We start from the raw sequence: 230,686 nt of genomic DNA, 5'->3' as shown, positions 1-230,686 counted from the left end.
TCAGGGGCGGAAGGAATGATTGGAGGCCAAGTTGTTGATATTATAAGTGAAGGGAAAAATATATCCATAGATGAACTTAAATATATGCATCTTAAAAAAACAGGAGAACTTATAAGAGCATCTATAGTTTCAGGGGCTATCCTTGGAGAAGCACCTAAAGAAGATATTGAATTACTAAATGAATTTGGGGAAAAATTAGGTTTAGTTTTTCAAATAAAAGATGACTTATTAGATGTAGTTGGAAATGAGCAAAAGCTTGGCAAAAAAGTTCATGCAGATATGGAAAAGGATAAAACAAATTTTGTTTCAGTTTATGGAATAGAAGAGTGTAAAAAGATGTGTGGAAAAATTACAGATGAATGTATTGAATTGCTAAAAAACTTAACAGTTAACAGTGACAATTTAATAGAATTAACAAAAAACCTTTTAAAGAGGGAATTTTAAAAAGAGGATTGAATGAAATGAAGGATATTTTAAATGAAATAAAATCTCCTAGGGACATAAAAAATTTAAGTCCATATGAAATGGATGTTTTATCACAGGAAATAAGAGATTTTTTAATAAATTCAGTATCTAAGACAGGAGGACACTTATCATCAAATCTTGGTGTAGTAGAGTTAACACTTAGTTTATTTAGTGAATTTGATTTAGAAAAAGATAAGATAGTTTGGGATGTTGGACATCAAACTTATGTGCATAAGATATTAACTGGAAGAAAAGATAGATTTAATAATCTTAGAAAACATAATGGTATGAGTGGTTTTCCAAAAAGAAATGAAAGTAAGTATGATTTTTTTGATACTGGACATAGCAGTACATCAATATCAGCTGCACTTGGACTTGCAAGGGCAAGAGATTTAAAAAAAGAAAAGAGTAATATAGTTGCAGTTATTGGAGATGGTGCACTAACAGGTGGAATGGCACTTGAAGCTTTAAACGATTTAGGTTTTAAAAAGACTAAAATGATAGTAATTTTAAATGATAATCAAATGTCAATTTCAACAAATGTTGGAGGAGTATCATCTTATTTAAATAAGTTAAGAATGGAACCTGAATATAATAAATTAAAAGAAGAATTAAATATTAAATTAAATAATAGTAATATGGGTAAAAAGCTTGCAAGAAAATTAAGCAAGTTAAAAGATAGTATAAAACAATTAGTAGTACCTTCAATGTTATTTGAAGATATGGGACTTAAATATTTAGGACCAATAGATGGACATAATATTAAAAACATGAGAAATGTTTTATCAAAGGCTAAAAATATTGATGGACCTGTTATAATACACGTTGTTACTAAAAAAGGAAAAGGTTATGATTTTGCAGAGGAAAGTCCTGATAAATATCATGGAGTATCTCCGTTTAATTTACAAACTGGAGAGCCTATAAAAACATCAAAGTGTAATTACTCAAAAGTATTTGGAGAATCATTAGTAAAGCTTGCAGATGAAGATGATAGCATTGTAGCTATAACTGCAGCTATGCCAGATGGAACAGGACTAAATGCCTTTAGAAAAAAATATCCTAAAAGATTTTTTGATGTTGGAATAGCAGAACAACATGCAGTAACTTTAGCAGCTGGTATGGCCTGCGGAGGAATGAAACCTGTATTTGCAGTATACTCAACATTTTTACAAAGAGGATATGATCAAGTATTACATGATGTTTGTATTCAAAATCTTCCTGTAGTATTTGCAATAGATAGAGCTGGAATTGTTGGAGAAGATGGAGAAACTCATCAAGGAATATTTGATATCTCATATCTTTCAATGATACCAAATATAACAATAGTAGCACCTAAATGTTTAAAGGAAGTTGATCCAATTTTAAAATGGGCATTGAAATTTAAAACACCAGTTGCAATAAGATATCCAAGAGGCGGAGATGTAATTGAAGATTTAGATGGTCTAGAAAATATTGAATTTGGAAAATGGGAAGTATTAGATAAAGGAAAAGATAAAGTAGCTATAATATCAACAGGTAAAATGAATCAACATTCATTACTTGCAAAAGAATTTTTAAATAAAGAAGGAATATATCCTAAATTAATTAATGCAACATTTATAAAACCATTAGATGAACAAATAATTAAAGAATTATCTGATGAAGGATATGATATAATAACTGTAGAAGATAATATAATAAAGGGTGGATTAGGCTCTAATATATTATTATCACTTAACAGTTATGGATTTAAAGGAAAGTTTAAAATATTAGGATATGATGATAAGTTTGTAAAACAAGGAGATGTAAATACTCTTTATAAGGATTCAAATTTAGATCCTGAAGGCATAAAGGACGAAGTATTAAAACTTTTAAATTACAAGAGGAGATAGGAAATGGCAGAAAAAAAGGAGAGACTTGATGTTTTATTAGTAGATAAAGGAATAATTCAATCAAGAGAAAGAGCTAAAGCACACATTATGGAAGGAAAAATTTTTGTTGATGGACAAAGAGTTGATAAAGCAGGAGCAAAAATAAAAGTTACTTCCAATATTGAATTTAGAGGAGATGCTATACCTTATGTAAGTAGGGGAGGATTAAAATTAGAAAAAGCAATGAAAGAATTCCCTATTATATTAGAAGATAAGGTATGTATGGACATAGGAGCTTCAACTGGTGGATTTACAGACTGTATGCTTCAAAATGGAGCAAAGAAAGTTTTTGCAGTAGATGTTGGTTATGGACAATTTGCATGGAAGCTTAGAACTGATGAGAGAGTAGTTTGTATGGAGCGTACTAATATAAGATATGTTACTCCAGAAGATATAGGTGAAAAGTTAGATTTTGCATCAATAGACGTTTCATTTATATCATTAAAAACAATAATGCCAGCAACTGTTAATCTTTTAAAGGATAATGGAGAAGTTGTAGCTTTAATAAAGCCTCAATTTGAAGCTGGAAGAGATAAAGTTGGTAAAAAAGGTGTAGTTCGTGAAGAAAGTACTCATAAAGAAGTTGTAAATTCAATAATAAATTATTTACTAGAAAATGATTTAAATGTTTTAGGAGTTAGTTATTCTCCTATTAAAGGGCCTGAAGGAAATATAGAATACTTAGTATACTTTACTAAAGATAAAGAAAAATCTAGTGATTTTAAGATGGAAGATATAGAAAGAGTAGTATCATCCTCACATTCAGAAATATAAGGGTGTGATGTTTATGAAATACATAGGTATTGCAATAAACGAAACTAAAGATAATGAAGGTATTATTTTAAACTTAGTTATTGATAAAATAAAAAAAGCTTTTTGTGATATAAAGATCGATATATTTAATACATATGAATTAAATAGTGATGAAATTTCAAAAGAAATAGAACTATTAATTGTTTTAGGTGGAGATGGAACTCTTTTAGGAGTATCTAGAAGAATATCAAGTAAATTAGATATACCACTACTTGGAATAAATATCGGAAATTTAGGATTTTTAAGTAGTATTGATATATCAGAAATAGATAAGGCTGTTTTTAAACTTAAAAATAACTTATTTAAAATAGAAGAAAGAATGCTCCTAAAATGCAAAGTAAATAATGTAAAAAATGATGAGCAGATAGCTTTAAATGACATTGTTATTGCAAGGGGTACATTATCTAGAATGACTAAGTTTAATATTTATGTTGATGATAAATATTATACATCCTTTAATGGAGACGGACTTATTATTGCAACTCCAACAGGTTCTACAGCTTATTCTTTTTCAGCAGGAGGACCCTTTATATATCCTGATTTAGACGTTATTTTAATAACTCCAATTTGTCCTCATACAAAAAGTATGCAAACTATGGTACTTAGAGGGGATAGTAAAATAACAATAAAAACTTTTCATGAAGAGGAAGATGTTTATTTAACTGTTGATGGTCAAAAGGTTTATAAGGTTAGTAAAAAGGCTATAATTGAAGTAAGCAGAACAGAAAAAGAGGCAAAATTAATACAATTTGATGACTATGACTATTTTAAGGTATTAAGGACAAAAATTTTAAATAAATAATAGAATGAGATGGTGAGGTACATTGAAATCAAAAAGACATGAGAAAATATTAGAAATTATTAAACAAAAAGATATAGAAACTCAAGAAGAGCTTGCAGAAGAGTTAAAAAAATCTGGATTTGATGTTACTCAAGCAACTGTTTCAAGAGACATTAAAAATTTAAAACTTTTAAAGATGCAATCAGTTGCAGGTAGATACAAATATGTTGTTCCAACAAAAGAATCATCAAATATTACAGATAAACTTACAAATATATTAAATAATGCTGTGGTACATGTTGAAAATGTTGACAAAATAGTTGTTGTCAAAACTTTTACAGGTGGAGCTTCAGCAGCAGCTGAGGCTATAGATAGCCTAGATTTTGAAAATATAGCAGGTACAGTTGCAGGGGATAATACTATATTTATTTTAGTTAGAAGTCTTAAATGTGCTGAGGAACTTGTAACTGAAATACAAAGAAGAATTAACGATTAGTTATAGGTGATATAGATGTTAATACAATTAAATATTAAAAATTTTGCTCTAATAGAAGATATTTCAGTAGATTTAGGAGAAGGCTTTAATATATTATCTGGAGAAACGGGTGCTGGTAAATCAATTTTAATTGATGCTATAGACTATGTTTTAGGTGGAAAATTTTCTAAAGACTTAATTAGAACTGGTGAAAGCAAAACAAAGGTTGAAGCTATTTTTAATATAAAAGATAGCAAATTAGATGATATATTAGAAGAATTTGAAATAGAATTTGATGATACTTTAATAATTTTAAGAGAAACACTATTAAGTGGAAAAAGTATTATAAAGGTAAATGGCAAGAGTCTTATTGTAACACAACTTAAAAAGATAAGAGAAAGACTTTTAGATATTCATGGACAACATCAAAATCAAAGTCTTCTTCAAAAAAGTAGCCATGTAAACTATTTAGATAATTATATTGGTGAAAAAATTTTTAAAGAGCTTAAAAAGTTTTTAATGTTAAGAGAAGAACTTTTAAAAACTAGAGAAAAGATACAAAGTATAGATGGTAATAAAGATAGAAGTAAACTTGTTGACTATATTAAATTTCAAATTGAGGATATAGAAAAGGGAAAGCTAAAAATAGGAGAAGAAGAAGAACTTAAGGAAGAATATAATATACTTTCTAATGCAGAAAAAATAACTCATGGAATAAGTACTAGTTATAATTTCTTAAATGGTATGGAATCTTCAAGTGTTTTAGATTCACTTTCAAAGGTTATTTCAGAACTTACAGCTATAGAAGAACATCTAGTTAAAATTAAAGAAAAAAGAGAAGTAATAGAAGAATCTTTTTATAATATAGAAGAAGTATCAAGAGAACTTAGAGATATGTCAGATGATATACATTATGATGAAGAGGAACTTTCAAGAATAAATGAAAGATTATTTGTTATAAATAATTATAAAAAGAAATATGGCGGTTCAATAGAAGCTGTAATAGAAAATTATAATGATTTAAAAAAGCAATATGAAGAACTAATAAATGCAGAAGAAATAATAAAAGAATTAGAAGAAAAAGCAAAAGAAATATTTAACAAAATGAAAAATGTTGGTAAAAAAATAAGTTCTATTAGAAAATCTTATAGTGGTGAACTTGAAAATAAGATTTTAGCTGAACTATCCTATGTAGGACTTGATAAATCAAAAATGAAAATTTTAATAGAGCCTCAAGAAACCTTTAACGAAAAAGGTTTTGATGATGTTACTATTATGATTTCTACAAATCCAGGAGAACCATTAAAATCTCTTGAAAAAGTTTTATCAGGTGGAGAATTATCAAGAATAATGCTTGCATTAAAATGTGTTTTTGCAGATAAAGATGATATACCAACATTAATTTTTGATGAAATAGATACTGGAATTAGTGGCCAAGTAGGTCAAAGAGTTGGAGAAAAAATGTATCAAGTATCAAAAAATCATCAAGTGTTATGTATTACACATTTACCACAAATAGCTATATTATCAGATCATCATTATTTTGTATCTAAAGAAGTAAATAAGGGAAAAACATTTACAAAAATAAGATTATTATCAATAGATGAGAAAATATATCAAGTAGCTACAATGTTAGGTGGAGATAGTGTAACTAATGCAACATTGGAAAATGTAAGAGAAATGTTTGAAAATTCAAATTCAAAAAAAAATAGAATTAAAAGCTTTATAATACATATATAAAGTGACAAATGGAAAAAATAAAACTACGGTAACTCTGTGGTTTTATTTTTTTGTTTTTAAAAAATTTGTCTATTATAGTAAAGTTAATATAGAATATATGGCATGTACTCAGGGTAACTTAAGAACAGAGGCAAAGGAGGAGAAGAGATGAAAAAGAAAGTTGTAAAGCATATTAGTTTCTTAGTTACATCAATACTTATGTTAGTATTAATAGCTGTCTTTACTCTTAGAGATATGCCAGATAAGGTTTATACAAATAATGAAATAGAAACTACTTCTGTATTTGATAACATTAGTCCTTTAAATAAGATTACTTATAATGAAGATAGTGTAGATATAAGTTTTATGGGATTAATTCCTCTTAAATCTGTTGAAGTACAAAATGTAAAAGATTTAAAATTATATCCAGGTGGAACTAGTGTAGGTGTAAGGCTTTCTTCAAATGGAGTTTTAGTAATTGGATTTTCAGATTTAATTTTTAATGACTCAAAAATAGAAAGTCCAGCAAAAATATCAGGTATAGAACTTGGTGATGTAATAATAAAAATTAATGGTAAGAATGTATATACAACAAAAGAAATATTAAATATAGTAAAAAATACTAAAGGTGATACTATAAATGTAACACTTGATAGAGAAGGAAAAAACATAGAAAAAACTATAAAGATGAAAAAAGAAAAAGGTGAAAACAAAATAGGATTATGGATAAGAGATTCTACAGCTGGCGTTGGTACATTAACCTTTTATGATGAAGCTAGTGGAAAGTTTGGAGCATTAGGGCATCCAATTACAGATGGAGATACAAATACAAGGTTTACTGTAAAGTCAGGAGAATTACTTGAAGCATCTGTAATAAGTTTAAGAAAAGGTGAAAAAGGAATGCCAGGGGAATTAAAAGGTATTTTTACTAATGAGGATAATCCAATAGGTCATATTCACAAAAATACCCAATGTGGAATATTTGGAACACAGGAAAGATTTATTACAAGAAATAAAGTTTTAAAGCCACTTCCTGTAGGAATTAAAGAAGAAGTTAAAGTTGGAAAGGCAAAAATAATAACAACAATAGATGAAAAAGGCCCTAAAGAATATGATATAGAAATAGTGAAAAAATTAAATCAAGATTCTAAGAGTCCTAAAAGTATGATTATAAAAGTTACAGATGAGGAATTATTGCAAAAGACTGGAGGAATAATTCAAGGAATGAGTGGAAGTCCAATTATACAAGATGGAAAAATAATAGGAGCAGTAACTCATGTTCTTATAAATAAGCCAGATGTAGGATATGGAATATATATAGATTGGATGTTAGAAGATGCAGGGATTATTAAGAAATAGATATAATATATAGGCAAGACAAAATATGTCTTGCCTTAACCTTTAGAAGAAAAACTTATAAATTTTAAGGAATATTCAATATAAAAAAACTTATAAAATATAAAGAAAATCTAAAAAATATTATTAAAAATGTAGACGAAATTATATAAATAGTGTATAATTTACAAATAATGGGAATTAAATTCTATATTAAAAGTAGATATTACAAACTATTTAAATAATAAAATTATTATTGTGTTATAAAGAGGATTTATCCTATTAATGTCGAATACATAAAAAATGAAAGGGGATTTAGTCTTTTTTATAACTAGTATAAATTTTGTGGGTAGATGTAGTAATACAATAAAATGGATAAAGGGGAGAAACAAATGGAAGATTCAAAAATATCTGTACTTATAGCTGATGATAATAAGGAATTTTGTAGCATTTTAAATGATTATTTGTTAAATCAAAAGGATATTATCGTTACTGGTATAGCAAAAGATGGAAGGGAAGCATTAAGCTTAATAGAATCAAGGAATCCGGATTTAGTGGTGTTAGATATAATTATGCCACACTTAGATGGTTTAGGAGTATTAGAGAAATTAAATAATATGAATTTAGAAAAGCTGCCAAGAGTTATAGTTTTATCTGCCGTTGGTCAAGATAAAATAACTCAACAAGCTATTACACTTGGGGCAGATTATTATGTTGTAAAACCGTTTGATATGGATATATTTACAAAGAGAATAAGAGAAATGTTTAATACTGGAGTAAATAAAAATTCTACAATTAATAGATCATCAATTGTAAGTAAAGGTAATGATTCAATTTCTCATAATTCATCTATTTCATATGGAGAGCCTGTTGATTTAGAAACAGAGATTACAAGTATAATACATGAAATAGGAGTTCCAGCTCATATAAAGGGTTATATGTATTTAAGGGAAGCTATAACTATGGTTGTTAATGATATGGAATTACTATCAGCTGTTACTAAGGAGTTATATCCATCTATTGCAAAGAAGTATAACACAACAGCTTCAAGAGTTGAAAGGGCAATTAGACATGCAATTGAGGTTGCTTGGGGTAGAGGACAAATTGATGCTATAAATAAGCTGTTTGGATATACAATTCATAATGATAAAGGTAAGCCAACGAATAGTGAATTTATCGCAATCATAGCTGACAAGCTTCGCCTTAAAAATAAAGTGTCATAAATGGCGTGGTTGAGGGAAAGTTAAAAAGGCTATGGCGATAAACATTACAAAAATAAGCGTCAAATTTCGTTACTAAAATCGATAAAGTTAATATTAAGAAATTATAAGATACCTTCTATTTATTGGGTTATTAAAACTTGATAGATAGGAGGTATTTTTTATGCCTAGAATTAAGAAAAGTAAAGAATTTATATATTATATACAAGATTTCATAGATTATTGCAGATATAAAGAATTATCTACCAAAACGATTAAAAGTTACTATCAAACATTAACATTATTCTCCAAGTATCTTGAAGAAGAGAAAGAAATTTTTAATGTTAATGCTGTAACGAAAGAAATTGTTGAAGAGTATATAACATTCACTAAAGAGAGAGGTAAATATAGTTATGTAGCTGATGAAAAAAGTCTTAATAAAACTTATCAAAATAATAGAAGAGATATTGGAAAAGAGATATCTTCATCTACACTAAATAATTATTTAAGAAATATAAAGGTGTTTTTTAACTGGTGTGAAGACAATAATCTTATAAAATACAATACTATTTCAGATGTTAAATTTATTAAATGTAAAAGAAAAATTAAAGATCAAATTTCAGATGAAGAGTATAAAAAATTAATTAAATCATTGAATATAACAAAGTTTCATGAATATAGGGATTATATAATAATTAATCTTATTATGGACACAGGTATGAGACTAGGTGAATGTTTAAGTCTAACGATTGATGAAATAGATCTTGTTAGAAAAACAATATTTTTAAGTGCAGATGTAACCAAAGGGAAAAAAGATAGATATGTTTTCTTTAGTAATCGAATGGGAACATTGTTAAATAGATGGATAAGATATAAAGATTCAGTACAGGAAAATGATTTGTTATTTCCAACTCAAAGAACGAATGGTTTATTAACTCAAAGTAACTTTGAGAGAAATTTTAGAATTTATCTAAAAAGAACAAAGATAAATAAGAATATAACACCGCATACTTTAAGGAATAATTTTGGTAGAAGATTTCTTTTAAATGGTGGAGATATATTTATGCTATCTAAGATACTAGGGCATAGCAGTGTAACCGTTACAGAGAAAGCATACTTAGATATCACTACAGAAGATATTAGACAAAAATATAGAAGATTTTCACCTTTAGAAAACATGAGAAATAGATAAGTTAATAATTAATTAGGAGATGATTAAAGTATGTTAAGTAGTAAATTTAAAGCCATTTTAAAAACATATGGAATAGATATAAATGTAGGTAAAACTATAGAAGTAGAAAGAGGAGAATTTGTTATAAGAGTAACTTTTGCAGAAATTATACATGCACATAATATTGCAGTAGAAGAAGGATGGTGTAATTAATGGAAGGATATATAAAAGGATATACAGTAATACAAAATAAATTAATTACAGCACCAATAAGTAACGGAGCATATAGATTAGGTAGTTATATATCAAGTATTTGTTATGGAGATAAGTTAGAATGTTTCCCAAGTCAAAAGACTTTAGCAGAAGCATTGAATAGAAGTGTTAGAACTATACAAAGATATCTGAAAGAACTATATGAAAATAATATTATATCCAAAAGAAGAAGGGGACATTTAACTAATGTTTATACTGTATTAGTTAAAAAATCTAAAGAAATAGTCAACAGAATAAAAGAAAAGGTAAATAAAAATAAATCTGTTAAGAAAACTAATTATACTAAAAAAGAACTTAGATTTAATAATTTTACTCAAAGGGAAAGAAGTAGAGAAGAATGGGATAATTTGGAAAATAGGTTGCTTGGTTTGGAATAAAATAAAAAGTGCTAGTATGTCCGAAATACTAACACTTAAATGTACATCTATATAGATGCAACCTAACACTGAATAATTATATTATATATAACTTTTTTAAAATAAGCAATAAAAAGGTTTAGTTAAATTATGACAATAATTAACTAGGCTTATTTGTGATGGGGTTAATTATAATAAGCATATTTAAGAAATAATAAAGTTAAATATTTTTATTATAATTAACAGTTGGGGTAAGATTATTTTAAGTAGTCTTGCCATTTTTTTATCCTTTTCTCTTTTAATGCGACATTTATGCAATTTAAGAGTTTTTTGATACGACAGTAGTGTTATGTATAATATTTTAAACACGACATTAATAGCACCATTTAAGGCGACATTAATGCTATACAAATAACTAAAAGAATAAGAATTAAAAATATATATTAATAATTAATTATATTTAATATATTGTAATAAGCAATACAATAAACTAGATATTAATATACATAAAAATAAACCAGCAAATAATCCTAAGACAAATAATTCCATTTGAAAGCTCCTCTTATTTTAAGTAATAGACATATTATTAGAATTATATACACTTAGTGGTAAAATTAATAAGGGAGGTATCATTATGAGTATTTTACAAAGTTTTAATGAAGATAAATTAAATAGAAAAAAATTAGCAATTAATTTGATGAATGTAATTGAATATAATAAATCTTTAAAAGTTTTAGCTATTGATTCAAGCTGGGGAACAGGTAAGACAACTTTTATTAATATGTGGATGAATATGATTGAAACTGAAAAAAATAAAGATAATCAATTTTTATATAATGAAAAATTTGAAACTATGTACTTTAATGCTTGGGAAAATGATTATATAAATAATCCAATAGTATCATTATTATCAGAATTTGAGAAAGAAATATATGAAAAAACTTATAGTGACAAAGGTATTTTAGAAAAAGGTAAAGATAAATTTAAACCATTTTTAAAAATCGGAGGTCAGATAGCATTAAAATATATTACTAAAGGCGTTTTAGATAATATCACATTAGATAAATTGACAGAAGAAGGGTTACAAGAACTTAGTAATAAAATTGGTGAATTAGCTTTTAATGAAGTTGCTGTTGCAAAAAACTCAAGAGGATCATTAAAAAAAGAATTAAAGGCTTTTCAAGAATCAATCAATAAAAAGATTATAATTTTTATTGATGAATTAGATAGATGTAGACCGAAGTATGCTATAGAATTACTTGAAACAATAAAACATATATTTGATATTGAAAACTTTATTTTTGTAATTTCTTTAGACAAAGAGCAATTGTCAGAGTCTATAAAAACACTTTATGGACAAGGTATGGATGCAAATGGATATTTGAGGAGATTTTTTGATCTAGAATATAGATTGCCATTAGTTGATAAAAAATATTATATAATAGATAAAATTAACGAAATAAAAAATGAATATAACAATTCAAAAAATTTTTTTGATATTTTGATTAAAATTTTAACTATAGAAAATTATTCATTAAGAGATATAGATAAATTGTTTAATTATTTAAAACTAATAATGCCTAATATATCAATATTAAAAGAAGGGAATTATGCTATATTAGAAGACTTAGGAATATTTTATATTTATTTAGAATTAATAAATTTAAAATTCAAAAATAATCTTATTTATAATAAGATTATAAATTTAGAATACAATATTAATAATTTAGATGAGATATTCAATAAAAATATATTATTTGATATAAATATTAGAGGCGTAACTACAGAAGAAATAAATGAATTTTTAGAAAGTACATTTAAAATATTTTTGAAAGTGTTACAATATCCAGATAATAGTTATCAAAATAGTATGTTTTACACTTCAAATAAGGTAAATGAATTTGTAATAAATTTAAATGGAAATTTAGAACTTGAAGGTTTTAACGTATTAAGTTGGATAAAAGGACATTATCAAGATAGTGATGTTATTGGAACATTAGAATTTGCAAATGATTTTATTAATATAGAATAGTTATATATAATTTAATAAAATTGGAGAGCATTAAGATACAAATACACTAAATCTCCTTTTTATAATTTTTAATAAGGTCTGGATTTAATTATTCAGGTCTTATTTTTTCTCTTTTATTTATCTATCCCTTTATGTCGCTTACTCATAAAGCCTCGATATTTTATCTATTAATTATCCCTTGATGTCGGTATAAATCCAAAAAACTTGCTATTTTATCTATACAATATAGGTTATTTATCTCATCTCCCTATGTTTAACAGTAATTTAGAGATAATTAGAACCGACAATCAGGGATATATCTCAATGTGTAGGTTAAAATTACCGACATTAAGGGATAGTTAAATTTAGGAAAAGATATATTATTGAGAAATATAGGTGAAAATAAGTTTAAAAAATAACTCCTAGAATATTGGACTTTTATTTTTGATATAGTATTTATTATTGCTTAAAGTCTACATAGAGAGGATTTCTACAATTCAGAAATATTTATATTATTAAAGGCTCATACATCTTAAAGTGGACGTATGAGCCTTTAACAACCTTGAAAAATAATAAGAAAAGGAGAAAACATAATTGTAAAATTAATAATACAAAACTTAATTTTATGATTATAGTTATCACATTAATAACAAGTGTGATAAACTTACTTTATACTATTATTAAAATATTTATAGAAATACATAAATAAAATAGTATAAGAATTGGGTTAGATGATATTACCGTATCATCTAACTACAATTAAAAATTTCTCCTTTTCTGTATTATATCATATTATTAAATTATGGAACTAATTTTTTATACTATTCTCAGTATTAAAACTTTTATATGTTTCTTGTATTATATTATCAAAAATTTTCTCATATTTTTTATGATAAGAATAACCAAAATATACTTCTAAATCTTTACTTAATTTCACAAAATCATATGAAATTATATCATTTTTTTCAGAAGATACACATGCCCAGTCTTTACCTTTTGCTTTGTATGTAATTTTAAATTGTTCTATAGATGTATTAGTCATTGTTTTATAAACATCATTTATATTTCGATTACCAGTACCATTTATACTAGGATAGGGCTCGTGACAACCAAAATGAAAATTTATTTTGTTATTTAAATCTTTAAAAGTAAATCCTGAACCTGATGCTGGAATCGCATTTTTTTCTAATTTAAGAAAATTAGGATACTTAATATGTCCAAATGGTGCAATTAATTTATTATATTTAAAATTTTTAATATTAGAAGTTTTTAATGGATTAGCCCCTACAAGAAAGCCTGCTATATAAGTATCTTTTTTAGAGGAATATTTTAATTTATTTGTAGAATAAGCACCTAAAGATTTAAAACAATACTCACGACAAGTGTCAGCAGAATCAACCATATTTATTCTAATTAAGTTTAAAGGTTTATTAGAAGAATTTTCTTTGGTGTCAGTATTAGTTTTATATATTTCTTTTTTAGTATTTTGATTTGATTGTTTAGTATTGTTGTTAGCTTCTTGTTTAGTTGATTCTGAATTAGAATTTTTATTATTGCTTGTTTTATTGGTGCAACTTACAAGTAGCGATCCGACTATAATAAAAGTTAAAGTAGTTAATAGTAATTTTTTCATTGATAGTTACCTCCTTATATCTAATCTTAACATTTTTGTTATTTTATTGAAATAGTTTATATAATAAATTTATCATTTTCAACCATATCTTGAAGTTCTGGTATTAATTGAGTTAGTTTTTTATATCTTTGTAACTGTTTTGGTGTGATATTTAGATTATCTGCTATAGTTTTTTGATTTGGAACGACATTATGTCGCTCTAAAATTTTAACTTTACCAGCACTACCATTCCTAACTCCCCATATTCTTTCAAGTTCCATAATACATTTGGCAGCTTTCATTGGATTTAAGTTCTTCTAATAAAAATACAAATAGTGAATTATATAAATAAAAAGTAAATAATACTTGATAAATATTTCAATTGTGTATAAATTTACATATACTTTAAAAGTATTTCAATTATAAGGGGGACATAAAATAATGGACGAAAGTAAAAATGAGAAGTTAAGTAAAAAAATACTCAATAAAAAGAATAAGATAGTATATGCAGTAATAAGTAGCATTATAATTATTGCTTTAGCTTTTAGTATTAATTATAAGTATCAAAAAAATAAAATTTTGAAATTTGATTCAAATTTTCAAGCATCTTATGCAACATATGCGAGAGGATTATTAAATATATTAAAAAATTTAAATAATTATGAATCACAATTAGAAGCAAAACAATTAATTATTAAAGGAATAGATATTGCAAAAAGCAATGAAGATAATGTTCCAAAAGTATTGAAAGAAAACTATGAAAATTATGTATATTCATTAGAACAATATTCTATAAATTTAGATGATACAGGAGAAATTAATAGTTATTTTTTATTAATAATGAGTAAGTTAAAGGATACTGAAAAAAAATATAATATTTCTAAGAAAGATTTAGAGAGTAATATGGAAGAAAAATTAAATGAATATGGTATAAGTTAGAAGCTATTTAATAGCTTCTTTTTTTAATAAAATAAGTTTAAAAAACTGATATTATATGATATAATTAAAAGTTATTGACAAAAATAAAGAATGAATTTATAATTTTAATTATTAAAAATTTCAAAGCTTAAAAGTTAATATATTAATAAATTTTATAAAAAGGATGAAGTGCTTATGATATTAGATTTAAAAAGAGCAGCGACTGAGATAGAACATAATGAAAAAACCGTAAAAAATTTTATAGATAATGTTATTTATAAAACAAAAGATAAAGAGAATAAAGTATTTGTAATTCATACTCTTCAAGATTTAGAAGATTGCCAAAATATGATATTGTATTTTCAAGGTGGAGTTTTAAAAAGTCATCATACATCACTTATGAAGTTTAATTATAATGATGTATTAAATTATGAAATTATCAATTCTTATAAAGTTAGATATATTTTATTAGAAGATGTAATTAGTGTAGATGCAGATAATGAAGAAGAAATGAAATCTCACTTAAGTAGAAATAAGGATAATACTTATATAATACCTTATATAGATTATGAGGAAGATTCTTATATAGAGTTTGAAAAAATTCTTAATAAAATGTCTGACGAAGAAAAACTTAAAAACTTTATTCATGAAAAAAAGAGCCATAAAATAGGAGTTGTAATTGATATATTAATTGATAAAGTTTTAAATAATGAAAGGGAGATTTCATTTTTAAAAAATAGAGAAGATGATTATGTGAGAGATATTTATGTATTGCAACAAAAATTAAAATGGTTAAATGAAAAAAACATTTGATATATACAATATACAGTGACAATACGCTTTTGCCAATGCTACATATTTTATGTGTTTAATAATAAATTTTGTCGAAATGTTTGGGAACGGAAATATTGAAATTAATTCATAATAAATGAAAAATAATGGTAATATAATACGTTAGGGGAAAGGATGAAGTGTTTATGGAGAAAAAAGAGTTTCAAGAAGGGTTATTGGCAATATTAAGAGGAGAAACGGGGAATATGGATGAAGAAAGAAAGGTTGCGCCAATATTAATTAAAGAAGCAGAAGAAGTAGGAGTAAATTTAGAATTAAACATAATTGATAATGAAGAAATAGTTATAGCAAAAATAGATAATAAATATCAATTTAAAATATTTAAAGTTAATATAAAAACAAATAGATTATTTAAAGATAATACAATTGATGGCTTAACAAAAGCTTTTAGAGAAACTATATTAGATAGATTTAAAAAAGTAAAACAAGATGAACATAGGAGTAACAGAGAAAATAAATAAAATTTTAGAGTCTAATAAGTTAGGCTCTTTTCTTATGAAAAAGATAAGGCTTAGATAAAAACTAAGCCATAATTATTTTAGGTTGTATTTTTGAAAGTTCCATTATAAATTCATTATTATTTGTATCTTGAATCCATTTATCGAAATCAATTAGAACTTCTGATTTAATATACTTTCTATAGTCAGTTATAAGAGGAATATCATCTCTATAGGTCTTGAATAAGTTGAATACATAATTTCTTTCTAAAACTCTTTGTATACGATTTTCCTCACTAGTTTTATTTATAAAAATTAAATCATAAATATTTTTACATCTTTTTAGCCCGGTAGTAGTTATTGTATTATATATTTCTGTTAAGTAATTTGATATGCTTTTATGGTAAGCAAAATCATATTTTGATAAGAAACAGTCTGACCATTTTTCACTACAGAATTTTAATATATATAATGAAAATGCTTCACATAGTGTTTCCTCAAACCACTTTAAAGAATTTTTATTATATGATTTTTGAGCTAATGTATAATGACATAATTCATGAGATAGTTGATATATAATTTGTGCCCAAAAATTATCTTTATTATAATTTAAAAAAATTGAAGAAGGATTTGTTTCAGAATAAAAAATAGGTGTTTCATGAGTCGGATTATAAATAATATAACATTCTGCATTAGATATAAGTTGTTTAGAAAATATTAATGTATATTCTTCTAAAATGAATTCCATTATAGATTTTAAACTGTTAATTTCTAAATTGGAATCAATAGTATAAATTTTGAAATTATCGTAATTTGATATTAAAAGTTCATTATATAAAGTCAAAGTTATCATCCCCTTTACATAATTATACCAAGAAAGAAACAAAAAAATAAGACCTAGTATTTTACTAGATCCTATTCTTTCGCATACTATTCAGTATCTTCTTCCCAAACCAAGTTGTATCCAATAATATTAGCTATAGCCTTTACTTCACTATATCTAATAGTATTTCTACTTAACTTATTAGACAAGGCTTGAGGAGTTGTTTCTATTCCATAGTCTTTTAAGGATTTAACTAAATCAATCATTTTCCAACCTTTAGCAGCTATGTAAGATTTAATTTCATTCCTAGTCTCATTACTCATTAAAATAACCTCCTAACAATATAAATTATACTATAAATATAAAAAATAAACAAATATAAAAAAAATACACTATATAGTGTTGACATTCTACACTTATGAGTGTAGAATTATAAACATAGACAACGAGCAAAAAATCTTAATTAACTAAGTACAGTATTCTGGTACATTCAAAAGTGATTCTAAAAATTATATAAAAAGATAACTTAAAAAAATTATGATATGGGAAAAAAGAATGAAAGATAAAATTTTAAATACATTAAAGGAGAAGGGTATAAATGAGTAATTTAATATTTTTAAATAATAAACATAGAAGATTTAAAGAAGGTAATAATGTGTCTGATTATAAAATATGGTTAGCAAAGAATGGATTAAATGATACATTAAATAATTTTGATGAATGGATGGATAATATAACTTATAGAGATGTATTAAGAAATTTATAATAAAAAATATTTGGAGGAAGAAAGTATGTTGAAAGAAAATTTAAAAACTGTATTAGAAATAGGAGAATACATAATAATAAAAAAAGATGGAAAAGAAATTATAGGAAAGTTAGAAAATTATTGTATAGATAATAAATTATTTAAGGTTATTACTAATAAAGGAATTTTTAATATAAAGAATATTGAGTCATTTGTTGTAGATATTTTTTATAGTATAGAGATTTTTACAGACAGGAGCATTATAAAACTAGAGGTATTTTAAATATTATCCATTAAATGTTAATTAGAGTAACTATTTGATTAACAATGTTAATCTTACTGTTGATATATGAGTAACTATATGCTATTATATCAATAGTAAGTTAAAAAGAGAGGAAATAGAAATGGTAGGATTAGAATATTTATGTAGTTTAAATAATATTACATATGCACAGTTATCAAGAGAATTAGGAATTAGCAGACAATCAGTAGCAGCTTGGCTTAATGGGAGCAGAAAAATTCCGCAAAAACATTATACAAAACTTAAAGAAATATTTGATGTGTCAGAAGAATACTTTAATAAAGAATTGACAGAATTAGATAAGTTAAAAATACAAAAATTAAAATTGGAAGAAGAAATTGTTGAATATAAGTATTCAAGTGTAAATTATGATGATGAAACTAATGAAAAATATGAAATTGAAGATGTCGCTTACTTAATGCCAGACGAATTAGGTGAAATAAATTTTAAAATTGAACAAAAAAATTTACTTGCTAAAATAGATAATTATATTAATGAGAAAAACTTAAAAGATGAAAATGAAATGAACGATGAGGCATATTATATAATGAAAGCTTTTAATTCATTTTATCAAGTAATTAAGAAAGATAATATAGACATAAAAATAATTATAGATATTTTAAGCGGAATTAAAATGGCTCAAGGAACTGCATTTGATACTAAAGTATTTGTAAGGAAAATAGCTAGTATTGTTAAAGAACAAGTTATTTTAAATAAAAAAAGAAAGTAATTGTATAAAAACATAAGATTAAATAAGTTTAAAAAACAAATAAATAAGGAGTGATTAAATGTTAATAGAAATTGACAGACTATGGAAACATTCAAGAAATATTGAATTTTTTGATGATATGGAAGGACAAAAATGGGAAGATTTTAAAAAAAGTATAAAGAGTAGGGGAGTTATTGAACCAATAGTGCTTACACAAGATTTATTAATAGTAAGTGGACATCAAAGAGTTAAAGCTTGTGAAGAACTAGGAATTAAGAAAATAGACTGCACAGTAAAACAGTATAAAGATTCAGAAGAAAAAAGTATGCAAGACTCAATTATAGAGGACTTAATTACAACTAACATAATGCAAAGAGGTATGGGAAACTTAAATCCAATGAAAGCTGCTAAATGTATTATGGAACTTGAAAGAATATGGGGGATACAGAACGGTGGGAATAGAGGAAATCAATATAAAGTGGCAGATAAAGATAATCTTAATCTGCCAACTCAAAAAGATTTAGCTGATCAATTAGATATCTCTCAACAACAACTTCAAGACTACAAAAAACTAACTAAATTAATACCAGAACTTCAAGATATGGTTGAAACTAAACAATTATCAGCAACTGTAGGTTATAAAATATGGGCTAAAATGCCAAAAGAAGAACAAGAAAAATTCTTCAATGAAATAGGTAAAGATCAAATTTCTAGCTTAACTCAAAAGGCTACCAAAGAATACATAGATAAAGTAAAAAACTTAGAGGAAGAATTACATAGAGAAAAGAATAAAGAGCCTAAAGTAGTGGAAAAAGTAGTTGAGAAGATAGTTGATAATACTGACTACGGTTTAAAAAATAGAAATAAAATGTTGGAAGAAGAGTTGGCTAGTAAAAAACGACAATTAAAGAATATTTCGGAACAAAAAGTATTACTGAAAGAAGAAATAGAATCTTATAAAAAAGACAGTGATGAATATAAAAAGTTATTAAAGGATATGGATACTTTAACACAAACAAGAGAAGATTTAGGCAGACGAATACAGGGAGTTAGACAAACCACAGCCTTATTATGTGATGTTGATGATATGCTTAAGTTAATTTCTCCTATAAAATACTCCAAGGCCATAATAGATGTTAAAGACGATGAAGTAGTAGCTGAAAATTTAAGAATAATGGTTAATTTAGTACAGAATTGGTGCATAGAAATGAATAAGTTAATATCCAATGAAAATAATTATATATATGCTGAGGTAATAGAAGGAAATTTTAATGAAGTAGCTTAAATCTAAAGTAATGAGGTTACAGGGCAATCCTGCCCCTTCACCTTTCGGTTATGAGTAGAGATAATAAAATAATTAAAAATAAAAAGGAGACGTTAAAATGGAAGATTTATTAGAAAGAGAACAAAAATTTAAAGAGGAAAAATATGTTTATGAAAGTATGCAACCATTAACATATGAAGAAAAAGAATTTATAAAAGAGAAAAATTTAGAAAATTGCAGTATTAAAGATAAACTATTTAATTTATATGAATTAAGATATGAAGAAAACTGGATAAATGGAGAAGGAAATATAAATCATGAATATATAGAGAAACTTGAAACCATAATATCTAAATTTGATTATATGAAGGAAAAGAAAAATAATATAAATGGCTTGTATCGGAGTAAGATACAAGCTTAATAATTAAATTGAAAATATAAAATTAAAAGGGGAAAAGATAGTATTGAAAAAACAGAAACAATATAAGATAGATTATGTAAGAGATAGAGAAATTTTAAAAGAGATAGCATTAAGTCAGAATGTAATAATAGAGGCATTAGAGATATATTTAAACAAAGAATTTAAAGATGGAGAACATATAGGCGAATTAATAAAAGTGATATTAAAAAAAGGGGAAGAATTAGAAACTTTAAAAGAAGGAATAACTTATAATTATATAGATTATTTGCCGTTATTAACTTCGCCAAATATGCAGAAAGCAGAAGAAAATGAGAATGAAGGATATAAATTAGAATACATATTTATAAAAAAAGAATTTGAAGGATTTAAAGATAAGCTAGAAGATATATTAAGTCTAGGCAAATCAAAAGAATGGGAAAATAAAGATGAATTTGCAATAGTAAAAGATGTTACTGCAAGGCTTGGATTAGCAACATCAGGCACATATAAAATTAATCATAATTTTAGCTTTATTGTACTTCCAGAAGAATCATATACATATTTAACTAATAACTATATAGCATTTAAAAATAAAGATTATAGTGAAACTGTAGATATAACACCAGATTCAGATCCAAAAGCATATGAACATACCATTTTTGATGGATTTGGATTAATGAGTAATAATATGGCTAATATTATACAGAAACAATTAAAAAAAGATCATAGAGTAGATTTTGCTATTATTAGAGGATACAATGGACTAGCTATTAAAGGCTTATGTTTACGTTTTGATTGGAATAAATATTTTAAAGAAAATTATATAGAAGATACTGATTTTATTAAAAAGTCTAAAAATGGTTTTGACATAAAAGATTATAAAGGTAACTGGAAAGATACTAATGTAGATTTTATTTTAACTGAATCTCAAGTTAAATGGTTAAAAAATTGGACTAATTTAGATGAGTGGCAAAATTCAAAAGATAATTTTGATGATAAATATAAAACAATAATTAATAATTTATATATAACCAAAACTAATAAAAATCCTAAAAAGCTCAAGACTCACACCTTAGCGAATTATCAATTATTAAATAATATAGCAATCACACCACAAGAAATTGAGGAATTAAGCAATCCTACAGAAACATATTATAAAAAGATATTAGATTATGATATAGATTCAATAAGACTATTTATGGGAGATATGGCTAATGATATAACTATTAAAAAAGATGAAGAAATGATAAGTGAAGGATTAAATGCAAGTACAAAAGTACAATTTTTATTACAGACATTAGGTACAAAAGCGTTAAAAATGAAAAACATAAGAGAAATAATACAGAATATGATAACTAAAAAAATATCACAAGCAGCAGGAGGAAAATTTTATATTGAAGGTGGATATAAATTAGCAGCATGTTGTCCTATATCGTTTTGTAATTGGATTATGACTAGAGATACATGTGATAATGGATTACAAGAAAGAGAGTATTATATACCAAAATGGAATAAAGAAAAGGTTGTAATGAGTAGAAATCCTATAGCTTGTTTTCAAGAAATACAAAGAACAGAAATAGTTGATAAAGAAAATATAAATAAATGGTTAGAAGACTATACATCAGAATTAATTTTTTATAATCAAAAAGATGATACAGCTATGAAAATGAGTGGAATGGATTTTGATGGTGATGGTAATTTAATAACAAAAAATAAGCTAATATATAATTCTGTAGTTATTCCCGATAAAGTTTTTGTTAACTTAAGTGATGGTAAAGAAGATTCTCCAAAACATAAATATACAAAAGAGCAAAGGTGGGAAAATGAAGTTGCTAGTTCAGGAAATTTGATTGGAAAAATAGCTAATTGTACAAGCATAATAAATAGTTATTCACAAAGTTCTTATTATTATAAAAAAGAGGACAAAGAAAATGGCAAACTTGTTGAATATAGTTGGAAAGACTTGCTTGTAGAAGATGGTATAAGACGTTTTGGAAAAGAAACATGGGAATATTTAAATTCTAATAAAGAAGATGAATATGCAGATGCAAGAGACAACACGTTAGATGAACATAGAATTCTATATAATAAAAAACTTAAAAAATTATTAGAAAACGGAGAAATAGAATTTCAAAAAGATTGGGATAAAGAAAAACAAAGAAAGTTAATTAAAGAAAGATTTTTTGATATGTCAGTAGATAGTTATTGCGCAGTAGAGTTAAGTATGATGGCCATTGATGCTCCTAAAACTTTAAAGTTTCCTACAAAGGAATTAAAATATTTGAAAGAATATAATAAGATGAAAAAACCAAGTTTTATGTGCTATTTGGGGAAGTGTAAAAAGAAGAGAACTTCTAATTATAGAACTTCATTAGATATAAATGGTAAAAGAATAGCAGGAACATTATTAAAGAAAAATTTAACTTTAAAGAATGGAAAAGATAACTATAAAAGTGAATTAGATAAAAAATGTAATACATCAACTAAAAAGAATATATTGCATGAAGAATTAAAAAATCATAGTAAAAAGAGTGGAATGTTAAATAAAGAATTGCAAAGTTTATATTCTGAGTTTAGTGGTAAATATTTAAAGAGTAAAACACCTAATCATTCTAATATTGAGTGGATTAGAGCAAAATTCAATTTAGATGAAGATGAGTATACAAATAAAGAAGCATTTAGTATTAGTAATTTGTATTTTATAAATGAGTATAGAGAAATTACTAAAAATTTAGAATTAAATGATATAGTATATAATTTATTATCAGCAGAAGTTAGTGTTACTTTTATGTTAGATATAGCTTGGAATACAATAGAAACTTGTATAAGGAAAAACTATAAAGACTTAGCAAAAAATTATATAGAAGATAAAAATGGAGATATAGATTGGTTGTTTAAGAAATATAGAAAGATAAAATCAAATATAGAAGATAATAAATTGATAAATAAAGATATAATAGGCTATGAAAAAAGGTTAGGTAATAAAACTATCAAACTAAGTTTTAAACGTTTAGGAGAAGACATAGTGGTTAATGAAGGTGATATATTAACCGTTAATGGAGAATATCTAATAAATAAAAATAATGAAAAATTAGAATTATATAAAGACAAAAAAGGATTAATAGAAGATTATAAAAAAATAGAAATATTAGATTATAAGGTTAACAAGAAAAGTATACAAATAGAAGTTAAGATAATTGAGAAGTAAGAAGGTTACAGGGCAATCCTGCCCCTTCACCTTTTGGTTATGGACGGTATTAGTCTAAAAGTTGATTAAATAAAAAGGAGAATTAAAATATGAATGATAAAAAATTTTATATAATTAGGAATAAAGCTTTAGCACTCGCAATAGCGTATACAACTGGAGAAGAATTTTATACATATGATGATAAATTTGAAGCTGGTAATAAGGTATATAGTTTTAAATATACAGATAGATTCAAAGTTGCTTTTGATGAAATATGTAATTTAAGAGATAAATTGAATAAAAAATAAGGAGTGATAGAGCAGATATGAAAAAGCGACCTAATTTTAATGAAAGAAAATTAAAATTTAAAAAAGAAAGTATGGTAAAAGAATATAAAAATAAAATGGATAGAATAAATGATAAACAAGAGGATTTTGCAAATGAAATAATAGATAAGATTTTTAATTGTGAAAAAGATAAAATATATGTAAATTACAATAGGTGTGGCATAGGAAAAACCACACTTATAAAATCTATTTTAAATAATTTAGTAAATAATTATTTTTATTTTGGACTTCCTAAGGATAGCAAGATGTTAGAGAGTAATGGAGTTATAGTGGTAACTGATAAATTAGATAGATTAGAAGATATAAATAATTATAAAGGTTTAGAAGACATATGTTATTTTATGAAATATGAAAAATCAGATGAAGAGCAATTATATAAAAATACAAGAATTGAATTTAATAAGCAACTTGAACAACAAAAGAAATATCCAATAGTATTAATTTCAACACAAAAATATTTTAAAATGAAAGAAAAAGAAAGAAATTTATTATATGAGTGGGAAAAAGGAAAAAGATCAATAAAGTTGATTGATGAGAAGCCTTACATAATTACTACTGATATAATTAACGAAAAATATTTATCTGATATTAGTAAGGGGTTAGAAGAATTACCAAAAGGGGAGGAAAAAGAATATCTAATTGATTATTGGGAACAGATACGCAATCATTTATATAATTTAAGAAAGAATTATACTGAATATGACTTGAATTGGATTTCTGGTGATGGAACAGATGTATTATTTAGTAAAGCTTTAGATAAAAAGTTTTTTGAGATATTAGAAAAATATGCAACTACAAAAATATATAATGATATAGAATGTTTGAAAGATATTAATAAAAATGGTTGTTTATTTGTAAGTCCTAGCGATAGTATACAAAGTAATGCAAGGCAATTAATATTAATAAGAAATAATATTGATAAGTTTGATATAGATAAATGTAAAAATATTATTTTTGATGCTACTGCAAAATATGATATAGAATACAATATGTCAGATAGATTTGAATTATTTAAAAGTAATGATACAAAAGAAAGTGATATAAAAATACATCATATACTAACATCAACCAGTCAAAATTCTTTACTTAAGAAAGAAAATCATATAGAAACCATATCTAAATACATAAATAGTTTAGGCGATAATTTATTTGTTGCTACATATGGTAAGAAAAGAGGCATTTTTCAAGAGTTTTCTAGAAAATTAAATACAAAGAATATAGCTTATTTTGGTGATATAAAAGGGAAAAATGATTGGAATGCTTTTAGTTCTATGGCTCAAATTGGAATGAATAGAAAATCAAATTATGTTTATTTAATAAAATATATAGCGTTAACTAATATAGATAAAAAATGGAATAAAATAATTGATCAAGATGAAATTTCATTAGAAATAAAAAATATTATTGAAAATAAGGAAGGTATTTTTGAAAATGATAAAATGCAAGAAATTATGGAAAGTGATTTAATAGTTGATACTATACAAAATATAATGAGAATTAAATGTAGGCATTTCAGCAATACAGAATTGTGTAATATATTTATTTTATGTGCTTCATATTTAAATAATATTACTAGGAAAGTAGCTGATGTAGTAAATGCAAAGCTAGAAGAACATACACCAAATATTTTTAAAGAAGAAAAATTAATAAATAGAAAAGCAAATGAAGGTAAAGAAAAAACTAATCCACAAATTTTACTTGAATATCTGAAAAACTTAGATAAAGGAAAAATAATAAAGATGAAAGATTTGATAAAAGGAAGTGGGTTAACTAAAAAACAAATAGATAAAGTTCGTGAAAAGCATTGTATTATAAAGGAATGGTTTGAATTTCATAAAACTAAAAAGAAAGGTGAATATATAGCATAATAAAAATGCCCCCCCTTTTCTAATAAAAAATTATTATTAGGGAAAGGGGGGCAAAATTTATAATAAATTATTTATGGACAACGATAGTTGTTCATAAGGCAAACACTTCTCCGCAAGGAAAGTGTGCGTCAGTTCAATACAGCAATTATGAAAAAAGAAATAGAATTTAGATAATGTAAGTTCTTGCTACATTAATAGGCTTAGGTCACTCCGTTCCCTTGTGCCTATTTGTTATGAAGGTTTAAAATAAATCTGTAAACTTTCAAAAGATAGTGAATTTTAGTAGCTATCTTTTCCCTTTTTAAACAAGAGAGAATATAAAAAGATAATAAAAGTCTAATTTTAAATGATTAGATTTTTTATAAAATATAACGTACATTTATTACAGGTAAGTTTTTGTCAATGTTTTTGTAGTGAGTTCAAACCTCACCTTCTTTTTAAATAGTATAAAATGTTGAATAAATTATATGATAGGCTAACTTCTTACATTAGCCTATCTTTTTTATGTTTAAAGGGGTAATTTTACCCTAAGAAAATATATTAGCATATCTTGTCTTATTTAGGATAAGTAGTGGAGTAGTTTACCCACTTATCCCTTTAAGCATAAAAATGAAAAAAGAAATGAGGAGATTTATAATGAATAAAAATATTGTGAGAATAAAAGAATTAGAAGAAAATATTAAAGAGAAAGATAAAAAGATAGAATATCTTAGTACTATTATAAATGGGTTAATGAAAGATTTAGAAGTTCTTGAAGTTAAAGGCTTAGAGGCAATGGAAGAATTAGAAAGAGATAAAAAATTATATAAAGACAAATATAATTTATTAGCTGATGTAACAGAAAAAGCTATTAATGAAGAAATAGGAAAATTAAAAAAAGAAAATAAAAAATTAAAAATTGAAAATAGACAGTTTGTGATGGAAAAGATAGATAGAGAAATAAAGTTAAGTATTAAGCCAGAAATAATTATTGTTTAAAGATTATATAATTTTAATTAAAATACTCGTAAATGATTATAAATAAAAACAAAAAAAGGAGAAATGAATATATGAATAAAGATATTATAGAAAAATTTGCATATACAAAAGAAGAAATAGTAAAATTTTGTGAAAAGTTAGAACTTAAAAAGGAGAGAAGATAGTATGATAAAAATTAAAATAAATAATGGTGATATATTTGACTTTGAAGGAGATTTTTCATATTTAAAGTCAAAATTATTTGAAGATATTAAAAATAGTTTTGGGCAAAAAATAGGATCTAAATTAAGTAGTGATTTTATAAAAATAAATAAAGGCAAATATTTAAAAGTAGGTAGTATTAGTTCTATTGATGTAATTAATGTATAGTATAATAAATAAATTTGTAGTATAATATAAATTATAAGTGTAGCTGATACTTTAAAAACCTGAAAGATTTGTATAATTTAATTGTATACAGTTGGCAGACAACAGAAAAATCAGCTAATTAATATTGATTTAAAAAAAGTATTGAATTTTTTTTAATAAGTGATTAATGTAAGTAATAAAAGCGGTGAACTTCTACCAGTAAGTGAAGAGTTAAAAAAGTGGTGAATCTCAGCCGATAAATGAGAACTAAAAAAGCGGTGAATTTCTACCATTAAGTGAAGAGCTAAAAAAGTAGTAATTTAATCACAAATGTGATAAACATAAACTAAGAGAAAAATTGAATTTAGAAATGTATTAAAATAGTCGGATTGGAGACGTAAAACCCAATTCCATTGGTCGGAATGAAGACCTAAAACTCATTTCCATTGCAGAGATAACTGCTAAAAATCTAGGAAAGGATGGCTATTTTTAGCTGTCCTTTTTTAGAAATATATGAATTAAATAAGTTCGATAGAGGATATAAAGTAATGCTAAGTTGAAATATACTTAGTTTTTTAGGTTAAAGCAGGGGTGCGACATAAAAAGACTTGTCTTATAAAAATTATTGAGTTAATATATTTACATAATATTTATAAGGAGGATTTTTATGGATTTAAAAGAATTAATTAGAAATTCAAGAAAGCAAGTACAGCGCATAAAACATATAAAATATATAGAAAGGAATAAAGATGAAAGTGATGAGGATTATTATAATAGGCTGATAGATATAAAAGGAAAATTAGAATAGAAGAAAGATATACTAATTGGAAACCTTATAGATACGCTGGATCTTTTTATGAAGTTGAAAATATAACAGAATATTTAAATCTTAATTAAATATATGGAAGTCTATTTAATATAGGCTTCTTTTTTATGTTTTAAATTAAGGGATAGTCATAGTAACTTAAAGCATTATTCCTTAGTTACACCTTTAAATGGGGTATCACTTGAAGTTTTACCATCTATGAATTTACCAGTTGAGCTATCTCTTTTTACCCATGTATTTGTTTTAGGGTTATGTGTTTGAGTTCTTGATTTTACTGCACCTTTTCTACTACCTTTACCTGTATTCTTAGCCATTATATCAGATCCTTTCTTTAACTATCCCTTAATAATAAATTCTATATAAATTAAATGAAATACTTTAAATTGAAATGAGGTGATTAGTTATGGCAATATTAAAAACATGCAGTTGGACAGGCTGTAATAAGATAGTCAGGGAAGGTGTAATGTACTGCAATTATCATAAAAATAAATATGATGAAGAGCAGAAAGAAAAGTGGAAAGAATATAAAAGAAGAAGGATGCACAATGAGGAGCAAAGAAAGTTTCAAAGGTTTTATTCAAGCAAAGAGTGGAGAATGGTAAGGCAATTGGCTATAAGAGACACCGTAAGTATAGATGTAATTGATTATTATAAATTTAATAAAATAACTCAAGGAGAAATTGTTCATCATATAGTTGAAGTAAGTGAAGATTATGATAAAAGATTAAATAGAGATAACTTGATATATCTTACTGCAAGTAATCATAAGTTCGCACATAAAGAATACTGTAAAGGTAATAAAGAAAAGATGCAAAATTTGTTGTTAAGTTTGAAGAGTAGGTTTATGGAGGAGTTTGATTTATAAAAGTTGGGGAGTAAGAAAAGTTTAGACTAAGTGACGAAAGTCCACGGTCTGCAATCTTTTGTAAGTTTTTTTATACTTTTTTTAGGTAGTGGGGGTATGAATTTTTAGAGAGAGGAGATGGTTCAAATAAGTGAAATAAACAATAAAAAAATTATAAAAGTAAAATGTCCAAAAATTTTAAATAAAGATGGAAAAAAAGAATGGAAAAGAGTTATAAAAATTTTTGAAGAAGAAAATAAAAAATTTACAGATCAGGACATAAAAGCACTAGAGAGATATTGTTCTTCTTATAGTGATATATTAAAATTCTCAAAACTCTTAGAGGAAACAGGATATTTAATTTATAGTACTAGTGGTTATCCTCAGCAACATCCATATTGTCAATTAAAGAAAAATGCAGAGCAAGAGATGAGAAATTGGATGAAAGAATTAGGACTAACTCCAGCAGCTAGAGCAAGGATGAATAAAAATAAATTTATTAGTGTAGGTGATAATTATTCTAAGGAAGATAAGGACATGGAGAAACTTTTTAATGATTAATCAGAAATTATTAGATAAACTAATAGAAGAAAATAAAATCAATCAAAATCTTATGCTTGATAAAATAAATAAGCAAATGGAAGATAAATGGAATGATGATAAATATTACTTTGATATAGTAGAATGTAAAAAGATATATAAATATATAAGTTTATTAAAAAACGATAAAGGAACTTCAAGAAAGTTTAAAATACTTAGATTTCAGTTTGAAATAATAGTTGAGATTTTATGTGTTAAAAGAAAAAAAGATAATTTGAGAAGATTTAGAGAAGCTCATATAAATGTTGCAAGAAAAAACTCTAAGTCTTTTTTAGTTGGAATTATTATGAGTTATATATTCTTTATGCAAAAAAATATATTTGGTGCTTTATTTATTATAACTGGTAATACAACTAAACAAGCTACAGAACTTTACAATACTTTTAAGTGTTTTGTTAATAGTAATAAAGCATTAAGAAGAAGATGTAAAATTACAGATTCAAAAAAAGAAATTATAAGAAAAGATAATAAAAATAAGTTAATAGTTCTTAGTAATGATGGCGGAGGAGCTGATAGTTATTCGGTGTACAGTTTTGCATGTGATGAAGTACATGAATATAAATCAGATGAAATTTATGGAAAGTTGAAAACAGGTACAGGACAATGGGATGAGCCTTTAGCAATTACATTAACTACTGCAAGTTCTGGAGAAAATAAATTCAACTTAGAAATGCAATTATACACAGTGGCTAAAAATATAGAAGAAGAAAAAGGAGAAGATGAAACTTTTTATTATAAAATATATGAAGCTGATAAAGAGTGTGAAATTGATGATGTAAGGCAATGGTTTAAAGCAAATCCAGCATTAGGATTATTTAGAAAAATAGATGATATAGTAAATTTATGTAATAGAGTTAAATTAATGCCACTTCAAGAAAATATGTTTAGAAGAATGTTTCTAAATCAACATGTAGCAACAGATCATATTAAAAATGCAATTAATATGGAATTATGGGAACAATGTATACAAGATATAAAAATAGAAGATTTTGAAGGCGAAAAATGTTGGTGTGGATTAGATTTATCTTCTCAGCATGATATTACTGGATTTGTGCAAGTATTTTATAGAGAAAATGATGATAAATACTATGTATTTCCACATTTATTTACGGCTAGAGATACAGTTGTAGAAAGAGAAGAAAAAGACAAGAACCCATATAGTACATGGATAAAAAACGGTGAATTAATAGCAACCGAAGGAAGGTATATAAAGTTTAATGATATGTTAGATTATATGAATAATTTGAGCAACGAATATAATTTTGAAAAGCTTGGATTTGATAGATTTGGAAGTCCAACTATAATGAATGTTCTTGAAAAAGAATGGGATATAGTTCCACTAGGTCAAGGAACTATTACTATGACTACATTTATAAAAGATTTTGAAAATTTACTTATAGATAATAGAATTGTTATTGCTAGAAATAACTTATTTGATTTTATGGCTAGTAATTGTATTGCTGTATATAATGAACAAATGGACTGCAAATATAGTAAAAAGAAATCTAAGTTTAAAATTGATGGAATTATAGCTATGTTAATGGCTTTAGGATTAGCGATAGAAGATAATGAAGTTGAACATTATGATCCTTTCGAAGCGATGAAAACTATGGATTGTTGGAAATAGAGGTGGTTAAAATAAAAAATATATTTAAAAATTTTATAGACAAGTTTAAACAGAAATTATTTATAGCAGATATGTTATTAATAATTTCTTTTTTAATAGTCTTTTTTACTACATTTACGCTTAATAGATATGTAGCAATGTATTTACTTGCCATTGGATTATTTTTATTAAGCTATTTTATACAGAAAGGAGGAAGTTGTAATTAATGTTTTGGGATAAACTAGAAAAACGTGATAATTTTAAAAATATTAGTGATTTTACATTTACTAATTTATTTAAGGAAGGATATGAAGTTAATGATGATGCATTAAAAGAAAGTACATATTTTAAATGTATTAAATATATTTCTGAGAGCGTAGCTAAATGCCCTATAATTTTAAAACAAGATACTAAAAATGGAGAAATGGAAGCTTACAAACATAGATTATATGAGAAATTAAGACTTAGACCTAATCCTTACATGAGTTCTGTAGAATGTATAAGAACTGTGGTAGCGTTAGGAGAACATTATGGTATGAGTGGATTATATATAGATAGAGCAACTATGAATGTATATCCAGCAAAAATCCAAAATATAACTATAGATGATGTAGGATTAATAAAAACATTAAAGAAAAATGCAATTTTATATAATATTACTATTTGTAATGATAACTTTGATGTAAAAGAAGAAGATTTGTGTATATACAAATCTGGTTTAACTTTTGATGGAATAAATACTAAATCAAATAGAAGTTTATTGAAAAATATAATTAATACTAATATTAAAAGTTCTAAGTATTTAAATAATTTATTTGATTCTGGATTAACTAATAAAATTCTTGTACAAATGACGAGTGATATTAAAGATACAAAGGAACTTAAAAAGACTCAAGAAAAGTTTGATAAATTATATTCTTCAAACGGAAGAACTTTTACAGTACCAGTAGGATATAACATATCTAGTCTTAATCTAAGTTTGGCAGATGCACAATTTGAACAACTTAGAAAATTAAGTAGGAGAGAAATAGCTAATGCATTTGGGCTAAGTCCAGCACAAATTAATGATTTGAGTGATTCTAATAATAATAATATGGAAATGCAAAATTTAGGATTTCTAGCAGATACATTATTAATTAAGTTTCAACAAATAGAACAAGAATTAGATTGGAAATATTTAAGTTCTAGTGATAGAAAAAATGGTTTTAAATGTAGATTTAATCAATCTGTTATGCTGAGAACTGATGCTAAAACACAATCAGAAATTATTTGTAAATATTTACAAAATGGGGCTTATAGTATTAATGATGCTAAAAGAATATTAGGTATGCCATTAGTAGAAGATGGAGATAGTATTCTAGTACCAAGTGGATATTATAAATTAGAAGATTTAAGTAAAATAACATTATTAAAAGCACAAGGAGGTGTTAAAGATGAGAGGACAGAAGGAAATTAGAAAACTTATTGCTACAGATTTAGAAACTAGAACAGATGAAAAGTCTAGTGAGAAGATAATTACTGGATATATAAATAAGTTTAATACTAGAAGTCAGTATATGGGGTTTTATGAGGAAGTGTCTAATGGTACATTTGATAAAACTTTAGCTGATGGACATAATATTTATGCTATGTATAATCATGATGCAAATATGATTTTAGGTTCTACTAGGAGTGGAAGTTTAAAATTAAATGTTGATAATATAGGATTACATTTTGAATTAAGAATAAACCCTAATATATCTTATGCTAATGATATTTCTGAATTAGTAAAGTCAGGAGATATAGAAGGGTGTTCTTTTGGATTTTGGGTTACTGATGATGAGTGGACATATACAGAAGATAAGATTGATTTAAGAATTATTAAAGAAGTTGAACTTATAGAGGTTACAATAACACCTTTTCCAGCTTACCTTGATAGTGAGGCAAGTTGTAGAAGTTATGAATTACATAATAAAGAAATTGAAAAAACTAAAGAACTTAGAGCATTAGAAAAAGAAATTGAAATATTAGAAATTGAATTAGAACTAGAAGGATAGTTCTTTTTTTATACAAAAAATTAAATGAAAGTGAGGAATTAATTAATGAGAATTGATGAATTAAAAGAACAAATAAAAACTTTAACAGGAGAAGTCAGAAGTCTAACTGATAATAAAGACTTAGAGGGTGCTAAGGCTAAATTAGAAGAACTAAGACAGGCTAAAGAAACTTTAAAAATAAAAGAAGAATTAGAAGAAGAAGAAATAAGAGATTTAAAAAAGCAAAAAGAAGAAAGAAAAGGGGATGTAAAAATGGAAAATAGAAAAGTAACAAAAGAAATGGAATTAAGAGCAATTGCAGGTATTGCATTAAATAAAGCAGGAGAATTATCAGAAGAAGAAAGAAGTACAATAACAAGTGCTGGAAATACGGCTATAATTCCTAAACAGTTTGTAAATGAACTTATAGAAATTAAAAAGGGATATGGTTCATTAAAGCAATTATGTGATGTAATTCCAGTAACTAGAAATGAGGGTACTATTCCAGTAATAAATTATGATCAAAATGATCTTGCAGATTTAACAGAAGGTCAAGACATAGTTGAAGGTAATTTAGTGACAACAGATGTTCCTTTTAAATGTAGTAAGGTTGGATTATTCCAAAAAGTTAGTTCTGAAACTGTAGATGATTCAGCTATCGAAGTTGATAATTTAATAAGAAACAATTTTAGCGAAATTTCTACAACTAAAGAAAATAAAAAGATAGTAACAGTTATAAATACAAATGCAAAAGCAATTGAAGGAGCAACTGATTATAGTGCAATAGAAAATGCTATAGATAGTACAGTTCCTAGTGCAAAAGGTGGAGTTGTAACTTTATGTAATAGTGCTGGATATTGCTTATTAAATAATATGAAAGATAAACAAGGTAGACCATTGAACTTAATTACAGTTGGAGCAAATGGAGTTGAATATTTCCATAACAAACCTATATATCAATTTGATGATAGTCTAGCTACTCCAACAAAGGGAAAGACAGCCTTATTCTTTACTTTAAACTTTAAGGAAGCAGTAAAGTTTATTGATAGAAAACAGATAACCGTTGCTACTGGTAAAGAAATTAAAGATGATACTAACATGTGGAGTATATTAGAAAGAATAGATGTTGTAAGTGGTTCAAAGAGAACTATAAATAAAATAGAACTTTAATTTAAGGAGGGATTAATCTCCCTTCTTTTTATATAAAGGAGGTATTAAGTGGTAAGTTTAGAAGAAATGAAAAATTATTTAAGGGTAGATTGTGAAGAAGATAATCAAGCAATAAATAATTTTATTAATGAAGCGACTATATATATTGATAGTTGTGTGGGATCTAACTATAAAAAACATGAAAATAAATTAAAATTAGCAGATTTATTAATTAAAAAAATAGTATCTGATTTATATGATAATAGAGGTCTTTATTTAGATAATAAGAAAGGTGGATATGATAGAATTTCAAATACCATTTTAGATATTTTAGTAAACTGTGGTGATGAAAATGAATAATAAGCTAACTGAAAGAATTACTATACAAGAATATAAAACTATTCAAAATGAAAATGGTTTTGATGAAGAAATCTGGAAAGAGTATTATACTTGTTGGTCAGGTTTTAGACAAATAACTGGAAAAGAGTACATAAGTGCTAAAGCTACTAATAGCGAGAATATAACTACATTTACAGTAAGATATTGTAACAAGCTTAAGGAACTATTAAAGCCAGGTGCAACAAAGGTATTTAGAGTTAAATTCAATGAAGAATTTTATGATATACAATATGCTAGTGATTACAATAATTCTCACCAATACATTGATTTAAAATGTAAGGTAACAAGCTAATGTCAATAGAAATTGAAGGAATGGAAGAATTTGAAGAATTATTACAGAACATGGTTTTAGATGCTAGTGATAAAAAGAAAGCAGTAAGAGCAGGAATAAAAGTAATTGCTAAAAGTATAGAAAATAAATCTCCAAAGGGAAAAACTAAAAGATTATCTAAAATAAAAACAACTGTAAAAGATACGGGATTATCAGTAGAAGGAATTGCACACTCAAAGGCATTTTATGATGTTTTTGAAGAGTTTGGAACTTCTCAGCAAAAGAAAAATATTGGTTACTTTGATAGGGCTGCACAAGAGAGTTCAGATGAGGCAATTAATGAAGTTGCTAAAGTAATTTTTGCAAAAGTGAGGTGATTATTATAAGTATAAAGAAACATTTATTAAACACCTTAAATTGTAGCGAAATTTTAAATTTAACTGGAGATAAGAGGGTACATTTCCTACATGCAAACAATCCTAAAATTCCTTATTTAGAATATGAGGTTATTTCAGAAAATGGAGAAGAATTTGCAGAAAGTAGAGAAATATATACTAATTATTTGATTCAAGTAGATATATTTAGTAAAGGTGACTACACAGAATTAGAAGAAATTATAAAAAAAGAAATGTTGAAGGCTGGATATTGTAGAGATCAGGCTGTAGATATGTATGAAAAAGATACAAAACTGTATCACAAGGCGATGAGATTTAATATTTCATTGCCTTATTAAGTTTAAAAAATAAGGAGGAATTAAAATGGCAAATAAACAAGAAATAACACCAGTAATTGGTATAAAAAGATTATATGTTTCAAAATTAATAAGTGAGGTAAATGGTAAATATGAGTATGATGCACCAAAATATTTTCCATTAGTAAAACAAATACAAATAAAAGTAAAGGAATCAAGTGATCCATTCTATGCTGAAAGTAGAAAAATATTCACTATGTCTACACTTCAAGATATAGCAGTAAGTATTGATATTGCTGATTTAACAGATGAGGACGAATGTTACTTAATGGGGCATAAGTTAGCAGAAACAGGAGGGATTATAAAAAGTGACCTTGATAGAGCACCAACTGTTGCAATAATGTTTGAAGCTGAAAAGTCTAATGGAGAAAGAAGATATGAAACTTTTTATGCTGGAAACTTTGGTATATCAGATGAAGATATAAAAGGAATGGAAGGTAAAGCTAATTATCAAAGTAAAAAGCTACAAGCTAGTTTTAGACCTTTAGATAATGGAACATGGAGTTATAAAGTGGATAGCGATTCTCCAAATGTAACAAAAGAATTTTTATCAAAGTTCTTTGACAAAGTAATAGTAGCAGAAGCAAAAAAAGATTTAGAGAAATCAGTAGCATAAGGAGGAGCATAAATGAAAAGAAAATTAATACTAGGGAATGAAGAATTAGAATTTAAAATGACGAATAAAACTATATTTGATATAGATGAAAAATTTAATAACTTTGGAGAAGTAATTAATGGAGTTATGAATAATACAAACTTATATAATAATTCTCTAAAAGTTATATCTTGTGCATGTATTACAAGAGAATTAACTATAGATGAATTAATAGAAAAATTAAAACCTGAACAAATAACTAAGGAGATTGTAAGTGTTGCTTATGGACTCTACTTTGATTATATGGGAATAAAACTACAAACAGATAAAAATAAAAGTGAAGAAGATATAACTAAAAAAAAAGAAATTTAAGTGAGAAGCCTTTTAATGTAAATAGGCTTTTTTTTATTGCAAAAACACAACTCAATTATAGTAGACAAGAGTTCTTTGATAGCACATTTAAAGAAATAATAGATTTAATCGAAGAACTCAACTATTTTGGTGAAAAAAATTCAAGTGATAAAGATGAGAATTATTCAGGAAATACGAAAAAAGTAATGGCAATAGATGAATTACCTTTTTCATGTATATAAAGCTTATTAAGGGAGGAGGTAAAATTATACGAGCAATATAGAAAAACGCATAACAACCAAAATGGTACTAGATGATAGTGGATATTCTAGTACTTTAAAAGGGATAAATTCAGAACTTAAAAATAATAAAAGTCAATTGAGAGCAGTATCTAGTGGACTTGAGGCTTTTGGACATACAACACAAAATGTAAATAGAGTACAAGAGACTTTAAAAAGACAACTAGAATTACAAGCTAAAAAAGTCGATTTATATAAAGAAAGTATAAAAAAAGCTACAGGTACATTAGAAGAAAATATAGATAAAAGAGAAAAATTAAAGAAATCTATAGAACAAGAGAAAGCAAAACTAGATAGTTTGCAAAAAACTTATGGATCAAATAATGAGGCTGTAAGAAATAGTGAGAAGAAACTTCAAGAACTACAAGAGCAATATGAAAGAACAGATAAAAGTATTGAGAATAATGCTAAAAGAATACAAAACTATGAAACTAATTTAAATAAGGCACAGGGGGAAGTCAATAAAACTACTAGTTCTATAAATAAATTTAATAAAGAATTAGAAAATGTAGATGGATTTAAAAGCACTAAAAAGAAGTTAGAAGAAACTAGCACTAGTTTTAAAAACTTTGGTGAAAAAGCTGAAAATATAGGTGGCAAATTAACTTCTCATGTTTCTTTACCTTTACTTGGAGTAGGAGTAGCAGCAAGTAAGGTTGGTATAGACTTTGAGGCGCAAATGGACAAAGTAGCAGCTATTTCAGGAGCAACAGGAGATGATTTTAAAAAGTTAGAATCTAAAGCAGAAGAAATGGGAGCAAAAACTAAGTTTAGTGCGAGTGAAGCAGGTCAAGGATTAGAATATATGGCTATGGCTGGTTGGAAAACAAATGATATGTTAGAAGGAATAGAACCAATATTAAATTTAGCTATAGCAAGTAATGAAGAACTTGGAACTACTTCTGATATAGTAACAGATGCTTTAACGGCCTTTGGATTGAAAGCTAAAGATACAACGATGTTTACAGATGTATTAGCAACAGCATCATCAAATGCAAACACTAACGTTGGTATGATGGGAGAAACATTTAAGTATGCAGCACCAGTAATGGGAGCATTAGGGTATAGTGTTAAAGATACGGCACTAGGTATTGGACTTATGGCTAATAATGGAATAAAAGCAAGTCAAGCAGGTACGGCTTTGAGAGCAGGTTTAACAAATTTAGTTAAGCCAACAGATGCTATTGCAGCGGCTATGAAAAGATATGGAATATCAGTAAAAGATGGACATGGAAAAATGAAGACGTTTAAAAATATCATGGTAGAGCTTAGAGAAAAGTTAGGACATTTAGATAAAGCAACACAAGCTGCAACAGTTTCACAAATATTTGGTAAAGAAGCTATGAGTGGTTGGTTAGCTATTATAAATTCAAGTAAAAGTGATTTTGACAAGCTATCAGACTCAATTGACAATAGTGAAGGTGCTACATCTAAAATGGCTAAGACTATGAGTAATAATGCAAAAGGTAGTTTAGCAGAAATGACAAGTGCATTAGAAGGTGCAGGAATAAAGGCCTTTAAAGCATTAGCACCAGCAATAACAAGTGTAGCAAATTCAATAGGAGATTTAGCAAACGATTTTAGTAAGTTAAGTCCAGAGACACAAGGATTTATTGTAAAAGCTGGTATGATTGCAATGGCTACCGGTCCAGTAATAAGTGGCATAGGAAATATGAGTAAAGGTATTGGTGGACTTATAAGTATTGGAAGTAAATTAGGAGGTTTATGCAGTTTAGTTACTACAGGTTTAGGAACTGTTTCAAGTGCAACAGCAGGAGCAACAATAGCGGCAGAAGGTGCAACTATAGCTGCTGGAGGATTAGGAGCAACGGTGGCCGCAGTAGCAGCACCAATTGCAATAGGAGTTGCAGCAATAGCAGGAATAGGTTACGTTGCTTATAAAACAAGTGAAAAATTAAATTCTAGTGCTACACCAGCAGTTGATCTATTCGCTGATAAAGTAGTGGATTCTACAAGAAAAATAAAGAATGGAAATCAAGAAATTCAAGCAGTTACAGGAAGGACTACAGTAAAGATAAGTGAATCAACTAAAAAATCGATTTCAGATTATATAGACTTAGATAAAAAAGCAAGTAATTCACTTATGAACTTAAGAATAAATTCTGATAAGTTTACTAAAGATGCTAAGAATAAGGTTGTTAAAAACTTTACTGATATGAGTAAAAAATCTAGTAGTTTATCAAAAGAGCAAAGAGAAAGAATGACAATTGATTTTAAGAAACTTGTTAGTGATACTGGAAATTTAACAAAGAAGAATAAAGATGAAATAATTAAACAGTATACATTAATGGTTAATGGAACTAAAGGACTTAGCAAGAAACAAAAAGAACAGACTATAAAAGACTTTACTGATACTTTAAATAAAAGTACATCTATTACTAAAAAGCAATCTGATGATATACAAAAGCTTTATAAAGATATGGGAGACAAAATAAAGGTCGGACTAGATAAGAATAAAGAAGATGAATTAAAATCATTAAAAGATTTCTTTGGTAAAAGTAATGCACTTACAGTACAAGAAGAAGCAGATATATTAAAAAAGACCAATGAAAGTTGGAGTGAAAAAAAGAAAGATATAGATGAATGGCAAAAACAAATAAATGAAATCATTAAAAAAGCAGCAGATGAACATAGACATATTACTAACGATGAATCTAAAATTATAGCTGATATTCAAAAAAAGATGAAAGAAAATGCAGTAAAAACTCTTAGTGAAAATGAGGTTCAAGCTAAAGTTATATTAGAAAGAATGAAAGAGCATGATAATAATATAACTGCGGAACAAGCAAGTGAACATATAAAGAAATTAAATGAACTAAAAGATAAATCAGTTAAAGCTGCGAATGAAGAGTGTGATAAAAGAATAGCAGAAATAATTAGAATGAGAGATGAAAGTAAAGTTATAAGTAAGGATCAAGCTGATAAATTAATTGAAGATGCTAAAAGACAGAAGAAAGAAACAGTAGAAGCAGCAGAAGGTACTAGAAAAGAAGCCGTAGAAAAAATAACTAGTATGAATAGTACAATTTCAGAAAATGTTGACACTACAACAGGTAATGTATTAACTAATTGGCAAAAGTTCGCTAATTGGTGGGATAAATGGTGGCCTGAACCTAAGACACTTTCAGTTAAAGAAACAGGAGGATCACCTAATCCAATGGCTAGAAGACAATATGGACATAAAGAAAATTGGACTGGTAACTCTTGGTTTAAAGGAGGATATACAACCCTTCACGAAAGAGGATATGAGTTATATGATTTACCAGAAGGTACAAAAATATATAACCATGAATCAAGTGAAGCTATGGTAAAAGCATCAGCAGAAAAGGCGGCTGAGTTAGTTGTAGGAAATATATTAAGTAGATTACCAATTGCTAATCAACAACAAACTAGAGAAAATCCAAATGTAACGATAAAAACAGATTTACATATAGAAACTTTAAATGAAGGTACAAAAGAAGATTTAGAAAGAATGTTAGAAAAAAGTAATAGGGACTTATTAAATAGATTCAAAAGAGAATTTGCTACGTATTAAATTAAAGTTAAGTAGTAGTTAAAGGTTAGGAGAAATCCTAGCCTTATTTTTTTCATAAGAAAGGAGAATGATAAATGAAAGGTAATATGTATTTAGTTAATAAAAACAATGTAGAAATTATAATAAATAGCAGTAAATATGGAATTAAAAAGGTAGTAATAGATAATGAGGATATAGAAAAATGCAAGAAAATAACATGGTTTTACGCTAAAAATATAGATAGTGTTTATGTTGAAGGAAATTATAGAGGTAAAAAGATAAAATTACATAGGTATATAATGGATATGACTGATAATAGTAGATTAGTGGATCATATAAATAGAAATACATTAGATAATAGAAAATCAAATCTTAGAGTAGCTACATATCAAGAGAATAGTTTTAATAGGAGTATTCGTTCTGATAATAAGTCAGGGTATGTAGGTGTAGATTTTAAAAATAATAAATGGAGAGCAAAGATAAAATATAATGGAATAACTATTCACCTAGGATATTTTGTAGATAAAAATGAAGCAATTTTAAATAGACAATTAGCTGAGCAATATTTATTTAAAGAATTTAAACCATTAATAGAATTAATAAGTAATGATGTAGAATTGATTAATAAAGCAAATTTAAATATTATTAATAGAATTAATAATAAAATAGCATGAAATATTTGTAAAAAAATGAAGTTTAGTATATAATTATACCAATAAAGAAACTTAGTGTAAGCCAATAAATATTTTAGGATATTTTTTAATTAAACTTACATCGAAAAAATAACGGAAAACCCCTTGGTTGTCAAATTGATGCTATAAATAAGCTTTTTGGATATACAATTCATAATGATAAGGGTAAGCCAACGAATAGTGAATTTATAGCTATAATAGCTGACAAGCTAAGACTAAAAAATAAAGTGTCATAAATGGCTTGGTTGTAGTAATATCAATAGAGAACAAATAATTAAAAAAAGTCAAAATTATATTTTTTATACCAACTAATATAATTTGATACCAATAAATATAAATTAAATTTTAAAATTAAACACTTTCTATCGGTTGGAGTTTTCCAATTGGTAGGAGGTGTTTTTTTATGTCAATATTAAAATCTAAAAGAAATTTAAATTTTTACATTGAAGAATTTATGGAATATTGCAATTTAAAAGATTTATCTAAAAAGACAATGAAATCATATGAATCAACTTTGTTATTATTTTCAAAGTATACTGAGGAAGAATTTCAAATAGATAAAATTCAAGAAATAAAGATAAAACATACAAAGGAATATATAAAATTCACAAAAGAAAGAGGAAAGTATTCTTATGTTTCTAATGATAAAACAGTTTTAATAAATAATCCAAGTATAAGAAAAGATTTTGGAAAAACTATATCACCAGCAACAATAAATAATTATATTAGAAATTTAAAAGTATTTTTTACTTGGGCAGTTGATAACAAAATTATAAAATGTAGCCCAATGGATAAAGTTGAGTTTGTTAAATGCAAAAGAAAACCAAAGGATCAATTATCTGATTCGGATTTTAAGGCATTAATTAAAGCTTTAGATATTACTAAATATAGTGAATATAGGGATTATGTAATAATTCAATTGATTATGGATACAGGAATGAGGATTGGAGAAACATTAGCTTTAACCATTGAGGATATTGATTTAGTTAGAAGGGCAATTTTAATTCCAGCTGATATAAGTAAGGGGAAAAAGGATAGATATGTTTTCTTTAGTAATACTATGGCAAGTTTATTAAGAAGATGGTTACAGTTCAAAGACAGGTATATTAATAATGATGTTCTATTATTTCCAACAACAAGGGGAACACAACTTGGAATACCACATTTTGAAAGGAATTTTAGGATATATAAAGAACGTGCAAATTTAAATAAGAATACTACAGCACATGGATTAAGGAATAATTTTGCAAAAAGATGTTTAATGTCTGGGATGGATATATATATATTATCAAGATTATTAAGACATAGTTCGGTAACAGTTTTGACAGTAACAGATATAGAAAGAACTATCAAAGGTTTAATCCTTTAGAAAATATGCAAAGAAGGTAAAAAGAGGAGCTAATACTCGGAATACCAGCTCCTAACGAGATTATTCAAAAAACACAAAACAGAGATTAAAGAAAATCTTTAAAAACTTAATATTGAAAATCTCTACTACATTTTAGCACAGGCTAGAGCTGTAATAAAGTAGTTGTTGAGAGAGTAATCAGCTTAAAAAATAACCTGTCCTAGCTGGGTTTATAGTTTCTCACGGTATGAAAAAAAGTTACCAAAAAGATATGAGTACATCTACGTCTGTGTAGTCAAGGATACAGGCGTAAATCCTCAGTTTGAATGGTACTGAGTTATCAAAAACATTAGGCGATGGACGTACTGATGATGATCTGTGAACAGTACAGTATTAGAACTTAGGACAGGAATGAGTTTGTTATTAATACTATTGTCCACTGACCGTAAGAATGATAGCTGAACGCTTATACAGGCGTATTAGACGCTACACTACTTAAACTAAAGTATTTACTTAACCTAATAGATATACATTAGAAAAAATTCAATAATTAGGTATAATGTATTTATAGATAGGAGTGGTAATATGGAATATATAAACAATCTTAGAAAGTTAAAATTTAACGAAGATAGTGAAATTCATATAAAAAAAAGAAAGGAGTTTATACAGGCTACAAAAAGAGACGATACGTTAGCTATTGTATTAAAAGCACACTTATATATTGAGGCAGAGTTAGAGGAACTACTAAGATTAGGTACTAAAAATTATAAAGTATTGCATTTAAAGTACTTTAAAGAGAAGTTAAATCTATGTTATGGGATAGGATTGATAGATAAGGATTTATATACTGTACTTAAAAAGTTTAATACAATAAGAAATAAGTATGGTCATAGTGTGGACTTTGAGATAACAGAAATAGACTTTAAAGAAATGTACGATTTGATGAATAGTGAACAAAAAGAGGAATATAGTGAGGATTTAAAAATTAGTACTATGTTTTCACAAGAAACTTTTGATATAAGATTGAGATTGTTATTAGCAAGTTTATATTCAGAGGTAGTAGTATTCTGTCAATCAGTAAACAGTACAATAGCAGAGAATTTCTTAGAATGGAAAATTAATATACTTAATGAGAATTCAGACATATTAAAAAGGGGTAGATAAGTAGTAATGCCTATAGAAACCTTTAAAATAAGAACTATAATTGTTAGGTAAGACTAGTATGGTTAGCTATAAGTAAAAGACCGGCGTTAATCAAGAAAGAGGAGCAGGAATTAAAGGAGTTGGACGATATAATAGATAGGACATACGGAGGAAAGAGGTAGAGAGCTGCAACGACGGCTCTTTTTATTTGTATTACTTACTGAAATATAAGTAACGGGAGGTAATACTATAATTAGTATAACAAGAGAAAGATGTACAGAGTATGTACATTTAGATACAGGCGAGATACTGATAGCTAGGAAAATAGTAAGGGAACATTTACAAGAGGAGACTGAGAAGAAGGTTAATCAGATAAAAGACTTAAACAAAAGAAAGTCAAAAGAAGAGCTATACCAGTATTTAGATTTTAGATACGGTAGCTTTAGTTTTAATAGCTATAAGAAAGCAATAGATCTCTTTACTAGTGAATATAAGTTTGATGGAGCTATTTGCTTTAAGTTTAGAGTAAAATAAATATTATATAAAAGTATGATTTGGTTTTAAAGTTTAAAAAATATAGTATGTTATTTAACACTATGTTTAAAAAATAGTGATACCATTCTTAATGGTTAAATAAATTTCAAATAGGAGGTATACATATGGATAAAATTAAAAAACCAATTTATAAAAAATGGTGGTTTTGGCTTATTATTATAGTTATCATACTAATTGCCATAGGAAGTTCAGGAAGTTCTTCAAGTGATAATTCTAATAATAAATCGCAATCTCAAACACAAGAATCTAAAAATAAAGTTGTAAAACTTAATGAACAAAGTAAAATAGGAGATGTTGGAGTAAAGGTATTAAAAGTTAAAGAAACAAAAAATATTAGCAATGAAGCTGGTAAATCTAAAGCTAATGGTAAATTTATAATAATAGAACTTTCATTAAAAAATGAATCTAAAGACCCTATTCAATATGATTCACATGATTTTACCTTAAATAATGATGGCAAATCATATGAAATAGATGATAATTCATTTGATGCTTCTGGTAATATGAATTCTCAACAAAGTATTTATAACAATAATAAAGATTTTATAGGTGTTTATGATAAATTTAATCCGGGAATAACAAAGAAAACTTATTTAGTTTTTGATGTGCCTAAGGATTTAGATTTAAGTAAAACTAATTTGGTTATAGCTCAAGACGATGATATTCAATTTGCTTTAAAATAATTATGTAATTTAATAAAGCATATAATTAATAAAATATATTAAACTTTTCTTGATAAATATATTTATAATATTAAAGTTATATGCAACAAATATTATATTCTATTGTATGTTTTTATTAAAATTAAATTTTAAAATGATATTAAAACCGTTTGGCTGAGGGAAAGTTAAAAACGCTATAGGGATAAACATTATAAAATAGCTACTAATTTTTTTTAAAGAAGTACAATAAATATTTAGAGATAGTATTAAAAATACTTTCTGTTTATTGAGTTTATAAACTTAATAGATAGGAGGTATTTTTTTTATGCCGTTAATTAAGAGTAAAAGATGTTATGCTGCATATATTCAAGATTTTATAGACCATTGTACTTTAAAAGGATTATCACCCAAAACTATTAAAAGTTATTATCAATTATTCATTTTATTTACTAAGTATTTAGAGGAAAAAGAGATTTTTGATATAAACAAAGTAAATAAAAGTATAGTTGAAGAATATATTGAATTTACTAAAGAAAGAGGAAAATATAGTTTTATAGCCGATGAAAAATATTTAAGAACAAATTATTAAAATAATAGAAGAGATATTGGAAAAGAAGTATCTGTGTCAACCTTAAATAATTATTTAAGAAATTAATAAATAACATTGATTATTCTTATGTAAATATAAATAAGTAGGATTCAACTTAATATATTTATGGAGCAGAGTTACAAATAGACGATTCTAATGGGACTATAGCCGATAGTAATGATATGTTGCCAAAAGTAAGTCGAAAGAATTAACAAAAGGTACTAATATATCTAATCTTGTTTATAAATTTTTCGTATTTTCTTCTCTATATTTTATTGATACATTTCTAAAAGCATTAATATTAAAAATATAATGTTCTGTATAAATTTTCCTTTTTGGCTTTAAACGATATTGTATTATAAAATTTAATTCTTGAATTCTATCTTTACACTTAGTAGGATTAAACAAATATGTTCTATATTTCTGACCTATATTAAAATTAGGTATAATACTTTTAAATATATAACTACCTTTAATTACACTTTGGCAATCTAATTGATCTAATTCTTTTAATTTTACAGAAAAATCATAAAGATTTTCTAATGATATATTTTCTATTATTAAATCATAATCATTATAAACACTTTTCTCGTCATTTTTAATTATGTTTAATTTAATTTTTGGTCTTTTAATATCTCTATGAGTTTTCCAATTTAAAAACATTCCTATTCCACCAAAAGTTGTTCCCAAAACACCTCCTATTGCACCAATTAAACTATAAATATCAGATATTGTTGTCATAAATAAACACCTCATAATATATGTTATTCCAGTATATATTTAAATGCAAATGAATTAACTTTAAATAAAATTTAATAATTTATTTTAATTATATATAAATACTTTATAATATATATTGAATTTATGAATTGTTTTCTTAGAATGGAAGTATAAAAGAATTTTAGGAGATAGTATAAATGGTAAATTTAGATGGTTTTAAAAAATATGATGATATATTAGATATAAAAAGTGATTTAACAGTAAAAAGGAAATAGAAAAAATAAAGGAAGAATATAAAGAAGAGAGATTAATAAATTAATATAATGATATGGTTATTGAGTATAGAAAAAGATCAATATTAGAACTTATAAATATTGGTAAAAATTCTAGTGAATTAATTAAAAAGATTGAAGAAAAAAGAAAGAAATTGATTTATATAAAAATAAATAATCAATGCCTAGTCCTGAAACAGGACCACAAAAACTCAAAGGTGTATTTATAAGATACATCCTTATTTTTTTAGCAAATTAAAATAATATTAAAAAAGGAAAATTTCATTGAACCATTTTCAACTATATATTGTAGTTCTGGAATAAGGTTAGTTAATTTTTATAATCTTGAAGTTGTTGTCTAGTCATTTCAAGTTGTTCTGCCATATCAGATTGAGAATATTTTGGAGTAAGATTATCTTGCTCTAAACTTATCTTACCTGCACTCCGTTGTCTAAATTCCTTTATTCTCTCCAATTCTATAATACATCTAGCAATTTTTATTGAATTTTTATAAATAAAAATAATATTAAAAATATACATTGAAAAATAGGTGTAATTGTTATATAAATAAACATATTAGTAAAAATATTACAAAAATATAGCTATTTATATTAAATTTAGATTATTTTTTTATAATAAAAATAATATTAAAATTATTGACTTTAAATATTAATGTATGTTATAATTAAATATTTAAATTATATTGACAAATCTAAAATTGAGTTCTATAATCTAAATTAAATAAGACCTGAATAATTAAATTCAGATCTTATGATTAGGGTTATTTAGAATTATCTGCATATTCTACAATATCTTGAACTTTACAATTAAAAAATTTAAACAGAATATCTAAATGTTCTTTTACAATATGTTTATTAGATTCATTGCAATAACTTCCAATTGCATTTTTAATAAGCGGGTAATATCAGATAATTCTTTTTATGTCATTCTTTTATCTGCTAATAAAATATGTAGTTTCATTTTAATCATACAAATCATCTCTTTAGTGATATTATACTATAGACGTAGATAACGAAGAAAACAAATCTTAATAGCAGCTAAGTACATTATCTAGTACATTCTAAAGCAGTTCTAAAATTAAATATTTTAAAATAAAGGAAGTTATTAAAATGAAGTTTTTAAATAGCAAAGAAAGACATATAAATGATAGAAAAATATTAGATTATAAAAATTGGCTATAAGTTAATCATTTGAAAGATAATTTTGATAATTTTTATGAATATGTAGATAGTACAGATCTTAACAGTATAGCAAATTTGTATATGTAATAAGGAGAAAGGAGTAATATTTTGTTAGTTTATTTAAACGAATACAAGTACTATAGGCAGTTTAAAGTTGGAGCAATAGTAAGAATGTATAGTCCAAGATTGGAAGGGTGTTCTAGGAACTATAACAATCATAAATGGTGATAGTATGTATATAAAGCTTGGAATAGTAGACTTTGAAACCTGTAAGCAACAATTTAAAGATGTTTTTAGATTTATATAAAATGTGAAGGAGAGAATGATTATGGAAAATTTAGAACTTATTACTGAGGATATGAAAATAAGAGATATTAAGGAAAGTTTTAGAAACTTTAGAACTCATTTAAGGATAGTTAGAGATATTGGAAAAATGGATGATAGCACAGGAAAGGAATTTAATAATTTTATATGTAAATTAGATACTATAGAAGAATTAAGTTTTAAAGAAATTTTAAAATTAAAAGAAAATTGTATAAAGTTTATAAATGAAAGAGAAGGAACAATACCATTTAGCGGTAAAATAGCTCAAGAAGAAAGTTTTAACGTTCAAGAAATAAATGCCTTTTTATTTATAGTATTAGAAGAAGATCATGGAGACTTAATCATTAATGGAGAGTATTTTAAACTTTTAGGATATGAAACTATAGAAGAAAACTCCTTGAGAATATTTGTAAGGGATGAGCATGAACAAGAATATTATATTTATATAGAAGAAGTAATAGGTGTTGTTGGAAATAGGAATAAATTACATATCGAGCAAAACGATAGGCAAGGAGTTGATATGTACAGAATTTAAAACATAAAATACTTATTCTAATCATATTATTTTATTAATAATATGTAAATAGTAAAAGTTTTATCTTACTTTGTATTATAAAAGCATTATCATATAAATATGATACAAAGTAAGATAAAGGAGAATAAATATGATAGGAATAGAATATTTATGTAAATTAAATGATTTAAATTTTGTTAAATTGGGTGAAGAGTGTGGGGTTACAAGACAAGTAGTAAACAGTTGGGTAAAGGGAAGAAGTAAGGTTTCAGAAAAACATAAAGAAAAGTTAGAAAAATTATTTAATGTTCCATTTATTTATTTTAATAAAGAATTAAATGATATAGATAAAATAGAATTACAAAAAATGAAAATAGAAAGGGAAATAAAAAAGGTATCTTATAAAGATGAAAAAGAAAATGATTTATATTTAGAGTTTTTAGATTATCAAATAAAAATAAAAAAACTTTCTAATAGAATATATGATTTAATATATTCCAGAATAAAGACTGTTGGAAATATAAATGGTTTTAATGAAATATTTCAAGAATCTGATGATGTATATGATACCTTTTTATCATTATTAAAGATTATAAAAAAAGATAATATTAGATCTAAAACCATTAAAGAAGTAATAGAAGGTTTGGAACTTTATAGTGGAGGTGAAAGTGAAAATGAATTAAGTAAAGAAATATGTAATTCTATAAAAAAACAAGAAACAAAATTAAAAGAACTGGATGAAAGAGAAGAAATTGCACTAAAAAAATTTAAGAATGAGTTACAACAAAAACAAAATATAATTAATGAGTTAATTAAGAATAAGCAAAGATACAAATAAAAAAGGTAGCTATGAATGTAATAAAAGAAAAATTTTTTTAAGAAAATAGTAAATGTGAATCTGCTGAAATAAGCAAGGAAGATGCCATTGGATATGCTATTAAATCCAGAAATCAAAAAGGAATAAATTTATTTGATAAATGGATTAAATTCAAAATTTTATTGAGAAATTAGAAGAATCAGATTTATACAGAATATACAATAAATGATTATTTTATATATATTTATAAATGGCTTTTTTAGACTAATGGAAGGATATAAGTTTAAATTAATATTATCATTTATAGGAATGATTTTATAAAAATTATAAAATTTAACTAAAATTATTGAAAAATGTATATGAAACTTATAATATAGATATATAAATTAAAAAAAGAGGATGAGTATGAAGAAAAAGAAATTAATAACTTTTAGTATAGTTTTTGTTATTATAGTTGGAATAATAGGATTTTTTAAATGTAAATTGTACCTAGAAAAAATGGATGCACATAAAAAAATAGATAAATTTATTACAGAAAAAGCTGGAATTTCTTTAAGTGAAATTTTAGATACTGCTCCAATTAAAGTAATGGGAAATGTGGGAGATACTGAGAAAGAATATATAAAAAATTTCACAACAAAAAGGGATTTGGAAAAATGGAAAGAAAAATTAAAAAAAGATGGTAAAAATTATAAAGATTTAAGAGCTACAGAGTGTGAGATACAATATTCATGTACATATAGTCCGGAAGTTTCTAAATTTAAACAAGTAAACGTATATAATTTTTATTATAATTTATATGGTAATAGTATAAATAGATTTAAAGAAATAGAAAATAAATTTGAATATCCACCAAATAAGAGTATGAAAAAGTTTTTAAAAGAATTAAACACAAATTATAAAGATTAGCTTAAAAACTTTTAAAGTAGAGCTCATATTAAAATAAAAAATTAGGGAGGAGATTATTATTTATATTAGAAAAATAAAAATAGAGGATGCTAATAATTTTTTAAATATGCTTTTAGAATTAGATAAAGAAACAAAATATATGTTATATGAACCAAATGAACGTTCAAAGGATATTAACATAACAAAAAATATTATTAAAAGAAGCATAAAAGAAAATGATTTAATTTTAATTGTTTTAGATAATAAAGATAATATAATAGGGTTTCTTTCAGCTAAAAGATATGAGCAAATAAGAGTTAATCATATAGCATATGTTGTTGTAGGGATAAGAGAAAAATTTAGAGGCATGGGAATTGGAAAGGAGTTATTTTCAAAATTAGATTTATGGGCAAAGGAAAACAAGCTTAAAAGACTTGAATTAACAGTAGTTTGCTCTAATACTATAGCGAAGAAACTTTATGAAAAAAGTGGATTTGAAATAGAAGGTATAAAGAAAGATTCAGTTATTATTGATGGAAAGTATGAAGATGAATTTTATATGGCAAAGTTATATTAAAAAGAACTTAAATTAATTTTAAGTTCTTTTTTTAATTTAAAATGGTAAGGTATATGAAAATTTGTATTTTCTTATGGGAAAGAATTGAAGAATCTTAACGCCTAGGGTAATTTACTAAATATCCTAGTAAATTAGCTTTAGAAGTATTAAAATTAAGTAAAGAGCTATGGAATGAGTTATAGAATATGAAATATATGTTTAAATATATGGAAAAACGATAAATTATAGAAAGGATAAATGGTGAAGAGAATATTTATGGGAGCTTATGAAAAAGTCAAAGAAAAACTACAGGAACTAAATATTGGTTTTGAAATGGTAGAACATCCAAAAGCACTAACTACTGAAGAAGCTGATTTATATATTGAAGGGATTGAGGGAGTAAGAACAAAAACATTATTTTTAACAAATAAAAAGAAAACAGAATATTATTTAATTATTATGGATGATAAAAAACGTTTAGATATGAAAAGGTTTAATGAAATAACTGGAATAAAGCGTATTAGCTTCTGTTCTGCTGATATTTTAATGGAAAAGATGAAATTGATGCCAGGGGCTGTATCTATATTTGGATTACTAAATAATGCAGAAAAAGATATTCAAATTTATTTTGATAAAGAAATTTTTCTTGAAAACAGAATAAGTTTTCATCCTAATGATAATACAAAGACAATTTTTATATCAATAGATGATATGCTAAAATTTATAAAATCTATTGGGTTTAAATATAATGTTATAGAACTATAATTTAGAAAAAATAATTTATAATCAATATTTTAATATAGAAGTACAAATGAAAATTTAATCTTTATACAAATTATATTTAAGTGAGGTGAATTTTTGAAAAGATTATTTAAATATATAGGATTAGGTATTACATTTATAATACTTGTATTTATGATTTTGTATTTTAATAATAAAATTGGAACTTTTAAATCAAATATTGAAAAAGATGCAAGGTATTCTCAAAAAGTGCCTGATAATTGGAATGTTTCTGAAAGTAAAACAGATAACATAGCAGCAATGATATTTTATGATAATAGTAATAGCAACAATATTTTCTCTATTTATGTTAATAGAAAAGGATTTTCTTTTGGATATTTTTTTATTAAGGGTGGCTCTTTTCCTGTAGATGATAGTGTATTAGAGTTTAATATAGAAGAATACAATGAAAAGGTTTTAATATCTATGAATAAGAAAAAGGTTAGTAAAATTAAAATTGATAATGGACATACAATTAAAACAGTTCATATTGATAGTACAAAACCCTTTTCTTATATATTACCTAAGGATGAAGGTGATATAACAATTTATGATATTAATGATAATGTTGTTAAAAGTATAGCACAATAATCTTAAAAATATAGAGAAGGTGTATTAGTGTTAGAATTTATTAATTTAACAAAAAAATATGAAGATAAAATTATAGTAAACAATTTAAATCTTAAAGTAGGTGAAGGTACTGTATTAGGATTTTTAGGACCTAATGGAGCAGGAAAAACTACAACTATAAAGATGTGTTGTGGACTTGTAAATCCTACAAGTGGGGATATAAAAATCTTTGGAGATTCCATATTAAATAGCAGAAAAAAGTATATAAAAAATGTGGGAGCAGTTCTTGAGGGAAATAGAAACATATACTGGAGGCTAACTCCAATAGAAAATATGGAGTATTTTGCATCTATAAGAGGGATATATGATAAGAATTTAAAAAATAAAATGGAATATTATTTAGAATTATTTAATTTAAAGGAAAAGAGAAACTGTGAGTGTGGCAAGCTCTCAAGAGGAATGCAGCAGAAGGTAGCTATTTGTTGTAGTCTTATAAGTAATTCAAAAATATTATTTTTAGATGAACCTACCTTAGGTTTAGATGTAGAATTTGTATTAGCTATGGAAGAAATAATAAAAGAAATTAGTTCTAAGGATAAGATAATATTTATAACATCCCATGATTTACATTTTATAAATAATTTATGTGAAAGGATTGTAATAATAAATAAAGGAAATTTAGTTTGGGATGATTCTATAAAAAATTTCAATAAGCATTTTAATACAGTTAAGTATAATATTAAAGTTGATAAATTTAATGAAGACTTGGAGAAAAAATTAAATTATTTATCATTAATTAATTCTTATAAAGAAGATGATAATAAAGTTTTACAATTTGAAATAGATAATGACAATAGTATAGTAAATATATTAAATAATTTAAGGGAAAATAAAATAAATATTTTAGGTGTTACGAAGGAGGAAAGGAGTGTAGAAGACTTATTTATGGAGATTATAAATACAAATAAGAAGGGAGATTAAAGAATTGAAGGGAACTTGGTTAATTTTTAAATCAGAGGTAAAAAAGCAATGGAATATTGAAAAGAGATATAAACTAGGTGTTATAAGTGATTTAATAGTTTATTATGCACTCTTTATGCTTCTGTATTTGCTTATTAGAAGTAGTATAGGTAGTATACCAAAAAGTGAATTGAATTTAAAAATAAGTGTACAAGTAGTTAGTTATATATCATGGTTTTTCTTTTCTTTTACTATAAATTTTGTATTTAACAACATAAATAAAGAAAGCTCTGAGGGGACTATAGAACAGTTAGCTATAGGACCTAATAGTTTAAATAAAATATTTTATTTAAAACTTTTAGTAATATCATTAAGAAATATGATTTTAATAATACCATTACAGCTTTTATTAATGATATCTACAGGAACTAAAATAATATTTAGTTTTTATACAATTTTAATATTTTTTATAATGATATTTGGTACAGTTGGATTATCTCTTTTACTTGGAGGATTACAAATTTATTATAAAAACATAGGTCAATTTCCATTTATTATAACAATATTATTTTTAAGTTCAGCACTATTTGATATGTCAAAGTTACCATCAGTAGTTCAGAATATTTTATATTTTTTACCCTTTGCTAAGGGGGTAGATTTAATAAAGCAATCAGTACTTCCAAACATTAATATACCTTTTATGCAATTGGTTTTTCTTTTAATTAATTCTATAGTATATTTGTTTATAGGAATATACATATTTAATTATTTTGTTAATAAATCAAAAAATAGTGGAAGATTGGGAAGTTTTTAATATAATTAAGGCTACTGAATATAAAATTTCAGCAGCCTTAATTTATTACATAAGAGTTCTAGGATCAATATATTCTAAATTAAGACTATCTGCAACATTTTTGCATGTAAGCTTTCCATCATAAGTATTAATTGCAGAATATATAACATCGTTGTATTTGCAAGCTTTTTCTAAACCTTTATTTGCTATTTGTAAACCATATTTTAATGTTGCATTTGTAAGGGCAATTGTAGAGGTTTTTGGAACTGCACCTGGCATATTTCCTACACAATAATGAACAACGCCATCAACTGTAAAGGTTGGATTATCGTGATATGTTACTTTTGTTGTTTCGCAGCAGCCACCTTGATCAACAGCCACATCTACAATAACACTTCCAAGTTTCATATTTTTTAAATATTTCTTTTTCATAATTTTAGGAGCTGATTTTCCGGGAATAAGAACGGAGCCAATTACTAAATCTGCCTTTGTAGTTTCTTTTTCTATATTTGCATCTGTACTCATAAGAGTTTGAATACGTGCTCCAAAAATATCATCTAAATAAGAAAGTCTGTCTACATTAATATCCATAATAGTAACGTTAGCACCTAACCCAACTGCAATTTTGCATGCACTTGTTCCAACAGTACCTGCACCTAAAATAAGAACATTTGCCTTTGGTGTTCCAGGTACTCCAGATAGTAATATTCCAGAACCTCCAAAAGGTTTTTCTAGATACTTTGCTCCTTCTTGGACACTAAGACGTCCAGCAATTTGACTCATTGGAGCAAGAAGAGGAATACTTTTATTTTTTTCAATTAATGTTTCATAAGCTACACCTTTTACCTTTGAATTTAATAATGCATTTGTTTGTTGTCTATCTACAGCTAAGTGAAGATAAGTATAAAGAATAAGACCTTCATGGAATAAATGATATTCTTCCTCTAAAGGTTCCTTTACTTTAATCATCATTTCTACATTATCCCAAACTTCCTTTGCAGTTTCAATAATTGTAGCTCCTGCAGCTTCATATTCTTTGTTAGTAAATCCGGATCCAATACCTGCATTTTTTTCAATCCAAACTTCATGTCCTACGTTTACATAGCTTTTAACATTATCTGGGGTCATACCTACACGAAATTCATTGTTTTTAATTTCTTTTACACATCCTATTCTCATTGTTTAAATCCTCCTTTTAAACTAGAATATTGTTTAGTAATTTTAATTTTACGAAATAGGTAATTGAAAAAAAGTATTATCTTTTAAATTAATTTTACAGTAACATAGCAATATATAACTTTCAATAATAGTAAATTTATTAAAAGTTAGGGATTTTTTATTTAAAAATATAATATAATATAGTGAAATTAAATAATTTTTAAAAAAATCAAAAAATAATGGCAATTAAATTCATTAATAAGAATTTTTTTCACAAAATGAAAAAAATATAGAGGGTTTTATTAGATATTGTTAAAATAACTACAAAATTTTAGGGGCAAAATTAGGACCGTAAATATAGTATTTTTAATACTAATAGATTTACGGTCCTTAATGAGTTATAAATATATAAATTCCTTAATTTTTTTATAAATTATAAATAAATATATAGGTTTAATTTATCTATAAATTATCAATTAAGTTTTCAAAATCAATGCTAGAATTATTTAATTTTAGTTCTATATTTTTTAATTTTTCAATTTCTAAAACAGTTAGTTTATTTTTAAGTAATTCATCTAACATAACCTTTGCTTCTTCAATAAATTCTATAGCTTTGTTAATTGAAATGTCTATATCATCAATTTTCCTTATATTAATTAATTTGTTTATATTTATTGATTTTGTTGACTTTGATTTCATAAATACCACCACCATAAATTTATTTCTTTATTTTAATATAAAACAAAATTTAAAGTAAAACAATTATTTATAAAAGAATATACATAAATTAGATTTAAACTGTATTTTCAAAGGGATGTATTCTATGTATTATTTTATAATACCATGTAAATAATTAGTAAAGTATAGTTATTGTTATTTAATTTATAAATTTATTTATCTATAATATATACATAAAAAACATTAAGGAGGAAAGACATGATAAACAGAGATATAAAAAAGTTAAGTAGAGAAGAACTTAAAGGAAATTGGATAAAATTTGCACTTTTAACATTAGGCGTTATGATAGTATCTAGTATGATAATATATATTTTTTCAAAAATATTTAATGATAATATGCAAATTTTACAAAAGATTTTAAGTGTTGCATTAACAGCTTTAGTTTCTTGCTTTAGTACATTAGTTTATTTACATTTTTCAAGAAGCAACGAATTTTCTTTAAAAGCTGGAAAGAGACCTTATAGCAATTATTTAAGATATATGGTATTAATTTTACTATACTATATAGTTGGAGCATTAATTGCAGTAGTAATTAGTTTTATAATTGTAACTTTAGGATTTATAGGAAGTGTACGAGCTCTTAGTGATTATTCACATTTTTCAGCTATACTTGCTGGAGCTACAGTAGCAATTGTAGTTTTAATTATAATTGCAGCAGTAATATTATTTATAATTAAGTTGTTTTATTTAATGTCTATATATATGATTGCAGATGGATATGGCGGTATATTTGAATGTTTAGGTAGATCAGCAAGAATGATGAAGGGAAACAAATTTAAATTATTTAAATTAATGTTATCTTTTATAGGTTGGTTTATATTATCTATAATAACACTTGGTATAGGACTATTATGGGTTATGCCTTATTATAGTTTAAGTTTAACTAATTTTTATTTAGATTTAAATGATGAAATAAATAATAAGGATTTAGATGAAAGTGTATGTGATAACATAATAGATGATTTAGTAAAGGATGCAACAGAGTTACCAAAGGATTCAAAATCAGAGGAATAAATTAAAAATAAAGAGGTAAAATAATGAATTTTATAAAATTTATTATTTTACTTCTTTTTTTAAATAGTAAATTTATAAAACATTTCTCCTTTTAAATTTTTGAAACCATATTTTTCATATAGTTTTCTTCCAGAATCAGTAGCATTTAAAGTAACTTTTCTATATCCTAAATTTTTTGTATATTCCATAATAGTTTTAAAAAGGGAAGTTCCTAATCCCTTATTTCTGTATTCTGGAATAGTATACATATCTGTAAGTAAAGCCATTTTCCCATCTAGATTAAAAGGTGAGGGGCAAATAGTATAAAAACACATAATGCTTATTGCAACTGCAATATTATTTTCTAATGCTAAAAAAGCAATAACTTTATGATTTAATAAATTTTCTCTATAGTATTTTTCTAATATTTCACAATAATTATTTAAATTGAAAGGGTTAATATTTGAATTACTTTCTTTAAGTAGTTTTATTCTAAGCTGTACAAGGCTCTCTATATCATTAACTGTTGCTATTTTTATCATTTTTTCACCTTCTTATGATTTTAATTGATAAAAAGAAATAGATCTTAAAGTTAAGAAAATAATATATGTAATTAATTACAATTCATATGTATCTTTATTATATAGCAATTAAAAGTAAGATAATACTAAATTTTTTATAAATTTTACGATTAAAAAAGATAAAATTATAATGTAATTTAAATCTTGATAAAAGTTTATCAACTATTTCTAAAAAAATACAAAAATACTTAAAATAGTATTTAAATTAAAAACTTTTAAAGAAATTATTATATATAACTTTAAAGTTTGTATTAATAAACAATGAACTTAATTCATTATATTATAAAAATATTTTGCGTAAATGCTGACTAGGCTGTATTTATAAAAAATTACAAATATAATATTGTATATTTTATAAGTTTATAAAAGGGCTTTTAAGGTAAGGGAAAGCTAATAATTATTAATTTATAATATACTGATGAATTTTATATGGACAAATAATATTAAAAATAATCGTTAAAAGTTTACCAATATTTTCTTGAATAATCATATGTAGTATAATGAAAACACAGTAAAGAACTAATGATAGGGAGATGGATTTAAAGGTATGAGTACTTTAAATATGGTTTTAAGTAAGGATTATAGTCAAGAGATACTTTATAAAGGAAATGGAATATATGAAAATAGGGATGTAGAAATTGAATTAGAGTACCATTCATTAATCCTATATTATAAAAATATAGAAAAAGTTATGCCAGTTTCAAATATATCTAGAATTTTTAATGATAATAAAACAGTAATTATTTATACAAAGGACAATAAAAAAGTCCAAATAGAAAGTAATGATTGCGATTCATTATTTAATCATATAAAAGATAGATTAGATTTATTAGATAATACACAAAAAGATGAAGAATATGATGAGTTTGCAAAGAGCATTTTGTATTATTTTGGAGATAAAGATAATAATAAAGATTATGATGAATTTGCAAAGAGTGTATTATATTTCTATGATAAATAATTAAGTGATATTAAGAGTAGTTTATTATGCTGCTCTTTTTTAATATAATATTTTTTACTAGGTTAAATTTTAAGGAGCTACAAATATCTACTAAAAATATGTTTTAAAAAATCCATATAATGACCTTAATTATGAAATATGATAAAATTAGTATAAGGTATAAGGTTAGAAATAAAAGTGGTATTGAATAAACTTTACTTAGTTGCATAAATAAATTTAGCAAAATATAAATTAAAATCATAATTTTTAAATTGAAATCTTTGAAAATTATGATTTTTTTATTAATTAATTAAAAGAAGTTATTTTTTATAAATCATTAAGTTTAGAAGAGATTTTTAAAGGATAACTATTCAAATTGATAATGCTAAAATAAAGATATAAAATTTAATTTATATAATTAGGTATAAAAATGAATAAAGGGGAAATAACATATGGAGTTAGATAACTTATCAAACACTATAAGAAAAATAATGAGTAAGAAATTTATAACATGTAGTAAAGATGACTCTTTAAAATCTGTAATTGAAAAGATGGTAATTAATAGTTTGGGTGAAATATTAATTGTAGAAAATAAAAAAATCTTAGGAATATTTACAACAGCAGATTTAACTAATGCAATAAAAGATAATAAAAATAATATAATTGAGAAATATATGACAAAGGATGTACTTACAGTAGAAATAAATGAAAATGTATACAGTGCTAGAAATATTATGGAAAAGTATAATATAAAAAGATTACCTGTAACAGAGAATAAAGAAATTGTTGGGATGGTTTATCTTAATGATCTAATTAAATTTTCTAATAAGTATATAAGTTATATATTAAATTTTCAAAAAAATATTTTAGATAATATACATGAGGCTGTATGTATATGTAATAAAGAAGGAAAGATTCTTTATTTTAATAAAAGTGCAGAGAAACTTTATAACTTAAAATCAGAAGATATTATAAATAAGTACATAAATGAATGTTTTGATGAACCTATAATAGATAAAGTATTAAAGGATAAAAAAGCAATAGAAAATGTTAAAAATGAACCAATTAAGGGTAAAAAAGTAATATTAAGTGCAATACCAATTTTTGATGATAATAATGATTTAATAGCTGCTGTATCAACAGATAGAGATATAACAGAAATAGAGGATTTATATTGTAAATTAAAGGATGCAACTGAAGAGATAGAAATTTTAAATAGAGCTTTTAATAGAGAAATATCAAATAATTATACATTTCCATATGTTATTGGAAAAAGTAAAAAAATAATTGACATATTAAATGTAGTTCAGAAGGTTGCAACTAGTTCAGCTTCAGTTTTAATAACAGGTGAAAGTGGTACAGGAAAGGAAGTTATAGCAAAGGAAATACATAAATGTAGTGGAAGAAAAGGACCATTTATAGCTGTTAATTGTAGTGCAATACCAAAAAATCTTTTAGAAAGTGAGCTTTTTGGATATGTAGGAGGAGCCTTTACTGGAGCTATGAAAAATGGGAAAAAGGGAATGTTTGAGTTTGCAAATAACGGAACATTATTTTTAGATGAAATAGGTGAGATGCCCCTTTCTATGCAAAGTGAATTATTAAGAGTACTTCAAGATGGTGTATTTTATAGATTAGGAAGTGAAACACCAATACGTACAGATGTAAGAGTTATTGAAGCTACTAATAAAGATTTAGAAAAGGCTATAAAAGATAAAGAATTTAGGGAAGATTTATATTTTAGATTAGCAGTTATTAGAATAAAGTTACCTTCTCTTAGGGAAAGAAGAGAGGATATTAGAGAATTTATAAATTACTTCACAAAGAAAGTAAGTGAGGATGAAAATATAAATATTAATTTTTTATCAGAGGATGTATATGAAATATTATCTAAATACAAATGGGAAGGTAATATAAGAGAGCTTAAAAATATAGTCCAGAGAATGGTTATACTATCTAATGACGGAATTATAAACAAAGATAGTATACCTAAATATATATTAGATTATTTTGAAGAAAATAAGTTAAAAAATTCTCTAACTTTAGAAAATAAATTTGATTTAGAGAAAAGAAAGGAATTATTAGAATATGAATTAATAAAAGAAGCTATGGTAAAAACAAATGGTAATAAGACTAAGGCTGCCAAGCTTTTAAATTTAAAAAGGACAACTCTTTATTATAAACTTAGGCAATATAAATTTATGTAAAAAAGAGTGTTAAATTCCAGACAAATGTGTCTAAAATTTAACAACGTTGTAGAAGTGGTACATATCAAGTTTTATTTAATAATATAAATAAAAAATTAAAAAAATGTCAAAATTTTATACAAAATAAACAAAAACCCATGTTTTTAAATTAATGTTTAAAACATGGGTTTTTGTTGCAGTTAATGGCTTTACAAGGAATATCCATGCTTTTGGCATTAAAGTTGCTTTAATTAATATATGAAGTATAAATAAGGAGGTGAAAAGAAATGGCAAAAATTTTTAAATTACCATTAAAGATGCATGTGGGAGTTCCATGTGAACCAATTATCAAAGTTGATGATGAAGTTAAAAGAGGTCAATGTATAGCAGAACCTACAAAAGGCTTAGGAGCAAGAATTCATAGTAGTGTTACTGGAGTAGTTAAAGAAGTAAATGATAAAGAAATATTAATTGAAGGTGAAGTAGAACAAAGTAGTGAATATGTAAAGATAAAAAAATGTGATTCAATTGTAGATACGGTATATGAAGCTGGAATAGTTGGTGCAGGAGGCGCAGGCTTTCCTACATATATTAAACTAAAATCAGATATACCTGATGGATATATAATTGCAAATTGCATTGAATGTGAACCTATATTAAACCATAACATAGCATTACTAGAAAAAGATCCTGGGGTTGTAGTAAGAGGAATAAACTATGCAATGAAAGCTACTAACTCTAATAAAGCTTTTATTGGAATAAAGGCTAAAAATGAAAAAGCTATAAAATCAATAAAAGAATATTTAAAGGAAAACAACATTGATAATATTGAAATAAGGGAATTCCAAGACATATATCCAATGGGAGAAGAAAGAGCTTTAATTCATGGAATATTTGGAAAGTGGCTAGGACCAGATCAATTACCAATTGCAGCTAACTGTGTAGTTTTAAATGCAGAAACTTTATCTAATATTACAAGAGCTGTTGAAGATTTAAAACCTTGTATAGATAAAGATGTTTCAATTGCAGGAAAATTAAAAACTGGAAAGGATACAAAAGTATTTTTCCAAGTTCCAATTGGAACAAAAATTTTAGATCTTATAGAAGAAGCTGGAGGAATTGATGGAAAATATGGTGAGGTCATTATAGGTGGACCATATACAGGAAAAGCTGAAAATTTAGAAGAAGCAGTTGTAACTAAAGTTTCTGGAGGAGCAATAGTTACAATAGAAATTCCAGAATTTAAAGGCAAACTTGGTTTATTAGTTTGTGCATGTGGTGCAAATGAAGATAGACTAAGGGATTTAGCTTCTAAAATGCATGCTGATGTAGTTGGTGTTTTAGAATGTAAAAATGTAGTTCATGTTAAAAATTCTTTAAAATGCAAAACACCAGGAGATTGTCCAGGACAAGCTGCTGTAGTTTTAAAATTTAAGAAAATGGGTGCAGAAAGATTATTAATTTCAAACTGTTGTGATTGTACAAATACAGTTATGAATTGTGCACCAAAACTTGGACTTCCAGTATACCATCATACAGATCATGTATTTAGAACAGTTGACCATAAGTTAACAAGAAGATTAAAAATTGATGATTAAAAAAGGAGGGGACAGAGTATGTCAATGACTAAAGAGCATGCAGAAGAAGTTAGAGATGAAGTTGCAATAGTTTGTTGCAGAACTGAAGAAGGAACAATTTTAGCTGCTGAAAATTTAGAGGATCCAGATATATTCCCAGACTTAGTTGATTCTGGACTTTTAACAATACCAGATGATTGTTTAAAGGTATACCAAGTTATAGGAGCAAAATTGCTTAAAACTATTGATTCTTTAACTCCTTTAACTCCGGACTTATTAGAAGGTGTTAAAGTAGCAGAAGAGGAAAATAATAATAGTAAACCAGAGGAAGAAAAGGTAGAGGGTTATAAAGCTGTCTTAAAAATCAACAAAAAGGCAGGGGATATTATAAATAAAGAGGATTTAGAAAATCCAATGTATTTTGACCAATTAGAAGATTCACTTCTTATTAAATTAGATAATTCTATTCTAAATGTAGAAGATGTAATTGGTGAGAAACTATTAAAAGACACAGAAGCTTTAACTCCTATAACTAAAAAAATGTTAGAAGGATTTGAAGAAGATTATTGTGAATGTGAAGAAGAAGAAGAGGACCAGATAATACCTTCAGTGCTTAAGATTAAAATTGCAGAAGGAAAGGGTATTGATATTGAAGTACCAATGAATTTAGGTATGGCAAATCAAAGAATTTCACAAAATAATTCTAAAAATGTTTCAAAAAAACCTTCTTTAGAAACTGAAGAAAAGAAAGTTGTAAATGAAGTTATAAAAAATGTTAAAGATGAAGAACCAAGGGTAGTAAGAGAATTAACTAAGAAACATTTTAAAATAGATGAAGTAAAATTTGGAAAAGAAACTAAAATAGATGGAACAACTTTATATATTAGAGAGAATATTTGTGATGATGCAGTTAAGGTTAAAGATTTAGTTCACAAAATAGAAATAGATATAATAACTCCAGATAAATATAATACTTATTCAAATACAATAATGGACGTACAACCAATAGCTACTAAAGAGGGCGATTTTGAGTTAGGTTCAGGAACTACAAGAATTATAGATGGAGTAATTATGATGGTAACTGGTACTGATGATAATGGAGTTCAAATTGGAGAATTTGGTTCATCAGAAGGTATATTAGAAGAAAATATTATTTGGAATAGACCAGGATGTCCAGATAAGGGAGATATTTTCATAAAAACAAATGTTACTATTGCAGAAGGAACTAATATGGAAAGACCAGGACCTATAGCTGCACATACAGCAACTGATTTTATAACTCAAGAAATTAGAGAAGCTCTTAAAAAAGCAGATGAATCTTTAGTTGTAAATACAGAACATTTAAAGGAACTTAGAAGACCTGGAAAGAAGAAGGTTGTATTAGTTAAAGAAATAATGGGACAAGGAGCTATGCATGATAATATTATTTTACCAGTTGAACCAGTTGGTGTTTTAGGTGGTAAACCAAATGTTGATATAGGAAATGTTCCAGTAATGCTTTCACCTCTTGAAGTTTTAGATGGAGGAATTCATGCATTAACTTGTATAGGACCTGCATCAAAGGAATGTTCAAGACATTACTTTAGAGAACCATTAGTAATACAAGCTATGAATGATGAAAATGTTGATTTAGCTGGTGTTTTATTTGTAGGTTCACCTCAAGTAAATGCAGAAAAATTCTATGTATCTAAGAGATTAGGTATGATGGTAGAGTTTATGGATGTAGATGGAGCAGTAGTTACAACAGAAGGTTTTGGTAATAACCATATAGACTTTGCATCTCATATAGAACAAATTGGTATGAGAGGTATACCTTGTGTTGGAATGTCATTCTGTGCAAATCAAGGAGCTTTAGTTGTTGGTAATAAGTATATGAAATATATGGTAGACAACAATAAATCAGAAGCTGGAATAGAAAATGAAGTTTTAGGTTGCAATACTTTATGTAAAGAAGATGCTATAAGAGCATTAGAAATGTTAAAGTCAGCAATGGAGGAAGAAGAAATTAAAAAGGCTGAAAGAAAGTGGAATCCAAATGTTAAAGAAAACAATTTAGAGGACATAGAAAAAACTTATAATATAAAAATAGATAGAGCCTTAAATGAAACTTCAATTCCTATGAGTGAAAAGCGAAAAGAAAAATATTCTTAAAAATAAAAAATAGATTGTAGGTGATAGACTATGAAATATGGAGATAAAATAATCAAAATGGAAGGAATAATAGTTGAAATATCTGATGGATCCATAGGAATGGATTTAAAGGGTAGACTAGGACATTTAAGTGTTCCAATGAGAATGTTAATAACAGATTATCCTTTGAAAGTTGGTCAAGAGGTAGCTTTTAATATGAGTTTTCCAGAAGTCATATCACCAAATGCCAATGAAAAATATGTAAGTAACATAGAAATAAGAAAAGGAGGAAAGATAAATGGATAACGTTGTAAAAGGTTTTCAATCAGAAATATATGTACCTATAACACCACCACCAGTTTGGGCACCTGTAACTAAACCTTTAAATGAAATGAAAATAGCAATTGCATCAGCAGCTGGAGTTCATTTAAAAAGTGATAAAAGATTTAATTTAGCAGGAGATTTTACCTTTAGATTAGTTCCAGGAGATACACCATCTTCAGAACTTATGGTATCTCATGGTGGATATGATAATTCAGATGTTAATAAAGATATAAACTGCATGTTCCCAATTGATAGATTAAGAGAACTTGCAAAGGCAGGTTATATTAAAGCAATAGCAGAAACTAATGTTGGCTTCATGGGAGGCGGTGGAGACCAAGAAAAATTTAAAAATGAAACTGGCCCTAAAATAGCTAAAATATTAAAAGATGAGGGAGTAGACGGAGTTATACTAACTGCTGGATGAGGAACTTGTCACCGTTCTTCTGTATTAGTACAAAGAGCGATAGAGGAATCAGGGATTCCTACAATAATTATAGCAGCACTTCCACCAGTTGTACGACAAACTGGAACACCAAGAGCAGTAGCTCCATTAGTTCCTATGGGAGCAAATGCTGGAGAACCTCACAATATTAAGATGCAAACAGACATCTTAAGGGATGCTTTAAAGAATTTAATTGAAATTAAGACACCAGGAACTATAGTTAGACTTCCTTATGAATATAAAGCTAAAATTTAATATTAATATATATTAATTTAAAAGTTTCCTAATTATATACCTAGCCTTTTTTTAGGCTAGGTGTATATATTAAATTTTATATTTTTAAAGAAGGTGTATTAATTGAGAGAAAAAAGCCTTACAATTAAATGCTTTCATATAAATAAAGTAGAGTTTTCAGATAAGACTTATATAAAAGACAATGTACTCTATATTAGAAAGAATTTAGTTAATGAAAAGATTTTCTGTAATGATGAGTTCATTAAAGATATAAATATAGAAATAATTCCAAAAGAAAAAAGAGATATAGAAATAAATTCTATATTAGATTTTTATCCAATAGCAACAAAAGCTTTGGGAAAAATTGGAGAAGGAATAACTTATGTTTTAACAGGAGTTATCGTAATGATTACAGGCGTTGAGTATAAAGGTCCACAAATAGGAGAATTTGGTTCTTCAGAGGGTATTTTAAACAAACAAGTTAAATTTAATAAAAGAGGAACACCTAATGAAGAGGATTTCATAATTCATATAGACATTGTTCTTAAAGAAGGAATGGGAGTTAAAAGAGCTGCAATTACTAGAATGCATAAAGCAAGTGATTTAATAATAGATGAAATTAGAGATTATTTAAAACATTTAAATGGTTCTTTGTGTGATGAGAGACATGATTATGTAGATAAAGTCAATAAAAAGGGAAAGAAAGTATTTATAGTTAAGCAAGTTGCTGGTCAAGGAGCAATGTATGATACCGCTTTATTCCCAAAAGAACCGTGTTCTTCCCTTGATTCAAGATCTATTATAGATATGGGAAATGTTCCTATAGTGTTAACTCCTAATGAATACAGAGATGGTGCCATAAGGGCAATGTATTAAAGGAGGGATAATATGGGAATAGGACCTTCTACAAAAGAAACTACTATGCATCATTTTAAAGACCCTCTTTTAGAGGTTGTAAGTAATGATGAAGACATAGATTTACTTGGAGTAATAATTGTTGGAACACCTCAAGATAATGAAGATAAATATTTTGTTGGAGAGCGAGTTTCAAGTATTGTACAAGCAGCTAGAGCTGATGGAGTAATTATATCAGTAGATGGCTGGGGAAATAGCAATGTTGATTTTGCACATACAATTGAATCAATAGGAGAAAAGAATATTCCTATTGTTGGACTTAGTTTCGTAGGAACTCAAGCTAAGTTTGTTGTAACTAATAAATATATGGATACTATAGTAGATTTTAATAAAAGCTCTTTAGGAATAGAAACGGAGGTTGTCGGAGAAAATAACGTTTCCACAAAAGATGCTAAAAAAGCTTTAGCTCTTTTAAAACTAAAGATGAATAGAATGGGGGAATAAAAATGAAATTTTCTAAATTAATTCAAGTAGTAGATTCACATACAATGGGCGAACCAACAAGGGTAGTAACTGGAGGATTTCCTAATATAAAGGGTAAAACAATGGCAGAAAAGAAAGCTTATTTAGAAGAAAATTTAGATAGCTTTAGAAGAGGTATAATGCATGAGCCAAGAGGACATAAAGACATGTTTGGTTCTATAATAACTGAACCAACTCATGAAGAAGCAGACCTTGGTGTTATCTTTATGGATGGTGGCGGATACTTAAATATGTGTGGACATGGTTCAATAGGAACTGCAACAGTTGCAATTGAAACTGGACTCGTAAAAGCAGTTGAACCATATACTGATGTAATCTTAGATGTTCCAGCAGGACTTATAAAAGCAAAAGTAAAGGTTGAGGATGGACAAGCTAAAGAAGTTTCATTCCAAAATGTTCCTGCATTCCTATATAAAAAAGATGTAAAGATAAATGTTCCTGGAATTGGAGAAATAAAAGTAGATATTTCTTTTGGTGGAAGTTTCTTTGCACTTGTAAAAGCTTGTGACTTAGATTTAGAAATTATTCCTGATAATATACAACGATTAACAGAGTATGGAATGAAAATAAGAGATATTATCAATGAAACTGTTGAAATTCAACATCCAACATTAGGACATATAAAAACTGTTGATTTAGTTGAAATATACTCTCCTACTCAAAATAAAGAAGCTACATTTAAAAATGTAGTAATATTTGGTGAAGGTCAAGTGGATAGATCTCCTTGTGGAACAGGTACAAGTGCAAAACTTGCAACACTTTATTCAAGGGGAGAACTTAAAGTTGGCGAAAACTTTGTTTATGAAAGTATATTAGGAACAATGTTTAGAGGAAAAATACTTGGAACTACAAAGGTTGGAGATTATGATGCAGTAATTCCAGAAATTACAGGTAAGGCATACATAACAGGATTTAATCAACTTTTATTTGATGACGAGGATGCAGTTGAGTATGGATTTGTACTAGAATAGAAAATTCCTAGATAGGAGGAGAGTATATGGATATGAAAGTTATTTTACTAACTCTTTTGGCAATCTTTGGAATATATTTTCTAGTAGTATTTGTTAAAGATTTAGTAAAGAATAAGGAAAGCAGAAAGGATGAAGAAAATAAAGTTGTTGTAGCAAGTGTTTCAGGATTTTTGACAAACTTTTTTGATGCTCTTGGTATAGGAAGTTTTGGACCACTAACAGCTTTTATCAAAATATTTAAAATAGCAGATGATAGAGTTATTCCAGGTACATTAAATGTATCATGTACAATACCCGTTATACTTGAAGCCTTTTTATTTATAAAAAGTATAGAAGTTTCTCCTACAACTTTAATATCAATGATAATTTCTGCAACAATAGGAGCAACAATAGGAGCAAAATTTGTATCAAAATTAGATGAAAAGAAAATAGAGCTTATAATGGGGATTTCACTTTTAGTAGTTGTAGTACTTATGTTATTCTCACAATTTGGAATACTTCCAGTTGGTGGAACTGATATAGGACTAACAGGAGGAAAACTTGTAATAGCTGTAGTAATTAACTTTTTCTTAGGAGCATTAATGACAGTAGGTATAGGATTATATGCACCATGTATGGCTTTAGTTTTTGCCTTAGGAATGAGCCCAAAGGTTGCATTTCCAATAATGATGGGATCTTGTGCTTTCTTAATGCCATCTGCTTCAATTAAATTTATAAAGTCAGGAGCATATGCAGCAAAAAGTTCAGTTGCAATTTCTATATTTGGATGTATTGGAGTTTTAATTGCAACATATTTAGTTAAAAGCTTACCACTTAAAATATTAACTTGGTTAGTTATAGTAGTTATATTATATACATCTATTACAATGTTTAAATCCTATAAAGATAAAAGTAAAGTAGAAAACAAGTAAAACTTATAAAAAATAAACCTTTTTAGATATGATAACTATATAAATAAAAAGTACCTATTCATTAAAATTTATATTATGGTAGGTACTTTTTTTGTTATAAAATATATTTTATATTTTTAAATAATAGTTTAGCATATGAAAAAATAATAGTTTAAGATTTTTAGATTTATTTAAAAAGACCATATTTTTAAAGTGAGAGTAAATATAAAAATTTATATAAATATAATCTTAATTAAAATACTCGTAAATGATGATTAATAAAACAAAAAACAAAGCAAAACCATATAATCAGAAATCCTTAATAATAAATTAATCTTTTGTTAAGGATTTCTAATTATAATATACTATAAAGTAGTATATTATAATTAGAAATGGAGATATAAAAATGAAAATAAAAAAATTAGCTGGAATAATAGCATTATCAGGAATAATAACTATTAGTAGTTCTATGTTTGCTTTTGCAGACCAATTTAATGTTGTAACATTAGGTGCTAACTTAACTCAACAACAAAAAGAAAGTATGCTTAAATATTTCAACGCTAAAGAAGGAACTTATCAATTATTAACTATAAATAATAAAGAAGAAAGAGAAGCGCTTAAAGGAATAGCAACTCCAGCAGAAATTGGTAATAGAACTATATCCTGTGCATATGTTCAGCCTACAAAAGAAGGATCTGGAATAAATGTTAAAACAGCTAACTTAACATGGGTTACAGCTTCAATGATTTCAAATACATTAGTTACTGCAGGAATAAATGATGCAAATGTAGTTGCAGCGGCACCGTTTCAAGTTTCAGGAACAGGTGCACTTACTGGAATATTAAAAGGGTTTGAAGATTCAACTGGTAAAAAATTAAACTCTGAGAAAAAGGAACTTGCAAATAAAGAGTTAGTTACAACAGGAAATATTGCAAAAGATTCAAATATAGGTAAAAATAAAGCTGCAGCAGTTGTTAATGATGTAAAAACAGAAGTTATAAAGGACAAGGCTAAAACTCCAGAAGCAGTTAATAATATAATAAATAATGTAACAAATAACTATAATATTAAGCTTACTCCAGAACAAGAAAAGGAATTAAAAAATCTAATGGTAGATATAGGTAAGCAAGGTTATAATTATGATGAAGTGAAAAAAACATTAAATGAGGTAGGAAATAATATTCAAGATATACTAAAAAAATCAGGAGAAGCTGTTAAGGACTCAGGATTTTTCCAAAATCTTTGGGATAATATTAAAAACTTATTTAATGGAAGTAAAAGTAGTGGAAATTCAAGTAGTGATATAATAAATCAAACTAATGATAAGGCATTAGGAAATAATACAGTTGTTACTGGAACTAACGAAAATATTGAACAAACAGCTAATAGTGAAAATAAGCAAACAGATAAAGAAAATGAAGGAGTATTTTCAAAATTTGCTAATTGGGTTAAGGGGCTTTTTGATTCAGATAGTTCAAATCAAAATTCAAATAATTAAATATTAGTATTCATCATAATCTATAAATTGTAAAAGAAAATAAAAATGATATAATTATTGTAAATAGTAGGTTGTGAAAGGAGAAAGTAAATGGATTTAAATGAAAAGATACTAAATGAAGAACTTAAATATGAAGGGAACTTTCTTAAGTTTGTAAGTATAGATGTAGAACTACCTGATGGAAATAAAGGAAATAGAGATGTTATAAGACATCCAGGAGCTTCAGCTGTACTAGCTTTTTTAGATTCAGAAACAGTGTTGCTTGTAGAACAATTTAGAGTAGCTTTAAATAAAGTATTACTTGAAATTCCCGCTGGAAAGTTAGAAAAGGGAGAAGATCCAAAGGTTTGTGCATCTAGAGAGTTAGAAGAAGAAACTGGGTATAAGTCAGATAATATAGAATATTTAGGAACTATAGCAACAGGTGCAGGATTTACTGATGAGCAAATACGTATATTTAAAGCAACTAATCTTTATAAAGGAATTAAGTGTGGAGATGAAGATGAATTTATAGAAGTTAAACCATACAAAATAAAAGAAATAAAAGAGATGATTAAAGATGGTAGAATTATAGATACAAAAACTATATCAGCCTTTATGTATGTATAAATAATAAAAAGAAATATTAAAAAGAAGCAATTTTTTATAGAAAATTGCTTCTTTTTTTGTCTATTTACATATTTACCCTTAGGTTATAAGAATAAATTTAAGTTTAATATCATAATATTATTTATAACAACTTTAGGAGGATAGAAAGATGAATGTTTTGGCTAAAAAAATAAGAGAGACTTTTGAAGGACAAAAATTATATTATCTATTAGTATTACTATTTTTTTGTGTTGGAATTGTTCTTGGTATTTATGCAGTAAAGTATATGAATTCTACAGATAGACAAGATTTAACTAATTATTATACAAGTTTTATAAATAGTATTGGAAAGAAGCCAATAGATTATGGAATTTTATTATTAGAAGTTGTTAAAAAGAATATATTTTTAATAATTCCTATAATTATTTTTAGTTTCACCTTTTTTGGAGCACCAATAATATTAATACTAGATTTAGTTAAAGGATTTACAATAGGATATACTTTCACATTTTTATTAACTACCTTTAATGGAAAGGGTCTTGGAATTGCCTTAAGCTCTGTAATACCACAAAATATAATTTATATTCCTAGCATTATTGCTCTTAGCATAATAGCCCTTAGCATTTCAACTACAAAATTTAAAGAAAAATTTATCAAGAAAACTCATATAAAGAATTTAATATTTTATAAGGGAGGACTTAATATATTAATTATACTACTATGTATAATGGTGTTAGGAATAGTTGTAGAGACCTATATTTCTCCAAGTATTATTAAATTTATAGTAACAAATTTTTATATGTAAAAAAGAGGATATCTAAAGAAATTTAGAAGGAAATTAGAAAAAAATGTCGAATATATATAATTAGCAATGGTGTAGGAGAGAATAATGTTAGAAATTATTGAGAGTTATAAGGAGTACTTACGAAATAATGAAAAAAGTGAAAACACTGTATATGCTTATGTTACTGATGTAAATCTTTTTGTAAAATTTCTTAAAATTAAAAATATAGAAGCTTATAAAGTAGATAGCGAAGTTATTACAGATTACATTAAAAATTTATTAGACGAAGGAAAGTCAGAAAGGTCAATAAACCGTATTGTAATAAGTCTAAGAAGTTTTTATGGGTATTTAAAAAATGAAGGAAAGATAAGAGATGTTCCTAAAATCACATATAAGAGTAGTAAATCTAATAAAAAATTACCTCAAATTCTTACTATAGAGGAAGTTGATAGAATAATAAAATCTGTAGATAAAAATGGAGTTAAAGGTATAAGAGATAATGCTTTACTAGAACTTATGTATGCAACAGGAATGAAAGTTTCAGAACTTATTTCTTTAGATGTAGAGGATGTAAATTTAGATCTTTCTTTTGTAAAATGTACTGATAATAAGCGTTATGAAAGATTAATTCCAATAGGAAGAAGTGCAGGTAAAGCTTTAGAAGAATATATTTTAATTAGGGGAGAAGTTGCAGAAAGTGGAGTTGATACTTTATTTGTGAACTTAAATGGTAAAGGATTAACTAGGCAAGGAATATGGAGAATAGTAAAAGAGTACTCTCATAGAGCTGGAATAAAAAAAGATGTAAATCTTAATACATTCAGACATTCATTTGCTGTTCACATGCTTCAAAATGGAGCAAATGTTAGAGCTGTACAAAAGCTTTTAGGAAATCAAGTATTAACTTATATGGATACTTATTATGAAATAATAAACAGTGATAAAATTAATTTAGTCTATAAAAATGCTCATCCTAGGGCATAATTATATAATATGACAAAAGATGAAAAAGTAGTTTCGAAAGGAGAATAATTATGAAGAGAGCAATATTAGTAGTATTAGACAGTGTAGGTGTAGGAGAGCTTAAGGATGCAAATCTATATGGAGATGTAGGAAGTCATACATTTGATAACACTTATAAAGCATGCGGTGGATTAGATTTACCTAATTTACAAAAACTTGGTTTTGGTAATATTGAAGGTGTAAATACACTGGAAGGAGTTTCAAATCCACTTGCAGGCTTTGGTAAATCAGAAGAAGAATCAAAGGGAAAGGATACTGTTACAGGTCACTGGGAAATAGGAGGAGTTGTACTTAAAACACCTTTAAATACTTATCCAGATGGCTTTTCAAAAGAAATTATAGATGAATTTATTGAGAAGGCAGGAGTTAAGGGAGTACTTGGAAATAAAGTAGCTTCAGGAACTGCAATAATTGAAGAACTTGGAGAGGAACATATTAAAACAGGATTCCCAATAATATATACTTCAGCAGACAGCGTATTCCAAATTGCTGCACATGAAGATGTATTTTCTCTTGATGAATTATACAAAATGTGTGAAATAGCTAGAAAAATGTTAGTTGGAGACAAGGTAGTTGGTAGAGTTATAGCTAGACCATTTATTGGAGAAGTAGGAAGTTTTAAAAGAACTCCAAATAGAAGAGATTACGCTTTAGATCCATTTTCAAAAACTATGCTAGAATACATAAAAGAAGATGGATTAAGTGTAGCTGCTGTAGGTAAGATAGAAGATATATATAATAAAAAAGGAATTACAGATGCAGTTCATACAAAAGGAAATATGGATGGAGTAGATAAAACTCTAGAATATATGGATACAATAAAAGATGGATTAATATTTACTAATTTAGTAGATTTTGATATGTTATATGGACATAGAAATAATCCAGAAGGTTATGGAAAAGCAATTGAAGACTTTGATAATAGACTTAAAGAAATATTAGAAAAGATGACTGATGAGGATTTATTAATAATTACAGCAGATCATGGCTGCGATCCAACAACAGAAAGTACAGACCATTCAAGAGAATATATTCCAATAATTGCATACAATAAGAAGATGAACAAAGGTGTTAATATAGGAACTAGAAAAACTTTCTCAGATATAGGAAAGAGTATATTAACTTATTTAGATGTTCCAAATGACTCACATGGTGAAGATTTCTCTGAAATTTTATTTAAATAGATGGTATAACTAAGGAGGATTTTATTTATGAGAATGTATGATGTAATTTTAAAAAAAAGAAAAGGGTTAGAATTAACAAAGGAAGAAATTGATTTCTTTGTTCAAGGATATACAAAGGGTGAAATCCCAGATTATCAAGCTTCAGCACTTTTAATGGCAATCTTTTTTAATAAGATGAATAAAAGAGAAACAGCTGATTTAACAATGTCTATGGTTAATTCAGGAGACACATTAGATCTTTCAAAAATAAAAGGTGTAAAGGTAGATAAACATTCAACAGGTGGAGTTGGAGATAAAACATCAATATGTTTATCACCTCTTGTTGCAAGTTGTCATGTTCCAGTTGCAAAGATGTCAGGTAGAGGACTTGGTCATACTGGTGGAACAATAGATAAGTTAGAAGCTTTTAAAGGTTTTACAGTTCAACTTACAGAGGAAGATTTCATAAAAAATGTAAATGATATTAAGATAGCTTTAGCAGCTCAAACTGGACATTTAGCACCAGCTGATAAAAAGATATATGCCCTTAGAGATGTTACAGCAACAGTTGACAATATGTCACTTATAGCTTCTAGTATAATGAGTAAAAAAATTGCCTCAGGTTCTGATGCTATAGTTCTTGATGTAAAGGTTGGAGATGGAGCATTTATGAAAACTCCAGAAGATGCTAAAGAGTTAGCAAGAGAAATGGTTGACATTGGTAATAATGTTGGAAGAAAAACAATAGCTGTTATTTCAGACATGGATCAACCTTTAGGATTTGCAATTGGAAATGCTTTAGAAGTTATTGAAGCTATAGAACTTTTAAAAGGAAATGGACCTAAAGATTTATTAGAGTTAACATTAACTTTAGGCAGCAATATGCTTGTTCTTTCAGGAAAAGTTAAAGATGAAGAAGAAGGAAGAGCACTTTTACTTGAAAATATAAACAATGGAAAGGCTGTACAAAAGTTAAAAGAATTTGTTAAAGCTCAAGGTGGAGATGAATCTTATGTAGATGATTATAAAAAATTCCCTACAGCTAAACATATTGTAGAAGTTAAATCTGAAAAAGAAGGATACATTAATAAAATACATGCTGAAAAATTAGGACTTATTGCTATGGAACTTGGTGCTGGTAGAGCAACTAAAGAAAGCACTATTGATTTAGCAGTTGGAATGAAACTTACTAAAAAGCGTGGAGATAAAGTAGAAAAAGGCGATGTTATTGCTTATGTTTATGCAAATGATTTAGACAAAGCAGAAAAAGCAAAGAAAGATTTACTTGAAAATATAATAATAGAAGAATCAAAGGGAAAAGATTTACCTTTAATATATGATATTATAAAATAGTAGAATTAAAAGAAGCTATGCAAAATTTGTATAGCTTCTTTTTTTATAGAAAAATTAAATTATTGCTTTAGATAAGTTTTTAGAACATAGATAAGCAACTATAATATAAAAATAATTTTAATAATTGGATTTTAAATACATATTATGTAATAAATAATTAGAGTTATATTTTCTATAAATGGTAATACTAATTCTGAGAGGAGGATACTAATTATGAAAAACTTTTATAAAAAATTAGTTAAAATAATAAGTATGGCTTTATTAGTATTTATGTTACCATTATCATCTATTCAAGTCTTTGCAAAGGGAGAAAAAGAAGGTGGAAACAAAATAGAAGCTAAGTCAGCTCTGCTTATGGAACCTAAAACAGGTAAAATAATATATGAAAAAAATTCAGATGAGAAATTTGCACCAGCTTCTGTAACTAAGATAATGACAATGTTATTAGCTATTGAAGCTGTAGATAGTGGCAAAATAAAGATTGATGATAAGATAACCTGTAGTGAAAATGCAAAGAAAATGGGTGGAAGCACTATGCTCTTAGATACAGGAGAAATTAGAACTGTTGAGGAAATCCTTAAAGGAATAGCTATTGCTTCAGGAAATGATGCTGCAGTTGCAATGGCAGAATATTTAGGAGGAACTGAATCAGATTTTGTTGACTTAATGAATAAAAGAGCGCAAGAACTTGGAATGAAAAATACAACCTTTAAAAATAGCACAGGTCTTCCAGCTGAGGATCATTTATCAACTGCTAAAGATATAGCATTAATGTCAATGGAATTACTAAAGCATGAAAAAATATTAAAATATACAGGAACTTATATGGAGACAATTTCAGAAGGAAGAAAATCTCCAATTGAACTTGTAAATCATAATAAACTTGTGAGATTTTTTAAAGGCTGTGATGGATTAAAAACAGGTTATACACAAGAAGCAAAATACTGTATATCTGCAACAGCAACAAGAAATGGAGTTAGAATGCTTACTGTAATTATGGGAGCACCAACTTTTAAAATAAGAAATAGAGATGCTAGTATATTATTAAATCATGGATTCTCTAAATTTGAAGGCAAAAAAGTTTTATCAAAGGATGAAGAAATAAGTAAAGTATATATGGGTGAAAATACTGATAAATACTTTATTGCTAAAGCAAAAGAAGATTTAAATGTAATTTTAGAAAAGGGCCAAAGTGGAAAAATTGAAAATAAGATTAATATTAAAGAAATTAAAAATAAATATAAAAGTGGAGATACTGTAGGTAAGTGTGAAGTATATATGGGAAAAGAAAAAATAGGAGAAGTTGATATATATACAGATAGAGATGTAAAGAAAGATAATATATTTGGAAAAATTAAATTTAAAATCAAAAATATTTTCAATGAAAAAGATAAGGAATAATATATAAGGGAATCATACAAATTGTATGGTTCCCTTAAAATTTCATTTAAAAACTACCTTATTTAGTGTATAATTAAAATGTTGTTTTAGCTATGAAAGGTGGGAGAAGAATGGAATTACCTAAGATAAAAGTAGCTGATTTTGAGGGTCCATTTGATTTGCTTTTGCATCTTATAAAAAAGAATAAAATGAATATATACAATATAGAAATTTATAAGATAACAAATCAGTATTTACAATATTTAGATACTATGAAAGAAATGGACCTTGAAATAACATCAGAATTTATAGTAATTGCAGCTACATTAATAGAAATAAAATCAAAAAGTCTTTTACCTAAAGCTAAAGTTTTAGAAGAAAATGAAGAGGACATAGAAAAAAGACTTGTTGAAAAGCTTATTTTATATAAAAAAATTAAAGCATCTACAGAATATTTTAAATCAATATCTTTAGGACTAGGTGTTACTTATTCAAAAAAGCCAGAAATAATTGAAGAAGTGAAGGAAAGTAAAGTAAACAATGAAGATATATTTAAAAATATTACATTAATTGATCTTTATAATATATATAATAAAATATTAGAAAATTATATTAATAAACAAAATAAAGGGAATGTAATACAAAAAAATATAAGAGTTGACCTTTATAAAGTAGAAGATAAATATGATTATTTACTTGATAAAATTAATGACTGTAAAATACAAGAATTTAATAATATTATGAAAGAATGTGAGTGTAAGCTAGAATGTGTTGTAACCTTTTTAGCATTACTTGAGCTTATAAAACAAAGACAAGTTAGAGTTTATCAAAGTCAAAATTTTAGTGATATTATTATTAAAAGGTGTGATGAAAATGGAAATGACTAATATAGATAATTTTAAGAGTATGGATTATTCAAATAAGGAATCTTTAAAAGCTGCAATTGAAGCAGTACTATTTGTAACTGGAGAGCCACTTTCTTTAAGAGATATAGCCATTAATTTAGAAATAACTCCTAAATATGCAGAAGAGGTTTTAGGAGAAATGATGTTAGATTATGAGGTATCAAATAGAGGAATAAAACTTATTACTTTAAATGGTGGATATCAATTAGTAACTAAAAGAGAATACAGTGACTATATTCAAAAACTATTAAAGAAAAATAGAAGACAATCTTTAAGTCAAGCATCATTAGAAAGTCTTGCAATAATATGTTATAAGCAACCTATTACAAGAGTTGATATTGATGAAATAAGGGGAGTTAAATCTGATAGTGCAATTCAAAAATTAATAGAGAGAGAACTTATTTGTGAAGTTGGTAGACTTGAGGTTCCTGGAAGACCTATTCTTTATGGAACAACAGATGAATTTTTAAGACAGTTTGGATTATCTGGCCTTGATGAATTACCATCCTTAGATTTATTTGAAGAAGAATCAGAAGAGGATGATGATGAGGTTGTATTAGATACTACTGATAATTAAAAGACATTGCTATATTAAAATGTATAGCAATGTCTTTTTTTTTGTTATTTTACATTATGGCCATCACAATTTGATGTAAAATAACTATCATCTATTTTATTGGAAGTACCATCTTCGAAACTATGTTTACCATTTTTACATTCTTTATCTCCAATAGTACTATTAAAGGCATCTTTTAATATCTCAATTATTTGTGGAACTGTATCAACAATTCTATCATAAGTGCTATTTTGCTCTACAGGTAAAAGTCTAACTGAATTTTCTCTAACTACAAGAAATGCAACTGGTTTTACAGAAACCCCAGCTCCAGAACCTCCACCAAAAGGATAAGCATTTTCTGGATCTTTAGAAAGTTTATTTTCAGAATCAAATTCACTTCCACCAGATGCAAATCCAAAAGATACTTTTGATATAGGAATAATATATGTTCCATCTCTAGTCTCAACAGCATCTCCAATAATAGTATTGACATCAACCATATCTCTTATACTTTCCATAGTGCTTTTCATTAAATTTTCAATTGGATGTTCTCTAGTCATAAATTTTCCCTAAGGGACACCTCCTTGGCTTTTAAAATTGATTTTGTAAATATTATGCATATATAAATAATTTGCCCTAATGAAACAAAAATTATACTTTTATAATTAAAAGTTATTATTTTACTATCTTTAAAAATAGGATTTATTAAAAATTTAGATTTTTTTACATTAAAAAATAAATTTAATATTCTATAAATAAATGGGAAAATGGAAGAAATAATACCATTAAAAATTGCTGTGTTATAGGAATCACCTAATGAGTAATTTAAAAATCCATTTATTTTAATTGTTGGTTTGAATTTAGAATTTTTAAAATTTTTAATTAAGATTTTAAAAAAGTCCTTTAATGAAAAATTATCTTTAAATGAGTCTTTATTTATATTATTAATAAAATTCTTTAATTTATGTAAAATTTTATTTTCTTTTCTTTTATTTAACTTTGAAATTAGTTTATATTTATATAATTTTATATAATAATCTTCCGTAGAATAGAAAATACTAACTTTAATAGGAACTGGAATTAAGAAAACTATAATTAATAACAATATAAATAAATTCATTTTTATCCTCCCTTAGTTATAGTATTGTCAAGGATAAGGAAAAATATACTACATAATGAAATAGTATATTAAATAGAATTTATTACAAAATAACATTGAGGTGATTTTATGAAGAAGTTTAAACGTTACTTAATGTTTATACCTGTAATTTGCATAGTATTTAATATGTTAGCTATTAAAGCCTTTGCCTTTAATAATGATAAATTTAGAGTTTCAGCTAGAAATGCCATAGCAATAGATGGTGAAAGTGGGCAAATACTTTTTGAACAAAATGCCTTTGAAGTTGTACCTATGGCAAGTACTACTAAAGTTTTAACAGCATTAATTGTTATAGAAAATGGAGATTTAAATAAAAAAATTACAGTTTCAAAAAATGCAACTTCTGTTAGAGGTTCTAAAGTAGGGTACAAAGCTAATGAGGAAATAACAACTAGAGAGCTTTTATATGGACTTATGTATAGATCAGGAAATGATGCTGCAATAGCTTTAGCAGAAGGCTTAGGAGTATCTGTTGAAGGGTTTTCAGAAATTATGAATCACTTTGCAAAGGGGATTGGAATAATAGATTCACATTTTCAAACTCCACATGGACTTGATACAGAAGATCACTATTCATCAGCCTATGATTTAGCTATATTAACAGCTAAAGCAATGAAATATGATGTTTTTAGAGAGATTGTTGGAAGCAAGGAAATAAAGAAAGAAAAATATAATTTTACTAGAGATTATAATAATATCAATAAAATACTTTGGAAAATACCAGGAGCAAATGGAGTAAAAACTGGATATACAGGAGGAGCAGGTAAATGTTTAATTTCTTCTGTAAATCATAAAGGAAAAGACATAATAATTGTTGTATTAAACTGCACAGATAGATGGAATCAAACAGAAAAAATATTTAATAATATAAAAGATAAGTATGCCTTTAATTGTGATATGACTAGAGAACTTTTATTAAAGGAAGGTAATAATGTTTTAAGTTCTATAGTAAAAGATGAGAAGATAACAAATGCTTTCTCTAAAGACAATGCTCAATATGAAATTAATGTATTTAAACCATATATAGATATAAAAGAAGGGGAGGTAATTGGTGCTTTTAAGATACAAGAAAATAATAAAAGAAAATTGGAACATCCATTAAAGTCATTACAGGACATAACTAATGAAGATGCTATAAATATACTTCAAATGAAATAAAAAATATTCTTAAATATGAACAAATTACTTTTATAAAAATATTCTAATATAAGGATTAATTTTTAAGGAGAAATAATGATTAGAGAAGCAACTGATTGTATTGATGCAGGAAGTGAATTTTGTCCTTGTAAGTTAGCAGAAAATGGAGAATGTATAATTTGTTCTCAAATGCATGGAGAATGTTTTTGTGATTGTTCTAATTGGAAAGGAGTTTGTATATATCAAGAGTTTTTTAACAATGGTATGAAAGCAAAAGAAGGAAGAGAGAAGTACTCTTGCAAAATATTGGATATTAAAAACTATGATAATAGTATAATTGTTTTGAAATTTAAAACTGTTCACAAGTTAACATTAGATTTAGTTAAGCCTGGAAGTTATATTTTTATATGTCCAGAGAAGGAGGATAAATATTTTGATACACCTATTTCTGTTTTAGAATCAAATATTGATGAAAATAGTATTACTGTTGCAGTAGAAATTAGAGGCATAAAGACTAAAAAGTTATTACAATTTAATATTGGAGATGAAATTCATATAAGAGCACCTTATTGGAATGGAATTTTTGGTATAAAAAATATAGAAAAACAAAATAAAAGTAAGTGTTTAGTTCTAGCAAGAGGAATAGGAATAGCGCCAATGGTTCCTGTACTACGTAAATTGTTGTTGCAAGACTGCAGTGTAGAAACTTTTGCAGATTATGGTGGACTTAAAAAGGGTTTTTTAGATGAGTTTTTAGAAAAATATAATGTAAAAAATACTTCTAAAAGTTTATTAGAAAAGGGAGAACTCTCAAAAGAATGCAAGGATATTATTAATAAATGTATTGCAAATGGAGTTTCATATATTCATATAGCTGGAGCTGATATACTTACTTTAAAGGTAATAGAATATCTAGATAGTTTAAATAGAGGGGATATTTTACTATCATGCTGCAATAATTTTAAAATGTGCTGTGGAGAAGGTATATGCGGGGCATGTACAGCAAGATATAAAGGGCATAAAGTCAAAAGATTTTGCAAGGTTCAGACAGATCCTAGAAGTATATTTGAAGAAAGGAGATTAATATGAGAGTCGTTATTATTGGTGGAGGATGGTCAGGTGTTGCAACCCAGTTCAAATTATATCATTAAATATTATTTGAACTGAGTTATTACCATCAAATTTAATTTCTTTTATAATTTTTCTTATAAAATTTTGTTTTTCTTTTATTGGTAGTTCGTGGAAAATAATTAATATACTTTTTAGTTTTTTTTGAAAATTATCTATTGAAGAATTATCTTTTTGTTTTAATATAAGATATTTTTCTAAATGTAGTAAATTCTCATTTATAATAGTATTTTCATTAGATAATTCATTAATTTTATTATTAATAATTCTTAAAGTATTACCATTTAAAATTAAAAGTTTTTCAGTTAAAGAATCTATTTTAAATTCATTGCTTTTTAATTTATATTTTAGTTTTGATATATTTTTTTTATAATTATCAGTATCTATATTAGTATATTTTTTTAATAAGTTTATATCTAAAGATATTTCACTTAGAATATCTAAAATCTTTTTTTCTAAATGAGATACTTTAATAAAACTTGAATTACAAAGTATTTCTTTATTTGTTTTATTAGAACATCTAAAATAATAGGATTTGGATCCATCTTTTTTAGTATGACTAGAAGTTATAAACATAGTACTGCCACAGGTACAAGTTACTAAATGTGCTAAAAAAGAATTATTAGATATTCTAGGTCTACCAGTTAAAGCACGATTTTTTAAGTTTTCATTTGCTTTTATCCAGGTTGAAGAATCAATAATTCCTTCATGAGTGCTTACTGCAACAAACATTCCAGAAGAATTATAAAGTTTTTTACCATTTTTTTTTGGTCTTCTTCCATAGGATAGGAAACCTTTGCCATTAATATCACCATATACTTTATAGCCAATGCTTTCTAAATAATATTTAGATTTTAAGTCAGATTTAATATAGGTTGGATTTGAAATTATATTAGCAATTGTTTTATTACTTATATTTACTTCTTTACTTACCTCATAGGTTGTAAAATTTTCACTTGCAAGTTTAAAAATTTTTTTTATAAGCTCCTTTTTAGTTTCTAACAGTTTAAGATAAGTTATTTTTTTGCCATTTATATATTTACTTTCACTAGTATAACCAGTAGGAGGGGTGCCTCCGCTCCATCTTCCAAGTTTTGCAAGTTCATTCATATTATCTTTAACTCTTTGTCTTATATTTTCTCTCTCCATATCAGCAAAACCAGCAAGTATAGTCATCATCATTTTTCCTATAGGAGTAGTGGCATCAAAGCCTTCTGTTATACTAACTAATTTAATATTATTAATTTCTAATTCATTATATATATTAAAGAAATCAGTTATATTTCTAGCAATTCTATCTATTTTATAAACAGCAATAATATCAAATTTTTTTAGTTTAGAAAGTTCTAGCATACGTCTAAAAGCAGGTCTATTAGTATTTCCACCACTAAAGCCTTCATCAATAAAAGTTTCAAAGTTACAATCTTTATATCTACTATTAAAATAATTTTTGCATAAACTTATTTGGTTTTTTATACTTTCTCCAGTATCAGTTTCCTTAGATTTTCTTGAATATATAGCTATTTTTTTCATATGAAACCTCCTATATTAAAGTTTATTCCAGATTTCATATTTATATTATTGAAAAAATTTTAAAAAATATATTTGTAACAAAAATTAGGGACAAGAATACTATATTTAATATTATTAGGATTAAAGGGGGTATATTTATGAAGAAGGAGCTTAATGTTACTTATACATTTTCAAAGAGTATAAATATTATATTTACTAAAGCTTTATTAGATATTTATAAAGGAAATAATGAATTTATTGATAAAAAGTTTGAGGAATTAAAAAAAGAAAAAAGTGAAATTTATAGATTATTAGATAAAAATCAATAACACTCTACAAAATTTATGTAGAGTGTTATTATAAAAAATAAAATTAATTTATATTAGCTTCATCTTCTGAATTATTTGAGGGTCTGTTGTATTTTTTAGTAAATATTATAAGTAATACTATACTACATAATAAATATACTACACCTGCAATATAATATGCTGTACCATATCCACTAGGCTTTGTAAATAAAACATATCTTCCAAATAATCCAGTTAAAATTCCAACTACAGAATTTGTAATTAATATAAGAGAATTATATGTAGGAACTAAATTTTTTGGAACAAATGTTAGTGGCAATGAAAGTTCAATTGGACCAGAAGCATTTGCAATTCCAGATCTAAAGAATAAAATTATTCCAATTGCCCAAGAAACATTAGCGCCAAACATAGCACCATGTGGCATTATAAACATTATAGGAACACATAGTATTGTAGCTACTGCTATTGTAACTATTGCTCCTAATTTTTTCTCAAGCCAAGGAGTGCAAAAATATCCTAAAACCATAGCGATTGTTGAGAAGGTTATTATTGTTGAAACAACACCTCTACTAATATGTAGGAAATCATTTAAATAAATTGGGAAATAAGGAGTTACAAGTAAAGCACCAAATCTAATTATACTAAATATAACTACCCACATAATTACATATTTGTTTGCAAGTAATTTAAAGTCAAATTTTTTGCCAGATTTTCTTTCAGCAATTTCTTCCTTTGTTTCTTGATAATCTTGAACTTGTTCCTTTAAGAAGAATAAAAAGAATAAAGAAATAACTGTTAAAATAACTGCTATCCATAAAACAAATTTATATGATGATGTATAAGCTGATAGTTGCATAGGATTTAATTCGTTTTGATGTTCAGATAAAAGGGCTGCTTGATCATAGGAAATTTTTAAATTTTTACTAAATTTCCAAACAACTATTTTACCATTAAAAAATGTTAATATAGATTGGCTAATTAAATTACAGTACATAACCCTTGAGAACATAGAAGTTCTTTCTTCTATAGGAGTATATGATGTAAACATTAATGGATATATGCAATCATACATTGCAGCACCAATATTTATAAGAATATTAGCAATTAATATGATTGTTGGATTTTTACTATATATACATGCAAATAATCCTAATAATAAAATTATTGGAGATCCAATGGCTATTTTTTTATAACCAATTTTACTTGTAAATAATAATATAATGGCTATTGCAAATGTTGCTATTGATGCATAAGCTGGAAGGGCTTTAACTACATCTGGAACAGTGATGTTTAAGTAGGACACGAAAGAATCATTTGTTATTCCTGTTACTGCACCCATAAAAATATAACTTAGTATAAAAATAGCACAGTTATATTTCCATCTCTTATCCCAATTTTCATCTTTGCTTGTTATTAAATTTAACAATGTATCGTTCATTAATATTCCTCCTTTGTTTATGTATAGGTTTACAATACAATAATAGTATGAATTTTCTGAATAATCTACATTGATAAAAATACATTATTGAAAATTTAATTGAAAGTATAAAGGATTAAATAAAAAATACTAGTAAATTATTACAAATGATAAATAAAATAGTGTATTAAAATGAATTTTAATAAATTTTGTATTTTAAGGTATAAATTTGAATAAAATAAAGCGAAAAATATATTGATTTTTAATTAAAAATATGGATATAAAATGGTAAATTTTAAATGAAAAATTTTAATAAACTTAGTAAATTTTTAAAAGTTGTATATTAATAAAATTTACAGATTTTTGATGTAATTTTAAGTAAAGAGCTGTTGCAGCTGCTATAACTGCAAAAAAGGCAGGAGCAGAAGTATTACTATTTGAAAAGACAGATTTGCTTCTTGGACTTGGAAATGTTGGAGGCATTATGAGAAACAATGGAAGATTTACAGCTTCAGAAGAACTTATAGCTTTAGGTGCAGGCGATTTAATAAAATTAACTGATGAAAATTCAAGACATAAAAATATAGATTTTCCAGGTCATAAACATGCAAGTCTTTATGATGTAAATATAATTGAGGGAGCAACTCGAGAATATTTGAAAGATACAGGAATAAAAATTTTTATGGAAACTCGTGTTAAAGATGTAGATTTTGATGGGAAAAAGATTAAAGGAGTAATACTTGCAGATGATACCTATATTTCAGGAGATGTATTTATAGAAACAACAGGATCAACAGGTCCTATGGGGAATTGTTTAAGGTATGGAAATGGTTGTTCAATGTGTGTTTTAAGATGTCCTGCTTTTGGGCCAAGAATAAGTGTAAGCGAAAGATGTAATGTTAGAGATATTCAAGGAGAGAGAAATGGAGATGAACTTGGTGCTTTTTCAGGATCTTGTAAGCTTGCAAAAGAAAGCTTATCAAAAGATTTAAGAGAAAAATTGGATAAAAATGGTGTAGTAATACTTAAAATTCCAAAGGAAGATATTAATTATGATAAATTAAGTAGTAAGGTATGTCAGCAATATGCATTAAAAGAATTTGCAGAAAATATAATATTACTTGATACTGGACATGCTACATGAACAAAAAAACAACCTTTTTCTCAGGTCGTTTTTTATATTAATTATTATTCTATTTTTACTAATATTCTTGATATTCTTCAGGAATATCTCCAACAAAATTTCTATTTGTTATTACAATATACCAGAATGTTAAAAATGCTATAAATGAGAATATAATTCCTAATATAGTCATTCCTAATCCGAAACCAAAGTTTTTCATAATTCGATAGAAAACTATTATAGAAAAAATGAAATTTACAAATGGAATAAATGAAAGAAGAAAGTACCAATAAGATAAACCTGCTAAATGAAGCATTTGTAATTCACCTAAAATTGGTATTAGCATCATCCATGGATTTTTTAGATTTGCTTTTTTGGCCATTATATAACTAGGATATACTCTAATAATATAAAAAATTATTCCTAAAATTAAACCAAAGCTTCCAAAATAGATATTTTGAAAATATGTCATATAATTCACTCCTTTGTATTAGAATATAAATAGTTTATTTTAAATATTATAATATTACATTAAGATTAGCTTAATTTTAAATTAAGATTTAATTTTTTATAATATCTAATGATCCTACAAAATTGATTTTAATTTTATCATTTCCATCTTTATCAGGAGGATAATAGTAAATAGTATCTACTAAAGAATCAATTAATTGTTTTTGTTCATTATGAGAAAGATTTTCTATATAAGAACACTTATTAATAAGAGTTTCAATAAAAGAAATTTCTAATGATTCATTTTCTAATTTAATCTTTTCTTTTTTTATGCTGTTAATTTTATTATTTAATTCAATGCATTCCTTTTTTAGGTTAGTTATTTTTTCAAATAAAACTTCAGTAAGTAAATTATTATGATCCAAAGATAATTTATTTACTAAAACATCAATTTGAGATTTTTTATCTTCTAATGATTTATTTAATGATAAAAGAGCAGCTTTATTATTTGAAGTATCATTATACTTAATATTTAAATTATCCAAAAAAAATGTGCTATCATAGCTTAGATTTTTTAATGTTTTTAAAACAGTTTTTTCAATTTTTGAAAGACTAATATTTTTAGAATTACATAACTTTCTTTTAGAAGTTCTTTTTAAGGAGCATACATAATAAAATAACTTTTCACCAGTTTTTGTTGAAACTTTACCATGTTGTATTAACATTCTACTTTTACAATTTCCACAAAATAATTTTCCAATTAAAAGAGCATTATGGGTCTTACCAAGGCGTGGAAATGTATCTTTATTTCTATCAAACTGTAATTGTACTTTAAGCCATAATTCAGGTTCAAGATAACCAAGTATATTACTAACGGAAGCAAACCTTTCAGAAGGCTCTTTATTAGCTTTAGTAAGTTTACCATTTTTATATATACTTTCAGTTTTATTATAGCTAAGAAGAGAATGTAAATTATCAACTTCACCATAAACTTTACAACCATTAGTAGTTAAATAATCAACTACACTTGAATTAGCTTTAACATATATAGGATTTTGAAGAATTATTTTAAGAGTACTTTTTTCAAATATTTTACCTGAAATAGAACTTATATTATTTTGATGAGTATATACTTCAAGTTTATGAAGGCTTCCAAGTTCTAAATATTTTTCATAAAGAAATTTAACAAATTCTAAGTCTTTAGGCTCATGTTCTAAAGATGATTTATGTCTTTTCTTACCTTCATCATCTATGTAAGTGATTTTATTAGATTTAAAGCCTAATGGTATCTTACCACCTGTCCATTTGCCGTTTTTGGCCATTTCAAGCATGTTATCTTTAATACGTTCTGCAATAGTTTCTCTTTCTAATTGAGCAAATACAGAAGCAATATATATCATAGCTCTACCCATAGGAGAAGAAGTATCGAACTGTTCTTTTATAGAAATAAAATCAACTTTATTTTCTTGTAAAGTTTCTAAAACAGAAGAGAAGTCAGAAACATTTCTACTGATCCTATCTAACCTATAACAAATAAGAAGATTTATTTTTCTATGTTTAATATCATTCATTAGATTTTTAAATTCAGGTCTATTAATATTTCCACCACTAAAACCTTCATCTTCATATACTAGAAAATCAACTTCATCTGAAATGTGTGTTTTAATGTATTCTTTACACATTTCTATTTGGTTTTCTATAGAATCACCTTTACCAGTGAATTTTGACTTTCTACTATAGATTGCAACAATCATAAACTACCTCCTTAGTCATAATAGCAAGTATACTATTAGTATATTTACCTTCTTTTAGATATATTGATAGTAGTTTATATTTTATAATTTCTTCAGTAACGTTAAAATAGCTTGAGAGTCCATATATAGTATTTATATTTTGTAGTATTGCTCCAATTATTTCATCATCAGAAATTAAATAATTAGCTGCAAAACGCCTAGCTCTAAGTTCTTGTTTACTTCTATTTAATTTTTGAGCATAAGTAACACACTCAGCAGTTAAATCACCTATAGAAGTAAAATGATGGCCAAGCTCCTCAGCTAAAACAGATATATATTTTTTAGTATTATGTACTATATTTTTATGAATACCTATAGTAGGAGAGAGCCCTGGCACTTTAAAATATATACCTTCTATATTGGGTTCTTTAAAATTAACTTCTTCAAGTATTAAGTTTTCTTTTTCTATTAAATTATATATATCAGTTAGGCTTTTCATTTGTTAATCACCCCATAAATTATATTTATAGGATAATTATAGCACAAAATACGAACGTATGTTCTTAAAATGCTTAAAAATAATACCTAGATTAATTATTCTAGGTATTATTTCTGAAATAATTTATATTAGTATATTTTGAATAAAATAAAACTTCAACACCAAAATATTTTTTTTCAACTGTATACTTTAGTGGATATTGTATAAAAGAAAAGTCTTTATAAATATCAAAAATTTCTGGACTATTATCATAGGTAACAATCCATTTGTGATTATGATCTAATTCTTTAATTTTATTTGATAATTTAACATGATCTTCATGTTTATAGAAGTTTACATATAAATTTGACCCTTGCTTATAATAGGGGGGATCAAAAAAAGTAAAACTTTTATCAGAATTAGGCTTTATAATTTTATCTATTAATTTAATAGCATCATAATTATAAAGTTTAATATGACTCTTATAACTTGCTATTAATTTTATACGTTCTATAAGATCAGATTTATTAAATCTACAATCCATTTTATAATTACCAGTTTGATTATATCCACCTATAACACCAGCTTTTATTATACCAGAACGATTTGTTCTATTTAGAAAAAATGTTGAAAAACCTAATTCAAATAAATTAACATTTTCTTTATTATTTTGGATTTTTTTTTGTTTGTACCATTCATCCATTGTTATTGGCGTATCGTCTATAAGTTTACAAAATCTCTTAGTGTATGTTAATACACAGCGCCAAAAAGCATAAATTGATCTATCATAATCATTTATTATAATATTATCAACATAACCATTTATCAATAAATGTAATGCTACAGCAGCTCCACCAGCGAACGGCTCTATGTATGTATGTCCACTTACATTATTTAAATCTATTAAGTTTTTTACATAATTAGATAATTTATTTTTTCCCCCAGGATATCTTAAAGGGGAATAATTTTTTATGGCCATAAAATAATCTCCTTAGTATATTAAATTACAATATAAGTTTAGCATAAAAATATGTTTTAGGCCATGAATTTATTTTTTAGTTGTATTTAGTAAAGTTAGAATAAATGATTCAAATTGATTCCAAGTATTTTTTAATTGCATAGGATCTGGTATCATATGTTTATTATGAACATAACTATTAAATGTATTTATTGAGAACAAACTATCATTAGTAGATATAGCAACATTGATAGGTTTTGCTTTATATTTATCAAATAAATTTTTTTTCTTTAAGTCATCAATACACGCTTGTACCTTTTTGTTAAGTTTATCGTTATTTGTTATTCCTTGCAAATTAGTTTGTTCTATATATTCATCTACAGTTAATTCAAAAAATACTCTAAAAAGAACTGAAACTGAATTAGGGTATTCAGATACATCTAATCTTTTTAATTCTTTATAAATTTGCTGTATTCTAGGTACATTTATTCTAGCATGAAATGTACTAGGAATAAGAAATTTTCTCTTATTTATATTATTATTATCACGTTTACCATCAGTATTACTATTAGTATTATCACCAGTATTACTATTAGTATTATCACCAGTATTACTATTAGTATTATCACCAGTATTACTATTAGTATTATCACCAGTATTACCATCAGAATTGCTATTAGTATTATCACCAGTATTACCATCAGAATTGCTATTAGTATTATCACCAGTATTACCATCAGAATTGCTATTAGTATTATCACCAGTATTACCATCAGAATTGCTATTAGTATTATCACCAGTATTACCTAAAGGTAATTTATCTATATTTAGATTACATAATAATTCAATAGGAAAAGTTAATTTTGTTGAGTAATTTGGTAAATCCTTTTCAGAAAATGTATCTAAGTAATCTATTCTATGACTTTTAGTATAAATATCTGTTACTACAATTTTTTTATTTATCAAATCATTTAAAACTTTTTTTAAAGGTTTGCTTATTTCAATATCTGGATATAACTTATAAATTGTATTTCTTTTGATATCAATACCAATATTTTCTCTAACATAAGGATCATTTAATAATCTTTCTAGTGTAGTTACAGGAATTATATCTAAATTTTGTTTTATTGAGTCGCAATAATAATTATTTGATTTTATGTAAGAATATAAAGAAGTAACAATATTAGACTTACTGTTAGTAGTAGTGTTATTCAAAAATCTTCTTTTTTGAGTAGTATCCCAAGGTATTGTTCCCCTTCCTCCATTAGATCCAGTATGCTTAAGTCCAATCCACTTATTTGATTCAGGAATATCATCTGTTAATGCACAAGAAACTTTATCTAAAGAAAATTTATTTTTTGTATTTTTAATTAATTTTGAGTATTCCTTAAAGTATTTTTGATCTATATTTTTTAATATATTAACATCATTAATTATTTTAAGTGCTGTTACTCTTCTATTACCTTCTAATACTATATAATTATTATTTTTTTCAAATACTAATAATCTTTCTAGTGGATTCAATCCATTTTCTAAAATATCTTTTAATAATTCTTTAATTGCTTTATTATGTTTATCTAACATTATTTTTATTGCTAAATCTTCATTATCCACAGATTCAAATCTATAATTTTCAGGATTAACAATAAGTTTGTCAATTGAAACATTGATAAATGTAGTAGTCATTAAATTACCTCCTTAATAATTATTTATATATTTTTGTTTTAATGAATATTTTGGCATAAGTGATTTAAGTATGAAATTAAAATGTTTGAATTTAGTCTATTTACAATTTATTTACACTTACATATATAAATAAAAGTGCTTAAGCACCTTTATTTTTTACCATATTTATTTTTCACAAATTCAATAAAGTTTTCAATTTCTTTTTTAGCTTCTTCAGGAAGCTCATCATCAATACCATTGCCATTATGTAGAGCAACAGTAGTTCTTTTATCTTTTAACAATTCTTCAGATGATTCATTTATATTCGATTTACGACTATCAATAAGACCTAAAAGCCAATCAATTGAAACATTATAATCAATAGCTATTTGCTTTTTTAATTCATCATCAGGTCTACTAAATCCTGATTCATATTGTGAAATAGTAGATTTTTTCAAAGCATATTTTTTACCAAATTCTTCTTGTGTTAAACCAGCCTCGGTTCTTAGTAGTTTTAATCTTTTACCAAGAATATTAGAATCCATATATAGTCCTCCTGTTTAAAATTTTTAAACTTATCTTTATTTTATCATAAATTAGATTATTTAGAGCTAGGTTTGAAATAATTAAACTTTTTGCATTAAAAATATTGACAGTTTAAAAAACTAGAACTATAATACAAATATAAAGTTTAAATAAATCAAACTTTATTATGAAAGGATAGATTTATAATGAATACTAAATTATTAACAAAATTTAGAGAAAAAAAAGGATATTCTCAAAAGGAAATGTCTGAAATGTTAGGTTATAAGAGTAAGGCTAGTTATTCATTAATTGAATCTGGCAAAACTAAGATTCATATAGCATTAGCAAATGAAATTGTTAAAGTACTTGAATTAAATGAATCTCAAATTTTAGAACTTTTTTTTAAACAATAAGTTCTAGTTTTTTAAACTTTGATTATATTATTTCACGAAAGGAGGGAAATATACATGGCAAAACAACCAACTAAAGCAGCACAAAATGTGTATTGTATAGCAAGAAAAGAAGCAGCAAAGTATAATCCTAAATTTACAAGTAGAGAAGGAGCTGCAGAAGAACTATCTATATCTAAGGATTCATTAACTGATTATGAATTAGATTTATGCAAAGTAGTTCCAGTAGATAAGGTTGTAATTATGGCTGATGTCTATAATGCACCACACTTATTAAATAATTACTGTTGTAATGAATGCCCAATAGGTAAAAGGATTACACAACCTATTGATTTAGAAAATATAGATAATCTTTATAGGTTTGCTATATCAGCAACTAATGATTTAGAAGAAAGCAAATCAATTCAAAAAACTTTATTAAAAATTGTTGCAGATGGAGTTATTGATGAATCTGAAAAAGATGAGCTTAACATGATAATTGAGTTTTTTACAAAATTAGAAAGAAGATCATCAGAACTTAAGATTTTAGCTAAAAAATATTTAGCAAATATTGAATAAGGGAGTGCTTTCAATGAATAAAGAAAATTGTATTGAACAATTAAAAGATTTGAAAAAACATTGTGAATACCAACATCAGAATAGTGATGAAATATGGGGAGAAGATATAAAAGCATTAGAATATGCAATTAAAGAGTTAGAAAGAACTGCTCAAGAAGTACCAGTTCAAGAGCAGCTTAAAAGCCATTAATAGTTTAACTATTCTTCGGTAATAGAATCTTCGGTATCATCAATTTTTAGGTTAATAATTTTACAGCAACTAGGACAAATAATATTGTTGTTAAGTTGATTGGCTTTTACGTTTACAGTTTCTAAGCAATTTGGACAATTAATAGAAAATTCTTCATTACCAAGGAAAGTATGTGAAGTTAAACACATAAAATCACCACCTATATGTATTTCAGCTTAATGTAGCTGATACTTAAATTATAAAATATGGTAATTAATAGGACAAGCAATATTTAAAATTAATTAAAAATAGTGAGTAACAATTTTTATGATAGATCATAGTTTGAAATAAAGGAGTGATGATCATGTCAAAAGAAATGGAAGTGGAATTAAATTTTCCAAAGGATATGAAAATTATTGAGCGAAAAATGGCAGAAGTTTTAGCAGATATAGTTGTTAAAAGATATGGTCCAGAAAAGAGTGCTCAAATAGCAAAAGAACTTAAAAAGCGATTAGAAGAAAAAGAATTAAAAGATAAAGCACTTTAAGATAAAAGGCTTTAAAGCCTTAGATTATAGAGATTACATAATTTAAGTTATGGAGGAGATAGTATGAAACAAGTAACTTTAGAAGAAGCTATGTTATTAGCTCTTAAAGGATTATTTTTAACTGTTAAAAATGGACATGTTATATCAACATTTTAGGAGAGTTTTTATGCAAAAAACTAAATTGATAATTAAGGATATAAAAAAAGATGGCCTTAGCCACCTAATTTATAAAAGCACCTTAATTATATCACAGAATCATTAAAGGAGGTAGTGAATTTGAAATTTACATTTATGGGTTTTTCTCAAGCTAAAGCACTAGAACTAGGATTAGATGATAAAGACTTAGCTATCTTAAGGTATTTTATAGACTTTAAGGATAGTGGAGCTATGGCTATAAAAATAATCAACGATAAACCATATTATTGGCTTAAATATGAATCCTTATTAAGTGAGCTACCAATACTAGGTATTAAATCCAAAATAGCACTTAGAAGGCGTTTAAAAACTTTGGTTGACTCAGGCGTTTTAGATTTTGAATTAGTTAAAGAAGGAGGTACATTTTCTTTTTATGGAGTAGGTGAAAAATATAAAGAGCTTATAGCATCTGATACTCAAAAGGAAGCAACTGAAAAGTTTAACCCTTTAACCGAAAAGTTTAACCCGTTAAACTCAAAAGTTAAACCCCCTTTAACTGAAAAGTTTAACCAAAAGATTAATCTATTAAAAGACCCATCTATTAAAGATATATATAGTCGAGTTATTGAGTATTTAAACTTAAAGGCTAATACAAAATATAAATTTACTACTAAGAAAACACAAAGTTTAATTAAGGCTAGATTGGATGAAGGATTTACAGAAGAAGATTTTAAGAAAGTTATAGATAAAAAGGTTAATGGATGGATTAATGATTCTGTTATGAATAAATATTTAAGACCAGAAACCTTATTTGGAACTAAATTTGAAGCATATCTCAATGAGAAGGATGGTGTTACAAATGACAATAATGGAAACAGGAATAGCTTCACTAGACCGAATACTTGCACAAAGGGGAATTCAACAGGAAGCAATTTTAAACCAGCAGAAACATATGAACTCACAGAAGAAGACAGAAAAAGAGCAGAAGAGTTCGAGTAAAGTATGTCCATTTTGTGGTGGAACTACATGGATTCAAAAAAAGCAAAATAAGTCTCAACCTGTTATGAGTAGATGCACATGTTATGAAATGAAGAAGGTCCAAGACATATGGAATCAAAGTGATATTGAATTTAAAAATTTAGATAAAACTCTTAAGAGCTTTGAATGTTTTAATCAAACTACAAAAAATATGAAAGATACAGCAACTAATTATTTATTAAGATTTAAAAATATTTGTTCTTCTGAAAATAATTCAATTATGTTTTGTGGAACTCCAGGATCAGGTAAGACTCATTTATTATTAGCAGTTTCATTAAATCTTCTGAAAAAAGAAAAAATAGGTGTTGTTTATATGAGTTATGTGGAAGTTATAACTAAATTAAAACAAGCAGCCATGCAACCAGAAGAATATCAAAGACTAATAAATAAATATAAAAATGCAAAAGTGTTATTCATAGATGATCTCTTTAAGGGGAAAATTACTGAATCAGATATAAGAATAATTTTTGAAATAGTTAATTTTAGAATAAATAAGAAGTTACCAATGATGGTAAGTACTGAATTTAATATAGATAGGTTATTAGAGTTTGATGCAGCAATTGCAAGTAGATTGTATAAAGCAAGCAAAGGGTTTTATTTAGAAATAAATGGACAAGAAAATAATTATCGAATGAGAAGTTAGGAGGTAATATTTTTGAATAACTTTGAAAGAGAAAGAAGAAAGTGGACTGAAAAAGAAATAAATTATCTATTAGAAAAATGGGGAAGTAGTGGCGTAGAGAAGATAGCTAAATATTTAAAAAGAAAAGAAACTGCTGTTATAGCGAAAGCAAGAAAATTAGGCTTGAAAACTTTGTATAAAGGTGAATATCTAACCACACCAGATATAGCAGCTATACTTGGAATAACTCAACAAACTGTATGGAAATGGATTAAAACTAATAAATTTAAAATTAGCAAGAAAAATATACTTAATAGAAAAATGTATTTAATAACTTTAGAGAATTTAGTTAAATGGCTCAAAGATAATCAAGATTCATGGGATGCTAGTAAAGTTGAATTATATGCATTAGGTATTGAACCTAAGTGGTTAATAGAAAAAAGAAAGATAGATGCTAAGAAGTATAAAAAGCGTTATAAATCATGGAGCAAAAATGAAGATTTTCAATTGATAAATATGTACAAGTTAGGATATAGAGCAAAGGATATAGCAAAAGAAATAAATAGAAGTGTACCAGCTGTAAATCATAGAATTAGAAGATTAGATATATGGGGAAATGGAATGTATTTATCTTGCTAAATTTAGATAGGAGAAGTTTATATGAATTTATTAGAAAAATATACACCACATGAAATGATGGAAATGACAATAAGGGATATAAGGCGTAGACAAATTAAAAGAGAGAAGGAACTTAATTCTTATCAATTTTTAGTTAGTGACACTATAAAAAAGAAATGCAAGATGAGAAGAAAATTAAGTGGATGTTAGGAGTTGATAATATGAGTAAGCTTTTATATAAGATAAGGTGGAGTGATAAAAACATAATGAAATCAGAGCATATAAGTTATGTTGCTGCTTCATCATGGGATAATGCAGAAAAGAAAATGAGAAAAGTTTTTAAAGCATCAAATGTGGAAGTTGAAAGTTTTTACTGTGAAGATACTAAGCATGTATTTATTGCTGATTAAATAAGGAGTTGAAGTTTTAATGAATAATATAAAAAAGATAGTAAATTATTATGGAGAAGAAGCACAAGCTCATAAGGCAATAGAAGAGCTAAATGAACTTGCAGTAGCAATTGCTCATCAAGATATAGATTCAATGTTAGAAGAAATGGCAGATGTTTATATAATGATGGAGCAACTAAAGGAATTTGATTTCTTTGATTATGATAAATTCACAGATATCGTAGCATATAAACTTAAAAGACAAATTAAAAGGATTGAGGAGGAAGGTATTAGTGAATAAAGTAAATTATGAAATGTGGTTAGTTTATACAAATGAAGAAGGAATGGTTTTAGTAACTGATGATTATAATGAAGCAGTGACAACATATGAATCAGAAAAAGAAAGAACTAAGGATTGGTGTAATAAAAATTTAGAGTTTTGTGGTGAAGAGAGAGTAATTTTAGCTAAGGTAGAAAAGCAGTTATTTTATAGAGAAATGAATAAGGAAGAATTGAGGACCTTGCAAAATAATACTGAAGAACAATTAGATTTAGATGTAGAATATGGACTTTTGGAAGAAGTTGAATATATAAAATAATTCGCAATAGCAAGAAAATGTTATTTGAAAAGTGAATAGTGCGGTATTTACAAAATATGATATAATTTACTTATATAAGTGTTAAAATATGAGGGAAATTAGATTATAAGGAGTGAATATGATGAAATACTCTATTTGGTTTATTATGATTATTGGTTTGTTGTGGGCATTTAATGCAATTGATACATTGAAGAAAAAAATAAAAATTCAAGAAGAGTGTTTAAATAAATTGTGCAAACTAACAGGTCATGATAATTTATCTTCTTATTGGGTTTCGGATGAATTAAAAGAAGTTGCAATACATTTAAAACGAACTGGTAAAGAAGTTGAAGCTATAAAAAGAATTCGAGAACAAACACAAATGTCATTAATAGAAGCAAAACAGTATGTTGAAAAATTAGATTAATTTTTGTAATAATAATTATAAATAAACCTATAAAAATACCGTAGTATTCAATATGAATATGCGGTATTTTTTATGCAGAATTAATTTAATAAAATAGGATGTGAGATAAATGAGAAAAGAAATATTATTAATGATTATATCCTTTGTTATAGCATCAATATTATTAGTAGTATTTATAGATAATATAAGACTTGGGAAAATCATAATTGCAATAGAGATATTATTTATAAATTTAATTGGAATTTTAGGTGTAAGAAAAATGATTAAAAGTAATGATAATTCATAAATTAAATTTTGAAATTGTGACAGTAAGAAAGTAATTTTTATTCAGAATTTAATTTATGAAGGTGATTATATGAAAAATGAGATTAAAGTATTAAAAGAAGAGTTAGAAAGATATAAGAAGTTATATATAGCAGCTTTAATAGAAATAGAAAATTTAAAATCAAAAAATAATCGTGGTGCAGGAAGAAAAAAGAGATTTACACCTATGGAAGAAGAAATGATAAAGATGTATAGATTTCAAGGTAAAACAATAAAAGAAATAGCTGAATCATTTAAATGTAGTACAGGATTAATTTCAAATATAATAAATAAGTAAACAATAAATATTAAAAGTATAATCTAGCATAATTATTACATATGGAGGTATTCAAATGGTTGATACAAATATAGAAGGAATTTTAAATAGTTATAAATATATAATAAAAGATATTAGAGCAATAGATATAGAAATTGATGTGATAGAAAATGAATATAAAGGGTGTGGAGCTTTAAGCTATGAAGAAAAAACAGGGGAAACATATAAGATAAGTTCATCTGTAGAAACAGAAATAGTTTTAAAGGAAAAGAAAATAGAATACCTTCTATATTTGAAAAGAAGCAAGGAACTTAAAATAAAAAAGATAGAAAACTTAGTTTCTAATTTAACTGAAAAAGAGTATTACATAATATCATCATATTATTTTAGAGGAATAAAAAATTCTATTATAGCAGATCATTTGGAAATGAATGAAAAATATTTAATATCTAAAAGAAAAGGAATAATAAAAAAATTAGAATCTGAAATTTCGAAGTATGATTATATAAAATTCTAACTAAAATCAAACTTAAATATGGTTGAATATCTAACTTAACATATGATAGTCTTATATCATAGAAGAATTAATAAAAAAATTTCAAAAGAGTTTAGGTATAATTAAACTAGATTAGTTCAAGAGCTTGTTATTTTTGTGCAAGCTCTTTTTTATTTAATAATAATTAGGAGGTGAGAAGATGAAAAAAAGAATATTACCAATGTATATGAAGTGGGAAGGAAACAGATTAAAATGTGCTTGTTCATTTTTCTCACCTTTATGTAAAGATTATAAATGTGGTAAATGTGAAGAAGAAGTTGTTATATATGATCCTTGCCAAGGTATAAGTGAATGCATGAAACATGATAGTTTTAAAAGAGTCAATGGAGCATTAAGGCAAAAGTGAGGTGATTTTTTATGAAAGAAATAAAATTAAGAAATGAAAAAACACCAGCCTCACCTATTCCTGAAAGAGAATATGAAAGATTTAAATATAAGCTTGAAGAAATAAGTGGTGATTTTAAAGAAAGAAATATGATGTTATTTTATCTTGGAGTAGCAACTGGATATAGATTACAAGATATTGTTAATTTAACTATTGGAGAATTAAAAGAAGCTATAGAATTTGAAGAGCTTAGGATTCAGGAACAAAAACAATATAAAAGTTTTTTAAAACATATAAAAAAATATCCTATGTCTAAGAGAAAATCACCTAAAAAAAGAGTTGTATTAATAAAACCTAAATTAAAGAAAATGTTAAAAAGTTATGTTAGAAATAAATATAAATCAGAGTATGCATTTAAATCAAATAAAGGTAATGGATACATAAAAGCTAAATCTTATAGTAAGATTCTTTCTAACGCCGCAAAGGAATTAGATATAGACAATATAAGTGGACATAGTTTAAGGAAAACATATGTAACTAGAATATGGGATAATACAGGAGATTTAGAATTATGTAGAAAAGCATTAGGACATAAAAGTATAGAAACAACAAAAGAATATTTAGGAATAGCATTAGAGATTAGAGAAGAAGCAGCTAATATAACTGATTCTAAACTCTAATTTTTTTATATATTTTTTTATAAGAATACTCCAAAAAGTCAATGGGGTGTATTTAAGGAGATAATGAAAAAACTCTACTAATATATATACGGTAAAAATGGAATGAGTAATCATTACTGTTTTGGAGCATTTGTAAGTATTAATTAAAATGCCTTTAAGGTTAGTGAAATCAATGGTTTAGATAGGTTTTTAATTCTGGTAAAAATTAGGTGGAAAATTACAAATAAAAATTATTAAGCATTTGAAAAAATGAAAGGTCTAGTTATGAAAGGAGGAAGTTAGATATGAAATCTGTTAAAGAAAATATAATGAGCAACTTAAAGTTAATAAAATCAATGGCTGAAGAAGGTAAGACAGATAAAGAAATAGCTGAAATAGTAGGTGTTTCATACTCAACTTGGAAGAAATATAAGGCCGAATATCCGGAAATAAAGGATACAATACTAGAGGCAAAAGATACTAGAGATCAAGAAGTTGAGAAAGCATTATTTAAAAATTGTACTGGATATAATTATTATGAAGAAGTACCAACTAAAATAAAAAAAGAAGTTATGGCTGAAGATGGTCAAACTGTATTAATCCAGGAAGATGTGAAAATAAGTAAGGTAAAAAAGTATAAAGGACCAGAGCTTGCAGCACAGAAATATTATTTGAATAATAGAAAGAAAGCTCAATGGAAAGAAGATCCTGCTAAGATTGATATAGATAAAAAAGGATTAAAGCTTAAAGAGAAAGAGATTAAAGCTAAGATTATAGAAATATAGTGAGGAAATATGTATGAAGATAAGTTGTAGATATTGTGGAATAGTGGATAAACCCCACAAATGCCCTAGAAGAGCTAAGAAGGCATATGATAGAAGTAGAATAGATAATAAAGTATATGAGTCTAAGGAATACAGGAAGACAAGAAGAAAGGTGCTAGATAAATATAATAGTACTTGTTTATTCTCTTTATATGTTGACGGGAGAAAAAGAAAAGCAACAGTAACTCATCATATCATTGAGGTTCTTGAAGATGAAACAAAAGGGAAAGATTTTAATAATCTAATACCACTAAGTGATATGGCACATAAGATAGTTCATGAGTTGTATAAAATAAATAAAAAAGAAACTCAAGATATTCTATTTAGTATGTTAAATGATTATAAAGCTGGTAATTTTAAATTAAAAAAATATAAAGAAAAAATTGAAAAAATAGGAATGAATAAGTACCCCATATAGTAAAAAGTTAAAAGGAAAAATTTTATCATGACGGGGGTACCCTTTCTCACACAAAATCTGTAAAATGAAAAATTTAAAATTTATTTTAAAAGTAGGTGAAAAATTTGGCAAGACCATGTAAGAGTGCAAAAGTATTATCTGAATGTTCTCAAACTAAGGATGAAATTCAAGAAAGAATAGAATATGAAAATAAACTTAGAGGAAATGGAGATAAAATATATCCACCTAAATTTTTAAATGAAAACCAAAGAGATGTTTTCAATTATATAAAAGATGAATTAAAAGAAAGTGGAATTTTAAGTAACCTAGACATTTATATATTAGTTACTTGCTCTATTGCTATTGAAAGGATTCAATATTTAGAAAATAAAATAAATGATAATAATGGATTATTATTTAAAAGCGAAATTATGAGTGCTAAAGATAAATATTCAAAGGATTTTTATAGGTGTTGTAATGAATTATCATTATCTCCTCAAAGTAGAGCTAAACTTTCAAATATAAATTTAAATGCAAAAGATAAGGCTGAGGATCCTTTGCTTAAAGCATTAGCAGATGATGATTAATATTAAAGAGTCAACAGCATTTAAATATGCTCTTTGGTGTATAGAAGAAAATAATAAACAGGTTGGCATATATGTAAAAAAACAAGCTAAAGAATGGATTGAAATAGTCGAAGGTAGAAATAAAGAAGCTTACTTTAATGAAAAATTCTTTAAAAAGATGTGTAAGCTACTTAAATTAATGATTCACCCAGACTTAGGTGGGAAAATAACTCTATATGAAGGAATGGAACAGTATGCTTGGTTTTTTGTAGTGGCAGTTCTTTGTACCAGGTGTAAAAGTGATAATAGTAGGTATTATGAAACTGGATTATTAGAAATAAGCCGTAAAAACTATAAAACATTTGTTGCAGCAATAATATTTATAATTGGTATGTTAATAGAACCGAGATTTAGTAGATTTTTTAGTGTAGCACCAGATTTTAAATTATCTAGTGAACTTAAATTAGCTGTAAAAAAGATAGTGAAATGTAGTCCTGCATTAATAAAATATTTCAAGATTAATAGAGATATGATAATGTGCAAAATAACTGAGAGTGAATATGTCCCCCTAGCCTATAGTAATGATGGAATGGATGGTAAATTAGCAAATATATTCTTAGCTGATGAAGCTGGTGCATTAGATGAATATCCAGTAGAAGCAATGAGATCATCTCAAATAACTCTTATCAACAAATTAGGAATAGTTATTTCAACTCAATATCCAAATGATAATAATGTTATGTTAGATGAAATAGATTATGCGAAAAAGGTTTTAGATGGATTAACAGATGATAAAAGATATTTTAGTTTATTATATGAACCAGATGAGAAATTAATAAAAGAATGGCAAACAAATGATTTAGTTATATATCAATCTAATCCAGTAGCAGTAAGTACTCCAAGAATATTTGAAACATTAAAGAAAAAGAGAGCTCTTGCAATACTCTATGAAAATAAGCGAGAAAATTATTTATGCAAACACAATAATATATTATATCAAGGACTTGGAACAGAAGGATATGTAGATATAAATATTGTAAAGGAATGTGTAATAAAAGAAGATTTAAATTTCTGGAAGGGCAAAAAAGTTTATTTAGGTTTGGATTTATCTATGAGTGAAGATAATACAAGTGTAGCAATGATAACTGAAGAAGAAGATAAGTTATATGCTAAAGTATGGGCTTTTATTCCTAAAGATAGAGTTGAGATTAAATCAAATAAAGAAGGATTAAGATATAGTAAGATGATAAAACAAAAAATCTGTTACCCTTGTGGAGATGATGCTATAGATTATTCTTTCATAGAAGATTTTATATTGGGAATAGAAGATAAATATGGAGTTAAGATACTTCAAATAGGATTTGATAGGTATAACTGTATGTCTACAGCTAAGAAACTTGAAAAAGCAGGTTATGAAGTTGTTGAAGTTATTCAACATAGTAAGTATTTACATTTTCCAACTAAGACACTTAAAGAATATATATTGCATAGAACTTTTAAATATGAGGAAAATAGACTTTTAGAAATTAACTTTTCTAATGCTAAATGTACAGAAGATACAAATAAAAATAAGTATGTAAATAAAAAGAAATCTAAAAATAAAGTAGATATGGTTGTAGCTACAATAATAGCTCTATATTGTTTACTTGATAATAAGATAAATAAGAAAGATTATAACAGTATCTTTAGCAAAAATTATAAAATGTAGGAGGCTTTATATGCATAAAATTATAACTAAATATTTAAAATCTTTAAGCATATTTTTGATTAATAATTTTCAAGATATGCTTATTTTTTTAGGAATAGGTATATTTATTTTTACTATGTTTAGATTTATATCTTTATTTGCTGGATACTTAAGTTTAAGCATAGTATTGATAGTTTTAGGTATTTTAATAAGTAAAATAAAAAGTTAGAAAGAAGGTAAATTATGTTTGAGAAAATATTTAAGAAAGATAATAAGCCTTCTAATGTAAGTAATCCAGAACAATGGTTTGTAGATTTAATTGGTGGTAGATTAACGGAAAGTGGTATGGAAATAACCCCTAATTTAGCATTAAACTTAAGTGCTGTATATAGATGTTGTTCCATAAGAAGTGGAACAATAAGTAAAATGCCACTTCAAACATTCAGAAAAACCATTAAAGGAAAGCAAAGGATATTTGATAATTCAAGTTATTTATTAGAAGTAAGGCCAAATAGACTAACAACACCATCTCAATTAAAAAAAATGATTAGTATTGATATAGATTTGTGGGGAAATGCATACGTACTTATAAAAAATAATAGAGAATCTTTAAATAGATTAGAACCTTGGAGAACTACTATATCTATAATGAGTGATGGAAGTCTTAGATATAAATATCAAAATCCAATAGCATTAAAACAAGAAACTTTTACAGATGAAGAAGTTATGCATTTTAAGGATTGGGGAACTGATGGAATACTAGGTAAAAGTAAAATACAATTAGCTAGAGAAACTTTAGGAAACGCTAGAGCAGGTAATAAACTTTTAAGTAAGTATTATAAAAATGGAACTTTATCAAAAGGTTTGTTAATTCATCCAGAAACATTAGAAGATGAACCTAAAGCAAATATTAAAAAGGCTTGGAGAGAGGTTAATGCGGGCATAGAAAATTCATATGATATCCCTATTTTAGATAGTGGAATTGAATATAAAGATATATCTATGAGCTTTGAAGATGCACAGTTTTTAAATTTAAATAAATTTAGTGTTGAAGAAATAGGAAGATTTTTCAATGTTCCTCCATATATGCTTGGAATAATGGACGGGGCTAAGTTTAATAATGTTCAAAGTCAAGCTATGGATTTTATATCAAATTCTATACAACCATTACTTACAGATGTAGAGGAAGAATTTAATTATAAGTACTATTATACAAGTGAAAAAAATAAGGGAACTTACTGTAAATTTAATATGGCTGTTGCTATGAGAGCAGATGATATATCTAGGGCAACTTTCTATGAGAAGATGCTTAACATTGGTCTTTACTCTATTAATAAATGCTTATCTAAAGAGGATGAAGAAGAAATAGGATCTAAGGGAGATAAACATTATAGAAGTTTAAATTATGTAGATGTAGATATGATGGAAGAATATCAAAGGAATAAATCTATGGCTATAAGGAGGAAAGATAATGAAAAATAAATTCTTTGAAGTTAAAAATAAGACAGAAAGTACAGCAGAAATATATATAGTTGGAGAAATAATGACTGAAAAACCTTGGTATGAAGATGGAGAAGAAAGTAAAGATAATTATTTACGAGATTTTATAAAAACTATGCAAAACCTAAAAGATATGGATGAATTAGAAATCCACATTAATTCTCCAGGTGGAGCTTTATTTGCTGGTGTTTCTATGTATAATTTATTTAAAAATCATAAAGCTAAAAAGAAAGTTTATATAGATTTTGCAGCTAGTGCCGCAAGTTTAGTTGCTTTGGCTGGTGATGAAATAATAATACCTAAAAATGCATTTTTAATGGTTCATAAGCCAATTATGGGAGCTAGAGGTAATGCAAATGATTTTAAAAAAGCAATAGAGATGTTAGAATCAATAGAAGTTGGAATGATGAGTATTTATGAAGAAAATTTAATAAATGAAAGTGATAAAGAATTAGTTAATGAAATGGTTCAAAAAGAAACATGGCTTAATGGGGAAGAGGCTTCAGCTATATTTAAAAATATGAAGGTAACAGAAGAAATTGATGTAGCAGCTTGTAGTAATTTCGATTTTTCTTTATATAACCATATTCCAAAAGAGTTATTAGGTAAAGCTAAAGAAAAAAATGAAAATACATTAGATGATAAAAAGAAAGAAGAAATAGAAAACAAGAAAAAATTAGAACTTGCAAAAGCAAAGTTAGGATTATTAATAGCCTAGCTTTTTTTATTTAATAAAAATATTTTAGGAGGATTAAATTATGAAGAAAATAGACGATTTAAGAAATCAATTAAAGTTAGCACAAGAGGAAGGAGAAAAATTACAAAATTCAGAAAATGCAGATGAAATATTAGCATGTGCAAAGAAAATAAGTGCTATAAAAGCTAAAATTGCATTAGAAGAGGCTAAAGAAGAACCAGAGGAAGTGGAAGATATTAAAGAGGATGAAGAAGATAAAAAAATTACAAATAAAGCAGAAATATTTGTAAAAGCACTAATTGGTAATGCTACAAAAGAAGAACTCCAAGAAATTAAAAACTTAATGGTTGAAGGGGATAAGTCTAAAGGTGGAGCAATTGTTCCAGATGATGCACAAACTAAAATAATTGAATTTCAAAGAAAAGAATTTGATATAAGACCATATATTAATGTTGAACCTGTATCAACACTTAAAGGATCAAGACCATTAGTTAAAAATGAACCAGATGCAAGTGGATTTGCAAGTGTAGATGAAGGAGCAGAAATTCAAGAATTACATGAACCTGAATTTGATGAACTAGAGTATAGTGTAAGAAAATATGCTGGTTTTATTCCTATAACAAATGAACTTTTAGAGGATACTCCAGAAAATATTCTTGCTTTTATAGAAAAATGGATAGCAAAAAATGAATTAAATACTTATGCATACCAAGTATTCAATGGAACAGGTAATAAAGCAGCTGTTGGAATATTAACAGAAGCTACTAAAACAAAAGGTGCATTATTAAATATAACAGAAAAAGTTGATGAAACTCCAACTATAAAGAAGTTTAAATCAGTTTTCAATAAAGATTTAGATGATATAGCTAGTGATAATATTTGTATTTTTGTTAATTCAGACGGGTACGATTACTTAGATGGAATGGAAGATAAAAAAGGAAATCCTTATTTACAACCAGATGTAACTAAAGCTAGTGGATTTGCTTTTAAAGGAAAAGAAATTGTTAAAGTACCTAATAAATTTTTGAAGAATATAACTGATTCAGATAAAACAAGAGTTCCTTTTATCATAGGAGATTTAAAAGCTTTATACACTATGTTTGATAGAAAACAAATGTCAATTGAAAGTAGCAGAATTGGTGGAGAAGCATGGAGAAAAGATAAAACAGAATTAAAAGGTGTATTTAGATTTGATGGTCAATTAGTAGACAAACAAGCAGTAAAAATATTACTTGTTGATTCAACAAAATTAGTATAAGAAGTGGTTTAATATCACTTCTTATAAAAGAGGTGGAATAGTATATATGGAATTAGATGAAATAAAAGATTTTTTAAATGTATATGATTCTGTTGATGATAAATATATAGAACTTATAAAAAATGCTGTTTTGGATGAATTTAAAGAGCTTATCCCTAAATTTAATAGAGAAAATATGACAAGTAGGCAAAAACTATTATTACTATTTTATATACAGGAGTTTTACGATAATAGAAGTTTATATGCAAATAATAGAAAGAAAATGAGAAGTAGCATTAGTGGAATGATACTAAATGAAAAATATGGGGGTGATAAGATATGAATTTTTATATTGATCCTGGAGAATTTAGAAATTTAGTAGAAATTCAGAGGTATACAAAGGGAAAGGATGATGAGAATAGGCCTAAAAGCAATTGGAAATCTCTATTTGTAACTAAAGCTAAAGTAATGAATGTTAGAGGAGAAGAGTTTATAGAAGCTAAAGGAATAGGATCTAAAATAGCTAAAACTTTCTATATAAGAGCGTCTAGAAGTAAAGTTATCACTAATAAAGATAGAGTTTTATATAAAGGGATACCATACAATATTCTTTACGTTAATGATGTAGAGGATAGAGGAAGATATTTAGAAATTAAAACGGAATATATAGAGTAATGAGTATAAAAATAGATGGAATAGGAGCTTTATTAAATAAATTAGATAAGCTATCACATATAGAAACTGAAAAAGCTATTGAGGATGTTGCAAAGGATGTTGAAAAAGCAATAAGAGCTGAAGCAAAAAAATTCTCTGATACTAGTTATTTGTATATAGGAAAAGGTGAAACAAGAAAGTATGGAACTTCATGTTTTGTTGATGTTGGATTCTGCAAAGATAATGCTGATTTTGAACTTTGGAAACCTTTATGGTTTCAAAATTGGGGGTATTTTGATAAGGGTTTAAACTTTAAAGGTGATATATACATAAACAATCATCAATTATGGTTTTATTCAGCTATTGCAGGTATAGAAAAAGATATTCAAAAAAAGTTAAAAGAAAAGATAAAAAAAGAGATACAATCTGTATGGAATGAGTGATAGTATGAATGAGAAAATAAGTAAAGTTTTATCTGATATTGGTATAGAAAATTTTTATTTAACAAGAGAAGATTATCAAGATGAATGTGTAGTATATAATTATATATCAAATCCTTTATACTATGCAGATAATGAAGAAAAGGCCAGAGAATATACTATTTTATTGAATGTATATAGTAAAGAAAAAATTGATTTTAAAAATGAAAAAATAAGAAAAGCAATGCTAAATGCTGGATTTAGAGGTGGAAGAGTTCAAGTGCCAATACAAGTTGAAAATGGATTTTTTAATACAGCAATTAGTTTTAAAGGTTATTTAAGGTCTTAGAAATAAGACCTTTTTTATATGAAAAATTAAAGAAAGAAGGTAGATAAATTATGCCAGAAGCTAGAAAAAAGATGGGTTGTAAGAATTGTATGATTGCTTTTAGAAATGAAGATGAAAGTAACGGTATAACTTTTATAGCTCCAGAAAAACTTAAGGATTTAGAAGAATTACAATATAATTATACTTATGCAGAAGGTGTTAATTATGCAGATAATATACAAAATATATACTTAAAGAAGCCAACAGGTGCAGAAATTCAATTAACTTTTTCAAATATTTCATCTAAAATGCTTGCAAAAATTATGGGTAAAAAATATAACAAAGGTGGATATTCAACTAATGCTAATGAAAAGGCAGTACCAGTAGCAATTCTTTTTCAAGAAACATATAGTGATGGAAGCTTTATAAATACAGTTTTTTATAATGTAAAACTAGCAAGAGATGAAAGTACTGCTAAATCATCAGGAGAAAATTTTGATTTTACTCCAATAGTATTAAAAGGTAAGGCAATACCATTTAATAATAAGAAAGCTATTGATGAAATAAGTTTTGTTATGGATTCAGCAGAAACAGATGTTGATAAAACAAAATTATATAAATTTTTCACTGAAGTTGTGTATGCAGCAGATGAAGATATTGCATAAGAAGATCATTGATAATAGGATTAGATAATTTATCTAGTCCTTATTTTATTTAAGGAGTAATTTAATATGGATTTAGTGAAAAAAGAACTAGAGTTTGAAATAAATAATGAAAGATTTATTATGACATTTGACATGAAAAGTATAGCTACCTACAAAGAGTTAAGTGGAGAACCATTTGTTTTAGGTGAGGAAAAATTAAAGAATTTTGATGATGAAGCAATTATAAACTTTATTGCAAGTACATTAAGAAGAAAAGAGGAACCTGATAAACCTTTAGGCTTAGAAGTAATTAATGGTGATTTAGTTTTCTATCTTTTTGAACTTACAGGTTATGTTATATATCTTGTAAATATGTCACTACCAGAAGCTCCAAAAGAATCTAAAAAAAAAGAGGAAATACAAGTAAAGAAGATATAGATTTAGACTGGCTTTATTATTGCTATACAACAATTTTAGGCAAAACAGAAAAAGAATTTTGGGAAGATACTCCACGTAAGATTTTTAAACAATTAGATATTCATAAGGAAATGAATACACAAGAAAAAGGAACTAATTCAAGGAATAATGATGACAATGTTACAAGAGGAGAAATTACAAAGCTTAAAGTTTTAGATTAGAAAAGAAGGGGGTGAAATTATGTCAGATGAGCAACTACTTGTGACGCTAGGAGTCCAGGATAAAGGTGCTACAAAACAAATTTCAACCTTAAAGAAAGAGCTTAATTACTTAGATAAAGAATATAAGGCAACATCAAAAGGAAGTAAGGATTTTGAAAAGACACAGGAAGGTCTAAAAACTAAATTAACATATCTTGAAAAGAAATATGAAATTCAAAATTCAAAACTTAAAGCCTATAATAAGCAATTAGCAGAGTCCAAACAAAAAGTTAATAAGAAAAAAGAAGAACTAGAAAAATTAAAAAATGCTGAAGGTGATAATACAAAAGCTATTGAAAAGGCAGAAAAGCAACTAGAAAGATATCAAAATCAAATGAGAACTGCAACTCATAATATAAGTTTAACTGAAATTGAAATGAAAAACTTAAAAAAAGATATTGATAATACAAATAATTCTCTTAAAAGCAAGGCATTAGATGATTATAAAAGTAAAATGAAGAATATTAGTAAGTCTATGCAAGATCATGGAGATAAAATAAAGAAAATCGGTGAAGGCATTACAACTGTAGGTAAAGGTATGAGTGTAGCAAGTGCTGGAATAGTGGCAGCAGGTGCAGCTGGAGTTGTAAGTTATAAAGAAGTTAAAGGTGGTTTAGATAATGTTATAAAAGCTACTGGAGCAACTGGAGAGGCAGCAAAAGGACTTGAGAAAACATATAAAAATATAGCAAGTAATTCAGGTGATGATTTTGGAGCTATAGGAAGTGCTTTGGGTGAAGTTAATACAAGATTTGGATATGTAGATAAAAAGGCCGAGGATTGTACAAAAACCTTTTTAGAATTTGCTAGGATAAATAATACTGATGCAACATCTTCAGTTCAACTTGTTAGTAGAGCTATGGGAGATGCGGGAATAAAAGCTGATAAATATAATGAAATTTTAGATGAATTAACTTCTGCAGCACAAGCAAGTGGAATATCCATTGATAGATTAACAGAAAACTTAACTAAATATGGGGCTCCTATGAGGGCATTAGGTTTTGATACTAAAGAAAGTATAGCTATATTTTCTAGTTGGGAAAAAGCTGGTGTTAATACTGAAATTGCATTTAGCGGTATGAAGAAAGCTATAAGTAATTGGAGTTCAGCTGGTAAAGATTCAAGAAAAGAATTTAAGAAAACTTTAGATGAGATTGCTAAGTGTCCTGATATTGCAAGTGCTACTACTAAGGCAATAAAGATATTTGGACAAAAAGCTGGACCAGATTTAGCAGATGCTATAAAGGGAGGAAGATTTCAATATGAAGACTTCTTAAAAATAATAGAAAAATCTCAAGGAACAGTAAAAAATACTTTTAATCAAATTACAGATGGTACAGAAGATGCAGCTATTGCTATGAATAATGCTAAACTTGCATCAGCAGAACTCGGTAAAACTATAATGGTTGCAGCAACTCCATTACTAAAGGAATTATCTAATCAAGTAAAATCAGCTTCAAAGTGGTTTAATTCTTTAGATGACAATACAAAGCAGACTATAGTAAAAGTAGCTGCATTCACTGCCACATTAGGTCCAGCAACTTTGATGCTAGGTAAACTTACAAGTGGTGTTGGAGGTTTTGTTAAATTTGCTGGCAAAGGAGTATCAAAGTTAAGTGATTTTGGTAAAGGAGCAAGTAAAGTAAAAGAAGGAACTGAATTGGCAGGTAAAGGAGTAGGTTTACTAAGCAAGGGTATGGGACTACTTAATCCAGTAACAATTGGAGTTACTGCAGCTATAGGTGCTCTTTATGCAGGAATGAAAGTTGCTGGTGCTTATAGTAATGTTATGAATAAAAATATACTTCATACTAGGGAGAAGATGACATGGCTTGAAAGAGCAGTTGCTGACTTTACAGGAACTCAAACTAAATCAAAGGAAGAGTTAATAAAATCAGGACTTGTTTATAAAGATTTTGGTAAGAATATAAGTCAAGAATTTCAAAAGAAAGTTGAAGAAAATACAAGAAAAGTAAATGAATTTAACTTAAAATTAGGTGAAATTAATTTTGATAAAGTAATTACTAAAAAAGAATCAGAAGAATTTAAGCAAAGAGTTACTAGTATGTGTGATGGAGCTATAAATGCTATAAAATCTAAGCAAGAAGAATCCAATAAATCTATGAAAGAATTTTTTGTAAGTGATGGTGTATTAGATGAGTCAGAAAAAAGAGTATTAAACTTCATGAAGAAAAATAGTGATAATCAGATAAATGAAGTAAATAAGTTGAAAAAAGAGATATTTGATATAGAACAAAGAGCTTTAAATGAAAAAAGAGGATTAAGTGATAAAGAAGTAGAGTTAATTAAAGAAAAGAATAATAGAATAGCTCAGGTAGAATTAGAAGCGTTAGGAAAGACTCATGAAGAAGTTTTATATGCTCAAAATGAGTTCCAGGAGCGAATAAGAGGTATAAGTTTAGAAGATGCTTCAAAACTTATGCAGGAAAAAACTAAAATAAGAGATGAAGAGATAACTAAAATAAAAGCAAGTTATGATACTAAGATAGCATTATTAAAAGAAAATTTAGCTCAAGCAGATGGAGAAGATAAAAAAGCAATTCAAGATAAAATAACTGCTGCTGAAAATGAAAGAAATGAAAAACTTAAAATAACTAATGGAATGTATGCAGACTATTTAAAAATACTTGGTGAAAAAAATCCAGAAATATTAGCTGAAATTAATAAGTATAATGGTGAAATGTTAACTCAACAAGATAAGAGTTCACAAAAGATATTAGGAACTATAAAGTCACAATATGATGGAATAGATACTATTACATCTGATGGTACATATTCTATGTATAATAAAATACATGGTACATGGAGTAGTGTTTCAGTAGATATTGATGAAAGAACTGGAGAAATATTAGGTATATATGATTCTTTTAATGGAGCAGCTGGTGGATATACGAAAAAAGTTGCAGATAATGTTAAAAAGATGGGTGCTCAGCATCAAGTTTCAGGAGCAGAAATTGAAAGAGCATTGAATAATATGAAGAATGTAACTATAAATGCATCAGGACAAATGGTAGATTCAAATGGAAGAGTTATATCAACATTAAAAGATGTAAAAAGAAATGCAGATGGAACTAGAGAAGGTATTTTAAATTTAAATGGTAGGCCAATTCATATAAAGGCTAATACTAATGGAGCAATATCAAATCTCAATGAAGTAAGAAGCAAAATAAATAATATACCAGGAAGTAAAAGAGTAACAATAATGACTGTATTTGAGGCTATTGGTAATGGAATCAAAAGTATTTTTGGATTTGCTAAAGGTACAACCTCAGCACCTTCAGGAGTTCATGTAGTAGGTGAAGAAGGTTTTGAGCTTGCAAGAAGAGGAAATAGTTTTGCAGTTGTAGGGGTTAATGGTCCAGAATTTAGAAGGTTTAGAGGGGGAGAAGAAATTATTCCTCATAATAGGTCAGTAGGAATGCTTAGAAATGTAATGACTTCAGGTGGATATTTTTCTTCAAAAAGCTTTGAAAGTAAATCACTTACAAAAACCATTAATACTAATAATCAAAGAATAATAACTAATTCTAATAGTAAGCAAGAGATGAAAGAGTTTGCAGATGAAATAATAAAAGGTTTTATGGTAGCTTTAAGTGGTCTTCAAATAGAGCCTCATATTCAAATAGGTAATAAAGAAGTTACAGATATAATTTCAAATGAATTAGCTATTAGATCAAGGAGAAGAAGATAAATGATTATAAATGGTGATATAGATATTAAAATTTTTGGTGCAAGTATTAGCTCTAAGATTATACATCCTACTAATATTGAAATTGAAAAAGAAAATAATAAAAAAATATCAAGTAAGAAGTATTACAAAAAAATTGAATTGAAAATACTTTTTCAAGGTAAAAATAGAGATGAGATTTATCTTAATATATCTAACTTTATGAAATATTTTATAGATGAAGTTAGAGTAAAATTTAAAAACTTAAAAAATGAATATATTTGTTTCATTAAAGATAGTAATGTTGAGGAGCCTGAAATAAATGAATGGCTTTATTTACATCTTCAATTAGACTCTATAGAGCTTGGAGAAGAAAAGGTTGAAATGATAAATAGAACTTTAAGTAAAGAAATAAATATATTAGGAAATATTGAAACACCAGCAATAATTGAGATAACTCCAAGTATTGGTGTAGTAGATTTAAAAATTAATGGATTAGGTGATGATCCTATAACGATTAAAAATTTAGAAATAAATAAAAAAATAATAATAAATGGTGATGAGGGAACTGTCTTACAAGAAGGTATTAATAAATTTAATGATATCGATATGTGGGAGTTCCCTATTTTATATCCAGGAAGAAGAAATATAACTTTAAGTAAAAATAATTGTGATGTAACTATAAAATATAATCCAAGATATATATAAATAAGAAAGAAGGAATTAAAAATGGAAAATGAAGTAAAAGTAAATGTAGATATTCAAGAAAATGTAACTATAAACGGAACTGTTAATTTAAAAAATGAAGAAGGTAATGTTCAACCAGTAATGTATTTAACATGTACTTTAAATGCTGATTCATTTGGGTTGAATGTAAATGTTAATGTTGTAAATAAAGAATTATATAAATCTAATTCTACTGAGGTAAAAACTAAATATGCAGAGTTTAAAGCATTAGTTGCTAAAAGGGCAGAAGAATTAAATTATATTGTATTTTAATAAAAGAAATGAGGAATAAAAATGATAATAAAATTAACTAATAAAAAAATAGTGGAAGCTTCAGGAGCTTTAGAAGAAATAGCAAGAAAGGAATTACCTGTTAAAGTTTCATACTCTATTTCTAAAAATATATCCCAAATTCGAAAAGAATTAGAAGTTTATAATAATGAAAGACAAAAGTTAATAGAAAAATATTGTAGCAAAGCAGAGGAAGAGAATAAATATAAGATAGATGATATTGAAAACTGGAATAAAGATAGTAAAGAATTAGATGAAATCCAAGTAGACATTGATATTAATAGATTTAAATTAGATGATATTTTAGATTTTAATATGAGTGCTGCTGAATTAATGGCCATAGATTTTATGATTGAGCAATAATTTAATCTCTAATTGAAAGGGGGTTAATATTTGATACATTTATTAAATTCCAATAAGAAAAAAATAGCAGGATTAAAAAATTATAAAGATTTATATATAGAAAGTTTGTTAGAGAGTGGAGATAAAACACTCTCTTTTTTATATCCTAAAAATGAAAAATATTATTCTGATATTTTGACGGAATCATATATATTAACGAAAACAGATGAATTTATAGTAAAAGAAATTAACCCTAGTGGAGAATATACTCAATTTATTTGTAAGTTAAATGTAGAAGATTTGGAAGGAAAAGAATGGGATAGATTTATAAGTGAAGAACAAAGTATAACTTATGCATTAAATTTAGCATTAGTTGGAACTGGATGGAGTGTTAAAGAAAATTCAATAAAAAAGAAAAGGACAGTAAGAAAGAGTAGATGTAGTTCATGGGATATAATTCAAGAAATAAAGAAAATTTATAGAGTTGATATAATCTTTGATACTGTAAATAAGAAGATAGAAGTATATGAACATTTAGGCAGCTATAAAGGAACTTATTTTATTGAAAATTTAAATCTTAAATCTATTGATATTCAAGAAAATACAAATGATTACTATACCAGGATAATACCTATAGGTAAAGATGGTTTAAATATAGAATCAATTAATGAAGGAAAGAAGTATTTAGAAAATTATCAATATACTAATAAAGTGAAAACATTTTATTGGATAGATGAAAGATATACAGTAAAAGAAAGTTTAAAAGAAGATGCATTTGCAAAGTTAAATGAAATTAGTAAACCATATAGATCATATGGAGTAGAAACAATTAATCTTGCAAAAATGAATAAAAAATATAAAAATATTTTAGATTATTCTTTAGGTGATGATATAGATTTAATTTCTAAAAAAAATAGAATAAAAGAAAAGCAAAGAATAGTTAAAATAATAGAATATCCAGATGAACATCATAGAGATAGATGTGATCTTGCTAATACTGTTTTAAAATTTGAAGATTTACAACATCAATTTCAAGAAACTAGCGATACTGTAGATAATATAACAACAGATAATGGAACTATTGATGGAAGTACAATAGATTCCATAGAAGTTAAACAAATAGAAAATTTTGAAGCAAATGTAATAAAAGTTGCTAAATTAAAAGCTATATTAGCAGAACTAGAAAATTTAAATGTTAATAAAGCTGATATACAGAATCTTAATGTAATAATAGCTAGAATAGGTACGCTAGAAGTTACTAAGGCATCTATGTCTGAACTTAATGCTATTCAAGCTATAATAAAAGAAATTAAAGCAGGTAAAGCTGATTTAACAGAGCTTAATACAGCAGTTGCTAAAGTTGGGATATTAGAAAATAAAACTGCAATTTTAGAAAATGCACTAGCAGGAAATCTTACTGCTAATAATTTTAAAGCTAATGCTATAACTGCAGGTAGTGCAATAATAGCAGAGGGAGCTATTGGTTCATCTCAAATAAGCTCTTTAAGTGTAAATAAATTAGATGCTGGAGATATAATTACTAGCAAACATAAAATTATTAGTGCAGATGGGACAATAGAAATAGTAGGAAATCAGATACTTGTCAATAGAAATAATATTAATAGGATTGTTTTAGGGGAATATAGAAAGCAAGATGGTACTGCAGATTATGGTTTGTTAGTACGGGCAAAAGATGGACAAACAGTAATGATAGATGGGAATGGGGTACACAACGCTGGTATTACAGATGGTGCTATAAATAATAATAAAGTCGCTGATAATGCTAATATAAGTGGTAATAAACTAGATATAAATTCTGTTATTAGAGAAGTAAATGGAGCTACTGAAACTATAAAAGGAACTAGAGTACAAATTGGAGATAGAACTTTAGATATAGAGTTGTCTAGACAAAATAATACTATTACAGAGCATAGCAAGGAATTAAGTAATCAAAAGGCTACGATGATTGCTTTAGATAATGCTATTAAATTAAAAGTAGACAATCAAATTTTTAAGGAAGCTAAAGATAGTCTTAATGCTAGTATTTTAGAAAATTTAAATAAAGCTAATGATTATACTAATGTACAAATAAATTCAGTTAATACTAATTTATCTAAACATGCAGCAGAGCTTAATATATTAGAGAAAGAGATAAAATTAAAAGTTGGCCAAAGTGATATTGATAAAAGTGTTAAAGAAATTAATAGTTCTATATTAAGTAACTCTAAAGAAACAAATGAAAAAATAAATACAGTATCATCAGAATTAAAACAAGTTAAGGATAATTTTTTAATTAGTATTAATAGTTTAAATTCAAAAACAAGTACAATTGAAAGTAATATAAAAGTAGTTAAAGAATATCTATCTGTAAAAATAGATAAATCTAAACAAGATGCTATAAATCAATCATTACAAAATACTAACAGCTCTTTAGTTGAGGCTAAAACTTATGCTGACAATGTTTCTAAAGAAAATACTACTATAGTAGAAAAGGAACTAGAAAAAGCTAAAACTGATTTGAAAAAATATAGTGATGAAGTAGCAATAGCTAAAGCTAAACTTGCGCAAGAAAATGCAATTGCTAATACTGATAATAAAATTACTATTGAGGAACAAGCACGAATTAAGCAAGCACAAGATAATCTTAACAATGCTTTAGCTAAAGTTGAAGAAGTTAAAACATATACCAATAAGATTATAGAAGTTACCAAGCAAGAAGTTATAGCAGATAGTACAAATAAAACTAATGAATTAAGTACAGAAATTAATAGTAAAATATCTACTATTAAAGGCGAAATACTTAAAAATGAAAGTAATTTAAATCAAGCAAAGATAGATTTAAAGAAATATTCAGATGATGTTTCAATTGCTAAAGCTAATTTAGTTATAGAGCAAGTAAAAGCATATGCAGATGGGATTGTAACTAAAGAAGAGCAAGCACGAATTAAGCAAGCTACAGATAATTTAAATATAGCAGTTACAAAGGTCAATCAAGCTAAGTCAGATGCACAGAGTTATGCAGAAAATATAGCAACATCAAAAGCTAACTTAGCAAAAGCATATGCAGATGAAGTATCTATTGCCAAGTCAAACCTAGCAAAAACACAGGCACAATCATATGCAGATGGTATTGTAACTAAAGAAGAACAGTCCAGGATAAAACAGGCTAATGATAATTTAAATACTGCTATTGCTAAAGCAACTGATGCTGAAACAAAAGCTAAGGCATATGCAGACAGTGTTACTGATACAGCTAAAGCAGAAACTAATAAGTATATCAATGGTAAAGTAAAAGAAGTTAATAATGTTGTTACAGCTAATACATCAGCAATAAATATATTGAAAACAGAAGTTAGTTCCAAAGTAAATAAAACAGATATAGATACTCTTACAAGGACATTAAATGGAAAGATAATAGAAACTACTTCAAAAATAAATACAGTTGAAAGTAATTTTGTGCAAAAAAACAATCAAATAGGTGCTACTGTAAATGATATAAAAAGAATAGTATCAACAAAGGCGGATGGAAGTACAATAAGTTCTATACAAAGCCAAATAGCATCGTTTAATGTAGGATTAAATGCGATTAAGTTAGAAATGGCAAATAAAACTGATAAGACTAATATTATATCAACAATTAATTTAACTCCAGGATCTTTTAAAATTGAATCAAGTAAAATAAATATAGATGGGGCAACTACGTTAGGAGACGAAAATAAAAAACACATTTTTATAAATAAAGGTAATTACTCTATTATAAATGAAAAAAATGTTGAAAATGCATATTTAGGGTATGTTAGTTGGAGTTCAGATAATGTTAAAGATGCTCCACGATTAGGACTTGCTCCAAATGGATTTAATGGAAACTCTAATTACTTTGTTATGACTGCATTTAGAAAAGGACAAAATCCACAAGATACAGGGGACTATTTAGATATGGCTTATAGGGTTAATAGATATAATGATTATAGCAATATAAAAATGTATGATAATGGTGATATTAGAATTGCAGCTCTTAGAGATTTGGAAATAACAACAAATTCAGTTTCTAATAAATATGAAGATGGAAATGAAAGAAGATTAGCTGTTTTTAGTACATCCAGTGCATCAGCATTTAATTCATACTTAGCCGTAGGATGTGTAAGAAATTTTGATAATGGAAATGGGCTTATTTTAGCTGATGATAAACCAAATAGAGCTGGGATAAGAATACAAGTGTCTACAGATAGTTCTAATGATAAATATTTTAGATCATTGAGTGATGGGGATGTTTTATTAGGAAGTCCAAGTTTCAGATGGTATAGAGGATATTTTAAATATGCTCCTAATATTAGTTCTCATAGGCATTTAAAGACAAATATATCTAAATACAATGATATTCAAGCATATGAAGGGATAAAGAACATAAATTTATATACTTTTAATTTAAAAAAATTCGATAAAAATGGAAATGTTATTGGATATGATACAGAAGTATCATTTGGTAGCATGATAGATGAACTACCAATGTTATGTTGTGATACTAATGATACAAATCTAATAAAAACTGGAGTAGATATGTATGGATATACAAGTTATGCTATAAGTGCTTTAAAGATTGCTATAGATAAAATAGAAAAATTAGAAAAAGAAATAGAGGATTTAAAAAAGACTAGTTAATCAATTCTAGTCTTTTTTTATTGCTATTTATAGAAAGTGAGGTCTTGTTATATATGGAGCAAGAACTAATAACACAAATGATAGGAAATGTTTCTTATGCTGCTTTATTTGTATGGTTGCTTTGGGATACGAGAAAGGAGAATAGAGAAAGAGAATTAAAGTATCAGCATACTATAGAAACATTAGCTGACAATTTAAAAGCTGTAGAAGGAATAAAAGAAGATTTAGAGGAAATAAAAAATAAATTTTTAAAATAAAAGAAAGAAGGAATGAAAAATGAAAGAAACAATAGTAAATGAAATTATACCATCAGTAGGTCCAGTTTTAATTGCTGCAATTATGGGAGTTTTTGTAGCTATAGTAAAAAGCGTTGCAGATGTAATTATAAAGTATGTTGGCAAAAAGAAAGAAGTTGTAGAGCAAAGATTACAGTTAGATAAACATATAGAAGAAGTAGAAACTGCAAAGCAAGTTTGGAATATTGTAGAAGAGAAATACAGAATTACTGATAATATAAAACAGCTTGTAAAAAGTAAAGCAGATGAATTTGATAAATTGTTACTAGAGAAGATTCCTTATCTAAATGAAAAAGATGTTAAAGAACTTAGATTAGCAATAGCAGGTAAAGTAAATGAGGGAAGGGAGATGCTTAATAAAGATTCAATAAATAAACAGGCTAAAGAATTAGTAGATAAAAATTCAAAATTGGAAACTGAAAATATTGAACTTAAGAATAAATTAGCTGCAATATCAAATTATGTGCCAACTGAAGATAAAACAGGACAATAAAATAAGAAAAATATTTAAAGAGCAGAGGAAAATACCTTTGCTCTTTTTTATATAAAAATTTATAAGAAAGAAGGATTAAAAAATGGTACTAATGAAAAGAAGAATAGATCCAGACGATCATTATAATGGAAGGAACAGATTAGAATATATAGTTGTACATGATACGGGAAATAAAACAGATTCAGATGAAAGTAATGCTAATTATTTTTGTACTGGTACTCGTAACGCATCAGCTCACTTTTTTGTAGATGATGATTCAATTACACAAGTTGTTGAAGAATACAATGGAGCATGGCATTGTGGAGATGGAAATGGACGTTATGGAATTACAAATAAAAATAGTTTAGGTATAGAAATGTGTAGAAGAAATAATGAAGTTACTGCTAAGACTATTGAAAATACAATATGGCTTATAAAGAAATTACAAGCTAAATATAATATTCCTGATAATAAAGTAGTAAGACATTATGATGCAAGTAGAAAGATATGTCCAGAAGCTCTTTCAAGAAATAACTGGTCAAAATGGTGGGAATTTAAAAAGAAATTAACAGGAAAAATGCCAAGTGTTGAAATTAATAAACCTACTATAAATGTTAATTTAGATAAGGCAAGAAAATATGTAGGAGCTAGATGTAAGGAATTACAAAGGCTACTTATAAAAGCAGGATATAATTGTGGTGGATATGGAGCAGATGGAAAGTTTGGGCAAGGTACTTATGATTCATTAGTTAAATTCCAAAGAGATTATGGACTAGCACCTGATGGATTAGCTGGAACAAATACTTTTGCAAAATTAAAAGAAGTCACTTCTGGTAAAGGAAAGTATAAGAAAGAATATGATGAAAATGGAACTTGTACAGTAGTTACTGCATCAGGACTTAATATAAGAAGGGCACCAAGTTCATCATCAGAAAAAGTTGGAATATATAATAAAGGTGAATCAGTACGTTATGATCATGTAGTATTAAATGATGGATATGTATGGATCAGCTGGATAGGAGGAAGCGGCAAAAGATGTTATATGGCAGTTAGAAATTTAAGTAATGGCGAGAGATGGGGCCGTTGTGTATAGTGATTATTTTAGGCAGGAGAAATCCTGCCTTTATTTTTATGGGAAAATATAAATATTAAAAAAGTGATGTACATATAAAATTTCCAAAATACATACAATTTACATATACTTTACAAATTGTAATATTTAATATGTTAAAATATATAATAAATATTTTGAAAATTAGAGGTGATTTAATTGAGTAGAAAAGAAAAAATATTATTAGCAGAAAATAATTTATTAGAAAGAGTTTATGATTTAATTTTAAATGAAGAAACTACTGACGATGAGCGTATTAACCTTGTTGAATTTAAAAATGCAGTTGGAAATGGAAAGGACTTTGAAGTTGAAACAATGAAGTTAGCAAAGTCATTAAGATTATTAGCACTTAAAAAATTTAATAATAATAATAAAAATCTTAGCCCAGGAGTTGGTAAACTTTATATGGATATTTCTTCAACTGGATTATTAAAAGTAGAATTTGGTGTTGGAATTATTGCTCTTTCAGGAGTTTTAGGTAATCATTAAGAGGTAATATCAATAAAATAATTAAACTATTTATTTTTCTCTTAAGTTTTTCAAATTTATCAAAAGTAGTTCCTCCTTTACATTTATATTTTCTTTATAAATTTGCAGTTCTTTTTATTACTATATCAAAATAATGTAAATAAACAGTTAAAATAATGTATTTTATTAGACTAAATTTATAAAAAATGGTATTATTTAAAAGAATTTCAAAAAAGGAGGGAATAACGTGACAGCTATTTTATATTTTCTAGCAATAATTGCATGTTTTATTTTTTATATAAATCATGTAGCTATGCTAAAAGCTATAAAAAATAATAAAAGTACAACTGAAAATACAATTATAGGATGTTTTTGTATATTAATAATTTATATAGCAGTAATTACATTTTAAAAATATAAATATTAAAATATACATAAATATATATTTAGGGGGAGAATTAATGAAAAAGAAAATTATGATAGGAATATTAATTATAGTAATATTATCTTTAATTTTTGGACTTAAAGACTTTTTAAATGGGGTTAAAGAAGGATTTAATGATGGAAGAAAGACGGAAGAATTAATGGAAAGTACAACTGGAAAATAAATTATTATTTATAAATAATGATTAAGATAAGCTAAAATAGTAATTTTATATAATTAAAATAATATAAATATATACATAAAAAAGTATTGATTTGATATTGGGTTAACTCTATAAAAGTTTTTATTTTGATGTTAGAATATATTTACAAAACTTTAAGGGGGAATACATATGAAAAAAAAGCTAATTATTTTAATGATAATGATTCCAGGAATTTCTTTATTTTCAGGGTGTGAAAGTGTAAGAGAGGAAAGTATTGTCTCGTATAAGAAAGAAGATGAAGTATCAAAAATAAAATTAGATCAATCTTATGAATTTGAAACGGCTGAATTAAAAGTTTTAAATACTAAGGAGGTTAGCAATGTAAAGACTAAATCTGGACAAACTAATGCAAATGGTAAATTTATAGTGATAGAAATATCATTAAAAAATACTTCAAGAGAAGATATTGAATACTCACCAATAAGTCTTCAATTGATTAATAATGAAAAAGAATATCATATTGATGAAAATTCTTTTGAAACATTACAAAAGTTATCTTCTCAAAAAATAACAAATGATAAAGATAAAAACTATATTATGCCATATACTATAATTAATCCAGGAATAACTAAGAAGAGCTTTGCAGTATTTGATGTTCCTAAAGACTTAAAGGTAAATGATACAAAATTAATTGTTGAAGGAAATGAACATATTCAATTTGACATTAATAAATAATTAATTAAAAATATAATAAGATCAAGTACATAAAATTATTAAATTAACAATATAGGGTATTATAAAAATTTTTATATAACAAAATATAGTAAAAAATAAAAAGAATGTGCTTAAAAATAGATAATAGAGGTAAGCTTTAAGCACATTCATATAAAGATGTTTAGAAGTATAATATAAATTTTAAAATATAAAAAACAAAAAGGAGAAAGGTGGATAGGGGAAATGTAAATATCTCCTTTTTGATTTAATATTTTAATTATAATACTATAATATAATAAACTAAGAAATGATATAAGTCATAGTTTGATTAGTACAATTATATTATAATAAAATTGCAACTTGATAATTTTTTTAAGGCAATAAAATCTTAGTTATTTTGTTGCCTTTATTTTTTAATTTTAAAATAATATTGTTACTAAATTTTAATTATATCTTAATTTATGAAAAAGCAAAAAAACAGGGCGATCGGGGGAAAGCCTGCTTTTTTACTTTTTATTTATGAAATTTATTTGTGTAAATATATTATAATAGTTTTACTAAATAAATAAAATGATATAATGCATTGTTAGTAAAATATAATTTTATTTATAATTATAGGAATGGTATTAAAAAAACCAAGTGTACTCAAAGAAGCTTCCAAAACTTTAAGTACACTTGGTTTTTAAAAATATTTTTGAAAATTATTTTATTGACCACATATATTATATAAATATCTACATAATATATAAATGATGATTATCATACAAATTATTATTTATAAATAATGATTAAGATAAGCTAAAATAATATAAATATATACATAAAAAGTATTTTATTTAGTTAGAGAAAATATATAATTAAAATAAGGATGAATTCATAAGCATTATAAATAAAGAAGATACATATGTTTCAGACTATTAGTAGGAAAAGCATTTATAGATCATCAGGATATTACATAAAATTATATAAAAAATGTACTATTGTAAAATAGTACATTTTTTTATTTGCATTTAAGTTTTAAAATAAATCTAACATTATGGCTATCATCCCAAACTGTTTCAACAATATATCCATATACACCAGTTTTTTTAGGAGTAGTAAATGTATAATTAGAAACCTCAACTTCAGTATGTTTATCATTTTCTTTAATGGTTTTATTTATGGAGTATACTTTAAATGTTTTTATATTTTTAGTAAATGATAAGTTTAATTTAATGTTAGTATTACATGAAACTTGAATAGTTTCAATTTCATTTAATCTTACTATGTCATAAGTTCCTAAATCAAAACTATTACCGCCATAAGAATCAAACCAATTTCCCCCATTTGTAGAAGCTTCAAAATTTATATTATCTTTAGGCGAACTAACTTCCAATTTTGGATGATCATATGGAAACTTGGATATCATTATTGATGATACTAAGATTATTGATAGAAATACTATTAATAAAAGAATTGGATTTAAATATTTTTTCATAAAAACCTCATTACTTTTTTTGTATATTATAACATAATTTTTCATTTTGACTTTGTAACATTATATAAAGACAAGCTAAGTAATATAAACCTAGCCTGTCTTTTAATATAGGATAAGGGAATTGTTTAGTCCTTTAAAATAATATAATATAAAATTAGTATTTCCATTAGATTTCAAATTTAAATTTTACTATATTTTTTAGAATTTAACTTAAAAAAATAACCCAATAATAGATATAATAAGTAAATTAAAAATATGACTTTGTTATTATATTAATTATTCTTTTTTAGATTTAATAATTAGTATAACTCCTATTAAAATACTTAAAATAATTGGGGAATATTCTATTATAGATAACTCACTTATCGCAGAATGATAGCTAAAATTTCCAGCTGCTATTTCTTTAATAGTAATTGACATGTTATTTATTGAAATTACAATTGATAATGTTAAAAATGATAAAGCCACTATAACAGATCCTATTTTTTTATTCATAAATTTCTCCTTACTTTAATATTAATAGTCATAAGTAACAGGGATTTTTAATTCTACACTTGTTTTTCTGTAACCACCTTCAAATTATGCTCTTTGTCTTATATCTACACGAGCATAAGTCCCTTTAGATTTCCATGCTGCAAAAGGAACTCATAGATGTGCTACATACTGTAGTTAAGCATAGTATCGTTAAAAGTAAATTTTTTTTCATTTTTTTCCCTCCTTAAATCTTATTTATATATTTCTATATTTTTACTTAATTTCCTTTTTTTATTAGGAAATTTTATGAAAAATAATCATCATTTAATTTGAAATTTTTTATTAGTTGTTTTAAATATTTATCAGAGGGTATACGTTCATTACTTTCCTATCTATAAATAGTCATAACAGAAACTTGAGCTTTTTTAACAAATTGATTGTATGTAAGACCACTTTTAATTCTAAGAAGCTTAATTTTATTACCTATAGTTTTATTAGGATATAATGATAAAAAAGAAACAGTTTCCTCTTTAAAAACTTGGTTAAAGGTTGCTTTTCTATTCACATTGCACATGCAAAACTTATGACTACCTATTATCCTTTAGAAAAACTAAGAAAAATAAAAGGACTAGAAAGAGCTAAATATGTTGATCCATATGCAGGAAGTAAGGGGAATTCCATAAGATATCTTTCAGTGGCACAAAGAACAAATGATATGAAAGTAAAGGGAGTAGATAATTTATTTTGTGGTGGAGAAAAGTCAGGGTTGTTTGTTGGACATACTGATGCATGATGTTCTAAATTGCTAAATAATTAGTTATTGTATATAATAAGTATTAGTAATATAACAGGAGGAATACTAAATGGCATTTATGAATTTCTTTAAAAATGAAGAAGAAGATAATGATGTTAAAGATAATGATGATAAGCCAATTGGAGGCTTTAGTAATTGGAAAGAAGCTTTAGAATCTATGAAGGAAGATCAAATTAATAAGCATAGAGAAAGTATAACAAAGTCTTTAGAAAAAATAATAAAAGATAATAATTTAGATTTTGAATTAAATAGTTTAAATGAAATAATTAATGAAAAAGCAACTTATTTTGAGGAAAATAAAGAGCTTTTAGAAGAAAAATATGAAAATAAAGATTATGAAAGTTTAATATATAAATTTAGTGAAGAAATCTTAAAAGGTAAATTAAACTAAAGAATATTATATAAAATAATACATAAAAGTACCTCATAGAATAAACTTTTTAAAATATTTATTCTATGAGGTACTTTTTACTAATGAATTAATATTATATCTTATTTATATTAGTATTAATTTGAAGCTAATTTTGAATTTGTTTCATTTATAGTTTTAAGTTTTGAATATCCAACGAAACTTAATACTAAACTTGGAACAACAAATAATACATATATTAAGAACATTACTCCTGCAACTGAATATAAAATACCTGCTGTTAAAGCAAATCCTCTTTTATTAGTAAAATATGATACCCAATTAAATATTACAGCTAAAACAACTAATATCATATGTGGTGTAACTAATGCTGTTGCGATTGCTGCACCTGCTTGTTCCGCTACATCAGATGTTCCTGCAATTGCACTTCCAAAATGTGCAATTAAAAATATTGCATATACTGTTCCTATTATAGCACCTACTAATAATGCCTTTGAATGTTTTGGTTTCATGATTTTTTATCCTCCTAAAAATTAGTCCTTAAAGATAATACTATATTTTGAAGTTTTTGTCTACTTTTTACATTTATAAAAATATTTTTAAATAGATTATTATATATTAATAGTTCAATAAAATTTAATTTTACATTTCTATTTATTACTTATATATTTGATATATTATAATATAAGAGGTGATATATATGGATTTTATTAGAGGAATCTACGTAGGAAGTTTTAGCTTGCTTTGGGCTTTAATTATTTATCTTGTTAGAGTTTATCCAAGTTACGTAATGGCTAAAAGAGCAAATTTAAAAAATTCGTGGATGATGTTATTTCCAGTTTTAGGAGAATTAAAAATGTTACATTTAGCTGGTTTTTCTTATTGGTATTTTATATTAACTTTCATACCATTTGTTAATTTTATTTTTGCAATAATAGTCTTTTATAAAATAATGAAAAACTTTGGTTTTGGATTAGGAATGACTATTTTGGGAATTATTTTCTCATTTATAGCATTTTTAACATTCTGGTATATTACATTAAGCAAAAAAGAATTCGTTGGGGATATTCCAGAAGATTATAGAGAATAACTATATAAATAATTTTAAAAAGCAACCTTAAGGGTTGTTTTTGTTTATACTTAAGGTGGAATATGGATATAAAAATAAAAATTTTTTATAGTTAATTTTATAAATTTCAATATTTTCACAAATTTCTAACATTTAATCTATATAGTTTTAATTATTATACTTTATTTTTTATAAGTAATTTGTTATTATATAAGTAACTCGTAATACTTATATCTGATAGTACAGTTTTTCTGCTTTAATTGCTGTACTATCTTTTTTTATAATAGGCTATGCTTTAAATTATTTGTATTTTAATATTATTTTATTAGAATCACTAATCCATGTTATTTTTTCAAGTATATTATTTAAAGAAATTTTCTTTTCTTCAAAATTCATATAATCAAAATTATTTTTAAATTCATCTAAATTTTTAATGTTATTAGTTATATCCTTATTAGTTCTTTCAAATTTTGTTTCTATATCTTTAAATTTATCTATTTTTTTATTTATTGAAATTAATTTATTTTTTAATATTGAAATTTGATTAATAAGTAATTTTGATATATAATCATCATTTACAAGGGATAGTTTATTTATTAAGTTAGTTATTTTAGTTTTTAAAAGTTCTTTTTCTTTTAGGAGTTCTTTTGTTGCATAACATGTGTCTTTAGTATATAAGGAGTTAGTTAATAAATTTAAATTATTAAATATTTCTTTAGCAGTTCTAAATTTGATTTTTTCTATTATAAGCTTTTCTAGTTCTTGTCCATTTATATTTTTAGATTTACATCTAGTTCCACCAGAATTATTTTTCATAGAACAAGTATAATAAAAGAGTTTACTTCCATCAGGTTTTGTATGACCATAAGTAATTCTCATTCCTGATCCACATTGGCATTTTAATATTCCAGTTAATAGGGCAGTATTAGTTTTACCAAGTCTAGGAGCTTTTTCAGTATTTTCTTTTATTATTCTTTGTACTTTAAGCCATTTATCTCCTGAAATAATTCCTTTATGATTACTTATGGCAGCAATTTTTTCTTCACCTTTTCCATAACGTAAAATACCATTACCATTAGGGATGCCACATACTTCATATCCTAAATTATTTAAAAAATCACATACTTTTTTAGTACTTTGCACATATACTGGATTTTGAAGAATTACATTAATAGAACTTTTATCTAAATTTCCATTATTTTTGCCTTTAAAATTATTACTTAATGACCATTTACTAACTTTAGATAAGGATTTTTCTTCTAAATATTTATCATAAATAAGTTTAACTAATTTAAGCTCTTCAACGTCTTTTTTTAGTAAGGTTATAGAATGATCTTTCATATTTTCATCTTTAAAGCTCTCTCTAATGCAATTAAAGCCTAAGGGTGATTGTCCACCAAGCCAACGACCCATTTTAGCAAGAGTATACATGTTATCCTTTATACGTTCTGCAAGTTGCTCACGTTCTAATTGTGCAAGAGAAGCCAATATACCTATAACAGCTCTACCAAAAGAAGTGGAGGAGTCAAAGCCCTCAGTAGAACTGTATATAATACAATGTAATGAATTACACATTTCCATAGTGTTGTGTATATCTCTTGCATTTCTTCCAAGTCTATTTAATTGATATAGTATAATTTTATTTATTTTGCCACTTTTAACTTTAGAAATCATTTCTTGATATTTAGGTCTATCTTCATTTTTACCAGAGAATCCTTCATCTATATATAGTTCTATATTTTTTTCTGTTATCTCATCAGAAAATTTAAAATCAATAAATTTTTTGCATTTTATAATTTGATTTTCTATAGATTCACCTTTTCCAGTAAATTTAGATTTTCTACTATAAATTGCAATAGCCACAGATTACCTCCTTATTTTTAATAATTAATTTTATATACAGCCTTAATAAAAAACTTTATATTATTATATTTATATTTTTTTAGATTATTTATAGTAGAGTATAATTCATAAATTATTTTTATAATGTAACAAAATTAAAAATTAATCATAAGGTATTTTAAGGGGGAATTAGATGGTAAAGATAGCAAATATAAAAGTTGTTGAAGAAAATAAACCTTCTGAAAAATGTAAAGATGCCTTTGGGAAAATTGCAGCTAAATCACTTATAAGAATATTAGGTATAGAAGAATGCAAAAGATTAGCAAAAGAGTATTACGAATCTAAAGAAAAATAGGCTAAAGTAGCCTTGATAAATTAATAAAATACATAATTTAAATTATAGTATAAATTTTAATATTAATTAAAAGGCGAGATAGTTTATAAATAAACTTATGAATCAATATAATAGAAAATTAATATATTTAATTGAAATACTCGTAAATGATTATAAAAACAAACAAAAAATAAAGGTATTTTAAAATTTTTATAGAATATAAAAATAAAAGTATAAAGGTGGGAGATGAGTGATTAAATTAAAAAATATTATTCAAGCAACAATGGAAATGAAGTGTCCTAATGATGTTTATGAACATTATAAAAATACACATTGTATTTTAATGTTAGCAATAAAAGAGGGACGAGATATATTAGATATAAAAGATGAAATAATTGAGTATAATGGAAAACAAATTATAAAAACAACTATTAAATTAACTAGTAAAACAGTATTATTTACATAATTTTCATAAAATAAATAATTTAAAAGAGTATACATGAGAGGAAGTAAGACCTCTTTTTTTTTTATGCACAAAAAAAGACAAGTTAAAAATGACGCTAGATAACTTGTCTTTCTTTGTAAGTGTAATATTATTAATACTACTATAACATTAATATAAAAAAACATCTACCTTTTATTGAAAAATATTTAATAATAATTATAAGAAACTTTCATAAGCACCTAAAATAATTAATAATAGACTTGAAATAAATGATGAATACTTACCAATTAATTTTCCAAGTAAACTTTCTCCAATCCAATATCCTAAAATTATAGTTAAACTAGTTATAATTAATGTAAAAATAGTTGAGTAAAAAATACTTATTCCAGTAATACTAGCTGATATTCCTATTCCTAAATTATTGATTGTAAGAGCAAGTGCTATAGAAAAGCTATTTTTAAAATTTAGTTTTTTATTAGAATTATTTTCATTTGAACTTTTATTTTTTAAATAATCTATTAAAAACCATAATCCTATTAATATTAAAGCAACTCCACCTATAATATTAGCAATAAAGTTTGGTAATATATAAGCTATTATTTTTCCAAATTTCATAGATAAAAATGTTCCTAAAGTAGAAACTACTGTTATTATTAAGTTGCTCATAAAAGGGATTCTTATTTTGTTCATACCATAAGAAATAGATAGTGTAAATGTATCTAAATTTGAAGATATAGACAAGATAAGGGCTGATAATAATTGGTGCATAGAATCTACCTCTATTCTTAAGTTTTACATAATGAATTCAGTGAAATTATATCATATAAAATTTAAGAATCATTGTTAAACAATATAAATATACAATATTTTAATAAATTTAATGATATTTTAATTTAGTATTATATAAAATAAAAAAAAGGCAAGTATAAATGATATAGGTAACCTGCCCTTTAAATGAATAAAATAAATGAATTTTATTTAGTTATTGAATTAATTTAATTATAATATTAATATTCAGACAATTCAAAACTTTATAAAATATTTAACTTTAAATTCATAAAATTAATAGTTATATAAAAAATACAAATAATATACTAACAGCTGGAAAGTAGAAAGTTAGGGTAGGTATAGTACTAAAAATATATAAAATTATTTATTGCAATTTGGACTATTATACTGAAGCTATATGTACAGGATCTCTTGCAGGTCATAATGCAGTGAGGCAGTTTATGGGATTACCACTTTTAATACTACCAAGAAATTTAGCAATAGGAGATATTATAGCCTATGCTAATGAAAAGACATTAAAAGAAGAGGATAGAAAAAGTAGATACACCTTTGCAGGTTCAGTATATTTTAAACGAATGCAAGAAAAGGGACTATATATAACAGATAAAAATATTATAGAAGATAAAATAAATAAATTAAATCTTAATAATATATTAGCAATAAAGCTTACTTAAAAAAATAAAAATGCCTTATCTTTCTTTTAAAGATAAGGCATTTATTATAAAAATTTATTAACTATTCTTTTTTATCTTTTGTACTATGTCTATTATATTTTTTGAAAAATACAATAAGCATTGCTATACTACCTATTAAATAAACTGTACTAGCTATATAATAAGCAGTTCCATATCCACTTGGAGTTCTTAATAAATAATATCTTGCAAATAATCCAGCTAAAATGCCTACTAAGCTATTTACTATTAACATAAGAGAATTATATGCTGGAACTAAGTTTTTAGGAACAAAAGTTAATGGTAAAGATGCTTTTATAGGACCTGCAATATTTGCAACTCCAGATCTTAAAAATAAAATAATTCCAATAGCCCAAGCTACATTTGCACCAAACATAGCGCCATTTGCCATAAGTAGCATTAATGGAATACATAATATTGTTCCAAGAGAAACTGTAACAATGGAACCAAATTTCTTTTCAAACCAAGGTGTACAAAAATAAGCTAAAACCATAGCTAAAGATGATAATGTCATTATTGTTGAAACAACACCTCTACTTATATGCAAGAAATTGTTTAAATATATTGGGAAATATGGCATTACAAGCATAGCACCAAAACCCATTAGACTAGTTATAACAACCCATAAAATTACATATTTATTAGCAAATAATTTAAAGTCGAACTTTTTGGTTGCCTTTCTTGCAGCTAATTCTTCTGGAGTTTCTGTATAATCTTGAGGTTGTTCTTTTAAAAATAATAAGCAAATTAATGAAAGTATTGTTAAGATTACTGCAATCCATAAAACAAATCTATAAGAAGATGTATATGCTGATAATTGCATTTGATTTAATTCACCTTGATGTTCTGATAAAAGAGCTGCTTTATCATAAGATACTTTTAAAACTTTACTAAACTTCCAAACTACAATTTTACCATTAAAAAACATTAATAAACATTGGCTAATTAAATTACAATACATAACTCTTGCAAACATAGAGGTTCTTCTATTTTCAGGAGTATATGATGTAAACATTAAAGGATACATACAGTCATACATTGCAGCACCAACATTTATAATAATGTTAGCAATTAAAATTACAGTTGAATTTTTACTGTATATACATGCAAATAGCCCAAGTAGTAATACAATAGGAGAAGTAACTATTATTTTTTTATAACCAATTTTATTTGTAAGTAATAATACAATTGCTATTATAAAGGTGGCTATTGATCCATAAGCTGGAAGTGCTTTAACAACATCTGGAACTGTAATATTTAAATAAGAGATATAAGAGTCATTTATTATACCAGTTACAGCACCCATAAAAATATAGCTTATTATAAATATGGTACAATTATACCTCCATCTTTTATTCCAAGTTTTGTCATTGAAAGTAACTAGATTTAATAATTTTTCTTCCACAAAAATTCCTCCTTTGTTTGATATCAAATTAATGATTACGTTTACAATATAATAATAAGATTAATTTCAAAAAAATCCAATTTATAGAAAAATTAATTGTAAAAAATTCATATAAAAATATAATTAGATATTTATAAAATTTAATTATTTCTTATTAGAAGTTAAAATAATTAATTGTTTTATTGTATTTTATGAAAGCTTTTTATATTTTTTAAAATTTATAAATTCTCATAAGAATTTTAGTATTAAGTTATAAAAATTTGTTAATAAAAAACTTAATAAACTATAAGAAATTAAATATAGAAGTAAGTACATATTAAATTATTCATTATTAATTAACACCATAGACATTGTAATATTTTTTATATAGTATTATTATTTTAGTGTAATAATTAGTATGCTAATAGTTTAGAAAAGAAAAGGAAGTATTTTATGAAGTGTATACACGAATTTAAAATTTGTTTATATATAAAAGAAATTAATTCTATGATAAATAGTAAAATAACAGAAAAGTTAAAGAAAAGAGATCTTACTCAAAGTCAGGTTACAGCTATTAAGTTTGTTGGTCATTTTGATAAATTAACATTAAGTGAGTTAAGCAAAAAGATGGCTATAAAAAAATCAACCTGTTCTGGAATAGTTGATAGATTAGAAAAGGTTGATATTTTTGAAAGGGTTAAGGATGATGAGGATAAAAGAATAACTTATATTAAATTTTCTGAAAAAGGACAAGTTTTATCAGATGAAATTAAAGAGGATATAAATAATAGTTTTAAAGAAATATTTAATGGTATTTCTGAAGAAGATTTAAAAACAATTGAAAATGGACTAGAAAAAATTATTAGTTTAATAAAAGAAAATTAAGGAGATGATTATAATGCCAAAATTATTAATTCCAGCAATTATATTTATAACTTTAGCATTAATATTTTATACAATAGGTGTTTGGGGAGAACATAGGGCAAAAATTTTAAAGAAAAAACATGTAATTATTTTTTGGTGTGGTTTAGTTTGCGATACTCTAGGAACTTTTACAATGAGTAGAATAGTTGCAGCTGGAACAGATAGAACTATAACACCTACTCAATTATTAATACATCAATCAACTGGTATGTTAGCTATAATTCTAATGCTATTTCATGCTGTTTGGGCAACTTGGGTTCTTAATAAAGGAAGTGCTAAAGCAAAAGAAGCCTTTCATAAATTTAGTATGTTAGTTTGGTTTATTTGGTTAATTCCTTATTTTGTAGGAATGTATATAGGAATGACAGGCTAAAATTAATAAACATTACAAATAGTAGGTTGAAGAAATTTTAAATAATAAAAATTTCTTCAACTTTTTCTATTTTTAAATTACTTTAATAAAATAGACTTATTTATATATAGTAAACTAAAAATATAAATTTTTGATAAAATAGAAATAAGATATATACTTAAATTAGTATTGATTTTATATATAACTATTATTTGGAGGATTGTATGTTTTTTATTGGAATATTTGGTATAGAAAATAAGGAAGAAGAAATAAAAATTTTAAATAATGTATATTGCAAAAAATGTAATAAAAATTTAAGTGGAAAACTTATAAAAACCTTTGATTGTTTTCATTTATTTTTTATCCCCATTTTTAAATGGAATGAGCATTTTTATTTTATATGTAACAGATGTAATTCTGTTTATGAGATTCCTAAAGAAAAGGGAAAGAGAATCGAAAGAGGAGAGAATATAGATATTACTTACTGGGATTTAAACCCAATTGAAACTAGATATAATAATTATGAAAAAATAAATAGGTGTCCAAATTGTGGTAGAGTTTTAGAGGCAGATTTTATATATTGTCCATATTGTGGGGCAAAACTTAAATAAATTATTTTATTAATTTAATACAGTTAAATAGTTCACAAACTTACAGAATAATATAATATTACTATGGATTTTATAATAATAATTGTAAATTTTAAATAAAAATTTATAGAAAAATATAGTTATAATATTACTATTTTACAATAAAAAATTTTATATAATAAATATTATTACAATTATTAATAACAGGTGATTATAGGTTAAGTTAGATATTTTATTTGATAGGATTGTTTTAAAAATATTATTAATTAGAGCTTAATTTATAATATTATTTATATATATATTACTAAATAATATAAAATAGTTTATAAATTAACAATTATAGATAAGTTTTTCATAATATGGTAGAATGTTATTGATTTTATAGAAGCATAATTATTTATAATATATTATATTTAAAGTTTTCTATAAAAGCAGGTATTATGAAAAGAGGCGTTTTTTTAATGAAAAATATTCAAAAATACATAGAGTCAGCAAAGGAGATTCTTACAGAAAAATCTTTAAATATATTAGATGGGGAAACTGTAAGTGAAGGGACTCTATTATCTACTGGAATAGATGAATTAGAAGAAGGTGAGGTTTTATCCTTTATTGCTAAGGAATCTAATAAATTAAATCCAGTATGGTATTATTATAATATAAAAAATAAAGTTATTTATAAGCATAAAAATAATAAATGGAAAAAAATATATTAAATAGATTTTTAATGAAAGAACTTTCTAAGTAAAGTTCTTTTTATTTTTAAAGGAAAAAGGAAATTTAAAAAATATATAGAATCATATTTTTAAAGGAGATGATTTTATGTCCATAATAGCAACAGTATATATACCAGAGGGAATAGCAATAGCAGCTGATAGTAGATTAACAGGAACTACAACACACAAGGATGGAACTAAGGATAGGCATACATTAAGTGATAATTCACAGAAACTATTTTTAATAAATAATAATACTATAGGCATAGCATGCTGTGGAGATGCAATAATAGCTGGAAAAGCTGTAGGGGATTTTATTAGAACATTTGAAATAGAAGAAATACAAAAAGAAGATACAATAACAGATATAGCAAATAAATTAAAGGATTATACAATTAAACTACATGGAGAAGGAGTAACTTATCATGTAGCTGGCTATGTTGATGATATTCCATATGTATATAAAATAATAAATAATGAAATTATAAGAAATAATATTAAGGAAGATAATAGTATACAATATGGATTTACATGGAACGGTGATCCTGAAGCTTTAAGAAAATTAGTGTTAGGAAATCCACCAATGCAATTTAATTTTAATCTTATGCAGTTAAAGGATGGAATAGATTTAGCAGAATTTTTAATTGATTTAACAATAAAGTATCAGAGGTTTGATATGAGACTTGCAACTTGTGGAGGTCCCATTGATATATTAGTTATTACAAAGGATTATGCAAAATTTATTAAGCATAAGATTTTAAATCCATAAAAAATGTTTTAAAAGATACTATTTTTTAAATAATACAAAAAATATGGTAATATTAAATTGATAAATTTATTTAAAAATTTAAATGAACAAAATATTCCTTAACTTCTAAAGTATTGTTAATATATTATGGGAGGGGTTTTAATGTTAAAAGAAGTTTATAAGGAGTTTTTAAATAAGGGTATATTAGAGGAAAAAAAGTTAAAGGAATTATTTAAAATTATTAAATTATATTCAGGAATAGGTTATTTGTATCCTGGATCTATAATGATTAATTTAAAAGTTTCAGCATATAAAGCTTATGAAATATTATCTATACTTGAGATGAATGATATTGTAAGTAAAGGTTATGAGGAATATTGTAGCAAATGTGATAATTATGATACTAAAATTTACAATGAATTTTCAAATATTCCAGATAAATTTTATTGTGGTAATTGCAAGGAAAAGCTTGATTGCATAGAAGACACTGTACTTTTATTTAGAATTAATAATAATATAGAATTATAAAGTTAAAAGCACCTACATTAAATGTGGGTGCTTTATAAAATATAAATATATTCTATCCCATAGTTAATTCAGATTTTACTGTACTTATTTCAGTTTCATTTGCTGGCTGAGCAGGTTTATAATATCCTTTATCTTTAGCAACTGTATATACAGCATATTGACGCATTTCATCTTTATTTCTCATTTGTTGTACTGTTTCACGTAGCTGCTTATTGTCAGTTTGAGCTATTATTGAAGCATATCCTGTTAAACTACTATTAATCATACTTAAATAATCATTAATCATATCTTTTTCATTCATAATATTATCCTCCTATTTTAGAAAAGACATTAAAGTCTCTTTACTATTTTTTGCATCTTGAGCATCCTTTTTTAACATTTGAACAATATTAGGATCTGTACAATGGCTAGCATAGTCTTCAAGTTTATGTTCAATTGTTCCATGGGCACCAATAAGATGACGAAGATTTTGTAATTCTAATAGATTCAAGTTTGACATAAAATCACTCCTAACTTTAAATTTCAATTATATTATCAGAATAAATACAAAGAATTATTCAATATATATAATTCCAATTAAACATAAAATATCCAAGGTTAATAATTACTTTATTAGCACATTACTAATAAAGAAATATGATAATATGGAGGTTATATGTTGTGCGAGACTTCTCTGAAACAGAAATAATATCTTTAGCATCAATATTAAAAATGGAAAATGAAGGGCTAATTAAACAACGACTATTAAATTCATTAATAATGGATGAGGACTTGAAAAGAGAGGGAGAATCAAGGATTTTAGCAATTGAAACAAGAATAAAAACTTTAAAACAATTTATAGATGAAAATCAAATTTCAATTGTAAAGGATGTGGAATGATGACAAATATGATTAAAAATTTAATTAAAGATAAAATTAAAATAGATGATGATATTATATCTAATATTATGTTAGATTCTCTAAAAAAGGAAAGTTATATGTATCTTAAAATGACTTTAATGAGTACTACAATAGAACTTAGACTTTTATATCTTAATTTTTTAAATCAAATAGTTTCAACTCATACAGAAATTACAAAATTATCAGTACATAAGGAATGGATATGTCCATATGACTCTATAATTAAGCAACTAGCTGATGCATATAATGAATCAATAGATTAAAAAAATAACCTATGAGTCTAAATATAAGACCCATAGGTTGTCTTTAAGGAAAAGATTTTGTTCCTAATGAATTTTCTCCTAAAATACTTTTTGTACTTTTAAGAGAATTTAATGCACGATTATAAGCTGTCTCAGAAAGATTAAATTTATTTTTATCATTAATTACCTCTTCAACAGGTATAATTCTGTGAGTAAATAACTTATTTCCTTTAGGTTCTCTATATACCCATGTAGGAATAATTGTATAATCCTTTAAATATAATTTATTATTTTTTAACCCTAATGAGAATTTTAATAATAAACCATCTTCAGTTAGATAATTATGAACCTCTTCATAACATTGATTAGACAAAAAATTTCCTTGAGAATATATTACAAAAGTTGAATGACCAGAATTATTTTTTATAATTTCATAAGGTTCTATAACATGAGGGTGACTTCCTAATATTATATCAACTCCTAATTCATTCATTTTTTTTGCTATTTTTCTTTGAATAGGATTAACTTTTGTGCTATATTCATCTCCCCAATGGAAGGAGCCTATTATAAATTCAACACCATTTTTTTTCATATCATTTATTGAACTATCAATACTTTTGTAAAGTGAATTTAAATCATCATAGCTAAAGGAATTAATTAAAGGATTAACATCCTTTGGAATTGGAATTGTATTTATTGAGTTTGGACCAGTTCTATAAGTATAAGAAAATAGTCCAACCTTATGTCCATCTATGTTATATATTAAATAATTTTTATCAGAAGTTTTTTCTTTAACTCCAAGATTTAACAAACCATTTCCAGTACTTTTTGACATTGTACTTTTTACCCCTCTAGTACCCCCATCTATAACATGGTTAGATGCATAATTAATTACATTAAATCCAACACTTTTTAAAGATTTTAAAAATCCTTCTGGAGAGTTAAATGTAGGATAACCTTCTGGTTTGCCTCCATTTACATTCCCTTCAAAAACTCCTATACTAAGATTAGAATCTTTTATGTAACTTTTAACATATTCAAAGCTTTTATCAAAATTATAATTTCCATCCTTTGTTTTAGCACCAGCTATTTGGGCATCATGAGTCATCATATTTCCAACAGAAGTTACGGTGTAAGTTTTTTCTTTATGTTTTAATATAACATTTGGTGTGGTTTCTGGTTTTTTAGAAAATAAGCCATAAACCTTATAAGTACAGAAACTTAAAAATATTATACATAAAAATAAAAATACATATTTTCTTAATTTAAGTTTTTTCTTATACTTTTTATTTCGTTTAATTTTGTTAGTTTTTTTAGACTGTTTAGTCATTTTATCCCCCTCATTTTGTAGTTAATAAGATTTATTATCATTTATATATTACTAAAAGGAGATTCAGAAAACAATAAAAAGCTAAAATATAATTTTAACTTTTTATTTATAGAGTTTGTTATTAAATTTTAAATTAGTATAATTTTAAAATGAATTTAAGATCATACTATAGTTATAATTTATGGTAGATATAAATTCATTATGAAATTCAAAGGATACTCCAGTCCACTCAATGAATTCATCTAAATTATTGTTTAGTTTATTTAAGTCTAAAGTTCTATTTAAAAAATCCCTTATTGAATCCTTGCTTTTATCTAACATATTCAATATTTGTTTAATGTTTTGGTAAGTTACATTACCCCTATTTATATATTTATCTAAAGTATGTGTGTAAATTGAATAAGAAATTAAATTTGTAAAAGTTTCTATTGGTACTTCATTTAAATAATCTAAGTTTTCAATTTTACATTTATTGAAAAACTCAATTAATAGTTTATTAATCTCATTATTTTCTTCAATATAGTTAAATATAATTCTTTCTATGCAATTTCTTTTGTTATAAATTTTTTCTAAGCTAGATATGTCCACAATATCAATCCTTTCTTTTTGTAATAACCCTATAATTTCTCCTTTGTTTATAATAATAATTCTATAAAAGTTATTAAATTTCCTTCCAAAAAAAGTAAAAAATATGCTGTTAAATTAATAAATTTATGTAATAAAAATTATTAATATGAAAAATAAGAATAAATATATATTAATTGGAAATTATATTAATGAGTTTTAATTAAGGATGTGAATTAATATGAATAAATCTATAAAAATATTAATGATTACAAGCTTATCTATAATTTTTAGTGTAGTTATTTTAAATAAATTTTTTTATACAAACAAGGTTGTAGAAACAATATCTAATAATAAAGAGAATTGGAATAGTATAACCATAACTGAAGATGATAATTTAATATATTCAAAAATAAATTCATCATCAAAACTTAAACTAGAAAAGATAGAATATAATAAATTAAACTATAGTTATGTTGGTTATAATGGTAGAGCTATAAATAAATTTGGAACTTTAGATTCTATTGGAGATAATATATGGGTAGGGTATGTAAATGATAATTTGTATGGTATTACTTATTGTAAGGTAATTATTGATAATGAATATATAAAGATTCATAACGAAAGATTAAATAAGAATTGCATTACTATAGAAATGTTTAAAAACTCTAATAATAAAATAACTGAGTCTTTTAATTATAATTTAAAAGATAATACTAAAGAATTTATTTTAGATAATAAAAAAGGAAAAACTAAAATAGATAAAATTAAATTTTTATAAGTTTATTTAATGGGGAAATAGGTTATTAAAAAACGCCTATATTTAGGCGTTTTAATTAATAATCAATTCCACAAGATTTAATATTATCTTTATTGTCTGAACTACATGGAGTTACTGCATAAGTTGTATGACATTTAGGACATTTAGTAATTAACTTATTCATAATAAAAGTTTCCCCACAAGAACAATTTATTTTATGTTCTACTTTTGTTTTCATATCCTGAAATCCTTTTTCTCTAACTAAATCTGCAATTTTTTTACCATCATTTCCAAGTGATGAACATCCACATCCCATAACTAAATACCTCCTAAGATTTAAATTAATTTTATTATATACAATATTAAATTTAATTTCTGTATCCTATGTTACATAATATTTATTTAACATGAAAGTACCTTAAAATCAACAATGGTCTAAAACATAGCTAAATTTTAAAATATTTATAAAATATGGTATTCTAATTATAAATATTTAATAGGAGATTTTTTTATGGATATAAAAAAGAGAGTAGTAGTTATAAATGATTTATCAGGAATTGGGAAATGCTCTTTAACTGTTGCAATACCATTATTATCAGCTTTAAATATAGAAGTATGTCCTGTTCCTACAGCAATATTATCAAATCAAACTGGATTTAATGAATATTCCTTTTTAGATTTAACAGATAATATGAAGGAGTATTTAAATATCTGGCAGAAAAATGAAGAACACTTTGATTGCATATATACTGGATTTTTAGCATCAGATGAACAAATTGATATAATAAAAAATTTTATAAAATTTAATTCTAATGCAATGGTTGTAGTTGATCCTATAATGGGAGATGATGGAGTAGAGTATGATACGCATAAAAATGGGATATGTACAAAAATGAAAGAATTAATAAACGTAGCAGATATAGTTACTCCTAATATTACAGAAGCTATGATTTTATTAGATAAAAAAGGAAATATTAAAAATTTATCAATAGATAATATTAAAGATTTAGCTATAGATATTTCAAAAATAGGACCTAAAATTGTTATAATAACTGGAATTATACTAAATAATCAAATAATTAATATAATATATAACAAAAATAATAATAAATTTTCTTTAATAGAATTACCTTATAATAATATTTCATATAGTGGTACTGGTGATATATTTTCTTCACTAATAACAGGTTTTGTTATGAATGGGTTAGATATTGAAATAGCAGCCAAAAAGGCTTCTAACTTTATATTAAAAAGTATAGAGGAAACAAAAAATACTAAAAGAAACCCTAAATATGGAATAGAATTTGAAAATTTAATTAAAGATTTAGTAGTAGATAACCTATAAATAAAATTATTGTGTAATAAAATTTTTAGTTACTTTAAGAATATTAAATATTATATAAGCAAAAAATAACTATGACATTTAACTATTGAGGTGATAATAATGATACAAAATAGTTTTCCTAAAAATTTTAATGCACAAGAAGAATTAAATCAGCCTGGAAAAGAAAAAGATATGGAGATAGCACCTATATATTATAATGAAAATTATATAAACAATGGTAAAAGATTAAAAGATAAGGTTGCTATTATTACAGGTGGAGATAGTGGAATCGGAAGAGCAATCAGTTTATCCTTTGCAAGAGAAGGTGCTAAAGTTGTAATAGTTTATTTAAATGAGGAAGAAGATGCAACTAAAACTTTAGAATTAGTTAAACAATCAAACTCTGAAGGAATTATAATTGCAGGTGATGTAGGAGAGGAAAGTTTTTGCAGGGAAGTTATATCTAAAACAATTAATAAATTTAAAAAAATTGATATTATTGTAAATAATGCAGGTGAGCAGTACACTGCTAATTCTTTAGTAGATATTACATCTGATCAATTACTACATACATTTAAAACAAATGTTTTTTCAGCTTTTTATATGGTTAAATCAGCCCTTCCACACCTTAAAGAAGGTAGTAGCATAATAAATACAACTTCAATAACTGCATACAATGGACATGATAGACTAATTGATTATTCATCATCTAAAGGAGCTTTAACTTCATTTAATAGGAGCTTAGCATTAAACTTAGCTAATGTAGGTATAAGGGTAAATGCAGTTGCACCAGGGCCTATTTGGACACCTTTAATACCAGCTTCCTTTAATAAAGAGGAATATAAAAAGTTTGGATCAAAAACTGCATTTAAAAGGCCAGGACAGCCAGTAGAATTAGCTGAAGCTTATGTATTTTTAGCAAGTGAAGGAGCTTCATTTATAACTGGAGAAACAATTCATGTTAATGGTGGAGAAATGGTTAATGTATAAATTATTAAAGAGAAGGTGATTTAAGTGGGAAAAAATAAAGAGAAAAGTGGAAAATTTTCTAATGCAAAAGTTAAAAGCTATAGAGAAAATTATGAAAATCAAAATACTTCTACAGAACAAAAAGGTATTTCAAATAGTATACAAAAATAATCTAAATATGTAGAGAAGAAACTATAATTGCTTTCTTCTCTATTTTTTATAAAAAAATATATAATTAAATTTATTAGTGAAAATTTTTATTATATAAGTTATAATATTAAAATATGATTTAGTTTAATAATGATTACTTAGGAGGAGTAAATGAAATATAGTATAAATGTACCAAACGAATTTAGTGTTCGTGTTGATGAAATAATAGAAAAAATAGATAGTTTTTGTATTAAAGTTTTAAATGATGAATATTTAGAAAAATGTATTAGATTAACAGAGGTATTAGCTAATAATGAAGAAAATAAATTATTAAGAGGTAAAAGCAATACTTGGTCTGCAGGAATAATACATGCAATTTTCTTTGTTAATGATACTCTTAACAAAAAAGGAATAAAAATGGATGAATTAGCAGATTTCTTTGAAGTTTCAGAAGGAACTATAGGAACAAAATCAAGAGAAATTAGAAAATTATTAAATATAGATAAAACATCTAAAACTTGGAAAATAAAAGAGGAAAACAATAAATGCTCATCTTGTTGTGATAGTGAAAATAATGTTATTGATTTATTTGATAATGCATTAGAAATAGATGATGTTGAAAAGGGAGCTGTAGAGCTTAGAAAGTGTGCATCTATTTTAAAGAATGATCTTGGAGATGATTATTTTAAAAAATATATGGGACAGATAGGAGTAGCAGCTGAAGGAGATTTTTATTTAACAGTATTATCTACTTTATCAAATTATGAATTTGCATTAGGAAATTATGAAGAAAGTTTTAAAATAGAAAAAGAGCTATTAGAACTAGATGAATATGATTCAAGAAATGTTAGACATTCTATTATTTTTAGAGCATTAATCAATAAAGATTATGATTATGCTAAAAAAATATTTGAAAAATATAATGATGAAGATTGTATATTCTTTAAGTATGGAAAAGTTTTATATTATTATTATAAAGATGATAGAAAAAATGCTAGAAAGGCCTTGAAAAAAGCTTTAAAGCATAATGCTAATTTTATAGAATGTTTAGTAGGTAATATACCTACAGTTCAAGATGAAATTGATTCATATAAAAAGGGAAGTATTGAAGAGGCAAGCCTTTGTATAGAGTATAGCTTACCACTTTGGACAAATAAAAAGATAGGTGCTTGGTTAATAAAGGCATTAAATAAGATAAAATAAAAAAAGTAGGGAAACCTACTTTTTTATTTTATAAAGATAGTTTTATTAATTTAGCGTAACAAAGTATTTACACTAAGTTTATAGTGATAGTTTTTTTATGGTAGTATACTTTAACTATAAAAATTTATCATAAGGAGATGGAGATTATGGAAAATATGGAGGATTTAGCTGACAAGTTATTTTTTGCCCAGTGTATTTTCCTTGGATTAGTAGGAATAATGTTTTTTATATTTCCTATAACATCAATAAAATACTTTACAATATTTTCAGGAAGTTTCATTGCTATTTCTGGATTATTTAAATTAATAAATTCTTTTTCAATAAAAGAAAGAGTAATTAATTCAATATATGGTATTTTAGATATGTTTTTTGGTTTATTATTAGTATTTACTAATATAACTTCTATAGAAAATTTAGTGCTTTTTTATGGAGTTTGGGCAGTTGTTAGGTCAATAATTTTATTATTTGGAGAAATAAAATATAAAACAATTGGATTAAATTTTAAAACAATATATATAATAATTTTAATTAGTATAGGTGCTTTAATTATAAAGTATTCTATAGTAAATATATTACTTGCATCTATATTTATAGGAAGTTACTTTATAATTAATGCAATATGTGAGGTTTTTATTTATTTAAAATAATATTGTTTTAATAATAAATAGATTGTAGTCATAAGTATATATAAGAATGTATCAATGGAGGTACTTGTTTTGAACTTTCTTCTTTATTTAGATGAATTATTAGTAACTGGATTATCTTCAGTCATTGCAGAAGGGTATATTGAAATATTAACAAGAAAAAGGGTATGGGATAGATCATTACTTGGTAGATTTAATATTGAAAATAAAGAAACAAATTTTTGTGAAGATAGATATAGTAAAGAAAAAAAAGAAGGATATAAAAATTATACAAATTCTGATTCTAATACATATACTTGTGGAATAGACGATAATAAAACAATAGAAAATAGAGGTTGCCTTAGATTAGAAGAAGAAGAAAAAAGAATTTATACAATGTTTAGCTTTCATAGAAATATATTATTAGATTTAGAAAATAGAGGTAAGGTAAAAAGTACAAATGACGTTTGTTCTGGGAATGTACAAGAAGGGGATTATGTTAAATTAAAAGGACTTCTTTGCAGTGAATCTTTAAGTTCTTATATAGATTCTTTAAAGAGTATAATAGATTGTTTTGGATGTGATAAGTTGAATGATTTAAGAGAAGATAAGGGAATAATGGATTTTAGTGTAATAGATAAATTTTTATCTGAAATACAATTAAAGTTACATCTAAATGATACAAGTGATTTAATATTAAAATGTGGGAATAAAGATTTAGTTATTACAATAAATAATAATTATTTCTTAAATAATCACACTAATAAATATGATCACATAGATTGTAGTTGCAACATTTTTGGAAAGATAGTAAAAAAGTGCTGTAATGATAATGAGGATATACATTTTCTTAGAAAAACTGGACAAAAGGATTTTTATGAAGATATGTTAAATATGTGTATTCCAGCGTTTGATTGTCTAAATAAGATTGGAATTACCCCTCCAACTTGTCCTAGGACTAAAATGATTGAAAGACCATATCAAATAATTCCAATAAGTATATATATTTAAAAAGGCACTAATAGTGCCTTTTGTATTTCTAAAAATTTAATTTTGATTCAAATTGAATATTTAGTTTTCCATTAGTAAGGGAAGCCTTTTTTATTAAAATACCATAATCTTTATTTAAAGAAATTATAATATCGTCATTTGCTTCATCCTTTGACAGTATAGAATTATTTGGTATGTAATTAAATATATAAGATTTAGGAACTGTTATAAATCCAACCTTAGTATAATTATAGTGAAGTATAGCAGAATTATTAGCTGCCTTTACTGTAAAATTACTAATTGCTTGAAGAGGAATTCCTTTATAATCAAAATTAATATATAATAATAATTGATTATCATTTATAATTGTTCTTATTCCATTTAAATTTTCTGTATTTATGTTACTATTATTTATTGAATAAATTATTAAATCTGTTAGTTCATTATCAGTAAATGATGATGAAGATTTAAATTCTATTCCAGAAAGATTTAAATCAATATTATTAGGAATAAGCTTTTTGATAATTGTTTTAGGGGTGGATTCTACTTCAGAATTAATTGATTTTACTTGTACTTTAGGTTCAAAACTAATTTTATAGGTAATGAAAACTGATACTATAGCAATAACTAGTATTAGCAATATTACTAATAACCTTTTACTTGTTTTACTCATTATAAACACCTCAAATTTTATGAAATTTAATAATTATAATTATATCAATGAAGGGATCAATATACAAATGAACAATGAAATAGAAGCATATTATTACATAGATGGAAGAAGTCCTAATTATAATTTACAATATCTTATTAAAGACATAAAAAATAATAAGGTATTAATTAAAATTAGGAAAAAATTAAAAGAAGAAAATTTTAAAATAGCATATTATCATGGTTTATACTATGTATGTAAAAATATACTTTCGCTTATGGCATTAAAAGAGATAGCTAATGATAGTAAAATAGTATTTTATACAGATCAAAAGGACTCAGTAGAAAAAATAAATAAAAAAAGGTTTTTAATTAAGGAAGAATATGAATATATAAAATTCTTTTTAAATAAATTTTATTCTTATGAATGTAAAGAAGTTTGTAATATTAAAGAAATAATATATAAAGAAAAAAAACCTGCAATAACACTTTATATAAAATGCAAAAAAGCTGGGAAAGAATATAAAAAACTTATAAAAAGAAATAGTACATTAATTAAATTAAATAAATATCTTAAAAGTGCAGAAGAACTTATTTTTTTTGATTTTGAAATGAACTGTGTTGGAAATTTTAAGGATGTAGAAATAATAAGTATAGGGGCAGTAAAAACAACTTTAGATGGTGAAATTTTGTCACAGTTTTATAGTTGTATAAAACCTAAAAATATATACAGATTAACTGATAAATGTATAGAAATAACCTCTTTAAAACAGGAAGAAATAGATAATGCAAAATGTTTTAAAAGTGTTTTTAAAGAATTTGAAAAGTGGTGTGGTAATAATAATAAATTATTTTTATATTGGGGAGGAAATGATATTGCTGTTTTAAAAAATGACAGTAATAGAATTAAAGAAAATATAAAAATAGTAAATAATATTATTGATTTTAATATTGATTATCAAGAAGTTTTATGCAAGGATATTTTAAATTTAAATAATTGCCTATCACTTAAAAATGCAGTATTAAAATATAATTTAACCTTTGATGGATCTCAGCATAATGCATTAGATGATAGTTATAATTTAAGTAAACTGTATTTTAAAGAAACAAAAAGAAGATAATTATAATAATTATCTTCTTTTTTATAATGGAAATAAAATTCCTACTAATATTCCAAGTAAAGTTCCTCCTAATACTTCAAAGGGAGTATGTCCTAACAATTCCTTTAATTTTTTATGATTAAAAGTAAATTTATTATCATTTGATAACATTAAATTTAATATTTTAGCATGTTCTCCAGCAGCTCTTCTAATTCCAATTGCATCATACATAACAATTGATGCAAAAACGAAAGAAAGTGCAAAAATAGGAGAAGCAAAACCAGTTGTTCTACCTATTCCAATAGCTAGTGAAACAACAAATGCTGAATGTGAACTAGGCATTCCACCAGTTTCAAATAATCTTGTTAAATCAAATTTTTTATTAGAGATATAACCAAAGGGTATCTTTAAAAATTGAGCTAAGAATAAAGCCGTTAAACTTAAAATGATTAATTTATTTTCTACTAACAATATAATCACCTCCATATTTAAGTATTAGTTTTATTATACTGTTTTAAACAAAAAATAGTAGTTCTTAAAAGAAAATTTTAATTAAAGTATGTGAACAAAAATTAAAAATCTAATTGTTAATATGTGTTAATAAAGATAATATGATAAAATAGTCAAGGGGAGGAATTATATGATTAATATTGCTATTTGTGATGATGATTGTGAATTTTTAAATTTTTTTGAAAAAGAATTAGAAAGTATTTTTGGTTTGTTAAATGAAGATATACATATAAAAAAGTATTATGATAGTTTAAAGTTTGTTAAAATGTATGAAAAAAATTTTTATAATATAGTTTTTTTAGATATATGTATGCCAAATATTAATGGACTAGAAGTTGCTGAAAAAATACGTAAAGTAGATAAGAATGTAGAAATTGTTTTTGTAACTTTCTTTGAAAAATGTGTTTATAGAAGTTTTAAATTTAGACCTTTTAGATTTATTAGAAAAAATAAAATAAAAGATGAGCTTGAAAATGTTATAAAAGATTTTATAGATTATAAGAAAAGAGATATAGAAAATCTAGCATTTAAAATTAAAGATGGATTTATTAATCTTAATAAAGATGAAATATTGTATTTTGATGTTGAAAATAGAAAAATAAAAGCACATACAGAAAAGCACATATATCATTTAACAAATTTAAAGTTTAATGATATTGTTGAAAAACTTGAAGATAACGGATTTATTCAAGTACATAGAGGGTATTTAGTTAATATAAAATATATAAAGGAATATAAAAAAAGTAATATTAAATTAACTAATGAAGAATATATACCTGTTAGTAGATATAAAATAAATGAAGTAGAGCAATTATTTAACATATTTTAGGCTGGTCTTAAATTTTTCTAGATTCTTAGAATAACTTAAAATATAATCTAATTAAAAAAACTACCTTAAAAATATAATAATTTTTAAGGTAGTTTTTTATAAATATAATAGATTAAATAAATTTTAAATGGCTTTTAGTTAATAATTAAATCTTACTGTTAAATTGTAAGATATATCTTTAGGTTTGTAATAAAAAGTATAAAAATGATAATACTAAATTAGAAATGATAGACATAGCTAAAAGGAGAGATATATATGCCTATACCATTAATAACTTCTATAATTTCAGCAATTTCTATTTTAGCAGGTTCAGCAATGGGAGCTTGGTTTAGTTGGCTAATAAATAATAAAATGCACAAAAGAAAAATGAGAGAAGAATATAGTATAATAGAAGATAATAGAAAATATGAGGAGCAATTTAAATTTAAAGAAATTTGTGCTAATGCAAATCTAGTAAGGTTAGATGTATGCACTTCAATATATCAAAGCATAAGAACTTTATTAGAAAGAGAAAGTTCCTCTTATATATATCCAATTCCAATAAATAAAAACTATTCCTGTGCAATATCTACATTAAGTGATAATTATAGTTTAAAAGAATTAAGCTACCTATATCAATTATATGGAATAATAGAGCGAGTAAATAATGATATATTAAATTGCAACTTTAAATCAAATGAGGAAATAGAAAATGTACTTATTGGATTTGAAATTATATTAAATAAAATATATGGAGAAAACTTAAAAAAATTTTTAAAAATAAACATTGATAATATTTCTTATAAAGATCTATATGATAATGAGTATATAAAATTAGGTTATAAGGAAATTTTAGAGAAGCTAGATAACTTATGTTATAGAGAAAACATAAATAATTAAATATTATATTAAGAGGCAGCAAAAATAACTTTTACTGCCTTTAATTTTTAAATATAAAAAGTCTATAATTTATCCTTTGTTTTAAGTGTTATAAAGGGTAGCCTACCATCTGTATATATACGATCACCACCACCATTACGTCCATGATAACTACTTGTAAAATGATCTACAAAATTTATTTTTTCTATAGCATTATTTTCTTTTAATGAATTTATAACAAAATCTCTTTCACCATCTACATTTGGGTCAATTTTATGGGTTATTTGTCCTGTAAATAAGGATAATCCAATATTTTTGTCATAAGTTGCAGATGCAAGCCAATCAGCTTGTAATCCACCAGGTAAATACCAATCTTTCGGCGTTTCCCATAAGCGTATGTGATGCCTTTTTCTAGGAGTTCCATGAATCTCTTTTTCAAAAGCTATATCCTGTTTTCTTGAAAACAAAAATAAAGAACTTACAGGGGCACAAGGATAGGATTTTGATAATACACTTGCAACTCCTATTTTAATTGATGATTTAAAATTAAGATTATCTGCAATATGCCAACCATTCAGTTCAAATGCTTTAATTAAATCCTCTTTAGTACCATAAAATGCTATATTAATAGGATCTCCTAATAATCCATCATTTGTTTTTGTTCGTCCTATAAAATAATCAGGTAAATAAAGTTTTGTTATTAATCTAGTTGCAATAGGTAAAATTATATATGATATATAAAACCATAAAGCTATATATAAAATAATATGTATTTGTCTTATAAATAAACTAGAAAATATTGCACGATATAATATAATTGCTAAAACTATAGTTAAGATAAACTTTAGAAGTCTTAATATTGAATTTAACTTATTTTCACAAAAATTTATTGTATATTTCATTTTAATAACCTCCTTTATATAAATATAGTTTTAAATAATATTCAATTCTAACTATATCACTTTATATTTATTTTAACATAGTATCAATATCTTAAGATAAATTTAAGGTATAAATAAGAAATTCTAAATTGACATTAACTGTACTAAAAAGTAAAATTTTGATGTGTAGGGGTGATAAAAAAGTGAAAAAATCTAAAATATTCGTAGTTATTGGTTTAATTGTAATATTAACAGCTATAATACTAAACAAACCAAATGAATTGAATGTAAAAGTAAAGTTTTATTCGCCAAAAGCTTTAATAGAATCATTTAATAACTCTCTTTTATCAGTTAGAAATGATAATCTTAACATAATAAATACTCAAATTTTGAATGATTGTATCTCAGAAAGAAAACGATTGTCTGATCCTTCAGTTTCATTTGATAAAATCCACTTAGAACAAAATATAAAATTAAGTAATTCTGAAAAAAATAAAATGATAAATAAATATAAAGAAAAGGCTAAGAAAATTTATAGTAATCTACCTAAGGAAATTATTCCATTTAGATTTAAAGCAATTGGAATTAGTAATATGTATTCCTATGAAAATGGAGAAAACAAGATTGTAGGTATTGATAAAACGCCTATAGTTTTAGATGCTGTAATTATAAAAGAAAATGGAAGTTATGTTTTTGATTATTTTCTCATTTCTTCAAATGAAAATGGGGAGGTTATAAAATGATAGAAGTTAATAATGTTTATATGAATATTGATAATAAAGAAATTTTAAGTGATATATCATTTAAATGTGAAGAGGGGAGAATTCTTGGATTAATTGGCCCTAATGGAGTTGGAAAAACAACTCTTATAAAGTGTTTAACAGGAATTTATAAACCTAAATCAGGATCTATTTTATACAATAATATAGAAGTTTTTGATAATGATAAAGTAAAAGAATTAATTGGATATGTTCAAGATGAAAGTACATTTTTTTCTAATTATAAAATTAAAGAAATAAAAAAATATTATAAATTAGCATATAAAAATTTTGATGAGGAGAAGTTTAACAAAATAAATAACATGTTTAACCTTCCGTTAAATAGAAAAGTATTTCAATTATCTAAAGGTATGAAAATGCTTGTAAATATACTATTTGCTTTTTCTATAAATGCAAAATATTTAATACTTGATGAGCCTACATCAGGACTTGATGTTATTTTTAAAAAGAAATTTTTAAGATTGCTTAAAGAAGAAGTGTTAAAAAATAAAGTTACTGTTATTATAAGCTCTCATCATTTAAATGAACTTGAAAATATATGTGATGATATTTTAATTATAAATAATGGAAAAACTGTCTTTAATGATAGTTTGAATAATTTAAATAATAAAGTAAAAAAACTTCAAGTAGCTTTTGATATTCCTGTATATGAAGAAGACTTTGCAAGCTTTAATGAAGTTTTTACATTATCAAAAGTTGGACGAGTGTTCACTATAATAACTAAAAATTATAATGATGACTTTTTAACTAAGTTAAATAAATTAAATCCTTTATTTATAGAAGAAATAAATTTAACTTTAGAAGATATGTTTATATATCACATTGAAAAGGGAGATATAAATGAAAAATATAATTAAAAAAAGTTTAATATATCAATGGTTTTATACGACAAAATGGATAGTATTACTAGCAACTGTTATGTGGTCATTCCTTTCATATATTTTTATTTTTGGTTCCAATGTAGAACAATTTAAAAATAATGTATCACAATTTATTTCAAATAATACGCCTGTTATTCAACCATTAGGAATTGTTATATTTATTGGATTATTAATATTTGTTTATATATCAGGAAATGGAATAAAAAAAAGAAGTAAGATAATATCTATAAATAGTGGACCATATACAAGGGATCAAATATTTTGGAATAATGTATTATGTAATATGTTAGTTTTAATTTTATTTATAGCTATATATTTTTATTTAGGTTTATGTTTTAAATTTAAATATAATGATTTATTTAACTATTCTCCTAATTATTTTAGTGTTTTATTTCTTGATATTTTAAAGTTATTTTCATTAGGATTTATTACTCTTTCATATACATTATTTATGGACAAACTGTTTTCTAATTCTATAGTAGCTATTATTACAATAGTACTTGTACCAATATCATCATTTTTATTTATTTCAGTAAATTTTAGAGTAATATCCGAAATAATGCCATTAGATCAGATTTATTATTTTAAAAACATAATTTTTACTTATTTAAATTATTATCACTATACAGAAGTGAATTACTTATATACTCTAACTTATAGTTATAAATTTAATTTAATATTTACCTTTATTCTAATAATTTCTTCAATAATAATCTTATTTATTATAAAAAAAATAAATAAAATTATTAGGATAGAAAATATATCAAATTTTTTTATATTTAAAAAAGCAAAGTATATAATATCAATATTTTTACCTATTTTAATTGTAAGTTGTGGTTCAGTTCTTTTTGATGGAATATTATTTAGAAGTACTAATTTCTTAAATTTAAAACCAATTTTTTGTTTTTTAGTAATGGAACTAATAATAATTTCAATACTTAGTTTTATAATAAATAAAATCATATCCAATTTTTCAAAATAAAGAAGAGGCTAAAAAGTGCAAACAAAATGCTAAGTAATTATAGCATTTTGTTTGCACTTATGAAGCCTCTTCTTTATTTTAATAACATCTTTTTTAATTTATCAAGTGTTGATTTTGTCTTATCTAAATTTAATATATATTCACCTAAATTTGCATTTAAAAAAGCTATTCCTCTATCTGTTATAGAATAAATCTTTTTACTTCTTTTATTAGATATATCTTCTCCGCTCCATTTTGATATAACATATTCTCTTTCTTCTAATTCATATAAGCTTTCGTATATAGTGCTTGATGACACTGGAAAGGGCATAGTAGAAGAATCAAACATATCCTTAAAATCCGTTAATATTTTATTACCAAATACAACTTCACCTTTTGAAAGTTCCTTTAATATATAAAGCATATATAACATTTTTGTATTTACAACATTTCGTGGAGCTACAATACGATTTCTTTTATCCATAAAACTTCTCCTTTAAAGCTATATTATTTATTTTAATTATACTTTAATAAAATCTTATGGTAAACAAGTCTAAATAAATAACACAAAAAAATAATTAAAGAATATTATATAATAACAAAAGATAAGGAGTTGATAGACATGTCAAGGAGATGTCATAGATGTAATTCATGTTGCTGTAACAACAATTGCCTAAGATGTAATAATAACTGTGGATTTAATAATTGTTGCTGCAATAGGGGATGTAACAGAGGTGGCTGCGGATTTAATAACTGTGGTTTTGGTGGAAATCGTGGATGCTTTAACAATCCTTTAATATGGTTATTATTTCTAAGTGGAGGATTTTTTTTCTAGGATATTAATTATGTAGTGAGTGGTAAAGACTTAAAATTATATGAGTCTTTGTCACTCATATAGTTTTATAACTAATTATATGTTTATCTTACTTTAATTAATGGATATATTTCAAACTAACTTCAATTTTACTTAAAGCATAATAGTTAGTAAAATGCATTATCATTGTAAAATTTTAAATTAATATATATAATCATATAAGAATAATAATTTGGAGGACTATAATGGAGGAAAGATTACAAAAATATATGGCAGGATGTGGAATAGCATCTAGAAGAAAATGTGAAGAATTAATTTTAAGCGGAAGAGTTACTGTAAATGGGAAATTAATAACTGAATTAGGAGTTAAAGTAATTCCTAATAAAGATATTGTTAAATTTGATGGAAAATTAATTTCAAAAGAAGAAAATAAAGTTTATATAATGTTAAATAAACCTGAAGGTTACATAACTTCTTTAAAGGATGAAAAAGGAAGAAAAACAATATTAGATTTAGTAAAAGTTAAAGAAAGAATATTTCCTATAGGAAGATTAGATTATGATAGCTCAGGTTTGTTATTATTAACAAATGATGGTGATATATATAATAAAATAATACATCCAAGAGTTAAATTAGATAAGAAATATGTAGCTGTAGTAAGGGGAAGATTTTCAGAAAAAGAAATTGAAAACTTTAAAAATGGAGTTGATATAGGGGGATATATTACTGCAAGTTCAAATATAAAAGAAATTTCTTTTGAAAACAACATATCTACAGTAGAAATTACTATTCATGAAGGTAAAAACAGACAGATAAGAAAAATGTGCTCTTATTTTAATCATGATGTAATAAGTTTAAAAAGAATAGCTGTTGGAAAAATTAAATTAGGTTATTTAAAAAGAGGAGCTTTTAGGGAGTTAACTAAAGATGAGTTAGATTACATAAATTCTTTATAAATAGTAGGGAGGTAGCTATATTATGTTTAATTATGTAGGAGATATAAGTGAGCTTTCTCATTATATAATAGATAAATTTTTAGATAATAAAAATATTGCAATAGATGGAACATTAGGCAATGGCCATGATAGTGATTTTTTATCAAATAAATTTAAAAAGGTATATAGTTTTGATATACAAAGGGAACCTTGTGAAAATTATATTAGTAAAGAAAAAGATAATGTTATAGTTATATGTGATTCTCATGATAAATTTGATACATATATAAAAGAAAATGTTGATTGTATTATGTACAATCTTGGTTTTTTGCCAGGAGCTTCTAAAGAAGTTACAACTATGCATGATACTTCCATTAATAGTATAAAAAAAGGATTAGAACTTCTTAATAAAGGTGGAATTATGACAATATGTATATATACAGGTCATGATGAAGGTAAAAAAGAAGAATCTTGCATATTGAATTATGTTCAAAATCTATCTAAAAAAGATTATGGAGTTATGTTACATAAGTTTTTAAACAGAAGTGAAACTGCACCAATGCTAGTAGTTATCGAAAAAAACAACTAAAGGTTTATTGCTTAAATTTTAGTTTTAAAAATATATATTCTTTTTATTAGAAATTTCAAATATGAAATTTCTATTGAAAAAAATATCATTAGATGATAAAATATGTATACAAAAGATTGTAAAGTGGGTAGGTAATAATGGATAAAGATTTTAATGATAATAAGGATTTAATGCGATTAATTCAAATAAAATTCCAAAGACTTAGCAAAGGTCAAAAACTTATTGCTGAATATATATTAAACAATTATGATAAAGCTGCTTTTATGACTGCGGCAAAACTTGGAACATCTGTTGGAGTATCTGAATCAACAGTGGTAAGATTTGCTAATGAATTAGGTTTTAGTGGCTATCCAAAACTTCAAAAAGCACTTCAAGAATTAATTAAAAATAAGCTTACTACTGTACAGAGATTAGAACTTTCTAACGAATATGTTTCTGATGGGGATGCTTTAAAAGGAGTTTTAAAGGCAGATATTGAAAATATTAGAGCTACTCTTGAAAAAATTAATCCTAATATATTTGAAGAGGTAGTTAATGAAATTTTCAAAGCAAATAATATATATATTTTAGGACTTAGAAGTTCAACAGCTATAGCAGAATTTTTGGGATTTTATTTAAATATAATTTTGCAAAATGTAAGAACTGTTAGCTATGGTATATCTGATATATTTGAACAAATGATAAATGTTAAAGAAGGAGATTTAGTAATTGGAATTGGATTTCCAAGATATGCTTCTAAAACAATAGATGCTTTAGATTTTTCTAAAAATAAAGGAGCTACAGTTGTTGCTTTAACAGATAGTTTAATTTCTCCTTTAGCTGCAAAGGCAGATTTAGCATTAATTGCTCAAAGTAATATGGCATCATTTGTTGATTCACTTGTTGCACCTCTTTCTCTTGTAAATGCTTTAATTATAGCAGTTGGAATGAGAGAAAAAGAAAATATTGCAAATACATTTTGTTCATTAGAGGAGATTTGGCAAGATTATAATATATATCAAATAAATAATAAAACTATTGGGGATCATGATAATTAGTGTGTATTTTATACACACTTTTTTTATTTGGAATCTTAATGTTAAATATAGAAAAATATGGAGCTGTAGTGTTAATTTTTAAAAATATTATATTTATTTAGTTAACTTTTTTTTATGACTGTAGTACAATTGTTTTAATAATAAGGTGTATTTTTGTTTAAATTTAATTTTAAACTTATTTAAATTCTATTTTTATTTATATGCCTTAATTAAATTTCTAATACTACTAATAAAATAAAAGTGAGTATTTAGATAAAATTATAGATATCTCTTATAAATTAAGGAGCTGATTAAATGAAGAAAGTAGTAGTTATAGGAGCTGGACCTGCTGGAATGATGGCAGCAATAACTGCAAGCAAAAATAATGAAGTAATTTTAATAGAAGGTAATGATAGATTAGGAAAAAAACTATTTATTACAGGTAAAGGAAGATGTAATGTAACAAATAGTAAAGACATTTCAGAGTTCTTTAATTTTATACCAGGAAATCCATATTTTTTATATAGTTCTTTGTATACTTTTACTAATGAAGATACAATTAATTTTTTTGAAAATGAAGGAATTAAGTTAAAAGTAGAACGTGGTGGAAGAGTGTTCCCAAATTCTGATAAATCATCAGATATTATTCGTGGACTATCTAATGCTATGTCACGATGTAATATAAAAATAATGTTAAATAATAAAGTAACTAAAATATTAAAAGAAGATAATAAAATAACAGGTGTTGAAACAAATAATGAAAATATAATAAAAGGAGATTATTTTATTATAGCTACAGGTGGTGCATCTTATCCACTAACTGGTTCAAGGGGAGAAGGTCAGAAGTTTTCAAAGGAACTTGGACACAAAATTGAACCTTTAAAACCATCTTTAGTTCCAATAGAAATTAAGGAGAATCTAGTTAAAGAATTAATGGGATTATCTCTTAAAAACATTGAACTTACTATATATGAAAATAATAAAAAAGTTTTTAAAGATTTTGGGGAGATGATATTTACCCATTTTGGAATTTCAGGCCCTTTAGTTTTAAGTGGCAGTAGATTTATAAAAGAAAATAAATCCTATAAAGTATCTATAGATTTAAAACCTAAACTAGAACAAAAAGATTTAGACCTTAGAGTTCAAAAGGATTTTAAAAAATATATAAATAAGAATTTTAAAAATGCTTTAGATGATCTATTGCCAAAAAAACTTATACCAATAGTAATAGGATTATCTGATATAGATGAAGATAAAAAGGTTAATGAAATAACTAAAGAGGAAAGAAAAAGATTGGTTTCAATAATAAAGAATTTAGAATTAACTGTAAGTGGATTAAGACCTATTGAAGAAGCTATTGTTACAGCTGGTGGAGTAGATACTAAGGAAATAGACCCATCAACTATGAAAAGTAAAATAATTGATAATCTATCCTTTGCAGGTGAAGTTATAGATGTTGATGCCTTTACAGGAGGATATAATGTTCAAATAGCATTATCTACAGGCTATATAGCCGGAAGTAATCTTTAAAATGCTTGTTATACCAAGAATAAAATTATATAATTAGATTTATAGTTGTTTATTTAGAAAGGTGGAAAATAATTTGAAAATATCAGTTGCAATAGATGGACCAGCAGGAGCAGGTAAAAGTACAATAGCTAAACTTGTAGCTAAAGAATTTAATTTAATGTATATAAATACTGGTGCAATGTATAGAGCAGTTGCCCTTAAAGCATCAGAAAAAGGATTAACTCCTGAAAATAAAGAAGAAATTTGCAATTTAATATCTAATATGGAAATGCATTTTGAAAATGATGATTTAATTTTAGATGGAGAAAATATTCAATCTAAAATAACTATGCCAGAAATTAGTGGTATAGTTTCTGCCTATGCATCAATTCCAGAAGTAAGAAAGCTTTTAGTAAAATTACAAAGAGATATGTCTAATAAATACAATGTTATAATGGACGGTAGAGATATAGGAACTGTTGTACTAAAAGATTCAAAATTTAAGATTTTCTTAACAGCAACTCCAGAAGAAAGAGCTGAAAGAAGATATTCAGAACTTTTAAATAGAAATATTGATTGTTCTTATGATGAAATTTTAAAGGATATAATAAGAAGAGATCATGAAGATAGCACAAGAAAAACAGATCCTTTAAGAAAAGCTTCTGATGCAGTTGAAATTGATACAACAGGTTTAAATATTAAAGAAGTTACAAATAAAATCAATGATTTTATAAGGTCTAGACTTAATTAGGAGAAAATTTATGAAAGAGATTATATTAGCTGAAAATGCTGGATTCTGCTTTGGGGTACAAAGAGCAGTTGAAAAATCACTTGAAATTAAGAAAAATTACAATAAAAAAATATATACATTAGGTCCACTTATTCACAATAATGATGTAGTTAAATATTTAGAAGAAAATGATATTTATGCTATTGATTATGATAATATAGATAATTTAAATAGTGGTGATGTTATTGTAATAAGATCACATGGGGTTCCAGAGGATGTAATTAAAACTTTAGAAGAAAAAGGCTTTGAAGTTATAAATGCAACATGCCCATTTGTTACGAATATACAAAAAAAAGTAAAAAAATATTCTGAAGATGGGTATAATATAGTTATACTTGGTGATAAAGACCATCCAGAAGTAATAGGTATAAATGGATGGTGTGATAACAAAGCTATAATTACACCAGATGGTGAATTTAAAAAAGAAATTCCAAATAAAATATGTGCTGTTTCACAAACTACTGAAAAAGAAGCAAATTGGAAAAATACAGTAGATAACTTATCAAAAAAAGCAGATGATCTTCTTACATTTAATACAATTTGTTCTGCTACAGAGGTGAGACAAAAAAGTGCTTATGAATTATCAAATGAGGTAGATGCCATGATTGTTGTTGGAGGTAAAAATAGTTCTAATACAACTAAACTTTATCAAATTTCCAAATGCAATTGTGAAAATACAATTCATATTGAAAATTCAAAAGAATTACCACATAATTTTATAAATAATAAAAATTTTAAAAAGATAGGAATTACAGCTGGTGCTTCAACACCAGATTGGATAATTAGGGAGGTTATTGATATTATGCAAAGTGAAAACAACATTAATGATGAACAATTACAATTAATGAATGAAATGGACAAAAGATTTCATATAGGTGATGAAATTGAAGGAGAAATTTTATCAATAGGAAGAGATGAAGTTGTTGTATCACTTATTGGATACAAATCAGACGGAGTAATTCCATTTAAAGAATTAACAGCAAAGGTTGATCCAAAGGAATATTCAGAAAAATTAAATGTTGGGGATGTAATAAAGGCTAAGGTTATTAAACTTAATAATGAAAATGGATTTGTTGTTTTATCAAGATTAGAGTACGAAAAAGAAGAAACTATAAATGACTTAGAAAGTTTATTTAAAAACAATGAACCCTTTGAATTAAAAATTTCTGAAATTAAAGAAAAAGGATTAGTTGGATATTATAAAGGAATAAGAATATTTGTTCCTGCATCTCAAATAGATATAAAATTTGTTAATGATAAGGATGTTTATAAAGGTCAAACACTAGTTGTAAAATTAATAGATTTTAATAAAGAAAACCCTTCAAGAGTAGTAGCTTCAAGAAGAATAGTTCAAGAAGAAGAAAAAAATGCTAATGAAGAGAAAGTTTTAACTTCACTAAAGGTTGGAGATATTGTAAAGGCTGAAGTAAAAAGATTTACAAACTTTGGTGCTTTTGCAGAAGTTGAAGGAGTAGATGGATTAATTCATTTATCACAAATATCATGGAACCATGTAAAAAGAGCAGAAGATTACTTAAAAAGTGGAGATATAATTGATGTTAAGGTTATAGAATTAGATAAAGATAATAAGAAATTATCTCTTAGCATTAAAGAACTTACTCCAGAACCATGGCAAAATGCAGCTGATAAATATCCAGAAGGATCTATAGTTCTTGGAAAAGTAGTTAGAATAAATGATTTTGGTGCATTTGTAGAATTAGAACCTGGCTTAGATGGATTAGTTCATATATCAAAAATAAGTCATGATAGAATAGATAATCCAGCAGATGTTTTATCAGTAGGTCAAGAAATTAAAGCAAAAATATTATCAGTAGATGAAGAAAATAAAAGAATAAGCTTAAGTATGAAAGACGTTTAATACTTTATAACCCCTAGTAATAGGGGTTATTTTACAATAATTTATGGGGTGGATATTTTTATATGATATATTATGAGAAATTAAGTAGTAAAAATTTCTCTAACTTAATTGAATTAGTAGATGAATTTTCTAAAATTAATAATTATAGATGTAATATAGTAGATATTTATAAAAAACTAAATTTTATAAAAAAATTTTTTTATAAAAATAAAGTTACTCTTATTTTATTAGATAATAAATATATAGGTTATATTTATTATGAAACAGTTACAGTTGATACTATAGTAATAAATGATTTGTATATAAAAGAAGATTTTTTGGAATATGTAAATATAATAGAATTTAATAAATTTCAAAATAAAATTTTAATTTATCAAGTATATGAAGATGATTTAACAAAGAAAATTCTACTAGCAAATGATTTTAAAAGGGGAAGGATTACTAAACTATTACATTTAAACATAGTATATTTTCATAAAATATATGAAAATAAGAGAATTTCCTTTAGGACTTTTAAAAAAGATGTAGATGAAACACTTCGTTGTAATTTGCAAAATAATATTTTTGATAGCAATGATAGAATTCCTCTTCAAATAAAAGATATAAAATATGAAGAAAAACAAGATTTTTATAAAAAGGACTTATGTATATTTATGTTATTGGATAATAAAGAAATAGGATATGGGCAAATTGTATATAATAAAAATATGTATATGATTGTTAACTTTGGGGTATTAAAAGAATATCGTGGGCTAGGATATGGAGAATACCTTTTAAATTATCTTGTAAATATTGCTTATAACTTAAATATAACAGATTTATATATTCGTGTTGATTATGAAAATTATAAAGCATCAAATCTTTATAGTAAAATAGGCTTTAAATTTGTTGGTTACTATGCAACTTGGATTAAATCTTAATAATATAAAATTTAAGTTTTTAAACTTTAATTATACAATAATAAAGGATTATGTTTTAAAACATAGTCTTTTTATTTTTATATTATATATGCTATAATATTTAAAGTGTATTATAAAACATATTAATATTTTGGAGGAAACGGAATGAATTTTGATATAAAAAATATTGAAAATAACATAGAAAAAAACAAAGGACAACACTTTTTTATTTCTACATTTGGATGTCAAATGAATGAAGAAGATTCAGAAAAACTTTCTGGAATGCTTAAAAGAATAGGCTATACAAGAACAGAAAATATAGATGATGCATCAATAATAATTTTTAATACATGCTGTGTAAGAGAAAATGCTGAAAATAAAGTTTTTGGTAATTTAGGAGCATTAAAAAAACGTAAGGCAGAAAATCCAGATTTAATAATAGGTATATGTGGATGTATGATGCAACAAAAGGGAATGGCAGATAAAATATTAAAAACTTTCCCATTTGTAGATATTATATTTGGAACACATAATTCATATAAATTCCCTGAATACTTACATAGAGTTAAAAGTGAAGGTGTACAGGTTAAAGAAATATTTGATAAAGAAACTGAAATAATAGAAGGAATTCCTGTAGATAGAGAAAGCTCAACTAAAGCATATGTAACAATTATGTATGGCTGCAATAACTTTTGTACATACTGTATAGTTCCATATGTTAGAGGAAGAGAAAGAAGTAGAAAACCTTCTGATATACTAAAGGAAGTTAATGATCTTGTAGCTAAAGGATATAAAGAAGTTACTCTTTTAGGTCAAAATGTTAATTCTTATGGAAAAGGCTTAGAAGAAGATGTAGACTTTGCAAAGTTACTTAGAATGATAAATGAAGTTAGTGGTTTAGAGAGAGTTAGATTTATGACTTCTCATCCTAAAGACTTAAATGAAGATGTAATAACTGCAATTAAAGAATGTGATAAGCTTTGTGAACAAGTACATTTACCAGTTCAAAGTGGATCAGATAGAATATTAAAAGAAATGAATAGACATTATGATAGAGAAAGATATATGTATCTAATTAATAAAATCAAAAAGGAAATTCCAGATGTAGCAATAACAACAGATATTATTGTAGGTTTCCCTGGAGAAACAGAAGAAGATTTTGAAGATACATTAAGCCTAGTAAATGAAGTAGGTTATGATTCAGCTTTTACTTTTATATATTCAAGAAGAAATCATACGCCAGCAGATAGGATGGAAAATCAAGTTCCAGATGATGTTAAACATGAAAGATTTAATAGACTAGTTGAAGCTGTAAATAAAAATGTTATTGCTTCAAATAAGAAGTATGAAGGTAAAATAGTTGAAGTATTAGTTGAAGGTCATAGTAAAAATGATGAAACAAAGTTAATGGGAAGAACTAGAAATGGAAGATTAGTTAATTTCTCAGGTGATGAATCATTAGTTGGAACTTTAGTTAACTTAAAAGTAGTTAGAGCACAACCTTTCTCATTAATAGGAGAATTAATTTAAAATAATAATATATAAAGGATAGCTTTAGTTTTAGCTATCCTTTAATTTTATAAACTCTTGCATATAATTAAATTTTAATTTATGCTATGGATATAATTATGTAATGAGGGTGAAAATTTGATGATTAAGCAGAATTTTATAGAGGGTTTTAATAAAAGTGTTAGCACTAAAAATCTTTCTGATGGTATGAGAGTTTTAAATAATGATTTAATTGAAGATATAAATTATTCTTTTTCTGAAAATACAGGAGAAATTACTATAGATACAAGTGTTATTTCAGAAAATCTTTATAGTAAATATAATTGTAACCTTCATATAAACTCAAATACATATGAAGTTTTAAATACAAAATGTACTTGCAAGGACTTCGAAAAAAACGAAATTACTAAACATAATTATGCATGTAAACATTTGTGTGCATCCTTTTATAGGTTTTTAGAGAAACTTAGTGATGATGATATTTTAAAGAAACAATTAAATACAAATATAGATAATAAATTAAAATCAAAAAATTCTACAGATACTTTAGATATTTTATTAGGTGATAACTATAAAGATAATTTAAGAATTGATGTTTATATAAATAAAAATTCCTGGTCAAATAAAATTGGTGCTGAATTTAGAATAGGTATAAAACCTTCAAAAATGTATTTAATTAAAGATATAAATATGTTTTTAGTTAATAAATATAATGAAGTTCCAATTAAATATAGTAAAGATTTCACCTTTGATATTAAAAGGCAAAAACTATCTTATGAAGATATACGATTATTTAAATTTATTGAAGTTTTAAAAAATATAGATATAAACTCAAATAATTTTAAAAGAAGTCAAGATAGATATGTAAATGGTAAAGAAATTTGGATACCAAATGGTATGATTAGAAATTTTTTTGAAATTATTAAAAATAATAGGGTTTATTTAAATAATGGTTTTTATGCTAGAAAAATTGAAAGTGAAATTATAGAGGAGGATATTCCTCTTCCAATTGAATTATCAGAAAAAAATAACAATATTAAGTTAAAGCTTTTAAGAGGAATACCAGAAGATTTAAGTGGAAATGGTGATGTATTCTTATATGATACAATAATATATCTTCCATCTATGGATCAGTGTGAAAGGTTATCTAACTTTATTAAAGTATTTTTAAATACAGATGAGATTAAATTTTTAGAACATCAAAAGGATAGAGTGTATAAAGAGCTTATTCCAAGTTTAAGGAAAGTTTCAAATACAGTAATATTAGACAAAAGTATTTCTAAAAATATAGTTGTTTCTTCAGTTAAATTTAAATTTTATTTTGATAGAGAAACTTCAATAATATTAAAGTTAAATGTTGTTTATGGAGAATTTGAATTTAATATATTTGATAATATAAAAGATAAGTTTATTTATAGAGATACTAAAAAAGAAGAGGAAGTAATAAATTTATTAAAAAATCTTGGTATAGAAAGAGTTGATAATAGTAATATATTTACCTTCTATAAAGAAGACGAATATATATTTGATTTTTTTAAAAACAATATAAATATTCTTCAAGATATTGGAGAAGTATTTTATTCTGAAAAATTTAAAGGTATTGTTTCCTTAGATAAAAATAAATTTAATGTAGATGTAAGAAGAGGAAAAGAAAATTATTTTAATTTTAGATATTCTGTATCAAATATTTCAGAAGAAGAATTTTATAATATTTTAAAAAGTTTTAAAGATAATAAAAAATATTATAGACTGGAAAATGGAGAATTTATTGATTTAGAAGAAATTCAAAACAAAGAACTTTTAAGAATTATTGATACATTAAGTGAAGAGAAAATAAATACAAATGAAGTGGAATTTAGTGCAAATAAAGCAATTTATGCTAATTTAAAATTAAATAAATTGTTTGGAGAGTTTAATGGAAACAACTTACTACAGGATATAACTAAAAAATTAGACAATATATCATCTAATAAAACTTTAGTTCCAAAGGATTTAAAGGCAGAACTTAGAGATTATCAAATAAGTGGTTTAAAATGGTTTAATGATTTATACTCCTTAGGTTTTGGAGGTATTCTTGGGGATGAAATGGGACTTGGTAAGACAATACAAGCTATAAGTTTTATTTTATCTAATAAAGGTTCAAAATCTTTAATTGTTGCTCCAACTTCTTTAATATATAATTGGAGAGATGAATTTTTAAAATTTGCTCCAAATTTAAAAGTTGCAATTGTAAATGGAAGTAAAAAATCAAGATGTGAGTTAATTAAAAATATTGATAAATATGATGTAATATTAACTACTTATAATTTATTAAGAATAGATACCTTATTATATGATAAAGTATCCTTTGATATTTGCTTTTTAGATGAAGCTCAGTATATTAAAAATCCACTAGCTAAAAATACTAAAGCCTGTAAAAAAATAAATGCTAAAAGCAAATTTGCATTAACAGGAACACCAATGGAAAATAATTTAATGGAGCTTTGGTCAATTTTTGATTTTATAATGCCAGGATTTTTATATAGTAAAGATAGATTTAATTCACGCTATAATAGAGCCTTAGAAGAAGATGAGGTTATTATTAAAGAGCTTCAAATGTTAATATCTCCCTTTATACTTAGAAGATTAAAAAAAGATGTATTAAATGAATTACCAGATAAAATTGAAAAAGTAATAAGTATAGATATGACAAAGGAACAAAAAAAGGTATATGCAAGCTATGCTAAATATGTAAATGACATTATTGAAGATAAGGTTAAAAATGACGAATTTAATAATAGTAAAATTGAAATATTATCATATATAACTAAGCTTAGACAAATATGTTTAGACCCTTCCTTAGTTATGGAAAGCTATAAAGGTGGAAGTGGAAAGTTTGAAGCCTTAATGGAACTTCTAACTGATATGATAGAAAATAATCATAAAGTACTTATATTTTCTCAGTTTACTTCTGTATTATCAAAAATTAAAGAACTACTAAGAGTTAATGATTTAAGTTATTATTATATAGATGGTTCTATTAAATCATGTAAAAGGCAAGAATTAGTAAATAAATTTAACAATGACTTAACCAATGTATTTTTAATTTCTTTAAAAGCAGGAGGAACAGGTTTAAATCTTACAAGTGCAGATATAGTTATACATTTTGATCCCTGGTGGAATCCAGCAGTTGAAGAACAAGCTACTGATAGAGCCCATAGAATAGGACAAAAAAATGTTGTTGAAGTTATAAAGTTAATTTCAGAGGGAACTATTGAAGAAAAAATAATAAATCTTCAAGAAAAGAAGAAAGAAGTTATTGAAAATTTAATAGGAGAAGATTCTTTAAGTAATATGGCTTTTAGTAATCTTTCAAAGGATGCAATATTTAAATTATTTGATAGGGATTAAATATTAAAAAAGAGCTATGTACTACATTAAATTAGTATATAGCTCTTTTTGCAATTATGAAAGTTTATTTATAGTGATAATTTTGTTCATTTATTATAGGAGACTTATAGTTTATTCAATTAAAATTTTATGTTATACTTCAATAAGTATATATAAAATTTTTGATGAAAAAAGTTAATAAAATAATTATAATAGATAAAAATTATTTAACCCTGTGTTTAAAAGGGTTAATTTAAAAAGGTTAAGTGAGGTGAACATATATGGGTTTAACCCCTATGATGAAACAATACTTTGAAATAAAGGATAAATATAATGATTGTATATTATTTTTTAGATTAGGAGATTTTTATGAAATGTTCTTTGATGATGCAAAAACTGCATCTAGAGAATTAGAATTAGTTTTAACAGGTAGAGATTGTGGATTAGAAGATAGAGCTCCAATGTGTGGTATTCCATTCCACGCCTCTGCATCATATATATCAAGACTTATTAATAAAGGCTATAAAGTTGCAATATGCGAACAAGTAGAAGATCCAAGTGTTGCAAAGGGATTAGTAAAAAGGGATGTAATAAAAGTAATTACTCCAGGAACTTATGTTGATAATAATAATGAGAATGATTCTAATACTTATCTTTTAGCAATTTATGAAGGAAGTAATAATATAGGTCTTGCTCTTACTGATATAAGTACTGGTGAATTTAAAACAACATCCTTCACTTCTTTAAAGAGCACTTTATTTGATGAAATAACAAAAGTAAATCCAAAAGAAATAATTATAGATATAAATACTAATGAGAAATTTATTAATGAACTAGAAGGATATACTAATGCACTTTTAACAAAAAAAGATTTAAATGCTTTTAAAGTTACTGATGAGGACTTAGTAGAACAATTTGGAGAAAACTCAATTTTAGAATTAAGTGATGAAAGTAAAACAGCTTGTAAAATACTTTTAAAATATATTTTTGAAACTCAAAAAATTAGTCTTGCAAATATAAATTTTATTGAAAGATATAATATTGTAAATTATATGACAATAGACGGTAACTCTAGAAGAAACTTAGAACTTACTGAAAGTATAAGAGAAAAAAGTAAAAAAGGTTCTCTTCTTTGGGTTATGGATAAAACCTCTACTTCTATGGGAGGGAGAGTTTTAAGAAAATGGATAGATGAACCTCTTATATCTAAACAAGAAATAGAAAGAAGATTAAATGGAGTAGAGGAGCTTTATTTATCTATTGAATTAAATGAAGATATAAAAACTGCCCTTAAGGATATATATGATATAGAAAGAATAGTTGGTAAAATAGCAAATGGAAATGTTAATGGAAAGGATATGGTATCCCTTAGAACTTCTTTAAGTAAACTTCCATACATAAAAGAAATATTATCAAAAACTTCTTCAGACATATTAAAAGATTATTATGAAAACTTAGATGTATTAGAAGATTTAAAAGAACTATTATTTAACTCTATATTAGATGATCCATCTATAAGTGTAAAAGAAGGAAATATAATTAAAGATGGATACTCACCTGAAGTTGATGAACTTAGACGTGCAAAACTTCATGGAAAGGAATGGATTGCCTCTTTAGAAAATAGTGAAAGAGAGTTTACTGGAATAAAATCATTAAAGGTTGGTTACAATAAAGTATTCGGTTATTACATTGAAATACGAAGGGCAAATTATGGATCAATACCTGAAGGTAGATACATAAGAAAGCAAACTCTTGCAAATTCTGAAAGATTTATAACACAAGAACTAAAGGAAATGGAAGATAAAATTTTAGGTGCAGAAGAAAAGCTAATTAATCTTGAATATTCTATATTCTTAGATATTAGAAATAAAGTTTCAAATGAAATTGCAAGATTAAAAAGAAGTGCTAAAATAATAGGTAACTTAGACTCTTTATCTACTTTAGCATTAATTGCTCTTGAAAATGACTACGTTAAACCAATAGTAAATGAAGAAGGTATTATAGATATTAATGAAGGAAGACATCCAGTAGTTGAAAAGGTAATTGGAAGAGGAGAATTTGTATCTAATGATACTTTATTAAATAAAGAGGATAATAGATTACTTTTAATAACAGGACCTAATATGGCTGGTAAATCAACCTATATGAGACAAGTAGCCTTAATTACATTAATGGCTCAAATTGGTTCCTTTGTTCCAGCAAAAAGTGCTAATATTTCAATATGTGATAAAATTTTTACAAGAATAGGTGCATCTGATGACTTAGCTGGAGGAAAATCTACATTTATGGTAGAAATGTGGGAAGTATCAAATATCTTAAAAAATGCAACTTCAAATAGTTTAGTTTTATTAGATGAAGTTGGAAGAGGTACTTCAACTTATGATGGATTAAGTATAGCTTGGTCTGTTATTGAATATATATCAAAAAATAATAATTTAAAATGTAAAACATTATTTGCAACTCACTATCATGAATTAACAAAACTTGAAGGAAAAATAGATGGAGTTAAAAATTATTCTGTTGCCGTAAAAGAGTTAGATAATACTATAATTTTCTTAAGAAAGATTATAGAAGGTGGAGCAGATGAATCTTATGGTATTGAAGTTGCAAAGCTTGCAGGACTTCCTGAGGATGTTATAAATAGAGCTAGAGAGATATTAAATGAACTTGAAGGAACTAACACTCATAGGTTAAATGAAGAAAAAGATTTAAAAGAAAATAAAATAGAAAAAGTAGAAGTTATTAGTGAAGAAGTATCTATAGATAATAATTCAAAAACTGAAATAGAAAAAGAAGAAATAAAAGAAACTATAGTAAAAGAAAGTGATATGCAAATAGATTTTACATTTATGGAAAAGGAAAATCTTATAAAAGAACTTTCAGAAGTTGATATATTAAATTTAAATCCTCTTGAAGCTATGAATAAGCTTTATAAACTAGTTAGTGATGCTAAAAAGTTAAACTAGGAGGTGATAATTCTTGAATAGAATAAATCTATTAGATGAAAACACATCAAATAAAATTGCAGCTGGGGAAGTTGTTGAAAGACCTTCCTCTGTTGTAAAAGAATTAGTAGAAAATAGTATTGATGCAGGTTCTAAAAATATTACTGTTGAAATTGAAGAGGGAGGCTGTGCATTAATAAAAATTATTGATGATGGAAATGGTATACACAAAGATGACATTAAAAAAGCCTTTTTACCCCATGCAACAAGTAAAATTAAATCTGTTGAAGATATATTTACAATAAATACTTTAGGTTTTAGAGGAGAAGCATTAGCTTCAATAGCCTCTGTTTCTAAAGTTAATTTAAAAACTAAAACTAGTGAAAGTGACTTTGGACGTGAAATTTCAATTGAAGGTGGAGAAATATTAGAAGAGAAAGATTGTGGATGTAATATTGGAACTACAATTGAAGTTAGAGATTTATTTTTTAATGTTCCAGCTAGAAAGAAGTTTTTAAAGTCCTTTACTAGAGAAGGTTCTATAATAAATGATATATTAAATAGAATATCAATTGCTAACCCAAATATTAGCTTTAAATTATATAATAATGGGAAAAAGGTTTTAAATACATTTGGTAGTGGTAATATAAAAGATGTTTTAAGAGCTATATATGGTAAAAAGATAAGTGATAACTTAATTAGTTTTAAAGGTGATAGAGATATTATTTCTATAAGTGGTTTTATTGGAAAAGAAGATATAGCTAGAGGATCTAGAAATAATCAAAGTATTTTTGTAAATGGAAGGTATATAAAAAATAAAACTTTAGTAGCAGCTGTAGAAAATGCTTTTAAATCCTTTAGTACAGTAAACAAATTTCCTTTTTTTGTTTTATTTATCCATATATATCCACAATATGTAGATGTAAATATTCATCCAACTAAGGCTGAAATTAAGTTTAAAGATGATAGAATAGTATTTAAGGCAGTATTTGATGCAGTTCACAGCGCTCTTAAAGAAAGTGTTTTTAATGAATTTAAGCTTCCAGAAGAAGAAATTACTTCTAATGAAGAAAGTCATAAAAATATTGAAATGGACTTAGTATTTCAAGAAGATAAAGTAAAATTTAATTCCTTTGAAAAAAATCAAGAAATGAATAATAGGGAAGATTTTTCAAAGGCAATAATAGAAGAAAAAGAAGAATTAAATAAACTTAAAGAAAAGTTAAACAATAAAGATATAAAGGTTTATAGTAATGAAAATAATTCTTCTAATGATTATAATTTAAATTATAATGAAATTATTAAAGAATCTAATGATAACCATTCTATACTTTATAATAAAGATATTAATGAAGAAAAAGACTTTATACCTAAAGAAAATACAAGTTGTGATGTAAGAAATGAAAAAATTGCAAAATTTCCTCCTCTTAGAATTATTGGTCAATTTAATAAAACTTATATATTAGGGGAGTTTAATGAAGTACTATATCTTATAGACCAACATGCAGCTCATGAAAAGATATTATTTGAAAAATACATGAAGGATATAAAAGAAGGAACTATAGTAGTTCAGCCATTATTAATACCTACTTTATTAGAATTAACCATTGATGATTTGTCCTTTTATGAAGAGAATAAAGATGTATTTTTAAATTCTGGATTTAAGGTTGAAAGTTTTGGTGGAAATACTTTAGCTTTAAAGGAAGTCCCTTACTTCTTAGGAAAACTAGATCCTAAAACTTTATTTTTAAGTATAATTGATGATTTGAAAAATTTAGGTAGTGGTAAAACAGTAGATATAAAATACAATAAGATTGCAACTATGGCATGTAAGTCAGCTGTAAAAGGCAATGATACTTTAAATGAACAGGAAATGATAAAGTTAATAGAGGATTTAAGATTTATAGATGACCCATTCCATTGTCCACATGGAAGACCCACAATTATAAAATTTACTAATTACGAATTAGAGAAAAAATTTAGAAGAATAGTTTAAAGGATGATTTCACATATGGAAAAACAAAAAATATTAGTTCTAGGTGGTCCTACAGCTGTAGGAAAAACAGCTTTATCAATAGAACTTGCAAAAAGATTAAATGGTGAAATAATATCAGCAGATTCAATGCAAATATATAAATATATGGATATAGGTTCAGCAAAGGTTACTAAAGAAGAAATGGATGGTATTAACCATTATATGATTGATATAATAAATCCAGATACTAAGTTTTCAGCTGCTGACTACAAGAGTTTAGGAGAAGAAGCTATTAAGAAAATTTATTCTAAAAATAAGTTACCAATAATAGCAGGTGGTACTGGAATGTATATAAATGCATTAACTTGTAATATGGATTTTACTGAAGCCGCTAAAGATGAAGAATATAGAAAATTTTTAGAAGATATGGCAGAGGAAAAAGGTAATGAATATATTCATAATTTATTAAAGGATATAGACCCTATAAGTTATAAGGAAATACATGCTAACAATAGAAAAAGGGTAATACGTGCCCTTGAAGTATTTAAATTAACAGGTAAACCCTTTAGTTCATTTAATGCTGGAGATGATTTTTATAAATCTCCATATGAAGTTTATTATTATGTTCTTACAATGGATAGAGAAAAGCTTTATTCTAGAATTAATAAAAGGGTGGATATTATGATTAATTCTGGATTGGAAGAGGAATGTTTAAAGTTAAAAGAAAAAGGATATACTCCAGATATGCAGTCAATGCAGGGGATTGGCTATAAGGAGATGTTATACTATTTAGATGGTAAAATTTCTTTAGATGAAGCTATAGAAATGATAAAGAAGGGATCAAGAAATTATGCTAAGCGTCAATTAACATGGTTTAGAAGAGATCCTAGAGTTACATTTTTAAATAAAGATAATTTAACTGACTTAGAAATAGTAAATAAAATAACTAATGACATTAATATGAAGTAGTTGTATAATATATTTAATGGTGTATTGGTATTTAGAGTGGAGGTATTTTATGAATAGACAACAAAATAATTTACAAGATATTTTTTTAAATGGTGCAAGGAAAAATAAAATTCCAGTAGAAGTATATCTTACAAATGGATATAAACTTAAAGGTTTTGTTAAGGGATTTGATAGCTTTACAGTAGTACTAGATTGTGATGGAAAGCAAATGTTAGTTTATAAACATGCAGTTACAACAATAACTCCCGCAACACCTATTCTATTTGTAAATAATGACGTAGATAACGCTTAATAAATAGGCACTAGTTGCCTATTTATTTTTGTGCTTATTTTTAAAACAGGAGGATAATATGTTAAAAATTACAGAAGATTTCGTAACAAAAAAATATAACATTCAAAATAATGCATTTGAAATTTATAAAAAGGCATTAGAAGATGTGGAAGAAAGTTTTAAAAAATTAGATGAAATAAGAGAGTATAATCAATTAAAAGTACTATCAGCCTTCCAAGAAGAAAGAATTAGTGATAGTCATTTTACTAATACAACAGGTTATGCTTATGACGATATGGGTAGAGATGGACTAGATAAAGTTTATGCTAGAGTATTTAATACAGAAGCTGCAATAGTAAGACCTCACTTTGTAAATGGTACTCATGCTATTGGTACTGCATTATTTGGAAATTTAAGACCTGGCGATACTTTACTTGCAATTTCAGGAAAGCCTTATGATACCCTTCATGATGTAATAGGCCTAAATGGAAAAAAGGGTATGGGTTCTTTAATAGAGTATGGAATAAACTATAGTGAAGTTAATTTAATTGAGGAAAGAGATTTTGATTTAAATGGAATTAAGGAAGCTATTTTAAAAGATCCAACAATAAAAATGGTACATATACAAAGAAGTACTGGATATAGTACAAGAAGTTCTTTAAAACTTAATCAAATTAAAGAGGCTATAGAATTAGTTAAAAGCCTAAATGAAAATATTATTGTTTTCGTCGATAATTGCTACGGAGAATTTGTTGATGTAATAGAACCAACAGATTTTGGAGCAGATTTAATGGCAGGATCTTTAATTAAAAACATAGGTGGAGGAATTTCTCCAACTGGTGGTTATATAGTAGGAAAAAGAGAATTAGTAGAAAATGCTGCATTTAGACTTACTGTTCCTGGAATAGGAGGAGAGTGTGGTGCAACTTTAGGAGTTATGAGAACACTTCTTCAAGGATTCTTTTTAGCACCTCATGTTACTATTGAAGCTGTTAAAAGTTCAATATTTTGTGCAAGAGTTATGGAACTTGCTGGATTTAATGCAAAACCAGCATCTAATGAAGATAGAACTGATATAGTACAAACTGTTATATTTAATAATAAAGAAAAATTAATCGAATTTATTAAAGGAATACAACAAGGATCTCCTATAGATTCTTTTGTACATTGTATACCAACTCCAATGCCAGGATATGAAGATGAAGTAATAATGGCAGCAGGAGCATTTATACAAGGCTCATCTATTGAATTATCAGCTGATGCTCCAATTAGGGAACCATATATTGCTTATATTCAAGGTGGATTAACATTTGACCATGCTAAAATAGGTATATTAATTGCTTTAAACAGAGTTTTAAATAGTTAAAAATCAAAAGCACCATTTAAAGATTAGATTTATATAATCCTTAAATGGTGCTTTAAATTTATTTTTTAATACGCTCTAAAAATTCCAACTAATTTACCCAATATTTTACAATCATTAACTATTATAGGATCCATAGCATTGTTTTCAGGTTGAAGTCTTATATGATCTTTTTCCTTGAAAAATCTTTTAATAGTTGCATTATCATCTATTAAAGCAACTACTATATCTCCATTAATTGCAGATTGAGTTTTTTCAATTATAGCTAAATCATTATTATTAATTCCTGCATTTATCATACTATTTCCATTAACTTTAAGCATAAATAATTCATTATTATGTTTAACAAAATCAATTGGTAAAGTAAATGTATCTTCAATATTTTCTGTTGCTAGAATTGGAGTACCAGCAGTTATATTCCCAACTATAGGAATACTAATCATTTCACGCTTTGGTTGTGAAAATTCAACAATTTCAAGAGCTCTTGGTTTTGTAGGATCTCTCTTTATAAGGCCTTTTTTTTCTAATCTCTTTAAGTGGCCATGTACTGTTGATGTAGATTTTAAACTTACAGCCTCACAAATTTCTCTTACAGATGGTGGATATCCTTTATTTTCAGTATAGTTTTTTAAAAACTCATATATTTGACTTTGCTTATCTCTGCTCTCTAACATTGTATAGCACCTCACATTCTTTAAAATAATTATATCATAGGAATAAAAAGATATCAAACTTATGTTCTTGAAACGTATGTTCTATTTGAAATTATGATATTATTTTGTTATAATGTAGTTTGATTTTATACACTTAAAAAGGTGGTGTAGTAATGAAAGAAAAATATACTGAAGATGATTATTGCGATTTATACGAAAATAAAATATGTGATAATTGTGGTAAATGTTTAGAAGACCAGGGAGTAGATATAAGAGCTATAAAAATTGAAGATATAGCTAAGAATGTTGAAGAAAATAAATTATTAGAAGAAGAGTGGAAAAATATGATTGCTAAAGCTCAAAATATTGATCCAACTATTGATAAAGAAGATCTTGAAAAAGCTTTAAAAGAAGCTTATTCAGCAATTAATCTAAATGAAGATGAAAATATTTCAAAGGAAAATGAAGATGATGAATATGTTGATGCATTTGAATTTGTTGAATATTTAGATGATGCAGATCTTTTAGAAGATAATTTAGAAGAAGAAACAGAAGAAATCTTTCCAGGTGTTAGAAAAATAATAAAGAAAAACAAATAAATTAAAATTATTAAAGAAGTAGATAAATTTATCTACTTCTTTTTAGTTAGGCATGTTTTAGCTGAATAGTTATTTTAAAACATATCCTTTTATTTTAGAATAAAATATTTAAATTAAATGAATACTAATATTGAAATAATATATTAGGAGAGATGTGACATGAATAGAAGAAAATTAAGCAAAATAGTTCTAATAGCTAGCATAATCGCATCATCAGTTTCATTTATCGGTTGTAATGCAGCAAATAAAATGGCTAATGATACTAAAAATGCAGTTAAAGAGGGTACAAACGACACTAAAAATGCCGTTGAAAAAGGTAAAGAAGATTTAAAAAATACTACAGAAGAAGTTAAAAAGAAATTTGATGAAACAGAAGCAAAATATACTAAAGATCAATTTATGAAAGACTTAAAAGCAAAAGGATTTGATCCTAAAGTATCTAAAGAAGAAAATAATACTTCAAAAAATAAAAATATGAAGATTTTTTCTGTAAATAAAGAAAATATAAAAATAAAAGGAGGGGAGTTGTCTTTATATGAATATGGTCCTGATGAAAAGGGAACACTTGAAAAAGATATGAATTCAATAACAGATAGCGGCTCAGCAATTAACGGTAACCCTATGACTTGGAATGTAAAACCTCATTTTTATAGAAAGGGAAGAGTACTAATTGTATATGATGGTGATTCTAAAGAAATATTAACTTCCCTTAAAGAAATTTTAGGAGATCCTATTATATAGTACATAAATTTTCTTTATAGAATAAAGTCAAAAAAGATATGGTCATATATTTTTTTGACCATATCTTTTTAAATTTTTGATAAAGGATTTGATTTTACAGCTTCCCTTAAAGTATCATCATCAACGTGAGTATATATTTGAGTTGTTGATATATTTTCATGACCTAATAAATCTTGAAGCGATCTTATATCCACATCTCCATACTTATACATTAATGTAGCAGCTGTATGCCTTAATTTGTGAGGAGTATATTTTTCATCTGTTAATCCAGCTATTTTAGTATACTTTTTAACCATTAATTCAACTGTTCTTTTATATATAGGAGTGCCCCTGTTAGATAAAAATAAATATTTTTTATTTTCTTCTGTAACTTTAGAAAGATCTCTATGTTTTAAATAATTATCTAAAGCTTTAAGGCAAGCTTCATTTAAATAAACAGTTCTTTCTTTATTACCTTTACCTATTATAGTTAAAGTATCTCCAGAAATTTTATCTAATCTAATATTACAAAGTTCAGATAATCTCATTCCGCAATTTAAGAAAAAGGTTATAATACAGTAATCTCTATAATAATTTTTATTTTTTTTATCTATTGAATTTAATAATTGTATGCTTTGATCTAAAGTTAAATAAATAGGATGCCTTTTATTTATTTGAGGACTTTCTAGTTCTGCTGCTGGATTTTCATCTATAACTTTAGCTTTATTTTGTAAATACTTAAAAAATGATTTTAAACAAGCAACTTTTCTTGCTCTAGCATAAGTGCTATTATGTCTATATTTTTCTAAAAAACTCATAAAAGCATATAATTCGGATAGTTTTATATCCTTAATAAACTTATCATCTATATCACTTATTACAATATCATTAAAATCAATATTTTTACTAGAAGCATCATCTCTATATAACTTTAAAAATCTAAAAAACATACTAAGATCAGATTTATATGAATATATTGTATTTTCGGATTTACCTCGTATTGTTTCTAAATAATTTAAAAATTCAATAACTATTTTAGGAATACTTTCTTGTCTTTTTAATTCTGTTAAATCATATTGCATATTTTAACACCTAATTTCTATTAATTTAATACGTTAAATTAATTTTAACATAAATATATTTATTATCAAATTATATAATATTATCATACTAGAAAAATTATATAAGATAAATAAAGTTAAACCATATATAAAATATATAAGAGATATCTATATTTTATTTAACAATAATTATACTCCTCAAGAAATAGGAAAGCTTTTTAATAAAAGTACTAGATGGTGTCAATTATTAATAAAAGAATGCGGATTATCAAGAAATAGATATGAAGCACAAGCTATAGCTAAAAACAAACGTGATTATAGAAAGATAAGAATTAAAACTAAGGAAACTGCTTTAAATAGATATTATAAAACTACAATATTAGGTAGTAAAATAGAACAATTTTCTAGAGAATTTATAAATGTATATTTGCAAAAAAATAAAAAAGATAAAATTAGATCAGCTGGATATATTATATATCAAGTTTATAGTAAAGCGTATGTAGATTCTAACGAAAAGCTTATTTATAAAAATGAATTAATTGAAAATTTAAACTGTATTTGTAATAATATATTTATTATTGTTCAAAAAACTACGTGAAATAATCATTTCACGTAGTTTTTATTATTTTTTTAATCATATCTTTAAGAAACCCTAATAAATTTAATCTTAAACCTTTTATATTTACTTTAAGTTAATATTTCACATCTTTTTATAAGTAAAATTAGCTCGAAAGTTCTACAGATTATATAAATCTAACTATTTCAATTTATTTGTTTTTTTAAATTTTATTTTTATTATTTTCTAGTATTTATACCCTTGAAATTTTCTAGAAATATTTTTTCAGAATAAATCCATGTGGTTTTGAAAAATTTTAAATGTTATTTTTATAATTTTAAATACTATAAGCTAAAACCAATTTATAAAGCTTTCTTATTTAATAATATAATTTATATAGTACTTTCCATTAATATTCAACTATAACTATAAATTAATTTGAATATAAAAATATTCTAATTTATAATTAAAGTATATACAAAGTAACTTAAATAAATTTAGAAGGTGTTTGAAAATGGAAGATGAAAAACTATTTAAATTATTTGAATTTTGGTGCAAAAAGTTACGCCTATATCCTTCTTGGGATATAAAACTAGAATTTGTTGATGATATTAATTGGAGAAAAACAGGTGATTTTAAAATTGATTGTACTGACAGAAAAGCAATACTTCTCCTTAATAGTGCTAATCCCAGAAACGAAAATTTTGAGGAAGTAATTGTTCACGAATTACTTCATTTAAAAATGTATCCACTTGATCAAGTTACAGAATCTTTAATTGTTTCTAATTTCAAAGAAGATACTCCTGAATATGATTTTGCATATAATGAATTTTTTACAGCCTTAGAAATAACCGTTGAAGAATTAACTAAATGCTTTTTACTTGAATTTGGAGAAAATAAGGAATTATCTTATGGTAGATGTGAAATTCAAAAATCATTTAATGAATTATTCGAAGGATTAAAAGATATCGAATAAACTTTTCTAGATACAAGAACATATGTTCTTAGACCCGAAAAAGTACACTTATATAAATTTTTTATCTTAATAAATCCTAATAAATTAACAAAATTATACAAAATATCAATATTTCATATAAAAAAACATGAAAAGAACAAAACCAAGCAATAGAACATATGTTCTCACACTTGGTTTTGTTCTTTTTTAATATCGTTATTAATTGTATTAAATCATATAATTATATACTTGAAAAGCTCTACTTAATAAAATTAATTAATTTATTTTATTAAGTTTTAATTCTTGAAGTTCTTTTTTTATGACTTCTCTACTTTTTCCAATAGAACTACTTACAGCTGCTGAAATCGTTCCTTCAATTAATGCAGCATCAACTAATTCAACATTTTTTTGTTTATCTTCATCAAGCATTTCTAATGCCATTTCAGCATTCATAAGAGCTGATCCTAGATCAAATAAAACTAAAACTCCATCCTCATTCCAAATTTCATTTATTCCATCTAATATTATATCTATATCAGTTCCTATTCTATCGTCTTTTGTACCTCCTGCTGCTACCATTTTTACTTCTGGAGCCATTTGTTTTGCAATTTCAATTGCTCCTTCAGCTACTTTCTTACTATGTGAAATAATAACTAATCCTACCATATAAATCTCCTACTCTTTTATTAAAATATTGAACCTACCAACCCATTAAATTATTTTTAGTATTTTTACAAAAATTTATTACAAATAATTTATATAATCTTTTTATATATTGTCGCTAATACATTTAATTAAAAGGTAACTTGATTGAGCACCTGGGTCTTTGTGTCCTATACTTCTTTCTCCTAAATAACTTGCTCTTCCCTTTTTTGCTATAATATCTTTTGTATGCTCTACTCTTTCATAAGCTTTAGCCACTGCTTTATTTAAAATATCTTTTTTATCATCATTAGTTTCAATTAAATCTTTTATTAAAATGCTTACTGGTTCTAGCACATCAATCATTGTTTTATCATCAATATTAGCTTTTCCACGCATTTTAACTCCCTTAACTACTTCTTCTAAAGAAATAGAAAAATCATTTATATCCATTTCCTCTTTATTTGATAAAGAAGCTCCTGCTTTCATAAATGCAGTTCCGTATAACGGGCCTGATGCTCCACCTACATTTGATACAAGATCCATTCCTACTTTTTTTAGTAAAGTTCCTATATCCTTATAAGAATTATTTTCTAAATCTTCTTTTACTTTAGAAAAACCTTTAGCCATATTATGCCCATGATCTCCATCACCTATAACAGCATCTAGTTCTGAAAGCTCTTCCTTGTTATCATTTATTACATCATTCATTGCTAATATTATTTTTTTAACACCTTCTGTATTTAAACTCATTATTTATTACCTCCAAAATTAAAACCTTTTCACTCATTAGTTACATTGTTTTAAAAGCTACAGTATTAGACTCTGCATCTAATAATTCTTTTAATTCATCATCCAATTTTAAAATTGAAATTGAAATCCCAGCCATCTCAATAGATGTCATATAATTTCCTACTAATGTTTTATAAATTTTAATTCCTTTTTTATCTAATATATCATTTAAATGATTATTTGCAATATATAATTCCATATTAGGAGTTGCTCCTAAACCATTTACCATAACTGCTACTTCATCACCTGAATTTATAGTTATATCATTTAATATCTTTTCAGTTAAAATATCTACAATTTCATTTGCTGTCTTAATTTTATCTTTGTGTGTTCCAGGTTCTCCATGAATTCCTATTCCTATTTCCATTTCATCTTCTTTTAATTCAAAATTTGGTTTTCCAACTGCTGGAACTGTACATGGAGTTAGTGCCATTCCCATACTTCTGACATTTTTAATAACTTTTTCAGCAACATCTTTAACTTCAATTAATGATGCTCCTTTTTCTGCTTTTGCACCTGCTATTTTATGAACAAATACAGTACCTGCAATTCCTCTACGACCTGCAGTATAAAGACTATCTTCAACGGCAACATCATCATCTACAACTACTGATTCGACTTTAAACCCTTCCATCTGAGCCATTTCTTGAGCCATTTCAAAATTCATTATATCTCCAGTATAATTTTTTATAATTAATAATGTTCCATTTCCAGAATCTGTGTTTTTTATTCCCTCATAAACTTGATCTGGAGTTGGTGAAGTAAATACAGAACCTATTACAGCAGCATCTAGCATCCCTTTACCAACATATCCTGCATGAGCTGGTTCATGTCCAGAACCTCCACCACTTATAAGAGAAACTTTATTTTTTACTGGTGAATCTATTCTTGTAATTACTTCAAATCCATCTATTCTTTTTAACTCTTTTGGATAAGCTTTTATCATACCTTCTATCATTTCTTCAACAACATTTTCAGGATTATTTATTATCTTCTTCATAGTTATTCATCCTTTCTAAATTAAATTTATTTTTAAATAAATATTTTTAAATAATTTATTAGAATTATTTAAACCTTTTCATAAAAATTATACTTTTACATAAAAAGGTTATTTTTTAAAATTAATTATATAAATATTATAACATATTTGACATTATAGAAATATATAACAAAAAAAATTACCAGCATAAAGTTTATACTGATAACTTTTTATTTATTTTAATTTATATCTTTCACAAGTTAAAATATCATTTAAATTTTTAAATCTTTCATTTTCATAAATATCATTATCTGAATTTATTACAAATTTAAAAGATTCATTTCCAGAACCTTGGATAATTTTAAAGTTATCATTAATTTCTTTTACTTTAAAAGATCCTTTATTTAAGATTAATATTTTTATTTCTGGTAATGTATAATTTGAATCTTCCCACTTTTCATGTATTTTATTATAAAATGATATATAGTCTTCATCAGAACATAAATTACCATTAAATAATTCTTTCATATCATGAACAATTAATAAAAGTCCACTTGGCAAATCTTCATCATTTATATTGTGTTTTATAGCTGCAAAAAGGATTAAATCTAAAATACTTTCTATATTTATCTTGCTACTATATGAGTTATTTATTATATCATTTATTTTTTCTAAAATATCCTTAGGCTTAATTCTTTTTAAATTACAAACATCTTTTGTTTTAATTATATAATCTTTAAACCTTCCAGTATTATTATAAAGATAAAATAAAGAAAAACTTAAAGCCTCCAATAAATATCTACTTTTACTTTTTATATCACTTTCATCTAATGTTATAGCTGTAATATAATTTTCTGACTCTAAATTATATTTATCTATTATATCAATTATTGAATTTTCATATTTAGTACTATCTCCAATTTTATAGTTTTCATTAAATATATTATTTAATATGTTTATAAATACACTTATGTCTAAACTATTTAAATTGTCTTTGTTATTTAAATTATTTATATGTTTATATTCTTCAAATCTTTTGTTATCATTTTTCTCAAAAGCATTTTTATATTTGTTATATGCTAATGATGGAACATCTCCATATTTAGTTTCATTCCATTTATTTTCTGATAAATCTGTTTCTAATACTCCTATTTTTCCTCTAAGGATTGATAATGTTTTTCTATAATGTTCATAGGATAAATTAAGTCCATCAGCTGTTTTTCTTGCAAGTCTCCTACTCTCTTCTGATGAAGTATTTATAGATTTAAGCCACTTACCTAAATTAGATGGATTATCATTATTTAAGTCAAAATGTATTTGCTCTCTAAATAATTCTAAAACTTCCTTTTCTAAAGGTGTATCAAAAAGAGAATATAAATCATCAAATCTTCCATAAATAGGAATTAATTTTATATAATTAACGTTAAGGTCCTCATTATAATTGTTTCCTATATATTTAATTGCTCTTTTAAAAAGGCTTCTCATTCCAAGACCATCTTTTATATCTCTTGAAAAGAATAGTATTTTCATTGTAAATTCAAAGTTTTCTTTAAGAGCTTTATCTAAAATCTCAAAATTTATTTCCTCTTCTTTATTTTCATACATATTTAAGATATGATTATATAAATTTTCTAACTCCTTAGAGCAATTACTTTCATTATTATAAAATTCATCATAAGAATCTGCATAAATTTCTCTATAAATATCTGAATCAATATTTATAATTTCATCCTTTAATTTATTTAATAGTTTTAAGGGCATTTAGTAACTCACTCCTTATAAAAACAAGACACATTTTTTATTATCCTTGTGCTGTAAGTGTCTTTACACAAGATATATTTAAATATTAATATATATCTTTACATTAATATTTATGTTAAATGAATTAAAATAATTCATTTTTAAATAAGAAACTTAAAATTTTCTTATTTAACTTCCTTTATCCAATTTATTAATTTAGAATCAATATATTGTGATTTAGAGAAGCCTTTTTTAAATATTCTAATTTGTTTATATTTAATTCCATCCATTTCAAAATCTAAAATATCAATTCTATCTCCTGAAATTCTTAAAAAATCTCTTTTCCCTTTTAGTGATATTTTTATTTCCAAAGTAGTATTCACTCCTAAATTTTATTGTTTTTTGTATTCTGCTATGGCTTTTGCAATACTATTTAGATACTCTTGTCTTTCATATTTTTCAAGGAGTATCATCTCTTTTTCTTCTTTACTTTCTATTAGTTCTTGAAGTTTTGAATAGTTAGTTGAGTTTTTATCTATCTCATCCTGTAAACTATCTATTTCAAGTTCTAAATTTTCTATTATTCCATCTATTTCTTTAAACTCTTTCTGTTCATTAAATGAGAACTTTGGAGCTTTATTTTCTTTTTTAGGCTTTTCTTTTTTTACTTTAATTTTTGAAGGGACTATACTATCATCTTCCCTACTTTCTTTTTGATTTAAATAATCACTATAATTACCATGATATACTGTTATGTTTCCATTATTTCCATAAGAAAAAATCTTATTACAAATTCTATCTAAAAAATATCTATCATGGGAAACAACAACAACAACACCTAAATATTCATCTAGGAAATTTTCTAGTATTTTTAATGTTTCAATATCTAAATCATTTGTAGGTTCATCAAAAATCAAGAAGTTTGGAGACTCCATTAAAACCCTAAGTAATTGCAGTCTTCTTTTTTCTCCTCCTGATAGCTTTTCTATTGGAGAATATTGCATAGTTCCATCAAATAAAAATCTTTCACATAATGTGGAGGCAGTTATTTTTTCACCATCTGTTGTTGGTATATATTCTCCTCCCTCTCTTACAAAATCTATTACTCTTTCTTTATCATTAAGTTCTTTACCTTCCTGTGAAAAGAATCCAAACTTAACTGTTTCTCCAATTTCTATTGATCCTTTATCTTTTTCAATATTTCCAAGGAGTATATTTAAAAAAGTAGTTTTTCCAGCTCCATTAGGTCCAACTATACCAATCCTATCTGAGTTTGTAAAAATATATGTAAAATCTTTTATTAGCTCTTTATCACCGTAAGCTTTACTTATGTTTTCAACTTCTACTATCTTTTTACCAAGTCTTGTTCCAACACAGCCTATTTTTATATCAGTATTATTTTCTATATATTCTCTACTTGTAAGTTCTTCAAATCTTTGAAGTCTTGCTTTTTGTTTTGTAGTTCTAGCCTTTGCCCCTCTTCTAACCCATTTTAATTCATTTCTTATAAGTGCCTGCCTTTTAATTTCTTGAGTTTTTTCAGTTTCTATTCTTTCTATTTTCTTTTCTAAATACTTAGTATAATTCCCCTCATAAGAGTATAAATTTCCTCTATCTAATTCAATTATCTTATTTGCTACTCTATCTAAGAAATATCTGTCATGGGTTATCATAAGTAGTGAACCTTTTCTACTGTTTAAATATTCTTCAAGCCATTCTATTGAAGTTGAGTCTAAATGGTTTGTAGGCTCATCTAATATTAAAAGTTCACAGGGAGTAATAAGTGCTGAAGCTAAGAAAACACGTTTTCTTTGACCTCCAGATAAATTACCCATCTTTTCTGAATAATTAGTTATTCCAAGTTTGTTAAGTACACTTTTAGCTTCACTTTCTAAATCCCATAAATTTTGAGTATCAATTCTTGATTGTAATTTTATTAATGTATCATTTAATGATACATCTCCCTTTTGAATTTTATCTAAAACTTCTTCATATTTCATTAGAAGTTTCATTTCTTCTGTTTCTCCTTTGAAGATTTGTTCTAAAATAGTTGAATCATCATTAAATTTTGTATCTTGAGATAGGTATTCAATTCTAACATTTTTACCTTGGATTCTTGTTCCATCAAAAAAATCTTCTTTTCCAGCAACTATTTTTAAAAATGTTGATTTTCCTGCACCATTTATACCTATTAACCCTATTTTATCTCCTTCATTTATTCCAAGGGATACATTTTTAAGTAATGTTTTTTCACTGTAACTTTTATTTATATTTTCTAATGTAATTAAATTCATCTTTTAATGCTCCTCTATAACAATTAACTACTCTTATTCTAACAAATTTATACCTATTATTAAAGTTTTAGTATATAATCATAATAATAATATGAATTGGAGTGATAATATGAAACTTAAAGAAAATGATAAAGTTCTTTTAGTAGCCTCTTCAAACCAATTACAAAAGAAACATAAAGAAATTTTAAATGAAATTATTTCAATATTAAAAGGATTTAAATTGAATGTAATCTTATCAGAGGGCTTAATTAAAGAAGACTACGAATTTTCTTCTGGTATCTTTAGAGCAAAGGAACTTATGAAAGGATTTGAAGATCCAAATATAAAATATATTTTTGATATCTCAGGTGGAGATTTATGTAATGAAATATTACCTTATTTAGATTTTGATTTAATAAAGAATTCAAATGCTATTTATTTGGGATATAGTGATTTATCTGTACTTTTAAATTCTATTTATTCAAACTCAAATAAGAAGTCCTATTATTATAATATAAAAACGATTTTATCTAATGAAGGACTTGAAAATTTTTATAATACATTTATAAATAAAAATACTAATGAATCTTTATTTTCTTCATGGAAATATAAATGGTTAATTAAGAGGGCGTTTTCTGGCATTGTAGTTGGTGGAAATATTAGATGTACATTAAAATTAGCTGGTACAAAATATATGCCTGAATTTAAAGATAAAATATTATTTTTAGAAAGTAATGGTGGAGATATAACAAAGATAAGAAGTTTTATAGCTCAATATGAAATGCTTGGAGTATTTAATGATATAACCGGAATTGTACTAGGACAATTTACAGAAATAGCTATTAAAAATGAATGGGAAGAACTTGAAAATGTTTTTATAAATATATGCTCATCTAAAAATATTCCATTAATTAAAACAAATGATATAGGTCATAGTATAAACTCTAAAGGAATTTGTATTGGTGGATTTTTAAAAATAAGCTAAAACTTAAAGTTTTAGCTTATTATACTTTTAACTATATCTATACCATTAGACTGCATCTTAAATAAAGATACAACATTCATAAAATCACCATTATGATTTCCAAAGGAATAAGTTTCTACACAATTTATAGGTACCACAATTCTTTTATTTATGTTGTTTTCATTAAAATAAGTTTTTAATGATATTGCAAATGTTTCTACACATATATCTGTACATACCCCTACAACAATAAAGTTCTTAATAGATTTATTTTTCTCTAGCCATTTTTGAAAATCTAAAGAATGAAATCCATTAATAGAATTTTTCTTTATTATTTTATAATTTTTATCTTCTTTTAAAGAATCTTCTATTTCATCAATTAAATTCTCTTCATTGCTACCTTTAACGCAATGAACAGGATAAGAATTAAATTCTGCTGAATCTTTAGTATGGCTATCAATAAATACTATTTTCTTACATTCATTCATATTAGTTATTAAGTTACTTATAGGTAAAATAACATTTTCTACTCTATTAGATGCAAGTAACCCCTCATTATAAAATCCCTTTACCATATCTATAACAATTAGGGCAGTATCTTCCTTTAAATTGTTACTTATATCATTTATATTTATTTCCTTCGAATTATATATATCCTCTTTTAAATTTTCTACTAAATTTTTCATAAACCCCTCCATAATAAAAATACTAAATAGAAACATCTATTTTCTTAAAAGCAATTCTTTTTTCTAATTCTTTAGTTTCCTTATCAATAGTTATTTTGTATATGTTTTGGCATCTTTCTTCTCTCCATTTTCTCATATATTTAGGAGTTGCAATAACTGAATAATAATAAGTATCCTCTATTTCATCTGAAAATTCTAAAAATGAAAGTATACTTCTTGTATCTAAAGTAATATTATCTTTATTTAAATTATTATATATTGGCACAAAATACTTCATTGGTATTTGAAAATTATATAATCCTGAAATTTTTTTACCGCCTAAAATACCTCTATATAATAATCTGTTTTCTTTTATCTTATCTTCGTTAACTTTTATTTTAAATATTGGTTCACCTAAATTATTTTTATCAATACGTATTTTTATCATCTTGCATTTTACCTCACGTCATTTTACTAAATATAGTATTTATTTTCTTAAGCCGTATCCTCCATATACTGTTCTTGTATCTGCTATTGATATTACAGCTTTAATATCTAAATCTTCTATCAATTTTACTATTTCACCTTTTCTCTTTCTTTTAGCGTGTACTATTAAAACTGATTTTTCATTATCATATCCTTTTCCTGAAACTACAGTAACTCCAAGATTAGCACTTTTTAAAGCTTTTAATATTTTATCTTCATTTTCCTTTGTAGTTATAATATTAAAAGTTACAAGTCCTATAGCTAACTTTTCTTCAATAATTGAACCTACATAATTTCCACATGCAAAACCTAATGCATAAACAAAAATCTTTATAGGATCCTGTTGAATATTTTGCAAAACATTTCCTACTACTACTAACCATATAATTACTTCAAAAAAACCTATTACAGATGCATATAATTTCTCTCCCCTAGTTAGTAAGACAGTTCTTACAGTTGTTAAGGAAACTTCTATTATCTTTGCAAAGAAAATAACTAAATATAACATGCCTAGCCTTCTTTCCATATATTTCCAAGGAAATATTATTGATTATTTTTATTATTACCTTGTATGATTAACTTATTCAGAAAATAAAAGCTAAATGATTTCCTACCATTTAGCTTTAAAATTTTTAGTAATATATTATTTATTTGATTTAAAATAGTCTAAAAGAATTTCTTTTTCCTCATCAATAAAATCATATTGATCAATTGTTTTTTCATTTATCCAACTAGCTTCACAAACCTTTTTACCTAAATTCATATATTCTTTTATTTTACCAGAATATATAAGAATTGATCCTTCATCATTAGATAAATTAAATTCCTTTATTACTTCTAAATCAAATACTAACGTATTTAAATCCTCTTTAATTGCATTTATAATACATTTTTCATTTGTTTCTCTTCCCTTTTTTAATCGTCCTACGCATTTCCACCCTTTGGCGTCTTTTTTATTCCCTTTTTTTAAAATCAATACATTATTAAAATCATCTTTAAGTATTATTGAACATCCTATAACCTTACCCACAGTAATCTTTCCTCCTAGTCTTAACCTTTGTAAAAGTAAATGTATTCTCATTTTACTATTTCGATAAAAAATACTAAATTCCTCTTTTATTTTCTATTTTTATTATGAGTTATTATGTCTTCTATATTAAGGTATTCTTTATAATATATATTTATTATGATAAAATTATTATTAATATATTTAGAAAGGATTTTTACATTATGAATAACTTTACAAATGACGATATTATAATTATTGTAAAAGAAATAATTAATTCATTAAAAGAAGAAGAATTAACTGGATATTTTACAGATGATGAATATCATTTTCCAAAATATATTTCTGATAAAATAAATTTATTATCTAAAGATGAATATATTAAATTTATTACTTCTTGTGAAAAAATAGCAAATAATTTATATGGTAAATATAATCATGAATTAAATTATTTAAATATGTTACATGAAGAAATATTAGAAGAAATTAAAATTTACTTTTAATTTCTGAATAGATAATAAAATTTATCTCACTGCTTAATTAATTCTAAAGGGTTATATAAAATAACTTCTTAACAAAATATAACCTAAATTTTAAATGGAATGTTAAAACTAACATTCCAAATTAAACTATTCCTCACTTTCAAATAATGCAAAAAGAATTGTTGGTGCTAAAAAAATCAATGGAGAAATTCCACCCCAAAAAACTGGATTACTGAAATAACTAAAAGAAAATTTATTAAATACAAAAGGAGCTGCTATAAAGCCTACAAAAAGAATTAACGCAAAACTAAAATATTTTAGAATTAAAATATTCTTTTTCTTCATTTTACTTACTCCTTATTTAAATTTTATTTTATTAATATATATTATTCTAAAAAGATATGTAAGTTACGTAAAAAAAGAAATAAGAGAATATTAACTCTTATTTCTTATAATTTCTAATTATTTAATTGTTAGTTCAACTGGACAATGATCAGAGCCTAAAACTTCTGTGTGTATTTTTGCATCAACAAGTCTATCTTTAAGAGATTCTGATACTAGAAAATAATCTATTCTCCATCCTGCATTATTTTTTCTTGCATTAAATCTATAAGACCACCAAGAATATGCACCTTCTAAATCTGGATAAAAATATCTAAAAGTATCAATAAATCCACTATTTAGTAATTCACTAAACTTTGCTCTCTCTTCATCACTAAAACCTGCATTTTTTCTATTTGTTTTAGGATTTTTAAGATCTATTTCATTATGTGCTACATTTAAATCACCACATACTATAACAGGCTTATTTTTTTCAAGTTCTTTTAAAAATGATCTAAATTCATCTTCCCAATTCATTCTATAATCAAGTCTTGCAAGTTTTTCTTTAGAATTTGGAGTATAAACAGTTACAACATAATATTCATTAAATTCGGCTGTTATAACTCTTCCTTCCTTATCATGTTCTTCTATTCCTAGACCATATAATACATTTAGTGGCTTTTCTTTAGTAAATAAAGCTGTTCCTGAATATCCTTTCTTTTCAGCGTAATTCCAATATTCATAATAGCCATCTAATTCTAAATCTAGTTGACCTTCTTGAAGTTTAGTTTCTTGAAGGCAAAAGATATCCGCATTACTTTCATTAAAATATTCTAAAAAGCCTTTTTTTACACAGGCTCTAATTCCATTTACATTCCAAGATATTAACTTTTTCATTTTGAAAAAACCTCCTTTATATAGAGATATTATAGCATTAAATTGTTATTAATAAATAATTATTTTAACTTAAACTATTATGTTAATTTTTAAAAGAATGTATAGGTGCAGGTATTCTACCACCTCTTGCTATAAATTTATCTGAACTAAATTTATTTACTTTCATTACTGGCGCTCTTCCTAAAAGTCCACCAAACTCTATCATATCAGAAACCTTAGAACCTGGTGCAGGAATAACTCTTACTGCTGTTGTTTTATTATTTATAACACCTATTGCTGCCTCATCTGCTATAATAGCTGATATTGTAGATGCAGAGGTTTCTCCAGGTATTGCAATCATATCCAATCCAACAGAACATACACAAGTCATTGCTTCTAGTTTTTCTATATTTAATGAACCATCTAAAACACCATCTATCATACCTGCATCTTCAGATACTGGTATGAAGGCACCACTTAATCCACCAACATGTTTACAAGCCATTACTCCACCTTTTTTAACTGCATCATTTAATAAAGCTAAAGCTGCTGTTGTTCCATGGGTTCCAACTTTTTCAAGACCTATTTCTTCTAATATATGAGCAACAGAGTCTCCTATTGCAGGAGTTGGTGCTAATGATAAATCAACAATTCCAAAGGGAACTCCTAATCTTTTTGAAGCTTCTGTTCCAACTAATTGACCTATTCTAGTAATTTTAAATGCTGTTTTCTTTATTGTTTCGCAAACAACATCAAAGGATTCTCCTCTAACTTTTTCAAGTGCCCTTTGAACTACGCCAGGTCCTGAAACTCCAACATTTATTATCTTTTCTCCTTCAGAAACTCCATGGAAAGCTCCTGCCATAAATGGATTATCTTCAACTGCATTTGCAAAAACAACTAGCTTAGCACATCCAAAGCCATTTGTGTCCTTAGTAAGGTTTGCCGTATCTTTTATAATTTTCCCCATATCTCTAACAGCATCCATATTTATACCTGCCTTTGAAGAGCCAACATTTACAGATGCACAAACTTTATTTGTATTTGCTAAAGCCTCTGGAATTGAATTTATAAGTATTTTATCTCCTTTTGTATAACCCTTTTGAACTAATGCTGAAAATCCACCCAAAAAATCTATTCCTAAATCTTCTGCTGCTTTATCTAAAGTCTTAGCTATATTTACATAACTATGGAGATTAGTAGCTCCTCCAATTATTGATATTGGAGTAACAGATACCCTCTTATTAACTATTGGAACTCCAAATTCTTTTTCAATATCATTTCCTACCTTTACAAGATCTTTTGCTGATTTAGTTATTTTGTTATATATTTTATCCAATAGAACCTTTTCATTTGAATCTATACAATCAAGTAAAGATATTCCCATAGTAATTGTTCTTATATCTAAGTTTTCTTCATCAATCATTTTTATAGTTTCTAATATATTATTTGTATTCAAAATAATCTCTCCAATCTAAATAGTATACATTGTTTTAAATATTTCTTCCTTTTGAATTTTAATTATTACATTTAAATTATCTCCTATTTTTGAAAGACACTTACTAACCTCATTAAAATTACAATTGCATTTTTCTAAATCTACAATCATAAACATTGTAAAATTTCCATTCATTATTGTTTGATTTACATCTAAAATATTAATGTTTAATCTAGCTAGTTCAGCACTTATAGCTGAAACTATTCCTACTTTATCTTGACCTATAACAGTAATTATTGAATTCATTTTATACCCTCCATACATAATAAAATTTTTATATTACTTTTATTGTTTAAAAAATAACTATATTTATATTATACAAAATTTATACTATTTAACAAAAAGGTATTATTGTATATTAAAACCATTCATGGTAATATTAAGTGAAATATTCATTTAAGAAGGGACTTATATATGTTAAAATCAAAATATTTTAAAGTATTTATAATTGGTATTATAATATTTGTCATTTTAATAGGAATTTATTTTAATAATAAGGAAAAAACAAATATCGTAAATTCAAATACTAACTCATTACAAAATGAATTAGCATCTTTAGAAGAGGAACGAAATGATCCTTATCTTTTTTTAGTAAATAAAACTCATCTCCTAAAGGATGATTATGTTGCAAAGGATATTGTTGAATCAAATCTTCCATTTTTACCTTATATAGTTACAACTAAATTAAATAAAACTGTAGCTGAAAATGCAGCCAAAATGTTTAAAGATGCTAAATCAGAGGGTATTACTTTACTTGGTGCTTCAGGATATCGTACTCATAAAACCCAAGTAACTCTGTTTAACTCAAATGTTAAAAGAAAAGGCAAAAAAGCTACATTAGAATATTCAGCTCCTCCCAGTGCAAGTGAGCATGAAACTGGATTAGCAATAGATATATTAAGTAAGGAAAATAGTAATTTAGATTATAGATTTGAGAAATCAAAAGCTTCTAGATGGCTTAAAAAAAATTGTTATAAATATGGATTTATTTTAAGATATCCAAAGGATAAAGTTAATATAACAAAATATTCTTATGAGCCATGGCATTATAGATATGTAGGTAAAAAACATGCAGAGAAAATAATGAAAAATAGTCTATGCTTAGAAGAGTATTTAGATAAGCTTGATGAAAATATTAAAAATTTAAAGTAAAGTTACCTACTATTATTTTAAAAGTTAAATTTTCAAAAAGTAAAAAAGAAATGCTAGAATTATTTATCTAGCATTTCTTTTTAGTTTATAACTTTCTAATTTTATCTCTTATCTTATACATTATTGGTACCCCTATTATAGATACAACAACAAATTCTCCAATTCCAACTTCTAACATTGTTAAAACTAAAGGTACATTAAGTAAATAACTTAGCATTGTTCCAATAATTAATCCATTAAATAAAGTTGGCCATAAAGAAGCTAAAAATAATTTATACTTCTCTTTTAAATTAACTTTACTAGTTAAATATATAGCTACAACACTTATGAATGTAGCTAATGTTCCAAATATAATATCCATTAATCCATTTGGGCCTAAAATATTTGAAATAAAGCATCCAAGAGTAAGTCCAATTATATAAAATGGATCAAAATAAGCAAGTAAAACTAACACTTCTGACACTCTAAATTGAATTGGCCCATAACTAATTGGTGCAAGTAATAAAGTTAGTGCAGCATATAAAGCTGCTATAATTCCTGATAATACGATTCTTTTTATGGTTTTGTCCATGAAATCTTCCCCCTTAAAGTTAGATTTCAGCTCATCACCTAACAAAAATTTAAATATTTTTTTCTGCCTTAGTTTTATTTCCAGACAGGAGGCTTTCGAACTGTCTCTAATTTGTTACAAAAATGATTATATACTTTAAATTATTTTAAATCAATATTTTAAATCTTTATATAGTATTATTTTTAAATATATCTCCTAATAATTTCTACAATATTAATGAATCTAGTAAAATAATGGATAATTAATTAATAAAATAACAATTAATAATATTTTTTATAATTAAATAAAAATAGTTACACTTTTTTACTATTTATTCAGTTAAAATAATTTCATTTTGTATAATTCATCTTTTTTATATAAAAATAATATTTATTATTTAAAAATATACACTAAAATTTAATCTTAAAATATTTAAAGTTTTCAAAAAGTACACAAACTAAATAAATTATTTTGATAGTATTATAAAGTAAAAAAACATTTTTACCTAAAACATAACCTACATTTAGCGTAAAAATGATTACAAATCGAATTGTATTTTAATTATTCTTAGTGACAATTAAATGTAAAAATATTTTATAACTTTCCTGAGTTTACATAATGTTGAAGGCTTAATAGTGGAAATATAATTCAAAGGGAGGATATAAAAATGGACAACAATGATTCAAAAAAACTTATGTGGTATAATCTTGGATTAATGGCATTTGTTACTGTTTGGGGCTTTGGTAATATAGTTAATAACTTTGCAAATCAAGGTTTAACAGTAATAACTTCTTGGATTTTAATACTAGCATTATACTTTGTGCCTTATGCACTTATGGTTGGTGAACTTGGTTCTACATTTAAAGATGGAAAAGGAGGAGTAAGTTCATGGATTGGAAGCACAACAGGACCTACCCTTGCTTATTTAGCTGGTTGGACTTATTGGGTTGTACACATACCATATTTGGCTCAAAAGCCACAAGCAGTAGCAATATCTCTTGGATGGGCAGTATTTCAAGATGGAAATGCATTAAACAATATGAATCCAATACAATTACAACTTATTTGTTTAGTAGTATTTTTATTATTTGTATGGATTGCATCAAGAGGTATAAATTCATTAGGTAAAATAGGAACTATAGCTGGAATAGCAACTTTTATTATGTCTTTATTATACATACTTTTAGTTATAGCCGCTCCAGCAATAAGAGGAGTTCATGTTGCAACACCAAACATTCATTTTGGAACATTTATTCCTAAATTTGATTTTACATACTTTACAACTTTAGCCATGTTAGTATTTTCTGTTGGAGGAGCTGAAAAAATTTCTCCTTATGTAAATAACATGAAGGATCCTAAAAGAGGGTTTCCAAAAGGTATGATAGCTCTTGCAATAATGGTTGCAATTACTGCAATACTTGGATCATTTGCAATGGGAATTATGTTTGATGCAACAAATGTTCCAAAGGATTTAATGATGAATGGAGCTTATTATGCATTCCAAAAACTTGGAGCTTATTATGGAGTTGGAAATTTCTTTTTAATATTATATGCACTTGCAAATGCAGCAGGACAAATATCTGCATTAATATTTTCAATAGATGCTCCTTTAAAAGTTTTATTAGGAGATGCTGATGATAGATATATTCCAAGAGTATTATCTAAAGTAAATAAACGTGGAGTTCCTGTTAATGGATATATTATGACAACAATATTAGTATCAATTTTAATAGTTGTACCAGCACTAGGAATTGGTGATGTAAATTCATTATTTACATGGTTATTAAAATTAAATGCTGTTGTTATGCCTATGAGATACCTTTGGGTATTCTTAGCTTATATTATGCTAAGAAAAGCTGTTAAAGGCAAATTCCATTCAGATTATAAATTTGTTAAAAACAACAAGTTAGCACTTACTTTTGGTATATGGTGTTTTGTATTTACAGCATTTGCTTGTATAATGGGTATATTCCCATCAAATGTAAAAGCATTTTCAACACCTTGGTTATTCCAAGTAATTTTAAATGTGGCAACTATTTTTGTACTTTTAGGATTAGGTCTAATATTACCTAAAATTGCAAAAAAGAAAAATTCAGAATTTATTGATGAAAAATAAATTATAAAATTCATTTATATCTAAAGGGCTATAGTATTTATTGAAATTATTAAATCTATAGCTCTTTTATTTTTATTATTTATAAATAAACATTTTTAAATAATAAAAATAAGTGCTATAATAAACAATTATTAAGACTTTTAAGGAGATACTAATTATGAAAGAAATATCAACAAATAAATTACAAGAATTAATAAAAAAGGATCCTTCTACATTAATAATTGATGTAAGGGAAAAAGATGAATTTATACATGGTCATGTACCAAATTCAAAAAACATTCCATTATCTGATATAGAAGATTATAGTGATGATATACCAACTGATAAACCTGTTTATTTTATATGTAAAAGTGGAAATAGAAGTGCTCATGCAGTATCACTTTTAGATGATTTAGATATAAAAAATGGAGTTAATGTTCGTGGTGGGATGCTGTCATGGGATGGCGATATAGAAAAATAAGAAAACTGTGCTTTTTTAGCACAGTTTTCTTATTATAAAATTTATATTAGTCTTAATTTATTAATTAAGTAATTTTGATACTTTATTATTATTTAATCTTGAAATAGGTTTCCTAATCCATTTAAAATACTACCTTGCCCTACATCTTTACCTCCAGCTTGAGGTGCAGATGCAAATACTTTAGATGCTAACCTACTAAAAGGTAAACTTTGTATCCAAACTTCTCCTGGCCCCTTTAATGTAGCAAAAAATAATCCTTCACCACCAAATAAACTATTTTTTATACCACCAACAAATTTTATATCATAGTCAATAGTTCTAGTTAAAGCCACTAAACATCCAGTATCCACCTTTAATGTTTGACCAGGCAATAATCTCTTTCTAATTATTGTTCCTCCCGCATGTATAAAGACTAACCCATCTCCCTCTAATTTTTGCATTATAAATCCTTCACCACCAAAGAATCCAGCACCTAACTTTCTTTTAAAATCTATTCCTATAGATACACCTTTAGCAGCACATAAAAAAGCATCCTTTTGGCATATTATCTTTCCATCATACTTAGATAAATCTACTGGAATTATTTTACCAGGGTATGGAGAAGCAAAAGCAACCTTTTCTTTTAAAACTCCTATGTTTGTAAAAAGTGTCATAAAAAGACTTTCTCCTGTTACAACTCTTTTTGCTGCACCTCCTAGTTTGCCAAATATTCCCCCATTTCTTTGGCCTTCACTTCCATCACCAAAAATTGCTTCCATTGAAATTGAATCATCCATCATCATCATAGCACCAGCTTCTGCAACAACTGATTCTCTAGGATCTAATTCTATTTCTACAAATTGCATATCATCCCCATAAATATTAAAATCAACCTCATGTGAAATCATAAAAACATCCTTACCTTTCTTAAATGAAATATACTTCCATATTATAATAATATACAAAAATTTTCTATAAAAATACTCATGATTTATTAAAAAAATTCTAATAAATCATGAGTATTCTTATTTAAAGCTTTTATTTGGATTAAATTTATTTTTTATATATTTTATTTTATAACAGTTAGTTCTTTCGATAATTTATTTAATCTTTCAGAACCATTTCCAGTAACTAAAACTAAATCTTCAATCCTTATTCCTATATCATTTTCTAAATAGATTCCAGGCTCTATTGAAAAAATCATTCCAGCTTTCAATTTTAAAGTATTTAATTTACTTACATCTCCAAAATCGTGACATGATATACCAATACAATGACCACTTTTATTAGCAATATAATCACCATATCCTTTATCATTTATATATTTTATTATAAAATTATCTATATCACAAAATCTAATACCTGGTTTTATCATTGAAATAGCTTTTTCATTAACTGATTTTAATACATTATATATTTTTTTATACTTTTTATAAGGTTCTTTTTTGAAAAATACTGTTCTTGTCATATCTGAACAATAGCTTTTATATACTCCTCCAATATCAATTAAAATATTATCACCTTTCTTTAATATTGAATTATTAGGAATATGACGTAACTCTGAACTATTATTTGAAAAGGCTACTATAGGTGAAAAAGAAAGTCTATCTATACCATTTCTAGAATATAACTTTTTTAAAAGTTTTACACAATCTATTTCTGTCATACCTTCTCTTATATTTTCTAAAAACTCTTTCATTGTCTTATCATTTCTCCTAGAGGATTCTTTCATTAATTCTATTTCTTCTTTGTCTTTAACCATTCTTAAGTATTCAATAATAAAAGAAGTTTCATATGCAAAAGCCCCTTTTATTTCCATTAATGATAATAAAAACTTAGAAGGCCATCTCTTGTCAACCCCTAGTTTTTCTTTTTTATTTATAAATTTAGCTAATATTTCTATTGGATCATCATAATCGTCATAGTATTCAATATCTAAATTTAACTTTAAATCTTTGTTTATTTTAAATACTTTATTTATAAATAATCTATGTTCTCCATTAGTTTTTATTAGAAGAACTAACATCCTTTCTCCTGAAATAAACCAATTTCCTGTTAAATAGAAAATGGATGATGGAGAAGAAATTATTATTTGTGATAATTTTCTTTTTTTCATTTCTATAATTACTTTATTTAATCTGTTTTTTATCATTTTACTTCCTCCTTTTTAAAATTTTTATTATTATATATAAACATCAAAATAGAAGATAAAATAACTAATATATACCCTATTAAACTAAGTTTTGTTGGAATTTGATTAAACAATATAATCCCAATAAATGTTGCAAATAAAATTTGAGTATAAGAATATATTGATATATCTTTTGCAGGGGCAAGTTTATAAGCTGATGTTATAGAAAATTGACCTATAGATGCACAAATACCTGCAGATAATAAATATACTAATTGCAAAATAGTAAAGCCTTTAAAGAAAATAATTGTAAAAGGAAATAGCGTTATTAAAGAAAAACAAGAAAAGAAAAAAACTATAGTAATTCCTTTTTCTTTATTAGATAAAGTTCTAATAAATGTGTATGCACCTCCTGCACAAATTGCTGATAAAATTCCTATTAAAGCAGGAATAACTTTAAAGCTAAAGGAAGGTTTTATTATAAATAAGCTTCCTAAGAAGGCACAACATAAAATTAATAATTGTTCCTTTTTAATTTTTTCCTTTAAGAAAATGCTTGAAAAAATAATTACAAAAAAAGGTGAAAGCTGATTTAACATATTAGCATCTGCTAATATTAAATGTTCTATAGCATAAAAGTTAGCTACTAATCCAATTGTTCCAAATAAAGCTCTTCCTATTAAATATTTTAAATTTTCTTTTTTACCTAAAAAACAACTCTTACTTTTTTTTATAAAATAAAATGAAAGAATAAAACTTACTAAATTTCTAAAAAAACTCTTTTCAATTGAAGGAATATTTCCAGATAATTTAACAAAAGTACTCATAAGTGCAAAAAATAATGCTGAAACTATTAATAAGGTTATAGCTTTATTTTTATTATTTAAAAAGCTCATGTTTTTTACCTTCATCAGATATTTTTATAATCATTTTAAATATAATACCTCCTTGTAATTAATTTCCTTATTTTAATTGTATTTTTTAATTTTTATATATACAAATCATAAATCAGAATAATATAATGCATTTTTTGCATTATATTATTCTGATTTTATAGTCTTATTTGTTCAAAACTCCTTCATTTAATTTTTTATTTACTTTATTGCCTTGAGCCTTTTTACTTTCTTTTAACTGTATATAAAATATTGTAAAAGACCCTATAAGCATAAGTATTACACCGCTTAAATTATTTATTTTAAATAAAGCTGTATCATGAATTATAATTAATGCTAATATTGGAGCTAATATTGGTTTTACAAAAAACATTAAAGAAGCTATTGTAGCATTTGTTCTTTCCATAACTATAAATAGTAATCCAAAACTAATTCCTGATATAACAATTGATATATAAAGAAGTATCAAAATATTATTTAAGCTTATTCCATGAATTATTGGTATACTGTGAAATAAAGCTAAATTCTTTGAAACTAACCAATTTGAAACGGAGTTTATATGGGAAATTCCTATTAATATAAGAAGTTCTATACTTCCAACTAAAAATGTAAAAGATGTTACTGTCACTCCACCAAGTTTCCTTTTAACAATTGCAAATTTACTACTAATGCTATATAAAGCAAATGTAAAGGCTGCAATTAAACTTAATATCATACTTGGAAAAGTTTGAGCATTTATTTTTGTTGGGTTTATTATGCACACTATTCCTATAAAGCAAACTATTAATGCAGCAACTATACCTTTAGTGATTTTTTCTTTAAATAATAAACTAGCTAATGCAATTGTAAAGAAAGGATTGCAACTAAATATTATTGCACAAACAGCAGGTGATGATCCCTTCATAATTATTGACCATGTAAAGAATGTCATACTCACAATTATACAAATAAATCCAGTCCATAAAAAGCAAATAAAATCTTTTTTATTAAGTTTTCTATTAGCTTTTTTTAAATTTTTAATAGCTAATGGTAAAAGTACTAAGCCACCAATTAAAAATCTTAAAAAATTTAATTGAATAGGATTAAAAGCTCCATGAGTATTTTTTATTGCAATTTCCATTGTACTAAATAAAAAAGCTGCAATTATAATTAAAATTATACTTTTTTTCATCTCTATTCCCCTTTTACTTTCAAATTATATTTACATTTTATAAAATACACTTTTCAGATTTTATATTAATTTGATGTCCACTAAAGTTTCCTTTAATTTTTTCTTTTACTTTTTTTGCACATTGTAGTAATTTTTCAAAATCTATTCCTGTTTCATATCCCATATCATCTAAAACATATACCAAATCTTCAGTTGCAGTATTACCAGAAGCACCTGGTGCAAAAGGACATCCTCCAAGTCCTCCAATAGAACTTTGCACTGATAAAATTCCATTTTTTATAGCCTCAACTGTATTTAATATACCCATATTTCTTGTATCATGTATATGAACTTCAAAATGTAAATCTAAATCATCAAAGTCTAATAATCTTTTAGCAATACTATCTATTTGATTTGGACTTGAAACTCCTATTGTATCGCATAAATTAAAATTTCTAATGCCAAGTTTCATACCTTTTCTTATAAATTTAATCACTCTATTTTCATCTATATTTCCCTCAAAAGGACAACCAAAAGCTGTTGCTAAATCTAAATTCACCTTTAAATCAGGATAACTTTTTACTATAGACTCTAACTCTTTAAAAGATTCTTCTGTAGTTTTATTTACATTTGCCTTATTATGTGATTCACTAACTGAAATTACATAAGATATTTCTTTTAGACCACTTTCATAAGCATCCTTTGTACCTCTTAAATTAGGTACTAATGCAAAAAACTCAATGTCTCTATCCTTATACTTATTAAGAACGTATTTTGTTATTTCCTTGCTATCTTGTAATTGTGGAATTGCTTTAGGACTTACAAAAGATGTTATTTGTATTTTTTGTAAATTTGCATCTACTAAGTCATCAATTATTTCTTTTTTTAATTCAGTAGGTATAAATTCTTTAACACTTTGAAATCCATCCCTAGGTCCAACTTCAATTATTTTAATAAATTTTTTCATATTATTTCACCTCTAAATAATTTATTAAAGTACAGAATCTCTTTTTAACTCATCAATTTCTTCTTTGCTTAGACCTAAATATTCACTATAAACTTTAAAGTTATCTTCACCTAATAATGGAGCACATTTTCTTATAGATGGTTTTGTATCTGATAATTTTATATGGCATCCTGTTAATTTCATTTTTCCAGCCTTTGGATGATCAACCTCTACAAACATTTCTCTAGCCTTACCTATATGTTCATCATTTACTACTCTATCTATAGTATTTATTGGTGCAACTGGAACCCCTTTATCTAAAAGTCTTTTTACAATCTCATCCATAGTTAAAGATTTTGTCCACTCTTCTACTAACTTTTTCACTTCAACGTGTTTTTCAACTCTTTTATATACTTCGTTATACCTTTCATCTTCTGCTAAATCTTTCTTACCCATTACTTCACATAATTCTTTCCAAAGCTTATTATTAGCAGCTCCTATTACAACATCTCCATCAATTGTTTTAAAGGAGTCATATGGATATGTTGATTCATACCTATTACCAATACGTTGAGGTATACGCCCTTCAACTAAATAAATTTGATTTATTATTTCAAGACCTGCAACACTTGAGTCCACTAAAGATACATCAACTGCTTGACCTTTTCCTGTAACATCTCTATTATATAAAGCTGATAAAATACCTATAGTTACTGATAATCCACCTAAAACATCTGATATGGCTGTACCTGTACGAATAGGTCCACTCTCCTTTGTACCTGTTGTACTCATAAGTCCACTCATAGCTTGTCCTATAATATCGTAACCAGGTCTATTAGTATAAGGTCCATATTGACCAAATCCAGATACTGATGCATATATAATTCTAGGATTTACTTTTTTTAAAACATCATAGGATAACCCAAGTCTATTCATAACTCCTGGTCTATAATTTTCTATAACTATATCAGCCTTTTTAACTAATTCTTTAAATATTTCTTTTCCTTTTGGATCTTTTAAATTTAAAGTTACCCCCTTTTTATTTCTATTTAAATTCATATAATAAGCACTTTCCCCTCCTTGAAAAGGAGAAAATTGTCTACTATCATCACCAACTTTTGGCCTTTCTATTTTTATTACATTAGCTCCCATATCTGCCATCATCATTGTTGAAAATGGTCCTGCTAAAACCCTTGTTAAGTCTAATACTGTAATTCCTTCTAAAGCTCCGCTTCTCATAAAAATTCCTCCTATTTACTTTCCTTTTCTAGATTTTTTAAATATTCAAATAATCCACCACATTCTATTAATTCAAGAATATGACTTGGTAACTTTGTACACTTATAAGTTTCATTTTTTGTAATATTATATATTTCACCTTTTTCTATATTTATTTCTATAATATCTTCTTCATTTATTTTTGCAGCTTCTTTGCACTCTATAACTGGAATACCTATGTTTATACAATTTCTATAAAATATTCTTGCAAAAAATTCTGCAACAATTGCACCAACGCCTAAATATTTCAAAGTTAAAGGAGAGGTTTCTCTACTTGAACCTGATCCAAAATTTTTTAAAGCTACAATAATATCACCCTTTTCAATTCTTTCTGAGAATTTTGGATCTATTGCAGACATTGAATATTTAGATGCCTCCTCAATGCTTAACTCCATATATTGTGGAGGTGAAATAATATCAGTATTTATGTTATCTCCAAATTTTAATACTTTTCCTCTAATAAATTTTTTAGTCATTTTCACCACTCCTTATAAAAATTTTCTAGGATCAGTTATTTTACCAGTTAAAGCACTTGCAGCTACTGATATAGGAGATGCTAAATATATCTTAGATTTGTTACTACCCATTCTGCCTAAAAAATTACGATTACTTGAAGAAATACAAACTTCATCTTTTGCAAGAAGCCCAGAGTGAACACCAACGCATAATCCACAACTTGGTGACATAACTGTTGCTCCAGCTTCTGCTAATACTTCAAGTATTCCATCTTTTAAGGCTTGATTATATATTTTTTGTGATGCAGGAGATACTAAAAATCTAATTCCCTTTTTTACTTTATGACCTTTTATTAAATCTGCAGCCATTTTTAAATCATTATATCTACCACCTGTACATGATCCTAAAAAGGCTTGATTTATATTAACTTCACCTATATCACTAATTTTTTTAACATTATCTACTGCATTAGGACATGCAACTACTGGTTCAAGTTTTTCTGCATCAAAATCTATGCATTCACAATACTTAGCATTATCATCACTCTTAAAAAATTTATAATCATCTTCTATGCCAATTTCCTCTAAAAATTTTTTTGTAGTTTCATCAGGTGGTATTATTCCAACCTTTGCGCCCATTTCAACTGCCATGTTAGTAATTGCCATTCTTTCATCCATACTTAAATTAGATATTGTATCTCCAACGTATTCTATGGCTTTATAAGTTGCACCAGAATGACCTATTGTTCCAATAGTTTTTAATGATATATCTTTTGCCATTACCCCTTCTTGTAATTTACCACTCCATGTTACCTTTATTGTTTCAGGCACCTTAAGCCAAGTTTTCCCAGTGCATAATATTCCTAACATTTCTGTTGAACCAACTCCTGTTGCAAATGCACCTAAAGCTCCTCCCATACAGGTATGTGAATCTGTTCCTAAAACTATAGTTCCTGGTAAAACATGTCCATTTTCAGCCATTATTTGATGGCAAGGTCCAACAAATTCATAATAATTATCTATATTTTTTTTCTTTGCAAAATCCCTTGTAAATTTAACTATTTCAGCTTGTTTTATTGAAGCTGGAGGAGTATAGTGATCGGAAATTATTACTACCTTTTTTTCGTCAAAAACTTTGTCTTTATTTAATAATTCCATTTTTTCAGCTATTTCAACTCTAGGCCCTAAAATATCGTCCATCATAGCCATATCAACATTTACCCAAACTATATCCAAAGCTTTAACACTTTTACCACAAGCTCTACTTATTATTTTCTCTGATATTGTTTTTCCCATAATCTTTATCCTTCCTTTAATTTTTTATTCATTTAATTCCTTTAATAAAGATTCTCTAATATAAACATTTCCTTCCATTATTACCCTTGCAGTTCTATATACTTTTGCACTTTTAACTTTTAAAGTACAACTATCTTCTATTTGCGATTGAGTTTCTATAACTCCTGAAGGATGTCCTATTTTTATAACATCTCCATTTATACCTTCTGATATTTCATTTGCTATAGTACCCTTTATTTTGCAAGCTACTCCTGTACAAATAGTTCCTGTACCTGGATATGCTTTGTGCATTTTTTGCATGAATAATAATCTAGAAATAATATTTATATCTTTTTTAGCTATATTCTTTCCATTAAAAGTACTATAATCTTTAGGTTTACTAACTATTGCAAAAAATGGAATATATGGTGATTTTTCAGTTGATTCTTTATAACTTGAAATCATATTTATTTTTTCAGCACATTTACCACGTATTTCTTCAATAAGCTTTAATAAATCTTTATTAGAATCTATTTCATTTGGAGTTTCTGTTCCCAAGATTCCAAGATCTTCTGCCTTTATAAAAACAAGTGGATTTGCAATATCTACAATTGATACTGTATATTCCTTTCCATCCTCTGTAATTATTTTATCTTTAACATTTCCTGTTGGTAAAAGTTTACCAGTTATAGCACCTTGAGTATCAGCCCAATCTAATGTAATTTTTGCACTGGTTCCTGGAACACCATCAATTTGAAAATCACCTTCAACTTTTGCCTTTCCACATATTACAGGTACTTCAGCTATAATAATATTATCTGTATTGGTTAAATGTATTTTTATTGTTGTTACCGGTTCAGTTACTTTAACTAATCCATTATTTATAGCAAAAGCACCTACTCCAGCTGATATGTTTCCACAATTACCTTTATAATCAACAAATTCACTATTTATACTTACTTGACCAAAAGTATAATCAATATCAGCATCAGTTCTTGTAGATGGTCCTATAATTGCAACTTTACTTGTAAGGGAATCTGCTCCGCCAAGTCCATCTATTTGTCTTATATCTGGACTTCCAAAAATACTTAAAATAACTTTATCCCTAGCTACTTTATTTTTAGGTAAATCATTTTCTAACAAATAAATCCCCTTACTTGTACCGCCTCTAATAATAGAACATCTTATTGGATACATTTCTCTAAACATATAATTACCTCCTAAAAATTTATTACATAGACCTTTTAAGCAATCCTTATGCCAAAGTTTTAAAATGTAAAATAAAATTACCTTATAATATGTCTAAAAGCCCCTATTTATATAGTTTTTCTATATAAATAGGAGCTTTAAAAATACTTTAATTATATTTAAAAAATTTCTTTTAAAAAAGAGATATAAGTATAAATTTTGATACTTATATCTCTTTTTTAAGACTTTTCTTTCTCATATATGTAGCCCTACTGATTTTAAGTTTTTCTAATATATCATCCATATCATATCCTTCTTTTAACATATAATCTATAATATTAAATTCTACTTTATCAACTATATTTTTTAATGATTCGTTTATATTTATACTTAGATTTATATATTCATCGTTTTTTTTATCATTAACATCTATTATTGAATTAATATTTTTAAAATCAATGTCTTTTATATTTTGAAGAAGTGCAATTCTTCTAATAATATTATCAAGTTCTCTTATATTACCTGGCCAATTATAATTTTTAGATAAATATTCTAATTTATAAGCCAATTTCTCATTTAAATTAGAATTCTTAGTATATTTAATTAAAAATGCTTTACCTATTAAACTAATATCTTTTTTTCTTTCTCTAAGTGGAGGTATTTTTAAATTAAATACATTTAATCTATAATATAAATCTTCTCTAAAATTTCCATCTAGTACACTTTGCATTAAATCTTTATTTGTTGCACATATTATTCTAATATCAATTGGTATTACACTTGTGCCTCCAACTCTCATAACCTCTTTTTCTTGTATAACCCTTAAAAGTCTAGCTTGAAGTGCTTTTGGCATTTCTCCTATTTCATCTAAAAATATAGTACCTTTATGTGCAAGTTCAAATAGTCCCATTTTTCCATCTTTATTTGCTCCAGTAAAAGCGCCACCTTCATATCCAAATAATTCACTTTCTAATAATTGTTCAGGTATAGCCCCACAATTTACTGCAACAAAAGGATAATTTTTTCTTAAACTATTGTTATGTATACTTTGTGCAAAAAGTTCCTTTCCAGTTCCAGATTCTCCTTCAATTAATATAGTTCCATCTGTCATTGAATAAAGCTTTGCTTTTTCTTTTAATGAAATTACCTTTTCATCACAGGTTAATATATCCTTAAAATTATATTTTGCAATTAAACCTTTTAAATGGGCTCTTTTTCTTAATTTATTTTCTATCTTTTCTATATTAGAACTTGCATTAAAAGAACTTACAACACCAATTATTTTGTCATCTATTTTTATAGGAACCCTATTTGCTGCAATAATAACTCCATTAACATCTTGAAGTTCTCCAATTTCAGTTTCACCACTCTCATTAATTCTATGCATACGAGTATTTGGAATTATTTTTGTTATTTCATTACTTAAAGCATCTTTCTCTTTTATTTTTAATATTTCTTCTGCTGATTTATTATATAAAGTTATTATATTGTTTTTGTCAGTTACAATTATTCCTTCTTTTATTGAATTTAATATAGTTTTTAATTTTGCATTTTTTTCTATCTCTTTATATCTAATATTTGCTATATTTAAACATTCTCTTAAGGAATTTTCTATAGATTCCTTACTTGATTCTAAAAGTATACTTTTTATATTCCTTCTCTTTAAATAAAAAGGAGTTAGTCCTCCACCTATTATAATATCAATTCCTTTATCTGTTAATTCATCTATTTTTTCTTCAATTTCATCTATATTTTTATAACTACAATAAACTAATTTTATATTAAACATATTTTCTATTTCTTTAAATTCATATATATCTTCATAGTAATACAATATTCCTATTTTTTTGCTAATTTGCATGGCCTTATAAATACATTTTATTAGATCATAAGTTGTTATACTAATATTAACAACAGGTACATCAGTAATTCCTCTTATAAATTTGGTAGTAGCTCCTCTACTTAGAAAAACATCTGTTTTATTTTGTGTTTCTTTTACTAATTTCGTTATTTTTTCTGTATTTACTAAAGTATTGATATTTATGTCCAAACTATCCCAATGAGAAATTTTCTTAAATATTTTTGTCATATTTTCATAAACAGATACTAGAGTTACATTGTAAATTAATTTATCATCAATAAAACTAGACATTATAACATCTCCTTAAATTATGAATTAACTTTTTCATACTACTAATTTTATTAGATTATAATATATAAATTTATAAAACTTCAACTAATTTAACTTTATAAAATAAAGGTGTGCATTTTGCACACCTTTAATCTAAACATATAACATTCATAAATTTATTCTTTTCACTTAAAAACTTAAATAATGGATATCCTATTACAGTTACTGATATAAATTCTCCTGCCATAAAGCCAAATAAATATATAAAAAAAGGTAATCCAATTAATATATGCATTATAAAAACTACAGGCAAACAAAATATTGTAGGCCATAAAGTAGCAACAAATAAATTTTTACTTTTGCTTATAGCATAAACTGAAAAAAATGTTCCAAGAGTTCCAACAACTATATCAACCATTCCTAAAGGGCTTAAAAAATTTGCTATAAGACAACCTATAGTTAAACTAAAAATATATCGTTTATCATAAAAAGCTAATAAAACTAATACCTCTGATAATCTAACTTGAACTACTCCATAGCTTATTGGTGCAATAGCAAAAGTTATTACTACATAAAGAGCTGCTACTAAAGATAACTTTACAAATGTATTTAATGAATTGCTTTTAAGCATCTAATTCACTCCCAACTCCTAAGTCTGTATTGTTTATTAAAACTTCTATATTTTCATTTTCTTCTAAATACTTGTATTTATTAATAAACCATTTAACTAATTCCTCGTCCCTTTTAATATTAGTTGAGTTTTCTACATATACGTTAACACAACCTCTTTCAAAATAATTTTCTAATATAAAAATATCTCTATCTATCATTTCTCTAGTTTGTCCTTTTATTCCAACTAAAAGACATATAGAGTTAAAATACTTATTTACCTCTTCATAAGATTTAAATCCAGCTCCTTTATTTAACACCTTGTTTCTAAAATCATTATCAAAGGTTTCTATACCACATCTAAATATAACTTTAATATTAAAGAATTCTCTAATTTCATCTAATCTATCTTTATAAAGCCAATGACATTCTACAAATAATTCTTTTATATTTTTATTTACAATAATCTCCTTAATGTCTTTTAAAGTTTCCTGTGGCAATTCAAAAATACTTCCTGAATTAATTACATCTAATACTCCTAATTCTCCTGTTACTTCTTTTAATACCTTTTTATTAAACGCAATTATTTCTTTTTCATTGTTGGAGTTATCATGAATGTAATCACAAAATTTACATCTTCCCCACTTACATGGAAATCCTTTAAGCATTACCATTTCTCTCTTGTTTTTACCTAATATTTTACTGTACCTTTGCATGTCCATATTTTCTTCTCCTTTTTGTATGGCACAAAAACTAATACAAATAAAAAAGGACGACAAAAGTCATCCTCTAATTTACTATATTAGAAAATGCCTTAGTTTTGTTTAAAGACAGGAGGCTTACGAACTGTCTCTAATTTATTTACATGAACTATTATATCTTGTTAAGTCTTTATTTTCAATATTTTTTAGTATACTCTATTTAATATGATTTTAAAAATACAATAGAATTTAATATTATTAAATTTAAATTACTTTTATTGATTAAAGTAATATATCAATTTATAATTACATAATAAATTAATTATAAAGGATTGATAAAATTTGGACATAACAACTATTTTCGACAAAATATTAAATTGGATTTCAACTAGTGGTTTGAAATTAGTTCTTGGACTAATAGGTCTTTGGATAGGTTTTAAAGTAATAAATAAAGTTTTAAAAACTTTAAATTCATTATTAAAAACACAAAATGTAGATTTAACATTAGTATCATTTTTCCACGCATTTGCTGATATATCTCTTAAAATTTTATTAGTAATAGCATTTATGGGTTTTGTTGGTATTCCTACAGCTGGATTTGCAGCTTTACTTGCCTCTGCTGGTTTAGCAGTTGGACTAGCTCTTCAAGGAAGTCTTTCAAATTTTGCAGGTGGCGTAATAATATTGTTAATTAGACCTTTTAAGGTTGGAGATTACATAGAAACTTCATCTTATCAAGGAAAGGTAGAAAAGATAGGAATTTTTTATTCTCATTTAGTTACAACAGATAATAAAGAAATAATGATTCCAAATGGTGCTTTAGCAAATGGAAGTTTAATAAATTATTCTTCAAAACCATTAAGAAGAGTAGATTTAACATTTAGTGTTGGATATGATGAAGAGGTTATAAAAGTAAAGAATATTTTAACTGATATAATTAACAGACATCCTTTAATTTTAAAGGAGCCTGAATCTTTTATAGCACTTAATGAACATGCAGCAAGTTCTATTAATTTCATTGTTAGAGTTTGGTGCAAAAATGAAGATTACTGGCAAGTTCATTTTGATCTTTTAGAAGAGGTTAAATTAAAATTTGATAATGAAGGTATTTCAATTCCTTATCCACAAATGGATTTACATATGCATCAAGTTAATCAGTAGAATTAAATTATACTTATAAATAAAAAATCAAAATAATAGCCTTAATTATAAATTTTTATGGCTTATTATTTTGATTTTTTTATATTTAAGTCTGTACTTTAAGTAAGTATAAAAAACTGTATAAAATCAATACTTACCTAAAATAATTAAATACTTATTATTTGTTATTAATTAAAAGAAATAGTCTGTTATACTGACCAAACTTTTCAAAATATATTTCTTTAAATTCCTGAATATAAAAGAACTTATTAATTAGTTCTGTCCATTCATTTGTTGTTAAATTTCTTAAATATATTCCATCCTTTTCAATATAAAAATTATTATCTATTAATTGTAATCCATATTCTTTCAAGATTTCATTATCTAAATATGGGTTTAATTTTATTAATATTTTGCCATTAGGAATTACTATTCTTTTAATATTTTTTATAATATTTATAGCATCATCAGGTGTAACATTATCAATAATATTAGATAATATAGCTCCATCAAATGAATTTTCTGAAAGTTCTCCTAATAATTCTATTTCTCCACAATAAAACTTAGCTTTACCTTCTAAATTATTTAAATTTGCTGTTTTTTCACATAATTTTATTGCTTCCTTTGAAATGTCAATACCTACACACTTAACTACATTATTATTTAAAGCACATTTCAACAGCATAGTACCACTACCACATCCGTAATCTAAAATACTCCTTGAATTATCTGAAAGCCAATAAATTGCATTTTCTAAGCTTTCATTCATCTTTATAGATTTTATATACTCTTTTGGCACATTTTTATTAAATATATTATTCCAAAATGAAATGGTCTTATCATAAGTATTCATTTTAATTAACATCCCTTTCATATTTTATATAGGGTGAAATAACTACTTTATTAAATTATACCATTAAAATTCACACAAAATCTTTGATACTATGCTTTGAAATTTATATTTTTAATATTTAATTAGATACTAGTATTTAAAAAGAAAACATTTCTAATACCGCTTCTTTTGATGTTGCATTTAATAAATTATTTCTAAAATCTTCATGCATTAATTTTCTTGAAATATTTGCTAATGCCTTTAAGTGTAAATCACTTTGTTCATCATTTACTGCTATCATAAATATTATTTTTATATCTTTACCATCTATTGATCCATAATCAATTCCTGATTTAGTTATTCCAATAGCTATTCTTGGTTCTTTTACCTCTACAGATTTTGCATGAGGAATAGCTATTTCAAAACCTATGCCTGTATTATTTAAAGCTTCTCTTTTTAATATATCCTCTTTAAACTTAGCCTTATCTTTTAAAACTCCATCTTTGTCTAAAATATCTATCATTTCATCTATAACAGAGTTTTTATCAGTAGAATCTAAACTTAATTTTATTGTACTTTCCTTAATTAATTCATTTAATTCCATAAATATTCTCCCCTTTAATTTAAGCTAATTTTTTATTTTCTTTTGTTTTATATACCCCATATAAAACTGCTCCAACTAATGATCCAATTAAAATACAACCAACCCATATAAATGCCTTATCTACTAATGGTAATATTAAAAATCCTCCATGAGGTGCTGGTACTTGAACCTTCATTAAATAAGTTAATATTGCAGATACTGATGATCCAGCCATTAATATAGGAATAACTCTTAATGGATCTTTAGCAGCAAATGGAATTGCACCTTCTGTTATATGAGTAAATCCTAAAATATAATTTACTAATCCTGCTGCTCTATCTTCTTCATTAAACTGTCTTCTAAATATTGTTGTTGATAAAGCAATTACAAGTGGTGGAGTTATACATGCAGCTGAAACTCCAGCCATAAAATAATAGTTTCCTTGTGATAATAGCATTGTTCCTGTAATATAAGCTGCTTTGTTTACTGGTCCTCCGAAGTCAAATGCAGACATACATCCAATAACTACACCTAAAAGTATTGGATTTGCTGATTCTAATTGTGAAAGCCAACCCATTACTGAATTATTTACATAAGCGACTGGTTGTCCAAGAAGTGTCATTAAAACTCCAGTAGCAAGTATACCTAATATAGGTAATAAAAATATTGATTTTAAACCTTCAAATTGTCTTGGAAGACCTTTTAATAACTTTATTAACCAAAGTACTAGATATCCTGAAAAGAAACCTGCAATTATTCCACCTAAAAATCCTGCACCTGTTGCATTAGCTATAAGACCTCCAACAAAACCTGCAACCATTCCTGGTCTACCAGAAATTGATGATGCAATATATGCTGTAAATATAGGTACTATCATAGAAAATGCAGTTCCACCAATACCTTTAATCATAGCAGCAGTTTCATTATATTGTGGTGAATTTGGATCTGCTGAAAATATTCCCCATAAAAATGATACTGCAATAAGGACTCCCCCAGCTACTACAAAGGGTAACATATGAGATACACCATTCATTAAATGTTTATATAAACTTCTGCCTATTGATTCTTTTCCTTCTATGGTTTCCTTATTATCTTTCTTAAAAACCTTTTCACTATCCTTAAATAAAGATTTTTTTATAGGAGCTTTACCATCTAATATATTTTGAATTAACTCTTTTGGCTTATGTATTCCATCTTGTACTGAAGTTTCTATAATAGGTTTACCAACAAATCTATCAACTCTAGCATCCTTGTCTGACGCTACTATTACACCAATAGCTTCTTTTATATCCTTTTCTGTAAGTTCATTTTCAACCCCTATTGCACCATTTGTTTCAACTTTAATTTCTACACCCATTTCCTTAGCTGCTTTTTTTAATGATTCTTCTGCCATAAACGTATGTGCTATACCTGTTGGACATCCTGTAACAGCAATTATTTTTTTCATTTATAATACCTCCCTAACTTTTAACATATTTATATATTCATTTACTTTATTTAAATTTCCAAGCCCACTTGATTCAGCTACATTTGCACCAGTTGCAGATGCCTTTTTTAATGCATAAACTATTTCATTACCCTTTAACCATTCACTTAAAAATGCAGCTAATGCCGAATCTCCAGCACAAGCAGAACTTAATAATTTTATTTTTGGAGCTGTGCAATAATAAATTTTTTCTCCATTATAAAAATACATTCCCTTTTCTCCTAAAGTTAAAAGTATATTTTCTGCTCCCTTTTCATTAAGATATTTCAATACCTCTATAGCATCCTCTTCATCATTAATATCAAATCCAAATATATCTTTTACTTCCTCATCATTAGGTTTAATTAGTAATGGGTTATATTTTAAAAGATCCTTAAGCTTTCCTGAACTAATATCTAAAATTACATTAATCTTTCTATCATTACATATTTTAAGTATTTCATCATAATATTCTTCACTAATACTTTGTGGTAGACTACCACTAATTATTAGATAACTACAATCATCAATATTTTTTAAATTATACAATAATTCCTCTTGTATTTTTTTAGGTACAAATGGACCTTTATTAACATATTTAAATTCCTTATGGTCTTTCGTATCTACAAAAACATTAATTCTGGTATTCTCTTCAATCCAAAATGCTCCTACACTTATTTCTTTTTTTTCTAATTCATCTACTATATATTTACCTGTAAATCCTCCAAAAAAACCTAAAGCTTTACTTTCTACACCATAGTGATTTAATATAAGAGATACATTAACTCCCTTTCCATTTGGTGAATAATTTAAATTTGAAGTTCTATTTACTATAAATGCATCACAACTGTCTGCTGTACAATTCATGTCTATTGCAGGGTTTGTTGTTAGTGTATATATCATATATTTTCCTCCCTATTATTTTGTCAAAATTATATATTACTATGCTCGTCCATTACTTCCACATACCATTATTTTATGTTTAACTATTTCTTTCATAGCTGCCTTTCCTGGTGTCATATATTTTCTTGGATCATTAGCCTCTGGATTTTCTATAAAGTATTTCTTTACAGCATCTGAAAATGGTATTTTTAAATCAGTAGCTACATTTACTTTACATATTCCAAGAGAAATTGCCTTCTTTACTAATTCATCTGGAACATCTGATGCACCATGTAATACTAATGGAACATCAACAGCTTCTCTTATTTCTTTTAATCTATCAAAATCAAGCTTTGGCTCTCCTTTATATAAACCATGAGCTGTTCCAATTGCAACTGCCAAAGAATCTATTCCTGTTTTTTCTACAAAATCTTTAGCCTGTTCTGGATTAGTGTACATTGCATCTTTTTCATTTACAACTAAGTCATCTTCTTGTCCACCTAATCTTCCAAGTTCAGCTTCAACTGTTGCATCATATTTGTGAGCATAACTAACAACATCTTTAACTATTTTTATATTATTTTCATAATTTTCATGTGATGCATCTATCATAGTTGAATTAAATCCAATATCTACATAATGCTTTATAGCATCTTTATCTTCAAAGTGATCTAAATGTATTGCTATTGGAATATTATATTTTTTTGCAGAAACTTCAGCCATTGCTACAATATATTCTCCACCTGCATAAGTTATTGTTGATGGTGTACCTGCCAAAATAACTGGTGAGTTAAGTTCTGCAGCTGTTTCTACTACAACTTGAAGTGTTTCTAAGTTGTGTATGTTAAATGCAGGTACTGCATATCCTTCCCTTTGTGCCTTCTTTAACATTTCTCTTGTTGATAAAATTTTTCCCATAATATCCTCCTTTATTTTTTCTATGATTTAATTTTATCAATAAAATAAAGAAAATGTTTTCACAAATAACTTTATAAAAATTTTAATAGTTCCCCTCTAAGCTCCCTATTTTACTTGATTTGAAAAGAAAAAAGCACTTTGAAAATTAAAATTTTTTAATTTTCAAAGTGCTTTAAGTAAACTAATTACCTATAATTATATGAAAATAAATTATTTTTATATAATTAAATAATCTATTATTACTCTTGATATTATATATAAAGGCAATCTTGAAGTTACTTCAAATTCTTTAATTGCTGTTCTTGATTGTTTGTATCCAATTAATGCTACATCTGATATTTCTTCTAACTGACCTTTCCTTACACAACAACAAGTAATAACTTTTGCTCCAGCTTTTTTTGCACTTTTTGCTGATTCTATAATTTCTTTTGTTCCTTCTCTTAAAGAAAATGTTATAACTAAATTTTCCTTATCTATTGTTTTGCATATTTTAAGCATTATATTAGGATCAACTATTAAAAAAGTATTATACCCTAATAGCTGAAGTTTCAAATTAAATTCTTTTGCTACTAACTCCGTAAGTCCTCTAGCTAAAATATAAATTCTTTTAGAATCTTTTATTAATTTAACTATTTTTAAAACATTTGTTATTGATATATTTTCTACAGTTTTTGTTGCCTCAACTAAGGATTTACCTAATATTTCATTAACTTTTCGAGAGTCATTATTATTTACTTCCTTTGCTGAAACTTTATATCTAAGTTCTGAAAATCCTTCAAATCCACATTTTTTTGTAGCTCTTGATACTGTAGCTGGTGATGTAAAAGATTCTTCAGCTACATCAACTATTGACATGTTTGCTAATTTACTAGAATTTGAATTTATATAATTAACAACTGACATTTCTGTTGGAGTAAGCTTATCTAATATTTCCTTATTAACTTCTATAACCATATAACCACACCCTTTATATATTTATAAATAACCCTTTTTTAACTAGTAACTTCCTTTACATATTTCCATGTTTTTCCCTTATCTTTTGATTCATAAAGAGCCTTACTATTTCCATTATAATCACCGTCTGAACCTTGTCCAACTAACATATTTAAAGTTCCATTCTTTTCATAAGGCATTTTAGGAAAATCAAAAACATCCATATAATTATCTTTGGATATTTCTACTTTATGCTCTGGATAAGTTACTTCTTTAAAGGTTTTTCCTCCATTATCCGTTCTATATAAAATCCCTCTACTTCCTCCACTTTTAGATAAACATAAAAATCCAAGTTTTTCATTTATAAAAGTTATACCTGCTGCATTTCCAAGATTACTTCCAAATGGACTCTCATTTATAATATTCCAATTTTTACCTCCATTAATAGTTTTACTTAAAGAATAAGATCTACTACCTAAGGCTGCTCCAGTGATATCTAAACGATAGCCTATTTCCTTTGATAAATAAAATTGTTCATTATTATTTTTTGATTGTTGGTTACCTTCTGAATTATTCGATCTATCTCCATTTTGATTTTTATTTGAATTAGTTACATCTTTAGGTGATCTTATTATATATCTAACAGGAGTAATCTTGTCTTCTTTTCCCGGTACAAATATGGAAACAGTATATCCAATTATTTGAGAATTAGTACTTTTCAAAGCTTGTCCATGTCCATCTTTATAAATATTAACTATCCCATCTGTATTATATCCAAAATCCCTTATTCCATAATAAACTAACCCATACTTAGGTTCATTCCATTTACTAACAGTATTCTTAATTGAAATAGATTTAACTATTTCAATTAAAGGTTGTAATAATTTATCTTTGTTATAACTAGCATTTACATTTCCATTAAGAAATAATGTAATATCTTTTGATTTATTTTTATTATAACTTATTAAATAAGTCTCCTCTTTTCCCTTATCATTTTTCCCATAAAGGAAAGTATCAAAGGATGTTATTGTACCATCTGGAGCAAAATCAAGAGTAAAACTATCTGAAATATAAAGTTCTTTTGGCATAGGATATTTTTTGCTTATATCTTCAAAAATTCCACTAACACCATCTTTATATATATTGTTATGTTCAAAATTTACTGACCTTTTATTTTTTAAATCTTCTATATACCATGCAAGCTTTCCTCTATAGTTTGTTGCACTTTTATAAATTTTTATTCCATAAAATACTGTTATAAAAATAATCAGTACAATTGAAATATATTTCCAAGCCCTTGGATAATTAAAGGTTTTAAACTCGCTATTCTTTACAATTTTAATTATATAAAACATAAAAGCAACTACTAAAAATACTATACAGCCTAATGCTATATATAAATTATTTTCCATTCTTCCATACATACATAAAGATGTAACCTCATAGAAAAAAATCCAATATACAATTATTAATATTGGATTAGTTATTAATGTCTTAAATAATTTTTTCATATTTTTCTTAAACATATTATCAATCCCATCAAAACTAATTTTAATTTATAAGCCACTCATTTACTAATTTTATCATATTAAAGAATATGTTTACAGTAATAAAAAATTAAAGAGAAGCATTTACTTTTGCTTCTCTCTTTAATAATATTTTGAAATTAATTTTTATTCTCATTGATAATTTTTAAAATAAAATATCCTACAAATAAAATTGTATATGTAACTATTTTTAATAAATCTATTTTATGATTTAATAAAGCTAATAATATATGTATATAAACTAATAAATAAAATGGATAAGCTAACTTTTGAACCTTCTTCCACTTCTTAAAAGTCATTTTGCTTCTAATCATTTTAAATGAAGTTATAAATAAAGGAATCAGTATAAAAAATGCTATAAGTCCAAAAATTAAATATACTACATAAAGAACTCCTATTGGTTTTCCTGACATAAATTTATTTATAAATCTAACTGCATACATAATACAGTGTGGCATTATAAGTATAGATCCTAAAATTGCAAGTTCTGCTCTAATACTTAATAATTTTTTTGTTACACTATATTTTTTATTTAATGCACCAGCAAACATAACTAGTACAAAAAATGCAATTGCAACATTTCCCTTCATAAATGCCTTTTCAAGTGCACCTATAAAGCCCTCTAACTTATACCCTTCTGTTAATCTTAATATTTCATAAATAGTAACTAAAATTCCTATAATAGTAGCAAATCCATAAAATATTTTTGAATTTTTCTTTATAAATCTTGGCATAATTAATGATAATGCCGTGACTATTATTAATGAATAAATTAAATACATAAAATTTCTCCCTTTCTTATTGAAAATTATTATCATTATCACATTGATAATAATATATTGAATTTGTTAAGTCAATATTTATTTTTTGAATATTTTATTAATAATATTTATTTCTTAAATAATTATGTTATTTAATAACCATTTAATTTAGATAAATTATATTTTTAACTTTAAAAGGACTTTTCCATAAAAGAAAAAGTCCAAAATCTTATGTATTTAATTTCAATCTGATATTTTATCTATTTTCATAACAGTATTAAGCATAACACTTGCTCCATTTGTACATTCATTTACACTTGTAAATTCTTCTTCACAATGACTATGTCCATCTTTAGAAGGCACAAATATCATAGCAGTAGGAATCATGCTAGCAACATATTGTGCATCATGACCTGCTCCACTATTTATGTACTCATTAGAAATTTTAAGGTTATCAGCACTTTCTTTAACTAAACTAACTAATTTTTTATCAAAGTAAACTGTATCACGCTTCCAAGCAACTTCACATTCTACTTTACACTTAGAAACTTCCTTTGGAATATTATTAATTACCTTAACTACTTCTTCTATTACCTTTGGATCTTCATGTCTTACATCTAATGAAAAGGAAACAAAGTCAGGTATTACTGTATGAACACAAGGATGACAAGTAATCTCACCTGTTGTGTATACAAGATTTGAATCAAGTTTATCAAGCTCATTATGAATATGTATAAGTACCTGTGCAGCTGCATAAAGAGCATCTTTTCTATATTTCATAGGTGTAGTTCCTGCATGATCTGCTTGTCCATAAGTTTTTATTCTATAATTAACCATTCCAAGTACACAAGTAACAACCCCTATATCCTTTTTGTGAGCTTCAAGTATCGGGCCTTGTTCTATGTGAAATTCAAGCATACATTTATAATTATCAGGATTTAATCTATTCTTTTCACTGCCTATATATCCACTTTTTTCTAAAGCATCTTTAAATGTAGTTTTTCCATCTAATATACTTTTTGACTGAAGCATTTTTTCTTTATTAAATTTTCCACATAGTACTCCAGAGGACATCATTGCAGGTGGATATAATGAACCTTCTTCATTAGTCCATACCATAGCTGTTATTGGATGTTTGTGCTTTATATTATTTTTTACTATAGTTTCTAAAACTTCCATAGCTCCAATAACACCTAATATTCCATCATAATTTCCACCATTTTTTACTGAATCTAAATGTGATGCCATAACAATTCTCTTTGCATTAGAATCTTCTCCTTCTATTGTTGCATATATATTTGCCATATCATCTAATTCTATTTTTGCACCAATAGATTTCATTCTTTTTATAAATTCTTCTCTTGCAAGTATTGCCTCCTTTGACAGGGAATATCTTGTGATTCCACCATTACCTGTATCTCCAATTTTTGAAAAGGTTTTAATCTTATCTTCCATCCTCTTCTCATTACAATACATATTTTCCATTACTAAACACTCCTTTTATTTTACCTTAGTCAATTATTAAGTCACATAATAATTTTATGCCTCTTTTCTCTACAGTTCAAGTATCTGGACTTTATGGATATATATTGTAAAATAGCCTATTACTCTTATAATTTTTTATATAACTTTCCAATTAATATTATTATATTAAAAGTGTTAAAATATCTTTAGGAGAATTTAATTTATATGTAGCTTCTATATTTGAGTCATCTCTTCCCCATAAAGCTAATACAGAATCTACTCCAGCATTTTTTGCACATTTCATATCATATATTGAATCTCCAATATACACCGTTTTTTCTCTTTTTGCATTAGCAAGATTTAAATATTTTTCCATTGGCTCACCTTCTGGTTTATGTTTAATAGTATCATCTGCACATATCACTACATCAAAATAATTATCTAAATTAAATCTCATAAAAATTGTCTCATATTCTTTTCTAGTCTGTGATGTTATAATTCCTAACTTTATAGACTTAGATTTTAATTTTTGTATTGTTTCTTTAATTCCATCAAAAAGCTTTATATCATCTAAATATTCATTAAAATATTCATTCCACATATGCTCTACTTTTTCTATATTTTCTATATTAAGCTTTAATAAAGCATCTTTCCCTGGTATTCCAAGAGAAAATTTAAGATCTTTTAAATTCATTTTTAATCCTTTTACTTCTAAAATGGTTTTCTGCAATGATTTCAAAACAGCCTTTTCTGAATTTATTAAAGTACCATCAATATCAAATACAACATTTAAATATCTCATATAATCACTCAACTTTCTTATAATTATTAATTTTTAAACAATTAGTTCATTTGCCATATTACTTAATCCATACTCATAATCATCTTTAAATTCATTAGAATTTATAATTTTAGGCATTACTTTTTTGGGAACTCTATTTTTGCAATAACTCTTAATTTCTTCTAATTTATCATCTATGTAAGAATTATTGTAAAGTATTATTAAGCTTGGATTTATTAATGCAATATATGATTGTATTATATTTCCATAATATTCAACCATATCTACATTTTCAAACCCAGCTTTAGGATATGTTTTGTTATCTTCACATATTGGTAGGTAATGTATTTCACCTGCAAAATTTGAAACCCCGCTCCATACCTTACCATTAATAACTAAACTTGATCCCATTCCATTTTCACCCATATATATACTTACTATTGCTTCTATATCTTTAGTTTCATGTCTTTCCCAATAACCTCTAGCAACAACATTCATATCATTTTCAATATTTACTTGAATATTATATTTACTTTTGAAATATTTAACTATATCTATATCCTTTAATTCTATGTATTCCATTTCTGATATAATTTTCCCATCATTAACATTACTTGCAACTCCAATCATTATACTGGCTAACTTAGGATAACGTAGTTTTATTAGTGCTATTATTTTATCTAGTTCATTTAATATTTCACCTTCACAAATTATATTCCCAGATTCAATTTTATTTTCACAAAAATCATTTACTATCCAGCATAATCTAAGTCCCTCTAAATATAATGATAATGTCATTGCATACATTGGATTTAAACTATATTTTTTCGCACACCTTCCTCCTAAGGAATCCTTTACACCAACTTCAATTACTTCTTTCCTTTCAATTAAATGTTCTATTGTATTACTAACAGTTGGAAAACTTAATCCTAAATATTTAGCTATATCATTTTTGCTAATAGAATCCTTTTCTCTTAATACTTTTATAATATTATTTAAATTAATATTTTTTATAGTTCCTGAATTTGCCATATAAATTCACTCCTTTAATTTTATTAAAATAGTTTTAAAAACTATTTTAATAATTACATTAAAGCATTCTAACTTTTATATGTCAAATAAAACCAACTTTATATATAATAATATCTTTATTTAAATTATGATATAATATTCAATATGAAATAAATAAAAAACTTTATAGAAGGAGGCAATCTAATTGAATGATGTTTTTGAAAAAAACTATAAGATAAATATCTTTGATGTTGATTTTAATCATAAATGCAAATTCTCAACTTTAGTAGATTACCTATGGGATGTTGTTATTTCTCAATCTGATTATTTAGGAGAAACTAAAGAAGGATTTGTTCATAATCAATGTATTTGGGTGCTTTTAAAGTATGATATAACTCTATATGAATATCCTAAATTTAGAGATATAATAACTGTTGATACTAAGGTATTAGGTACAAAAAAGTTTTATGGTTATAGACAAAATACTATAAAGAATTCTGAAGGAAAGGTTATTGGTGAAGTTGTTTCAACAGCTATATTAATAGATTTTGAAAAAAGACGTCCTATGAAAATATCACCTGACCAAAGTGAAATCTATGGACTTGAAGGAGAATTAGATAAAGTACCTGCTTTAGATGATATTCCTAAAATTCAAAAAGAGGATTATATTAAAGACTACCCTGTTAGATATAGTGATATAGACTCTAATGGACATGTAAATAATGTAAGGTATATGGAAATGGCAATGGATACTTTGCCAAGATCTATTTTAAATGAATACGAGTTATTTAATATTAAAGTACTATTTAAAAAGGAAACTACTGATGGGGATACATTACATATTTCATCTGAAGTAATTTATAATGATAATAAAGATATTACAACTATTCATAGTATTACAAGTACAAATACTGGTAAACTTCTTACTAAATTACAATTTACATGGAAGAAAAAATAACATATAATTATAAAAATGCTCTATATATAGACAATGGTAAAGAGGTCTATATATAGAGTCTTTTTATATAATAAAATTATTAATAATCAAATTTAATATTTTCACTTTTACCTGAATTCATATTTTTTATTTTAATTGATTTACTTTCTAGTTCCTCTTCACCAATTAATATTACATTATTAACACCTATTTTATTAGCATAATTCATTTTTTTCTTTAATGAGTCTTCTTCAAAATAAACTGTAACTCTTTTCTCTTTTTTCTGTAAAGATATCATTACATCTATACAATATTCAATTGTATCTCCTATAGGTATTATTAAATAATCTAACCTATTTTCTATTTCATAGTTATCTATAAATCCTATTTCTTTTAAAATAAAGAATAATTTAGTTATCCCTATTGATATACCAACTCCAGGTAACATATTATTAGTATAATTTTCCGCTAAATTATCATACCTTCCACCAGAGCAAATAGAACCATAACTTTCATTTCCTATTAATACAGTTTCAAAAACTGTTCCAGTATAATAATCTAAACCTCTTATAATCTTTAAATTTACTTCAAATTCTTTATCACTTATTCCTAATATATCTAATATATAACATACCTTTTTTAACTCTTTTATTCCTTCTATAAAATATTTATTTTTAATATTAAGTCTTAAAAGTGTATCTATTCTTTCTTTATTATTACCTCTTATTCCTAATACTTTATTAATATATTGGCTTTTTTTAAGTCCTATAAGATTTTCTAGTTCTTTAGAAAATGCTTCTTTACCTATCTTGTCATACTTATCTATTAATATAATAACTTCATTACATTTATCTATTTCTAATTCAGCTAATATGCCATTTAATATCTTTCTATTACTTATCTGAAATTTATAATTAGTTAATCCTATTGATTTAAAAGCTTTAGAAGCTAAACGTATAACCCATGCATCATTATATATACTTAATTTTTCTTTCCCTATAACATCAACATCACATTGATAAAATTCTCTATACCTACCTTTTTGATTCCTTTCTCCTCTATATACTTTTCCTATTTGATACCTTTTAAATGGAAATGTTAAATCATTATAATATTGAGCTACATACCTAGCAAATGGCACCGTTAAATCAAATCTTAATGCTAGATTATTTTTCCCTTTCTGAAATGTATATACTTGCTTTTCTGTTTCTCCTCCTGTCTTTGCAAGTAATACTTCTTCTTTTTCTATTATAGGTGTATCTATTGCTAAACATCCATTCTCTTCGTATACCTTTGTTATTTTAGATATTATATCATTAAATATCTCTTGCTCCTTTGGTAATAACTCCATGAACCCAGGTAATATACTTGGTTTTGTAATATCTCTTTTCATTGTTATCTCTCTCCTATATATTTATTTTTTATAAAAGTAAAAGCCATGTAGGAATATATCCCACATGGCTTTAAATAAATTATGATTTCACTTAATTTATCATTACCTAGAGATACAAGCCTAAATAGCAATAGACTTGTATCTGATTTTATACAGATCAAGTCTCTAGTAATGATGATGTATTCTGTTTTCTCTAATGATATTAAGTGTTATCATAACTTTCCTCCTAAAACTATATTGTTAACATTATACACTTAAATTATTTAATGTTCAATTCTCATTATTCAAATTACAATAATTTATAAATATTATTCGTACTCATTTAGTAAATCTAAAAACTCCTTATTATCTTTAAGAAATTTTAAATCATCATCTCTATCACTTTTAAGTGCTTTTACAAAATTTGATACAAATTTTTCATGAAAATCTTCATTATTGTCTTTAATCTTTATATGTTTATACAAAGTAGATTTCGATATATTCCATTTTTGATTCATTGCTAATAGCATCTTTTTTAATACTAATATGCAGTTATCAACATCTTTTTGTGATGTATATAATTGCCAATATCCAACAACAGAATTATATTCCCATAAGTCGTATAATTCTGTTGTTTTCTCTAAAATCTTAGCAAAATATTTTGCATCCTTATTTCGATTTTCTTTCAATGCTATTTCCATCATAGATAATAAGATTGAAAATATTTCACTTGTAGCTGAAATTAATTTATTTTCAAATATTTCACAAGCTTTATTAAATTCACCTGATTTATAGTAAAGTCTTCCTTGTAGTTGTTTTTTATCGTAAGTAATATTAGGAAGTTTATTAATACAATGCTGTGCCTTTTCATATTCTTTTTTTTCTAAATACTTATTAATCAATATAGAAATAGCCTGATTTTTGATTTCTATATCTTCAATTTTTACTACTTTCCCAAATAATTTTTCTATATGATTTTCATAAAAATCTTTATTTTTTACATCAAACATAATCATAGAGCCTTGTAATAATATTGCAACATTTATAATAAGTTTATCACAAACTGGATATTCATTTATTTTATCCATTGCCTTTTCAAATCCTATATCAAATCCTTCATCACTAATTATTATTCCTAATTCATTAATAAATTTACCTATATCTTCTTCTGATAAATCCTCTTTAAAAGAAAGTAATGTATTTAAATCTACTTTCAAAAGTCTTGCTAAAGGTGGTAAAAGAGTAATGTCAGGATAGCTAATACCCTTTTCCTATTTATTAACTGCTGGAGTGGATACTCCAAGATAATCAGCAACTTCTCTTTGGGTTAAACCTTGCATATTTCGTCTATCTTTTATAATTTCATTTATTTTCATATTAATACTTACACCTTCTTAATATTATTATCAAAATCTTCTTATATTAATTATTTTATCAAGTACTATATTTAACTACAATTGAATCTTCATCACTTTATATAAGCTAAATTTAACTATAAGTTAATTTCACTTAATTTATAATAACACTCTTATTTATAATAAACTTAAATTCAGTAATACTATTAATTTCACTATAAACTTCTATTTTTATATTATGTCTATCTGCTATTTGTTTTGCTATTGAAAGTCCTAATCCAGTTCCACTTTTATTTTCCTCTATCCTTGTTTTATGAAACCTATCAAAAATATATGGTATCTCTTCTTCTTTAATTCCAATTCCTTTATTTATTATAGATAAAGAAAAATATTTATCATAATCTTTAATTTCTACATATATAGATGAATCTTTTTCTGAAAATTTTATTGCATTATCTAATATAATAATTATCATCTGTCTTAATCTATTATAATCACCAACTATTTTAAAATTAGCTTCATTATAATTTCTAATTATTTTTATGTTTTTTGATTTGGCTAATCTATTCATTCCTCTTATAACATCCTCAATAATATCTCCAAAATTTAGTACAACCATATCCATTTTAAAATCTATATTTTGTAGCCTTGATAAATCTAATAAATCATTAACGAGCCTTTGAAGATGTATTGTTTCTAATAACATTTGATTATTATATTCTTTTATTTCCTCATCTTTATAAATAACGCCATCACATATAGCCTCTAGAGAACCTCTTATTACAGTTACTGGAGTTCTTAATTCATGAGATATATTAGACACAAAATCACGCCTCATTTTTTCTAACCTTTCACTTTCTTTTGAGGCATCATATAACCTATCTGATAATAAATCTATTGTTTTTGCAAGATCCCCAATTTCATCATCTTGATTTACTTCTGTTTTAACTTTATAGTTTCCATTTGATAAAGATTTTGCTGTATCTTTTATCTTTTTTAAAGGTTTAGTAAATTTAAAAGATAATATTATAGCTATTGTCCAAGATATAATCAATGCAGTTATAATACTTATAAATAATGTTTTTATTCCCTCTTTAACAGCTAAGTCTATTCCATCTATAGGAGAATATAAAAGTACAACTCCAATTACTTTATTTCTATTCTTTATTGGGTTAGCTACTATTATTGATTTTCTTCCAAATAAATTAGTAAAATCTTCACTAAAATATATATTTCCTTTAAAAGCTTCCTCTATTCCAATCTCTGCTCCACTTGGCAAAGTATTATTTGAAATATCATTATTTCTTATACCATAAGTTAGTATTTGTTTATCTTTATCTATTACCCAAAAATCAGACATAGCTATATCCCCTAAGAATTTCATATATGCTCCATAACCTGATCCTTTTTTATGTCCATATTCTCCAAATTCATTCCAATATTCTGATAAAGTATTTGATATTTGAATAGCTCTCATTTCTAAATCACTCTTATGAATTCCTACTGAATGCTTTTTAAATAAAAAAGAGAACACTCCTCCTATTATTACTGAAAATATAGTTAATGATATTAAAAAATATAATATTAACTTTTTTGCAATTTTATTTTTCATGGTTATTTACCTCAAATTTGTATCCCATTCCCCAAATGGTTTTTATATCCCAAGTATCATGATTATATAAATCTAATTTTGCTCTAAGTCTTTTTATGTGAGAGTCAACAGTACGAGTATCTCCCAAATACTCATATCCCCATAAACTATTTAATAAATTATCCCTTGTAAAAACTTTATTTTTATTATCTGCAAGCATTAATAAAATTTCAAATTCTTTTTTTGTAAGAGATATTTCATTATTATCTATATTAACTAAGAAGTTACTTGTATTAATAGTAAGATTATCTATAGATATAATATCTGAAATATCACAACTTCTATTTATCCTTCTAAGAATTGCCCTAACTCTTGCCATAACTTCTCCTGGAGAAAATGGTTTTACAATATAATCATCAGCACCTATATCAAGTCCCATTATTTTTTCAAAATCTTCTCCTCTTGCAGTTATCATAATTATTGGCACATTTGAATCTTTTCTAATTTCTCTGCAAACTTCAAAACCATCTTTTTTTGGCATCATAACATCTAACAATACCATATTAAATTTATTTCTTTTAAATTCAAGTATTGCCTCTTCCCCATCATATACAATAATAGGATTAAACCCTTCTTTTTTTGAATATTCCCCTAAAACTGAAGATATTTGCTTATTATCATCTGCAATAAGTATATTTTCCACTCTATCAACCCTTTCCCAATATATAACTCTATAAATTAATTATATTTATTAATTTTGTTTTTTCTATGTTTTATAAAATATTTTTTCATAAAAAAAGAAAAATAAAAACATAAATTCGTCACAGCCTATTAGTATCCTATAATTGTAAAAAATAAAATTTAATTTTTAGGAGGAATTTAATATGAAAAATTTAAGTAAAATTCTTTTAACAAGTACATTAATAGCAGGTACTTGTATTACTTCAATAACAGCTTTTGCATCTTCAAAATATAATTCACCAGCTGATATAGTTTCTGAACTTACTGGACGTACAACTGAAAGTATAATAGAAGAACATACAAGTAAAAATAAAACTTATGGAACTATAGCTAAGGAAGCTTCTAAACTTAATGAATTTAAGAAAGAAAATATTAAGTTTAAAAAAGAACAAATAAATGAAAAGGTAGCTAATGGAACTTTAACTAAAGCAGAAGGAGAAAAAATTATTAAAGACTTAGAAACTAATCAGGCTAATTGTGATGGTAATGGTTCAAATAATAATAAAATAAGACTTAAATTAAATAAAGGAAATGGTAAGGGTGCTTTTAAGGGAAATGGCTCTTGTATTAATAAATAGTTTTCTAAATGAATTAATTATTTAAAGAAAAAAACCTCTTGTTTAATAAAACAGAGGTTTTTTTACTATTTATTAGTACTCATATGTAACAATATGTTCTATTCCATCATTTATGCTCTGAAGCTTTTCTTTAAAAAAAGTTGGATAAGCTACATATTTATGAAGTTCATCTATTAAAATCCAATGCATATATTCTTTAACACCTTGAGTATAACTATTACTATTTAATTTTTTAGTTCCTCTTGGTTTCATTAAGAAATAAAATGTAACTTCATGGCATTTAAATCCATCTAAGGTTCCTTGTCCATTAAAAAAATTTTCATGTATAAATGCAAGTCTTTCAACTTCATAATTTACTCCAGTTTCTTCTAATACTTCTCTTTTTACCGCATCTTCTGCCTTTTCTCCTAAATGAATTCCGCCGCCAACTGAATAATAGTAATTATCTAAGGAGTTTTTTGCAAAAAGAATATATCCATCTTCAATAATAATTGCAGCTGCTCTACACCTAAACCAACCATTTTCTTTTGTAAATCCACAATCTATGTTCATAATACGCCTTCTCTCTACTAATAAAAATTTCACCTCATTTAATATAAATCTTACTTTAATCTATTATAAAATTTTATACATATATAAATTAGATATTTTATAACCTAAATCCTCATATAATTTAATAGCATATTTATTATGATAAAATACATGTAATAATATTTTATTTACATTAAATTCCTTAAACTTTTCCTCTATTAGTTTCATAGTTTTTTTGCCTAGTCCAATTCCACGTAAATCTTCTTTTATCCAGATATCATTAATCATTCCTTCATCTTTATATATTTCAATCCATACATATCCAGCAAAATTATCATTATAATTAATAACAAATAAATATTGATTTTCTTCATTAATTCCCTTCTCTAACGTTTTCATTATTTGTTCTCTTGATTTTTCTTCTGCTTCTTCCTCATTCCAATTTTTAGCTTCAACTTTTTCACTTGCATAAATTTTAATTATATGCTCTAAATAAACCTTAAGTTCTTTCTCATTCATACTAAGTAATTTTAGCAATATCCTCATCTCCCATTTATCTTTTATAAATTTAAAGTCATGTAAAATTTATATATTACATGACTTTAAAAAACTGTAATTTTAAATAGAAATTCAATTTTTCCCTTTTTGCCTTTGATTAGTTAACTAATATTATACACTTTCATAAAATTTAACTTTAATAAAATCATACTTATCGTCCTTCGGAATTAATTCAATGTCATATCCAACATCTTGAAGCTTATCTTTTATGTATTTTTCTTCAGATATTAGAATTTCTTTCATAACTTCATATCGTCCTAATTTAGCATTTGCCATTATTGTCTCACTTAATTCATCAAGAAACCTTTCACTATATTGTGATAAATTTTTCCAATAGTCATCTGCCAATCTACAAGCCTCTTCTTTAGTTGGGGTAAATTTCTTTGTTTTATCCATGTTATATACCTCCTTTTTAATTTTATAGTTATATTAATTATGCTCTTTATTAATTTAAAGAGTAACTAGATTCTTATAATAAACAAATTTAGCTACCCTTTTTTTGTTTTTATATTATAGCGCTTTCATAAATTCTCATTTTAAAAAGCTGTAAAGCCTCCATCAACAGGCATAAATATTCCTGTAACATTACTTGCTTCATTTGATGCTAAAAATAATACAACATCTCCAACTTCTTCTGCTGAAGCTACTCTATTTTGTGGAGAAACTGTTTTTCCAGAAACTATTCCACCCTTTGTATCTATCCCAGCTTTTTTAGCCTCTTCTCTTTTTCGTTTTAAAAATTCTAATGCTTCATGATACATTGGTGTATCTGTTGTTCCTGGATTAACAGCATTAACTCTTATACCATTTTTAGCATAATCTAATGCCATATTCCTTGTTAAACCATTTAGCGCATGCTTTGATGTTACATAAGCTGAATGTCCTGGAAAACCTGTTAGTCCAGCTACTGATGAAACATTTATAATAGCTCCACCTTTATCGAGTTTAAGCATTTCTTTAATAGCAAAATGTGAACAATTAAATGCAGTCATAACATTACAATCAAAAACATGTCTAAACATTTCCTCTGACATTTCATGCACTGGAGCAGGAGTTCCTGTTATACCTGCATCATTTATTAATATATCTAAACCATTAAATTTTTCTATTGCTGTATCTATTACCTTTTTACAATTATCTGCTTCTTTTAAATCACCTATTACAAATTCTACATTTGGTGTTATTTCTTTTATTTCCTTTAAAGTTTCTTTGCTCATTTCTTCTTTAACATCTGCTAAAACTAATTTTGCACCTTCCTTTGCAGCTCTTAAAGCAATAGCTTTTCCTATTCCACCTGCTGCACCTGTAACAATGATAACCATATCCTTAAACCTATCTTTAATTATTTTTATCATTAAAATCACTCTCCCATTTATTTAAAGGTATAAAAAAACTTATATATTTTGTTAAGTATAATACTCCTTAAAACGTTTAAAGTCAACAACTTAAATATAATTTTATTAATTAAGTATTTCTAATAAAATCTTTAATTAATATGAAAAAAATACTATACTTATATAATGATAATAATTAATATAAAAAAGTATAAAATACTAAATTAAGGAGTTTATATATATGAGAAAAAAAGATATACTTGAATTAAAAAAGCGTTTTAAAAAAGACTACTGCACCTTTAGTAAAATGTGTGGTTGTTATGTTAATGGTGAAAAAAATATTATTTTGAAGTTTAAAGAAACATTTCTTAATTTAGATGAAGATGAATATTTTAAATACCTAGAACTTGCTAAAAAAGTTCTATCTGGAACTATATCAAATAATATTTTAGAACTTAAATTTCCACTTAATGAGGATCTTATAAATGAAAAACAAGTTTCACTTATGAAACTTAAAAGTAGTCAATTTAAAGATGATACTTTACTTGATGATTTTTATAAATCAATTATAGATAATTATGATTATACAGGTAATTTTTTAATACTTCTTTTTAATGATTCCTATGACATTTTAACTAAAACAAGTGATAACAATAAAATAGATGAATCAGAAGAAGTATATGAATATATTTTATGTGCAATATGTCCTGTTGAGCTTTCAAAACCAGGTCTTCGATATTTTGAGGAAGAAAATACAATAAAAGCACGTATTAGAGATTGGGTAGTTAAACCTCCAGTTAATGGTTTTGTATTTCCTGCTTTTATTGATCGTAGTTCAGATGTTAACTCTATTATGTATTATACAAAAAATGCAAAAGATCCTCACCCTGAATTAATGGAAGGGGCTTTAGGATGCTACTCAAAACAAACTGCTACTATACAAAAAGAAACCTTTAAGTCAATTGTTAAAGATTCTTTTGGTGCTGATGAAAAATTAGCTGATAAAGTTTTTATGGATATACAAGAAAATTTAAATAATTTTGTAGAAGAATATAATGATATGTATGATGATACAGATTGTGATCCAATAACTTTAAAGGATAAAGACGTACAAAATATTTTAATAGAAAGTGGAGTTCCTAAAGAACTTACTACTAAAATTGAAAAATCTTATATAGAAAATTTTGGTGATGATATTCCTTTAGTAGAAAATTTAATTGACTCAAAAATACTTAAAGCAAATGAGCAAAGAAAAAAGGAAGAACATTTAAAAAATCAAGTCAAAGCATTAAAAACTAGACTTGAAGAAGTTACAAAAGAAACTTCTTCAGATGAAGAAATAGCTCTTACAAAAATAAATGAAGATAATATACCTTTAGAAGAGGATTTAAAAGATGCTATAGAAGAAACTTTAGAAAATAATGAAGAACCTTCTACTGAAATTTCAAAGGAAATTTTAGAAGCTAATGATGAAAATACTAATGAAGTTTCAGTACATTCTGAAATTACATCTGAGTATGATGTTGTACTTCAAGTTAAACCTGAAAAAGTACCTCAAATAAAATCTCAAGTAATTGATGGACAAAAATGTATAGTTATTCCTATTAATGATGATGAACAAGCTAAGGTTAACGGATTAGATGATTTAATTTAAACTATAATTTAACAAAAAAAAACAGCAAACCCTAAAAAATAAGATTTGCTGTTTTTTTATTTTCTACTTACAAGTTAACTTTTCTATTATATTTTTATAATTAGGATATTTGCTTAATAAATCCTCCCTATTAAACAATTCAAAATCTTCAAATCTAAATCCTGGTGCTACCATACAACCTACTAATGAAAATCCTTCATTATTCATAGAAGATCCAAATATAAATCCTTTAGGTACTAAAACCTGAGGTGTTTCTCCATTATGTATATTAAGTCCTAATTGTTTTTCTATAAATTCTCCTTCAGGTGATATCATATATATAGTAAGAGCTTCACCTGCATGAAAGTACCACATTTCATCTGATTTTAATCTATGAAAATGAGATACTTCTCCTGTATGTAATAAAAAGTATATACTAGTCCATAATTTATTTTCTTCTCCATTAACTTTTAAAGTTTCTTCTGAAATAAAGGACTCTTTATAATATCCTCCCTCAGGATGCTTTTCCATATTTAAATTTTCTATAAAATATTTTGAATCCATATTGTAACTCCTTATAATGTATTATTTTTTGGAAATATATTTATTCCCTTCTATATAAAATCTCCAAAGGAAATCTTTTGCCTCCTCT

At 25.4% G+C, this 230,686-nt stretch carries 255 protein-coding genes and 5 pseudogenes (2 of these 260 cut by a window edge); 173 read left to right on the top strand and 87 right to left on the bottom strand.

Features of this window, described 5'->3' with window-relative positions; translation table 11 throughout:
* The 12 genes from J2S18_RS05825 to J2S18_RS05770 form a co-directional block, all read left to right on the top strand.
* A protein-coding gene (locus J2S18_RS05825; RefSeq protein ID WP_307484645.1) for a polyprenyl synthetase family protein crosses the window boundary here: on the top strand, positions 1-444 show its 3' portion. 426 nt of this gene lie to the left of the window's left edge; the window shows 444 of its 870 coding nt (coding positions 427-870); the start codon falls outside the window, past its left edge; the stop codon is at positions 442-444.
* A gap of 17 nt (positions 445-461) precedes the next feature.
* Positions 462-2,336 carry a 1-deoxy-D-xylulose-5-phosphate synthase gene (gene dxs / locus J2S18_RS05820; RefSeq protein ID WP_307484451.1) on the top strand — a complete coding sequence of 625 codons (1,875 nt, stop codon included), beginning with the start codon at positions 462-464 and terminating at the stop codon, positions 2,334-2,336.
* A gap of 3 nt (positions 2,337-2,339) precedes the next feature.
* A complete protein-coding gene (locus J2S18_RS05815) occupies positions 2,340-3,149 on the top strand; it encodes a TlyA family RNA methyltransferase (protein ID WP_307484448.1) in 810 nt (269 codons plus the stop codon).
* Between the two features lie 13 nt (positions 3,150-3,162).
* Positions 3,163-3,990 carry an NAD(+)/NADH kinase gene (locus J2S18_RS05810; protein ID WP_307484445.1) on the top strand — a complete coding sequence of 276 codons (828 nt, stop codon included), beginning with the start codon at positions 3,163-3,165 and terminating at the stop codon, positions 3,988-3,990.
* A gap of 22 nt (positions 3,991-4,012) precedes the next feature.
* The gene (locus tag J2S18_RS05805) at positions 4,013-4,465 is read left to right on the top strand and encodes an arginine repressor (RefSeq protein WP_307484443.1); all 453 of its coding nucleotides are present in this window, start codon (positions 4,013-4,015) and stop codon (positions 4,463-4,465) included.
* A gap of 15 nt (positions 4,466-4,480) precedes the next feature.
* On the top strand, positions 4,481-6,184 hold the full coding sequence (gene recN / locus J2S18_RS05800; RefSeq protein WP_307484441.1) for a DNA repair protein RecN: 1,704 nt from the start codon (positions 4,481-4,483) through the stop codon (positions 6,182-6,184).
* A 147-nt stretch (positions 6,185-6,331) separates the two neighbouring features.
* Complete coding sequence (spoIVB, locus tag J2S18_RS05795; protein WP_307484438.1) at positions 6,332-7,522, top strand: SpoIVB peptidase; 1,191 nt, start codon at positions 6,332-6,334, stop codon at positions 7,520-7,522.
* A 368-nt stretch (positions 7,523-7,890) separates the two neighbouring features.
* Positions 7,891-8,721 carry a sporulation transcription factor Spo0A gene (gene spo0A, locus J2S18_RS05790; protein WP_307484437.1) on the top strand — a complete coding sequence of 277 codons (831 nt, stop codon included), beginning with the start codon at positions 7,891-7,893 and terminating at the stop codon, positions 8,719-8,721.
* 160 nt (positions 8,722-8,881) lie between these two features.
* The gene (locus J2S18_RS05785) at positions 8,882-9,889 is read left to right on the top strand and encodes a tyrosine-type recombinase/integrase (RefSeq protein WP_307484434.1); all 1,008 of its coding nucleotides are present in this window, start codon (positions 8,882-8,884) and stop codon (positions 9,887-9,889) included.
* A 30-nt stretch (positions 9,890-9,919) separates the two neighbouring features.
* Entirely contained in the window at positions 9,920-10,081 is a 162-nt protein-coding gene (locus J2S18_RS05780; RefSeq protein WP_307484432.1) for a hypothetical protein, read from the top strand.
* The gene (locus J2S18_RS05775) at positions 10,081-10,518 is read left to right on the top strand and encodes a helix-turn-helix domain-containing protein (protein WP_307484429.1); all 438 of its coding nucleotides are present in this window, start codon (positions 10,081-10,083) and stop codon (positions 10,516-10,518) included. The genes J2S18_RS05780 and J2S18_RS05775 overlap by 1 nt, the downstream gene beginning before the upstream one ends.
* A 613-nt stretch (positions 10,519-11,131) precedes the next feature.
* Positions 11,132-12,529, top strand: a complete 1,398-nt coding sequence (locus tag J2S18_RS05770) for a KAP family P-loop NTPase fold protein (protein ID WP_307484426.1) — start codon at positions 11,132-11,134, stop codon at positions 12,527-12,529.
* 787 nt (positions 12,530-13,316) lie between these two features.
* On the opposite strand, the gene J2S18_RS05765 is transcribed toward J2S18_RS05770, so the two are convergent.
* Positions 13,317-14,141, bottom strand: a complete 825-nt coding sequence (locus J2S18_RS05765) for a hypothetical protein (RefSeq protein WP_307484424.1) — start codon at positions 14,139-14,141, stop codon at positions 13,317-13,319.
* Between the two features lie 56 nt (positions 14,142-14,197).
* Positions 14,198-14,422 carry a hypothetical protein gene (locus tag J2S18_RS05760; RefSeq protein WP_307484422.1) on the bottom strand — a complete coding sequence of 75 codons (225 nt, stop codon included), beginning with the start codon at positions 14,420-14,422 and terminating at the stop codon, positions 14,198-14,200.
* 139 nt (positions 14,423-14,561) lie between these two features.
* On the opposite strand from J2S18_RS05760, the gene J2S18_RS05755 reads away from it, so the two are divergent.
* The 3 genes from J2S18_RS05755 to J2S18_RS05745 all read left to right on the top strand — a co-directional run bounded on the left by J2S18_RS05755 (position 14,562) and on the right by J2S18_RS05745 (position 16,351).
* A complete protein-coding gene (locus tag J2S18_RS05755) occupies positions 14,562-15,059 on the top strand; it encodes a hypothetical protein (protein ID WP_307484418.1) in 498 nt (165 codons plus the stop codon).
* 174 nt (positions 15,060-15,233) lie between these two features.
* A complete protein-coding gene (locus J2S18_RS05750) occupies positions 15,234-15,851 on the top strand; it encodes a hypothetical protein (RefSeq protein ID WP_307484416.1) in 618 nt (205 codons plus the stop codon).
* Positions 15,852-16,015: 164 nt separating this feature from the next.
* Positions 16,016-16,351: a hypothetical protein gene (locus tag J2S18_RS05745; protein WP_307484413.1), complete on the top strand. Its 336-nt coding sequence runs from the start codon at positions 16,016-16,018 to the stop codon at positions 16,349-16,351.
* A gap of 61 nt (positions 16,352-16,412) precedes the next feature.
* On the opposite strand, the gene J2S18_RS05740 is transcribed toward J2S18_RS05745, so the two are convergent.
* Both J2S18_RS05740 and J2S18_RS05735 read right to left on the bottom strand, forming a co-directional pair.
* Positions 16,413-17,171 carry a hypothetical protein gene (locus J2S18_RS05740; RefSeq protein WP_307484410.1) on the bottom strand — a complete coding sequence of 253 codons (759 nt, stop codon included), beginning with the start codon at positions 17,169-17,171 and terminating at the stop codon, positions 16,413-16,415.
* Between the two features lie 86 nt (positions 17,172-17,257).
* Positions 17,258-17,473, bottom strand: a complete 216-nt coding sequence (locus J2S18_RS05735; RefSeq protein WP_307484407.1) for a DUF6471 domain-containing protein — start codon at positions 17,471-17,473, stop codon at positions 17,258-17,260.
* 275 nt (positions 17,474-17,748) lie between these two features.
* Here J2S18_RS05735 and J2S18_RS05730 point away from each other — a divergent pair, with 275 nt between their 5' ends.
* From J2S18_RS05730 to J2S18_RS05680, 11 genes are all read left to right on the top strand, one after another.
* Positions 17,749-17,916 (top strand): hypothetical protein, encoded by a 168-nt coding sequence (locus J2S18_RS05730; protein ID WP_307484404.1) that lies wholly within the window; start codon positions 17,749-17,751, stop codon positions 17,914-17,916.
* Between the two features lie 25 nt (positions 17,917-17,941).
* Positions 17,942-18,178 (top strand): hypothetical protein, encoded by a 237-nt coding sequence (locus J2S18_RS05725; RefSeq protein ID WP_307484402.1) that lies wholly within the window; start codon positions 17,942-17,944, stop codon positions 18,176-18,178.
* A gap of 121 nt (positions 18,179-18,299) precedes the next feature.
* The gene (locus J2S18_RS05720) at positions 18,300-18,926 is read left to right on the top strand and encodes a helix-turn-helix domain-containing protein (protein WP_307484399.1); all 627 of its coding nucleotides are present in this window, start codon (positions 18,300-18,302) and stop codon (positions 18,924-18,926) included.
* Positions 18,927-18,984: 58 nt separating this feature from the next.
* The gene (locus J2S18_RS05715) at positions 18,985-20,190 is read left to right on the top strand and encodes a ParB/RepB/Spo0J family partition protein (protein WP_307484396.1); all 1,206 of its coding nucleotides are present in this window, start codon (positions 18,985-18,987) and stop codon (positions 20,188-20,190) included.
* A gap of 97 nt (positions 20,191-20,287) precedes the next feature.
* On the top strand, positions 20,288-20,590 hold the full coding sequence (locus tag J2S18_RS05710) for a hypothetical protein (protein WP_307484393.1): 303 nt from the start codon (positions 20,288-20,290) through the stop codon (positions 20,588-20,590).
* Between the two features lie 43 nt (positions 20,591-20,633).
* Positions 20,634-23,777 carry an RNA dependent RNA polymerase gene (locus J2S18_RS05705; RefSeq protein WP_307484391.1) on the top strand — a complete coding sequence of 1,048 codons (3,144 nt, stop codon included), beginning with the start codon at positions 20,634-20,636 and terminating at the stop codon, positions 23,775-23,777.
* Positions 23,778-23,866: 89 nt separating this feature from the next.
* Positions 23,867-24,064 carry a hypothetical protein gene (locus J2S18_RS05700; RefSeq protein WP_307484389.1) on the top strand — a complete coding sequence of 66 codons (198 nt, stop codon included), beginning with the start codon at positions 23,867-23,869 and terminating at the stop codon, positions 24,062-24,064.
* A 17-nt stretch (positions 24,065-24,081) separates the two neighbouring features.
* Complete coding sequence (locus J2S18_RS05695) at positions 24,082-25,971, top strand: hypothetical protein (RefSeq protein WP_307484388.1); 1,890 nt, start codon at positions 24,082-24,084, stop codon at positions 25,969-25,971.
* 636 nt (positions 25,972-26,607) lie between these two features.
* Positions 26,608-26,949 carry a hypothetical protein gene (locus J2S18_RS05690; protein ID WP_307484385.1) on the top strand — a complete coding sequence of 114 codons (342 nt, stop codon included), beginning with the start codon at positions 26,608-26,610 and terminating at the stop codon, positions 26,947-26,949.
* 165 nt (positions 26,950-27,114) lie between these two features.
* On the top strand, positions 27,115-27,318 hold the full coding sequence (locus J2S18_RS05685) for a hypothetical protein (RefSeq protein WP_307484384.1): 204 nt from the start codon (positions 27,115-27,117) through the stop codon (positions 27,316-27,318).
* Between the two features lie 646 nt (positions 27,319-27,964).
* Positions 27,965-28,105, top strand: coding sequence for a hypothetical protein (locus tag J2S18_RS05680; RefSeq protein WP_307484382.1), 141 nt, complete (start codon positions 27,965-27,967; stop codon positions 28,103-28,105).
* 164 nt (positions 28,106-28,269) lie between these two features.
* On the opposite strand, the gene J2S18_RS05675 is transcribed toward J2S18_RS05680, so the two are convergent.
* The gene (locus J2S18_RS05675; RefSeq protein WP_307484380.1) at positions 28,270-28,437 is read right to left on the bottom strand and encodes a hypothetical protein; all 168 of its coding nucleotides are present in this window, start codon (positions 28,435-28,437) and stop codon (positions 28,270-28,272) included.
* A gap of 89 nt (positions 28,438-28,526) precedes the next feature.
* Here J2S18_RS05675 and J2S18_RS05670 point away from each other — a divergent pair, with 89 nt between their 5' ends.
* From J2S18_RS05670 to J2S18_RS05580, 19 genes and pseudogenes are all read left to right on the top strand, one after another.
* The gene (locus J2S18_RS05670; protein ID WP_380081372.1) at positions 28,527-28,988 is read left to right on the top strand and encodes a DUF8602 domain-containing protein; all 462 of its coding nucleotides are present in this window, start codon (positions 28,527-28,529) and stop codon (positions 28,986-28,988) included.
* Positions 28,989-29,105: 117 nt separating this feature from the next.
* The gene (locus J2S18_RS05665; RefSeq protein WP_307484375.1) at positions 29,106-29,528 is read left to right on the top strand and encodes a phage terminase small subunit P27 family; all 423 of its coding nucleotides are present in this window, start codon (positions 29,106-29,108) and stop codon (positions 29,526-29,528) included.
* On the top strand, positions 29,521-31,194 hold the full coding sequence (locus J2S18_RS05660) for a terminase large subunit (RefSeq protein ID WP_307484373.1): 1,674 nt from the start codon (positions 29,521-29,523) through the stop codon (positions 31,192-31,194). The genes J2S18_RS05665 and J2S18_RS05660 overlap by 8 nt, the downstream gene beginning before the upstream one ends.
* Before the next feature lie 205 nt (positions 31,195-31,399).
* Positions 31,400-32,629, top strand: a complete 1,230-nt coding sequence (locus tag J2S18_RS05655) for a phage portal protein (RefSeq protein WP_307484371.1) — start codon at positions 31,400-31,402, stop codon at positions 32,627-32,629.
* Positions 32,607-33,209 carry an HK97 family phage prohead protease gene (locus J2S18_RS05650; protein WP_307484368.1) on the top strand — a complete coding sequence of 201 codons (603 nt, stop codon included), beginning with the start codon at positions 32,607-32,609 and terminating at the stop codon, positions 33,207-33,209. Before J2S18_RS05655 ends, J2S18_RS05650 begins: the two co-directional genes overlap by 23 nt.
* Positions 33,210-33,254: 45 nt before the next feature.
* A complete protein-coding gene (locus tag J2S18_RS05645; protein WP_307484365.1) occupies positions 33,255-34,358 on the top strand; it encodes a phage major capsid protein in 1,104 nt (367 codons plus the stop codon).
* 48 nt (positions 34,359-34,406) lie between these two features.
* Positions 34,407-34,697 carry a head-tail connector protein gene (locus tag J2S18_RS05640; RefSeq protein ID WP_307484361.1) on the top strand — a complete coding sequence of 97 codons (291 nt, stop codon included), beginning with the start codon at positions 34,407-34,409 and terminating at the stop codon, positions 34,695-34,697.
* Positions 34,690-35,028: a phage head closure protein gene (locus J2S18_RS05635; RefSeq protein ID WP_307484358.1), complete on the top strand. Its 339-nt coding sequence runs from the start codon at positions 34,690-34,692 to the stop codon at positions 35,026-35,028. The genes J2S18_RS05640 and J2S18_RS05635 overlap by 8 nt, the downstream gene beginning before the upstream one ends.
* Positions 35,028-35,384 carry an HK97-gp10 family putative phage morphogenesis protein gene (locus tag J2S18_RS05630; protein ID WP_307484355.1) on the top strand — a complete coding sequence of 119 codons (357 nt, stop codon included), beginning with the start codon at positions 35,028-35,030 and terminating at the stop codon, positions 35,382-35,384. Before J2S18_RS05635 ends, J2S18_RS05630 begins: the two co-directional genes overlap by 1 nt.
* A 5-nt stretch (positions 35,385-35,389) precedes the next feature.
* A complete protein-coding gene (locus tag J2S18_RS05625) occupies positions 35,390-35,740 on the top strand; it encodes a prohead protease (protein WP_307484642.1) in 351 nt (116 codons plus the stop codon).
* Positions 35,741-35,765: 25 nt separating this feature from the next.
* Positions 35,766-36,374, top strand: a complete 609-nt coding sequence (locus J2S18_RS05620; RefSeq protein WP_307484353.1) for a major tail protein — start codon at positions 35,766-35,768, stop codon at positions 36,372-36,374.
* 12 nt (positions 36,375-36,386) lie between these two features.
* Positions 36,387-36,725: an RNA polymerase subunit sigma gene (locus J2S18_RS05615; protein WP_307484350.1), complete on the top strand. Its 339-nt coding sequence runs from the start codon at positions 36,387-36,389 to the stop codon at positions 36,723-36,725.
* Positions 36,726-37,007: 282 nt separating this feature from the next.
* Positions 37,008-40,559, top strand: a complete 3,552-nt coding sequence (locus tag J2S18_RS05610) for a phage tail tape measure protein (RefSeq protein WP_307484347.1) — start codon at positions 37,008-37,010, stop codon at positions 40,557-40,559.
* A gap of 74 nt (positions 40,560-40,633) precedes the next feature.
* The gene (locus J2S18_RS05605) at positions 40,634-41,212 is read left to right on the top strand and encodes an HNH endonuclease (protein WP_307484344.1); all 579 of its coding nucleotides are present in this window, start codon (positions 40,634-40,636) and stop codon (positions 41,210-41,212) included.
* 131 nt (positions 41,213-41,343) lie between these two features.
* Positions 41,344-41,466, top strand: a pseudogene (locus J2S18_RS05600) (sporulation initiation factor Spo0A C-terminal domain-containing protein); the annotation flags it as partial.
* 167 nt (positions 41,467-41,633) lie between these two features.
* Entirely contained in the window at positions 41,634-42,599 is a 966-nt protein-coding gene (locus J2S18_RS05595; protein WP_307484342.1) for a tyrosine-type recombinase/integrase, read from the top strand.
* 564 nt (positions 42,600-43,163) lie between these two features.
* Positions 43,164-43,742 (top strand): hypothetical protein, encoded by a 579-nt coding sequence (locus J2S18_RS05590; RefSeq protein WP_307484340.1) that lies wholly within the window; start codon positions 43,164-43,166, stop codon positions 43,740-43,742.
* A 638-nt stretch (positions 43,743-44,380) separates the two neighbouring features.
* Entirely contained in the window at positions 44,381-44,959 is a 579-nt protein-coding gene (locus J2S18_RS05585) for a DUF4352 domain-containing protein (protein WP_307484338.1), read from the top strand.
* A gap of 304 nt (positions 44,960-45,263) precedes the next feature.
* Positions 45,264-45,527, top strand: coding sequence for a site-specific integrase (locus J2S18_RS05580; protein ID WP_307484336.1), 264 nt, complete (start codon positions 45,264-45,266; stop codon positions 45,525-45,527).
* Between the two features lie 240 nt (positions 45,528-45,767).
* Here J2S18_RS05580 and J2S18_RS05575 read toward each other — a convergent pair whose 3' ends face one another.
* Positions 45,768-46,268: a DUF8453 domain-containing protein gene (locus J2S18_RS05575; RefSeq protein ID WP_307484334.1), complete on the bottom strand. Its 501-nt coding sequence runs from the start codon at positions 46,266-46,268 to the stop codon at positions 45,768-45,770.
* Positions 46,269-46,849: 581 nt separating this feature from the next.
* Positions 46,850-46,993, bottom strand: coding sequence for a hypothetical protein (locus J2S18_RS05570; RefSeq protein ID WP_307484331.1), 144 nt, complete (start codon positions 46,991-46,993; stop codon positions 46,850-46,852).
* 1,056 nt (positions 46,994-48,049) lie between these two features.
* Here J2S18_RS05570 and J2S18_RS05565 point away from each other — a divergent pair.
* From J2S18_RS05565 to J2S18_RS05530, 8 genes are all read left to right on the top strand, one after another.
* Positions 48,050-48,580, top strand: coding sequence for a hypothetical protein (locus J2S18_RS05565; RefSeq protein ID WP_307484328.1), 531 nt, complete (start codon positions 48,050-48,052; stop codon positions 48,578-48,580).
* Positions 48,581-48,710: 130 nt separating this feature from the next.
* Entirely contained in the window at positions 48,711-49,397 is a 687-nt protein-coding gene (locus tag J2S18_RS05560) for a helix-turn-helix domain-containing protein (RefSeq protein ID WP_307484325.1), read from the top strand.
* Positions 49,398-49,781: 384 nt separating this feature from the next.
* On the top strand, positions 49,782-50,285 hold the full coding sequence (locus tag J2S18_RS05555) for a hypothetical protein (RefSeq protein ID WP_307484322.1): 504 nt from the start codon (positions 49,782-49,784) through the stop codon (positions 50,283-50,285).
* A 40-nt stretch (positions 50,286-50,325) separates the two neighbouring features.
* On the top strand, positions 50,326-50,841 hold the full coding sequence (locus J2S18_RS05550; protein ID WP_370873767.1) for a GNAT family N-acetyltransferase: 516 nt from the start codon (positions 50,326-50,328) through the stop codon (positions 50,839-50,841).
* A gap of 255 nt (positions 50,842-51,096) precedes the next feature.
* Entirely contained in the window at positions 51,097-51,585 is a 489-nt protein-coding gene (locus tag J2S18_RS05545) for a prolyl-tRNA synthetase associated domain-containing protein (RefSeq protein WP_307484320.1), read from the top strand.
* 93 nt (positions 51,586-51,678) lie between these two features.
* Positions 51,679-52,191, top strand: a complete 513-nt coding sequence (locus J2S18_RS05540; RefSeq protein ID WP_307484318.1) for a hypothetical protein — start codon at positions 51,679-51,681, stop codon at positions 52,189-52,191.
* A 27-nt stretch (positions 52,192-52,218) separates the two neighbouring features.
* Positions 52,219-53,151 (top strand): ABC transporter ATP-binding protein, encoded by a 933-nt coding sequence (locus J2S18_RS05535; RefSeq protein ID WP_307484316.1) that lies wholly within the window; start codon positions 52,219-52,221, stop codon positions 53,149-53,151.
* Between the two features lie 4 nt (positions 53,152-53,155).
* Positions 53,156-53,944, top strand: a complete 789-nt coding sequence (locus tag J2S18_RS05530; RefSeq protein ID WP_307484314.1) for an ABC transporter permease — start codon at positions 53,156-53,158, stop codon at positions 53,942-53,944.
* A gap of 45 nt (positions 53,945-53,989) precedes the next feature.
* On the opposite strand, the gene ald is transcribed toward J2S18_RS05530, so the two are convergent.
* Positions 53,990-55,102, bottom strand: a complete 1,113-nt coding sequence (ald, locus tag J2S18_RS05525; protein ID WP_307484312.1) for an alanine dehydrogenase — start codon at positions 55,100-55,102, stop codon at positions 53,990-53,992.
* A gap of 441 nt (positions 55,103-55,543) precedes the next feature.
* Positions 55,544-55,780 carry a hypothetical protein gene (locus J2S18_RS05520; protein ID WP_307484310.1) on the bottom strand — a complete coding sequence of 79 codons (237 nt, stop codon included), beginning with the start codon at positions 55,778-55,780 and terminating at the stop codon, positions 55,544-55,546.
* 237 nt (positions 55,781-56,017) lie between these two features.
* Here J2S18_RS05520 and J2S18_RS05515 point away from each other — a divergent pair, with 237 nt between their 5' ends.
* On the top strand, positions 56,018-56,833 hold the full coding sequence (locus tag J2S18_RS05515; protein WP_307484308.1) for a DUF975 family protein: 816 nt from the start codon (positions 56,018-56,020) through the stop codon (positions 56,831-56,833).
* Between the two features lie 59 nt (positions 56,834-56,892).
* Here the strand turns inward: J2S18_RS05515 and J2S18_RS05510 are convergent, their stop codons facing one another.
* On the bottom strand, positions 56,893-57,354 hold the full coding sequence (locus J2S18_RS05510) for a GNAT family N-acetyltransferase (RefSeq protein WP_307484306.1): 462 nt from the start codon (positions 57,352-57,354) through the stop codon (positions 56,893-56,895).
* Positions 57,355-57,940: 586 nt separating this feature from the next.
* On the opposite strand from J2S18_RS05510, the gene J2S18_RS05505 reads away from it, so the two are divergent.
* The 18 genes and pseudogenes from J2S18_RS05505 (at position 57,941) to scpB (ending at position 77,756) form a co-directional block, all read left to right on the top strand.
* A complete protein-coding gene (locus J2S18_RS05505) occupies positions 57,941-58,354 on the top strand; it encodes a hypothetical protein (RefSeq protein WP_307484303.1) in 414 nt (137 codons plus the stop codon).
* A 431-nt stretch (positions 58,355-58,785) separates the two neighbouring features.
* Positions 58,786-60,540: a sigma 54-interacting transcriptional regulator gene (locus J2S18_RS05500; protein WP_307484300.1), complete on the top strand. Its 1,755-nt coding sequence runs from the start codon at positions 58,786-58,788 to the stop codon at positions 60,538-60,540.
* Between the two features lie 266 nt (positions 60,541-60,806).
* Positions 60,807-62,117: a proline reductase-associated electron transfer protein PrdC gene (gene prdC / locus J2S18_RS05495; protein WP_307484297.1), complete on the top strand. Its 1,311-nt coding sequence runs from the start codon at positions 60,807-60,809 to the stop codon at positions 62,115-62,117.
* A gap of 18 nt (positions 62,118-62,135) precedes the next feature.
* Positions 62,136-64,247, top strand: coding sequence for a D-proline reductase (dithiol) proprotein PrdA (gene prdA / locus J2S18_RS05490; protein WP_307484295.1), 2,112 nt, complete (start codon positions 62,136-62,138; stop codon positions 64,245-64,247).
* 30 nt (positions 64,248-64,277) lie between these two features.
* The gene (locus J2S18_RS05485; RefSeq protein ID WP_307484292.1) at positions 64,278-64,532 is read left to right on the top strand and encodes a CBO2463/CBO2479 domain-containing protein; all 255 of its coding nucleotides are present in this window, start codon (positions 64,278-64,280) and stop codon (positions 64,530-64,532) included.
* Positions 64,525-65,247, top strand: a complete 723-nt coding sequence (gene prdB / locus J2S18_RS05480) for a D-proline reductase (dithiol) protein PrdB (RefSeq protein ID WP_307484289.1) — start codon at positions 64,525-64,527, stop codon at positions 65,245-65,247. Before J2S18_RS05485 ends, prdB begins: the two co-directional genes overlap by 8 nt.
* 102 nt (positions 65,248-65,349) lie before the next feature.
* A pseudogene (gene prdD / locus J2S18_RS05475) lies at positions 65,350-66,585 on the top strand (proline reductase cluster protein PrdD).
* Between the two features lie 2 nt (positions 66,586-66,587).
* Entirely contained in the window at positions 66,588-67,595 is a 1,008-nt protein-coding gene (locus J2S18_RS05470) for a proline racemase (RefSeq protein WP_307484287.1), read from the top strand.
* 32 nt (positions 67,596-67,627) lie between these two features.
* The gene (locus J2S18_RS05465; protein WP_370873766.1) at positions 67,628-68,506 is read left to right on the top strand and encodes a TSUP family transporter; all 879 of its coding nucleotides are present in this window, start codon (positions 67,628-67,630) and stop codon (positions 68,504-68,506) included.
* A 385-nt stretch (positions 68,507-68,891) separates the two neighbouring features.
* A complete protein-coding gene (locus J2S18_RS05460) occupies positions 68,892-69,983 on the top strand; it encodes a DUF1002 domain-containing protein (RefSeq protein WP_307484281.1) in 1,092 nt (363 codons plus the stop codon).
* Between the two features lie 90 nt (positions 69,984-70,073).
* Positions 70,074-70,592, top strand: coding sequence for an NUDIX hydrolase (locus tag J2S18_RS05455; protein ID WP_307484278.1), 519 nt, complete (start codon positions 70,074-70,076; stop codon positions 70,590-70,592).
* 148 nt (positions 70,593-70,740) lie between these two features.
* Positions 70,741-71,376, top strand: coding sequence for a stage II sporulation protein M (spoIIM, locus tag J2S18_RS05450; protein ID WP_307484276.1), 636 nt, complete (start codon positions 70,741-70,743; stop codon positions 71,374-71,376).
* An 84-nt stretch (positions 71,377-71,460) separates the two neighbouring features.
* Positions 71,461-72,339, top strand: coding sequence for a tyrosine-type recombinase/integrase (locus tag J2S18_RS05445; RefSeq protein WP_307484273.1), 879 nt, complete (start codon positions 71,461-71,463; stop codon positions 72,337-72,339).
* A gap of 50 nt (positions 72,340-72,389) precedes the next feature.
* Positions 72,390-73,562 carry a phosphopentomutase gene (locus J2S18_RS05440; RefSeq protein WP_307484271.1) on the top strand — a complete coding sequence of 391 codons (1,173 nt, stop codon included), beginning with the start codon at positions 72,390-72,392 and terminating at the stop codon, positions 73,560-73,562.
* Between the two features lie 27 nt (positions 73,563-73,589).
* Complete coding sequence (locus J2S18_RS05435) at positions 73,590-74,894, top strand: pyrimidine-nucleoside phosphorylase (RefSeq protein ID WP_307484268.1); 1,305 nt, start codon at positions 73,590-73,592, stop codon at positions 74,892-74,894.
* A gap of 270 nt (positions 74,895-75,164) precedes the next feature.
* Positions 75,165-76,295, top strand: coding sequence for a D-alanyl-D-alanine carboxypeptidase family protein (locus J2S18_RS05430; RefSeq protein WP_307484635.1), 1,131 nt, complete (start codon positions 75,165-75,167; stop codon positions 76,293-76,295).
* A gap of 110 nt (positions 76,296-76,405) precedes the next feature.
* Entirely contained in the window at positions 76,406-77,161 is a 756-nt protein-coding gene (locus J2S18_RS05425) for a segregation/condensation protein A (RefSeq protein WP_307484264.1), read from the top strand.
* Positions 77,154-77,756, top strand: coding sequence for an SMC-Scp complex subunit ScpB (gene scpB, locus J2S18_RS05420; RefSeq protein WP_307484632.1), 603 nt, complete (start codon positions 77,154-77,156; stop codon positions 77,754-77,756). The genes J2S18_RS05425 and scpB overlap by 8 nt, the downstream gene beginning before the upstream one ends.
* 44 nt (positions 77,757-77,800) lie before the next feature.
* On the opposite strand, the gene ytfJ is transcribed toward scpB, so the two are convergent.
* Together ytfJ and J2S18_RS05410 are read right to left on the bottom strand one after the other, a co-directional pair.
* On the bottom strand, positions 77,801-78,295 hold the full coding sequence (ytfJ, locus tag J2S18_RS05415; protein ID WP_307484261.1) for a GerW family sporulation protein: 495 nt from the start codon (positions 78,293-78,295) through the stop codon (positions 77,801-77,803).
* Entirely contained in the window at positions 78,292-78,855 is a 564-nt protein-coding gene (locus tag J2S18_RS05410; protein WP_307484258.1) for a DUF2953 domain-containing protein, read from the bottom strand. The genes ytfJ and J2S18_RS05410 overlap by 4 nt, the downstream gene beginning before the upstream one ends.
* A gap of 165 nt (positions 78,856-79,020) precedes the next feature.
* Between J2S18_RS05410 and J2S18_RS05405 the strand changes: the two genes are divergently transcribed.
* Together J2S18_RS05405 and J2S18_RS05400 are read left to right on the top strand one after the other, a co-directional pair.
* On the top strand, positions 79,021-80,052 hold the full coding sequence (locus J2S18_RS05405) for a D-alanyl-D-alanine carboxypeptidase family protein (RefSeq protein ID WP_370873765.1): 1,032 nt from the start codon (positions 79,021-79,023) through the stop codon (positions 80,050-80,052).
* A gap of 75 nt (positions 80,053-80,127) precedes the next feature.
* Complete coding sequence (locus tag J2S18_RS05400; RefSeq protein WP_307484255.1) at positions 80,128-81,120, top strand: sulfide/dihydroorotate dehydrogenase-like FAD/NAD-binding protein; 993 nt, start codon at positions 80,128-80,130, stop codon at positions 81,118-81,120.
* Positions 81,121-81,165: 45 nt separating this feature from the next.
* Here the strand turns inward: J2S18_RS05400 and J2S18_RS05395 are convergent, their stop codons facing one another.
* The gene (locus J2S18_RS05395; protein ID WP_307484252.1) at positions 81,166-82,692 is read right to left on the bottom strand and encodes a recombinase family protein; all 1,527 of its coding nucleotides are present in this window, start codon (positions 82,690-82,692) and stop codon (positions 81,166-81,168) included.
* 137 nt (positions 82,693-82,829) lie between these two features.
* Here J2S18_RS05395 and J2S18_RS05390 point away from each other — a divergent pair, with 137 nt between their 5' ends.
* The gene (locus J2S18_RS05390) at positions 82,830-83,000 is read left to right on the top strand and encodes a hypothetical protein (RefSeq protein ID WP_307484249.1); all 171 of its coding nucleotides are present in this window, start codon (positions 82,830-82,832) and stop codon (positions 82,998-83,000) included.
* 43 nt (positions 83,001-83,043) lie between these two features.
* Here the strand turns inward: J2S18_RS05390 and J2S18_RS05385 are convergent, their stop codons facing one another.
* Positions 83,044-84,417 (bottom strand): MFS transporter, encoded by a 1,374-nt coding sequence (locus J2S18_RS05385; protein WP_307484246.1) that lies wholly within the window; start codon positions 84,415-84,417, stop codon positions 83,044-83,046.
* 370 nt (positions 84,418-84,787) lie between these two features.
* Between J2S18_RS05385 and J2S18_RS05380 the strand changes: the two are divergent.
* A pseudogene (locus tag J2S18_RS05380) lies at positions 84,788-85,534 on the top strand (FAD-dependent oxidoreductase); the annotation flags it as partial.
* Positions 85,535-85,598: 64 nt separating this feature from the next.
* Here the strand turns inward: J2S18_RS05380 and J2S18_RS05375 are convergent.
* The 6 genes from J2S18_RS05375 to J2S18_RS05350 form a co-directional block, all read right to left on the bottom strand.
* Positions 85,599-85,991 carry a DUF5684 domain-containing protein gene (locus J2S18_RS05375; protein ID WP_307484243.1) on the bottom strand — a complete coding sequence of 131 codons (393 nt, stop codon included), beginning with the start codon at positions 85,989-85,991 and terminating at the stop codon, positions 85,599-85,601.
* A gap of 88 nt (positions 85,992-86,079) precedes the next feature.
* Positions 86,080-87,723, bottom strand: coding sequence for a recombinase family protein (locus J2S18_RS05370; RefSeq protein ID WP_307484241.1), 1,644 nt, complete (start codon positions 87,721-87,723; stop codon positions 86,080-86,082).
* Positions 87,704-88,201, bottom strand: coding sequence for an ImmA/IrrE family metallo-endopeptidase (locus J2S18_RS05365; RefSeq protein WP_307484238.1), 498 nt, complete (start codon positions 88,199-88,201; stop codon positions 87,704-87,706). Before J2S18_RS05365 ends, J2S18_RS05370 begins: the two co-directional genes overlap by 20 nt.
* Before the next feature lie 100 nt (positions 88,202-88,301).
* The gene (locus tag J2S18_RS05360) at positions 88,302-89,159 is read right to left on the bottom strand and encodes a DNA adenine methylase (RefSeq protein WP_307484235.1); all 858 of its coding nucleotides are present in this window, start codon (positions 89,157-89,159) and stop codon (positions 88,302-88,304) included.
* A 69-nt stretch (positions 89,160-89,228) separates the two neighbouring features.
* On the bottom strand, positions 89,229-90,824 hold the full coding sequence (locus J2S18_RS05355) for a ParB/RepB/Spo0J family partition protein (RefSeq protein WP_307484232.1): 1,596 nt from the start codon (positions 90,822-90,824) through the stop codon (positions 89,229-89,231).
* A gap of 149 nt (positions 90,825-90,973) precedes the next feature.
* Positions 90,974-91,348, bottom strand: coding sequence for a helix-turn-helix domain-containing protein (locus tag J2S18_RS05350; protein WP_307484230.1), 375 nt, complete (start codon positions 91,346-91,348; stop codon positions 90,974-90,976).
* Between the two features lie 186 nt (positions 91,349-91,534).
* Between J2S18_RS05350 and J2S18_RS05345 the strand changes: the two genes are divergently transcribed.
* The 43 genes from J2S18_RS05345 to J2S18_RS05135 all read left to right on the top strand — a co-directional run bounded on the left by J2S18_RS05345 (position 91,535) and on the right by J2S18_RS05135 (position 121,944).
* Positions 91,535-91,741, top strand: coding sequence for a helix-turn-helix domain-containing protein (locus J2S18_RS05345; RefSeq protein ID WP_307484227.1), 207 nt, complete (start codon positions 91,535-91,537; stop codon positions 91,739-91,741).
* A gap of 54 nt (positions 91,742-91,795) precedes the next feature.
* A complete protein-coding gene (locus tag J2S18_RS05340; RefSeq protein ID WP_307484225.1) occupies positions 91,796-92,296 on the top strand; it encodes a phage regulatory CII family protein in 501 nt (166 codons plus the stop codon).
* Between the two features lie 13 nt (positions 92,297-92,309).
* Complete coding sequence (locus J2S18_RS05335) at positions 92,310-92,486, top strand: hypothetical protein (RefSeq protein WP_307484222.1); 177 nt, start codon at positions 92,310-92,312, stop codon at positions 92,484-92,486.
* 343 nt (positions 92,487-92,829) lie between these two features.
* Entirely contained in the window at positions 92,830-93,012 is a 183-nt protein-coding gene (locus tag J2S18_RS05330) for a hypothetical protein (protein ID WP_307484221.1), read from the top strand.
* 276 nt (positions 93,013-93,288) lie between these two features.
* The gene (locus J2S18_RS05325) at positions 93,289-94,146 is read left to right on the top strand and encodes a conserved phage C-terminal domain-containing protein (protein ID WP_307484218.1); all 858 of its coding nucleotides are present in this window, start codon (positions 93,289-93,291) and stop codon (positions 94,144-94,146) included.
* Entirely contained in the window at positions 94,100-94,828 is a 729-nt protein-coding gene (locus J2S18_RS05320; RefSeq protein ID WP_307484216.1) for a DnaA ATPase domain-containing protein, read from the top strand. The genes J2S18_RS05325 and J2S18_RS05320 overlap by 47 nt, the downstream gene beginning before the upstream one ends.
* 12 nt (positions 94,829-94,840) lie before the next feature.
* Positions 94,841-95,446, top strand: a complete 606-nt coding sequence (locus J2S18_RS05315; RefSeq protein WP_307484214.1) for a helix-turn-helix domain-containing protein — start codon at positions 94,841-94,843, stop codon at positions 95,444-95,446.
* Between the two features lie 21 nt (positions 95,447-95,467).
* Positions 95,468-95,635: a hypothetical protein gene (locus tag J2S18_RS05310; RefSeq protein WP_307484210.1), complete on the top strand. Its 168-nt coding sequence runs from the start codon at positions 95,468-95,470 to the stop codon at positions 95,633-95,635.
* 11 nt (positions 95,636-95,646) lie between these two features.
* Positions 95,647-95,835 carry a hypothetical protein gene (locus J2S18_RS05305; RefSeq protein ID WP_307484208.1) on the top strand — a complete coding sequence of 63 codons (189 nt, stop codon included), beginning with the start codon at positions 95,647-95,649 and terminating at the stop codon, positions 95,833-95,835.
* Between the two features lie 19 nt (positions 95,836-95,854).
* Positions 95,855-96,115 carry a MazG nucleotide pyrophosphohydrolase domain-containing protein gene (locus J2S18_RS05300; protein ID WP_307484205.1) on the top strand — a complete coding sequence of 87 codons (261 nt, stop codon included), beginning with the start codon at positions 95,855-95,857 and terminating at the stop codon, positions 96,113-96,115.
* Complete coding sequence (locus J2S18_RS05295; RefSeq protein ID WP_307484203.1) at positions 96,108-96,413, top strand: hypothetical protein; 306 nt, start codon at positions 96,108-96,110, stop codon at positions 96,411-96,413. The genes J2S18_RS05300 and J2S18_RS05295 overlap by 8 nt, the downstream gene beginning before the upstream one ends.
* Before the next feature lie 121 nt (positions 96,414-96,534).
* On the top strand, positions 96,535-96,819 hold the full coding sequence (locus J2S18_RS05290) for a hypothetical protein (RefSeq protein ID WP_307484201.1): 285 nt from the start codon (positions 96,535-96,537) through the stop codon (positions 96,817-96,819).
* Between the two features lie 109 nt (positions 96,820-96,928).
* Positions 96,929-97,105, top strand: coding sequence for a hypothetical protein (locus J2S18_RS05285; protein ID WP_307484199.1), 177 nt, complete (start codon positions 96,929-96,931; stop codon positions 97,103-97,105).
* Positions 97,106-97,174: 69 nt separating this feature from the next.
* Entirely contained in the window at positions 97,175-97,420 is a 246-nt protein-coding gene (locus tag J2S18_RS05280; RefSeq protein ID WP_307484195.1) for a sigma factor-like helix-turn-helix DNA-binding protein, read from the top strand.
* A gap of 55 nt (positions 97,421-97,475) precedes the next feature.
* Positions 97,476-97,916 carry a hypothetical protein gene (locus J2S18_RS05275; protein WP_307484193.1) on the top strand — a complete coding sequence of 147 codons (441 nt, stop codon included), beginning with the start codon at positions 97,476-97,478 and terminating at the stop codon, positions 97,914-97,916.
* A gap of 178 nt (positions 97,917-98,094) precedes the next feature.
* Entirely contained in the window at positions 98,095-98,301 is a 207-nt protein-coding gene (locus J2S18_RS05270; protein ID WP_307484190.1) for a hypothetical protein, read from the top strand.
* Between the two features lie 11 nt (positions 98,302-98,312).
* Positions 98,313-98,960 carry a tyrosine-type recombinase/integrase gene (locus J2S18_RS05265; RefSeq protein ID WP_307484188.1) on the top strand — a complete coding sequence of 216 codons (648 nt, stop codon included), beginning with the start codon at positions 98,313-98,315 and terminating at the stop codon, positions 98,958-98,960.
* Between the two features lie 284 nt (positions 98,961-99,244).
* A complete protein-coding gene (locus tag J2S18_RS05260; protein WP_307484186.1) occupies positions 99,245-99,724 on the top strand; it encodes a Xaa-His dipeptidase in 480 nt (159 codons plus the stop codon).
* A gap of 13 nt (positions 99,725-99,737) precedes the next feature.
* Positions 99,738-100,181 (top strand): hypothetical protein, encoded by a 444-nt coding sequence (locus tag J2S18_RS05255; RefSeq protein WP_307484184.1) that lies wholly within the window; start codon positions 99,738-99,740, stop codon positions 100,179-100,181.
* 104 nt (positions 100,182-100,285) lie between these two features.
* Complete coding sequence (locus J2S18_RS05250; RefSeq protein WP_307484181.1) at positions 100,286-100,747, top strand: phage terminase small subunit P27 family; 462 nt, start codon at positions 100,286-100,288, stop codon at positions 100,745-100,747.
* Positions 100,737-102,434 (top strand): terminase TerL endonuclease subunit, encoded by a 1,698-nt coding sequence (locus tag J2S18_RS05245; protein ID WP_307484178.1) that lies wholly within the window; start codon positions 100,737-100,739, stop codon positions 102,432-102,434. Before J2S18_RS05250 ends, J2S18_RS05245 begins: the two co-directional genes overlap by 11 nt.
* Before the next feature lie 10 nt (positions 102,435-102,444).
* The gene (locus J2S18_RS05240; protein ID WP_307484176.1) at positions 102,445-102,642 is read left to right on the top strand and encodes a hypothetical protein; all 198 of its coding nucleotides are present in this window, start codon (positions 102,445-102,447) and stop codon (positions 102,640-102,642) included.
* A gap of 14 nt (positions 102,643-102,656) precedes the next feature.
* The gene (locus J2S18_RS05235) at positions 102,657-103,895 is read left to right on the top strand and encodes a phage portal protein (protein ID WP_307484173.1); all 1,239 of its coding nucleotides are present in this window, start codon (positions 102,657-102,659) and stop codon (positions 103,893-103,895) included.
* Positions 103,885-104,631: a head maturation protease, ClpP-related gene (locus J2S18_RS05230; RefSeq protein WP_307484170.1), complete on the top strand. Its 747-nt coding sequence runs from the start codon at positions 103,885-103,887 to the stop codon at positions 104,629-104,631. Before J2S18_RS05235 ends, J2S18_RS05230 begins: the two co-directional genes overlap by 11 nt.
* Before the next feature lie 40 nt (positions 104,632-104,671).
* Positions 104,672-105,868 (top strand): phage major capsid protein, encoded by a 1,197-nt coding sequence (locus J2S18_RS05225; protein WP_307484167.1) that lies wholly within the window; start codon positions 104,672-104,674, stop codon positions 105,866-105,868.
* Between the two features lie 46 nt (positions 105,869-105,914).
* Positions 105,915-106,190: a head-tail connector protein gene (locus J2S18_RS05220; RefSeq protein WP_307484164.1), complete on the top strand. Its 276-nt coding sequence runs from the start codon at positions 105,915-105,917 to the stop codon at positions 106,188-106,190.
* Positions 106,187-106,522 carry a phage head closure protein gene (locus J2S18_RS05215; protein ID WP_307484161.1) on the top strand — a complete coding sequence of 112 codons (336 nt, stop codon included), beginning with the start codon at positions 106,187-106,189 and terminating at the stop codon, positions 106,520-106,522. The genes J2S18_RS05220 and J2S18_RS05215 overlap by 4 nt, the downstream gene beginning before the upstream one ends.
* Entirely contained in the window at positions 106,522-106,944 is a 423-nt protein-coding gene (locus J2S18_RS05210) for a hypothetical protein (protein ID WP_307484158.1), read from the top strand. Before J2S18_RS05215 ends, J2S18_RS05210 begins: the two co-directional genes overlap by 1 nt.
* Positions 106,945-106,948: 4 nt before the next feature.
* Entirely contained in the window at positions 106,949-107,269 is a 321-nt protein-coding gene (locus J2S18_RS05205; RefSeq protein WP_307484155.1) for a hypothetical protein, read from the top strand.
* Positions 107,270-107,319: 50 nt separating this feature from the next.
* Positions 107,320-107,913 (top strand): major tail protein, encoded by a 594-nt coding sequence (locus J2S18_RS05200; protein WP_307484152.1) that lies wholly within the window; start codon positions 107,320-107,322, stop codon positions 107,911-107,913.
* A 66-nt stretch (positions 107,914-107,979) separates the two neighbouring features.
* On the top strand, positions 107,980-108,330 hold the full coding sequence (locus J2S18_RS05195; RefSeq protein WP_307484149.1) for a hypothetical protein: 351 nt from the start codon (positions 107,980-107,982) through the stop codon (positions 108,328-108,330).
* A gap of 219 nt (positions 108,331-108,549) precedes the next feature.
* On the top strand, positions 108,550-112,281 hold the full coding sequence (locus J2S18_RS05190; RefSeq protein WP_307484147.1) for a phage tail tape measure protein: 3,732 nt from the start codon (positions 108,550-108,552) through the stop codon (positions 112,279-112,281).
* Positions 112,282-112,965: a phage distal tail protein gene (locus J2S18_RS05185; RefSeq protein WP_307484144.1), complete on the top strand. Its 684-nt coding sequence runs from the start codon at positions 112,282-112,284 to the stop codon at positions 112,963-112,965. It begins immediately after the preceding gene.
* A 21-nt stretch (positions 112,966-112,986) separates the two neighbouring features.
* The gene (locus J2S18_RS05180) at positions 112,987-113,256 is read left to right on the top strand and encodes a hypothetical protein (protein ID WP_307484142.1); all 270 of its coding nucleotides are present in this window, start codon (positions 112,987-112,989) and stop codon (positions 113,254-113,256) included.
* A 21-nt stretch (positions 113,257-113,277) separates the two neighbouring features.
* Positions 113,278-113,637, top strand: coding sequence for a hypothetical protein (locus J2S18_RS05175; RefSeq protein WP_307484140.1), 360 nt, complete (start codon positions 113,278-113,280; stop codon positions 113,635-113,637).
* A gap of 30 nt (positions 113,638-113,667) precedes the next feature.
* The gene (locus J2S18_RS05170; protein WP_307484138.1) at positions 113,668-118,275 is read left to right on the top strand and encodes a phage tail spike protein; all 4,608 of its coding nucleotides are present in this window, start codon (positions 113,668-113,670) and stop codon (positions 118,273-118,275) included.
* 53 nt (positions 118,276-118,328) lie between these two features.
* Entirely contained in the window at positions 118,329-118,532 is a 204-nt protein-coding gene (locus J2S18_RS05165) for a BhlA/UviB family holin-like peptide (protein WP_307484136.1), read from the top strand.
* A gap of 19 nt (positions 118,533-118,551) precedes the next feature.
* Positions 118,552-119,064, top strand: a complete 513-nt coding sequence (locus J2S18_RS05160; RefSeq protein ID WP_307484134.1) for a cobalt ABC transporter permease — start codon at positions 118,552-118,554, stop codon at positions 119,062-119,064.
* Between the two features lie 82 nt (positions 119,065-119,146).
* The gene (locus J2S18_RS05155) at positions 119,147-120,136 is read left to right on the top strand and encodes an N-acetylmuramoyl-L-alanine amidase (protein ID WP_307484132.1); all 990 of its coding nucleotides are present in this window, start codon (positions 119,147-119,149) and stop codon (positions 120,134-120,136) included.
* 177 nt (positions 120,137-120,313) lie between these two features.
* On the top strand, positions 120,314-120,643 hold the full coding sequence (locus J2S18_RS05150; protein WP_307484129.1) for a bacteriocin immunity family protein: 330 nt from the start codon (positions 120,314-120,316) through the stop codon (positions 120,641-120,643).
* 226 nt (positions 120,644-120,869) lie between these two features.
* Positions 120,870-121,034, top strand: coding sequence for a hypothetical protein (locus J2S18_RS05145; protein WP_307484127.1), 165 nt, complete (start codon positions 120,870-120,872; stop codon positions 121,032-121,034).
* A gap of 49 nt (positions 121,035-121,083) precedes the next feature.
* Positions 121,084-121,230: a hypothetical protein gene (locus tag J2S18_RS05140; protein WP_307484125.1), complete on the top strand. Its 147-nt coding sequence runs from the start codon at positions 121,084-121,086 to the stop codon at positions 121,228-121,230.
* Positions 121,231-121,398: 168 nt separating this feature from the next.
* The gene (locus J2S18_RS05135) at positions 121,399-121,944 is read left to right on the top strand and encodes a DUF4352 domain-containing protein (protein WP_307484122.1); all 546 of its coding nucleotides are present in this window, start codon (positions 121,399-121,401) and stop codon (positions 121,942-121,944) included.
* Between the two features lie 979 nt (positions 121,945-122,923).
* Here the strand turns inward: J2S18_RS05135 and J2S18_RS05130 are convergent.
* From J2S18_RS05130 to J2S18_RS05120, 3 genes are all read right to left on the bottom strand, one after another.
* Positions 122,924-123,400 (bottom strand): hypothetical protein, encoded by a 477-nt coding sequence (locus J2S18_RS05130; protein ID WP_307484119.1) that lies wholly within the window; start codon positions 123,398-123,400, stop codon positions 122,924-122,926.
* Between the two features lie 276 nt (positions 123,401-123,676).
* Entirely contained in the window at positions 123,677-123,895 is a 219-nt protein-coding gene (locus J2S18_RS05125; protein WP_307484116.1) for a hypothetical protein, read from the bottom strand.
* A gap of 367 nt (positions 123,896-124,262) precedes the next feature.
* Entirely contained in the window at positions 124,263-124,439 is a 177-nt protein-coding gene (locus tag J2S18_RS05120; protein ID WP_307484655.1) for a hypothetical protein, read from the bottom strand.
* A gap of 3 nt (positions 124,440-124,442) precedes the next feature.
* Between J2S18_RS05120 and J2S18_RS05115 the strand changes: the two are divergent.
* Positions 124,443-124,664, top strand: a pseudogene (locus J2S18_RS05115) (FAD-dependent oxidoreductase); the annotation flags it as partial.
* 73 nt (positions 124,665-124,737) lie between these two features.
* A complete protein-coding gene (locus J2S18_RS05110; RefSeq protein WP_307484112.1) occupies positions 124,738-125,079 on the top strand; it encodes a hypothetical protein in 342 nt (113 codons plus the stop codon).
* Positions 125,080-125,195: 116 nt separating this feature from the next.
* Here the strand turns inward: J2S18_RS05110 and J2S18_RS05105 are convergent, their stop codons facing one another.
* Positions 125,196-125,570, bottom strand: a complete 375-nt coding sequence (locus J2S18_RS05105) for a hypothetical protein (RefSeq protein WP_307484109.1) — start codon at positions 125,568-125,570, stop codon at positions 125,196-125,198.
* A gap of 188 nt (positions 125,571-125,758) precedes the next feature.
* Between J2S18_RS05105 and J2S18_RS05100 the strand changes: the two genes are divergently transcribed.
* Positions 125,759-126,148 (top strand): DUF5684 domain-containing protein, encoded by a 390-nt coding sequence (locus tag J2S18_RS05100; protein WP_307484106.1) that lies wholly within the window; start codon positions 125,759-125,761, stop codon positions 126,146-126,148.
* 279 nt (positions 126,149-126,427) lie between these two features.
* On the opposite strand, the gene J2S18_RS05095 is transcribed toward J2S18_RS05100, so the two are convergent.
* Complete coding sequence (locus tag J2S18_RS05095; protein WP_307484103.1) at positions 126,428-127,990, bottom strand: recombinase family protein; 1,563 nt, start codon at positions 127,988-127,990, stop codon at positions 126,428-126,430.
* A gap of 172 nt (positions 127,991-128,162) precedes the next feature.
* Between J2S18_RS05095 and J2S18_RS05090 the strand changes: the two genes are divergently transcribed.
* Complete coding sequence (locus J2S18_RS05090; RefSeq protein ID WP_307484099.1) at positions 128,163-128,324, top strand: hypothetical protein; 162 nt, start codon at positions 128,163-128,165, stop codon at positions 128,322-128,324.
* 229 nt (positions 128,325-128,553) lie between these two features.
* Entirely contained in the window at positions 128,554-128,769 is a 216-nt protein-coding gene (locus tag J2S18_RS05085) for a hypothetical protein (protein WP_307484096.1), read from the top strand.
* A 195-nt stretch (positions 128,770-128,964) separates the two neighbouring features.
* On the opposite strand, the gene J2S18_RS05080 is transcribed toward J2S18_RS05085, so the two are convergent.
* Positions 128,965-129,516, bottom strand: coding sequence for a manganese efflux pump MntP (locus J2S18_RS05080; protein WP_307484094.1), 552 nt, complete (start codon positions 129,514-129,516; stop codon positions 128,965-128,967).
* 404 nt (positions 129,517-129,920) lie between these two features.
* Between J2S18_RS05080 and J2S18_RS05075 the strand changes: the two are divergent.
* Positions 129,921-130,211: pseudogene (locus J2S18_RS05075) on the top strand (FAD-dependent oxidoreductase); the annotation flags it as partial.
* Positions 130,212-130,272: 61 nt separating this feature from the next.
* Here J2S18_RS05075 and J2S18_RS05070 read toward each other — a convergent pair.
* Entirely contained in the window at positions 130,273-131,634 is a 1,362-nt protein-coding gene (locus J2S18_RS05070) for an MFS transporter (protein ID WP_307484092.1), read from the bottom strand.
* A gap of 432 nt (positions 131,635-132,066) precedes the next feature.
* Between J2S18_RS05070 and J2S18_RS05065 the strand changes: the two genes are divergently transcribed.
* The 6 genes from J2S18_RS05065 (at position 132,067) to J2S18_RS05040 (ending at position 135,468) form a co-directional block, all read left to right on the top strand.
* Entirely contained in the window at positions 132,067-132,498 is a 432-nt protein-coding gene (locus J2S18_RS05065; protein WP_307484089.1) for a MarR family winged helix-turn-helix transcriptional regulator, read from the top strand.
* Between the two features lie 13 nt (positions 132,499-132,511).
* On the top strand, positions 132,512-132,910 hold the full coding sequence (locus J2S18_RS05060) for an HsmA family protein (RefSeq protein WP_307484086.1): 399 nt from the start codon (positions 132,512-132,514) through the stop codon (positions 132,908-132,910).
* A 203-nt stretch (positions 132,911-133,113) separates the two neighbouring features.
* Positions 133,114-133,500, top strand: a complete 387-nt coding sequence (locus J2S18_RS05055; protein ID WP_307484083.1) for a zinc ribbon domain-containing protein — start codon at positions 133,114-133,116, stop codon at positions 133,498-133,500.
* Positions 133,501-133,919: 419 nt separating this feature from the next.
* Positions 133,920-134,192 carry a hypothetical protein gene (locus J2S18_RS05050; protein WP_307484081.1) on the top strand — a complete coding sequence of 91 codons (273 nt, stop codon included), beginning with the start codon at positions 133,920-133,922 and terminating at the stop codon, positions 134,190-134,192.
* Between the two features lie 106 nt (positions 134,193-134,298).
* Entirely contained in the window at positions 134,299-134,961 is a 663-nt protein-coding gene (locus J2S18_RS05045) for a hypothetical protein (protein WP_307484078.1), read from the top strand.
* Positions 134,962-135,102: 141 nt separating this feature from the next.
* A complete protein-coding gene (locus tag J2S18_RS05040) occupies positions 135,103-135,468 on the top strand; it encodes a hypothetical protein (protein ID WP_307484076.1) in 366 nt (121 codons plus the stop codon).
* Positions 135,469-135,520: 52 nt separating this feature from the next.
* Here J2S18_RS05040 and J2S18_RS05035 read toward each other — a convergent pair whose 3' ends face one another.
* The gene (locus tag J2S18_RS05035; protein ID WP_307484073.1) at positions 135,521-135,769 is read right to left on the bottom strand and encodes a spore coat protein; all 249 of its coding nucleotides are present in this window, start codon (positions 135,767-135,769) and stop codon (positions 135,521-135,523) included.
* Positions 135,770-135,781: 12 nt separating this feature from the next.
* On the bottom strand, positions 135,782-135,967 hold the full coding sequence (locus tag J2S18_RS05030; protein ID WP_307484071.1) for a hypothetical protein: 186 nt from the start codon (positions 135,965-135,967) through the stop codon (positions 135,782-135,784).
* Positions 135,968-136,128: 161 nt separating this feature from the next.
* On the opposite strand from J2S18_RS05030, the gene J2S18_RS05025 reads away from it, so the two are divergent.
* Together J2S18_RS05025 and J2S18_RS05020 are read left to right on the top strand one after the other, a co-directional pair.
* The gene (locus J2S18_RS05025; RefSeq protein WP_307484068.1) at positions 136,129-136,347 is read left to right on the top strand and encodes a hypothetical protein; all 219 of its coding nucleotides are present in this window, start codon (positions 136,129-136,131) and stop codon (positions 136,345-136,347) included.
* On the top strand, positions 136,347-136,631 hold the full coding sequence (locus J2S18_RS05020; RefSeq protein ID WP_307484066.1) for a spore coat protein: 285 nt from the start codon (positions 136,347-136,349) through the stop codon (positions 136,629-136,631). Before J2S18_RS05025 ends, J2S18_RS05020 begins: the two co-directional genes overlap by 1 nt.
* 43 nt (positions 136,632-136,674) lie before the next feature.
* On the opposite strand, the gene J2S18_RS05015 is transcribed toward J2S18_RS05020, so the two are convergent.
* Together J2S18_RS05015 and J2S18_RS05010 are read right to left on the bottom strand one after the other, a co-directional pair.
* Positions 136,675-137,940, bottom strand: coding sequence for a CapA family protein (locus tag J2S18_RS05015; protein WP_307484062.1), 1,266 nt, complete (start codon positions 137,938-137,940; stop codon positions 136,675-136,677).
* A gap of 144 nt (positions 137,941-138,084) precedes the next feature.
* Positions 138,085-138,528, bottom strand: a complete 444-nt coding sequence (locus J2S18_RS05010) for a hypothetical protein (protein ID WP_307484059.1) — start codon at positions 138,526-138,528, stop codon at positions 138,085-138,087.
* A gap of 217 nt (positions 138,529-138,745) precedes the next feature.
* On the opposite strand from J2S18_RS05010, the gene J2S18_RS05005 reads away from it, so the two are divergent.
* A complete protein-coding gene (locus tag J2S18_RS05005; protein ID WP_307484056.1) occupies positions 138,746-139,285 on the top strand; it encodes a hypothetical protein in 540 nt (179 codons plus the stop codon).
* 55 nt (positions 139,286-139,340) lie between these two features.
* On the opposite strand, the gene J2S18_RS05000 is transcribed toward J2S18_RS05005, so the two are convergent.
* Entirely contained in the window at positions 139,341-139,580 is a 240-nt protein-coding gene (locus J2S18_RS05000; protein ID WP_307484054.1) for a hypothetical protein, read from the bottom strand.
* Positions 139,581-139,775: 195 nt separating this feature from the next.
* On the opposite strand from J2S18_RS05000, the gene J2S18_RS04995 reads away from it, so the two are divergent.
* The 6 genes from J2S18_RS04995 to J2S18_RS04970 all read left to right on the top strand — a co-directional run bounded on the left by J2S18_RS04995 (position 139,776) and on the right by J2S18_RS04970 (position 144,544).
* Positions 139,776-140,609 (top strand): pyridoxamine kinase, encoded by an 834-nt coding sequence (locus tag J2S18_RS04995; protein ID WP_307484051.1) that lies wholly within the window; start codon positions 139,776-139,778, stop codon positions 140,607-140,609.
* A 99-nt stretch (positions 140,610-140,708) separates the two neighbouring features.
* Positions 140,709-141,578 (top strand): glucose 1-dehydrogenase, encoded by an 870-nt coding sequence (locus J2S18_RS04990; protein WP_307484047.1) that lies wholly within the window; start codon positions 140,709-140,711, stop codon positions 141,576-141,578.
* A gap of 24 nt (positions 141,579-141,602) precedes the next feature.
* A complete protein-coding gene (locus tag J2S18_RS04985; RefSeq protein WP_307484044.1) occupies positions 141,603-141,728 on the top strand; it encodes a hypothetical protein in 126 nt (41 codons plus the stop codon).
* A gap of 150 nt (positions 141,729-141,878) precedes the next feature.
* The gene (locus J2S18_RS04980; RefSeq protein WP_307484042.1) at positions 141,879-142,910 is read left to right on the top strand and encodes a DUF6398 domain-containing protein; all 1,032 of its coding nucleotides are present in this window, start codon (positions 141,879-141,881) and stop codon (positions 142,908-142,910) included.
* Positions 142,911-143,056: 146 nt separating this feature from the next.
* On the top strand, positions 143,057-143,557 hold the full coding sequence (locus J2S18_RS04975) for a DUF308 domain-containing protein (protein ID WP_307484039.1): 501 nt from the start codon (positions 143,057-143,059) through the stop codon (positions 143,555-143,557).
* Between the two features lie 69 nt (positions 143,558-143,626).
* Positions 143,627-144,544: a hypothetical protein gene (locus J2S18_RS04970; protein WP_307484036.1), complete on the top strand. Its 918-nt coding sequence runs from the start codon at positions 143,627-143,629 to the stop codon at positions 144,542-144,544.
* 28 nt (positions 144,545-144,572) lie between these two features.
* Here J2S18_RS04970 and J2S18_RS04965 read toward each other — a convergent pair whose 3' ends face one another.
* Entirely contained in the window at positions 144,573-145,196 is a 624-nt protein-coding gene (locus tag J2S18_RS04965) for a hypothetical protein (RefSeq protein ID WP_307484033.1), read from the bottom strand.
* Positions 145,197-145,263: 67 nt separating this feature from the next.
* On the opposite strand from J2S18_RS04965, the gene J2S18_RS04960 reads away from it, so the two are divergent.
* Positions 145,264-146,295 carry a 3'-5' exonuclease gene (locus J2S18_RS04960; protein ID WP_307484031.1) on the top strand — a complete coding sequence of 344 codons (1,032 nt, stop codon included), beginning with the start codon at positions 145,264-145,266 and terminating at the stop codon, positions 146,293-146,295.
* A 21-nt stretch (positions 146,296-146,316) separates the two neighbouring features.
* Here the strand turns inward: J2S18_RS04960 and J2S18_RS04955 are convergent, their stop codons facing one another.
* Positions 146,317-146,745, bottom strand: a complete 429-nt coding sequence (locus J2S18_RS04955) for a divergent PAP2 family protein (RefSeq protein ID WP_370873758.1) — start codon at positions 146,743-146,745, stop codon at positions 146,317-146,319.
* Positions 146,746-146,914: 169 nt separating this feature from the next.
* Here J2S18_RS04955 and J2S18_RS04950 point away from each other — a divergent pair, with 169 nt between their 5' ends.
* Entirely contained in the window at positions 146,915-147,613 is a 699-nt protein-coding gene (locus J2S18_RS04950; RefSeq protein WP_307484025.1) for a LytR/AlgR family response regulator transcription factor, read from the top strand.
* A gap of 255 nt (positions 147,614-147,868) precedes the next feature.
* Entirely contained in the window at positions 147,869-148,492 is a 624-nt protein-coding gene (locus tag J2S18_RS04945; protein WP_307484023.1) for a hypothetical protein, read from the top strand.
* Positions 148,493-148,554: 62 nt separating this feature from the next.
* On the opposite strand, the gene J2S18_RS04940 is transcribed toward J2S18_RS04945, so the two are convergent.
* On the bottom strand, positions 148,555-149,373 hold the full coding sequence (locus J2S18_RS04940) for an LssY C-terminal domain-containing protein (RefSeq protein WP_307484021.1): 819 nt from the start codon (positions 149,371-149,373) through the stop codon (positions 148,555-148,557).
* A gap of 182 nt (positions 149,374-149,555) precedes the next feature.
* Here J2S18_RS04940 and J2S18_RS04935 point away from each other — a divergent pair, with 182 nt between their 5' ends.
* Genes J2S18_RS04935 through J2S18_RS04925 form a run of 3 tightly spaced genes read left to right on the top strand, consistent with a single transcriptional unit; the run spans position 149,556 to position 151,994 of the window.
* On the top strand, positions 149,556-150,095 hold the full coding sequence (locus J2S18_RS04935; protein ID WP_307484019.1) for a hypothetical protein: 540 nt from the start codon (positions 149,556-149,558) through the stop codon (positions 150,093-150,095).
* Complete coding sequence (locus J2S18_RS04930) at positions 150,092-150,988, top strand: ABC transporter ATP-binding protein (protein ID WP_307484017.1); 897 nt, start codon at positions 150,092-150,094, stop codon at positions 150,986-150,988. Before J2S18_RS04935 ends, J2S18_RS04930 begins: the two co-directional genes overlap by 4 nt.
* Positions 150,972-151,994 (top strand): hypothetical protein, encoded by a 1,023-nt coding sequence (locus tag J2S18_RS04925; RefSeq protein ID WP_307484014.1) that lies wholly within the window; start codon positions 150,972-150,974, stop codon positions 151,992-151,994. Before J2S18_RS04930 ends, J2S18_RS04925 begins: the two co-directional genes overlap by 17 nt.
* Before the next feature lie 73 nt (positions 151,995-152,067).
* Here the strand turns inward: J2S18_RS04925 and J2S18_RS04920 are convergent, their stop codons facing one another.
* On the bottom strand, positions 152,068-152,457 hold the full coding sequence (locus J2S18_RS04920) for a PadR family transcriptional regulator (protein WP_307484010.1): 390 nt from the start codon (positions 152,455-152,457) through the stop codon (positions 152,068-152,070).
* A gap of 138 nt (positions 152,458-152,595) precedes the next feature.
* Here J2S18_RS04920 and J2S18_RS04915 point away from each other — a divergent pair, with 138 nt between their 5' ends.
* The 15 genes from J2S18_RS04915 (at position 152,596) to J2S18_RS04845 (ending at position 172,808) form a co-directional block, all read left to right on the top strand.
* Positions 152,596-152,808, top strand: coding sequence for a hypothetical protein (locus J2S18_RS04915; protein ID WP_307484007.1), 213 nt, complete (start codon positions 152,596-152,598; stop codon positions 152,806-152,808).
* A gap of 224 nt (positions 152,809-153,032) precedes the next feature.
* Positions 153,033-153,743, top strand: coding sequence for a pseudouridine synthase (locus J2S18_RS04910; RefSeq protein WP_307484005.1), 711 nt, complete (start codon positions 153,033-153,035; stop codon positions 153,741-153,743).
* 22 nt (positions 153,744-153,765) lie between these two features.
* Positions 153,766-154,311, top strand: a complete 546-nt coding sequence (mnmM, locus tag J2S18_RS04905; protein WP_307484003.1) for a tRNA 5-(aminomethyl)-2-thiouridylate-methyltransferase MnmM — start codon at positions 153,766-153,768, stop codon at positions 154,309-154,311.
* A 137-nt stretch (positions 154,312-154,448) separates the two neighbouring features.
* Positions 154,449-155,348, top strand: a complete 900-nt coding sequence (locus J2S18_RS04900; protein WP_307484001.1) for a MurR/RpiR family transcriptional regulator — start codon at positions 154,449-154,451, stop codon at positions 155,346-155,348.
* 294 nt (positions 155,349-155,642) lie between these two features.
* A complete protein-coding gene (locus tag J2S18_RS04895; protein ID WP_307483999.1) occupies positions 155,643-156,857 on the top strand; it encodes a BaiN/RdsA family NAD(P)/FAD-dependent oxidoreductase in 1,215 nt (404 codons plus the stop codon).
* A 73-nt stretch (positions 156,858-156,930) separates the two neighbouring features.
* Positions 156,931-157,587, top strand: a complete 657-nt coding sequence (gene cmk, locus J2S18_RS04890; protein ID WP_307483997.1) for a (d)CMP kinase — start codon at positions 156,931-156,933, stop codon at positions 157,585-157,587.
* Between the two features lie 10 nt (positions 157,588-157,597).
* On the top strand, positions 157,598-159,505 hold the full coding sequence (locus tag J2S18_RS04885; RefSeq protein WP_307483996.1) for a bifunctional 4-hydroxy-3-methylbut-2-enyl diphosphate reductase/30S ribosomal protein S1: 1,908 nt from the start codon (positions 157,598-157,600) through the stop codon (positions 159,503-159,505).
* 62 nt (positions 159,506-159,567) lie between these two features.
* Complete coding sequence (locus J2S18_RS04880) at positions 159,568-160,425, top strand: GNAT family N-acetyltransferase (RefSeq protein WP_307483993.1); 858 nt, start codon at positions 159,568-159,570, stop codon at positions 160,423-160,425.
* A gap of 144 nt (positions 160,426-160,569) precedes the next feature.
* Positions 160,570-161,934 carry a tRNA (N6-isopentenyl adenosine(37)-C2)-methylthiotransferase MiaB gene (miaB, locus tag J2S18_RS04875; RefSeq protein WP_307483991.1) on the top strand — a complete coding sequence of 455 codons (1,365 nt, stop codon included), beginning with the start codon at positions 160,570-160,572 and terminating at the stop codon, positions 161,932-161,934.
* Positions 161,935-162,054: 120 nt separating this feature from the next.
* Positions 162,055-165,303, top strand: coding sequence for a DEAD/DEAH box helicase (locus tag J2S18_RS04870; RefSeq protein ID WP_307483988.1), 3,249 nt, complete (start codon positions 162,055-162,057; stop codon positions 165,301-165,303).
* A gap of 260 nt (positions 165,304-165,563) precedes the next feature.
* Positions 165,564-168,248: a DNA mismatch repair protein MutS gene (gene mutS, locus J2S18_RS04865; RefSeq protein ID WP_307483986.1), complete on the top strand. Its 2,685-nt coding sequence runs from the start codon at positions 165,564-165,566 to the stop codon at positions 168,246-168,248.
* A 13-nt stretch (positions 168,249-168,261) separates the two neighbouring features.
* The gene (gene mutL / locus J2S18_RS04860; protein ID WP_307483982.1) at positions 168,262-170,223 is read left to right on the top strand and encodes a DNA mismatch repair endonuclease MutL; all 1,962 of its coding nucleotides are present in this window, start codon (positions 168,262-168,264) and stop codon (positions 170,221-170,223) included.
* 15 nt (positions 170,224-170,238) lie between these two features.
* Positions 170,239-171,171: a tRNA (adenosine(37)-N6)-dimethylallyltransferase MiaA gene (miaA, locus tag J2S18_RS04855; protein ID WP_307483979.1), complete on the top strand. Its 933-nt coding sequence runs from the start codon at positions 170,239-170,241 to the stop codon at positions 171,169-171,171.
* Positions 171,172-171,220: 49 nt separating this feature from the next.
* Positions 171,221-171,463 (top strand): RNA chaperone Hfq, encoded by a 243-nt coding sequence (gene hfq / locus J2S18_RS04850; RefSeq protein WP_307483978.1) that lies wholly within the window; start codon positions 171,221-171,223, stop codon positions 171,461-171,463.
* Positions 171,464-171,521: 58 nt separating this feature from the next.
* Positions 171,522-172,808 (top strand): methionine gamma-lyase family protein, encoded by a 1,287-nt coding sequence (locus J2S18_RS04845; protein WP_307483976.1) that lies wholly within the window; start codon positions 171,522-171,524, stop codon positions 172,806-172,808.
* 65 nt (positions 172,809-172,873) lie between these two features.
* On the opposite strand, the gene lexA is transcribed toward J2S18_RS04845, so the two are convergent.
* Positions 172,874-173,479, bottom strand: coding sequence for a transcriptional repressor LexA (lexA, locus tag J2S18_RS04840; protein WP_307483974.1), 606 nt, complete (start codon positions 173,477-173,479; stop codon positions 172,874-172,876).
* Between the two features lie 152 nt (positions 173,480-173,631).
* On the opposite strand from lexA, the gene J2S18_RS04835 reads away from it, so the two are divergent.
* Entirely contained in the window at positions 173,632-174,057 is a 426-nt protein-coding gene (locus tag J2S18_RS04835; protein ID WP_307483971.1) for a hypothetical protein, read from the top strand.
* Between the two features lie 159 nt (positions 174,058-174,216).
* Positions 174,217-174,798, top strand: a complete 582-nt coding sequence (locus J2S18_RS04830; RefSeq protein ID WP_307483968.1) for a hypothetical protein — start codon at positions 174,217-174,219, stop codon at positions 174,796-174,798.
* A gap of 68 nt (positions 174,799-174,866) precedes the next feature.
* Here J2S18_RS04830 and J2S18_RS04825 read toward each other — a convergent pair whose 3' ends face one another.
* Positions 174,867-175,859, bottom strand: a complete 993-nt coding sequence (locus tag J2S18_RS04825) for a tyrosine recombinase XerC (protein ID WP_307483965.1) — start codon at positions 175,857-175,859, stop codon at positions 174,867-174,869.
* A 1,049-nt stretch (positions 175,860-176,908) separates the two neighbouring features.
* Between J2S18_RS04825 and J2S18_RS04820 the strand changes: the two genes are divergently transcribed.
* Positions 176,909-177,370 (top strand): hypothetical protein, encoded by a 462-nt coding sequence (locus tag J2S18_RS04820; RefSeq protein ID WP_307483962.1) that lies wholly within the window; start codon positions 176,909-176,911, stop codon positions 177,368-177,370.
* A 255-nt stretch (positions 177,371-177,625) separates the two neighbouring features.
* Here the strand turns inward: J2S18_RS04820 and dhaM are convergent, their stop codons facing one another.
* The 6 genes from dhaM to J2S18_RS04790 form a co-directional block, all read right to left on the bottom strand.
* Positions 177,626-178,015 (bottom strand): dihydroxyacetone kinase phosphoryl donor subunit DhaM, encoded by a 390-nt coding sequence (gene dhaM, locus J2S18_RS04815; protein WP_307483959.1) that lies wholly within the window; start codon positions 178,013-178,015, stop codon positions 177,626-177,628.
* A 102-nt stretch (positions 178,016-178,117) separates the two neighbouring features.
* A complete protein-coding gene (gene dhaL, locus J2S18_RS04810; protein ID WP_307483957.1) occupies positions 178,118-178,744 on the bottom strand; it encodes a dihydroxyacetone kinase subunit DhaL in 627 nt (208 codons plus the stop codon).
* A gap of 40 nt (positions 178,745-178,784) precedes the next feature.
* Positions 178,785-179,783 carry a dihydroxyacetone kinase subunit DhaK gene (dhaK, locus tag J2S18_RS04805; protein ID WP_307483955.1) on the bottom strand — a complete coding sequence of 333 codons (999 nt, stop codon included), beginning with the start codon at positions 179,781-179,783 and terminating at the stop codon, positions 178,785-178,787.
* A 213-nt stretch (positions 179,784-179,996) separates the two neighbouring features.
* The gene (locus J2S18_RS04800; protein ID WP_307483953.1) at positions 179,997-181,523 is read right to left on the bottom strand and encodes a DUF2828 family protein; all 1,527 of its coding nucleotides are present in this window, start codon (positions 181,521-181,523) and stop codon (positions 179,997-179,999) included.
* 164 nt (positions 181,524-181,687) lie between these two features.
* Complete coding sequence (locus J2S18_RS04795) at positions 181,688-181,873, bottom strand: hypothetical protein (protein WP_307483950.1); 186 nt, start codon at positions 181,871-181,873, stop codon at positions 181,688-181,690.
* Between the two features lie 21 nt (positions 181,874-181,894).
* Complete coding sequence (locus J2S18_RS04790) at positions 181,895-183,796, bottom strand: ABC-F family ATP-binding cassette domain-containing protein (protein WP_307483948.1); 1,902 nt, start codon at positions 183,794-183,796, stop codon at positions 181,895-181,897.
* Between the two features lie 109 nt (positions 183,797-183,905).
* Between J2S18_RS04790 and J2S18_RS04785 the strand changes: the two genes are divergently transcribed.
* Entirely contained in the window at positions 183,906-184,760 is an 855-nt protein-coding gene (locus J2S18_RS04785) for an LD-carboxypeptidase (RefSeq protein ID WP_307483945.1), read from the top strand.
* Between the two features lie 11 nt (positions 184,761-184,771).
* Here J2S18_RS04785 and J2S18_RS04780 read toward each other — a convergent pair whose 3' ends face one another.
* The 4 genes from J2S18_RS04780 to J2S18_RS04765 form a co-directional block, all read right to left on the bottom strand.
* Complete coding sequence (locus J2S18_RS04780) at positions 184,772-185,425, bottom strand: cysteine hydrolase family protein (protein WP_307483943.1); 654 nt, start codon at positions 185,423-185,425, stop codon at positions 184,772-184,774.
* A gap of 22 nt (positions 185,426-185,447) precedes the next feature.
* Positions 185,448-185,852: a hypothetical protein gene (locus J2S18_RS04775; protein ID WP_307483941.1), complete on the bottom strand. Its 405-nt coding sequence runs from the start codon at positions 185,850-185,852 to the stop codon at positions 185,448-185,450.
* 39 nt (positions 185,853-185,891) lie between these two features.
* Entirely contained in the window at positions 185,892-186,398 is a 507-nt protein-coding gene (locus J2S18_RS04770; protein ID WP_307483939.1) for a DUF2179 domain-containing protein, read from the bottom strand.
* 135 nt (positions 186,399-186,533) lie between these two features.
* A complete protein-coding gene (locus J2S18_RS04765; protein ID WP_307483936.1) occupies positions 186,534-186,920 on the bottom strand; it encodes a hypothetical protein in 387 nt (128 codons plus the stop codon).
* 200 nt (positions 186,921-187,120) lie between these two features.
* Between J2S18_RS04765 and J2S18_RS04760 the strand changes: the two genes are divergently transcribed.
* Positions 187,121-187,399 (top strand): hypothetical protein, encoded by a 279-nt coding sequence (locus J2S18_RS04760; RefSeq protein WP_307483935.1) that lies wholly within the window; start codon positions 187,121-187,123, stop codon positions 187,397-187,399.
* A 126-nt stretch (positions 187,400-187,525) separates the two neighbouring features.
* Here the strand turns inward: J2S18_RS04760 and J2S18_RS04755 are convergent, their stop codons facing one another.
* The 4 genes from J2S18_RS04755 to J2S18_RS04740 form a co-directional block, all read right to left on the bottom strand.
* Positions 187,526-187,723, bottom strand: coding sequence for a hypothetical protein (locus J2S18_RS04755; protein ID WP_307483931.1), 198 nt, complete (start codon positions 187,721-187,723; stop codon positions 187,526-187,528).
* Between the two features lie 117 nt (positions 187,724-187,840).
* Positions 187,841-188,596 (bottom strand): exodeoxyribonuclease III, encoded by a 756-nt coding sequence (locus J2S18_RS04750; protein ID WP_307483928.1) that lies wholly within the window; start codon positions 188,594-188,596, stop codon positions 187,841-187,843.
* Between the two features lie 82 nt (positions 188,597-188,678).
* Positions 188,679-190,034 carry a PFL family protein gene (locus J2S18_RS04745; RefSeq protein WP_307483927.1) on the bottom strand — a complete coding sequence of 452 codons (1,356 nt, stop codon included), beginning with the start codon at positions 190,032-190,034 and terminating at the stop codon, positions 188,679-188,681.
* Between the two features lie 15 nt (positions 190,035-190,049).
* Positions 190,050-190,319: an ACT domain-containing protein gene (locus J2S18_RS04740; RefSeq protein ID WP_307483925.1), complete on the bottom strand. Its 270-nt coding sequence runs from the start codon at positions 190,317-190,319 to the stop codon at positions 190,050-190,052.
* Between the two features lie 168 nt (positions 190,320-190,487).
* On the opposite strand from J2S18_RS04740, the gene J2S18_RS04735 reads away from it, so the two are divergent.
* The gene (locus J2S18_RS04735; protein WP_307483919.1) at positions 190,488-191,225 is read left to right on the top strand and encodes a M15 family metallopeptidase; all 738 of its coding nucleotides are present in this window, start codon (positions 190,488-190,490) and stop codon (positions 191,223-191,225) included.
* 85 nt (positions 191,226-191,310) lie between these two features.
* Here J2S18_RS04735 and J2S18_RS04730 read toward each other — a convergent pair whose 3' ends face one another.
* Complete coding sequence (locus J2S18_RS04730; protein ID WP_307483915.1) at positions 191,311-191,796, bottom strand: QueT transporter family protein; 486 nt, start codon at positions 191,794-191,796, stop codon at positions 191,311-191,313.
* Positions 191,797-192,442: 646 nt separating this feature from the next.
* Between J2S18_RS04730 and J2S18_RS04725 the strand changes: the two genes are divergently transcribed.
* Both J2S18_RS04725 and J2S18_RS04720 read left to right on the top strand, forming a co-directional pair.
* Positions 192,443-193,891, top strand: a complete 1,449-nt coding sequence (locus J2S18_RS04725; RefSeq protein WP_307483913.1) for an amino acid permease — start codon at positions 192,443-192,445, stop codon at positions 193,889-193,891.
* A gap of 157 nt (positions 193,892-194,048) precedes the next feature.
* On the top strand, positions 194,049-194,351 hold the full coding sequence (locus J2S18_RS04720; RefSeq protein ID WP_307483910.1) for a rhodanese-like domain-containing protein: 303 nt from the start codon (positions 194,049-194,051) through the stop codon (positions 194,349-194,351).
* A gap of 92 nt (positions 194,352-194,443) precedes the next feature.
* Here the strand turns inward: J2S18_RS04720 and J2S18_RS04715 are convergent, their stop codons facing one another.
* The 12 genes from J2S18_RS04715 to J2S18_RS04660 all read right to left on the bottom strand — a co-directional run bounded on the left by J2S18_RS04715 (position 194,444) and on the right by J2S18_RS04660 (position 207,102).
* On the bottom strand, positions 194,444-195,238 hold the full coding sequence (locus J2S18_RS04715; protein ID WP_307483907.1) for a TIGR00266 family protein: 795 nt from the start codon (positions 195,236-195,238) through the stop codon (positions 194,444-194,446).
* A gap of 161 nt (positions 195,239-195,399) precedes the next feature.
* Positions 195,400-196,482: a M24 family metallopeptidase gene (locus J2S18_RS04710; RefSeq protein WP_307483904.1), complete on the bottom strand. Its 1,083-nt coding sequence runs from the start codon at positions 196,480-196,482 to the stop codon at positions 195,400-195,402.
* Complete coding sequence (locus J2S18_RS04705; RefSeq protein ID WP_307483901.1) at positions 196,479-197,357, bottom strand: DMT family transporter; 879 nt, start codon at positions 197,355-197,357, stop codon at positions 196,479-196,481. Before J2S18_RS04705 ends, J2S18_RS04710 begins: the two co-directional genes overlap by 4 nt.
* Before the next feature lie 163 nt (positions 197,358-197,520).
* The gene (locus tag J2S18_RS04700; RefSeq protein WP_307483900.1) at positions 197,521-198,525 is read right to left on the bottom strand and encodes a DMT family transporter; all 1,005 of its coding nucleotides are present in this window, start codon (positions 198,523-198,525) and stop codon (positions 197,521-197,523) included.
* Positions 198,526-198,562: 37 nt separating this feature from the next.
* Positions 198,563-199,471 (bottom strand): hydroxymethylglutaryl-CoA lyase, encoded by a 909-nt coding sequence (locus tag J2S18_RS04695; protein WP_307483897.1) that lies wholly within the window; start codon positions 199,469-199,471, stop codon positions 198,563-198,565.
* A gap of 24 nt (positions 199,472-199,495) precedes the next feature.
* Positions 199,496-200,689: a CaiB/BaiF CoA transferase family protein gene (locus J2S18_RS04690; RefSeq protein ID WP_307483894.1), complete on the bottom strand. Its 1,194-nt coding sequence runs from the start codon at positions 200,687-200,689 to the stop codon at positions 199,496-199,498.
* Between the two features lie 11 nt (positions 200,690-200,700).
* Positions 200,701-201,204, bottom strand: coding sequence for a LeuD/DmdB family oxidoreductase small subunit (locus J2S18_RS04685; protein ID WP_307483892.1), 504 nt, complete (start codon positions 201,202-201,204; stop codon positions 200,701-200,703).
* 12 nt (positions 201,205-201,216) lie between these two features.
* Positions 201,217-202,479, bottom strand: coding sequence for a 3-isopropylmalate dehydratase large subunit (locus J2S18_RS04680; RefSeq protein WP_307483889.1), 1,263 nt, complete (start codon positions 202,477-202,479; stop codon positions 201,217-201,219).
* A 24-nt stretch (positions 202,480-202,503) separates the two neighbouring features.
* Positions 202,504-203,667 (bottom strand): 2-methylaconitate cis-trans isomerase PrpF family protein, encoded by a 1,164-nt coding sequence (locus J2S18_RS04675; RefSeq protein ID WP_307483886.1) that lies wholly within the window; start codon positions 203,665-203,667, stop codon positions 202,504-202,506.
* A gap of 205 nt (positions 203,668-203,872) precedes the next feature.
* Entirely contained in the window at positions 203,873-205,798 is a 1,926-nt protein-coding gene (locus J2S18_RS04670) for a sigma 54-interacting transcriptional regulator (RefSeq protein ID WP_307483882.1), read from the bottom strand.
* A 127-nt stretch (positions 205,799-205,925) separates the two neighbouring features.
* A complete protein-coding gene (locus J2S18_RS04665; protein WP_307483879.1) occupies positions 205,926-206,408 on the bottom strand; it encodes a QueT transporter family protein in 483 nt (160 codons plus the stop codon).
* Positions 206,401-207,102, bottom strand: a complete 702-nt coding sequence (locus J2S18_RS04660; RefSeq protein WP_307484629.1) for a radical SAM protein — start codon at positions 207,100-207,102, stop codon at positions 206,401-206,403. Before J2S18_RS04660 ends, J2S18_RS04665 begins: the two co-directional genes overlap by 8 nt.
* A 327-nt stretch (positions 207,103-207,429) precedes the next feature.
* Between J2S18_RS04660 and J2S18_RS04655 the strand changes: the two genes are divergently transcribed.
* A complete protein-coding gene (locus J2S18_RS04655; RefSeq protein WP_307483876.1) occupies positions 207,430-208,248 on the top strand; it encodes a mechanosensitive ion channel family protein in 819 nt (272 codons plus the stop codon).
* 157 nt (positions 208,249-208,405) lie between these two features.
* Here the strand turns inward: J2S18_RS04655 and J2S18_RS04650 are convergent, their stop codons facing one another.
* The 11 genes from J2S18_RS04650 to J2S18_RS04600 form a co-directional block, all read right to left on the bottom strand.
* A complete protein-coding gene (locus J2S18_RS04650) occupies positions 208,406-209,080 on the bottom strand; it encodes a class I SAM-dependent methyltransferase (protein WP_307483873.1) in 675 nt (224 codons plus the stop codon).
* A gap of 136 nt (positions 209,081-209,216) precedes the next feature.
* Positions 209,217-209,663 carry a PTS sugar transporter subunit IIA gene (locus tag J2S18_RS04645; protein ID WP_307483871.1) on the bottom strand — a complete coding sequence of 149 codons (447 nt, stop codon included), beginning with the start codon at positions 209,661-209,663 and terminating at the stop codon, positions 209,217-209,219.
* Between the two features lie 19 nt (positions 209,664-209,682).
* Positions 209,683-211,089: a PTS fructose transporter subunit IIC gene (locus J2S18_RS04640; protein WP_307483869.1), complete on the bottom strand. Its 1,407-nt coding sequence runs from the start codon at positions 211,087-211,089 to the stop codon at positions 209,683-209,685.
* Positions 211,090-212,010 (bottom strand): 1-phosphofructokinase, encoded by a 921-nt coding sequence (gene pfkB, locus J2S18_RS04635; protein ID WP_307483867.1) that lies wholly within the window; start codon positions 212,008-212,010, stop codon positions 211,090-211,092.
* 39 nt (positions 212,011-212,049) lie between these two features.
* Positions 212,050-212,907 (bottom strand): tagatose bisphosphate family class II aldolase, encoded by an 858-nt coding sequence (locus J2S18_RS04630; protein WP_307483864.1) that lies wholly within the window; start codon positions 212,905-212,907, stop codon positions 212,050-212,052.
* Between the two features lie 216 nt (positions 212,908-213,123).
* The gene (locus J2S18_RS04625) at positions 213,124-213,861 is read right to left on the bottom strand and encodes a MurR/RpiR family transcriptional regulator (RefSeq protein WP_307483860.1); all 738 of its coding nucleotides are present in this window, start codon (positions 213,859-213,861) and stop codon (positions 213,124-213,126) included.
* A 38-nt stretch (positions 213,862-213,899) separates the two neighbouring features.
* Positions 213,900-215,366: a WD40/YVTN/BNR-like repeat-containing protein gene (locus J2S18_RS04620; protein WP_307483857.1), complete on the bottom strand. Its 1,467-nt coding sequence runs from the start codon at positions 215,364-215,366 to the stop codon at positions 213,900-213,902.
* Between the two features lie 140 nt (positions 215,367-215,506).
* Positions 215,507-216,169, bottom strand: a complete 663-nt coding sequence (locus J2S18_RS04615) for a ferric reductase-like transmembrane domain-containing protein (RefSeq protein ID WP_307483854.1) — start codon at positions 216,167-216,169, stop codon at positions 215,507-215,509.
* A 222-nt stretch (positions 216,170-216,391) separates the two neighbouring features.
* Positions 216,392-217,633 (bottom strand): Zn-dependent hydrolase, encoded by a 1,242-nt coding sequence (locus J2S18_RS04610; protein WP_370873756.1) that lies wholly within the window; start codon positions 217,631-217,633, stop codon positions 216,392-216,394.
* A 160-nt stretch (positions 217,634-217,793) separates the two neighbouring features.
* On the bottom strand, positions 217,794-218,414 hold the full coding sequence (locus J2S18_RS04605; protein WP_307483852.1) for an HAD family hydrolase: 621 nt from the start codon (positions 218,412-218,414) through the stop codon (positions 217,794-217,796).
* A gap of 33 nt (positions 218,415-218,447) precedes the next feature.
* The gene (locus J2S18_RS04600; RefSeq protein WP_307483849.1) at positions 218,448-219,425 is read right to left on the bottom strand and encodes an ROK family transcriptional regulator; all 978 of its coding nucleotides are present in this window, start codon (positions 219,423-219,425) and stop codon (positions 218,448-218,450) included.
* Positions 219,426-219,609: 184 nt separating this feature from the next.
* On the opposite strand from J2S18_RS04600, the gene J2S18_RS04595 reads away from it, so the two are divergent.
* Entirely contained in the window at positions 219,610-220,362 is a 753-nt protein-coding gene (locus tag J2S18_RS04595) for an acyl-[acyl-carrier-protein] thioesterase (protein WP_307483846.1), read from the top strand.
* A 79-nt stretch (positions 220,363-220,441) separates the two neighbouring features.
* Here J2S18_RS04595 and hisS read toward each other — a convergent pair whose 3' ends face one another.
* The 5 genes from hisS to J2S18_RS04570 all read right to left on the bottom strand — a co-directional run bounded on the left by hisS (position 220,442) and on the right by J2S18_RS04570 (position 225,362).
* On the bottom strand, positions 220,442-221,734 hold the full coding sequence (hisS, locus tag J2S18_RS04590) for a histidine--tRNA ligase (protein WP_307483843.1): 1,293 nt from the start codon (positions 221,732-221,734) through the stop codon (positions 220,442-220,444).
* Positions 221,735-222,042: 308 nt separating this feature from the next.
* Positions 222,043-222,930: a tetratricopeptide repeat protein gene (locus tag J2S18_RS04585; protein ID WP_307483840.1), complete on the bottom strand. Its 888-nt coding sequence runs from the start codon at positions 222,928-222,930 to the stop codon at positions 222,043-222,045.
* A gap of 54 nt (positions 222,931-222,984) precedes the next feature.
* On the bottom strand, positions 222,985-223,089 hold the full coding sequence (locus J2S18_RS04580; protein ID WP_307483837.1) for a helix-turn-helix domain-containing protein: 105 nt from the start codon (positions 223,087-223,089) through the stop codon (positions 222,985-222,987).
* Positions 223,090-223,222: 133 nt separating this feature from the next.
* A complete protein-coding gene (locus J2S18_RS04575) occupies positions 223,223-224,680 on the bottom strand; it encodes a sensor histidine kinase (RefSeq protein WP_307483834.1) in 1,458 nt (485 codons plus the stop codon).
* Complete coding sequence (locus J2S18_RS04570) at positions 224,670-225,362, bottom strand: response regulator transcription factor (RefSeq protein WP_307483831.1); 693 nt, start codon at positions 225,360-225,362, stop codon at positions 224,670-224,672. Before J2S18_RS04570 ends, J2S18_RS04575 begins: the two co-directional genes overlap by 11 nt.
* A 181-nt stretch (positions 225,363-225,543) precedes the next feature.
* On the opposite strand from J2S18_RS04570, the gene J2S18_RS04565 reads away from it, so the two are divergent.
* Complete coding sequence (locus J2S18_RS04565) at positions 225,544-225,978, top strand: hypothetical protein (RefSeq protein WP_307483828.1); 435 nt, start codon at positions 225,544-225,546, stop codon at positions 225,976-225,978.
* Between the two features lie 72 nt (positions 225,979-226,050).
* Here the strand turns inward: J2S18_RS04565 and J2S18_RS04560 are convergent, their stop codons facing one another.
* The 4 genes from J2S18_RS04560 to J2S18_RS04545 all read right to left on the bottom strand — a co-directional run bounded on the left by J2S18_RS04560 (position 226,051) and on the right by J2S18_RS04545 (position 228,422).
* Positions 226,051-226,530: an NUDIX hydrolase gene (locus J2S18_RS04560; RefSeq protein WP_307483825.1), complete on the bottom strand. Its 480-nt coding sequence runs from the start codon at positions 226,528-226,530 to the stop codon at positions 226,051-226,053.
* 63 nt (positions 226,531-226,593) lie between these two features.
* Positions 226,594-227,046, bottom strand: a complete 453-nt coding sequence (locus J2S18_RS04555; protein ID WP_307483824.1) for a GNAT family N-acetyltransferase — start codon at positions 227,044-227,046, stop codon at positions 226,594-226,596.
* A gap of 132 nt (positions 227,047-227,178) precedes the next feature.
* A complete protein-coding gene (locus J2S18_RS04550; RefSeq protein ID WP_307483821.1) occupies positions 227,179-227,463 on the bottom strand; it encodes a hypothetical protein in 285 nt (94 codons plus the stop codon).
* A 140-nt stretch (positions 227,464-227,603) separates the two neighbouring features.
* A complete protein-coding gene (locus tag J2S18_RS04545; RefSeq protein WP_307483819.1) occupies positions 227,604-228,422 on the bottom strand; it encodes an SDR family NAD(P)-dependent oxidoreductase in 819 nt (272 codons plus the stop codon).
* Positions 228,423-228,642: 220 nt separating this feature from the next.
* On the opposite strand from J2S18_RS04545, the gene J2S18_RS04540 reads away from it, so the two are divergent.
* A complete protein-coding gene (locus J2S18_RS04540) occupies positions 228,643-230,055 on the top strand; it encodes a DUF4317 domain-containing protein (protein WP_307483816.1) in 1,413 nt (470 codons plus the stop codon).
* Between the two features lie 63 nt (positions 230,056-230,118).
* Here the strand turns inward: J2S18_RS04540 and J2S18_RS04535 are convergent, their stop codons facing one another.
* Entirely contained in the window at positions 230,119-230,598 is a 480-nt protein-coding gene (locus J2S18_RS04535; RefSeq protein WP_307483814.1) for a cupin domain-containing protein, read from the bottom strand.
* 21 nt (positions 230,599-230,619) lie between these two features.
* A protein-coding gene (locus J2S18_RS04530; protein ID WP_307483812.1) for a DNA-3-methyladenine glycosylase crosses the window boundary here: on the bottom strand, positions 230,620-230,686 show its final stretch. It continues 545 nt past the right edge of the window; 67 of the gene's 612 nt are visible here — the last part of the coding sequence; its start codon lies off the right edge, out of view — the gene reads right to left on this strand; the stop codon is at positions 230,620-230,622.

This window comes from Eubacterium multiforme (genome assembly GCF_030813415.1).
Lineage (GTDB): Bacteria > Bacillota > Clostridia > Clostridiales > Clostridiaceae > Clostridium > Clostridium multiforme.
The sequence above is the reverse complement of the archived record's forward strand: the minus strand, read 5'-3'. Positions and strand labels throughout refer to the sequence as shown.

What these genes read in the sequence shown, in the direction of transcription:
- J2S18_RS05440 (WP_307484271.1), top strand. Translation starts at nt 72,390, where the DNA reads ATGAAGAGAGCAATATTAGTAGTATTAGACAGTGTAGGTGTAGGAGAG.
- J2S18_RS04620 (WP_307483857.1), bottom strand. Translation starts at nt 215,366, where the DNA reads ATGTTTAAGAAAAATATGAAAAAATTATTTAAGACATTAATAACTAAT.
- J2S18_RS04615 (WP_307483854.1), bottom strand. Translation starts at nt 216,169, where the DNA reads ATGTATTTAATTTATTCATTAATAATAGTCACGGCATTATCATTAATT.
- J2S18_RS05545 (WP_307484320.1), top strand. Translation starts at nt 51,097, where the DNA reads ATGGGAGCTTATGAAAAAGTCAAAGAAAAACTACAGGAACTAAATATT.
- J2S18_RS05595 (WP_307484342.1), top strand. Translation starts at nt 41,634, where the DNA reads ATGTCAATATTAAAATCTAAAAGAAATTTAAATTTTTACATTGAAGAA.
- J2S18_RS05175 (WP_307484140.1), top strand. Translation starts at nt 113,278, where the DNA reads ATGATAATAAAATTAACTAATAAAAAAATAGTGGAAGCTTCAGGAGCT.
- J2S18_RS04690 (WP_307483894.1), bottom strand. Translation starts at nt 200,689, where the DNA reads ATGAGAAGCGGAGCTTTAGAAGGAATTACAGTATTAGACTTAACAAGG.
- J2S18_RS05005 (WP_307484056.1), top strand. Translation starts at nt 138,746, where the DNA reads ATGAATAAATCTATAAAAATATTAATGATTACAAGCTTATCTATAATT.
- J2S18_RS04730 (WP_307483915.1), bottom strand. Translation starts at nt 191,796, where the DNA reads ATGGACAAAACCATAAAAAGAATCGTATTATCAGGAATTATAGCAGCT.
- J2S18_RS05165 (WP_307484136.1), top strand. Translation starts at nt 118,329, where the DNA reads ATGGAGCAAGAACTAATAACACAAATGATAGGAAATGTTTCTTATGCT.
- J2S18_RS04710 (WP_307483904.1), bottom strand. Translation starts at nt 196,482, where the DNA reads ATGATAAAAAACAGATTAAATAAAGTAATTATAGAAATGAAAAAAAGA.
- ytfJ (WP_307484261.1), bottom strand. Translation starts at nt 78,295, where the DNA reads ATGACTAGAGAACATCCAATTGAAAATTTAATGAAAAGCACTATGGAA.
- J2S18_RS05780 (WP_307484432.1), top strand. Translation starts at nt 9,920, where the DNA reads ATGTTAAGTAGTAAATTTAAAGCCATTTTAAAAACATATGGAATAGAT.
- J2S18_RS05125 (WP_307484116.1), bottom strand. Translation starts at nt 123,895, where the DNA reads ATGAATAAAAAAATAGGATCTGTTATAGTGGCTTTATCATTTTTAACA.
- J2S18_RS05190 (WP_307484147.1), top strand. Translation starts at nt 108,550, where the DNA reads ATGTCAGATGAGCAACTACTTGTGACGCTAGGAGTCCAGGATAAAGGT.
- J2S18_RS05750 (WP_307484416.1), top strand. Translation starts at nt 15,234, where the DNA reads ATGATATTAGATTTAAAAAGAGCAGCGACTGAGATAGAACATAATGAA.
- J2S18_RS05680 (WP_307484382.1), top strand. Translation starts at nt 27,965, where the DNA reads ATGGATTTAAAAGAATTAATTAGAAATTCAAGAAAGCAAGTACAGCGC.
- J2S18_RS04750 (WP_307483928.1), bottom strand. Translation starts at nt 188,596, where the DNA reads ATGAAAAAGTTAATATCTTGGAATGTAAATGGAATTAGAGCCTGTGTA.
- J2S18_RS05035 (WP_307484073.1), bottom strand. Translation starts at nt 135,769, where the DNA reads ATGAATGAAAAAGATATGATTAATGATTATTTAAGTATGATTAATAGT.
- J2S18_RS04995 (WP_307484051.1), top strand. Translation starts at nt 139,776, where the DNA reads ATGGATATAAAAAAGAGAGTAGTAGTTATAAATGATTTATCAGGAATT.
- J2S18_RS05220 (WP_307484164.1), top strand. Translation starts at nt 105,915, where the DNA reads ATGGAATTAGATGAAATAAAAGATTTTTTAAATGTATATGATTCTGTT.
- J2S18_RS05240 (WP_307484176.1), top strand. Translation starts at nt 102,445, where the DNA reads ATGCATAAAATTATAACTAAATATTTAAAATCTTTAAGCATATTTTTG.
- J2S18_RS05660 (WP_307484373.1), top strand. Translation starts at nt 29,521, where the DNA reads ATGATTAATCAGAAATTATTAGATAAACTAATAGAAGAAAATAAAATC.
- J2S18_RS05135 (WP_307484122.1), top strand. Translation starts at nt 121,399, where the DNA reads ATGAAAAAAAAGCTAATTATTTTAATGATAATGATTCCAGGAATTTCT.
- J2S18_RS04695 (WP_307483897.1), bottom strand. Translation starts at nt 199,471, where the DNA reads ATGAAAAAATTTATTAAAATAATTGAAGTTGGACCTAGGGATGGATTT.
- prdA (WP_307484295.1), top strand. Translation starts at nt 62,136, where the DNA reads ATGTCAATGACTAAAGAGCATGCAGAAGAAGTTAGAGATGAAGTTGCA.
- J2S18_RS05810 (WP_307484445.1), top strand. Translation starts at nt 3,163, where the DNA reads ATGAAATACATAGGTATTGCAATAAACGAAACTAAAGATAATGAAGGT.
- mutS (WP_307483986.1), top strand. Translation starts at nt 165,564, where the DNA reads ATGGGTTTAACCCCTATGATGAAACAATACTTTGAAATAAAGGATAAA.
- J2S18_RS04725 (WP_307483913.1), top strand. Translation starts at nt 192,443, where the DNA reads ATGGACAACAATGATTCAAAAAAACTTATGTGGTATAATCTTGGATTA.
- J2S18_RS05100 (WP_307484106.1), top strand. Translation starts at nt 125,759, where the DNA reads ATGGATTTTATTAGAGGAATCTACGTAGGAAGTTTTAGCTTGCTTTGG.
- J2S18_RS05735 (WP_307484407.1), bottom strand. Translation starts at nt 17,473, where the DNA reads ATGAGTAATGAGACTAGGAATGAAATTAAATCTTACATAGCTGCTAAA.
- J2S18_RS05720 (WP_307484399.1), top strand. Translation starts at nt 18,300, where the DNA reads ATGGTAGGATTAGAATATTTATGTAGTTTAAATAATATTACATATGCA.
- J2S18_RS05630 (WP_307484355.1), top strand. Translation starts at nt 35,028, where the DNA reads ATGTCAATAGAAATTGAAGGAATGGAAGAATTTGAAGAATTATTACAG.
- dhaM (WP_307483959.1), bottom strand. Translation starts at nt 178,015, where the DNA reads ATGGTAGGATTAGTTATTATTTCACATAGTAAGAAAGTAGCTGAAGGA.
- J2S18_RS04870 (WP_307483988.1), top strand. Translation starts at nt 162,055, where the DNA reads ATGATTAAGCAGAATTTTATAGAGGGTTTTAATAAAAGTGTTAGCACT.
- J2S18_RS05375 (WP_307484243.1), bottom strand. Translation starts at nt 85,991, where the DNA reads ATGACATATTTTCAAAATATCTATTTTGGAAGCTTTGGTTTAATTTTA.
- J2S18_RS04660 (WP_307484629.1), bottom strand. Translation starts at nt 207,102, where the DNA reads ATGCAAAGGTACAGTAAAATATTAGGTAAAAACAAGAGAGAAATGGTA.
- J2S18_RS05690 (WP_307484385.1), top strand. Translation starts at nt 26,608, where the DNA reads ATGAATAAAAATATTGTGAGAATAAAAGAATTAGAAGAAAATATTAAA.
- J2S18_RS05515 (WP_307484308.1), top strand. Translation starts at nt 56,018, where the DNA reads ATGATAAACAGAGATATAAAAAAGTTAAGTAGAGAAGAACTTAAAGGA.
- prdC (WP_307484297.1), top strand. Translation starts at nt 60,807, where the DNA reads ATGGCAAAAATTTTTAAATTACCATTAAAGATGCATGTGGGAGTTCCA.
- J2S18_RS04630 (WP_307483864.1), bottom strand. Translation starts at nt 212,907, where the DNA reads ATGGGAAAAATTTTATCAACAAGAGAAATGTTAAAGAAGGCACAAAGG.
- J2S18_RS05265 (WP_307484188.1), top strand. Translation starts at nt 98,313, where the DNA reads ATGAAAGAAATAAAATTAAGAAATGAAAAAACACCAGCCTCACCTATT.
- J2S18_RS04605 (WP_307483852.1), bottom strand. Translation starts at nt 218,414, where the DNA reads ATGAGATATTTAAATGTTGTATTTGATATTGATGGTACTTTAATAAAT.
- J2S18_RS05215 (WP_307484161.1), top strand. Translation starts at nt 106,187, where the DNA reads ATGAATTTTTATATTGATCCTGGAGAATTTAGAAATTTAGTAGAAATT.
- J2S18_RS05225 (WP_307484167.1), top strand. Translation starts at nt 104,672, where the DNA reads ATGAAGAAAATAGACGATTTAAGAAATCAATTAAAGTTAGCACAAGAG.
- J2S18_RS04975 (WP_307484039.1), top strand. Translation starts at nt 143,057, where the DNA reads ATGGAAAATATGGAGGATTTAGCTGACAAGTTATTTTTTGCCCAGTGT.
- J2S18_RS05605 (WP_307484344.1), top strand. Translation starts at nt 40,634, where the DNA reads ATGAAAGGTAATATGTATTTAGTTAATAAAAACAATGTAGAAATTATA.
- J2S18_RS05060 (WP_307484086.1), top strand. Translation starts at nt 132,512, where the DNA reads ATGCCAAAATTATTAATTCCAGCAATTATATTTATAACTTTAGCATTA.
- J2S18_RS04775 (WP_307483941.1), bottom strand. Translation starts at nt 185,852, where the DNA reads ATGATAAAAATACGTATTGATAAAAATAATTTAGGTGAACCAATATTT.
- pfkB (WP_307483867.1), bottom strand. Translation starts at nt 212,010, where the DNA reads ATGATATATACACTAACAACAAACCCTGCAATAGACATGAATTGTACA.
- recN (WP_307484441.1), top strand. Translation starts at nt 4,481, where the DNA reads ATGTTAATACAATTAAATATTAAAAATTTTGCTCTAATAGAAGATATT.
- J2S18_RS05565 (WP_307484328.1), top strand. Translation starts at nt 48,050, where the DNA reads ATGGAAAATTTAGAACTTATTACTGAGGATATGAAAATAAGAGATATT.
- J2S18_RS05280 (WP_307484195.1), top strand. Translation starts at nt 97,175, where the DNA reads ATGAAAAATGAGATTAAAGTATTAAAAGAAGAGTTAGAAAGATATAAG.
- J2S18_RS04990 (WP_307484047.1), top strand. Translation starts at nt 140,709, where the DNA reads ATGATACAAAATAGTTTTCCTAAAAATTTTAATGCACAAGAAGAATTA.
- J2S18_RS04600 (WP_307483849.1), bottom strand. Translation starts at nt 219,425, where the DNA reads ATGGCAAATTCAGGAACTATAAAAAATATTAATTTAAATAATATTATA.
- J2S18_RS05130 (WP_307484119.1), bottom strand. Translation starts at nt 123,400, where the DNA reads ATGAAAAAATATTTAAATCCAATTCTTTTATTAATAGTATTTCTATCA.
- J2S18_RS04780 (WP_307483943.1), bottom strand. Translation starts at nt 185,425, where the DNA reads ATGAAAAATTTAGTAGAAAATTTAAAAGAGGATATATATAATTCGAAG.
- J2S18_RS05585 (WP_307484338.1), top strand. Translation starts at nt 44,381, where the DNA reads ATGGATAAAATTAAAAAACCAATTTATAAAAAATGGTGGTTTTGGCTT.
- J2S18_RS05635 (WP_307484358.1), top strand. Translation starts at nt 34,690, where the DNA reads ATGAATAATAAGCTAACTGAAAGAATTACTATACAAGAATATAAAACT.
- J2S18_RS05430 (WP_307484635.1), top strand. Translation starts at nt 75,165, where the DNA reads ATGTTACCATTATCATCTATTCAAGTCTTTGCAAAGGGAGAAAAAGAA.
- J2S18_RS05670 (WP_380081372.1), top strand. Translation starts at nt 28,527, where the DNA reads ATGGCAATATTAAAAACATGCAGTTGGACAGGCTGTAATAAGATAGTC.
- J2S18_RS04705 (WP_307483901.1), bottom strand. Translation starts at nt 197,357, where the DNA reads ATGAGCTTTTTAAATAATAAAAATAAAGCTATAACCTTATTAATAGTT.
- J2S18_RS05055 (WP_307484083.1), top strand. Translation starts at nt 133,114, where the DNA reads ATGTTTTTTATTGGAATATTTGGTATAGAAAATAAGGAAGAAGAAATA.
- J2S18_RS05435 (WP_307484268.1), top strand. Translation starts at nt 73,590, where the DNA reads ATGAGAATGTATGATGTAATTTTAAAAAAAAGAAAAGGGTTAGAATTA.
- J2S18_RS05330 (WP_307484221.1), top strand. Translation starts at nt 92,830, where the DNA reads ATGTCAAAAGAAATGGAAGTGGAATTAAATTTTCCAAAGGATATGAAA.
- J2S18_RS05505 (WP_307484303.1), top strand. Translation starts at nt 57,941, where the DNA reads ATGAGTACTTTAAATATGGTTTTAAGTAAGGATTATAGTCAAGAGATA.
- J2S18_RS05745 (WP_307484413.1), top strand. Translation starts at nt 16,016, where the DNA reads ATGGAGAAAAAAGAGTTTCAAGAAGGGTTATTGGCAATATTAAGAGGA.
- J2S18_RS05485 (WP_307484292.1), top strand. Translation starts at nt 64,278, where the DNA reads ATGAAATATGGAGATAAAATAATCAAAATGGAAGGAATAATAGTTGAA.
- J2S18_RS04575 (WP_307483834.1), bottom strand. Translation starts at nt 224,680, where the DNA reads ATGAAAAATAAAATTGCAAAAAAGTTAATATTATATTTTTTAATATCA.
- J2S18_RS04885 (WP_307483996.1), top strand. Translation starts at nt 157,598, where the DNA reads ATGAAAGAGATTATATTAGCTGAAAATGCTGGATTCTGCTTTGGGGTA.
- J2S18_RS04700 (WP_307483900.1), bottom strand. Translation starts at nt 198,525, where the DNA reads ATGAAAAAAAGTATAATTTTAATTATAATTGCAGCTTTTTTATTTAGT.
- J2S18_RS05695 (WP_307484388.1), top strand. Translation starts at nt 24,082, where the DNA reads ATGAAAAAGCGACCTAATTTTAATGAAAGAAAATTAAAATTTAAAAAA.
- J2S18_RS05520 (WP_307484310.1), bottom strand. Translation starts at nt 55,780, where the DNA reads ATGAAATCAAAGTCAACAAAATCAATAAATATAAACAAATTAATTAAT.
- J2S18_RS05155 (WP_307484132.1), top strand. Translation starts at nt 119,147, where the DNA reads ATGGTACTAATGAAAAGAAGAATAGATCCAGACGATCATTATAATGGA.
- miaB (WP_307483991.1), top strand. Translation starts at nt 160,570, where the DNA reads ATGAATTTTGATATAAAAAATATTGAAAATAACATAGAAAAAAACAAA.
- J2S18_RS05395 (WP_307484252.1), bottom strand. Translation starts at nt 82,692, where the DNA reads ATGAAAAAAATAGCTATATATTCAAGAAAATCTAAGGAAACTGATACT.
- J2S18_RS05105 (WP_307484109.1), bottom strand. Translation starts at nt 125,570, where the DNA reads ATGAAACCAAAACATTCAAAGGCATTATTAGTAGGTGCTATAATAGGA.
- J2S18_RS05355 (WP_307484232.1), bottom strand. Translation starts at nt 90,824, where the DNA reads ATGACTACTACATTTATCAATGTTTCAATTGACAAACTTATTGTTAAT.
- J2S18_RS04950 (WP_307484025.1), top strand. Translation starts at nt 146,915, where the DNA reads ATGATTAATATTGCTATTTGTGATGATGATTGTGAATTTTTAAATTTT.
- J2S18_RS04650 (WP_307483873.1), bottom strand. Translation starts at nt 209,080, where the DNA reads ATGAATACTTATGATAAGACCATTTCATTTTGGAATAATATATTTAAT.
- J2S18_RS05260 (WP_307484186.1), top strand. Translation starts at nt 99,245, where the DNA reads ATGAAATCTGTTAAAGAAAATATAATGAGCAACTTAAAGTTAATAAAA.
- J2S18_RS05615 (WP_307484350.1), top strand. Translation starts at nt 36,387, where the DNA reads ATGAAAAGAAAATTAATACTAGGGAATGAAGAATTAGAATTTAAAATG.
- J2S18_RS04925 (WP_307484014.1), top strand. Translation starts at nt 150,972, where the DNA reads ATGAAAAATATAATTAAAAAAAGTTTAATATATCAATGGTTTTATACG.
- J2S18_RS05685 (WP_307484384.1), top strand. Translation starts at nt 27,115, where the DNA reads ATGATAAAAATTAAAATAAATAATGGTGATATATTTGACTTTGAAGGA.
- spoIVB (WP_307484438.1), top strand. Translation starts at nt 6,332, where the DNA reads ATGAAAAAGAAAGTTGTAAAGCATATTAGTTTCTTAGTTACATCAATA.
- J2S18_RS05620 (WP_307484353.1), top strand. Translation starts at nt 35,766, where the DNA reads ATGGCAAATAAACAAGAAATAACACCAGTAATTGGTATAAAAAGATTA.
- J2S18_RS05465 (WP_370873766.1), top strand. Translation starts at nt 67,628, where the DNA reads ATGAAAGTTATTTTACTAACTCTTTTGGCAATCTTTGGAATATATTTT.
- J2S18_RS05350 (WP_307484230.1), bottom strand. Translation starts at nt 91,348, where the DNA reads ATGGATTCTAATATTCTTGGTAAAAGATTAAAACTACTAAGAACCGAG.
- J2S18_RS05575 (WP_307484334.1), bottom strand. Translation starts at nt 46,268, where the DNA reads ATGACAACAATATCTGATATTTATAGTTTAATTGGTGCAATAGGAGGT.
- J2S18_RS04965 (WP_307484033.1), bottom strand. Translation starts at nt 145,196, where the DNA reads ATGAGTAAAACAAGTAAAAGGTTATTAGTAATATTGCTAATACTAGTT.
- J2S18_RS04825 (WP_307483965.1), bottom strand. Translation starts at nt 175,859, where the DNA reads ATGCAATATGATTTAACAGAATTAAAAAGACAAGAAAGTATTCCTAAA.
- J2S18_RS04565 (WP_307483828.1), top strand. Translation starts at nt 225,544, where the DNA reads ATGAAAAATTTAAGTAAAATTCTTTTAACAAGTACATTAATAGCAGGT.
- J2S18_RS05700 (WP_307484389.1), top strand. Translation starts at nt 23,867, where the DNA reads ATGAATGATAAAAAATTTTATATAATTAGGAATAAAGCTTTAGCACTC.
- J2S18_RS04610 (WP_370873756.1), bottom strand. Translation starts at nt 217,633, where the DNA reads ATGGAAAATATGTATTGTAATGAGAAGAGGATGGAAGATAAGATTAAA.
- lexA (WP_307483974.1), bottom strand. Translation starts at nt 173,479, where the DNA reads ATGTTAGAGAGCAGAGATAAGCAAAGTCAAATATATGAGTTTTTAAAA.
- J2S18_RS04680 (WP_307483889.1), bottom strand. Translation starts at nt 202,479, where the DNA reads ATGGGAAAAACAATATCAGAGAAAATAATAAGTAGAGCTTGTGGTAAA.
- J2S18_RS04670 (WP_307483882.1), bottom strand. Translation starts at nt 205,798, where the DNA reads ATGTCTAGTTTTATTGATGATAAATTAATTTACAATGTAACTCTAGTA.
- J2S18_RS04540 (WP_307483816.1), top strand. Translation starts at nt 228,643, where the DNA reads ATGAGAAAAAAAGATATACTTGAATTAAAAAAGCGTTTTAAAAAAGAC.
- J2S18_RS05320 (WP_307484216.1), top strand. Translation starts at nt 94,100, where the DNA reads ATGAACTCACAGAAGAAGACAGAAAAAGAGCAGAAGAGTTCGAGTAAA.
- J2S18_RS05360 (WP_307484235.1), bottom strand. Translation starts at nt 89,159, where the DNA reads ATGGCCATAAAAAATTATTCCCCTTTAAGATATCCTGGGGGAAAAAAT.
- J2S18_RS05650 (WP_307484368.1), top strand. Translation starts at nt 32,607, where the DNA reads ATGAGAGGACAGAAGGAAATTAGAAAACTTATTGCTACAGATTTAGAA.
- J2S18_RS05400 (WP_307484255.1), top strand. Translation starts at nt 80,128, where the DNA reads ATGATTAGAGAAGCAACTGATTGTATTGATGCAGGAAGTGAATTTTGT.
- J2S18_RS05500 (WP_307484300.1), top strand. Translation starts at nt 58,786, where the DNA reads ATGGAGTTAGATAACTTATCAAACACTATAAGAAAAATAATGAGTAAG.
- J2S18_RS05045 (WP_307484078.1), top strand. Translation starts at nt 134,299, where the DNA reads ATGTCCATAATAGCAACAGTATATATACCAGAGGGAATAGCAATAGCA.
- J2S18_RS04760 (WP_307483935.1), top strand. Translation starts at nt 187,121, where the DNA reads ATGAATAACTTTACAAATGACGATATTATAATTATTGTAAAAGAAATA.
- J2S18_RS05760 (WP_307484422.1), bottom strand. Translation starts at nt 14,422, where the DNA reads ATGAAAGCTGCCAAATGTATTATGGAACTTGAAAGAATATGGGGAGTT.
- J2S18_RS04665 (WP_307483879.1), bottom strand. Translation starts at nt 206,408, where the DNA reads ATGCTTAAAAGCAATTCATTAAATACATTTGTAAAGTTATCTTTAGTA.
- J2S18_RS05725 (WP_307484402.1), top strand. Translation starts at nt 17,942, where the DNA reads ATGTTGAAAGAAAATTTAAAAACTGTATTAGAAATAGGAGAATACATA.
- dhaK (WP_307483955.1), bottom strand. Translation starts at nt 179,783, where the DNA reads ATGAAGAAGATAATAAATAATCCTGAAAATGTTGTTGAAGAAATGATA.
- J2S18_RS04835 (WP_307483971.1), top strand. Translation starts at nt 173,632, where the DNA reads ATGAAAGAAAAATATACTGAAGATGATTATTGCGATTTATACGAAAAT.
- J2S18_RS05210 (WP_307484158.1), top strand. Translation starts at nt 106,522, where the DNA reads ATGAGTATAAAAATAGATGGAATAGGAGCTTTATTAAATAAATTAGAT.
- J2S18_RS05815 (WP_307484448.1), top strand. Translation starts at nt 2,340, where the DNA reads ATGGCAGAAAAAAAGGAGAGACTTGATGTTTTATTAGTAGATAAAGGA.
- J2S18_RS04820 (WP_307483962.1), top strand. Translation starts at nt 176,909, where the DNA reads ATGGAAGATGAAAAACTATTTAAATTATTTGAATTTTGGTGCAAAAAG.
- J2S18_RS05110 (WP_307484112.1), top strand. Translation starts at nt 124,738, where the DNA reads ATGGCATTTATGAATTTCTTTAAAAATGAAGAAGAAGATAATGATGTT.
- J2S18_RS05245 (WP_307484178.1), top strand. Translation starts at nt 100,737, where the DNA reads ATGATGATTAATATTAAAGAGTCAACAGCATTTAAATATGCTCTTTGG.
- J2S18_RS04580 (WP_307483837.1), bottom strand. Translation starts at nt 223,089, where the DNA reads ATGAAAATAAATGAAATTATAAAAGATAGACGAAATATGCAAGGTTTA.
- J2S18_RS05470 (WP_307484287.1), top strand. Translation starts at nt 66,588, where the DNA reads ATGAAATTTTCTAAATTAATTCAAGTAGTAGATTCACATACAATGGGC.
- J2S18_RS05340 (WP_307484225.1), top strand. Translation starts at nt 91,796, where the DNA reads ATGGCAAAACAACCAACTAAAGCAGCACAAAATGTGTATTGTATAGCA.
- J2S18_RS05785 (WP_307484434.1), top strand. Translation starts at nt 8,882, where the DNA reads ATGCCTAGAATTAAGAAAAGTAAAGAATTTATATATTATATACAAGAT.
- dxs (WP_307484451.1), top strand. Translation starts at nt 462, where the DNA reads ATGAAGGATATTTTAAATGAAATAAAATCTCCTAGGGACATAAAAAAT.
- J2S18_RS05305 (WP_307484208.1), top strand. Translation starts at nt 95,647, where the DNA reads ATGAGTAAGCTTTTATATAAGATAAGGTGGAGTGATAAAAACATAATG.
- J2S18_RS05580 (WP_307484336.1), top strand. Translation starts at nt 45,264, where the DNA reads ATGCCGTTAATTAAGAGTAAAAGATGTTATGCTGCATATATTCAAGAT.
- J2S18_RS05345 (WP_307484227.1), top strand. Translation starts at nt 91,535, where the DNA reads ATGAATACTAAATTATTAACAAAATTTAGAGAAAAAAAAGGATATTCT.
- J2S18_RS04910 (WP_307484005.1), top strand. Translation starts at nt 153,033, where the DNA reads ATGGAGGAAAGATTACAAAAATATATGGCAGGATGTGGAATAGCATCT.
- J2S18_RS05445 (WP_307484273.1), top strand. Translation starts at nt 71,461, where the DNA reads ATGTTAGAAATTATTGAGAGTTATAAGGAGTACTTACGAAATAATGAA.
- J2S18_RS05205 (WP_307484155.1), top strand. Translation starts at nt 106,949, where the DNA reads ATGAATGAGAAAATAAGTAAAGTTTTATCTGATATTGGTATAGAAAAT.
- J2S18_RS04755 (WP_307483931.1), bottom strand. Translation starts at nt 187,723, where the DNA reads ATGAAGAAAAAGAATATTTTAATTCTAAAATATTTTAGTTTTGCGTTA.
- J2S18_RS04645 (WP_307483871.1), bottom strand. Translation starts at nt 209,663, where the DNA reads ATGGAATTAAATGAATTAATTAAGGAAAGTACAATAAAATTAAGTTTA.
- J2S18_RS04960 (WP_307484031.1), top strand. Translation starts at nt 145,264, where the DNA reads ATGAACAATGAAATAGAAGCATATTATTACATAGATGGAAGAAGTCCT.
- J2S18_RS04675 (WP_307483886.1), bottom strand. Translation starts at nt 203,667, where the DNA reads ATGTTTAGAGAAATGTATCCAATAAGATGTTCTATTATTAGAGGCGGT.
- J2S18_RS05275 (WP_307484193.1), top strand. Translation starts at nt 97,476, where the DNA reads ATGGTTGATACAAATATAGAAGGAATTTTAAATAGTTATAAATATATA.
- J2S18_RS05015 (WP_307484062.1), bottom strand. Translation starts at nt 137,940, where the DNA reads ATGACTAAACAGTCTAAAAAAACTAACAAAATTAAACGAAATAAAAAG.
- J2S18_RS04940 (WP_307484021.1), bottom strand. Translation starts at nt 149,373, where the DNA reads ATGAAATATACAATAAATTTTTGTGAAAATAAGTTAAATTCAATATTA.
- J2S18_RS05590 (WP_307484340.1), top strand. Translation starts at nt 43,164, where the DNA reads ATGGAATATATAAACAATCTTAGAAAGTTAAAATTTAACGAAGATAGT.
- dhaL (WP_307483957.1), bottom strand. Translation starts at nt 178,744, where the DNA reads ATGAGTTTAAATACAGAAGGTGTTAAAAAAATAATATTAGCAATGAAT.
- J2S18_RS04915 (WP_307484007.1), top strand. Translation starts at nt 152,596, where the DNA reads ATGTCAAGGAGATGTCATAGATGTAATTCATGTTGCTGTAACAACAAT.
- J2S18_RS04740 (WP_307483925.1), bottom strand. Translation starts at nt 190,319, where the DNA reads ATGAATTCAATAATTACTGTTATAGGTCAAGATAAAGTAGGAATAGTT.
- J2S18_RS05230 (WP_307484170.1), top strand. Translation starts at nt 103,885, where the DNA reads ATGAAAAATAAATTCTTTGAAGTTAAAAATAAGACAGAAAGTACAGCA.
- J2S18_RS05425 (WP_307484264.1), top strand. Translation starts at nt 76,406, where the DNA reads ATGGAATTACCTAAGATAAAAGTAGCTGATTTTGAGGGTCCATTTGAT.
- J2S18_RS05560 (WP_307484325.1), top strand. Translation starts at nt 48,711, where the DNA reads ATGATAGGAATAGAATATTTATGTAAATTAAATGATTTAAATTTTGTT.
- J2S18_RS05770 (WP_307484426.1), top strand. Translation starts at nt 11,132, where the DNA reads ATGAGTATTTTACAAAGTTTTAATGAAGATAAATTAAATAGAAAAAAA.
- J2S18_RS05180 (WP_307484142.1), top strand. Translation starts at nt 112,987, where the DNA reads ATGGAAAATGAAGTAAAAGTAAATGTAGATATTCAAGAAAATGTAACT.
- J2S18_RS05040 (WP_307484076.1), top strand. Translation starts at nt 135,103, where the DNA reads ATGTTAAAAGAAGTTTATAAGGAGTTTTTAAATAAGGGTATATTAGAG.
- J2S18_RS05200 (WP_307484152.1), top strand. Translation starts at nt 107,320, where the DNA reads ATGCCAGAAGCTAGAAAAAAGATGGGTTGTAAGAATTGTATGATTGCT.
- J2S18_RS04945 (WP_307484023.1), top strand. Translation starts at nt 147,869, where the DNA reads ATGCCTATACCATTAATAACTTCTATAATTTCAGCAATTTCTATTTTA.
- J2S18_RS05410 (WP_307484258.1), bottom strand. Translation starts at nt 78,855, where the DNA reads ATGAATTTATTTATATTGTTATTAATTATAGTTTTCTTAATTCCAGTT.
- J2S18_RS05370 (WP_307484241.1), bottom strand. Translation starts at nt 87,723, where the DNA reads ATGATTGTTGCAATCTATAGTAGAAAGTCAAAATTCACTGGTAAAGGT.
- J2S18_RS05755 (WP_307484418.1), top strand. Translation starts at nt 14,562, where the DNA reads ATGGACGAAAGTAAAAATGAGAAGTTAAGTAAAAAAATACTCAATAAA.
- J2S18_RS05675 (WP_307484380.1), bottom strand. Translation starts at nt 28,437, where the DNA reads ATGGCTAAGAATACAGGTAAAGGTAGTAGAAAAGGTGCAGTAAAATCA.
- hfq (WP_307483978.1), top strand. Translation starts at nt 171,221, where the DNA reads ATGAATAGACAACAAAATAATTTACAAGATATTTTTTTAAATGGTGCA.
- J2S18_RS05365 (WP_307484238.1), bottom strand. Translation starts at nt 88,201, where the DNA reads ATGAAAAGCCTAACTGATATATATAATTTAATAGAAAAAGAAAACTTA.
- J2S18_RS05290 (WP_307484201.1), top strand. Translation starts at nt 96,535, where the DNA reads ATGAAATACTCTATTTGGTTTATTATGATTATTGGTTTGTTGTGGGCA.
- J2S18_RS04550 (WP_307483821.1), bottom strand. Translation starts at nt 227,463, where the DNA reads ATGGATAAAACAAAGAAATTTACCCCAACTAAAGAAGAGGCTTGTAGA.
- J2S18_RS04845 (WP_307483976.1), top strand. Translation starts at nt 171,522, where the DNA reads ATGTTAAAAATTACAGAAGATTTCGTAACAAAAAAATATAACATTCAA.
- J2S18_RS04895 (WP_307483999.1), top strand. Translation starts at nt 155,643, where the DNA reads ATGAAGAAAGTAGTAGTTATAGGAGCTGGACCTGCTGGAATGATGGCA.
- J2S18_RS04735 (WP_307483919.1), top strand. Translation starts at nt 190,488, where the DNA reads ATGTTAAAATCAAAATATTTTAAAGTATTTATAATTGGTATTATAATA.
- J2S18_RS05390 (WP_307484249.1), top strand. Translation starts at nt 82,830, where the DNA reads ATGAAGAAGGAGCTTAATGTTACTTATACATTTTCAAAGAGTATAAAT.
- mnmM (WP_307484003.1), top strand. Translation starts at nt 153,766, where the DNA reads ATGTTTAATTATGTAGGAGATATAAGTGAGCTTTCTCATTATATAATA.
- J2S18_RS04715 (WP_307483907.1), bottom strand. Translation starts at nt 195,238, where the DNA reads ATGATTTCACATGAGGTTGATTTTAATATTTATGGGGATGATATGCAA.
- J2S18_RS04720 (WP_307483910.1), top strand. Translation starts at nt 194,049, where the DNA reads ATGAAAGAAATATCAACAAATAAATTACAAGAATTAATAAAAAAGGAT.
- J2S18_RS05645 (WP_307484365.1), top strand. Translation starts at nt 33,255, where the DNA reads ATGAGAATTGATGAATTAAAAGAACAAATAAAAACTTTAACAGGAGAA.
- J2S18_RS05310 (WP_307484210.1), top strand. Translation starts at nt 95,468, where the DNA reads ATGAATTTATTAGAAAAATATACACCACATGAAATGATGGAAATGACA.
- J2S18_RS04545 (WP_307483819.1), bottom strand. Translation starts at nt 228,422, where the DNA reads ATGATAAAAATAATTAAAGATAGGTTTAAGGATATGGTTATCATTGTT.
- J2S18_RS05080 (WP_307484094.1), bottom strand. Translation starts at nt 129,516, where the DNA reads ATGCACCAATTATTATCAGCCCTTATCTTGTCTATATCTTCAAATTTA.
- J2S18_RS05775 (WP_307484429.1), top strand. Translation starts at nt 10,081, where the DNA reads ATGGAAGGATATATAAAAGGATATACAGTAATACAAAATAAATTAATT.
- J2S18_RS05665 (WP_307484375.1), top strand. Translation starts at nt 29,106, where the DNA reads ATGGTTCAAATAAGTGAAATAAACAATAAAAAAATTATAAAAGTAAAA.
- J2S18_RS05335 (WP_307484222.1), top strand. Translation starts at nt 92,310, where the DNA reads ATGAATAAAGAAAATTGTATTGAACAATTAAAAGATTTGAAAAAACAT.
- J2S18_RS05030 (WP_307484071.1), bottom strand. Translation starts at nt 135,967, where the DNA reads ATGTCAAACTTGAATCTATTAGAATTACAAAATCTTCGTCATCTTATT.
- J2S18_RS04685 (WP_307483892.1), bottom strand. Translation starts at nt 201,204, where the DNA reads ATGACTAAAAAATTTATTAGAGGAAAAGTATTAAAATTTGGAGATAAC.
- J2S18_RS05255 (WP_307484184.1), top strand. Translation starts at nt 99,738, where the DNA reads ATGAAGATAAGTTGTAGATATTGTGGAATAGTGGATAAACCCCACAAA.
- J2S18_RS05730 (WP_307484404.1), top strand. Translation starts at nt 17,749, where the DNA reads ATGAGTAATTTAATATTTTTAAATAATAAACATAGAAGATTTAAAGAA.
- J2S18_RS05610 (WP_307484347.1), top strand. Translation starts at nt 37,008, where the DNA reads ATGGTACTAGATGATAGTGGATATTCTAGTACTTTAAAAGGGATAAAT.
- J2S18_RS04790 (WP_307483948.1), bottom strand. Translation starts at nt 183,796, where the DNA reads ATGAATTTAATTACATTAGAAAATATAAATAAAAGTTACAGTGAAAAA.
- J2S18_RS05020 (WP_307484066.1), top strand. Translation starts at nt 136,347, where the DNA reads ATGACAAATATGATTAAAAATTTAATTAAAGATAAAATTAAAATAGAT.
- J2S18_RS04560 (WP_307483825.1), bottom strand. Translation starts at nt 226,530, where the DNA reads ATGAACATAGATTGTGGATTTACAAAAGAAAATGGTTGGTTTAGGTGT.
- ald (WP_307484312.1), bottom strand. Translation starts at nt 55,102, where the DNA reads ATGAGAATAGGATGTGTAAAAGAAATTAAAAACAATGAATTTCGTGTA.
- J2S18_RS04880 (WP_307483993.1), top strand. Translation starts at nt 159,568, where the DNA reads ATGATATATTATGAGAAATTAAGTAGTAAAAATTTCTCTAACTTAATT.
- J2S18_RS04800 (WP_307483953.1), bottom strand. Translation starts at nt 181,523, where the DNA reads ATGCCCTTAAAACTATTAAATAAATTAAAGGATGAAATTATAAATATT.
- spoIIM (WP_307484276.1), top strand. Translation starts at nt 70,741, where the DNA reads ATGAATGTTTTGGCTAAAAAAATAAGAGAGACTTTTGAAGGACAAAAA.
- J2S18_RS05185 (WP_307484144.1), top strand. Translation starts at nt 112,282, where the DNA reads ATGATTATAAATGGTGATATAGATATTAAAATTTTTGGTGCAAGTATT.
- miaA (WP_307483979.1), top strand. Translation starts at nt 170,239, where the DNA reads ATGGAAAAACAAAAAATATTAGTTCTAGGTGGTCCTACAGCTGTAGGA.
- J2S18_RS05765 (WP_307484424.1), bottom strand. Translation starts at nt 14,141, where the DNA reads ATGAAAAAATTACTATTAACTACTTTAACTTTTATTATAGTCGGATCG.
- J2S18_RS05300 (WP_307484205.1), top strand. Translation starts at nt 95,855, where the DNA reads ATGAATAATATAAAAAAGATAGTAAATTATTATGGAGAAGAAGCACAA.
- J2S18_RS05140 (WP_307484125.1), top strand. Translation starts at nt 121,084, where the DNA reads ATGAAAAAGAAAATTATGATAGGAATATTAATTATAGTAATATTATCT.
- J2S18_RS05285 (WP_307484199.1), top strand. Translation starts at nt 96,929, where the DNA reads ATGAGAAAAGAAATATTATTAATGATTATATCCTTTGTTATAGCATCA.
- J2S18_RS05160 (WP_307484134.1), top strand. Translation starts at nt 118,552, where the DNA reads ATGAAAGAAACAATAGTAAATGAAATTATACCATCAGTAGGTCCAGTT.
- J2S18_RS05510 (WP_307484306.1), bottom strand. Translation starts at nt 57,354, where the DNA reads ATGATAAAAATAGCAACAGTTAATGATATAGAGAGCCTTGTACAGCTT.
- J2S18_RS05405 (WP_370873765.1), top strand. Translation starts at nt 79,021, where the DNA reads ATGTTAGCTATTAAAGCCTTTGCCTTTAATAATGATAAATTTAGAGTT.
- J2S18_RS04900 (WP_307484001.1), top strand. Translation starts at nt 154,449, where the DNA reads ATGGATAAAGATTTTAATGATAATAAGGATTTAATGCGATTAATTCAA.
- J2S18_RS04920 (WP_307484010.1), bottom strand. Translation starts at nt 152,457, where the DNA reads ATGGATAAAAGAAATCGTATTGTAGCTCCACGAAATGTTGTAAATACA.
- J2S18_RS04980 (WP_307484042.1), top strand. Translation starts at nt 141,879, where the DNA reads ATGAAATATAGTATAAATGTACCAAACGAATTTAGTGTTCGTGTTGAT.
- J2S18_RS04785 (WP_307483945.1), top strand. Translation starts at nt 183,906, where the DNA reads ATGAAACTTAAAGAAAATGATAAAGTTCTTTTAGTAGCCTCTTCAAAC.
- J2S18_RS05460 (WP_307484281.1), top strand. Translation starts at nt 68,892, where the DNA reads ATGAAAATAAAAAAATTAGCTGGAATAATAGCATTATCAGGAATAATA.
- J2S18_RS04770 (WP_307483939.1), bottom strand. Translation starts at nt 186,398, where the DNA reads ATGTTATATTTAGTTATTTTCTTTGCAAAGATAATAGAAGTTTCCTTA.
- J2S18_RS04625 (WP_307483860.1), bottom strand. Translation starts at nt 213,861, where the DNA reads ATGGTTATAGAAGTTAATAAGGAAATATTAGATAAGCTTACTCCAACA.
- J2S18_RS05235 (WP_307484173.1), top strand. Translation starts at nt 102,657, where the DNA reads ATGTTTGAGAAAATATTTAAGAAAGATAATAAGCCTTCTAATGTAAGT.
- J2S18_RS05455 (WP_307484278.1), top strand. Translation starts at nt 70,074, where the DNA reads ATGGATTTAAATGAAAAGATACTAAATGAAGAACTTAAATATGAAGGG.
- J2S18_RS05050 (WP_307484081.1), top strand. Translation starts at nt 133,920, where the DNA reads ATGAAAAGAGGCGTTTTTTTAATGAAAAATATTCAAAAATACATAGAG.
- J2S18_RS05555 (WP_307484322.1), top strand. Translation starts at nt 49,782, where the DNA reads ATGAAGAAAAAGAAATTAATAACTTTTAGTATAGTTTTTGTTATTATA.
- scpB (WP_307484632.1), top strand. Translation starts at nt 77,154, where the DNA reads ATGACTAATATAGATAATTTTAAGAGTATGGATTATTCAAATAAGGAA.
- J2S18_RS04830 (WP_307483968.1), top strand. Translation starts at nt 174,217, where the DNA reads ATGAATAGAAGAAAATTAAGCAAAATAGTTCTAATAGCTAGCATAATC.
- J2S18_RS05715 (WP_307484396.1), top strand. Translation starts at nt 18,985, where the DNA reads ATGTTAATAGAAATTGACAGACTATGGAAACATTCAAGAAATATTGAA.
- J2S18_RS05065 (WP_307484089.1), top strand. Translation starts at nt 132,067, where the DNA reads ATGAAGTGTATACACGAATTTAAAATTTGTTTATATATAAAAGAAATT.
- J2S18_RS04535 (WP_307483814.1), bottom strand. Translation starts at nt 230,598, where the DNA reads ATGGATTCAAAATATTTTATAGAAAATTTAAATATGGAAAAGCATCCT.
- hisS (WP_307483843.1), bottom strand. Translation starts at nt 221,734, where the DNA reads ATGAAAAGAGATATTACAAAACCAAGTATATTACCTGGGTTCATGGAG.
- J2S18_RS04640 (WP_307483869.1), bottom strand. Translation starts at nt 211,089, where the DNA reads ATGAAAAAAATAATTGCTGTTACAGGATGTCCAACAGGTATAGCACAT.
- J2S18_RS05655 (WP_307484371.1), top strand. Translation starts at nt 31,400, where the DNA reads ATGTTTTGGGATAAACTAGAAAAACGTGATAATTTTAAAAATATTAGT.
- J2S18_RS04930 (WP_307484017.1), top strand. Translation starts at nt 150,092, where the DNA reads ATGATAGAAGTTAATAATGTTTATATGAATATTGATAATAAAGAAATT.
- J2S18_RS05195 (WP_307484149.1), top strand. Translation starts at nt 107,980, where the DNA reads ATGGATTTAGTGAAAAAAGAACTAGAGTTTGAAATAAATAATGAAAGA.
- J2S18_RS05000 (WP_307484054.1), bottom strand. Translation starts at nt 139,580, where the DNA reads ATGGGATGTGGATGTTCATCACTTGGAAATGATGGTAAAAAAATTGCA.
- J2S18_RS05710 (WP_307484393.1), top strand. Translation starts at nt 20,288, where the DNA reads ATGGAAGATTTATTAGAAAGAGAACAAAAATTTAAAGAGGAAAAATAT.
- J2S18_RS05090 (WP_307484099.1), top strand. Translation starts at nt 128,163, where the DNA reads ATGGTAAAGATAGCAAATATAAAAGTTGTTGAAGAAAATAAACCTTCT.
- J2S18_RS05270 (WP_307484190.1), top strand. Translation starts at nt 98,095, where the DNA reads ATGAAAAAAAGAATATTACCAATGTATATGAAGTGGGAAGGAAACAGA.
- J2S18_RS05385 (WP_307484246.1), bottom strand. Translation starts at nt 84,417, where the DNA reads ATGAACGATACATTGTTAAATTTAATAACAAGCAAAGATGAAAATTGG.
- spo0A (WP_307484437.1), top strand. Translation starts at nt 7,891, where the DNA reads ATGGAAGATTCAAAAATATCTGTACTTATAGCTGATGATAATAAGGAA.